Source organism: Citrobacter farmeri, assembly GCF_019048065.1.
Classification (GTDB): domain Bacteria; phylum Pseudomonadota; class Gammaproteobacteria; order Enterobacterales; family Enterobacteriaceae; genus Citrobacter_A; species Citrobacter_A farmeri.
On the sequence record NZ_CP077291.1, the window covers coordinates 1,494,476 to 1,725,161 of the forward strand.

General features: G+C 53.0%; 199 protein-coding genes, 1 tRNA gene, 2 pseudogenes and 1 riboswitch (2 of these 203 cut by a window edge). Of the genes and pseudogenes, 123 read left to right on the forward strand and 79 right to left on the reverse strand.

The window, feature by feature from the left end:
• The 3 genes in view from arnA to arnB are tightly spaced (at most 2 nt apart) and all read right to left on the reverse strand, a layout consistent with a single transcriptional unit that may run on beyond the window.
• A protein-coding gene (gene arnA / locus I6L53_RS07015) for a bifunctional UDP-4-amino-4-deoxy-L-arabinose formyltransferase/UDP-glucuronic acid oxidase ArnA (protein WP_042317836.1) crosses the window boundary here: on the reverse strand, positions 1-1,273 show its 5' portion. It extends 710 nt beyond the left edge of the window; 1,273 of the gene's 1,983 nt are visible here — the first part of the coding sequence; it begins with the start codon at positions 1,271-1,273; the stop codon falls past the left edge of the window.
• Positions 1,270-2,253, reverse strand: coding sequence for an undecaprenyl-phosphate 4-deoxy-4-formamido-L-arabinose transferase (arnC, locus tag I6L53_RS07020; RefSeq protein WP_042317838.1), 984 nt, complete (start codon positions 2,251-2,253; stop codon positions 1,270-1,272). The genes arnA and arnC overlap by 4 nt, the downstream gene beginning before the upstream one ends.
• A 2-nt stretch (positions 2,254-2,255) precedes the next feature.
• Entirely contained in the window at positions 2,256-3,395 is a 1,140-nt protein-coding gene (gene arnB, locus I6L53_RS07025; RefSeq protein WP_042317839.1) for a UDP-4-amino-4-deoxy-L-arabinose aminotransferase, read from the reverse strand.
• Between the two features lie 279 nt (positions 3,396-3,674).
• Between arnB and I6L53_RS07030 the strand changes: the two genes are divergently transcribed.
• The gene (locus I6L53_RS07030; protein ID WP_042317840.1) at positions 3,675-4,280 is read left to right on the forward strand and encodes a histidine phosphatase family protein; all 606 of its coding nucleotides are present in this window, start codon (positions 3,675-3,677) and stop codon (positions 4,278-4,280) included.
• 48 nt (positions 4,281-4,328) lie between these two features.
• Here I6L53_RS07030 and nudI read toward each other — a convergent pair whose 3' ends face one another.
• Entirely contained in the window at positions 4,329-4,754 is a 426-nt protein-coding gene (gene nudI, locus I6L53_RS07035) for a nucleoside triphosphatase NudI (protein ID WP_042317842.1), read from the reverse strand.
• 311 nt (positions 4,755-5,065) lie between these two features.
• Between nudI and I6L53_RS07040 the strand changes: the two genes are divergently transcribed.
• The 6 genes from I6L53_RS07040 to yfaU all read left to right on the forward strand — a co-directional run bounded on the left by I6L53_RS07040 (position 5,066) and on the right by yfaU (position 11,308).
• Positions 5,066-5,608, forward strand: a complete 543-nt coding sequence (locus I6L53_RS07040) for a YfaZ family outer membrane protein (protein ID WP_042317844.1) — start codon at positions 5,066-5,068, stop codon at positions 5,606-5,608.
• Between the two features lie 114 nt (positions 5,609-5,722).
• Positions 5,723-6,919, forward strand: a complete 1,197-nt coding sequence (locus I6L53_RS07045; protein ID WP_042317845.1) for a nicotinamide mononucleotide deamidase-related protein YfaY — start codon at positions 5,723-5,725, stop codon at positions 6,917-6,919.
• A 211-nt stretch (positions 6,920-7,130) separates the two neighbouring features.
• The gene (locus I6L53_RS07050) at positions 7,131-7,913 is read left to right on the forward strand and encodes an IclR family transcriptional regulator (RefSeq protein WP_042317847.1); all 783 of its coding nucleotides are present in this window, start codon (positions 7,131-7,133) and stop codon (positions 7,911-7,913) included.
• A 14-nt stretch (positions 7,914-7,927) separates the two neighbouring features.
• Complete coding sequence (gene rhmD, locus I6L53_RS07055; protein ID WP_042317849.1) at positions 7,928-9,133, forward strand: L-rhamnonate dehydratase; 1,206 nt, start codon at positions 7,928-7,930, stop codon at positions 9,131-9,133.
• A gap of 56 nt (positions 9,134-9,189) precedes the next feature.
• Complete coding sequence (locus I6L53_RS07060) at positions 9,190-10,479, forward strand: MFS transporter (protein WP_042317850.1); 1,290 nt, start codon at positions 9,190-9,192, stop codon at positions 10,477-10,479.
• A gap of 25 nt (positions 10,480-10,504) precedes the next feature.
• Positions 10,505-11,308 (forward strand): 2-keto-3-deoxy-L-rhamnonate aldolase, encoded by an 804-nt coding sequence (yfaU, locus tag I6L53_RS07065; protein WP_042317852.1) that lies wholly within the window; start codon positions 10,505-10,507, stop codon positions 11,306-11,308.
• A gap of 45 nt (positions 11,309-11,353) precedes the next feature.
• Here yfaU and I6L53_RS07070 read toward each other — a convergent pair whose 3' ends face one another.
• From I6L53_RS07070 to glpA, 4 genes are all read right to left on the reverse strand, one after another.
• Positions 11,354-12,280: an Rpn family recombination-promoting nuclease/putative transposase gene (locus I6L53_RS07070; RefSeq protein ID WP_042317853.1), complete on the reverse strand. Its 927-nt coding sequence runs from the start codon at positions 12,278-12,280 to the stop codon at positions 11,354-11,356.
• A gap of 181 nt (positions 12,281-12,461) precedes the next feature.
• Complete coding sequence (glpC, locus tag I6L53_RS07075) at positions 12,462-13,652, reverse strand: anaerobic glycerol-3-phosphate dehydrogenase subunit GlpC (protein ID WP_042317855.1); 1,191 nt, start codon at positions 13,650-13,652, stop codon at positions 12,462-12,464.
• Entirely contained in the window at positions 13,649-14,908 is a 1,260-nt protein-coding gene (gene glpB / locus I6L53_RS07080; protein ID WP_042317856.1) for a glycerol-3-phosphate dehydrogenase subunit GlpB, read from the reverse strand. Before glpB ends, glpC begins: the two co-directional genes overlap by 4 nt.
• Positions 14,898-16,526 (reverse strand): anaerobic glycerol-3-phosphate dehydrogenase subunit A, encoded by a 1,629-nt coding sequence (gene glpA / locus I6L53_RS07085; RefSeq protein ID WP_042317857.1) that lies wholly within the window; start codon positions 16,524-16,526, stop codon positions 14,898-14,900. Before glpA ends, glpB begins: the two co-directional genes overlap by 11 nt.
• Positions 16,527-16,797: 271 nt before the next feature.
• On the opposite strand from glpA, the gene glpT reads away from it, so the two are divergent.
• The 3 genes from glpT (at position 16,798) to inaA (ending at position 20,089) form a co-directional block, all read left to right on the forward strand.
• The gene (gene glpT, locus I6L53_RS07090; protein ID WP_042317860.1) at positions 16,798-18,156 is read left to right on the forward strand and encodes a glycerol-3-phosphate transporter; all 1,359 of its coding nucleotides are present in this window, start codon (positions 16,798-16,800) and stop codon (positions 18,154-18,156) included.
• A gap of 4 nt (positions 18,157-18,160) precedes the next feature.
• Entirely contained in the window at positions 18,161-19,237 is a 1,077-nt protein-coding gene (glpQ, locus tag I6L53_RS07095; RefSeq protein ID WP_042317861.1) for a glycerophosphodiester phosphodiesterase, read from the forward strand.
• A 213-nt stretch (positions 19,238-19,450) separates the two neighbouring features.
• Positions 19,451-20,089 carry a lipopolysaccharide kinase InaA gene (gene inaA / locus I6L53_RS07100; protein WP_042317862.1) on the forward strand — a complete coding sequence of 213 codons (639 nt, stop codon included), beginning with the start codon at positions 19,451-19,453 and terminating at the stop codon, positions 20,087-20,089.
• A gap of 6 nt (positions 20,090-20,095) precedes the next feature.
• On the opposite strand, the gene yfaE is transcribed toward inaA, so the two are convergent.
• A complete protein-coding gene (gene yfaE / locus I6L53_RS07105) occupies positions 20,096-20,350 on the reverse strand; it encodes a ferredoxin-like diferric-tyrosyl radical cofactor maintenance protein YfaE (protein WP_042317864.1) in 255 nt (84 codons plus the stop codon).
• Positions 20,350-21,480 (reverse strand): class Ia ribonucleoside-diphosphate reductase subunit beta, encoded by a 1,131-nt coding sequence (gene nrdB, locus I6L53_RS07110; protein ID WP_042317865.1) that lies wholly within the window; start codon positions 21,478-21,480, stop codon positions 20,350-20,352. The genes yfaE and nrdB overlap by 1 nt, the downstream gene beginning before the upstream one ends.
• A gap of 20 nt (positions 21,481-21,500) precedes the next feature.
• Between nrdB and I6L53_RS23775 the strand changes: the two are divergent.
• Positions 21,501-21,593: pseudogene (locus tag I6L53_RS23775) on the forward strand (hypothetical protein); the annotation flags it as partial.
• Here the strand turns inward: I6L53_RS23775 and nrdA are convergent.
• Both nrdA and ubiG read right to left on the reverse strand, forming a co-directional pair.
• Positions 21,594-23,879, reverse strand: coding sequence for a class 1a ribonucleoside-diphosphate reductase subunit alpha (nrdA, locus tag I6L53_RS07115; RefSeq protein WP_042317867.1), 2,286 nt, complete (start codon positions 23,877-23,879; stop codon positions 21,594-21,596).
• A 437-nt stretch (positions 23,880-24,316) separates the two neighbouring features.
• Positions 24,317-25,045 (reverse strand): bifunctional 2-polyprenyl-6-hydroxyphenol methylase/3-demethylubiquinol 3-O-methyltransferase UbiG, encoded by a 729-nt coding sequence (gene ubiG, locus I6L53_RS07120; protein WP_042317869.1) that lies wholly within the window; start codon positions 25,043-25,045, stop codon positions 24,317-24,319.
• Positions 25,046-25,191: 146 nt separating this feature from the next.
• Between ubiG and gyrA the strand changes: the two genes are divergently transcribed.
• From gyrA to I6L53_RS07145, 5 genes are all read left to right on the forward strand, one after another.
• Positions 25,192-27,828, forward strand: coding sequence for a DNA topoisomerase (ATP-hydrolyzing) subunit A (gene gyrA / locus I6L53_RS07125; protein WP_042317871.1), 2,637 nt, complete (start codon positions 25,192-25,194; stop codon positions 27,826-27,828).
• A gap of 357 nt (positions 27,829-28,185) precedes the next feature.
• Positions 28,186-28,707: a PTS glucitol/sorbitol transporter subunit IIC gene (gene srlA, locus I6L53_RS07130; RefSeq protein WP_042317872.1), complete on the forward strand. Its 522-nt coding sequence runs from the start codon at positions 28,186-28,188 to the stop codon at positions 28,705-28,707.
• Positions 28,708-28,716: 9 nt separating this feature from the next.
• Positions 28,717-29,115 carry a PTS glucitol/sorbitol transporter subunit IIA gene (locus I6L53_RS07135; RefSeq protein ID WP_042317873.1) on the forward strand — a complete coding sequence of 133 codons (399 nt, stop codon included), beginning with the start codon at positions 28,717-28,719 and terminating at the stop codon, positions 29,113-29,115.
• Positions 29,096-30,112, forward strand: a complete 1,017-nt coding sequence (gene srlE / locus I6L53_RS07140) for a PTS glucitol/sorbitol transporter subunit IIB (RefSeq protein ID WP_042317876.1) — start codon at positions 29,096-29,098, stop codon at positions 30,110-30,112. The genes I6L53_RS07135 and srlE overlap by 20 nt, the downstream gene beginning before the upstream one ends.
• A gap of 10 nt (positions 30,113-30,122) precedes the next feature.
• On the forward strand, positions 30,123-31,139 hold the full coding sequence (locus I6L53_RS07145) for a Gfo/Idh/MocA family protein (RefSeq protein ID WP_042317878.1): 1,017 nt from the start codon (positions 30,123-30,125) through the stop codon (positions 31,137-31,139).
• A gap of 95 nt (positions 31,140-31,234) precedes the next feature.
• Here I6L53_RS07145 and I6L53_RS07150 read toward each other — a convergent pair whose 3' ends face one another.
• The 7 genes from I6L53_RS07150 to atoS all read right to left on the reverse strand — a co-directional run bounded on the left by I6L53_RS07150 (position 31,235) and on the right by atoS (position 39,455).
• Positions 31,235-31,990 carry a MurR/RpiR family transcriptional regulator gene (locus tag I6L53_RS07150; protein ID WP_042317880.1) on the reverse strand — a complete coding sequence of 252 codons (756 nt, stop codon included), beginning with the start codon at positions 31,988-31,990 and terminating at the stop codon, positions 31,235-31,237.
• Between the two features lie 213 nt (positions 31,991-32,203).
• A complete protein-coding gene (locus tag I6L53_RS07155; protein WP_042317881.1) occupies positions 32,204-33,388 on the reverse strand; it encodes an acetyl-CoA C-acetyltransferase in 1,185 nt (394 codons plus the stop codon).
• A gap of 30 nt (positions 33,389-33,418) precedes the next feature.
• Positions 33,419-34,741, reverse strand: a complete 1,323-nt coding sequence (locus I6L53_RS07160) for a TIGR00366 family protein (RefSeq protein WP_042317883.1) — start codon at positions 34,739-34,741, stop codon at positions 33,419-33,421.
• Positions 34,738-35,388 carry a 3-oxoacid CoA-transferase subunit B gene (locus tag I6L53_RS07165; RefSeq protein ID WP_042317884.1) on the reverse strand — a complete coding sequence of 217 codons (651 nt, stop codon included), beginning with the start codon at positions 35,386-35,388 and terminating at the stop codon, positions 34,738-34,740. The genes I6L53_RS07160 and I6L53_RS07165 overlap by 4 nt, the downstream gene beginning before the upstream one ends.
• Positions 35,388-36,050 (reverse strand): acetate CoA-transferase subunit alpha, encoded by a 663-nt coding sequence (atoD, locus tag I6L53_RS07170; RefSeq protein ID WP_042317885.1) that lies wholly within the window; start codon positions 36,048-36,050, stop codon positions 35,388-35,390. Before atoD ends, I6L53_RS07165 begins: the two co-directional genes overlap by 1 nt.
• 196 nt (positions 36,051-36,246) lie before the next feature.
• Positions 36,247-37,632, reverse strand: coding sequence for an acetoacetate metabolism transcriptional regulator AtoC (gene atoC, locus I6L53_RS07175; RefSeq protein WP_042317887.1), 1,386 nt, complete (start codon positions 37,630-37,632; stop codon positions 36,247-36,249).
• A complete protein-coding gene (atoS, locus tag I6L53_RS07180; RefSeq protein WP_042317889.1) occupies positions 37,629-39,455 on the reverse strand; it encodes a two-component system sensor histidine kinase AtoS in 1,827 nt (608 codons plus the stop codon). Before atoS ends, atoC begins: the two co-directional genes overlap by 4 nt.
• A gap of 173 nt (positions 39,456-39,628) precedes the next feature.
• Between atoS and rcsC the strand changes: the two genes are divergently transcribed.
• Positions 39,629-42,475, forward strand: coding sequence for a two-component system sensor histidine kinase RcsC (gene rcsC, locus I6L53_RS07185; protein WP_042317891.1), 2,847 nt, complete (start codon positions 39,629-39,631; stop codon positions 42,473-42,475).
• Positions 42,476-42,587: 112 nt separating this feature from the next.
• Here rcsC and rcsB read toward each other — a convergent pair whose 3' ends face one another.
• Together rcsB and rcsD are read right to left on the reverse strand one after the other, a co-directional pair.
• Positions 42,588-43,238, reverse strand: coding sequence for a response regulator transcription factor RcsB (gene rcsB, locus I6L53_RS07190; RefSeq protein ID WP_001061917.1), 651 nt, complete (start codon positions 43,236-43,238; stop codon positions 42,588-42,590).
• Positions 43,239-43,253: 15 nt separating this feature from the next.
• On the reverse strand, positions 43,254-45,923 hold the full coding sequence (rcsD, locus tag I6L53_RS07195) for a phosphotransferase RcsD (RefSeq protein ID WP_042317894.1): 2,670 nt from the start codon (positions 45,921-45,923) through the stop codon (positions 43,254-43,256).
• Positions 45,924-46,663: 740 nt separating this feature from the next.
• Between rcsD and I6L53_RS07200 the strand changes: the two genes are divergently transcribed.
• From I6L53_RS07200 to mgtE, 6 genes are all read left to right on the forward strand, one after another.
• Complete coding sequence (locus I6L53_RS07200; protein WP_042317895.1) at positions 46,664-47,794, forward strand: porin OmpC; 1,131 nt, start codon at positions 46,664-46,666, stop codon at positions 47,792-47,794.
• Between the two features lie 115 nt (positions 47,795-47,909).
• Entirely contained in the window at positions 47,910-48,965 is a 1,056-nt protein-coding gene (apbE, locus tag I6L53_RS07205; RefSeq protein ID WP_042317896.1) for an FAD:protein FMN transferase ApbE, read from the forward strand.
• Positions 48,966-49,048: 83 nt separating this feature from the next.
• The gene (gene ada, locus I6L53_RS07210) at positions 49,049-50,113 is read left to right on the forward strand and encodes a bifunctional DNA-binding transcriptional regulator/O6-methylguanine-DNA methyltransferase Ada (protein WP_042317897.1); all 1,065 of its coding nucleotides are present in this window, start codon (positions 49,049-49,051) and stop codon (positions 50,111-50,113) included.
• On the forward strand, positions 50,113-50,763 hold the full coding sequence (alkB, locus tag I6L53_RS07215) for a DNA oxidative demethylase AlkB (RefSeq protein ID WP_042317898.1): 651 nt from the start codon (positions 50,113-50,115) through the stop codon (positions 50,761-50,763). The genes ada and alkB overlap by 1 nt, the downstream gene beginning before the upstream one ends.
• A gap of 75 nt (positions 50,764-50,838) precedes the next feature.
• Positions 50,839-52,482: a multidrug ABC transporter permease/ATP-binding protein gene (locus I6L53_RS07220; protein WP_042317899.1), complete on the forward strand. Its 1,644-nt coding sequence runs from the start codon at positions 50,839-50,841 to the stop codon at positions 52,480-52,482.
• A 140-nt stretch (positions 52,483-52,622) separates the two neighbouring features.
• The gene (mgtE, locus tag I6L53_RS07225; protein ID WP_042317900.1) at positions 52,623-54,059 is read left to right on the forward strand and encodes a magnesium transporter; all 1,437 of its coding nucleotides are present in this window, start codon (positions 52,623-52,625) and stop codon (positions 54,057-54,059) included.
• Here the strand turns inward: mgtE and I6L53_RS07230 are convergent.
• Positions 54,022-55,269 (reverse strand): SulP family inorganic anion transporter, encoded by a 1,248-nt coding sequence (locus tag I6L53_RS07230; RefSeq protein WP_042317901.1) that lies wholly within the window; start codon positions 55,267-55,269, stop codon positions 54,022-54,024. The genes mgtE and I6L53_RS07230 overlap by 38 nt on opposite strands.
• 276 nt (positions 55,270-55,545) lie before the next feature.
• Here I6L53_RS07230 and mqo point away from each other — a divergent pair, with 276 nt between their 5' ends.
• Positions 55,546-57,207: a malate dehydrogenase (quinone) gene (gene mqo / locus I6L53_RS07235; protein WP_042317902.1), complete on the forward strand. Its 1,662-nt coding sequence runs from the start codon at positions 55,546-55,548 to the stop codon at positions 57,205-57,207.
• A gap of 47 nt (positions 57,208-57,254) precedes the next feature.
• Here the strand turns inward: mqo and eco are convergent, their stop codons facing one another.
• Complete coding sequence (eco, locus tag I6L53_RS07240; protein ID WP_042317925.1) at positions 57,255-57,752, reverse strand: serine protease inhibitor ecotin; 498 nt, start codon at positions 57,750-57,752, stop codon at positions 57,255-57,257.
• Positions 57,753-58,164: 412 nt separating this feature from the next.
• On the opposite strand from eco, the gene napF reads away from it, so the two are divergent.
• From napF to I6L53_RS07315, 15 genes are read left to right on the forward strand one after another with little or no spacing between them, the layout of a single operon-like run.
• Entirely contained in the window at positions 58,165-58,656 is a 492-nt protein-coding gene (napF, locus tag I6L53_RS07245) for a ferredoxin-type protein NapF (protein WP_042317903.1), read from the forward strand.
• Positions 58,646-58,909, forward strand: a complete 264-nt coding sequence (gene napD / locus I6L53_RS07250) for a chaperone NapD (RefSeq protein WP_042317904.1) — start codon at positions 58,646-58,648, stop codon at positions 58,907-58,909. Before napF ends, napD begins: the two co-directional genes overlap by 11 nt.
• Positions 58,906-61,392 carry a nitrate reductase catalytic subunit NapA gene (gene napA / locus I6L53_RS07255; protein WP_042317905.1) on the forward strand — a complete coding sequence of 829 codons (2,487 nt, stop codon included), beginning with the start codon at positions 58,906-58,908 and terminating at the stop codon, positions 61,390-61,392. Before napD ends, napA begins: the two co-directional genes overlap by 4 nt.
• Positions 61,393-61,398: 6 nt before the next feature.
• Positions 61,399-62,094, forward strand: coding sequence for a ferredoxin-type protein NapG (gene napG / locus I6L53_RS07260; protein ID WP_042317906.1), 696 nt, complete (start codon positions 61,399-61,401; stop codon positions 62,092-62,094).
• Positions 62,081-62,944 (forward strand): quinol dehydrogenase ferredoxin subunit NapH, encoded by an 864-nt coding sequence (napH, locus tag I6L53_RS07265; RefSeq protein ID WP_042317907.1) that lies wholly within the window; start codon positions 62,081-62,083, stop codon positions 62,942-62,944. Before napG ends, napH begins: the two co-directional genes overlap by 14 nt.
• Complete coding sequence (gene napB, locus I6L53_RS07270) at positions 62,941-63,390, forward strand: nitrate reductase cytochrome c-type subunit (RefSeq protein ID WP_042317908.1); 450 nt, start codon at positions 62,941-62,943, stop codon at positions 63,388-63,390. The genes napH and napB overlap by 4 nt, the downstream gene beginning before the upstream one ends.
• A gap of 9 nt (positions 63,391-63,399) precedes the next feature.
• A complete protein-coding gene (gene napC / locus I6L53_RS07275) occupies positions 63,400-64,002 on the forward strand; it encodes a cytochrome c-type protein NapC (RefSeq protein ID WP_042317909.1) in 603 nt (200 codons plus the stop codon).
• Positions 64,003-64,025: 23 nt separating this feature from the next.
• Positions 64,026-64,646 (forward strand): cytochrome c biogenesis heme-transporting ATPase CcmA, encoded by a 621-nt coding sequence (gene ccmA / locus I6L53_RS07280; protein ID WP_042317910.1) that lies wholly within the window; start codon positions 64,026-64,028, stop codon positions 64,644-64,646.
• Positions 64,643-65,302 (forward strand): heme exporter protein CcmB, encoded by a 660-nt coding sequence (gene ccmB, locus I6L53_RS07285; protein ID WP_042317911.1) that lies wholly within the window; start codon positions 64,643-64,645, stop codon positions 65,300-65,302. The genes ccmA and ccmB overlap by 4 nt, the downstream gene beginning before the upstream one ends.
• A 39-nt stretch (positions 65,303-65,341) precedes the next feature.
• Positions 65,342-66,079, forward strand: coding sequence for a heme ABC transporter permease (locus I6L53_RS07290; RefSeq protein WP_042317912.1), 738 nt, complete (start codon positions 65,342-65,344; stop codon positions 66,077-66,079).
• Positions 66,076-66,288 (forward strand): heme exporter protein CcmD, encoded by a 213-nt coding sequence (gene ccmD, locus I6L53_RS07295; protein WP_042317913.1) that lies wholly within the window; start codon positions 66,076-66,078, stop codon positions 66,286-66,288. The genes I6L53_RS07290 and ccmD overlap by 4 nt, the downstream gene beginning before the upstream one ends.
• Positions 66,285-66,764 (forward strand): cytochrome c maturation protein CcmE, encoded by a 480-nt coding sequence (gene ccmE, locus I6L53_RS07300; protein WP_042317914.1) that lies wholly within the window; start codon positions 66,285-66,287, stop codon positions 66,762-66,764. Before ccmD ends, ccmE begins: the two co-directional genes overlap by 4 nt.
• The gene (locus I6L53_RS07305) at positions 66,761-68,704 is read left to right on the forward strand and encodes a heme lyase CcmF/NrfE family subunit (protein ID WP_042317915.1); all 1,944 of its coding nucleotides are present in this window, start codon (positions 66,761-66,763) and stop codon (positions 68,702-68,704) included. Before ccmE ends, I6L53_RS07305 begins: the two co-directional genes overlap by 4 nt.
• Positions 68,701-69,258: a thiol:disulfide interchange protein DsbE gene (dsbE, locus tag I6L53_RS07310; protein ID WP_042317916.1), complete on the forward strand. Its 558-nt coding sequence runs from the start codon at positions 68,701-68,703 to the stop codon at positions 69,256-69,258. Before I6L53_RS07305 ends, dsbE begins: the two co-directional genes overlap by 4 nt.
• Positions 69,255-70,307 (forward strand): cytochrome c-type biogenesis protein CcmH, encoded by a 1,053-nt coding sequence (locus I6L53_RS07315; RefSeq protein ID WP_094465592.1) that lies wholly within the window; start codon positions 69,255-69,257, stop codon positions 70,305-70,307. Before dsbE ends, I6L53_RS07315 begins: the two co-directional genes overlap by 4 nt.
• A gap of 41 nt (positions 70,308-70,348) precedes the next feature.
• Here the strand turns inward: I6L53_RS07315 and narP are convergent, their stop codons facing one another.
• The 7 genes from narP to I6L53_RS07350 form a co-directional block, all read right to left on the reverse strand.
• Positions 70,349-70,996 carry a nitrate/nitrite response regulator protein NarP gene (gene narP, locus I6L53_RS07320; protein WP_042317928.1) on the reverse strand — a complete coding sequence of 216 codons (648 nt, stop codon included), beginning with the start codon at positions 70,994-70,996 and terminating at the stop codon, positions 70,349-70,351.
• A gap of 175 nt (positions 70,997-71,171) precedes the next feature.
• Positions 71,172-72,716, reverse strand: coding sequence for a DUF6056 family protein (locus tag I6L53_RS07325; protein ID WP_042317930.1), 1,545 nt, complete (start codon positions 72,714-72,716; stop codon positions 71,172-71,174).
• Complete coding sequence (locus I6L53_RS07330; RefSeq protein ID WP_042317932.1) at positions 72,716-73,663, reverse strand: glycosyltransferase family 2 protein; 948 nt, start codon at positions 73,661-73,663, stop codon at positions 72,716-72,718. Before I6L53_RS07330 ends, I6L53_RS07325 begins: the two co-directional genes overlap by 1 nt.
• A complete protein-coding gene (locus I6L53_RS07335) occupies positions 73,660-74,022 on the reverse strand; it encodes a GtrA family protein (protein ID WP_042317933.1) in 363 nt (120 codons plus the stop codon). The genes I6L53_RS07330 and I6L53_RS07335 overlap by 4 nt, the downstream gene beginning before the upstream one ends.
• A gap of 132 nt (positions 74,023-74,154) precedes the next feature.
• Positions 74,155-74,231, reverse strand: a tRNA-Pro gene (locus I6L53_RS07340).
• A 73-nt stretch (positions 74,232-74,304) separates the two neighbouring features.
• Complete coding sequence (gene yejM, locus I6L53_RS07345) at positions 74,305-76,065, reverse strand: LPS biosynthesis-modulating metalloenzyme YejM (RefSeq protein ID WP_042317935.1); 1,761 nt, start codon at positions 76,063-76,065, stop codon at positions 74,305-74,307.
• 31 nt (positions 76,066-76,096) lie between these two features.
• The gene (locus I6L53_RS07350) at positions 76,097-76,324 is read right to left on the reverse strand and encodes a YejL family protein (RefSeq protein WP_042317936.1); all 228 of its coding nucleotides are present in this window, start codon (positions 76,322-76,324) and stop codon (positions 76,097-76,099) included.
• 180 nt (positions 76,325-76,504) lie between these two features.
• On the opposite strand from I6L53_RS07350, the gene yejK reads away from it, so the two are divergent.
• A complete protein-coding gene (gene yejK / locus I6L53_RS07355; RefSeq protein WP_042317937.1) occupies positions 76,505-77,512 on the forward strand; it encodes a nucleoid-associated protein YejK in 1,008 nt (335 codons plus the stop codon).
• A 52-nt stretch (positions 77,513-77,564) separates the two neighbouring features.
• Here yejK and rplY read toward each other — a convergent pair whose 3' ends face one another.
• Together rplY and radD are read right to left on the reverse strand one after the other, a co-directional pair.
• On the reverse strand, positions 77,565-77,849 hold the full coding sequence (rplY, locus tag I6L53_RS07360; RefSeq protein ID WP_042317938.1) for a 50S ribosomal protein L25: 285 nt from the start codon (positions 77,847-77,849) through the stop codon (positions 77,565-77,567).
• A 124-nt stretch (positions 77,850-77,973) separates the two neighbouring features.
• On the reverse strand, positions 77,974-79,734 hold the full coding sequence (gene radD / locus I6L53_RS07365; RefSeq protein WP_042317940.1) for a DNA repair helicase RadD: 1,761 nt from the start codon (positions 79,732-79,734) through the stop codon (positions 77,974-77,976).
• Positions 79,735-79,885: 151 nt separating this feature from the next.
• On the opposite strand from radD, the gene rsuA reads away from it, so the two are divergent.
• The 3 genes from rsuA (at position 79,886) to I6L53_RS07380 (ending at position 82,510) form a co-directional block, all read left to right on the forward strand.
• Positions 79,886-80,581, forward strand: coding sequence for a 16S rRNA pseudouridine(516) synthase RsuA (gene rsuA, locus I6L53_RS07370; RefSeq protein WP_042317941.1), 696 nt, complete (start codon positions 79,886-79,888; stop codon positions 80,579-80,581).
• A gap of 51 nt (positions 80,582-80,632) precedes the next feature.
• Positions 80,633-81,823 (forward strand): Bcr/CflA family multidrug efflux MFS transporter, encoded by a 1,191-nt coding sequence (locus I6L53_RS07375; protein ID WP_042317942.1) that lies wholly within the window; start codon positions 80,633-80,635, stop codon positions 81,821-81,823.
• Positions 81,824-82,165: 342 nt separating this feature from the next.
• Complete coding sequence (locus tag I6L53_RS07380) at positions 82,166-82,510, forward strand: YejG family protein (protein WP_042317943.1); 345 nt, start codon at positions 82,166-82,168, stop codon at positions 82,508-82,510.
• Positions 82,511-82,513: 3 nt separating this feature from the next.
• Here I6L53_RS07380 and yejF read toward each other — a convergent pair whose 3' ends face one another.
• The 9 genes from yejF to I6L53_RS07425 all read right to left on the reverse strand — a co-directional run bounded on the left by yejF (position 82,514) and on the right by I6L53_RS07425 (position 94,189).
• A complete protein-coding gene (gene yejF / locus I6L53_RS07385) occupies positions 82,514-84,103 on the reverse strand; it encodes a microcin C ABC transporter ATP-binding protein YejF (protein ID WP_042317945.1) in 1,590 nt (529 codons plus the stop codon).
• A 1-nt stretch (position 84,104) separates the two neighbouring features.
• Entirely contained in the window at positions 84,105-85,130 is a 1,026-nt protein-coding gene (locus I6L53_RS07390) for an ABC transporter permease (RefSeq protein ID WP_042317947.1), read from the reverse strand.
• Positions 85,130-86,224 (reverse strand): microcin C ABC transporter permease YejB, encoded by a 1,095-nt coding sequence (locus I6L53_RS07395; protein ID WP_042317948.1) that lies wholly within the window; start codon positions 86,222-86,224, stop codon positions 85,130-85,132. Before I6L53_RS07395 ends, I6L53_RS07390 begins: the two co-directional genes overlap by 1 nt.
• Complete coding sequence (locus I6L53_RS07400) at positions 86,225-88,039, reverse strand: extracellular solute-binding protein (RefSeq protein ID WP_042318068.1); 1,815 nt, start codon at positions 88,037-88,039, stop codon at positions 86,225-86,227.
• Between the two features lie 102 nt (positions 88,040-88,141).
• Entirely contained in the window at positions 88,142-89,698 is a 1,557-nt protein-coding gene (locus I6L53_RS07405) for a cyclic di-GMP phosphodiesterase (protein ID WP_042317949.1), read from the reverse strand.
• A 186-nt stretch (positions 89,699-89,884) separates the two neighbouring features.
• Positions 89,885-90,454 (reverse strand): bifunctional murein DD-endopeptidase/murein LD-carboxypeptidase, encoded by a 570-nt coding sequence (gene mepS / locus I6L53_RS07410; protein WP_042317950.1) that lies wholly within the window; start codon positions 90,452-90,454, stop codon positions 89,885-89,887.
• A 413-nt stretch (positions 90,455-90,867) separates the two neighbouring features.
• Positions 90,868-91,581 (reverse strand): phosphatase PAP2 family protein, encoded by a 714-nt coding sequence (locus tag I6L53_RS07415; RefSeq protein ID WP_042317951.1) that lies wholly within the window; start codon positions 91,579-91,581, stop codon positions 90,868-90,870.
• Between the two features lie 38 nt (positions 91,582-91,619).
• Positions 91,620-92,606: a CobW family GTP-binding protein gene (locus I6L53_RS07420; RefSeq protein ID WP_042318069.1), complete on the reverse strand. Its 987-nt coding sequence runs from the start codon at positions 92,604-92,606 to the stop codon at positions 91,620-91,622.
• Positions 92,607-92,722: 116 nt separating this feature from the next.
• Positions 92,723-94,189, reverse strand: coding sequence for a mannitol dehydrogenase family protein (locus I6L53_RS07425; protein WP_042317952.1), 1,467 nt, complete (start codon positions 94,187-94,189; stop codon positions 92,723-92,725).
• 205 nt (positions 94,190-94,394) lie between these two features.
• Between I6L53_RS07425 and uxuA the strand changes: the two genes are divergently transcribed.
• Complete coding sequence (gene uxuA, locus I6L53_RS07430) at positions 94,395-95,585, forward strand: mannonate dehydratase (protein WP_042317953.1); 1,191 nt, start codon at positions 94,395-94,397, stop codon at positions 95,583-95,585.
• Positions 95,586-95,642: 57 nt separating this feature from the next.
• On the opposite strand, the gene yeiP is transcribed toward uxuA, so the two are convergent.
• Positions 95,643-96,215 (reverse strand): elongation factor P-like protein YeiP, encoded by a 573-nt coding sequence (gene yeiP, locus I6L53_RS07435; protein WP_042317954.1) that lies wholly within the window; start codon positions 96,213-96,215, stop codon positions 95,643-95,645.
• Between the two features lie 151 nt (positions 96,216-96,366).
• Here yeiP and I6L53_RS07440 point away from each other — a divergent pair, with 151 nt between their 5' ends.
• Positions 96,367-96,621, forward strand: coding sequence for a YkgJ family cysteine cluster protein (locus tag I6L53_RS07440; protein ID WP_042317955.1), 255 nt, complete (start codon positions 96,367-96,369; stop codon positions 96,619-96,621).
• Here I6L53_RS07440 and setB read toward each other — a convergent pair.
• Positions 96,618-97,799 (reverse strand): sugar efflux transporter SetB, encoded by a 1,182-nt coding sequence (gene setB / locus I6L53_RS07445; RefSeq protein WP_042317956.1) that lies wholly within the window; start codon positions 97,797-97,799, stop codon positions 96,618-96,620. The two genes, I6L53_RS07440 and setB, sit on opposite strands and share 4 nt — an antisense overlap.
• 369 nt (positions 97,800-98,168) lie before the next feature.
• Between setB and fruB the strand changes: the two genes are divergently transcribed.
• The 6 genes from fruB (at position 98,169) to I6L53_RS07475 (ending at position 105,429) form a co-directional block, all read left to right on the forward strand.
• On the forward strand, positions 98,169-99,299 hold the full coding sequence (gene fruB / locus I6L53_RS07450; RefSeq protein WP_042317959.1) for a fused PTS fructose transporter subunit IIA/HPr protein: 1,131 nt from the start codon (positions 98,169-98,171) through the stop codon (positions 99,297-99,299).
• On the forward strand, positions 99,299-100,237 hold the full coding sequence (gene fruK, locus I6L53_RS07455; protein WP_042317960.1) for a 1-phosphofructokinase: 939 nt from the start codon (positions 99,299-99,301) through the stop codon (positions 100,235-100,237). The genes fruB and fruK overlap by 1 nt, the downstream gene beginning before the upstream one ends.
• A gap of 16 nt (positions 100,238-100,253) precedes the next feature.
• A complete protein-coding gene (gene fruA / locus I6L53_RS07460; RefSeq protein WP_042317961.1) occupies positions 100,254-101,945 on the forward strand; it encodes a PTS fructose transporter subunit IIBC in 1,692 nt (563 codons plus the stop codon).
• Between the two features lie 283 nt (positions 101,946-102,228).
• A complete protein-coding gene (locus tag I6L53_RS07465; RefSeq protein WP_042318072.1) occupies positions 102,229-103,170 on the forward strand; it encodes a pseudouridine kinase in 942 nt (313 codons plus the stop codon).
• The gene (locus tag I6L53_RS07470) at positions 103,158-104,093 is read left to right on the forward strand and encodes a pseudouridine-5'-phosphate glycosidase (RefSeq protein WP_042317963.1); all 936 of its coding nucleotides are present in this window, start codon (positions 103,158-103,160) and stop codon (positions 104,091-104,093) included. Before I6L53_RS07465 ends, I6L53_RS07470 begins: the two co-directional genes overlap by 13 nt.
• Positions 104,094-104,178: 85 nt before the next feature.
• Positions 104,179-105,429: a NupC/NupG family nucleoside CNT transporter gene (locus tag I6L53_RS07475; RefSeq protein ID WP_042317964.1), complete on the forward strand. Its 1,251-nt coding sequence runs from the start codon at positions 104,179-104,181 to the stop codon at positions 105,427-105,429.
• A gap of 72 nt (positions 105,430-105,501) precedes the next feature.
• On the opposite strand, the gene I6L53_RS07480 is transcribed toward I6L53_RS07475, so the two are convergent.
• From I6L53_RS07480 to I6L53_RS07490, 3 genes are all read right to left on the reverse strand, one after another.
• Entirely contained in the window at positions 105,502-106,593 is a 1,092-nt protein-coding gene (locus tag I6L53_RS07480) for a sugar kinase (protein ID WP_042317965.1), read from the reverse strand.
• Positions 106,594-106,595: 2 nt separating this feature from the next.
• Complete coding sequence (gene nfo, locus I6L53_RS07485) at positions 106,596-107,453, reverse strand: deoxyribonuclease IV (protein WP_042317966.1); 858 nt, start codon at positions 107,451-107,453, stop codon at positions 106,596-106,598.
• 103 nt (positions 107,454-107,556) lie between these two features.
• Positions 107,557-108,606: a YeiH family protein gene (locus tag I6L53_RS07490; protein ID WP_042317967.1), complete on the reverse strand. Its 1,050-nt coding sequence runs from the start codon at positions 108,604-108,606 to the stop codon at positions 107,557-107,559.
• A 99-nt stretch (positions 108,607-108,705) separates the two neighbouring features.
• On the opposite strand from I6L53_RS07490, the gene yieE reads away from it, so the two are divergent.
• Both yieE and lysP read left to right on the forward strand, forming a co-directional pair.
• Positions 108,706-109,569 (forward strand): DNA-binding transcriptional regulator YeiE, encoded by an 864-nt coding sequence (gene yieE, locus I6L53_RS07495; protein WP_042317968.1) that lies wholly within the window; start codon positions 108,706-108,708, stop codon positions 109,567-109,569.
• Between the two features lie 184 nt (positions 109,570-109,753).
• Entirely contained in the window at positions 109,754-111,223 is a 1,470-nt protein-coding gene (lysP, locus tag I6L53_RS07500) for a lysine-specific permease (protein WP_042317969.1), read from the forward strand.
• 65 nt (positions 111,224-111,288) lie between these two features.
• Here lysP and I6L53_RS07505 read toward each other — a convergent pair whose 3' ends face one another.
• On the reverse strand, positions 111,289-113,274 hold the full coding sequence (locus tag I6L53_RS07505) for a ligand-gated channel protein (protein ID WP_042317971.1): 1,986 nt from the start codon (positions 113,272-113,274) through the stop codon (positions 111,289-111,291).
• A 285-nt stretch (positions 113,275-113,559) separates the two neighbouring features.
• Entirely contained in the window at positions 113,560-114,396 is an 837-nt protein-coding gene (gene fghA / locus I6L53_RS07510) for an S-formylglutathione hydrolase (RefSeq protein WP_042317972.1), read from the reverse strand.
• 308 nt (positions 114,397-114,704) lie between these two features.
• Here fghA and folE point away from each other — a divergent pair, with 308 nt between their 5' ends.
• The 6 genes from folE (at position 114,705) to mglC (ending at position 121,619) form a co-directional block, all read left to right on the forward strand.
• The gene (gene folE, locus I6L53_RS07515) at positions 114,705-115,373 is read left to right on the forward strand and encodes a GTP cyclohydrolase I FolE (RefSeq protein ID WP_012131616.1); all 669 of its coding nucleotides are present in this window, start codon (positions 114,705-114,707) and stop codon (positions 115,371-115,373) included.
• Positions 115,374-115,387: 14 nt separating this feature from the next.
• Complete coding sequence (gene yeiB / locus I6L53_RS07520) at positions 115,388-116,545, forward strand: DUF418 domain-containing protein YeiB (RefSeq protein ID WP_042317974.1); 1,158 nt, start codon at positions 115,388-115,390, stop codon at positions 116,543-116,545.
• 142 nt (positions 116,546-116,687) lie between these two features.
• Positions 116,688-117,710, forward strand: a complete 1,023-nt coding sequence (gene galS / locus I6L53_RS07525) for an HTH-type transcriptional regulator GalS (RefSeq protein WP_042317975.1) — start codon at positions 116,688-116,690, stop codon at positions 117,708-117,710.
• 296 nt (positions 117,711-118,006) lie between these two features.
• Complete coding sequence (gene mglB, locus I6L53_RS07530; RefSeq protein ID WP_042317978.1) at positions 118,007-119,005, forward strand: galactose/glucose ABC transporter substrate-binding protein MglB; 999 nt, start codon at positions 118,007-118,009, stop codon at positions 119,003-119,005.
• Positions 119,006-119,072: 67 nt separating this feature from the next.
• Complete coding sequence (gene mglA, locus I6L53_RS07535; RefSeq protein WP_042317980.1) at positions 119,073-120,593, forward strand: galactose/methyl galactoside ABC transporter ATP-binding protein MglA; 1,521 nt, start codon at positions 119,073-119,075, stop codon at positions 120,591-120,593.
• 15 nt (positions 120,594-120,608) lie between these two features.
• Positions 120,609-121,619, forward strand: coding sequence for a galactose/methyl galactoside ABC transporter permease MglC (gene mglC / locus I6L53_RS07540; protein ID WP_042317981.1), 1,011 nt, complete (start codon positions 120,609-120,611; stop codon positions 121,617-121,619).
• A 49-nt stretch (positions 121,620-121,668) separates the two neighbouring features.
• Here mglC and I6L53_RS07545 read toward each other — a convergent pair whose 3' ends face one another.
• The 6 genes from I6L53_RS07545 to I6L53_RS07570 all read right to left on the reverse strand — a co-directional run bounded on the left by I6L53_RS07545 (position 121,669) and on the right by I6L53_RS07570 (position 125,990).
• On the reverse strand, positions 121,669-121,908 hold the full coding sequence (locus I6L53_RS07545; protein ID WP_042317983.1) for a DUF2542 family protein: 240 nt from the start codon (positions 121,906-121,908) through the stop codon (positions 121,669-121,671).
• A 2-nt stretch (positions 121,909-121,910) separates the two neighbouring features.
• Positions 121,911-122,630 carry an outer membrane permeability protein SanA gene (gene sanA, locus I6L53_RS07550; protein WP_042317984.1) on the reverse strand — a complete coding sequence of 240 codons (720 nt, stop codon included), beginning with the start codon at positions 122,628-122,630 and terminating at the stop codon, positions 121,911-121,913.
• A 215-nt stretch (positions 122,631-122,845) separates the two neighbouring features.
• Positions 122,846-123,730 carry a cytidine deaminase gene (gene cdd / locus I6L53_RS07555; protein ID WP_042317986.1) on the reverse strand — a complete coding sequence of 295 codons (885 nt, stop codon included), beginning with the start codon at positions 123,728-123,730 and terminating at the stop codon, positions 122,846-122,848.
• Between the two features lie 129 nt (positions 123,731-123,859).
• Positions 123,860-124,555, reverse strand: coding sequence for a CidB/LrgB family autolysis modulator (locus I6L53_RS07560; RefSeq protein ID WP_042317987.1), 696 nt, complete (start codon positions 124,553-124,555; stop codon positions 123,860-123,862).
• A complete protein-coding gene (locus I6L53_RS07565) occupies positions 124,552-124,950 on the reverse strand; it encodes a CidA/LrgA family protein (RefSeq protein WP_042317989.1) in 399 nt (132 codons plus the stop codon). The genes I6L53_RS07560 and I6L53_RS07565 overlap by 4 nt, the downstream gene beginning before the upstream one ends.
• 131 nt (positions 124,951-125,081) lie before the next feature.
• Positions 125,082-125,990: a LysR family transcriptional regulator gene (locus I6L53_RS07570; RefSeq protein ID WP_042317990.1), complete on the reverse strand. Its 909-nt coding sequence runs from the start codon at positions 125,988-125,990 to the stop codon at positions 125,082-125,084.
• A gap of 126 nt (positions 125,991-126,116) precedes the next feature.
• Here I6L53_RS07570 and mhbT point away from each other — a divergent pair, with 126 nt between their 5' ends.
• The 7 genes and pseudogenes from mhbT to I6L53_RS23780 all read left to right on the forward strand — a co-directional run.
• Positions 126,117-127,475: a 3-hydroxybenzoate transporter MhbT gene (gene mhbT, locus I6L53_RS07575; RefSeq protein WP_042317991.1), complete on the forward strand. Its 1,359-nt coding sequence runs from the start codon at positions 126,117-126,119 to the stop codon at positions 127,473-127,475.
• Between the two features lie 11 nt (positions 127,476-127,486).
• Positions 127,487-128,524: a gentisate 1,2-dioxygenase gene (gene gtdA / locus I6L53_RS07580; RefSeq protein ID WP_042317993.1), complete on the forward strand. Its 1,038-nt coding sequence runs from the start codon at positions 127,487-127,489 to the stop codon at positions 128,522-128,524.
• 14 nt (positions 128,525-128,538) lie between these two features.
• Positions 128,539-129,240 (forward strand): fumarylacetoacetate hydrolase family protein, encoded by a 702-nt coding sequence (locus I6L53_RS07585; protein ID WP_042317994.1) that lies wholly within the window; start codon positions 128,539-128,541, stop codon positions 129,238-129,240.
• Positions 129,241-129,248: 8 nt separating this feature from the next.
• The gene (gene maiA, locus I6L53_RS07590; RefSeq protein ID WP_042317996.1) at positions 129,249-129,893 is read left to right on the forward strand and encodes a maleylacetoacetate isomerase; all 645 of its coding nucleotides are present in this window, start codon (positions 129,249-129,251) and stop codon (positions 129,891-129,893) included.
• Positions 129,894-129,907: 14 nt separating this feature from the next.
• A complete protein-coding gene (locus I6L53_RS07595; protein ID WP_042317997.1) occupies positions 129,908-131,101 on the forward strand; it encodes a 3-hydroxybenzoate 6-monooxygenase in 1,194 nt (397 codons plus the stop codon).
• Positions 131,102-131,162: 61 nt separating this feature from the next.
• Positions 131,163-132,101 carry a tRNA dihydrouridine(16) synthase DusC gene (dusC, locus tag I6L53_RS07600; protein WP_042317999.1) on the forward strand — a complete coding sequence of 313 codons (939 nt, stop codon included), beginning with the start codon at positions 131,163-131,165 and terminating at the stop codon, positions 132,099-132,101.
• Between the two features lie 297 nt (positions 132,102-132,398).
• Positions 132,399-132,482: pseudogene (locus I6L53_RS23780) on the forward strand (hypothetical protein); the annotation flags it as partial.
• On the opposite strand, the gene I6L53_RS07605 reads toward I6L53_RS23780, so the two are convergent.
• Complete coding sequence (locus I6L53_RS07605; protein ID WP_042318000.1) at positions 132,473-133,048, reverse strand: DedA family protein; 576 nt, start codon at positions 133,046-133,048, stop codon at positions 132,473-132,475. The pseudogene I6L53_RS23780 and the gene I6L53_RS07605 sit on opposite strands and share 10 nt — an antisense overlap.
• Positions 133,049-133,211: 163 nt before the next feature.
• On the opposite strand from I6L53_RS07605, the gene I6L53_RS07610 reads away from it, so the two are divergent.
• On the forward strand, positions 133,212-133,799 hold the full coding sequence (locus I6L53_RS07610) for a Yip1 family protein (protein ID WP_042318001.1): 588 nt from the start codon (positions 133,212-133,214) through the stop codon (positions 133,797-133,799).
• Between the two features lie 165 nt (positions 133,800-133,964).
• Positions 133,965-134,912 carry a D-alanyl-D-alanine endopeptidase gene (gene pbpG, locus I6L53_RS07615; RefSeq protein WP_042318002.1) on the forward strand — a complete coding sequence of 316 codons (948 nt, stop codon included), beginning with the start codon at positions 133,965-133,967 and terminating at the stop codon, positions 134,910-134,912.
• Positions 134,913-135,000: 88 nt separating this feature from the next.
• Here pbpG and I6L53_RS07620 read toward each other — a convergent pair whose 3' ends face one another.
• Complete coding sequence (locus tag I6L53_RS07620) at positions 135,001-135,555, reverse strand: GNAT family N-acetyltransferase (RefSeq protein ID WP_042318004.1); 555 nt, start codon at positions 135,553-135,555, stop codon at positions 135,001-135,003.
• Positions 135,556-135,668: 113 nt separating this feature from the next.
• A complete protein-coding gene (gene dld, locus I6L53_RS07625) occupies positions 135,669-137,390 on the reverse strand; it encodes a D-lactate dehydrogenase (protein ID WP_042318006.1) in 1,722 nt (573 codons plus the stop codon).
• Between the two features lie 216 nt (positions 137,391-137,606).
• Here dld and bglX point away from each other — a divergent pair, with 216 nt between their 5' ends.
• The 5 genes from bglX (at position 137,607) to I6L53_RS07650 (ending at position 143,800) form a co-directional block, all read left to right on the forward strand.
• Positions 137,607-139,904, forward strand: coding sequence for a beta-glucosidase BglX (gene bglX, locus I6L53_RS07630; protein WP_042318007.1), 2,298 nt, complete (start codon positions 137,607-137,609; stop codon positions 139,902-139,904).
• A 141-nt stretch (positions 139,905-140,045) separates the two neighbouring features.
• Positions 140,046-140,963, forward strand: a complete 918-nt coding sequence (gene osmF, locus I6L53_RS07635) for a glycine betaine ABC transporter substrate-binding protein OsmF (RefSeq protein WP_042318009.1) — start codon at positions 140,046-140,048, stop codon at positions 140,961-140,963.
• Positions 140,964-140,978: 15 nt separating this feature from the next.
• Positions 140,979-142,145, forward strand: a complete 1,167-nt coding sequence (locus I6L53_RS07640; protein ID WP_042318010.1) for an ABC transporter permease — start codon at positions 140,979-140,981, stop codon at positions 142,143-142,145.
• Positions 142,138-143,085, forward strand: a complete 948-nt coding sequence (locus tag I6L53_RS07645; protein WP_042318011.1) for an ABC transporter ATP-binding protein — start codon at positions 142,138-142,140, stop codon at positions 143,083-143,085. The genes I6L53_RS07640 and I6L53_RS07645 overlap by 8 nt, the downstream gene beginning before the upstream one ends.
• The gene (locus tag I6L53_RS07650; RefSeq protein ID WP_042318013.1) at positions 143,069-143,800 is read left to right on the forward strand and encodes an ABC transporter permease; all 732 of its coding nucleotides are present in this window, start codon (positions 143,069-143,071) and stop codon (positions 143,798-143,800) included. The genes I6L53_RS07645 and I6L53_RS07650 overlap by 17 nt, the downstream gene beginning before the upstream one ends.
• On the opposite strand, the gene I6L53_RS07655 is transcribed toward I6L53_RS07650, so the two are convergent.
• Positions 143,781-143,888, reverse strand: a complete 108-nt coding sequence (locus tag I6L53_RS07655; RefSeq protein ID WP_042318015.1) for a protein YohO — start codon at positions 143,886-143,888, stop codon at positions 143,781-143,783. The two genes, I6L53_RS07650 and I6L53_RS07655, sit on opposite strands and share 20 nt — an antisense overlap.
• Positions 143,889-143,947: 59 nt before the next feature.
• Positions 143,948-144,679 carry an HTH-type transcriptional regulator MlrA gene (gene mlrA / locus I6L53_RS07660; protein ID WP_042318017.1) on the reverse strand — a complete coding sequence of 244 codons (732 nt, stop codon included), beginning with the start codon at positions 144,677-144,679 and terminating at the stop codon, positions 143,948-143,950.
• 222 nt (positions 144,680-144,901) lie between these two features.
• Between mlrA and I6L53_RS07665 the strand changes: the two genes are divergently transcribed.
• Genes I6L53_RS07665 through I6L53_RS07675 form a run of 3 tightly spaced genes read left to right on the forward strand, consistent with a single transcriptional unit; the run spans position 144,902 to position 147,819 of the window.
• Positions 144,902-146,590: a sensor histidine kinase gene (locus tag I6L53_RS07665; RefSeq protein ID WP_042318019.1), complete on the forward strand. Its 1,689-nt coding sequence runs from the start codon at positions 144,902-144,904 to the stop codon at positions 146,588-146,590.
• A complete protein-coding gene (gene btsR, locus I6L53_RS07670) occupies positions 146,583-147,302 on the forward strand; it encodes a two-component system response regulator BtsR (RefSeq protein ID WP_042318020.1) in 720 nt (239 codons plus the stop codon). Before I6L53_RS07665 ends, btsR begins: the two co-directional genes overlap by 8 nt.
• A 46-nt stretch (positions 147,303-147,348) precedes the next feature.
• Positions 147,349-147,819: a YehS family protein gene (locus I6L53_RS07675; protein ID WP_042318021.1), complete on the forward strand. Its 471-nt coding sequence runs from the start codon at positions 147,349-147,351 to the stop codon at positions 147,817-147,819.
• A 45-nt stretch (positions 147,820-147,864) separates the two neighbouring features.
• Here the strand turns inward: I6L53_RS07675 and I6L53_RS07680 are convergent, their stop codons facing one another.
• On the reverse strand, positions 147,865-148,323 hold the full coding sequence (locus I6L53_RS07680) for a YehR family lipoprotein (RefSeq protein WP_042318022.1): 459 nt from the start codon (positions 148,321-148,323) through the stop codon (positions 147,865-147,867).
• Between the two features lie 201 nt (positions 148,324-148,524).
• Complete coding sequence (metG, locus tag I6L53_RS07685) at positions 148,525-150,558, reverse strand: methionine--tRNA ligase (protein ID WP_042318023.1); 2,034 nt, start codon at positions 150,556-150,558, stop codon at positions 148,525-148,527.
• 166 nt (positions 150,559-150,724) lie between these two features.
• On the opposite strand from metG, the gene apbC reads away from it, so the two are divergent.
• Positions 150,725-151,834 carry an iron-sulfur cluster carrier protein ApbC gene (apbC, locus tag I6L53_RS07690; RefSeq protein ID WP_042318024.1) on the forward strand — a complete coding sequence of 370 codons (1,110 nt, stop codon included), beginning with the start codon at positions 150,725-150,727 and terminating at the stop codon, positions 151,832-151,834.
• 312 nt (positions 151,835-152,146) lie between these two features.
• On the opposite strand, the gene I6L53_RS07695 is transcribed toward apbC, so the two are convergent.
• The gene (locus I6L53_RS07695; RefSeq protein WP_042318025.1) at positions 152,147-152,473 is read right to left on the reverse strand and encodes an RcnB family protein; all 327 of its coding nucleotides are present in this window, start codon (positions 152,471-152,473) and stop codon (positions 152,147-152,149) included.
• A 745-nt stretch (positions 152,474-153,218) separates the two neighbouring features.
• On the opposite strand from I6L53_RS07695, the gene I6L53_RS07700 reads away from it, so the two are divergent.
• Entirely contained in the window at positions 153,219-153,653 is a 435-nt protein-coding gene (locus I6L53_RS07700) for a hypothetical protein (protein WP_042318027.1), read from the forward strand.
• 122 nt (positions 153,654-153,775) lie between these two features.
• Here the strand turns inward: I6L53_RS07700 and I6L53_RS07705 are convergent, their stop codons facing one another.
• Positions 153,776-154,609, reverse strand: coding sequence for a YadA C-terminal domain-containing protein (locus I6L53_RS07705; RefSeq protein WP_042318029.1), 834 nt, complete (start codon positions 154,607-154,609; stop codon positions 153,776-153,778).
• A 484-nt stretch (positions 154,610-155,093) separates the two neighbouring features.
• A riboswitch (TPP riboswitch) is annotated at positions 155,094-155,191 on the forward strand.
• Positions 155,192-155,222: 31 nt separating this feature from the next.
• On the opposite strand from I6L53_RS07705, the gene thiM reads away from it, so the two are divergent.
• The 3 genes from thiM to I6L53_RS07720 are packed head-to-tail and all read left to right on the forward strand — an operon-like array spanning position 155,223 to position 157,596.
• Complete coding sequence (gene thiM / locus I6L53_RS07710; protein WP_042318031.1) at positions 155,223-156,011, forward strand: hydroxyethylthiazole kinase; 789 nt, start codon at positions 155,223-155,225, stop codon at positions 156,009-156,011.
• Positions 156,008-156,808: a bifunctional hydroxymethylpyrimidine kinase/phosphomethylpyrimidine kinase gene (thiD, locus tag I6L53_RS07715; protein WP_042318032.1), complete on the forward strand. Its 801-nt coding sequence runs from the start codon at positions 156,008-156,010 to the stop codon at positions 156,806-156,808. Before thiM ends, thiD begins: the two co-directional genes overlap by 4 nt.
• 41 nt (positions 156,809-156,849) lie before the next feature.
• The gene (locus tag I6L53_RS07720) at positions 156,850-157,596 is read left to right on the forward strand and encodes a GntR family transcriptional regulator (protein WP_042318035.1); all 747 of its coding nucleotides are present in this window, start codon (positions 156,850-156,852) and stop codon (positions 157,594-157,596) included.
• Here the strand turns inward: I6L53_RS07720 and I6L53_RS07725 are convergent.
• Genes I6L53_RS07725 through I6L53_RS07735 form a run of 3 tightly spaced genes read right to left on the reverse strand, consistent with a single transcriptional unit; the run spans position 157,570 to position 160,804 of the window.
• Positions 157,570-158,535 carry a PfkB family carbohydrate kinase gene (locus I6L53_RS07725; protein WP_042318036.1) on the reverse strand — a complete coding sequence of 322 codons (966 nt, stop codon included), beginning with the start codon at positions 158,533-158,535 and terminating at the stop codon, positions 157,570-157,572. The genes I6L53_RS07720 and I6L53_RS07725 overlap by 27 nt on opposite strands.
• Positions 158,532-159,536 carry an ADP-ribosylglycohydrolase family protein gene (locus I6L53_RS07730; RefSeq protein ID WP_042318037.1) on the reverse strand — a complete coding sequence of 335 codons (1,005 nt, stop codon included), beginning with the start codon at positions 159,534-159,536 and terminating at the stop codon, positions 158,532-158,534. The genes I6L53_RS07725 and I6L53_RS07730 overlap by 4 nt, the downstream gene beginning before the upstream one ends.
• On the reverse strand, positions 159,533-160,804 hold the full coding sequence (locus I6L53_RS07735; RefSeq protein WP_042318039.1) for a nucleoside permease: 1,272 nt from the start codon (positions 160,802-160,804) through the stop codon (positions 159,533-159,535). Before I6L53_RS07735 ends, I6L53_RS07730 begins: the two co-directional genes overlap by 4 nt.
• A gap of 250 nt (positions 160,805-161,054) precedes the next feature.
• On the opposite strand from I6L53_RS07735, the gene fbaB reads away from it, so the two are divergent.
• Entirely contained in the window at positions 161,055-162,107 is a 1,053-nt protein-coding gene (gene fbaB / locus I6L53_RS07740; protein WP_042318073.1) for a class I fructose-bisphosphate aldolase, read from the forward strand.
• Here fbaB and yegS read toward each other — a convergent pair.
• The 8 genes from yegS to I6L53_RS07780 all read right to left on the reverse strand — a co-directional run bounded on the left by yegS (position 162,104) and on the right by I6L53_RS07780 (position 175,912).
• Positions 162,104-163,003 carry a lipid kinase YegS gene (gene yegS / locus I6L53_RS07745; RefSeq protein WP_042318040.1) on the reverse strand — a complete coding sequence of 300 codons (900 nt, stop codon included), beginning with the start codon at positions 163,001-163,003 and terminating at the stop codon, positions 162,104-162,106. The two genes, fbaB and yegS, sit on opposite strands and share 4 nt — an antisense overlap.
• Before the next feature lie 398 nt (positions 163,004-163,401).
• Entirely contained in the window at positions 163,402-164,763 is a 1,362-nt protein-coding gene (gene trhP, locus I6L53_RS07750) for a prephenate-dependent tRNA uridine(34) hydroxylase TrhP (RefSeq protein WP_042318041.1), read from the reverse strand.
• Between the two features lie 167 nt (positions 164,764-164,930).
• Positions 164,931-165,653, reverse strand: a complete 723-nt coding sequence (gene baeR, locus I6L53_RS07755; protein ID WP_042318044.1) for an envelope stress response regulator BaeR — start codon at positions 165,651-165,653, stop codon at positions 164,931-164,933.
• On the reverse strand, positions 165,650-167,053 hold the full coding sequence (gene baeS / locus I6L53_RS07760) for an envelope stress sensor histidine kinase BaeS (RefSeq protein WP_042318046.1): 1,404 nt from the start codon (positions 167,051-167,053) through the stop codon (positions 165,650-165,652). Before baeS ends, baeR begins: the two co-directional genes overlap by 4 nt.
• Complete coding sequence (mdtD, locus tag I6L53_RS07765) at positions 167,053-168,465, reverse strand: MFS transporter (protein ID WP_042318048.1); 1,413 nt, start codon at positions 168,463-168,465, stop codon at positions 167,053-167,055. The genes baeS and mdtD overlap by 1 nt, the downstream gene beginning before the upstream one ends.
• Positions 168,462-171,542, reverse strand: coding sequence for a multidrug efflux RND transporter permease subunit MdtC (mdtC, locus tag I6L53_RS07770; protein ID WP_042318049.1), 3,081 nt, complete (start codon positions 171,540-171,542; stop codon positions 168,462-168,464). The genes mdtD and mdtC overlap by 4 nt, the downstream gene beginning before the upstream one ends.
• Positions 171,543-174,665: a multidrug efflux RND transporter permease subunit MdtB gene (gene mdtB / locus I6L53_RS07775; protein ID WP_042318051.1), complete on the reverse strand. Its 3,123-nt coding sequence runs from the start codon at positions 174,663-174,665 to the stop codon at positions 171,543-171,545.
• The gene (locus I6L53_RS07780; RefSeq protein WP_042318052.1) at positions 174,665-175,912 is read right to left on the reverse strand and encodes an MdtA/MuxA family multidrug efflux RND transporter periplasmic adaptor subunit; all 1,248 of its coding nucleotides are present in this window, start codon (positions 175,910-175,912) and stop codon (positions 174,665-174,667) included. The genes mdtB and I6L53_RS07780 overlap by 1 nt, the downstream gene beginning before the upstream one ends.
• Positions 175,913-176,193: 281 nt before the next feature.
• Here I6L53_RS07780 and I6L53_RS23785 point away from each other — a divergent pair, with 281 nt between their 5' ends.
• The gene (locus tag I6L53_RS23785) at positions 176,194-176,250 is read left to right on the forward strand and encodes a type I toxin-antitoxin system Ibs family toxin (protein ID WP_420914402.1); all 57 of its coding nucleotides are present in this window, start codon (positions 176,194-176,196) and stop codon (positions 176,248-176,250) included.
• A gap of 98 nt (positions 176,251-176,348) precedes the next feature.
• Here I6L53_RS23785 and yegD read toward each other — a convergent pair whose 3' ends face one another.
• Entirely contained in the window at positions 176,349-177,701 is a 1,353-nt protein-coding gene (yegD, locus tag I6L53_RS07790; protein ID WP_042318053.1) for a molecular chaperone, read from the reverse strand.
• 136 nt (positions 177,702-177,837) lie between these two features.
• Here yegD and alkA point away from each other — a divergent pair, with 136 nt between their 5' ends.
• Entirely contained in the window at positions 177,838-178,707 is an 870-nt protein-coding gene (gene alkA, locus I6L53_RS07795) for a DNA-3-methyladenine glycosylase 2 (RefSeq protein WP_042318075.1), read from the forward strand.
• On the opposite strand, the gene I6L53_RS07800 is transcribed toward alkA, so the two are convergent.
• Positions 178,675-182,004, reverse strand: coding sequence for a diguanylate cyclase (locus I6L53_RS07800; RefSeq protein WP_042318054.1), 3,330 nt, complete (start codon positions 182,002-182,004; stop codon positions 178,675-178,677). The genes alkA and I6L53_RS07800 overlap by 33 nt on opposite strands.
• A 326-nt stretch (positions 182,005-182,330) precedes the next feature.
• Between I6L53_RS07800 and udk the strand changes: the two genes are divergently transcribed.
• The 3 genes from udk (at position 182,331) to asmA (ending at position 185,523) form a co-directional block, all read left to right on the forward strand.
• The gene (udk, locus tag I6L53_RS07805; protein WP_042318055.1) at positions 182,331-182,972 is read left to right on the forward strand and encodes a uridine kinase; all 642 of its coding nucleotides are present in this window, start codon (positions 182,331-182,333) and stop codon (positions 182,970-182,972) included.
• Positions 182,973-183,063: 91 nt separating this feature from the next.
• Complete coding sequence (dcd, locus tag I6L53_RS07810) at positions 183,064-183,645, forward strand: dCTP deaminase (RefSeq protein WP_042318057.1); 582 nt, start codon at positions 183,064-183,066, stop codon at positions 183,643-183,645.
• Between the two features lie 21 nt (positions 183,646-183,666).
• Positions 183,667-185,523, forward strand: a complete 1,857-nt coding sequence (asmA, locus tag I6L53_RS07815; protein ID WP_042318058.1) for an outer membrane assembly protein AsmA — start codon at positions 183,667-183,669, stop codon at positions 185,521-185,523.
• 111 nt (positions 185,524-185,634) lie between these two features.
• On the opposite strand, the gene I6L53_RS07820 is transcribed toward asmA, so the two are convergent.
• Complete coding sequence (locus tag I6L53_RS07820) at positions 185,635-187,218, reverse strand: TerC family protein (RefSeq protein ID WP_042318061.1); 1,584 nt, start codon at positions 187,216-187,218, stop codon at positions 185,635-185,637.
• 675 nt (positions 187,219-187,893) lie between these two features.
• On the opposite strand from I6L53_RS07820, the gene I6L53_RS07825 reads away from it, so the two are divergent.
• From I6L53_RS07825 to wzzB, 36 genes are all read left to right on the forward strand, one after another.
• A complete protein-coding gene (locus I6L53_RS07825) occupies positions 187,894-189,030 on the forward strand; it encodes a polysaccharide export protein (protein ID WP_042318062.1) in 1,137 nt (378 codons plus the stop codon).
• A gap of 5 nt (positions 189,031-189,035) precedes the next feature.
• The gene (wzb, locus tag I6L53_RS07830; RefSeq protein WP_042318063.1) at positions 189,036-189,482 is read left to right on the forward strand and encodes a low molecular weight protein-tyrosine-phosphatase Wzb; all 447 of its coding nucleotides are present in this window, start codon (positions 189,036-189,038) and stop codon (positions 189,480-189,482) included.
• Entirely contained in the window at positions 189,482-191,644 is a 2,163-nt protein-coding gene (wzc, locus tag I6L53_RS07835) for a tyrosine-protein kinase Wzc (RefSeq protein ID WP_094465579.1), read from the forward strand. The genes wzb and wzc overlap by 1 nt, the downstream gene beginning before the upstream one ends.
• A 135-nt stretch (positions 191,645-191,779) precedes the next feature.
• Positions 191,780-192,622, forward strand: coding sequence for a colanic acid biosynthesis glycosyltransferase WcaA (gene wcaA / locus I6L53_RS07840; RefSeq protein WP_042318081.1), 843 nt, complete (start codon positions 191,780-191,782; stop codon positions 192,620-192,622).
• Positions 192,623-192,624: 2 nt separating this feature from the next.
• Complete coding sequence (gene wcaB, locus I6L53_RS07845) at positions 192,625-193,113, forward strand: colanic acid biosynthesis acetyltransferase WcaB (protein ID WP_042318083.1); 489 nt, start codon at positions 192,625-192,627, stop codon at positions 193,111-193,113.
• Positions 193,110-194,327 carry a colanic acid biosynthesis glycosyltransferase WcaC gene (gene wcaC / locus I6L53_RS07850; protein WP_042318085.1) on the forward strand — a complete coding sequence of 406 codons (1,218 nt, stop codon included), beginning with the start codon at positions 193,110-193,112 and terminating at the stop codon, positions 194,325-194,327. The genes wcaB and wcaC overlap by 4 nt, the downstream gene beginning before the upstream one ends.
• Positions 194,302-195,522 (forward strand): colanic acid polymerase WcaD, encoded by a 1,221-nt coding sequence (gene wcaD / locus I6L53_RS07855; protein WP_042318087.1) that lies wholly within the window; start codon positions 194,302-194,304, stop codon positions 195,520-195,522. The genes wcaC and wcaD overlap by 26 nt, the downstream gene beginning before the upstream one ends.
• A 13-nt stretch (positions 195,523-195,535) precedes the next feature.
• Positions 195,536-196,282: a colanic acid biosynthesis glycosyltransferase WcaE gene (gene wcaE, locus I6L53_RS07860; protein ID WP_042318089.1), complete on the forward strand. Its 747-nt coding sequence runs from the start codon at positions 195,536-195,538 to the stop codon at positions 196,280-196,282.
• Between the two features lie 16 nt (positions 196,283-196,298).
• A complete protein-coding gene (gene wcaF, locus I6L53_RS07865; protein ID WP_042318092.1) occupies positions 196,299-196,865 on the forward strand; it encodes a colanic acid biosynthesis acetyltransferase WcaF in 567 nt (188 codons plus the stop codon).
• An 11-nt stretch (positions 196,866-196,876) separates the two neighbouring features.
• Positions 196,877-197,998: a GDP-mannose 4,6-dehydratase gene (gene gmd / locus I6L53_RS07870; RefSeq protein WP_042318094.1), complete on the forward strand. Its 1,122-nt coding sequence runs from the start codon at positions 196,877-196,879 to the stop codon at positions 197,996-197,998.
• A 2-nt stretch (positions 197,999-198,000) separates the two neighbouring features.
• Positions 198,001-198,966, forward strand: coding sequence for a GDP-L-fucose synthase (gene fcl / locus I6L53_RS07875; protein WP_042318096.1), 966 nt, complete (start codon positions 198,001-198,003; stop codon positions 198,964-198,966).
• 2 nt (positions 198,967-198,968) lie between these two features.
• Positions 198,969-199,448, forward strand: coding sequence for a GDP-mannose mannosyl hydrolase (locus I6L53_RS07880; RefSeq protein WP_042318097.1), 480 nt, complete (start codon positions 198,969-198,971; stop codon positions 199,446-199,448).
• A complete protein-coding gene (gene wcaI / locus I6L53_RS07885) occupies positions 199,445-200,668 on the forward strand; it encodes a colanic acid biosynthesis fucosyltransferase WcaI (RefSeq protein ID WP_042318098.1) in 1,224 nt (407 codons plus the stop codon). The genes I6L53_RS07880 and wcaI overlap by 4 nt, the downstream gene beginning before the upstream one ends.
• A gap of 3 nt (positions 200,669-200,671) precedes the next feature.
• Positions 200,672-202,108 carry a mannose-1-phosphate guanyltransferase gene (gene cpsB, locus I6L53_RS07890; protein WP_042318099.1) on the forward strand — a complete coding sequence of 479 codons (1,437 nt, stop codon included), beginning with the start codon at positions 200,672-200,674 and terminating at the stop codon, positions 202,106-202,108.
• A 146-nt stretch (positions 202,109-202,254) separates the two neighbouring features.
• Entirely contained in the window at positions 202,255-203,625 is a 1,371-nt protein-coding gene (gene cpsG, locus I6L53_RS07895) for a colanic acid biosynthesis phosphomannomutase CpsG (protein WP_042318101.1), read from the forward strand.
• Between the two features lie 54 nt (positions 203,626-203,679).
• Positions 203,680-205,074, forward strand: coding sequence for an undecaprenyl-phosphate glucose phosphotransferase (wcaJ, locus tag I6L53_RS07900; RefSeq protein WP_042318102.1), 1,395 nt, complete (start codon positions 203,680-203,682; stop codon positions 205,072-205,074).
• Positions 205,075-205,083: 9 nt separating this feature from the next.
• Complete coding sequence (wzxC, locus tag I6L53_RS07905; RefSeq protein ID WP_042318104.1) at positions 205,084-206,562, forward strand: colanic acid undecaprenyl disphosphate flippase WzxC; 1,479 nt, start codon at positions 205,084-205,086, stop codon at positions 206,560-206,562.
• A 109-nt stretch (positions 206,563-206,671) separates the two neighbouring features.
• Positions 206,672-207,952 (forward strand): colanic acid biosynthesis pyruvyl transferase WcaK, encoded by a 1,281-nt coding sequence (gene wcaK / locus I6L53_RS07910; RefSeq protein WP_042318106.1) that lies wholly within the window; start codon positions 206,672-206,674, stop codon positions 207,950-207,952.
• Complete coding sequence (gene wcaL, locus I6L53_RS07915; RefSeq protein ID WP_042318109.1) at positions 207,949-209,169, forward strand: colanic acid biosynthesis glycosyltransferase WcaL; 1,221 nt, start codon at positions 207,949-207,951, stop codon at positions 209,167-209,169. The genes wcaK and wcaL overlap by 4 nt, the downstream gene beginning before the upstream one ends.
• An 11-nt stretch (positions 209,170-209,180) precedes the next feature.
• Complete coding sequence (gene wcaM, locus I6L53_RS07920) at positions 209,181-210,584, forward strand: colanic acid biosynthesis protein WcaM (protein ID WP_042318111.1); 1,404 nt, start codon at positions 209,181-209,183, stop codon at positions 210,582-210,584.
• A 177-nt stretch (positions 210,585-210,761) separates the two neighbouring features.
• Complete coding sequence (gene galF / locus I6L53_RS07925; RefSeq protein ID WP_042318112.1) at positions 210,762-211,655, forward strand: UTP--glucose-1-phosphate uridylyltransferase GalF; 894 nt, start codon at positions 210,762-210,764, stop codon at positions 211,653-211,655.
• A gap of 300 nt (positions 211,656-211,955) precedes the next feature.
• Complete coding sequence (locus tag I6L53_RS07930; RefSeq protein WP_084196543.1) at positions 211,956-213,269, forward strand: oligosaccharide flippase family protein; 1,314 nt, start codon at positions 211,956-211,958, stop codon at positions 213,267-213,269.
• Positions 213,256-214,395 (forward strand): EpsG family protein, encoded by a 1,140-nt coding sequence (locus I6L53_RS07935; protein WP_042318115.1) that lies wholly within the window; start codon positions 213,256-213,258, stop codon positions 214,393-214,395. The genes I6L53_RS07930 and I6L53_RS07935 overlap by 14 nt, the downstream gene beginning before the upstream one ends.
• Before the next feature lie 10 nt (positions 214,396-214,405).
• Positions 214,406-215,599, forward strand: a complete 1,194-nt coding sequence (locus I6L53_RS07940) for a glycosyltransferase family 4 protein (RefSeq protein ID WP_084196544.1) — start codon at positions 214,406-214,408, stop codon at positions 215,597-215,599.
• Positions 215,600-215,648: 49 nt separating this feature from the next.
• Positions 215,649-216,683 carry a UDP-N-acetylglucosamine 4,6-dehydratase/5-epimerase gene (gene fnlA, locus I6L53_RS07945; protein ID WP_042318119.1) on the forward strand — a complete coding sequence of 345 codons (1,035 nt, stop codon included), beginning with the start codon at positions 215,649-215,651 and terminating at the stop codon, positions 216,681-216,683.
• 1 nt (position 216,684) lies between these two features.
• Positions 216,685-217,797, forward strand: coding sequence for a UDP-2-acetamido-2,6-beta-L-arabino-hexul-4-ose reductase (gene wbjC, locus I6L53_RS07950; protein WP_042318121.1), 1,113 nt, complete (start codon positions 216,685-216,687; stop codon positions 217,795-217,797).
• Between the two features lie 3 nt (positions 217,798-217,800).
• Positions 217,801-218,931, forward strand: a complete 1,131-nt coding sequence (wecB, locus tag I6L53_RS07955; protein ID WP_042318123.1) for a non-hydrolyzing UDP-N-acetylglucosamine 2-epimerase — start codon at positions 217,801-217,803, stop codon at positions 218,929-218,931.
• Between the two features lie 54 nt (positions 218,932-218,985).
• The gene (locus tag I6L53_RS07960) at positions 218,986-220,194 is read left to right on the forward strand and encodes a glycosyltransferase family 4 protein (protein ID WP_042318126.1); all 1,209 of its coding nucleotides are present in this window, start codon (positions 218,986-218,988) and stop codon (positions 220,192-220,194) included.
• Between the two features lies 1 nt (position 220,195).
• Complete coding sequence (locus tag I6L53_RS07965) at positions 220,196-220,798, forward strand: sugar transferase (RefSeq protein ID WP_042318128.1); 603 nt, start codon at positions 220,196-220,198, stop codon at positions 220,796-220,798.
• Positions 220,791-221,762 carry an ATP-grasp domain-containing protein gene (locus tag I6L53_RS07970; protein WP_217124965.1) on the forward strand — a complete coding sequence of 324 codons (972 nt, stop codon included), beginning with the start codon at positions 220,791-220,793 and terminating at the stop codon, positions 221,760-221,762. The genes I6L53_RS07965 and I6L53_RS07970 overlap by 8 nt, the downstream gene beginning before the upstream one ends.
• Positions 221,740-222,411 carry an HAD family hydrolase gene (locus tag I6L53_RS07975; RefSeq protein WP_042318131.1) on the forward strand — a complete coding sequence of 224 codons (672 nt, stop codon included), beginning with the start codon at positions 221,740-221,742 and terminating at the stop codon, positions 222,409-222,411. The genes I6L53_RS07970 and I6L53_RS07975 overlap by 23 nt, the downstream gene beginning before the upstream one ends.
• Complete coding sequence (locus tag I6L53_RS07980; protein ID WP_042318133.1) at positions 222,405-223,580, forward strand: DegT/DnrJ/EryC1/StrS family aminotransferase; 1,176 nt, start codon at positions 222,405-222,407, stop codon at positions 223,578-223,580. The genes I6L53_RS07975 and I6L53_RS07980 overlap by 7 nt, the downstream gene beginning before the upstream one ends.
• An 84-nt stretch (positions 223,581-223,664) precedes the next feature.
• Positions 223,665-225,581: a polysaccharide biosynthesis protein gene (locus tag I6L53_RS07985; RefSeq protein WP_042318136.1), complete on the forward strand. Its 1,917-nt coding sequence runs from the start codon at positions 223,665-223,667 to the stop codon at positions 225,579-225,581.
• Positions 225,582-225,689: 108 nt separating this feature from the next.
• Entirely contained in the window at positions 225,690-227,096 is a 1,407-nt protein-coding gene (gndA, locus tag I6L53_RS07990; protein ID WP_042318138.1) for an NADP-dependent phosphogluconate dehydrogenase, read from the forward strand.
• Positions 227,097-227,330: 234 nt separating this feature from the next.
• Entirely contained in the window at positions 227,331-228,497 is a 1,167-nt protein-coding gene (gene ugd, locus I6L53_RS07995) for a UDP-glucose 6-dehydrogenase (RefSeq protein ID WP_042318142.1), read from the forward strand.
• A gap of 143 nt (positions 228,498-228,640) precedes the next feature.
• Positions 228,641-229,624, forward strand: a complete 984-nt coding sequence (gene wzzB, locus I6L53_RS08000; protein ID WP_042318144.1) for an LPS O-antigen chain length determinant protein WzzB — start codon at positions 228,641-228,643, stop codon at positions 229,622-229,624.
• A gap of 64 nt (positions 229,625-229,688) precedes the next feature.
• On the opposite strand, the gene hisIE is transcribed toward wzzB, so the two are convergent.
• Positions 229,689-230,300 (reverse strand): bifunctional phosphoribosyl-AMP cyclohydrolase/phosphoribosyl-ATP diphosphatase HisIE, encoded by a 612-nt coding sequence (gene hisIE / locus I6L53_RS08005; RefSeq protein ID WP_042318146.1) that lies wholly within the window; start codon positions 230,298-230,300, stop codon positions 229,689-229,691.
• Positions 230,294-230,686, reverse strand: the 3' portion of a protein-coding gene (gene hisF / locus I6L53_RS08010; protein WP_042318148.1) for an imidazole glycerol phosphate synthase subunit HisF. The gene runs 384 nt beyond the window's last position; the window shows 393 of its 777 coding nt (coding positions 385-777); its start codon lies beyond the right edge, outside the window; its stop codon occupies positions 230,294-230,296. Before hisF ends, hisIE begins: the two co-directional genes overlap by 7 nt.

Genomic DNA, 230,686 nt, shown 5'->3' on the forward strand with positions numbered 1-230,686 from the left:
TACGGTATTTCACGCAGTAGCGAATGATTTTCAGGTTTTCTTCGAAATCCAGCTCAAAAACGCGCAGCGGGTTGCGGGTATACTCAATGGGGGTGGCAATGGCTACCAGCGGTAGCACCACGTCGCATTTTTTTACGTGATACTCGATCCATTCAGAATGAATGCTGATGTCGCCTTCCACAAAATGAAAACGCGGGTGGTTGAGGAAGCGACCAATTGCGTCGCTGCCGATGTCCAGACCATAGATTTCATAATGGTCCTCGCGTAACAGACGTTCGGTAAGATGGTTGCCAATGAAACCATTTACGCCGAGGATCAGCACGCGGGTGCGGCGTTTGCTGGCAGCCAGCGATGGGGTGTTTAAACGAGAACCCGCAACCAGACCGAGGATTTGTGCTAACTGCGCGCCTTGCACCGTGATGCCGTTGCCAGCCTGTCCTGTCACCACTTCCAGCGCGCCTTCGGAACAGGCGATCAACAGCGGGGAGACGGAGATGACAGTACCCGGTTGCGCGGTCTGGTTCTGAGCGTGGACGCGGGATGACCAGATGGTGAATTTCTGCGTACCGGAATAGCTAAACGCACCCGGCCAGGGCGCCGCCACCGCCCGCACCATGTTGTGCAGCGTCGTTGCCGGTCTGTTCCAGGTCAGGAAGCTGTCTTCGGGCGTGCGGCGACCAAAGTACGTCGCTTCGCTCTCGTTTTGTTGAACGTCGTGTGTCTCTTTTCGTTCGATGGCCGGTAATGCTTGTTCCAGCACCCGCCGTGCAGTCTGGCAAAGCTTATGATGTAACGTAAAGGCCGTGTCGTCAGACGAGATGGCGACGCGCTGTTGCGCGACAATAGCACCCGCATCGGCGCGTTTCACCATGCGATGCAGCGTCACGCCGGTTTCGCTTTCGCCATTCACCAGCACCCAGTTCAGCGGGGCGCGACCGCGATATTTCGGCAGTAGCGAACCGTGCAGATTGAACGCGCCTGCCGGTGCCAGCGCCAGAATCGCATCGCAAAGCAGATGGCGATAGTAGAAAGAGAAAATAACGTCGGGAGCGAGTTGACTGATGCGCTCGGCCCAGATCGGATGATTGACGTCATCGGGGGCATAGACCGGGATCCCTGCGTCAGCCGCCAGGCGAGAAACGGATCCAAAAAACGCGTTTTCTCCCGGATTATCCGCATGCGTAAAAATGGCGGCAATGTCATAGCCGGCGTCGAGCACGGCCTGAACGCCCAAACATCCCATATCGTGATACGCGAAGACGACGGCTTTCATTGTTGGTTTTCCTTTGTTGAATGCAGGCTTTCCGGATGAATAACTTGCTGGACGAAATAGCGGGGACGGGCGCGTACATCGTTGTAAATTCGACCGATATACTCGCCGAGTAATCCCATGCCGATGAACTGTGCGCCGATAAAGGTAAACAGAACGGCAAACAGCATGAATACCCCTTCTGCCGCCCATTGTGGCCCCAGCGTCAGGCGGAGGATGACGAGGAGAATCGACAGGGTAAAGCCGGTGACGGCAATGACGCTGCCCAGCAGGCTCAGCATGCGCAGAGGCGTTGTTGTCAGACAGGTCACCAGGTCGTACATCAGGTTAATCAGCCGCATAAAGCTGTATTTGGAGTCGCCAAATTCACGTTCAGCGTGATGAACGGGGATCTCCGTGGCGCGTCGGGCAAAGATATTCGCCAGAATCGGGATAAAGGTGCTGCGCTCATGGCAATGCAGCATGGCATCGATAATGTGACGGCGGTAAGCGCGAAGCATGCAGCCATAGTCACCCATCGCTTTGCCCGTGGTTCTCTGAATCAGATGGTTAATCATCTTCGAGGCTGTCTTGCGAAACAGACTGTCCTGACGATTCTGGCGCACGGTGCCGACCACGTCATATCCTTCGTCGGCTTTTGCCACCAGACGTGGGATCTCTTCCGGCGGGTTTTGCAGATCGGCATCGAGCGTAATAATCAGGTCGCCGGTGACGTGGCTGAATCCTGCCATGATGGCGGAATGCTGCCCGTAGTTGCGATTCAGTAAAATCGACACGACGTGGCTGCCTTGCGCTTCGGATGCGTCGATCAACAACTGTGCTGAGCTGTCGCTGCTGCCATCATCAATCAACAGGATCTCATAATCTTTTCCCAGACTCTCGCAGGCCGCGGTGGTTCGCCTGAGCAGTTCCGGCAGGCTTTCCTGTTCGTTGTAGACAGGGATCACCACCGATACTTTCGTAATCGGAAGGGCTTCAAACATGGTTATTTTCCTGCAATCTGGCGAAGGGCGGTAATAACGCGAGCGGTATCCGCTGGGGTCATATCGGGAAACAGCGGTAGCGAGCAAATACGCGCGCTGTTCCATTCGGTATTGGGGAGCGACAGGGCGTTGAAGCGTTCGCGGTAATATTTCTGCGTGTGTGCCGCGCGAAAATGCAAACCGGTGCCGATCCCCTGGGCTTTGAGCGCCTCCATCAGCCCGTCGCGACTGATGCCGCACCGCTCTTCGTCGGTGCGAATGATAAACAGATGCCAGGCATGAACGTGGGGCCACGACGGCAGACTCAGCGGCTGAAACGGAAGATCGGTCAGCGCGCGCTGGTACTCTTGAGTGATGGCGGCCCGTCGATGGTTGAATGTCTCAAGCTTATTCAACTGAACCAGGGCCATCGCCGCGTTAATGTCGGTCAGATTGTATTTGTACCCCGGCGTCAGAACCTCTGCCTGGGGCGCACGACCCCAGGTCTGGCGGTCATAGGCATCCACGCCGAGTCCGTGGAATTTCAGCATACGCAACTGCCGGGCGAGTTGATCATCATCGGTGACGATGAGTCCTCCCTCTGCGCAGGTGATATTCTTGATGGCATGAAAGGAGAAGATGGCGGTGCCCCGTGCTCCGACGTGGCGATCCTGATAATAAGTGCCGACCGCGTGCGCGGCGTCTTCAATAACGGCAATACCGTGACGTTCCGCGAGGGCGTAAATGGCATCCACATCGGCGGGGGCCCCCGCGTAATGGACGGGAATGATGGCTTTAGTGCGCGGGGTAATGGCGGCTTCAATGTGTTCAGCGGTGACCATCAGCGTGTCGCGGTCGACATCCACCATCACCGGGGTTGCCCCCAACAGCACAATCATGTTCAGTGTGGAAACCCAGGTCATTGACGGAGTGATGACTTCATCACCTGCACCGATTCCCAGCGCCATGAGAGCAATATGCATTCCTGCTGTGGCAGAACTAACGGCAATGGCGTGGTGGTTTCCCGTCAACTGGCAGAACGCCTCTTCCAGTTGCTGATTTTTCGGGCCGGTCGTAATCCATCCAGAATCGAGAACCGCTTTGATAGCGGCAAGTTCTTCCGTACCTACCGCCGGACGAGAGAAAGGCAGAAAATCAGACATTATATTTCCTTCAGCCATTTGGATACTGCAAACCTCTTATTTATTGCGTTATAAACAGGAGGCTAAATGAGGATTATCCAGTGATAACCGAATAGTAGTATCTGAATATTAAATTAACCTTAAGAATTTAACGTTAAGGAAATATATGCTTTTTTAACCACGTTGCATTTGCAATGGCCGAGATTTTCGGGCATTTTCCCCCATAAACGATCATGCCTTTCATTAAGCGGTACGCCGCAAGGTTATATTTATTTTTGCCGGTATCAAGTGGGGTTTAATGTGTTCGTATTGTCCCAATATTTCGTTAAATACAAAAAATATACGGTTATTCTCTTATCGGCATTAGCGATCATGGTGGGGCTGGGCAGTCATTTCGCCTGGAGTAGCAACGGTCTACCGAGAATCGATACCCGTACCCTGGAGGTATTGGCAAAACAGCATCCGGTGGTGGTGCTGTTTCGTCATGCTGAGCGCTGTGACCGGTCAGATAATGCCTGTCTGTCGGACAAAACCGGCATCACTGAGTATGGGGCGAAACAGGCTCGCGCGCTGGGCACCTCGTTTAGTAAAGAGATTAAAGACTACGATCTGTATGCCAGCGATACGGTGCGCACCATTCAGTCAGCAACCTGGTTTTCTGCGGGTAAAAAACTGACGGTTGATAAAGGCATGCATGCCTGTGGGCGGGGAACGGGGCAGGCCATTGAGCGCTTAGTAAATAAGTCGGAAAATAAAGACGTGGTTATTTTTACTCACAATCATTGTCTGACCTATCTGGCCAAAAATATGCGTGGCGTAAAATTGACGCCAGATTATCTGGACGGTCTGGTGATGCATGTTGATAAGGGAAAACTCTATCTTGACGGTAAACTGGTATCGCCTTAATCGACATCATGAATAAAAGATGACAGCCGCTGTAGCTGTCATCAGACTTTATAATAACCCTTTCAGGGTTAAGGTTTTCACTGTCGCAACGTTTAAATCGTATTTCGGTAAATCTTCCGGCTTGACCCAGGCAAACGCCTTGAACTCTTCATTGATATGCACTTCGCGATTGGCGGCGGTGCAGTCAAAAATCAGGTAAATCATATAAATTTCTTCCTGACTGCCATCGGGGTAGGTTTTAGTGCGGATATCGTCACTGAAGGTCCAGGGTTTGATGTCAGTCAGAACCAGCGCTGTGCCCAGTTCTTCGCGAATCTCACGGCGCAGGGCCTCTTCAATACGTTCTCCCGGCTCAACGCCACCGCCAGACAGCGCCCATTGACCCGGGAAAACCCCTCGATCGTCGGCCATCTGGCACAGGAGATAACTTCCCGCATTCTGTATTAAGGGGCAAACAATAGTCCTTTGACGCACGGTAATGTTCCTTGAAGCAGAGATAGAGTTAGCAGGGAAAAGTTTATCCCCTGGGAACATCAGATAACATGTTTATTTTATATTCATATGAGAAATGCACTGTGAGGGATAGTAATGAATAATAAATGATTCCCGGACGTTCCCAGGGGCGGTAAGGAGGATTAGTGATTCTCTTCTCGCTCTCTGTCGGTATTATTTGCTTACAAAACGTCAGGCGATCGCTTTTTTAGCTCATTGATTCCTTTGGTGCGGGCAGTACAATTCCGCAGCTTTGGGAAACTTTATGTATTTGCTTGCTGGAAAGGGTAAAAATGAAGAAAAGCGTATTATTTGGAATAGCTGGAATGCTGTTCGTTTCTGCTTCCGCGAGTGCAATAAGCGTCAGCGGTCAGGCGGGTAAAGAATATACCAACATTGGCGTCGGGTTAGGTACGGAGTCTACCGGACTGGCCGTGAGCGGTAACTGGATGCATAGCGATGATGACGGTGACGCTGCGGGTCTGGGACTGGGTCTGAATATTCCACTTGGTCCGCTGCTGGCGACCGTAGGCGGTAAAGGGATCTATACCAACCCGAACGACAGTGATGAAGGTTATGCGGCAGCTGTTGGTGGTGGATTACAGTGGCCGATAGGCGACAGCGTTCGCCTGTTCGGTGAGTATTACTACTCTCCGGACTCATTATCCAGCGGCATCCAGAGCTATGAAGAGGCGAATGCTGGCGCACGTTTGACGATCATGCGTCCGCTTAGCGTGGAAGCCGGGTATCGCTACCTGAATCTGGCGGGTAAAGACGGCAATCGCGATAACGCCATTGCGGACGGCCCATACGTTGGGGTCAACGCCAGCTTCTGACTCCGGTGGCGCGATCTCCTGTCGCGCCACTTTTATTCCCTTCAGGATATTTCTCTGCCACGTCACTTCCCCCTTTGCGTTATAGTATTTTCATCATAAAAGCAGGAGAACACGATGTTAAACGTGGAGATGTTATCCACCGGGGATGAAGTGTTGCACGGGCAAATCGTCGACACGAATGCTGCCTGGCTGGCCGATTTTTTCTTTAATCAGGGATTGCCCTTATCGCGCCGAAATACGGTGGGCGATAACCTCGACGACCTGGTCGCTATTTTGCGCGAGCGAAGTCAACATGCTGACGTTTTGATCGTCAACGGCGGCCTGGGTCCGACCAGCGACGATCTCAGCGCGCTGGCTGCGGCGACGGCGAAAGGGGAAGGACTGGTTCTGCACGAGGCCTGGCTTGCCGGGATGGAGCGATTCTTCCGGGAACGCGGCAGGGTGATGGCCCCCAGTAACCGTAAACAGGCTGAACTGCCCGCCAGCGCCGAATTTATCAATAACCCTGTTGGCACCGCCTGTGGTTTTGCCGTACAGCTTAATCGTTGTCTGATGTTCTTTACGCCAGGCGTACCGTCAGAATTTAAAGTGATGGTGGAACATGAGATCCTGCCGCGTTTGCGTGAGCGTTTCTCTCTCACCGAGCCGCCGCTGTGTCTGCGTCTGACCACCTTTGGTCGTTCGGAAAGCGATCTGGCGCAGAGCCTCGACTCGCTTTCATTACCGGAAGGGGTGACCCTGGGTTATCGCTCATCGATGCCGATTATCGAGCTTAAACTGACCGGACCGTACGCTCAGCGTGAGGCGATGCGCAGTCTGTGGCTGGAGGTTAAGCGTGTTGCCGGGCAAAGTCTGATTTTTGAGGGCACCGAAGGACTTCCTTTGCAAATAGCGCGTGAGTTGCAGAAAAGGCAGCTTAGCCTGACGTTGAGCGAGCAGTTCACCGGCGGGCTGCTGGCATTGCAGCTTTCCCGCGTGGGGGCGCCGCTGTTGGCCAGTGAAGTGGTGCCTTCGCAGGAAGAGACGCTCGCGCAGACCGCGCACTGGACGTCGGAACGGCGCGGCAAACATTACGCCGGACTGGCGCTGGCGATCTCCGGGCTGGAAAACGATCACCTGAACTTTGCGCTGGCGACCCCGGATGGGACATTTGCTCTGCGCGTCCATTTCAGCGTGACCCGTCACAGCCTGGCGGTACGTCAGGAGGTTTGCGCGATGATGGCGCTTAACATGCTGCGTCGCTGGTTTAACGAACAGGATATTGCCAGCGAGCATGGCTGGATTGACGTGGTTGAATCCCTGACGCTGTAGTCTTCAATCGCCCGATGGCGCTGTGCTTCTCGGGCTGATTCTCTTTTTGTCCAACCTGTTGTACTCCCCACGAAAAAATCCGTGACTCACCTCGCATTTTTGCACGTAATTTCTCCATTCTGTTGGAAGAAAGACGCGACATGACGCGCTTCACAAATTTACCCGCCATGACCGATCACACTGATTCCAGTATCTCAGACTGGAGTCCAGTATGTTGGAATCAAGCAAAGTCCCGGCGCTCACTCGCGCCATTGATATTCTGAATCTGATTGCACGGATTGGCCCTTGCAGCGCCGCCACGATCATTGAAACGCTGGGCATTCCCAAAAGCACGGCTTACCTGCTGTTGAGTGAACTGAAGCGTCAGCGGTTTATCAGCGTCGATCATCAGGAGAACTTTTGTCTGTGGACCAAGCTGGTGGAACTTTCCGGCCATGCGCTGAGCAAAATGGATCTGCGTGAACTGGCGCGCCCACGCCTGACGCAACTGATGGATGAAACCGGACTGCTCTGTCATCTGGGGATTCTCGACCATGAAAGCGCGTATTACATCCTGAAGGTGGAATCGTCTTCGACCATCAGCGTGCGCTCCCATGAAGGGAAAAGCCTTTCGCTGTATCGCTCTGGCATTGGTAAATGTCTGCTGGCGTGGCAGCCTGCCGCCGTGCGCAACGCTATCATTGAGCAACTGGTGTGGGAGCAGGCGACCCCCACCACGATCACCCAACCTGAGCAACTCAGTGATGAACTGGAGCGCATCCGCCAGCGTGGCTGGAGCTTTGATAACGGAGAAGATTATCCGGACGTGCGCTGCGTTGCGGCCCCCATTTTTAATGCTAATAACGAACCCGCCGCCGCCATCTCGGTGGTCGGCACCCGCTTAGAAATCAACGAAGAGAATCGTGATTATCTTGCCGGCAAAGCCATTGCCTGCGCGAAGGATATTTCACGTCTGTTGGGATGGAAAAGTCCCTTCGATTCACTCGCATCATAATAAAGGAGAACATCATGACCCTACCCAAAATTAAACATATCCGCGCCTGGTTTACCGGTGGAGCAACGGCAGAAAAAGGTGCAGGCGGCGGTGATTATCATGACCAGGGGGCTAACCACTGGATTGACGATCATATCGCCACGCCGATGAGTAAATATCGTGAGTACGAACAGTCGCGTCAGTCTTTTGGGATTAACGTGCTGGGTACGCTGATTGTTGAGGTTGAAGCCGAAAACGGACAGACGGGCTTTGCGGTCTCTACGGCAGGGGAGATGGGCTGCTTTATCGTTGAAAAACATCTCAACCGTTTTATCGAAGGCAAATGCGTCAGCGATATCAAACTCATTCACGATCAGATGCTCGGTGCGACCATGTATTACTCGGGTTCCGGCGGTCTGGTGATGAACACCATCTCCTGTGTCGATTTGGCGCTATGGGATCTGTTTGGCAAGGTGGTAGGTCTGCCGGTTTACAAACTGCTGGGCGGCGCGGTACGGGATGAAATTCAGTTCTATGCCACCGGGGCGCGTCCGGATCTGGCAAAAGAGATGGGCTTTATTGGCGGCAAAATGCCGACCCACTGGGGGCCGCACGATGGCGATGCGGGGATCCGCAAAGATGCCGCCATGGTGGCGGAAATGCGTGAGAAGTGTGGCCCGGATTTCTGGCTGATGCTGGACTGCTGGATGAGTCAGGACGTGAATTACGCCACGAAACTGGCCCACGCCTGCGCGCCATCTAATCTGAAGTGGATCGAAGAGTGTTTACCGCCGCAGCAGTATGAAGGCTATCGTGAACTGAAACGCAATGCGCCGGCAGGAATGATGGTCACCAGCGGTGAGCATCACGGCACGTTGCAGTCTTTCCGCACGCTGGCGGAAACCGGCATCGATATCATGCAGCCGGATGTCGGCTGGTGCGGCGGCCTGACCACGCTGGTTGAGATTGCGGCGATTGCGAAATCACGCGGACAACTGGTGGTGCCGCACGGTTCATCGGTCTATTCGCACCATGCGGTGATTACCTTCACCAACACGCCGTTCAGTGAGTTCCTGATGACCAGTCCGGACTGCTCAACGATGCGTCCACAGTTTGACCCGATTCTGCTTGATGAACCGGTACCGGTGAAGGGGCGTATTCATAAGTCCGTGCTGGATAAACCGGGATTCGGCGTCGAGCTTAATCGCGACTGCAACCTGAAACGCCCTTATAGCCACTAATGACCTGTGCGTTGCCGCAGAGGCGGCAACGCCCTCATTTCTTTGAGGATCTTGCTATGAGTACCACTCTTCTTGACGGCGTAGTGAAGAAAAACCGCGCACGTTTGATCCCGTTCATGCTGGCACTGTATGTACTGGCGTTTCTGGACCGTTCGAACATTGGCTTTGCCAAAGAGACCTATCAGATTGATACCGGGCTGAGCAATGAGGCCTACGCGCTTGGCGCGGGGATCTTCTTTGTGGTTTACGCCTTTCTCGGTGTGCCCGCTAACCTGCTGATGCGCAAACTGGGGGCCAGAACGTGGATTGGCACCACCACGCTGCTGTGGGGATTTCTGTCTGCCGCGATGGCGTGGGCGGATACCGAGGCGAAATTCCTGATTATCCGTACCCTGCTGGGGGCGGCTGAAGCCGGTTTCTTCCCCGGTATGATCTATCTCACCTCGCAATGGTTCCCGCAGCGTAACCGCGCCAGCATTATGGGACTGTTTTACATGGGGGCGCCGCTGGCGTTGACGCTGGGATCGCCGCTGTCCGGCGCACTGCTGGAGATGCACGGCTTTATGGGCCATCCTGGCTGGTTCTGGATGTTCGTTATCGAAGGTTTGCTGGCGGTAGGCGCCGGGGTCTTCACCTTCTTCTGGCTGGATGACACCCCGCAACAGGCGCGTTTCCTGAGCGCAGAAGAGAAAGCGGCGCTTATTAGTCAACTGGCGAGCGAGGAAGAGAAGAAGACCACATCAAAACTCTCAGATGCCCTGCGTAACGGACGCGTCTGGCAACTGGCGATTATCTATCTGACGATTCAGGTGGCGGTGTACGGGCTGATTTTCTTTCTGCCGACCCAGGTCGCTGCGCTGCTGGGCACCAAAGTGGGTTTCACGGCGTCGGTGGTTACCGCCATTCCGTGGGTTGCCGCCCTGTTCGGGACCTGGCTTATCCCTCGCTACTCCGATCGTACTGGTGAACGTCGTAATGTCGCCGCGCTGACGTTGCTGGCTGCGGGGATTGGTATTGGTGTATCCGGCCTGGCATCACCGATGGTGGCGATTCTGGCGCTTTGCGTGGCGGCTGTTGGTTTTATCGCCGTACAGCCGGTGTTCTGGACAATGCCGACCCAACTGCTTTCCGGCACAGCGCTGGCCGCGGGGATCGGTTTCGTGAACCTGTTTGGCGCCGTAGGTGGGTTTATTGCGCCAATCCTGCGCGTTAAGGCGGAAACGATGTTTGCGAGCGATGCCGCAGGACTGCTGACGCTGGCAGGTGTCGCCATTATCGGTTCATTGATTATCTTCACGCTGAGCGTGAACCGTCCCGCGTCGCAACCGGGTGCTGCACATCAATAGTTTTATCCACGTTGTAAGGATCATTATGAACGCATTGTTAGCAAACCCTTTTAAGGACGCGCTCCGCAAAGGGGAAGTACAGATCGGGCTGTGGCTGAGTTCGACGACCTCTTACATGGCGGAAATTGCCGCGACGTCAGGTTATGACTGGCTGTTGATCGACGGCGAACACGCGCCGAACACGGTACAGGATCTCTATCATCAGATGCAGGCGATTGCTCCCTACGCCAGTCAGCCGGTGATCCGTCCGGTAGAAGGTACTAAGGCGCTGATCAAACAGGTTCTGGATATCGGCGCGCAGACGCTGTTGATTCCGATGGTTGATAGCGCAGAACAGGCGCGGCAGGTGGTTGCGGCAACCCGTTACCCGCCCGTGGGCGAGCGTGGCGTTGGGGCCAGCGTGGCGCGGGCGGCGCGCTGGGGACGTATTGACAACTATATGGCACAGGCCAATGAGTCACTCTGTCTGCTGGTGCAGGTCGAAAGTAAAGCCGCACTGGATAATCTGGACGCGATTCTGGACGTGGAAGGTATTGACGGTGTGTTTATTGGTCCTGCCGATCTGTCGGCTTCTTTGGGGTATCCGGACAACAGCGGACACCCGGAGGTGCAGCGGATTATCAAAGAGAGCATTCAGCGCATTCGCGCGGCCGGAAAAGCCGCGGGCTTTCTCGCGGTCGATCCGCTCATGGCGCAGAAATGTCTGGAGTGGGGGGCGAACTTTGTCGCCGTCGGTGTTGATACCATGCTGTATACCGAAGCGCTGGACCAGCGACTGGCGATGTTCAAGCCCGGTCAGGCGACGCAGAAACTGAAACAGAGTTACTAAAACGATAGCCCGGTGGCGCAGTGCCACCGGGCTATCTGTCAGGCTTTACGGACTGTTTGCCATGATATCGTCGAGTGACAGTCCGGTTATCACCAGTACCTTGTCGCGTTCGATCCCGCTTTTCAGCATCATCCGCGCGATACGTAATGCCTCCTCCCTGGCGCCTTCCTGCAGACCCTTTTGTAGTCCTTTCTGCAGCCCTATGTGGTGGCCTTCCTGCCGAAGCCTTTCTGCAATTGTCATCAATTTCTCCTTGTGATGGGGAACGCGTCTGGCGACATCATGGATAAAGTCACTGAAGCGGGACGCATCGCCGTACTGCACCAGATAATTAAACAGCGTATGCAACTGGCTGTCATTAGCTGTACCGGTTATTAAAAGCGAAACCAGTCGGTCAACCAGCCCCATCAAATCACGATCGCGGATATGTTTTTGCATCAGTTCCAGCAGGGCTATGCGCTTATGCTGCATGATTTCGTCGTCAGAGATGACCGTGATATCGACCAGCGGAAAGGCTTCTGTGTAGAGTTGCTGCGCCAGCTGTGGGTCGTTAAATTCGTCCAGCCAGTTCAGTGAAAAAGGGTATGGGCTTTGTTCGCCATGATAAAACAGCATCGGGATCACCAGCGGCAGGGTCTTATTTCCGCTATCAAGATGGTGTTGCATAGCGGCAGTGGCATAACGCATCAAACGAAATGCCATGTGCGGCACGGCGGTACTCTGATGTTCGATAACGCAGTAAATGTAACCCTCACCCTCGCGTGTTTTCAGCGACCACAAAACATCGGAATAGTAGGTTCTCAGGTCGTTTTCAATGAAGGTGGTGGATTCCAGTTTGAGCGTGGTTAAATCGCAGAGTTTGCATAATGACTCAGGAAGATGAATCTTAAGAAAATCCTGCGCAATTTCAGGATAGGTCATCATCTTTTTAAACACGGCATCGTGCGGTGTTGACGTCGTTGATTTCGCCATGGTTATCCGTCACCAAAGAATCCAGTGACGTGACGATACGAGGTTATAGTAAGGGCTGCATGCGCGAAATTCCGGCTTTGCGAAGAGGGGCGGGAGATAAATACGTACGACGGTAACGTATTCAATATTGTGGAATGCTAAACGCAAAAACGCCCGGGGCGCAGTGCCGCCGGGCGCTCAGTTAACCTAATGCTTTCGCCAGCAGGGTAATCGGATGTTCACAGCGTTTGCTGGTGGACATCTCGATTTGCCATTTGCAGGTCTCGCAGTCGGTAACCACGAGATCCGCACCGCTCTCTTCAATCTGTTTAAACAGTGGCGTGCCGATGGCTTGCGAGGTGGGGTAGTTCTCCTTCTTAAAGCCGTAGGTGCCGGCAATCCCGCAGCACTGGGAGTCCAGCACCGTGAGTTCCAGCCCCGGAATGCGGCGCAACAGTTCAAGGGTGTACAGCGTCCAGCCCATTTTTTCCATATGGCAGGGAGTGTGGTAAACCACTTTCAGCGGCAGCGTTTTCAGCGGCAGCGTTTTTCCTTCATCCAGTTTGCGCCACAGCCAGCGGGTCGCCAGTTCGATATGTTCCCGCAGACCGCTGTTGTCGACATCCAGCACTTCCGGGTACTCATCACGCAGGGCAAAGGTACAGGTCGAGGAGGTGGCAATCACCGGAATCCCCTTCACACTAATTGCTTCCCGTAGCGATTCGACGTTGGATACCGCCTGTTTACGGGCTTTATCGGTAAACCCGTTGGCAATCAGCGGTACGCCGCAGCACTTCTCTTTACTCAATAACTGGACGCCTGTGCCCATCGCATTCAGCACGTTGATCAAATCTTTGCCGAGCTGCGGGTGGTTGTAATTCACAAAGCAGCCGTGGAAGAAGGCAACCTGATCGCTGTACTGCGCCTGCTGGGCCGCCACGCTGCGATACCAGCGGCGGAAGGTGCCAAAAGAGTATTTTGGCAATGTGCGACGATGATCGATTTTAAGCGCGTAATCGAGCAACTGGCGCACAGGTTTCAGTGAGGTTGCCGTGTTGACCACAGGCGCGAACGGCGTGGAGACGCTGCCCATCAGGTCAGTATGACTTAAAATAAAGTTACGCAGCGACGGGCGTGAAGTGTCATATTTTGCCCGTGCGCGTTGAATGATATCGCCAATTTTCACATCAGATGGACAGGCCACTTCGCAGCGTTTGCAGTTAATGCAATATTTCAGTGCGTCATCGTACAGCGCGCCATCTTTCAGGCGCAGGCGCTCACCGTCGGGACCGGCCTGTTTGGGACCCGGATAGCCGGGATTAACGCGGCTGACCGGACATGCGGTGGTGCACACCGTGCATTTGATGCAACTTTCAAAACGTGTATCGCTCATTGCTCACCTCCTGCACGTGCTGCAATGTGATGGGCGGCATGTAATGCGGTGACTGCACAGACGCCGCCTCCGCATCCCTGGGCAATCGGGTCGAATCCGCCGAGAACAGAGCCTATGGCATACAGATTGTCTACAGTTTGTCCCGCCAGCGACGGGCGCAGCGTCTCATCGGTAGTGACGCCAAACTGCTGCCAGGGTTGCGCATCAAAGAAATCGCGTTGATACCAGTCGGCGCGGGTTGCCGCTTGCTGAACATCCAGCCCCAGAATCGGCTCGCGGATACCTTCACGCTCGGCGAGCAGGCCGCTGCTAAAGAAACTTCCGCTGGCGAGTACGGCAAAGCGGGGACGCAGGGGGATATCTGCGTGATTGCGCGTCCAGATCTCGCTCACCACGCCATTTTTACAGGTGACTTTCTTCACTTCATCGCCGGGCATCCAGATCCCGCCCTGGCGGACGAACTGACGCTGTAACTGGTTATGCAGTCGGATCCCCAGCACCGACGGCGGTAAGGTCGGCAGTAACGTGAGCGAGCAGGGCAGGCGATCGTTGAGCCAGCGCCAGAGGCGGTCATCTGCCAGACCAAAGCAGGCGGGCATAATAATCATTTCGCACGTTTTTGCTATCGGCAACAGCGCATCGTACAGCAGTGACCATTTGTCTTCGTTATCCAGAAAACGGGCAATGTTTACCGCCCGAAATTCGGTGGCGTTGTCGCGCAAAACGTCCAGTTCCGGCAGATCAATCTCGGCGGTTTCGACCTCCATGTCGCGTTGACGCAGAGAGGCGGCAGCCAGGTGTGCCTGAAAATCGAGTAAACCGCTAATGCCCACTACGCAGATACGTTTAGCGTCCAGCGGCCAGACAGGGACTTCCGGTGAGCTAAGCCAGGTCGAACGCAACGTACCCAGCGGGGTGACCCGCTGATGCGACTGCTGAACGTCGCCCTGTAGATGGGCCCCGGATGCGTTCAGCAGCGCCTGCGCTTGCTCGGCGAGTGTCAACACCTGTTGTGTACCGAGCGTCGTGTAAGGATGTGCAGGAGCCTGTTCACGCAAGGCGTTCAGGCCCGCAGCGATATCCTTCACCGGTTGCCCATCCGGCAGTGCACTCAGCAGATCCAGCGAGCCGGAGGAGAAGTGCAGCGCGCTCTGCCCACGGGTCACCACCGCGCAGCGTAAGCCGCTTTTTTGCAATTGTAGAGCGCACAGGAGTCCGGCGAGACCGCCGCCCATAATGACCGTATCAAATCTCATCGCGCGGCTCCTTTTCCAGACCACATAATCCCTGGTATACCCAGCGGGTAAATTCGCTTTCGCGCAGCGCATCGCCCCAGGCAATGGGTTGTACGCCTTTCCAGCGTTCGTTGAGGAAGTCCGACAGCTGGGTAATGGACTGTGCGGAGGTAGTGATGTTAAAGCGTTGCAGTAATCCGGCAGCACGGCAGGCGCAAAGTTCGCCCTGACAGGTACCCATTCCCACGCGGGTACGACGACGGAGATCCAGCAGGCTGTTAACGTTTAAATTTTCGACAGCATACTGTACTTCACCTGCGGTGACGGCTTCGCATTCACAGACCAGACTGCGGTGCTGACGGCCATGGCTCAGCCACGCCGGCGTACGGTCGCCGTGGCGATACACCGCTGAACCTCTCAGTGGGGCGGGCAGAGAGATCACGCGCTTCAGTGTGTTTTCCGTTGGCTCCTGCGAACCCGGTAGTGGAGTGTCTGCAGTGATGCATGGGCGAGAGTTGCCCAGTTTACGGCATACCGCATCGGTGGCCCACTCGGCCATCAGGCGGTAGGTCATCAGTTTGCCGCCCGTGATAGTGATAAACCCGTCCAGACCGTCACGTTTCGCGTGATCGAACAGCACAATGCCGCGGCTGACGTTACGACCACTGGGATCGTCATCACTTGCCACCAGCGGGCGAACTCCGGAGTAGGCGCGCAGAATGCGGGTTTTCGCCATAACTGGCGCCAGTTTTTCACCTTCGCGCAGCAGAATATCAACCTCATCGGCGGTGACGCGGTTGCTGTCGATATCGTTGTAATCAATGTGGGTTGATGTCGTGCCAATCAGCGAGATCGTGTCGCCAGGCACCAGAATATCGGCGTCAGACGGCTTACGGCAGCGGTTAATCACGTGCTGGTTGATGCGGTGGTCCATGATCAACAGTGACCCTTTTGCCGGGAACATACGGATGCTCAAATCGGCATATTCCGCGATTCGCTGCCCCCAGATCCCGGCAGCGTTAACGACCACCGGCGCATGCAGGGTTTGCGTTTCACCATTGAGATGGTTACGTACATGGACGCCGCTGACGGTTGCGCCTTCGCGGATCAACCCGGTCACTTCGTGGGCGGTCAGGATAATGGCACCGTGCTCTTTCGCATCGAGCATGTTGGCTGCGGTCAGGCGGAACGGGTCAACGGTGCCGTCCGGCACTTTGACCGCACCGATCAGGTGTGGATTCACCGACGGTTCGATAATCCGCGCCTGTTGCGGATCGATCGCTTCTGCACGAATACCTGCCTCTTCGCAGGCGCGGATAAAGGTGGCCTGAAAGGAAAGCTCATCCTCAGGCAGGGTAATAAACAGACCGTCCGTTGGCTCAACGCAGTGGCGGGCGATACGTTTCAGAATTTGGTTTTCGCTGATGCATTCACGGGCAGATTCCGCGTCAGTCACCGCATAGCGCGCTCCGCTGTGCAGCAGTCCGTGGTTACGGCCGGTCGCACCGGTCGCGATATCGTGACGTTCAACTAAGATGACACGCAGACCGCGCAGCGCGCAGTCGCGGGCAATCCCTGCACCTGTGGCACCGCCCCCAATGATAATCACGTCACTTGTTTGCGAGTCGCGAGTTTTCATTGTTTTCCCTCACAGTTCGTTTTTTATCATTTAGCCACATAAAAAACATGGTTTGTTTGATTTCGCGCATATTCGCTCATGATTCGAAAATGAAACGTGATTTCGTGCGCCTTTCTGAACATTTGTCATAAATCTGTAACAATATGTGCTGTAATTCACATTAACGACAGGTATCTTTACCTAACATCGCCGCCATGCGGGAATCTGCGGGCGGCGCTCGAACGACCTGCGATGTTATCACTACTAAAAGATGGGCCACGGAGGCTAGATTATGTTGAGTATTTTTAAACCAGCGGCGCATAGAGCTCGCTTGCCAGCAGCGGAGATCGATCCGACTTACCGTCGGCTTCGTTGGCAAATATTCCTGGGGATATTTTTTGGCTATGCCGCGTACTATCTGGTGCGCAAGAACTTTGCGCTGGCGATGCCGTATCTCGTTGAGCAGGGATTTTCTCGGGGTGATTTAGGTTTTGCGTTGTCGGGGATCTCTATTGCCTACGGATTTTCGAAATTTATCATGGGGTCGGTTTCGGATCGCTCGAATCCGCGCGTTTTCCTGCCAGCCGGTCTGATTCTGGCGGCAGCGGTGATGTTGTTCATGGGCTTTGTGCCGTGGGCGACATCGAGCATCGCGATAATGTTTGTGCTGCTGTTCCTCTGCGGATGGTTCCAGGGTATGGGCTGGCCGCCGTGCGGACGTACCATGGTGCACTGGTGGTCGCAGAAAGAGCGTGGCGGGATCGTCTCCGTCTGGAACTGCGCGCATAACGTCGGGGGCGGGATCCCTCCACTGCTGTTTCTGCTCGGGATGGCCTGGTTTAACGACTGGAAAGCTGCGCTGTATATGCCGGCATTCGGCGCCATTCTGGTGGCGATTTTCGCTTTCGCGCTAATGCGTGATACTCCGCAATCCTGTGGTCTGCCGCCAATCGAAGAGTACAAAAACGATTATCCGGATGACTACAACGAAAAAGCGGAAGAAGAACTGACGGCGAAACAGATCTTCATGCAATACATTCTGCCGAACAAATTGCTGTGGTACATCGCAATTGCCAACGTGTTCGTCTATCTGCTGCGCTACGGCATTCTCGACTGGTCTCCGACGTATCTGAAAGAAGTGAAGCACTTTGCGCTGGATAAATCCTCCTGGGCCTACTTCTTCTATGAATACGCAGGGATCCCGGGGACGCTGCTGTGTGGCTGGATGTCGGACAAAGTGTTCCGTGGTAACCGCGGCGCGACCGGCGTGTTCTTTATGACGCTGGTGACTATTGCCACCATCATTTACTGGATGAACCCGGCAGGTAACCCGACTGTCGATATGATTTGTATGATTGTGATCGGCTTCCTGATTTACGGCCCGGTGATGCTGATTGGTCTGCATGCGCTGGAACTGGCACCGAAAAAAGCCGCAGGGACAGCAGCGGGCTTTACTGGCCTGTTTGGTTACCTCGGCGGATCCGTGGCGGCCAGCGCGATAGTGGGTTACACCGTTGACTTCTTCGGCTGGGACGGCGGTTTCATGGTGATGATCGGCGGCAGCATCCTGGCGGTGATTCTGTTGATTGTGGTGATGATCGGCGAGAAACGCCACCATGCTGAGATGCAACTGAAACGCAACGGGGGCTAAGTGAATGAAGACAGCACTGAAAAACCTGAGTCTGACGCTGATGATGGCGGGGGCGGTAATGGGAAGTCACGCTCTGGCGGCCAGCACTACGGATAAAGTCGTGATTGCCCACCGTGGCGCAAGCGGATATCTGCCGGAACATACGCTCCCCGCGAAAGCGATGGCCTATGCGCAGGGTGCCGATTACCTGGAACAGGATTTGGTCATGACCAAAGACGACCAACTGGTTGTTCTGCATGACCACTATCTGGATCGTGTGACGGATGTCGCTGAGCGTTTTCCGGATCGTGCACGCAAAGACGGTCGCTACTACGCCATCGACTTTACTCTGGACGAAATCAAATCCCTGAAGTTTACCGAAGGGTTTGATCTGGAAAACGGCAAGAAGGTGCAGACCTACCCGGGTCGCTTCCCGATGGGGAAATCGGACTTCCGTGTGCATACCTTTGCCGAAGAGATCGAGTTTATTCAGGGGCTGAACCATTCCACCGGCAAGAACATCGGTATCTATCCGGAGATCAAAGCGCCGTGGTTCCATCATCAGGAAGGGAAGGATATCGCGGCTAAGACGCTGGAAGTACTGAAAAAGTACGGTTACAGCGACAAGCAGGACAAAGTCTTGCTGCAAAGTTTTGATGTAGCAGAACTTAAGCGCATCAAAAATGAGCTGGAACCTGAAATGGGGATGAACCTGAACCTGGTACAGCTGATCGCTTATACCGACTGGAATGAAACCCAGGAGAAGCAGCCGGACGGCAGTTGGGTCAATTACAACTACGACTGGATGTTCAAACCCGGCGCGATGAAACAGGTGGCGGAGTATGCGGACGGCATCGGTCCGGACTACCACATGCTGATTGATGAGAAGTCGACGAAAGGCAAAATCGTGCTGACGGGCATGGTGCAGGACGCCCATCAGAATAAGATGACGGTTCATCCTTATACGGTTCGCGCCGATCAGTTGCCGGACTACACGACGGATGTGAATCAGCTGTACGATATTCTGTACAACCAGGCGGGTGTGGACGGACTGTTCACTGACTTCCCCGACAAAGCGGTGATGTTCTTACGTAAAGAGTAAAAACCGCGTTATCCCTCTCCACTGCACCCCAAAAGCGGGAAACTGCTAAGTAAGGTGCAGTTTTTTTATCTCATTTTTCGTCAAAGCATAAAAAGCGTACACCAGATCAAGAATTCCACCGCATAGCATAAATATCTTAAGAAATTCTTAAGCAGACGATTTATATTACCAGTCTGAATAGTTTATGTCGTTATTGTAACGGATGAGGCCGATATGGTGCAGGACGAGTTTAATCACTGGTGGGCAACGGAAGGCGATTGGGTCGAAGAACCGAATTATCGACGCAAAGGGATGAGCGGTGTGCAATGCATCGAACGTGACGGGAAGAAACTGTATGTGAAACGCATGACTCAGCACCTGTTTCACTCGGTACGCTATCCCTTCGGACGTCCGACGATTGTGCGCGAAATCGAGGTGATCAATGAGCTGGCCCGTGCGGGCGTTATTGTGCCGAAAATTGTCTATGGCAAAGCGACAAAAATTGACGGTGAGTGGCGTGCGCTGCTGATCACTGAAGATATGAAAGGCTTTGTGAGCATCGAAGAGTGGTATAAGCAACACGCGGTGACGCCGTATCCTGATGAGGTGCGCGAGGCAATGTTAAAAGCGGTCGCGCTGGCGTTTAAAAAGATGCACAGCGTCAATCGTCAGCACGGTTGCTGCTACGTACGACATATCTATGTGAAAACGGAAGGAACGGTTGAAGCCGGGTTCTTAGATCTGGAAAAAAGCCGCCGTCGTTTTCGTCGCCATAAAGCGGCACAGCATGACTTCTCCCAGCTTGAGAAGTACCTGAGTCCCATCCCGAGAGCGGACTGGGAACAAGTGAAAGCCTGTTACTACGCGCTGTAACGCGCGCTACATCTCAATTTCGATGTCGCCTTTTGCCCTGCAACAGCAGGGCAAAATTTCGCCCGGCTGAATGAACGCTAACGGCTCGGCGATCCAGTCGACCTGACCGGCGATCAGTCGGGTGCGACATGAACCGCAGTAGCCTTCGCGGCACTGGTATTCCACTTCAACGTTATGTGACTCAAGCGCGGCGAGCAGGGAAGGGTGTTCATCCTGGCACAACAGCTGTGTGCCAGTGATGCGCAGCGTGACGCGTCCCATCAGAGCTGGAAATTACTCAGATCGTCGGTATCGACTTCGGAGTCGATCTGGCCGACCAGATAAGAGCTCACTTCCACTTCCTGCGGGGCCACCTGAACGTTATCGGACACCAGCCAGGTGTTGATCCACGGAATCGGATTTGAACGGGTCTGGAACGGCAGATCCAGCCCGACCGCCTGCATACGAATGTTGGTGATGTATTCGACGTACTGGCAAAGAATATCTTTGTTCAGGCCGATCATCGAACCGTCGCGGAACAGGTAGTCCGCCCACTCTTTTTCCTGCAGGGCGGCCTGCACGAACAGGTCATAGCACTCCTGCTTACACTCTTCAGCGATTTCCGCCATTTCCGGATCGTCAACGCCGCTGCGCAGCAGGTTCAGCATGTGCTGAGTGCCGGTCAGGTGCAACGCTTCGTCACGGGCGATCAGACGAATGATTTTAGCGTTGCCTTCCATCAGTTCGCGTTCGGCGAAAGCAAAGGAGCAGGCGAAGCTGACGTAGAAGCGGATGGCTTCCAGCGCGTTGACGCTCATGAGGCACAGATACAGTTTTTTCTTCAGTGCGCGCAGGTTCACGGTGACGGTTTTGCCATTCACGGTGTGCGTCCCTTCGCCCAGCAGATGCCAGTAGCTGGTCATCTCAATCAGCTCATCGTAATAGCTGGAAATGCCTTCCGCACGTTTCTGGATCTGCTCGTTGGTGACGATGTCATCAAACACGATTGCCGGATCGTTAACGATATTACGGATGATATGAGTGTAAGAACGCGAGTGAATGGTCTCGGAGAAGGCCCAGGTTTCGACCCAGGTTTCCAGTTCCGGAATGGAGATCAGCGGCAACAGCGCCACGTTCGGGCTACGTCCCTGAATGGAGTCCAGCAACGTCTGGTACTTCAGGTTACTGATAAAAATGTGTTTTTCATGCTCTGGCAGCGCCTGGTAGTCGATACGGTCGCGGGAAACGTCAACCTCTTCAGGACGCCAGAAGAACGAGAGCTGCTTTTCGATCAGCTTTTCGAAGATGTCGTATTTTTGCTGATCGTAGCGGGCCACGTTGACCGGCTGACCAAAAAACATCGGTTCCAGAAGCTGGTCATTTTTCGTCTGTGAAAAAGTGGTGTATGCCATGAATATGTCCTGTTTGGAGTTTAATGCCGGATGGCGCTACGCTTATCCGGCCTACAACGCGATGCATGTGTAGGCCGGATAAGGCGTTTACGCCGCCATCCGGCATCACAATATCAGATCTTACATGCGCCGCTTTCGCAGCCATCGTCCTGAATGGATGGCACCAGATCGTCCTGGGCATCTTCCGCGCCGTCACGGGTGTTCTGATAATACAGCGTTTTGACCCCGAACTTATAGGCGGTAAGCAGGTCTTTGAGCAACTGCTGCATCGGCACTTTTCCTGACGGGAAGCGCGACGGATCGTAGTTGGTGTTAGCCGAAATCGACTGATCGATAAACTTCTGCATGATGCCAACCAGTTGCAGATAACCGTCGTTACCCGGCATTTCCCACAGCAGTTCATAGGCGTTGCCAAGGTGCTCGTAGTCCGGCACCACCTGACGCAGAATACCGTCTTTCGACGCTTTAATGCTGACGTAACCACGCGGCGGCTCGATACCATTAGTGGCGTTCGAGATCTGCGAAGAGGTTTCGGACGGCATCAGGGCAGAGAGCGTTGAGTTACGCAGACCAAAGGTCTTGATAGACTCGCGAAGCGCTTCCCAGTCGTGATGCAGCGGTTCGTTGGTGATAGCATCCAGATCTTTCTTGTAAGTATCGATCGGCAGAATGCCCTGCGCGTAGGTGGTTTCGTTAAACCACGGGCAGGCGCCTTGTTCGATCGCCAGTTCGTTAGAGGCCTTCAGCAGATAGTACTGAATGGCTTCAAACGTCTTGTGCGTCAGGTTGTTGGCGCTGCCATCGGAGTAGCGCTTACCGTTTTTCGCCAGCCAGTAAGCAAAGTTAATCACGCCAATACCCAGCGTACGACGGCCCATCGCTCCGCGTTTGGCTGCCGGGATCGGGTAGTCCTGATAATCTAACAGCGCATCGAGGGCACGAACGGCCAGTACCGCCAGCTCTTCCAGTTCCTCGAGGCCGTTGATCGCCCCCAGGTTGAAGGCGGAAAGCGTACACAGGGCGATTTCACCGTTTTCGTCGTTCACATCCATCAGCGGTTTAGTGGGCAGAGCGATTTCCAGGCACAGGTTGGACTGGCGTACCGGCGCGACCTGCGGATCGAACGGGCTGTGGGTATTGCAGTGATCAACGTTCTGAATGTAGATACGACCAGTAGAGGCGCGTTCCTGCATCATCAGAGAGAACAGTTCAACCGCTTTGACACGCTGTTTACGGATGCTGTCGTCGTTTTCGTATTTCACGTACAGGCGTTCGAATTCATCCTGATCGGCGAAAAAGGCGTCATACAGCCCCGGAACATCGGATGGGCTGAAGAGCGTAATATCGCCGCCTTTCAGCAGACGCGTGTACATGAGCTTGTTGATCTGTACGCCGTAGTCCATGTGACGCACGCGGTTGCCTTCTACGCCACGGTTGTTTTTCAGCACCAGCAGGCTTTCGACTTCCAGATGCCACATTGGGTAGAACAGCGTGGCGGCACCGCCGCGTACGCCGCCCTGAGAGCAGGATTTCACGGCGGTCTGGAAATGTTTGTAGAAAGGGATACAGCCAGTGTGGAACGCTTCGCCACCGCGAATCGGGCTGCCCAGCGCACGGATACGACCCGCATTGATACCGATACCGGCACGCTGGGAGACGTATTTTACAATCGCGCTGGAGGTGGCATTGATCGAGTCCAGGCTGTCGCCACACTCGATCAGTACACAGGAGCTGAACTGACGCGTCGGAGTACGAACGCCGGACATAATCGGCGTCGGCAGCGAAATTTTGAACGTCGACACCGCGTCATAAAAACGTTTTACGTATTCCAGACGGGTATCACGCGGGTAGTTAGAGAACAGGCAAGCAGCCACCAGAATATAGAGGAACTGGGCGCTTTCGTAGATTTCACCGGTGACACGGTTCTGGACCAGATATTTCCCTTCCAGCTGCTTAACGGCGGCGTAGGAGAAGGTCATATCACGGTCGTGTACGATGAACGAGTCCATCTGCTTGAACTCTTCTTCCGTGTAGTCTTCCAGCAGATGATTGTCGTATTTGCCCATTTCAACCATTTTCACCACATGGTCAAACAGTTTCGGCGGTTCGAACTCGCCGTAGGCTTTTTTACGCAGATGGAAAATCGCCAGGCGCGCAGCCAGGTACTGGTAATCCGGCGCCTCGCGAGAGATCAGATCCGCTGCCGCTTTAATGATGGTTTCATGGATATCGGAGGTTTTGATACCGTCATAAAACTGGATATGGGAGCGCAGTTCGACCTGAGAAATCGATACGTTATTCAGTCCTTCTGCCGCCCAATCCAGAACCCGATGGATTTTGTCGAGATTGATGCGCTCTGTACTACCATCACGCTTTGTCACCAGCAGACTCTGATTCATGTGGTTTTTTACCTGTCCGTGAAAGAAAAAATATCCCCTGCATTATCCACAATGCCACCTTGTGACTAACTCTGTGGATAAATACTATATGTAGGGGTTGAGTGTTAAAGTAAACGCTATATGGTGAGTATTCTAGTAGGGATTCTTTTCAGCACAAGAGTTGATTTTGAGGTTAAATTGAGGTTGCAAAAGGGTAAGAAAGGCTAAGTGCACGTCTTATAAGGCCTGGCGGGGATGTCAATAATTTATAAAAAAAATAGATAATTTGATCGAGTGCTGATTTCTTCAACGAAGGTATAGAAACTTCTTATGACCTGGCGCAAGTTTTGTAACCTGGATACCGGCGAGAGATGCCGGATGACGACGTAAACGTCTTATCTGGCCTACAGGACATTTTTCCGTAGGCCGGATAAGCGTAGCGCCATCAGGCAAGTGGATTATTCCGCGTTAGCCGTGGTGTGCACCATATAATTCACATCGACACCGGGGCCAAGCTTGAAGGTGTTAGTGATAGGGTTGAAATGCAACCCGGTCATATGGCGTTCCCGCAATACTGTCTGATCCACCCAGCCTAACAGCTCCGCAGGCTTAATAAATTTTTTAACATCATGAGTCCCTTTGGGCACCATGCGCAGAATGTATTCCGCGCCGACAACGGCCATCAGCCAGGATTTGCCGTTGCGGTTAAGGGTTGAAAAGAACACCTCGCCACCGGGTTTGACCAATTGCGCACAGGCTCTGACCACCGATTGCGGATCGGGCACATGCTCCAGCATTTCCATGCAGGTCACCACGTCATACTCGTGGGCATGTTTCGCGGCGTGTTCTTCCACGGTCTCCTGCACATAATTCACCTGAATACCGCTTTCCAGCGCATGCAGTTTTGCTACCTGCAAAGGTTCAAAGCCCATGTCCAGACCGGTCACGGTGGCACCTTCACGGGCCATACTTTCTGCCAGAATGCCGCCGCCGCAGCCAACGTCGAGCACCTTCTTACCAAACAGGCCGCCTGCGCGTTCGGCAATGTAACCCAGTCGCAGCGGGTTAATGCGATGCAACGGCTTAAATTCGCCTTCCAGATCCCACCAGCGCGACGCGACTGCTTCAAACTTGGCAATTTCTTCGTGGTCAACATTGTGGTTTACCGGTGGTTTTACGGCATTCATCGGGGCTTTTACTCCTTCTATGGCTTGTTACAGGAGTATATCAGTCAACGCGGGTGAATAAAGCTTATTGGTTTACCTCAATCTCTGCGGTTGTGTTATAATTTGCGACCTTTGAATCCGGGATACAGTAGAGGGATAGCGGTTAGATGAGCGACCTTGCGAGAGAAATTACACCGGTCAACATTGAGGAAGAGCTGAAGAACTCTTATCTGGATTATGCGATGTCGGTCATTGTTGGCCGTGCGCTGCCAGATGTCCGAGATGGCCTGAAGCCGGTACACCGTCGCGTACTTTACGCCATGAACGTATTGGGCAATGACTGGAACAAAGCCTATAAGAAATCAGCCCGTGTCGTTGGCGACGTCATCGGTAAATACCACCCGCACGGCGACTCTGCGGTATATGACACCATTGTTCGTATGGCTCAGCCGTTCTCGCTGCGATATATGCTGGTGGATGGCCAGGGGAACTTCGGTTCCATCGATGGTGACTCTGCGGCGGCGATGCGTTATACGGAAATCCGTCTGGCGAAGATTGCCCATGAGTTGATGGCCGATCTGGAAAAAGAGACGGTTGATTTTGTCGACAACTATGACGGCACGGAAAAAATCCCTGACGTTATGCCGACCAAAATCCCTAACCTGTTAGTGAACGGCTCCTCCGGTATCGCGGTTGGGATGGCGACTAACATTCCGCCGCACAACCTGACGGAAGTGGTCAACGGTTGTCTGGCGTATATCGACGATGAAGACATCAGCATTGAAGGGCTGATGGAATACATCCCGGGTCCGGATTTCCCGACGGCGGCGATCATCAATGGTCGTCGCGGTATTGAAGAAGCCTATCGTACCGGTCGCGGTAAAGTGTACATTCGCGCCCGCGCGGAAGTAGAAGTTGACGCGAAAACCGGTCGTGAAACCATTATCGTGCATGAAATCCCGTATCAGGTGAACAAAGCGCGTCTGATCGAGAAAATCGCGGAACTGGTTAAAGACAAACGCGTTGAAGGCATCAGCGCGCTGCGTGATGAGTCTGACAAAGACGGCATGCGCATCGTGATTGAAGTTAAACGCGACGCGGTCGGGGAAGTGGTACTGAACAACCTCTACTCCCAGACTCAACTGCAGGTCTCTTTCGGTATCAACATGGTGGCATTGCACCATGGTCAGCCGAAAATCATGAACCTGAAAGACATCATTTCAGCGTTTGTGCGCCACCGTCGTGAAGTGGTGACCCGCCGTACCATTTTCGAACTGCGTAAAGCTCGCGATCGTGCGCATATCCTTGAGGCGCTGGCAATTGCGCTGGCGAATATCGATCCGATCATTGAACTGATCCGTCGTGCGCCGACCCCGGCAGAAGCGAAAGCGGGGCTGATTGCGCGTCCATGGGATCTGGGCAACGTGGCGGCGATGCTGGAACGTGCCGGTGACGATGCCGCGCGTCCGGAGTGGCTGGAGCCTGAATTCGGTGTGCGTGATGGTCAGTACTACCTGACGGAACAGCAGGCCCAGGCGATTCTGGATCTGCGTTTGCAGAAACTGACCGGCCTTGAGCACGAAAAACTGCTCGACGAATACAAAGAGTTGCTGGAACAGATCGCGGAACTGCTGCACATTCTGGGCAGCGCCGATCGCTTGATGGAAGTCATTCGCGAAGAGCTGGAACTGATCCGCGATCAGTTTGGCGATGAGCGCCGTACCGAAATCACCGCCAACAGCGCCGATATCAATATCGAAGATCTGATCAACCAGGAAGATGTGGTTGTCACCCTGTCTCACCAGGGCTACGTGAAGTATCAGCCGCTGACCGACTACGAAGCACAACGCCGTGGTGGGAAAGGCAAGTCGGCTGCACGTATTAAAGAAGAAGACTTTATTGACCGCCTGCTGGTGGCCAACACCCATGACACGATCCTCTGCTTCTCCAGCCGTGGTCGTCTGTACTGGATGAAGGTCTATCAGTTGCCAGAAGCGAGCCGTGGCGCGCGTGGTCGTCCGATCGTCAACCTGCTGCCGCTGGAAGCCGATGAGCGTATTACCGCCATCCTGCCGGTTCGCGAGTACGAAGAGGGCGTGAACGTCTTTATGGCGACCGCCAGCGGTACGGTGAAGAAAACGGCGCTGACCGAGTTCAGCCGTCCGCGTTCTGCCGGTATCATCGCGGTAAACCTGAACGACGGCGACGAACTGATTGGTGTGGATCTGACCGCAGGTAAAGACGAAGTCATGCTGTTCTCGGCTGCCGGTAAAGTGGTGCGCTTCAAAGAGGACGCCGTCCGTGCGATGGGTCGTACTGCGACCGGCGTACGTGGTATCAAGCTGGCGGGCGAAGACAAAGTCGTCTCCCTGATTATTCCGCGCGGCGAAGGCGCGATCCTGACCGTGACGCAAAACGGTTACGGTAAGCGTACAGCGGCGGAAGAGTATCCGACCAAGTCTCGTGCGACGCAGGGCGTTATCTCTATCAAAGTGACCGAGCGTAACGGCTCCGTTGTTGGCGCAGTGCAGGTCGATGACTGTGACCAGATCATGATGATCACCGATGCAGGTACGTTGGTACGTACACGCGTGTCGGAAATCAGCGTGGTAGGGCGTAACACTCAGGGCGTGATCCTCATCCGTACCGCGGAAGATGAAAACGTGGTGGGTCTGCAACGTGTGGCTGAACCGGTGGATGACGAAGACCTCGACGCCATCGACGGTAGTGCGGCGGAAGGGGATGATGATATCGCTCCAGAAGCGGAAACCGACGACGATGTTGCTGATGACGCTGACGAGTAATCAGCGGCTTTAAATACTGCACAAAAGGGAGGCGCTGCCTCCCTTTTTTACGTTCTGAATATCGACCTTTCCCTTCATTAAACGTTCTGTCGTGGAACCCCCTATTTCTCGTATAAGAATACATAAATTAATGAATAATTATAACTCTGTGAAGGTGCTCACTGTTTGTGCAGCCATTTACCGTTAACTTTCTCCTGACCGAACAGAGATATTTACGATCCCTTACTGGCAGGAGAACTGAAAAATTATTTAGTAAAAACATCTGAAGTTTTTTAAGACAAAAGCGTTGGCTGCCTTCATCTGTTAGTTCACTTCTGACGGATGAATATACTTATACCTACACGTTGGGAGTTAACTATGATAGTTGAAATAGCAGAGGGTTTTATCCATCTTTTCCAGAGCGCAGGTAAGATATTTTCCGGGATGATCGTCAGTACCATTCCTATGCTAATAACCTTAATTTTGACCGTTAATTTCATTATGAAGTTAATTGGTCAACAGCGGATGGAAAAAGTCGCCACGTTGATGGGTAAATCAAAAATATTAACTTATGGAATTTTGCCCAGCTTTGCCTGGTTCTTCCTCAGCAGCCCTGGGGCGTTGACGATGGGTAAATTTTTACCAGAACGCTGTAAACCCGCTTATCAGGATGCGCTGGGCAGTACCGTGCATCCGCTAACGTCTCTGTTCCCACATATTGTGCCATCAGAGCTCTTTATCTGGCTGGGGGTGGCCGCGGGTCTCACCCGACTCGACCTGCCCGTCGCCGATCTGGCATTGCGCTATATCGCCGCAGGTATTCTACTCGGTTTTATCCGTGGTTTTCTTACGGAGTATATCTTCACCCGACTGGAGAAACGCGAACTTAATCAGGAATAAGGGAAAACAATGAAAGTACTATTTTCGGCTGACGTCGTAAGGGCTGGAAGAAAAGTGGAAGAGGGGCTGCTTAATGGCATGTTGATCACTTTTAATGACCGCGCTCCGGAAGATTATCTCGATTATGTCCTGGTTATAAAGAATATTGTTTGTGATGTTACCCCATTACAAAAAGCAGTGGACTATGTCTTACAGATGAATAATCAGACCTGGAATATAACCTGCTGGGGAGAGGCCGCATGGCAAAATTTATGCGAATTAGGTCATGTGACGGTGGTATTTGATGGAGCTGAAAAACCAATAGCCTATGGTTCATTACACGTAAACAGTCATTGTTCTCCATCCGTAAATGAATTGATTGGCCCATTGAAAATAATGAGGAAAACCAATGAAAACTGTACTGATTAAAAAAGGTCATTCAGGGATTGGCGACGATATGTATTTATATCGAGATACCCGCATGGTGATCCTGTCGCTAACCGGAAAAACCATTGACCCGGTCGCGAAGAAGCTGGGCGAAATGCTGGAGATGACCGTGGTTAACGGCTTTGATGCCATGCCGGATGATAAAAAAATCCTCTGCGTGGTCATCAACTGTGGCGGTTCACTGCGTTGTGGTATCTATCCACAGAAAAGAATAAAGACGATCAATGTGTTACCAACCGGGGCAATGGGGCCGCTGGCAAAATATATCACCGAAGATATCTATATATCGGATGTCAGCCTTGAGTCGCTTTCGTTGATTGAGACCATTAATCAACCGAACAACAGGGATGAAAACGTTGAGCTCGTCGAGCCGCTCCCCGCGGGCGATGCTTCCGCTGTTGCCCGTGATTACGTGGAGGCAAAACCGCGTGGTTCAGCGACCAACACCGCACTGGAATTGATGACGCGTTTCGCGACGGGGATCGGTAACTTTGTTAGCCTCCTCTACTCCTCGGCGCGCGAATCCGTTGAGCTGTGTATTAAGAACGTTATCCCCTTTATGGCCTTTATCTCGGTTCTGATCGCCCTGGTACAGGAGACAGCGATTGGTCAGTGGACCGGGAATGCGCTATCACCACTCGCCGGCTCGCTAACCGGCCTGTTCGTGATTGCGATTATCTGCGGTCTGCCCTTTATCTCTCCCATTCTGGCTCCCGGCGCGGCGATTGCGCAGGTCGTTGGCGTGCTGGTGGGAACGCTAATCGGTAGCGGTGTGGTTTCGCCTCTGATGGCGCTGCCGGCACTGTTTGCGATTAACGTCCAGGTGGGGGCCGATTTTATTCCCGTTGGACTCTCCATGCAGGAGGCGAAAGAGAAGACTATTCGTCTTGGTGTTCCCTCTTTCTTGTTATCACGGATGATTACCGCGCCTCTGGCGGTTGCCATCGGTTATCTGTTTTCGTTTGGCTTGTTTAACTGAGGAGTGTGTAATGAACAAAATCAATGCCGCGGTGGTTGGGGCCGGTATTTATGGCAAACACCATATCAACGCGTATCACTATAATCCGTGGGTGAACCTGGTCGGATTTTGCGAGATCAATCCGGATATCCGCGCCAGAGTTGCGCAGGAGTTCCAGGTTCCAGGTTATGCCACGCTGGCAGAGTTGTTTTCCGCGACGGAGGTTGATCTGGTGTCAATCGCTACTCCGGATCCGTTTCACTTTGATGCCACGATTGAGGCCATCAAAGCGGGCAAACATGTGTTGATTGAAAAACCGATGGCGACAACGTCAGCGGAATGCCGGGAAATCATCCGTTATGCGCAGCAGCAGGGGGTGAAGATCGGCGTCGATTACCACAAGCGTTGGGACGGGATGGCGCAGCATATTCATCATGAACTATTGAAACCCGAAACAGGCCAGGTCCTGCGTGGCTACATGAGCATGGACGATATTATCGATGTGCCAAAAAACTGGCTGTCATGGGCGAATGAGAGCTCTCCCGTTCATTTCCTTGGCACACATTGTTTTGATTTAATTCGATATTATATGAACGGCGCTAATGCAGTGAGCGTTTATGCAATAGGACAGAAGAAGAAACTTGTTGCGGAAGGCATTGATTCCTGGGACACCATTCAGTCTTTCGTTACGTTTGATAATGGCGCGCAATGGACGGTTGAAGTCGGGTGGTGTTTACCTGCTTCCTTTCCTAAGGCAAATGATGGTCGTAGTTTTGTTATCACCGAGAATAACTATTACCGTGCCGATGCGCAGTTGCGTGGCTATGAAATGTTCACCCCACAGCGTAGTGCAACGCCAAATTACAATTTTATTAATTACGTTAATAATAAAGCCAGCGGCTACGGGATTCAGCCAATACATGATTTTGTTGAGCACATATTATTTGATACCCCTTATCTGGCAACCGCAGATGATGGGTTGCAGGCGACATTAATTTGCGAGGCCGTACATCACTCGTTATCGACAGGAAGTATTGTGCAGTTATAATTAATCTGCTGTTTACGCCTTATAAACAATCTTTTCTGGCTTTAATTTCTCTGATTAAGGCAGGGTTCTTTATTCCTCCACAACCCGGTCGATGATCATCGTTTATGAGGCGTTTTTTCATTACTCATATTTAGATAGCAATATTGCAGAGCATGGAAAAAAAGCGTGTGTAATGACATTTTCAGCGCGGCGAAACTAAGGGGGCTGATGCTGGACTGAGGTGTATATAAGGTCACATCGGCCAGTGCCGCACCGCTCTGATGACAGGCAACGGCCAGTGAGGCTGCCTCGTGTTCACGAATCAGGGTAATCAATTGATTATCCGGCTCCTCTTTGAGTCCTGGCAGTAGAATCACAGAATCACAATCCGTCAGGGTGTTTGTCAGCAGTGAATGGGCATTCTGGTACTCCACGGGAATACAGACTTTACCAATATCGTTATAGTCCTGAATGATATTGCTAAGCAACGAGCTCAGTTCACGCGGATGACAGAAATAGAGATTGCGACTGGAGTTAATAATTTCAAAGAAGGTATTGAGTGCTGCAGGGTTATTATTATTAATAAACTCGCTGAGGATAACATTGTTCTTCGTTGCCTGGGCCGGAAGGAGTGCCTCAGGTTCACTGCGCAGACACTTAATTAAATCATATTTAAATGAAGTAAAACCCGTATAACCGAGGGATTGAGCGAAACGAACGATGGAAGGTTGGCTGGTTTGCGTCTTTTTTGAAATTGCCGTCGACGTCAGTTTTTCCGCGCCAGATAATGTAGCCAGAATGTAACGGCTAATTGTTTGTTCCGCGTGTGTCCCTGTTTTTACCAGTAACTGAAGTTGTTCGATAATGTTCATTAAGGTCCCTCGGTTTTGTTTATTATGACAGATACACTTTATCCTTCAAGTTGCCTCTTTGTTGGCGGCGGAGTTATTCGGCTCGTCCATGAGCCTTGCCCTTACGGGCCGTCGCTTTGCGACGTTCAAATTCGTTCCCGACGAATTTATCACTCCCTTGCCGCCTTGATGTATCCTGAATGATGCTGTGTATAACCAAAGGGACCGCAGGGGTTAATTCATCCTTTCCACAATCATCGCAATACCCTGACCGCCGCCGATGCACAGCGTTGCCAGTCCCAGCGTTTTATCCCTGGCAGAAAGCGCATGCAGCAATGTCACCAGAATTCGCGCGCCGCTGGCTCCGATCGGATGACCAAGCGCAATCGCCCCCCCGTTAACGTTCACCTTCTCTGGGTCGAAGCCCAGCGTCTTGCCGACGGCTAGGAACTGCGCGGCAAACGCCTCATTGGCTTCAATCAGATCGATATCTGAAAGCTGCAATCCGCAGTATTGTAGCGCTTTCTGCGTAGCAGGCACCGGCCCCATCCCCATCAGTGCCGGCGCGACGCCGCCGCTGGCGTACCCTTTAATACGTGCCAGCGGTTTCAGTCCTGCCGCCAGTGCGGCCGATTCTTCCATGACCACCAACGCTGCCGCGCCATCGTTGATCCCTGAGGCATTACCGGCAGTGACAGTACCGGCTTTATCAAATGCCGGACGCAGTGCGGCAAGGCCTTCCGCTGTTGAATCGGCTTTAGGAAATTCATCGCGTTCAAAAACGATAGTTTTCTTACGTGACGTAACGTTGACCGGCACAATTTCAGCCTGAAATGCACCGGAATTGATGGCTGCCACCGCTTTTTGCTGAGAGAGCAGCGCGAGTTCGTCCTGCATTTCACGGCTGATACCGTATTCGCGGGCGACGTTTTCGGCGGTGATCCCCATGTGATAGCCGTGGGTGGCGCAGAGCAGGCCATCGCGCAGAATCACATCTGATAACTGGCCGTCGCCAAGGCGATAGCCCCAGCGGGCTTTCGCATCCAGCAGATACGGTGCCAGACTCATGTTTTCCATCCCGCCGGCGACCAATGCCTGTGCTTGTCCCGCCTGAATCGCCTGGGCCGCCAGCGCGACGCTTTTAAGCCCTGAACCGCAAACCTTGTTGACGGTAAAACCGCAGACCGTCTCGCTAAGTCCGCTTTTTAGCAACGCCTGGCGTGCCGGGTTTTGACCCAGACCGGCCTGCAGCACGTTGCCCATGATTACTTCATCCACGCGCTGCGGATCGAGTTGCGCGCGTTCCAGCGCGGCGTGAATCACGGTCGCGCCAAGATCGATGGCGCTGGTAGTTGCCAGCGCGCCGTTGAAGCTGCCGATGGCGGTACGTGCTGCGCTGACGATGACACAATTTTTCATCTTCTGTTCCTTAAAAGTGAGTGGCTGCCGTCAGAAAAAAGTCAGGCCGACAACAAAAATGACGCCGGAGAAAAGCAGGGCGGTGATGCAATACCCCATGATGTCGCGAACCCCCAGTCCGGCGATGGCCAGTGCGGGAAGCGCCCAGAAGGGTTGCGCCATATTCATCCACTGTTCGCCGTAGGCGATCGCCATGACGGATTTACCGAGGTCGGCCCCTAACGCCTGCGCGGCTGGCATCACGAACGGCCCCTGAATAACCCAGTGACCGCCGCCTGACGGCACGGCAAAGTTGATCAGCGCGGAGCTGAAGAAGGTCATAACGGGGAAGGTGTCTTTATTGGCGACGTTGATGAAGAATTCGGTGATCAAACCGCCGAGACCGGAGTGTTCCATCATTAACTGGATCCCCGCATAGAACGGGAACTGCACCAGGATCCCGGCGGTGCTGCGCGCGGCGGCGCTAATGGCACGCATATAGGCCATTGGCGTTTTGTGCAGCAGCAGACCGGCAATCATAAACATCAGGTTGACGGTGTTGATGGTGATGTTGAACCCTTTTTCGGCGAAGTAGATCCCGAGATAGGCGATGCCTAATGCGCCAATGATCAGCGCCAGGATACGGCTCTCTTCCAGTTTTTCTGACGGAGGCGCATCTGCCGGCAAGGTCTTCTGGAAATCAGGCTCTTCCATCAACAGTTTCGGATCGACGCTGACAACATCTGACGGTTTTGGCGTCATCATGCGGGTAATAAACGGCATGACCACAATCAATCCGACGGTGATGAAAATGTTGAAGCCGGTGAACAGGGTATCGCTGACCGGAATCAAGCCCGCAATGTGTTCGACCGGGTTACCCGGCGTTGCCGCCAGCAGGGGCATTGAGCCGGAGAAGCCGCCGCCCCAGGTCAGAAAACCGATATAGGCGCAGGCAATCAGCAGCGGATAATCGGAACCCGGCACGCGACGGGCAACCTCACGGGCAAACATCGCCCCTACCACCAGGCCGAAACCCCAGTTGATAACGCAGGCGACGGAGCCAAAGAAGGTCACCAGCATTACGCCCTGAGCGGGCGTTTTAGCGGCAGATGCGGCGGTGCGCAGCAGGTTTTTCACCGGGCCAGAACTGGCCAGCGCGTGGCCTGTTACGATGATCAATGCCATCTGCATCCCGAAGGCCAGCAGGTTCCAGAAGCCGTCCCCCCAGAAACGCACCATACTGATCGGCGTTTGCGGCGTTAACCACAGCGCGATGCCGAACGTCAGTAGCGTCAGCAGCATGGCGAAAATCAGGGGATCGGGCAGCCAGCGACTGACGAAGCGCGTCATGAAACGCGAGATACGGCCAATCATGCGTCACCTCGCTGAACGACCAGATCGGCGGCAACGTCAAAGTGGGCTTCGGTTTTCGCGCGCAGGGTATCAAGATCGCACCCGTCGACGATTTCTGTCAGCCACATTTTGCCGTCGATAAAGCGGAACACCGCCAGTTCGGTGACCAGCACATGCACCGCATGCTGGGCCGTCAGCGGCATGGTGCACTGGCGGAGGATTTTCGCTGAGCCGTCTTTCGCGCAGTGTTCCATCGCGATGATGACTTTGCGCGCCCCGGTCACCAGATCCATTGCGCCGCCCATACCTGGGACCATTTTGCCGGGTACCACCCAGTTCGCGAGGTTGGCCTGTTCATCGACCTGCAACCCACCCAGAACGCAGGCGTCCACATGACCGCCACGGATCAGGGCAAATGACATCGCGCTATCGAACATCGCCGCACCCGGCAAAATCCCGCAGGGTTGTCCGCCAGCGTTCACCAGATCGGGATGCGCGGTGGTGACCGGCCCCAGTCCGAGAAAGCCGTTTTCTGATTGCAAAGTGATATGAATGTCATCCGGCAGGTAGTTGGCGACCATCGTCGGCAGGCCAATACCTAAGTTCACGACGTCACCATCACGAAGTTCCTGCGCCACGCGGCGCGCAATACGTTGTTTCGCATCCATTATTTGCTCTCCTGTGGAATGACGATATGGTCGATAACCGCGCCGGGGGTGACGATCTGGTCAGGCAGCAGATCGCCTGTCTCAACGAGTTCGTCAGGTTCCACCAGGGTGATATCGGCGGCGAGGGCAATAAGAGGGTTAAAGTTGCGGGCACTGAGTTGGTAGGTCAGGTTGCCGAGAGGGTCAGCACGGTGCGCGCGGATGAGCGCCAGATCGGCGCGCAACGGGCGTTCCAGTAGCCAGGTTTTGCCATCGAGCGTCAGGGTTTGTTTGCCATCTTCCACGATGGTGCCGACGCCGGTAGGGGTCAGGAACCCACCGAGTCCTGCGCCGCCGCAGCGGATCTGTTCAATCAACGTACCTTGCGGCACCAGTTGAACCTCCATCTCCCTGGCAATCATCCGACGCCCGGTTTCCGGGTTGGTGCCGATATGGGACGCAATGACTTTGTTCACCCGGCCATTGACGATCAGTGGGCCGATGCCGGTATCGACAAAGGCGGTATCGTTGGCGATCAGTGTCAGGTCTCTGACGCCGGATTCAAGTAAGGCTTCGACAAGACGGGGCGGGGTCCCTACCCCCATAAAACCGCCAACCATGATGGTCATGCCGTCACGAAAGAAGTCGGCTGCGTTTTGTAAGGTAATCAGTTTTGTTTTCATTATGTTTCCCTTTTGCATACTCCATTTTGGGTACGTAAAGGGAATAGCAAGCGGGATGCCAGAATAGCTAACGGGTGGGGGAATTAATTAACTTATTGAATATAATGATTTATTTATTCTGGCATTGTGTGATCTGAGTGCGGATGCTATGCAGAATTTTGCGCACTGTGCAAAATTCTGCATAGCAGATTCTGGTCTACAACCCTGCCGTATCGATACCGTATTCCTGCAGTTTGTACATCAGAGCGCGTCGACTGATCCCTAACATGAGCGCGGCGCGGGTGCGGTTTCCTTCATGCTGTTCGAGCACCTCAATAATGATTCGCTTCTCCTCACGTTTAATCTCTTCTTTCAGATTGCGTTCACCGGGCTGCGTGGCTTTTATCTCGCTGCTGCCAGTGACCGGTTGGCGGAGCGGGGCGGGCAGATCTTCAGCGAAAATGACCGCACCGGTATTCATCACTACCGCCCGCTCAATGACGTTCGAGAGCTCCCGGATGTTGCCGGGCCAGGGCCAACTGGTGAGCATCGACATGGCCGCAGGATCGATCTCAATAATATCGCGCTGATTTTCCGAACTGAATTTCTGCAAGAAGTGGTTAGCGAGCAGCGCAATATCTTCCCGTCGTTCACGTAGCGGGGGAAGCTGCAGATGAATGACATTCAGACGGTAAAACAGGTCTTCACGGAAGGTGCCTTCTTTCACCATGGCATGGAGATCCCGGTTAGTGGCGGCGACAATGCGAATATCCACCTGAATGGTCTGGTGTCCACCGACGCGTTCGAACTCTCTTTCCTGCAGGATACGCAGCAGTTTCGCCTGTAGTACCAGTGGCATTTCGCCAATTTCATCGAGTAGCAGGGTCCCCTGATGCGCGCGTTCAAACAGCCCCTGACGCTGAGTTTGTGCCCCGGTGAAGGCCCCCTTTTCATGACCAAACAGCTCGCTTTCCAGCAGCGACTCCGGCAGCGCGGCACAGTTGATTTTGATAAACGGGCCGTTTGCCCGGCGCGAGTTGTAATGAATGGCACGCGCAATCAACTCTTTACCAGTACCGCTTTCTCCACTGATCAAGACGTTGGCCTGCGATAGCGCCATTTTCGCCGTGTCTTTGCAGATATCCATCATTCGCGGACTGTTGGTCAGTATATGCCCCCACTGCCAACTGGTGCTCAGCGCCTGATGCAGACTGCGGATCTCCTGTTTCATCGCCTGGAGTTGCAGTGCGCGCTGGATCAGTAAATTGAGCTCATCAAGATCGAAAGGCTTGATCACGTAATCAAACGCGCCGCTGCGCAGCGCTTCGACGGCGGTTTCGACTTCGGCGTAAGCGGTCATCAGGATTACGGGAATGCGCGGCTGCCGGGTGCGCATGATTTTCAGTGCGTCAATTCCGTTCATTTCTGGCATACGGATATCCATCAGCACCACATCCGGCGGGGCGTCGGAAAAGCGCTGCAAGGCTTCTTCACCGTTACTGGCACAGTGTGTTTCATGTCCCTGTAGCGAGAATGCGGTAGTGAGCATGCGACGAACGTTGTCTTCGTCGTCCACGATGAGAATACGATAGCGGGTTTTCATACTGACAAGTTTCCCTGCGGGTTAATCGGTAAAATAAGGGTAAACGTCGCGCCACATCCGGGCATGCTGGCGACGTGAATATCGCCCTGATGGGCATTAATGATGCGCTGGCTGAGCGCGAGCCCAAGTCCCGTACCTGAGGCTTTGGTAGTAAAGAAGGGGTCAAAGATCTTTTTCTGTAGCGCAATATCGATCCCGCAGCCGTTATCTTCGATTATTACGGCTTGTTGCGTCGTTGAATATGACAGGGTGCGAATGCGAATTTCGCCGCATGTGCTGATGGCCTGCACGGCATTAATCAGAATATTGAGGATCACCTGTTTCAACAGCTCGCGATCGGCAACGATGGCAGGCAGTTCCTTATCCTGTTCGAAGTTGAAGGCGATCCGTGCCTGAACACCGGAGGTTTGTACCAGAATCAGCGTCTCTTCGATCAGCGAATTGAGCAGCACTTGCTGCCATTGGCTTTGGCGCGGGCGGGAAAAATCCAGCAACTGCTGAATGACTCTGTTGATGGAGTCAATTTCTTTCAGTACCACGGACAGATATTCCTGGTGTACCGGCAGGCTGGTTTGCTGACGGATGATCTGTACATAACCGCGGATCGCGGTAAGTGGATTACGCACCTCATGCGCCACCCCGGCCATCAGTTCACCCAGCGTGGCAAGTCGCTCCGTCTGGGCCAGGCGACGCTGGGTTTCTTTCCGGGCGGTCAGGTCGGAGAAAATCACCAACGCGCCTATCAATTCACCATTGGGGTTATGAATGCGGCTGGTGGTGACGCTGAGTTCAATAGTGCGGTCGCGCGCCGGGAAACTGACTTCTTGCGCCAGATGCTCTGTACCGTGTGCCAGGGTATCGAGAACCGGGCTGGCAAAATGGGGGTCGGAAAACAGTGTGGCATAAGGCTGGCCGACCAGTTCATTCAATGTATAACCGGTAATCATTTCCGCCGCGGGGTTCATCGTGGTGACGTCACCCTGTCTGTCGATCGCAATCACGCCGTCGGCGGCGTTTTCAATGATCAGATCGTTAAGCGTTTTGGTTTCACGCAGCGTTTGCGCCAGGGCGTTGACGCTCCGGCTGATTTGTCCCAGTTCACCGGGGAGATTGGGAAGCTGTGCCGGCGTTTTCTGCGCCAGCGTCGACAAACCGTCAGTGATAATGTCGATATTGGCACCAAGGCGTCGTGAAAACAGTACGATCAGTAGCAGGCTACAGAGCAGGCCCGCCGCCAGCACTGCAATGATGCGCATGTCCATCTTCCAGGCCTGACGTTGAATGTCTTCCGTCAGCTCATTCGCCCAGATGTAACCTGTCACATCGCCATCACGGGTGATGGGGATCATTGAGTTGAGAATATCTCCGCGCACCTGTCGACCGGAAAAGACCACCGGAGCATTACTGCGCATTACTTCACGTCCAGGGTGATCGGCGGCAATCGTCACGCCGACGTTATTTTGATACAGCGCGGAAGGCGCGTAGGTAATAATCGCATCCAGCGCTTTGTTATAGTAGCCCGCGCCAACGCCCGGAAACGCCTGGGTGATCCGTTCGGTGATAGGGCCGAGTTCGGCATTTAGCGCCCGGATACGCTCCTCCCGCGGCAATGCCGTAAAATCGTCAAAGCGTGCGCCCAGCGCCTGATCGAGCAGGTGTACGACAGCAGATAATTTTTTCTCTTTTTCGGATAAGACTGCTGACCGACCTTCGGTTTCTACGATATAACCAATCGACAGCGTCGGTACGATGACCATCAGGAGCGCCATCAGTATCATTTGATTGCGTAAGCGTCGCGGATATAACCCTCTCAAAAAGCGCATGCTGGCATCCCTGTGGCCCTGGTACGACAAAGAATGATTATCGATGGTTGCGGCAAGGGTTTCTCAGCGGTGTATCATATTCCCGCAAACAGAGGCGCGGGCATTGCGACGTCGCGCATTTACCGCTACCTTAACCACACTCCATTTATCGCCTGAGGCGGAGCTTCGCCCTTTTGAAATACCTTGCTTCCTTTCGCACGACCCTGAAAATCTCGCGCTACCTGTTCAGAGCGTTGGCGTTGTTGATTTGGCTGCTCATTGCCTTTGCCTCGGTGTTCTACATCGTGAACGCCCTGCATCAGCGGGAGTCTGAGATTCGCCAGGAGTTTAATCTCAGTTCCGATCAGGCCCAGCGCTATATTCAACGCACGTCGGATGTGATGAAAGAGCTCAAATATATCGCTGAGAATCGCCTGACGGCGGAGAACGGCGTACTGGCTTCGCGGGCGCGTGACGATAAAACAGTGGTCCCAACCTTTCAGCCGCTGTTTGCCGATTCAGACTGTGCGGCGATGGGCAATGCATGGCGGGGATCGCTGGAGTCGCTGGCATGGTTTATGCGTTACTGGCGCGACAACTTCTCTGCCGCATACGACCTGAATCGCGTATTTCTCATTGGCAGCGATAATCTCTGCATGGCGAATTTTGGCCTGCGCGATATGCCCGTCGAGCGCGACAACGCGCTGAAAGCGCTGCACGAGCGGCTTATGAAGTACCGCAATGCGCCGAAGGATGAGTCCGGAAACAATCTTTACTGGGTGGGGCAGGGGCCGCGTCCGGGGATCGGTTATTTCTACGCGCTGACGCCGGTCTATCTGGCAAATCGTCTCCAGGCATTGTTAGGCGTCGAACAGTCCATTCGGGTGGAAAACTTCTTTACGCCGGGCAGCCTGCCGATGGGAGTGACCATTCTGGATGAAAATGGCCATGAGCTGATTTCACTGACCGGACCGGAAGGCACCGTTAAGGCGGAGCCTCGCTGGATGCAGGAGCGCTCCTGGTTTGGCTATACGCAGGGCTTTCGTGAGCTGGTGCTGAAGAAAAACCTGCCGCCGTCCTCGCTGAGCATTGTCTATTCCATCCCGGTTGATCTGGTGCTGGAACGGATCCGGATGCTGATTCTGAATGCCATTCTGCTGAACGTGCTGGTGGGGGCGGCGCTGTTTACCCTCGCGCGAATGTATGAACGGCGGATCTTTATTCCGGCGGAAAGCGACGCCCAGCGTCTGGAAGAGCATGAGCAGTTTAACCGTAAGATTGTCGCTTCCGCGCCGGTCGGGATCTGTATTCTGCGTACCGTTGACGGTGTTAACATTCTCAGTAACGAGCTGGCGCACACGTATCTGAACATGCTCACCCATGAGGATCGACAGAGGCTAACGCAAATCATCTGCGGACAGCAGGTGAACTTTGTCGATGTGCTGACCAGTAATAACACCAACCTGCAGATTAGCTTCGTCCATTCCCGCTATCGCAATGAAAACGTGGCGATCTGCGTGCTGGTGGATGTTTCTGCCCGCGTCAAAATGGAGGAGTCGTTGCAGGAGATGGCGCAGGCGGCTGAGCAGGCGAGTCAGTCGAAATCGATGTTCCTGGCGACCGTCAGCCACGAGCTGCGCACTCCGCTGTATGGCATTATCGGTAACCTCGATCTGCTGCAAACTAAAGCGTTACCAAAAGGGGTCGATCGCCTGGTGACAGCGATGAATAACTCCTCCAGTCTGCTACTGAAAATCATCAGCGACATTCTCGACTTCTCGAAAATTGAATCTGAGCAGTTGAAAATTGAACCGCGCGAATTTTCGCCGCGAGAGGTGATGAGTCACATTACGGCGAACTATTTGCCGCTGGTAGTGCGCAAGCAGATCGGATTGTACTGCTTTATTGAACCGAATGTGCCGGTTGCGCTCAATGGCGATCCGATGCGCCTGCAGCAGGTGATTTCTAACCTGCTGAGCAATGCGATTAAATTTACCGACATCGGCTGCATTGTACTGCATGTTAGCCGCGATGAGGATTATCTCAGCATTCGGGTGCGGGATACCGGCGTCGGGATACCGGCGAAAGAGGTGGTACGCCTGTTCGACCCGTTCTTCCAGGTCGGTACTGGCGTGCAGCGCAATTTCCAGGGAACGGGGCTGGGACTGGCGATTTGCGAAAAGCTGATCAGTATGATGGACGGTGATATTTCGGTCGATTCCGAACCCGGGATGGGCAGCCAGTTTACGGTGCGTATTCCGCTGTATGGCGCGCAATATCCGGCGAAAAAAGGTCTCGATGGACTGGCCAGAACACGCTGCTGGCTGGCGGTGCGTAATGCCTCGCTGTGTCAATTTGTTGAAAACAGCCTGACGCGCAACGGCGTCGAGGTGAGGCGTTATGAAGGCCAGCCCCCGGCGAGTGACGATGTATTGATTACTGACGATGCACTGGAACAGCCGTGGTCAGGGCGTGCGGCGGTCATTTTCTGTCGTCGTCACATCGGTATTCCACTGGAAAGAGTACCGGGGGAATGGGTGCACAGCGTTGCGTCGCCGCATGAACTGCCGGCGCTGCTGGCCCGGATCTACAGTATTGAACTGGACGATGAAGAGCTCGCCTCCGCGTTACCGGCCCCGGAAAAAGCGGCAGCCACCAATGATGACATGATGATCCTGGTGGTTGACGATCATCCGATTAACCGTCGTTTGCTGGCCGATCAGCTGGGATCGCTGGGGTATCAGTGCAAGACCGCTAATGATGGTGTGGATGCTCTGAACGTGCTAAGCAAAAACCACATCGATATCGTATTGAGCGATGTCAACATGCCTAATATGGACGGTTATCGTCTGACGCAGCGTATTCGTCAGTTGGGACTGACGCTACCGGTAGTTGGAGTGACAGCAAACGCCTTAGCTGAAGAGAAGCAGCGTTGTCTGGAGTCGGGGATGGACAGCTGTCTGTCGAAGCCGGTCACGCTGGACATTCTTAAGCAGACGCTGGCGGTGTATGCGGAGCGGGTCAGGAAAACGCGGGGTTAAAAATGCCGGATGGCGGCTTTGCCTTATCCGGCCTACAAAACGGGGATGTTTTCCGTAATGAGTAGGCCTGATAAGCGGAGCGCCATCAGGCATTTTGCAACGGAAAGAAAAATTAGTCTTTGTCTGCCGGGCTCAGGGTCACGGAAGAGAGATAGTTCAGCAGGGCGATATCGTTCTCAACGCCCAGTTTCATCATGGCTGATTTCTTCTGACTGCTGATGGTTTTGATACTGCGGTTCAGTTTCTTGGCGATCTCAGTGACCAGGAAACCCTCGGCAAACAGGCGCAGGACTTCACTCTCTTTCGGAGAGAGACGTTTGTCGCCGTAGCCACCCGCACTGATTTTTTCCAGCAGGCGAGAGACGCTTTCCGGGGTGAACTTTTTGCCTTTTTGCAGCGCCGCGAGCGCTTTCGGCAGATCGGTAGGCGCGCCCTGTTTCAGGACAATCCCTTCGATATCCAGATCAAGAACCGCGCTCAGGATTGCCGGGTTATTGTTCATGGTCAGAACAATGATCGACAGGCTCGGGAAATGGCGCTTGATATATTTGATCAGAGTGATCCCATCGCCGTACTTGTCGCCCGGCATAGAGAGATCGGTAATCAACACGTGCGCATCTAATTTTGGCAGGTTGTTGATCAGTGCTGTGGAGTCTTCAAATTCGCCGACAACATTCACCCACTCGATTTGTTCAAGTGATTTGCGAATACCGAACAGTACAATCGGATGGTCATCGGCAATAATTACGTTCATATTGTTCATGTAAAGGCTACCTTGCTACAGCAAGCTCTTGACGTAGGCGTCAATGTCGCTGATGTATTTTTCTATTCCTGGAGCATCTTTCTCGCGAATCAGATGTTCCAGCGTTTCACATAACTGCTTGCCGGGTACCAGATTTAGCATGGCAAACACGCCTTTCAGGCGGTGAGCCGTTTGGGCTAGCGCAGCAAAATCGCTGATTGCTGCCTCAGTATACAACCTCTTAACATCATCCGGTACTGTGTCTACAAATAGTGCGTAATAGCCGCTGGCATGAAGTTCGGCGTTTTCATCACCGCCCAGAGGGGATTCCGGGATCGCTTCCTGCGCCAGTTGCTCTTCAATTAGTTGTAGTACAGCTTCCTGCATAGCGTTGCTCATATTAAAGTTGACGCGAAGCTGGCCAGGGCCAATTTTCCGCACGCCTGACTCATCATCGCTTAAAAGCAAGCCGGAGGCAGTAAGATTAGACGGATTATCAGTTAAAAAGAGATCATATTCTTGACTTATGAGTCTCTCATCCGGAGTGATGCAGGTCGCTCCCCAGTTTTCCAGCTGACGAAGCACGATGTTGCGAACCTCGTTAGAGGTCACGTCGATCATGACGCTGACATCATCCAGCAGACGTTCCTCGTCTTCGCTATGCTGGTCGAGCGGAGTCATTTTAACATGGACTGTATAGCGTGTACCCAGCGCATCTCGCGCTTTTATGTTCAAATGGCCGCCGAGTTTACGCGCCAGCTGATCGCATAACCAGAAGGCCAACGGATTAGCTTTGCCGTAGCGATCTTTCTGCGTCTCGCTGATGAACGGGAAATGCAGGTTGTCAATTTCGCTTAACGTCACACCTTCACCGGTATCCAGAATGCGGAATGTCAGGCGCTCGGCCACCGACTCATCCTGATCCACCTCAAGCGTGATTTTCCCAATCTGGGTGGTTGTCACCGCGTACTGCATCAACAGCAGTAAGATTCGCCGCAGCGCATTGCGATCGCCACGACGCTCGTCGTTTGCCTTCAGATGATTGTTGATGAGCAACTGAAGCCCTTTGCGCTTCATGGCGGGCAGCACTTCAGGTACGACTTCGTCAATCAGCGCCTGAATCGAGAAAAGGGTGGGTTCACTCTTCCAGGTGTCGCTTTCGAGCATATTTGCCAGTTGAATTTCATCGATCATACGGACCAATACGTCAGCATGATTCGCCAGTTGCGGTGCATCAGGCGTTTGCACCTGTGCAACCTCTGCCGCCAGCGCTTTGAGCGGGTCTTTTAACGTCTCGCTAATGTTTTGCATAAAGGCCGCGCGGCCCTGCTGATTTTTTTCGTATAACCGCTGTGCCTGTTTGAGCTTTTTGTTCACCAGCACTTCACGATCCTGGTCGCGGATAATAAAGATCTGGGTGCGCGGAGCGACCTGGCTGCGGAACAGGCGTATCTCATACAACTCATTATTGACGGTCGCCTGGATCACGCCCTGATGTTGTTCCGCCATGCTGGTGATGTTTTGCAGATTCAGATGCGGCAACAGATGGTCGGCAATTTTATTGCTCATCACCGTGCGGTTCGCCTCCTGGTCATGCACCAGCAGACCCAGCGGCAGCAGGGAGACAATCTCTTCATTAATCGCCCGCAAAATACGCAGCTCATTATTGGCTGCGGTATTCGGCGCGAGCTCTGTCGTGCGACCCGGCTGGTTACGGAAGGTGGTATAGCCAAACAGCGCGAGAGCCAGCAGCCCGATATTCAGCAACAGCGGTAACAGGATGTTTTGCAGCGTATCAAGCAACAGCGTACCGAACGGCACCTGCCAGACCAGTCGCATTCCCGTCGAGTTCAGCGCCGAAGAGATCTCAATTTTCGAACTGTTAAAGCTGATGCTAACGCTGTCAGGTGATTCTTTATCCGTATTGCGCGTACTGACAGGCGTGGCGTCCGGTTCAAGGCGGAAACTGTCCAATGGCATGCCGGGTGGAATGAGATCATTGATGGGCAAATCAAAGGCGACAACGGTCGCCAGATGTCCCGGCTGATTAAAGGTGGTCCGCAGGGTAAAGTAGTGACCATTTTGCCAGGCAAGACGACGCAGCGATGAAAAGCTTTCCCGTTCGTCCAGCGCATTCGCCTGCTGAAGCATCTCTGCCCGGCGTGAATCGACAATACTGCCGATGGTGGATTCTTTAAATCCCGAAGAGAGATCTTTCAACGGCAGCGTCGAGATAAGGGTCAGACTGTTGTCCTGGCCGTTGAGATAATACATGGACCACGGCACCGTTTCGGCACCCCACAGGGTGTCGAGGTAGGTCGAGATACGCTGCGTCATTTCCAGCGTTGAACTGTCATGGGAGCCAAAGATCAGCGCTTCGGTTTTACGACGTGGTTTTTCGAGATAGTAAACGTCCTGTTTCAGGCGGGTTTCCTGCAATCCTTCGCTGCTCGACGGATTCGCGGTCGCCGCGATGTTGTCATAGATTTGCCAGGTTGCGTAGCGCCAGGTATCGACACGTTTATGGATAGCATGGGTGATATCGACGATTTGATAGCTCTTATCTTTCAACCACGCGTTAACCGCGCTTTGCACCATCACACCCATCGTCACCAGCAACACAATGATCAGCAATAAAAAGAAACGGGTAATGCTTCCCGGCAGAAGGGAGAATCGGGACGTAGCCGTTGTATCAGACTGACTCATTCGTGGTTATGACCTGTAAAACAACGCAGAAGGTGAAAGGGCAGTATAAAGGGTACGGTGCGAATTTCCACATTCTCTACTCATTGATGTTCTGCATTTTTTGCCAAAAAGAATTCATCAGTTGGATGACGTAAAAGTGTACAGCGCCGCCTGCTACGTACAAATATTACCCGACGCGTGAGGACAAATAGCACGAAATAACAAGAAATTGGTTTCTGATATCAGTCGGTGACTGAATGAAGGGAAATAGTTAATAGTTGTTATTATTTTTGTGCGGTAGCACAAAAAGAGAAATAAAGTGTAAAGAAGGGTAAAAAAAAGCCGGACGCATCGCATCCGGTTGAAATAGGGGTAAACAGACATTCAGAAATGAATGACGGTAATAAATAAAGTTAATGATGATAGCGAGAGATATTTTAGTGATGCGTGACGATTTTGTTTTGTCATTCAGTGCTATGAAAATTATTTATTTAAATATTTGTTTTTGTTTGTGTTTTTATATTTCTTGAGTGATCGTGCTTATTTTATGTCTTTTTTAAGCCAAAAAAAAGTTCCCTGATATTTACATTTTGAAACACCTATGTGGATAAATGAAACATCTTAAAAGTTTTAGTATCATATTCGTGTTGGATTATTCTGCAATTTTGAGGAGAATGAACTTGCCGACTGGTTAATGAGGGTTAATCAGTATGCAGTGGCATAAAAAAGCAAATAAAGGCATATAACAGAGGGTTAATAACATGAAAGTTAAAGTACTGTCCCTCCTGGTACCAGCACTGCTGGTAGCAGGCGCAGCAAATGCGGCTGAAATTTACAACAAAGACGGCAACAAATTAGACCTGTTCGGTAAAGTCGACGGTCTGCATTATTTCTCCGATGACAAGAGCGCTGATGGCGATCAGACCTATATGCGTATCGGTTTCAAAGGCGAAACCCAGGTTAACGATCAGATCACCGGTTACGGCCAGTGGGAGTATCAGATCCAGGGTAACGCGCCTGAATCCGAAAACAACTCCTGGACTCGTGTTGCATTCGCGGGTCTGAAATTCGGCGATGCGGGTTCTTTCGACTACGGTCGTAACTACGGCGTAGTTTATGACGTAACCTCCTGGACCGACGTCCTGCCAGAATTCGGTGGCGACACCTACGGTTCTGACAACTTCATGCAGCAGCGTGGTAATGGCTTCGCGACTTACCGTAACGCTGATTTCTTCGGTCTGGTTGATGGCCTGAACTTTGCCCTGCAGTATCAGGGTAAAAACGGCAGCCCATCAGGCGAAGGTGCTGATGGCTTAGCTTACACCGGCGTAACGAACAACGGCCGTGAAGCACTGCGTCAGAACGGCGACGGTGTTGGCGGTTCCGTGACTTATGACATCGGTGAAGGCTTCGGTCTGGGTGCGGCAGTGAGCAGCTCCAAACGTACTGATGAGCAGAACAAAGCGGCTTATCTTGGTAACGGCGACCGTGCTGAAACCTACACCGGCGGCCTGAAATACGACGCTAACAACGTTTATCTGGCAGCACAGTACACCCAGACCTATAACGCAACGCGCGTAGGCGGCCAGGGTTGGGCAAACAAAGCGCAGAACTTCGAAGTGGTTGCTCAGTACCAGTTCGACTTCGGTCTGCGTCCGTCCGTTGCTTACCTGCAGTCCAAAGGTAAAAACCTGGGGACTCTCAACGGTCGTAACTACGACGACGAAGATCTGCTGAAATATGTTGATGTTGGCGCAACCTACTACTTCAACAAAAACATGTCCACCTACGTTGATTACAAAATCAACCTGCTGGATGACAACAGCTTCACTCGTGATGCCGGTATCAGCACCGACGACATCGTTGCACTGGGCCTGGTTTACCAGTTCTAAGTTTGCTTAATGTCGATAAAAGGCCCTTCGGGGCCTTTTTTTGTGCGGTTTTACGGCGTACAACCGTCGGTTTTTGGTGTACTCTTGCGCCTCTTTCCCAGGAGGACAATCACGTATGGAAATGAACGTTGCTCGTGCGATCATACTGGCTGCGACACTCTTTTTTACCGGGTGCGATAACTCGCCAGACACGGCGCAAACGCCTGCTATGGCTCCGGTTGTGCTGGAAGGGAAAACAATGGGCACCTTCTGGCGCGTGAGCGTGGTCGGGCTCGATGCAAAATCGGCAGCGTCGCTGCAAACGAAAATTCAGACGCAACTGGATGCCGACGATCAACTGCTCTCAACCTATAAAAATGATTCGGCGCTGATGCGCTTTAACCTGTCGAAAAGTCTTTCTCCCTGGCCTGTCAGCGAGGCGATGGCGGATATTGTGACCTCAGCGCTGCGTATTGGACAAAAAACGCAGGGCGCGATGGACATCACCGTCGGGCCGTTGGTGAATTTATGGGGATTTGGTCCCGACAAGCAGCCGGTCCAGATCCCGACACAGGCGCAAATTGATGCGGCAAAAGCCCGCAGCGGGTTGCAGCATCTGACGGTGATCAACCAGGCGAAACAGCAGTATCTGCAAAAAGATCTGCCGGATTTGTTTGTCGATCTCTCCACCGTCGGTGAAGGTTACGCTGCCGATCACCTGGCACAGTTGATGGAGCGGGAAGGTATCGCCCGCTATCTGGTCTCCGTCGGTGGGGCGCTGAACAGCCGCGGGATGAACGCCGAAGGGCATCCGTGGCGGGTGGCGATCCAGAAACCCACTGACCGCGAGAACGCCGTTCAGGCGGTGGTGGATATTAACGGGCACGGCATCAGTACCTCCGGCAGTTACCGCAACTATTACGAGCTGAACGGCAAACGCCTCACCCATGTTATCGATCCGCAAACGGGCCGTCCGATTGAACACAACCTGGTGTCGGTGACGGTGATTGCGCCAACGGCGCTGGAGGCGGATGGCTGGGATACCGGGCTGATGGTGCTCGGTACGGAGAAAGCCAAAGAGGTCGTACGCCAGGAAGGACTGGCGGTGTATATGATCATCAAAGAGGGGGAGGGATTCAAAACCTGGATGTCTCCACAGTTTGAAAGTTTCCTCATCCGTGAACAAAATTAAAAAGCAAGATTGCGGGTTTTCGTGTGATGGGTTTCGGACACACTGCAGCTAAGCAGGCACTAAGCTTAACGAAGGAGTCCAGAATGAAAAATTATCAACGCGTCAATGACGAGCAGCGCTGGCAATCGGTGTTAGAGCGCGATGCTGATGCCGACGGTCAGTTTGTTTTTGCAGTGCAAACGACCGGGATCTTTTGTCGACCTTCCTGTACGGCAAAACATGCGCTGCGAAAAAACGTCCGCTTCTTTCCCGATGCGCAGGCCGCGCTGATGGCAGGGTTTCGCCCGTGTAAACGCTGTCAGCCGGATAAAGCCAACGCCCGGCAGCACCGGCTGGATAAAATTACGCATGCCTGCCAGCTTCTGGAGCAGGAGAGCCCAATAACGCTCAATGTTCTGGCTGAGAAGGTGGCGATGAGCCCGTATCATCTGCATCGCTTATTCAAAGCCACAACCGGGATGACGCCCAAAGCCTGGCAACAGTCGTATCGCGCCCGCCGCCTGCGCGACGCCCTGAGTCACGGCGAAAGCGTGACCCAGGCGATTCTGAATGCCGGTTTTCCAGACAGCAGCAGCTACTATCGTAACGCCGATGCAGCGCTTGGGATGACGGCAAAACAGTTCCGCCGCGGCGGTGACAAACTGGCCGTACGCTATGCGCTGGCTGATTGCTCACTCGGACGCTGTCTGGTGGCGGAAAGCGAGCGGGGGATTTGCGCCATCTTGTTAGGGGATGACGATGCGGCGCTGATGGCTGAACTGCTGACGTTGTTCCCGGCTGCTCAGGCTCAACCCGCCGACCGTCATTTTCAGCAGCGTATTCACCGCGTCATTGCCAGTATTGACGGGCGTGACGCCGCGTTGTCGTTGCCGCTGGATATTCAGGGTACCGCGTTTCAACAGCAGGTCTGGCAGGCGCTGCGTACGATTCCTTACGGGGAGACCGTAAGCTATCAGCAACTGGCAAAAGCGATCGGCAAGCCGAAAGCGGTTCGTGCCGTCGCCAGCGCCTGTGGCGCAAACAAACTGGCGATCGTGATCCCCTGTCACCGCGTTGTACGGAGCGACGGTTCGCTTTCCGGTTATCGTTGGGGTGTATCGCGTAAGGCGCAGATCCTGCGGCGCGAATCGTCTGATGAGGGGGCATAATGCTCGATCTGTTTGCCGATTCGCAACCCTGGCAGGAACCGTTGGCACCCGGTGCGGTCATTTTGCGCCGCTTTGCCTTCAGCGCAGCGCCGCAACTGGTACAGGAGATTGAGACGATCGCCCACCAGTCACCGTTTCGTCAGATGATCACCCCCGGTGGTTATACGATGTCGGTGGCGATGACCAACTGTGGACGGCTGGGCTGGACGACCGACAGTCACGGCTACCTCTATTCGCCTGTCGATCCGTTGACGGGGCTCGCCTGGCCTGACTTCCCTCCGTCCTTCCTGCGTCTGAGCCAGCAGGCGGCTGCGGCGGCGGGCTACGCGGATTATCAGCCGGACGCCTGCCTGATCAACCGCTATGTGCCTGGCGCAAAGCTTTCGCTGCATCAGGATAAAGACGAGCCGGATCGGCGCGCACCAATTGTGTCGGTTTCGCTGGGCTTACCGGCTGTCTTTCAGTTTGGCGGTCTGAAACGTAGCGACCCGCTGACGCGCATTCTGCTGGAACACGGTGATGTGGTGGTCTGGGGAGGAGAATCTCGTCTGTTCTACCACGGTATTCAGCCGCTGAAGGCCGGGTTTCATCCGGCAACCGCTGACCGCCGTTACAATCTGACTTTTCGCCAGGCAGGTAAAAAAGAATAAAAATAAGAATTATTATTGCTGAACGCGGTGAGATGTTTAAACTGCGGGCTGTTATTCCTTGTCCAGGTTGTATGAATGGAACTACTTCTTCTTGTCTGGCGGCAGTATCGCTGGCCATTTATTAGCGTGATGGCGCTCAGCCTCGTCAGCGCGGCGCTGGGGATTGGCCTTATTGCTTTTATCAATCAGCGTCTTATTGAAACCGCCGATCCCTCTCTGCTGGTCTTACCGGAATTTCTGGGCTTACTGTTGCTGCTGATGGCGGTGACGCTGGGCTCACAACTGGCGCTCACCACGCTGGGGCACCACTTTGTCTTCCGACTGCGCAGTGAATTCATCAAACGTATTCTCGATACGCACGTTGAACGTATTGAGCAACTGGGCAGCGCCTCTCTGCTGGCCGGGTTGACCAGCGATGTGCGCAACATCACCATTGCCTTTGTCCGTCTGCCCGAACTGGTACAGGGGATCATTCTGACCGTCGGCTCGGCGGCGTATCTGGCGATGCTGTCGACCAAAATGCTGTTGGTGACGGCTATCTGGATGGTGATTACCATCTGGGGCGGTTTTATGCTGGTGTCGCGGGTTTACCGGCATATGGCGACGCTGCGTGAAACCGAAGATAAGCTGTATAACGATTATCAGACGGTGCTGGAAGGACGCAAAGAACTGACGCTCAACCGCGAGCGGGCGGAGTATATCTTTAACAACCTCTATATTCCGGATGCCAAAGCGTATCGCCACCACATTATACGCGCCGATACTTTCCACCTCAGCGCCGTAAACTGGTCGAATATCATGATGCTCGGCGCGATTGGTCTGGTGTTCTGGATGGCAAACAGTCTCGGCTGGGCGGATACCAACGTTGCGGCGACCTACTCATTAACGCTGCTGTTCCTGCGTACGCCGCTGCTGTCGGCGGTGGGGGCATTACCCACGCTGCTGACGGCGCAGGTCGCTTTCAACAAGCTTAACAAATTCGCACTGGCGCCATTTAAGGCTGAGTTCCCGCGCCCGCAGGCGTTCCCGGGATGGAAAACCCTCGAACTGCGTAACGTCATGTTTCACTATCAGGACAACGCGTTCTCCGTGGGACCGGTGAATCTGACGATTAACCGCGGTGAGCTGCTGTTCTTAATCGGCGGCAATGGCAGCGGTAAATCGACGCTGGCGATGTTGCTGACGGGGCTATACCAGCCGCAGTCCGGGGAAATTCTGCTGGACGGAAAACCTGTCAGCGCCGGAACGCCGGAAGATTATCGCAAGCTCTTTTCGGCTGTGTTTACCGATGTCTGGCTGTTTGACCGACTGCTGGGACCGGAAGGTAAACCGGCCGATCCTGCGCTGGTTGAGAAGTGGCTGGAGCACCTGAAAATGGCGCACAAGCTGGAACTGAGCGATGGCCGGATCCTGAATCTGAAGCTGTCGAAAGGGCAGAAAAAACGCGTGGCGCTGCTGCTGGCACTGGCGGAAGATCGCGACATTATTCTGCTTGATGAGTGGGCGGCCGATCAGGATCCGCACTTCCGCCGCGAGTTTTACCAGGTGCTGCTGCCGCTGATGCAGGAGATGGGGAAAACCATTTTCGCCATCAGCCACGATGACCACTATTTTATTCATGCCGACCGTTTGCTGGAAATGCGTAACGGACAGCTGAGTGAACTGGTGGGCGATGAGCGTGACGCCGCGTCACGCGATGCGGTCGCGCGTACGGCCTGATCTCTCAGACCGTTGTCCCGATGGCGCAACGCTTTTCGGGGCGGCGGTTCTTTTTTTATCCATCTGACGCCCCCGTTTATTGTTATTTACATAACCTCGCGCCATGCTTAATGGCATCTCATATCATGGATTTATGATTAATGTTCGCAAAACACAAAAACAGCGCAAGGCTGCGTGATGAAGAGCGTGCGCGGCTGATCTGGCTGCTCACCACCGATAAAGCCATCGTTTCCACTCTGTTAGGCAAGCTCACCCTGGCTGAGCAATATGATGTCGGAACGTTATCCGACGATATTGCTGAGGTAGGCGCGCTGGTCGAGCATCTTCCGCCGCCCGACCTCGCGGATACCCTTGAAGCACTCCCGTCAGAAGAACGTCACGCCCTCTGGCGGCTGATCGAAAACGAAAAACGCGGTTACGTGCTGCTCGAAGCGTCAGAAAACGTCTGGGACGACCTGATCGACGAAATGACCGATCGGGAGTTGCTTGAGGCGCTGCAATATCTCGACATCGACGAACAGATTTACCTGGTTCAGCACCTGCCGCGTAACCTCACTGGCCGGTTGCTGGCGACGCTGCCACCCGAAGAACGGGCTCGCGTGCGTCAGGTTATGCATTACGAAAAGAATCGCGTCGGCGCGATCATGGAATTCGAGGTCATTACCGTTCGCCCGGACGTGACGCTGGAAGTGGTGCAGCGCTACCTGCGTCGTTTGGGCAAAATGCCGGAAAACACCGATAAGCTGTTCGTCACCCGCCGCGACAAAACGCTGGTCGGGGAACTGACCCTGACCTGTATTTTGCTCAACGACGTGCAGAGCAAAGTCAGCGAAGTGATGGATGACGATCCGCTGACCTTCGCCCCGGAAGACAAAGCGGAAAACGCGGCGCGCACCTTCGAACGTGACAACCTGGTCAGTGCAGCAGTGGTCGATCCTTCCGGCAAACTGATGGGACGTTTAACGATCGACGAGATCGTCGACGTGGTGTACGAAGAGACGGATACCGATCTGCGTCGGATGGGCGGGTTGAGCGCTGAAGAGGACGTTTTTGCGCCCGTTCCCAAAGCGGTGAAAACGCGCTGGGCGTGGCTGGCTATCAACCTGTGTACCGCGTTTGTTGCCTCCCGCGTGATTGATGGCTTTGAGCACACCATCTCACAACTGGTGGCGCTGGCGTCGCTGATGCCCATTGTCGCCGGGATCGGCGGGAATACCGGTAATCAGACCATCACCATGATTGTCCGGGCGCTGGCGTTACAAAACATTCAGCCGGGTAACCTGACGTTTCTTATTCTGCGCGAGATGGGCGTGGCGCTGGTGAATGGCCTGGTCTGGGGCGGGATCATGGGCGGGATCACCTGGTGGCTGTACGACGACATGGCACTCGGCGGGGTGATGACTCTGGCAATGATGCTGAACCTCTTAATGGCGGCGCTGATGGGGGTGATTATCCCGATGACGATGGTGAAGCTCGGGCGTGACCCGGCGGTCGGCTCGAGCGTGATGATCACCGCGATTACCGATACCGGCGGGTTCTTTATTTTTCTTGGGCTGGCGACGCTGTTTCTGATGTAGCGCGCCGTTTACGCGTCATAACGCGGGGCAGTAACCCCATAGCCCCCACGCCGGCAACCACGCCAATTGCCAGGTTGCCGGTGAAGACCGTTGCGCCAACGGTAATGACCATCACCAGCGTTTCCACCATGGGCAATGTTGTCAGGGTGGCAGGCTGGATGCTGTGCCAACTGAACGTTTTCACCGCCACAATCACCATGATTCCGGCCAGAACCGACATCGGGATTTTCGCCATCACTTCGCTCAGCGCGGTCACCAGCAGCAGTAAAACCAGTCCGGCGGCGATCGTCGACACGCGACTGCGGCCTTTACCCATCTCCACATTCACGATGGTCTGCCCGATCATCGCGCAGCCGGCAATACCGCCGTAAAAACCCGCCAGAATGTTGGCCAATCCCAGCCCCGCGCTTTCACGATTTTTATTCGACGGCGTGACCGTCAGGTCATCAACCAGCTTCGCCGTCAGCAGCGACTCCATCAGCCCCACGAAAGCGATACTCAGTGCACAGGGCCAGATAATCGTCAGCGTCTGCAGGTCCAGTGGGACCAGCAGTTGCGTCAGTCCCGGCAGGCCACCGCTCATTGCGCCTTCGTCACCGACGGTCGGCAGCAATTGCCCGGTGGTCGCGGTAAACAGCGTCAGCAAGACAATGGCAATCAGCGGCGCAGGAATGCTTTTAATCACCCGCGGTACCCACAGCACAATCAGCAGCGTTAAGGCAAATAGTCCCCAGATGAGTGGGCTTTTGCTCCAGAAATGGGGAACCTGGGCGAAGAAAATCAGAATACCGAGGGCATTTACAAAACCGGTCATGACGGCGGTGGGAATAAAACGCATCAGCCGCGCCATTCCGGTGACACCAAACAGTATCTGAATGAGTCCGGCCAGTACCACCGCAGGCAGGATGTATTGTACGCCGTGCTGGTGCACCATCGGGCCAATCACCAGCGCAACAGAACCCGCTGCCGCTGTGACCATTGCCGGACGACCGCCCATGAAAGACATGGCCAGACAGAGAACCACCGAGGCGATCAGGCTAACTTTCGGGTCAACGCCAGCGATCACTGAAAAGGAAATCACTTCCGGGATCAGCGCCAGCGCGGTGATGACTCCCGCCAGCGTTTCGCGTACCAGCAGACGTGGGGCGCGAAGAACACCAGTGACGGTGTGTTCCGCTGCCAGGGCAGGAGTTGAAGGGGTTACAGACATAGTTACTCTCAGGGCGGAAAGGGCCTGATAACAGCAGACCGACAGGCGTCCGTGCGGTGAATAATAAAGCGCCGCATAGTACCTTTCTGGAGCGTCTGTTTCCAGAAAATATTGCGAATAACCCTATAAAGATTCAACGTATTTTTAACGTTTTTAAAATCTAAATATAATTTATAAACAATATTTAAATATTTTTACTGAAATGTTAACGTTGATGCCGCTTGATTTTCACCTGCAAAAAGCAAAAAACGATACTAAAAGTAAGGCATTAACCATATGAAAAAAGTGACTGCCATGCTCTTCTCGATGGCCGTAGGGCTGAATGCTGTCTCGATGGCGGCAAAAGCGAAAGCGACGGAAGAGCAGGAGACGGATGTACTGTTGATCGGCGGCGGCATCATGAGCGCTACATTGGGAACGTATTTACAGGAACTGGAACCCGGCTGGTCGATGACCATGGTGGAGCGTCTGGACGGTGTTGCGCAAGAGAGTTCAAACGGCTGGAACAACGCCGGTACAGGGCACTCCGCGCTGATGGAACTGAACTATACGCCGAAGAAAGCCGACGGGAGTATCAGTACCGAAAAGGCAGTCGAGATTAACGAAGCTTTCCAGATTTCCCGCCAGTTCTGGGCGCATCAGGTCAAGAGCGGCGTCATGCATGACCCACGCTCTTTTATCACCACCGTTCCGCACATGAGCTTTGTCTGGGGTGATGAGAACGTCAACTTCCTGCGCGCCCGCTATGCGGCACTACAGCAGAGCACGCTATTCCGTGGTATGCGCTATTCCGAAGACCACGCGCAAATCAAAGAGTGGGCACCGCTGGTGATGGAAGGGCGCGATCCGAAACAGAAAGTCGCCGCCACGCGGACTGAAATGGGAACGGACGTGAACTACGGCGAAATTACGCGCCAGTTGATTGCCTCATTGCAGAAAAAGCCTAACTTTGCGCTGGAGTTGAGCACCGAAGTCCGCGGTTTTAAACGCAACGACGATAACACCTGGACAGTGACCGTCGCCGATCTGAAAAACGGCGAGGCGGAACATAACATCAAAGCCAAATTTGTCTTTATCGGCGCGGGTGGCGCAGCGCTGAAACTGTTGCAGGAGACCGGTATTCCTGAAGCCAAAGAGTATGCGGGCTTCCCGGTCGGCGGTCAGTTCCTGGTCGCAGAAAACCCGGACGTGGTGAATCGCCATCTGGCGAAAGTGTACGGACAGGCTTCCGTGGGCGCACCGCCGATGTCGGTCCCGCATATTGATACCCGCATTCTGGACGGCAAACGCGTCGTGCTGTTTGGGCCGTTCGCCACTTTCTCCACCAAATTCCTGAAAAACGGTTCGCTGTGGGATTTGCTGAGTTCCACCACACCTTCCAACTTCATGCCGATGGTCAACGTGGGGCTGGATAACTTCGATCTGGTGAAATACCTGATTAGCCAGGTGATGCTGAGTGATGACGACCGCTTCGACGCGCTGAAAGCGTACTATCCGCAGGCGAAGAAAGCGGACTGGCGTCTGTGGCAGGCGGGTCAGCGCGTACAGATCATCAAGCGTGATGAAGACAAAGGGGGCGTACTGCGTCTGGGGACGGAAGTGGTGAGCGACAAAGAAGGGACTGTTGCTGCGCTGTTGGGCGCCTCACCGGGCGCATCCACCGCGGCACCGATCATGCTCCACCTGATGGAAACGGTCTTCAAAGATAAAGTGAGTACGCCGCAATGGCAGGCGAAGCTGAAAACGATTATTCCGTCTTACGGTACAAAACTGAACGGCAACGTTGAGGCGACGCAGCAGGAGCTGCAATACACCAGTGAAGTGCTGGGGTTGAAATATGACCAGCCGCAGGCGGCAGATACGCTGCCAACACCGCAACTGAAGCCTCAGGCGCAAGCACAGCCAGAGCGCAAGGAAGTCGCGGACATCGCGCTGTAACCCCATTGCCGGATAGGGCGCTCAGGCCGCTATCCGGCAATGTTCTCTTAGCGCGTTACCGCGTTCTGCACGTTATCTTCCGCTTTCCAGATGCGGAATTTCACATCAACATTTGCCGGGGTATACACCACGATCGGCAACTTGCTGTTGTAGCGCAGCATACCGTCATCGCCCAGATACGCGGTGACAAACTTCTGCTCTTTTTTGCCATCCGGGCAGGCCATCATGGTCGATACCGGGGAGGTAACTTTGTCAAAGACGTAGTAGTCATAGCCCCAGCCTTCCAGCGTTTTGCTTTCCAGTTTGCCGCCCAGACGATGCTGATTGCAGTCGACTTCCAGCGTCTGGCCGATCATCAGTTCCACTTTCAGAGTAGATTCATCTTCCTGATGGGGTAACTGAATGACCTGGCGTTTCATCCCTTTTTCCGCCTGCGGCCAGGGGGCGATTTTTTCCAGCGGTTGCGGGGATGTCTCAGCGGATGCCGCCCACGCAGAGGTGCTGGCGAAGGCAGCGAACAAAACGGCAGGGACTATTGTCTTCATTTTAGAGTTCACAGGGTTTCCTTTTTTATCTTATGAACGACTTCACGGCAGATTAGCACATCCATCAGAGTTAATGATCTGTCTTTACGTATTTTTTAAGTGCATTAATTGAGTGTTTATTCTGTGCGTGGTTTTTTGTACTGTAAATTGTCTTTTGTTTCGAGTAATTATCCTGATAGATATTTCGATGTATAAATAATTACATAACCCTTTGATATGTGCGGAGAAGCACATTCTGACAAGCTTCATTAACTCTCTTTTGATCCAACCACTGGTTTTACCCCAATTGGGGTATGCACCTGGAACTCATCCTTTACTATCTTACCGATCATAATAATGACTTAGTAGTAACACGGTTTTTTTATTGTCGTTCACCCAGCCGGGGGAGCGTCGTTTATGGAAGGGCGATGCCATGGTTGATTTATCCCGTCGAGGCATACTGACTGGCAGTTGGCGTAATGCTAACCGTGGGATACGTCCGCCATGGAGCATGGAAGCCTCTCAGTTTCTGTCTCAGTGCACCCGTTGCGACGCCTGTATTCAGGCTTGTGAACACGATGTTTTGCAGCGTGGCCCGGGTGGCTATCCGAGCGTTAATTTCCAACAAAGCGAATGCACCTTCTGCTACGCCTGTGCGCAGGCTTGCCCCGAATCTCTTTTTTCTCCGCGCCACACCAGGGCATGGGAGCTGATTTTTACCATTGGGCAAGCGTGTCTGGCGTATCAGTCCGTAGAGTGCCGCCGCTGTCAGGATAGTTGTGAACCTCAGGCGATTAGGTTTCGCCCCACGCTGTCCGGCATTTATCAGCCACAACTCGATAACCAGAACTGTAACGGATGCGGCGCGTGTGTCGCCAGTTGCCCGGTGTCAGCCATTACCGCGGAGTATAACCATGCACATTAACTGGCAGGTCTGCAGCCTGATTGTTCAGGCCAAAGGCGAACATGTACAGGATATCAGCACGCAGTTAAACGCATTGCCGGGTTGCGAAGTGGCCGTAAGTGACCCGCAAAGCGGTCAGATGATTGCTGTGGTTGAAGCAGAACACAGCGAAACGCTGATGCAAACAATTGAGTCGGTACGCAACGTTGCGGGCGTGCTGGCGGTGTCGCTGGTTTATCACCAGCAGGAAGAACAAGGTGAGGAAACACCATGAAACTCAGTCGTCGTAGCTTTATGAAAGCTAACGCCGTTGCGGCCGCTGCGGCGGCTGCCGGGCTAAGCGTGCCGGGCGTTGCCCGCGCAGTGGTTGGTCAACAGGAAGCCATCAAGTGGGATAAAGCGCCGTGCCGTTTTTGTGGTACGGGCTGTGGTGTCCTGGTCGGGACGCAACAGGGACGTATTGTCGCCTGTCAGGGCGATCCGGAAGCCCCGGTTAACCGTGGCCTGAACTGCATCAAGGGCTATTTCCTGCCCAAAATTATGTACGGAGAGGACCGTTTAACGCAGCCGCTGTTGCGTATGAGAGACGGTAAGTACAGCAAGGACGGCGAATTTACGCCGATCAGTTGGGAGCAGGCCTTCGACGTGATGGAAGAGAAATTCAAAACCTCACTGAAAGAGAAAGGCCCGGAGTCTGTCGGCATGTTTGGTTCCGGTCAGTGGACCATCTGGGAAGGTTATGCCGCCTCCAAACTGTTTAAAGCCGGTTTCCGCTCGAACAACCTCGATCCCAACGCGCGTCACTGCATGGCGTCAGCGGTAGTCGGTTTCATGCGAACCTTTGGTATGGACGAACCGATGGGCTGCTACGACGATATCGAGCATACCGATGCGTTTGTCCTGTGGGGCGCCAATATGGCGGAAATGCACCCGATCCTCTGGTCGCGCATCACCAACCGTCGCCTCTCCGATCCGAATGTTAATGTCTCCGTGCTGTCCACTTTCCAGCACCGTAGCTTTGAGCTGGCGGACAACGGGATGGTCTTTACGCCGCAGTCTGACCTGGTGATCCTCAACTACATCGCTAACTACATCATTCAGAATAACGCGATTAACCAGGACTTCTTCAGCAAGCACGTCAACGTGCGCAAAGGGGCAACGGACATCGGCTATGGTCTGCGTCCGACGCATCCGTTGGAAAAAGCAGCGAAAAACCCAGGTTCTGACGCCTCTGAGCCGATGAGCTTTGAAGATTACAAAGCGTTTGTGGCCGAGTACACGCTGGAAAAAACTGCTGAAATGACCGGCGTGCCAAAAGATCAACTGGAACAACTGGCGAAGCTGTATGCCGACCCGAATAAGAAAGTCATCTCTTACTGGACGATGGGCTTTAACCAGCATACCCGCGGCGTGTGGGCCAACAACCTGATCTACAACATCCACCTGCTCACCGGCAAGATTGCGCAGCCGGGCTGTGGACCGTTCTCGCTGACCGGCCAGCCTTCAGCCTGTGGTACCGCACGTGAAGTGGGCACCTTTGCTCACCGCCTGCCGGCGGACATGGTGGTCACCAACGAAAAACACCGTGAGATCTGCGAAAAACACTGGAATATCCCGGCAGGGACTATTCCGGCGAAAATCGGTCTTCACGCGGTTGCCCAGGACCGGGCACTGAAAGACGGCAAGCTGAACGTCTACTGGACGATGTGTACCAACAACATGCAGGCCGGTCCGAACATCAATGAAGATCGTCTGCCGGGTTGGCGCGATCCGCGCAACTTCATCATTGTCTCCGATCCGTACCCGACCGTCAGCGCGCTGGCGGCGGATCTGATCCTGCCAACCGCGATGTGGGTGGAGAAGGAAGGGGCTTACGGTAACGCCGAGCGTCGTACCCAGTTCTGGCGTCAGCAGATCAAAGCTCCGGGTGAGTCAAAATCCGACCTGTGGCAACTGGTTCAATTCTCTCGCCGTTTCAAAACGGAAGAGGTCTGGCCTGAAGAACTGCTGGCACAGAAACCGGAACTGCGCGGCAAGACGCTGTACGACGTGCTGTTTGCCACTCCTGCCGTGAGTAAGTTCCCGCTGACGGAGTTGAAAGAGGATCAGCTTAACGACGAATCCCGCGATCTGGGCTTCTACCTGCAAAAAGGGCTGTTTGAAGAGTACGCCTGGTTTGGGCGCGGACACGGTCACGATCTCGCCCCGTTCGATGACTACCACAAGGCGCGCGGTCTGCGCTGGCCGGTAGTGGACGGGAAAGAGACGCAGTGGCGCTACAGCGAAGGTAACGATCCGTACGTTAAAGCGGGCGAAGGTTATAAGTTCTACGGTAAACCAGACGGTAAAGCGGTGATCTTCGCGCTGCCGTTTGAACCGGCCGCAGAAGCGCCGGATGCCGAGTACGATCTGTGGCTTTCCACGGGACGTGTGCTGGAGCACTGGCATACCGGCAGTATGACGCGCCGCGTGCCTGAACTGCACCGTGCGTTCCCGGAAGGGGTTCTGTTTATCCATCCGCTGGATGCGAAAAAACGAGATATGCGACGTGGTGACAAGGTCAAAGTGATCTCTCGTCGCGGCGAAGTGATTTCCATTGTTGAAACCCGTGGGCGTAACCGTCCACCACAGGGGCTGGTATACATGGCGTTCTTCGATGCCGCACAGCTGGTGAATAACCTGACGCTGGATGCGACGGATCCGCTCTCTAAAGAGACGGATTTCAAGAAGTGCGCCGTGAAACTGGCGAAGGTGTAACACGCCATGTCCCGGTCAGCGAAACCCCAAAACGGCCGCCGCCGCTTTCTGCGCGATGTTGTACGCACAGCGGGTGGACTGGCTGCCGTTGGCGTGGCGCTGGGGTTACAACAGCAAACCGCACGTGCTACGGGCGTGCGGTTGCGCCCGCCTGGGGCCGTGAACGAGAACGCCTTTGCCAGCGCCTGCGTGCGCTGCGGGCAGTGCGTTCAGGCATGTCCGTATGACACGTTGAAACTGGCGACGCTCGCATCAGGGTTGTCGGCGGGTACGCCGTATTTTGTTGCCCGCGATATCCCTTGCGAGATGTGCGAAGACATTCCGTGCGCCAAAGTTTGTCCCAGCGGGGCACTGGATCGGGAGATTGCCTCCATTGACGATTCGCGGATGGGGCTGGCGGTTCTGTTGGATCAGGAAAACTGCCTGAACTTTCAGGGATTACGCTGTGACGTCTGCTACCGCGAGTGCCCAAAAATTGATGAGGCCATCACGCTGGAGCTGGATCGCAACATGCGAACCGGCAAACATGCGCGATTTATCCCCACCGTTCACAGTGACGCCTGCACGGGTTGCGGTAAATGTGAAAAAGTCTGCGTGCTGGAACAGCCGGCGATAAAAGTGTTGCCGCTGGCGCTGGCAAAAGGGGAGTTGGGTCACCATTACCGCTTCGGCTGGCTGGAGGGGAACGATGGCAAATCGTAAACGTGACGCCGGGCGCGAAGCGCAGGCGAAAAAAGGCGTGTGGCGGAGCCATCGTTGGCTGATCTTCCGCCGTCTCAGCCAGTTTATTGTGCTGGGAATGTTTCTGAGCGGTCCGTGGTTTGGCGTGTGGATCCTGCACGGGAACTACACCAGCAGCCTGCTGCTGGATACGGTCCCGCTGACAGATCCGTTGATTACCCTGCAAAGCCTGGCGAGCGGTCATTTGCCCGCAGCGGTGGGGCTCACGGGGGCGGCGATTATTACCGTGCTGTATGCCCTGGCAGGAAAGCGATTGTTTTGCAGTTGGGTCTGCCCGCTGAACCCGATTACCGATTTTGCGGCCTGGCTACGTAGAAGGTTTGACCTGAATCAGTCCGCAACCATTCCACGTCATATACGGTACGTACTTCTGGTTGTGGTGCTGGTGGGTTCAGCGCTGACCGGGACGCTACTGTGGGAATGGATTAACCCTGTTTCACTGCTGGGGCGTAGCCTGGTGATGGGATTCGGTAGCGGCGCACTGCTGATTATCGCTCTGTTTTTATTTGATTTGCTGGTCGTTGAACACGGCTGGTGCGGGCATCTTTGTCCTTTAGGCGCACTGTATGGCGTGCTGGGTAGCCAGGGCGTGTTAACCGTTGCGGCAAAAGACCGACAGAAATGTAACCGCTGTATGGACTGTTTTCATGTTTGCCCGGAACCGCATGTACTACGTGCCCCGGTGCTGGATGAGCAAAGCCCGGTGCAGGTCACCAGCCGCGATTGCATGGCCTGCGGTCGCTGCGTGGATGTCTGTTCTGAGGACGTATTTACAATAACTACACGATGGAGTTCGGGAGCGAAATCATGAAAAGCCATGACCTGAAGAAAGCGCTGTGTCAATGGACAGCCCTGCTGGCCCTGGTGGTGAGCGGTGCGGTTTGGGCGGCAAACGGAGTGGACCTTAGCCAGTCTCCGGAAGTATCGGGGACACAGGAAGGGGCGATTCGCATGCATAAAGAGCAGGAGCGTATGCCGCTGAACTACGTGAATCAGCCGCCGATGATTCCCCATAGCGTCGATGGTTACCAGGTGACCACCAACACCAACCGCTGTCTGCAATGTCACGGTGTCGAAAGCTATCGTACCACCGGTGCGCCGCGCATTAGTCCAACTCACTTTATGGACAGCGATGGCAAAGTACTGGCCGAAGTGGCGCCGCGTCGTTACTTCTGTCTGCAGTGTCATGTACCGCAGACTGACGCTCCGCCGATTGTGGGTAACACCTTTACCCCATCGAAAGGTTACGGGAAATAAGAGGTCATTATGGAAAATGCTAACCGTAAACCAGGCCGGATTAAGCGCCTCTGGCAATGGTGGCGTCGCCCCAGTCGCCTGGCGCTGGGGACGCTGCTGTTAATCGGGTTCGTCGGCGGGATTATTTTCTGGGGTGGATTTAACACCGGGATGGAAAAGGCCAACACCGAAGAGTTCTGCATCAGCTGCCACGAAATGCGCAATACCGTTTATCAGGAATACATGGAAACCGTGCACTACAACAACCGTAGCGGTGTGCGTGCGACCTGTCCTGACTGCCACGTACCGCACGAGTTTGTGCCGAAAATGATCCGTAAGATCAAAGCCAGTAAAGAGTTATATGCCAAAGCGTTGGGTCTGATTGATACACCGCAGAAGTTCGAAGCGCATCGTCTGACGATGGCGCAGAATGAATGGCGAAGAATGAAAGACAACAATTCTCAGGAGTGTCGTAACTGCCACAACTTTGAGTTCATGGACTTAACTGCCCAGAAGAGTGTCGCCGCAAAAATGCACGATCAGGCGGTGAAAGACGGGCAAACCTGCATTGACTGCCATAAAGGGATTGCGCATAAGCTCCCCGATATGCGCGACGTCAAACCGGGCTTCTGATGGGATGATAATGAGTGGGTAGTATGCTTGAAGCCAGAAAGCTCCTCTGTGAGCGGGATGAACGAGTCCTGTTTAGTGATTTGTCGTTCCAGGTCAACGCAGGGGAGTGGATACAGGTCACCGGCGGCAACGGCGCAGGGAAAACGACCCTGTTGCGATTGCTGACAGGACTTTCTCGTCCTGATGCCGGGGAGGTGTGCTGGCAGGAGCAACCGCTGCATCGTGTGCGGGACAGCTACCATCAAAATTTGTTGTGGATTGGACATCAGCCGGGGATCAAAACCCGGCTGACGGCGTTGGAGAACCTGCGTTTTTTCCACCAGGACGGCGATATCGCGAAATGTCTCGCGGCGCTGGCCCAGGCCGGCCTCGCCGGATACGAAGATATTCCTGTTAACCAACTTTCAGCCGGACAGCAACGCCGGGTGGCATTAGCGCGCCTCTGGCTGACTCGCGCCACGCTCTGGATCCTTGACGAACCCTTTACCGCCATTGATGTGAACGGCGTTGAACGCCTGACGCAGCGGATGGCGCAACATACCGAAGAGGGGGGGATTGTCATCCTCACCACCCACCAGCCGATGAACGTCGCCACGGACCGTATTCGCCGCATTGCGCTGACTCACGAGAGGGCCGGGCAATGATGTGGCGCATCTTTCGTCTTGAACTGCGCGTTGCCTTTCGCCACAGCGCAGAAATTGCCAACCCGCTGTGGTTCTTCCTGATTGTCATTACGCTGTTCCCGCTGAGCATTGGGCCGGAACCGCAACTGCTGGCGCGCATTGCGCCGGGCATTATTTGGGTCGCTGCGCTGTTGGCCTCGCTGCTGGCGCTGGAGCGACTGTTTCGCGATGACTTACAGGACGGCAGCCTTGAGCAACTGATGCTGCTGCCGATCCCACTGCCAATGGTGGTACTGGCAAAAGTCATGGCCCACTGGATGGTCACCGGTTTGCCGCTGTTGATCCTCTCTCCGCTGGTGGCGCTGCTGCTGGGGATGGATATCTACGGCTGGAAAATTATGGCGCTGACCTTGCTGCTGGGAACGCCGACGCTGAGTTTTCTCGGCGCACCGGGGGTGGGTTTAACGGTTGGGCTTAAGCGCGGTGGCGTGTTGCTGAGCGTACTGGTGCTGCCCTTGACGATCCCCTTGTTGATTTTTGCTACCGCCGCGATGGATGCGGCATCCATGCATCTTCCTGTGGATGGATACATGGCGATTTTAGGCGCGTTACTGGCGGGTAGCGCGACGTTGAGTCCTTTTGCGACGGCGGCAGCGTTACGCATTAGTTTGCAGTAGCGCGTTTTCATTCATTCGTTTGAGTCTGGTGACGGAATTATGTGGAAAACACTTCATCAACTGGCTATGCCCCCACGGTTGTATCAGCTTTGTGGCTATTTCGTGCCGTGGCTGGCCGTCGCCTGCGTACTGGTTCTGGCTACGGGCTGGATCTGGGGATTCGGTTTTGCCCCCGCGGATTACCAGCAAGGGCAGAGCTACCGCATTATTTATCTGCATGTTCCGGCGGCGATCTGGTCAATGGGAATTTATGCCTCGATGGCGGTAGCAGCGTTTATCGGGCTGGTCTGGCAGATGAAGATGGCGAACCTGGCGCTGGCCGCGATGGCACCGATTGGCGCGGTGTTTACGTTTATTGCGCTGGTTACCGGCTCCGCCTGGGGAAAACCGATGTGGGGCACCTGGTGGGTGTGGGATGCGCGGCTGACCTCGGAACTGGTGCTGCTGTTTCTCTACGTTGGCGCGATTGCCCTGTGGCATGCCTTTGATGATCGTAAGATGGCGGGGCGCGCCGCGGGGATTCTGGTGCTGATTGGCGTGGTGAACCTGCCGATCATTCACTATTCGGTGGAGTGGTGGAACACGCTGCATCAGGGCTCGACCCGCATGCAGCAAAGTATCGATCCGGCCATGCGCACGCCGCTGCGGCTGGCAATTATCGGCTACCTGCTGCTGTTTATTACGCTGTCGCTGATGCGCATGCGTAACCTGATTCTGATGATGGAAAAACGTCGCCCGTGGGTGAGTGAACTGATTTTAAAAAGGGGCCGCCAATGACCACTGCATTTGCATCCTGGAGTGAATTTTTTGCGATGGGCGGCTACGCCTTTTATGTCTGGCTGGCTGTGGCGCTGAGCGTCATCCCGCTGGCGGTGCTGGTTATTCATACTGTGACGCAGCATCGCGCTATTTTGCGTGATGTGTCCCGACAACGGGCGCGGGAAGCCCGCCTGCGTGCGGCGCAAACACAACGGGAGGCGGCGTGAATATTCGACGTAAAAACCGTTTATGGATTGCCTGCGGCGTGCTCATCGGGTTAGCACTGACGATTACGCTGGTGCTGTACGCGCTGCGCGCCAACATCGACCTGTTCTATACGCCAGGTGAGATTATCTATGGGAAACGCGAAACGCAGCAAATGCCGGAAGTGGGGCAGCGGCTGCGGGTGGGCGGCATGGTCATGCCTGGCAGCGTGAAGCGCGATCCCAACTCGCTGAAGGTGAGTTTCAGCATCTATGACGCCGAAGGCGTGGTGGATGTCACCTACGAAGGCATCCTGCCGGACCTGTTCCGCGAAGGGCAGGGCGTGGTGGTACAGGGGGAACTTGGCGAGAAAAACCATATCCTCGCGAAAGAAGTTCTTGCCAAGCACGATGAAAACTACACGCCACCCGAAGTCGAAAAAGCGATGCAGGAAAACCATCGTCGTCCGGAGAGCGTCTATAAGGATAAGACATCATGATGCCTGAAATTGGCAATGCGTTGTTATGCCTGGCACTGGGCGTTGCGTTGTTACTCTCAGTCTATCCGCTGTGGGGCGTTGGGCGTGGCGACGCGCGGATGATGGCGTCGGCGAGACCGTTTTCCTGGCTGCTGTTTATCCTCGTCATGGGCGCCTTTCTGGTGCTGGTCAACGCCTTTGTAGTGAATGATTTTACCGTGATTTATGTCGCCAGTAACTCCAACACGCAGTTGCCGGTCTGGTATCGCGTCGCCGCCACCTGGGGGGCGCACGAAGGCTCGCTACTGCTCTGGGTGTTGCTGATGAGTGGCTGGACGTTTGCCGTCGCGCTGTTTTCTCAGTGGATGCCGCTGGATATCGTCGCCCGCGTGCTCGCGGTGATGGGGATGGTCAGCGTCGGTTTCCTGTTATTTATTCTGTTTACCTCCAATCCCTTTGCCCGCACGCTGCCGGATTTCCCGATTGAAGGGCGCGATCTGAATCCGTTGTTGCAGGATCCGGGACTGATCTTCCACCCGCCGCTGTTGTATATGGGGTATGTCGGCTTCTCGGTCGCGTTCGCGTTCGCTATCGCGGCGCTGATGAGCGGTCGTCTGGACAGCACCTTCGCTCGCTTTTCGCGTCCATGGACGCTGGCTGCGTGGGTTTTCCTGACGTTAGGGATCGTGCTGGGCTCGGCATGGGCTTACTATGAACTCGGCTGGGGCGGTTGGTGGTTCTGGGATCCGGTAGAAAACGCCTCGTTTATGCCGTGGCTGGTAGGTACTGCGCTGATGCACTCGCTGGCGGTCACTGAACAGCGCGGCAGTTTTAAAGCGTGGACGCTATTGCTCTCCATCTGCGCGTTCTCGCTCTGTCTGTTGGGGACGTTCCTTGTGCGTTCGGGCGTGCTGGTATCAGTACATGCGTTTGCTTCGGACCCGTCCCGCGGAATGTTTATTCTGGCCTTCATGGTGCTGGTCATCGGCGGCTCACTGCTGCTGTTTGCCACGCGCGGGCATAAGGTCCGCTCCAGGGTGAATAACGCCCTCTGGTCACGCGAATCGCTGCTGCTCGGTAACAACGTGCTGCTGATTGCCGCCATGCTGGTGGTGCTGCTGGGAACGTTGCTACCGCTGGTGCATAAACAGCTCGGGCTGGGCAGTATTTCCATCGGCGAACCGTTCTTTAATACCATGTTTACCTGGCTAATGGCGCCATTTGCCCTGCTGCTGGGTATTGGCCCATTAGTACGCTGGGGACGCGATCGACCGCGTAAATTGCAACGGTTGCTGTTTATCGCGCTGGTCAGCACTTTTGTGCTCTCTGTGCTGCTGCCGTGGCTGTTTGAGAACAAGATTGTCGCTATGACGGTTGTCGGGCTGGCTATGGCCTGCTGGGTGTTTGTGCTGGCGATGGCAGAGCTTGCGCAGCGAATTTCTCGTGGTGCAAAAACAACGCTCAGCTACTGGGGAATGGTGGCCGGGCACGTCGGCCTGGCGGTGACGATTGTCGGCATTGCCTTCAGTCAGAACTACAGCGTCGAGCGCGATGTCCGCATGAAAGCCGGCGATAGCGTCGATATTCATGAATATCGCTTCACCTTCCGTGAAGTGAAGGATATCACTGGCCCCAACTATCGCGGTGGCGTCGCGATTATCGGCGTGACCCGTGATGGCAAGGCCGAAGCGACGCTGCACGCCGAAAAACGGTTTTATAACAGCACCAGTTCAATGATGACAGAGGCAGCGATCGACGGCGGGATCACCCGCGATCTGTACGCGGCGCTCGGTGAAGAACTGGATAACGGCGCGTGGGCCGTTCGTCTGTATTACAAACCGTTTATTCGCTGGATCTGGGCGGGTGGAATATTGATGGCGCTGGGAGGGCTATTGTGCCTGTTTGACCCGCGTTATCGCAAACGCGTACAACCGCAAAAATCGGTGTCGGAGGCGGTATGAAGCGCAACGTACTTTTGATTCCCTTTGTGATTTTCCTCGTGATTGCCGCAGCGCTGCTGTGGCAACTGGCGCGTAATGCAGAAGGCGACACGCCGACTAATCTGGAGTCGGCGCTGATTGGTAAACCGGTACCGACCTTTCGACTCGAATCGCTGGAGAATCCCGGTAAGCACTATGAGGCGGACGTGCTCACCCAGGGCAAACCGGTCTTACTTAACGTCTGGGCGACGTGGTGCCCGACCTGCCGCGCTGAGCATCAGTATCTGAACCAGTTGTCGGCACAGGGGATCCGCGTGGTGGGACTGAACTACAAGGACGACCGCCAAAAAGCCATCGTCTGGCTGAAAGAATTGGGTAATCCCTACGCGCTGAGCCTGTTTGATGGCGACGGCATGCTTGGCCTGGATCTGGGCGTCTATGGCGCGCCGGAAACATTCCTGATTGACGGGAAAGGTATTATTCGCTATCGCCATGCCGGGGATCTGAACGCCCGCGTCTGGGAGAGTGAAATCAAGCCGCTATGGGAGAAATACAGCAGGGAGGCCGCGCAATGAGAATTCTGTTGAGTGTGCTGATGTTGCTGATTTCTGCCAACGCGCTGGCCACCATTGATGTCATGCAGTTTAAGGATGAAACCCAGGAACAACAGTTCCGCCAGTTAACCGAACAACTGCGCTGTCCGAAATGCCAGAACAACAGCATTGCGGATTCCAATTCGATGATTGCGACCGACCTGCGGCAGAAAGTCTATGAGCTTATGCAGGAAGGAAAAAGTCAGAAAGAGATCGTCGATTATATGGTGGCGCGCTACGGCAACTTCGTCACTTATGATCCGCCCCTGACACCGCTGACTATCCTGTTGTGGGTGCTTCCCGCGGCGGCAATTGGCGCGGGGGGCTGGATTATCGTTGCCCGTTCGCGTCGGCGGGTACGCCTGAAACAGGAGGTGTTCCCGGATGAGATGTCGTTACCGCAGGGGAAACGTGCCGGTCTGGCGGTTTATCTGCCAGGTATTATGATTGCCGTCATCGTGGGGGCTGTCAGTTATTACCAGACCGGGAGCTATAAGCAGGTGGCAATCTGGCAGCAGGCGACGGCACAAAGTCCGGCCTTGCTGGAGCGCGCGCTGGATCCCAAAGCGCAGCCGCTGGATGAGGAAGAGATGACGCGTCTGGCGCTGGGATTGCGTACCCGTTTGCAAAGTGACGCAACGAACGTGGAAGGCTGGATCATGCTGGGGCGGATCGGCATGGTGCTCGGCAATGCCAGTACCGCGACTGAAGCGTATGCCAACGCCTATCGACTCGATCCGAAGAACAGCGATGCCGCGCTGGGCTATGCCGAGGCGCTGACCCGCTCTTCCGATCCTGATGATAACCGTCGCGGAGGGGAGTTGCTGCGAGAACTGGTCCGGAGCGATCACGCCAATGTGCGGGTCCTGAGCATGTACGCCTTCAATGCCTTTGAGCAGGAACGTTTTGGCGAGGCGGTCGCCGCCTGGGAGATGATGCTGAAGATGCTGCCAGCGAACGATACGCGTCGAGCGGTGATTGAGCGCAGTATCGCGCAGGCAATGCAGCACTTATCACCAAAGAGTGAATAACCCTGCGGCCGGAGCATTCAATCCGGCCGCGTGTCGCGGATTTACTGTAGTCCGCGGGTTTGTAAAAACAGAATGGTGGCGGCAACGCGCGAGCGTACGTTTAGCTTGCGCAACAGGTTGCGGATATGCACCTTCACGGTTTGTTCGGAGATATTGAGTACCGAGGCAATCTGCTTGTTGGACAGTCCCTGAGCCAGTTCGTGCAGCACATCCAGTTCACGCTCGGTCAGCATACTGAACGGATCGTCTTCCTCTCCAAACATTTCGCGCTCGCGCAGATAATCACTGACGCGTTCGCTGAAAACCTTACCGCCGTTGGCACCCGTGCGGATAGCTTCCAGCAGGACTTCAGGATCGCTGTCTTTCAACAGATAGCCATCTGCGCCGGCGTCAATCAGCGCGTAGATGTCGCTGGCCGAATCCGAAACGGTGAGAATGATGATCTGCGCCGTGATTCCATCGCGACGCAGGGCGTTCAACGTATCCAGACCGCTCAGCCCTTTCATATTCAGATCAAGCAGGATCAAATCCAGATCGAGACGGTTTGCCAGATCAATCGCCGTTGCGCCATCGCCCGCTTCGGCAACCACCTCAAATGTCGGATCCAGTTCCAGTAATTGACGGATACCACGACGCATAAGAGGGTGGTCATCTACCACCAGCACCTGAAAAGGCGTTGCTTCAGGCATAGTTAGCTCCCGAGATTTTATTAGAATCATTATTGGTATTCGATCAGGAATCGTCCAGATTCACCGCATCGATAAGAGGAAGAAATATTACCCCAGATTACGCATGGGTAAGAAGTAAAACCTGCCGGGAAAAGGGGAGGGAAAGAGCCTCTCATCGTCATGAGAGGCTCTGCGGTTAGGGCAGTAGCGCGAGGTGAGTTACGTCTTCCTTGGGTATCGCGCTGAAATACCAGTATTCATCGTTAATTTTTGCGGCGGTAAAGCGCGCAAGCGAGATCGACGCGTCGGATGAAGCGGTCTTCACCTGCACGATACCGGTTAACGGACGTTTGCTCACCAGCATTAAATCGCCGCGATTATTGAACCAGGCTGTGCTATCGCCGCCGAGCGCTTGTTGCTTGCCGTTTGCCAACACGGAGTAATCGAAGTTAACCTTTTCTTTTGCCACATTCTCTGCGCCAAAATAACGACCATAGACCTGCGGATCGTGAAAGAAACCGAAATGTCCCCCGCTGTTTTGCATTTTCAAAAAGTGGAAATCGGGCACGGTAAAGTCCTTGTGCCCCTGACTGAGTTGGCTCTTAACGATGCTTACACGAACATAATCCTGCTGAAAAACGCGCGTATAAGCGGCATACATTAAAGTGTATGACCAGATGAATACCGCGGCCATCAGGCCCGTAATGGCATAAAACCCATTCATGACACTTGGGCTGGCTACCGTGACGACTTCCCGTGCGAGGAACGAGAGGGCAAGCAGGAAGAATAAAAATGTCGACAGCATGACCCGGTCAGGATAAGACGGGGAAGCCACCATGATAAAAGAGGTGCCCAGCCCCACCAGCAGCATTAGCCCGACCATGCAGGGATTGGCACTTTTAATGCGATGTCCCTGCCGCTTCGCCGCGAACAAAAGCACTGCCAGTAAAACCAGCACCACATAAGAAATCCATACCAGCGCCAGGTGGTTAAAGAAGCGTTCACTCAGGTGAATGGTGATTCTTTCAACGATCGATTTATCGTACCAGACGGTATGGGCGCCCTGAGCACGAATAAAATTGCCCGGGGAAAAAATCAAAATGCTGGCGCCCACCAGCGCGGACAAAAAGTACGCGATCTTATTCGCAATGATGCGTTTCTCTTGCCAGTAATCGTACACGATAGTCAGCAGTGCGAGACCAACGACAAATGGCGCGACGCTTTCATTGGAACAGCCCGCCAGCAGTCCGAGCAACAGCATACCCATGTGCGTACGCTCTTCGCGCTGGAGCTGTATGCGGTACAGATTCCAGATCCATGCGGCGACGAACAGATTCGTCCACAGGTAGTTTGCGCTGCCAACGATCCAGAAAACCGTTTGTCCAATATTCGGGTTGGCGACCCAAAAGGTCAGAAAAATAAGGGTAAAAATCAGCGCATCATGTTTTTTCCATTTCAGCGTGCCCGTCGGGGTTTTCACAATGAAATAGCAGAACGCGACGACGACAAGACCCGTCATGGTTGAGACAAACCAACGAGACTCGGTGGCGAGCAACAGCGCGCTGACATAGTCAGCGACTACGCGCCCGCTCCAGGTCAGGTAGTGATTCAGGTGCGCGTCAAATGAGACGCCAAGCAGGGCATAGCGGTAATCGTCGGAGTGAATAGGGGTGAACCACTCCAGGACAAATACGGCAAAAAAGGCAATTAAAAGAATGCTTTTATCAACATGCTTTAACATCAGTTATCCTTGTCTGAATCGAGATCCATTGTTTTACGCTTTTTCAGGATGTATCGGGGCCGCTTCTTGGTTTCTACATAGATTCGCCCGATATACTCACCCAGTACGCCAATGCCAATAAGCTGAACGCCTCCCAGGAACAGGATTGACACAATCAGGGAGGAATAGCCACGCACAGGATTTCCCCACAGAAGCGTATCTATTACCATTCCCGCGCCGTAGGTAAAAGAAAGCAGGGCAACCGCGAGACCAATGTAGGTCCAGATCCGCAGCGGGAAGGTGGAAAAAGAGGTGATCCCTTCCAGTGCAAGGTTCCACAGCTTCCAGCCGTTAAATTTGCTCTTCCCTGCACAACGAGTGGCGCGCGCGTAGAGAACGATCTCCGTTTTACCGCCAACCCAGGACAAAATCCCTTTCATAAACAGATTTCGTTCTGGCATTTGCTTAATGTTGTCCACCACTTCACGACTCATCAGCCGGAAATCGCCGACGTTTTCTTCAATATGCGGCGTACTGATTTTATTGTGCAGTTTATAGAACCACTCGGCGGTTTTACGCTTCAGGCGACTATCGACAGAGCGATCGGAGCGTTTAGCCAGCACAATGTCCGCTCCTTCCTGCCATTTTTTGATCAGGTGAGGGAGAACTTCGACGGGATCCTGGAGATCGACATCCATCGGAATAACGGCGTCGCCACTGGCATTATCGAGTCCGGCAAGCAGCGCCGGCTCTTTGCCAAAATTTCGCGTAAACGAGAGCGCGACGACAAGGGGGTCGGCAACGGCGAGAGCGTTAATGATGGATTCTGTCGCATCGGTACTGCCATCATTGATGAACACAATTTCGATATCATGCTCTTTCAGCGCGTCGTATTCGCGCACCGTCTTGTAAAAGAGACCAATGGTTTCTTCTTCGTTGAAAACAGGAACGACCAGTGAAACTTTCATCGTGCGCCCTTGAATACAATGAATCTGGAATAGATAAATCCGCAGACAAGGCTAATGGCTGAGAACGCGACCAGCGTCACCAGCGGTGGGAAACCACACTGTTCTGCCCCCCAGCCCGTCAGGATACTGAGCAGGCCCATAAAACCGACATACAGCAGATAACGACGCGTTGTGGTCGATTGCCTGAAGGTAAACCGGGCATTGGCATAAAAAGAGAAACTAACAGCAACGCCGAACCCCAGGAAATTAGCCAGCGCCTGATGGGCATGAAAAGCGTAGATGCAGATAGCAAAAACTATCCAGTGAAGCAACGTGTTGATCACACCTACGGAAGTGTACTTAATGAAGTGATGCCACATAAGCAATAAGATCGGCTGTGCAAAACCGGAAGTGTAACATTATTTCCGTCCATAACTCGAATCGAATTCAATTCCAGTGGCGGACATAATAAAAAAAACCAGCCGTAAAAGGCTGGTTCTTAAGGGGAATTTTGGTCGGCACGAGAGGATTTGAACCTCCGACCCCCGACACCCCATGACGGTGCGCTACCAGGCTGCGCTACGTGCCGACTCGTGGGAGGTAATACTACCGCTTTCCGCACCGAATGCAAGGGGACATCCGGCTAACTGATTAATAATAAATCAGTTAGCGATAAAACGCTTCTCGTCCGTCAACACCTGCAACAGCAGGCTCAACTGCGGCTTCTGATCTTTAATCTTCTCGCCGCGTAAATCGTAAGTCTGGTACTTGCCGTTGTTGTTCAGCACCAGCGTCATTTCAGGCGTGGTGATCGCCAGCGTACTGAGATCGGCTGCCGTCACCCAGTAATGGCGACGATTGGCATTGAACAGATCCTGTCCCTGCGAATACTCATTGGCAGGGGTGCTGACATGGAGCAGACGCTGCATTAGCGTAGTCATAACATCAGTATGATCGGTCAGGCTGTTGATCCGCTGCGCAGGGGTTCCCGGCCAGTGAATGATAAGCGGAACCTGCAGGTGGCCGCGCGACCAGGCGAAGCTTTTCTCTTCATCACTCAACGCGACACCGCGGCCGGCTGTGATAATCACAACCGTGTTATCCAGTTTGCCTGACTCGCGCAGCGCGCCAAGCACGCGGTTGATCTGTTTATCCACATCTCCCGCTGCGCGGGCGTAGCGGCGGACGAAAGTAGCCTGGTTGCTGTCGTCGACGTTGGTGCCGTTAAACGACACCCACGAGAACCAGCGGTTATCTTCCTGCGCATAGCGGCTCAGCCAGTTAATCCACTGGCTGGCGGTCTGCTCGTCAGACTGCGTTTGTACGCTTGGCATCGAGAAGTCAGACAGCAGTGCCTGACGATACAGCGGGCTGGTAAAGCCGTCGGAGGAGAACAGCCCCAACTGATAGCCTTGTTGGTTCAGCGCCGAAATCAGTGCTGCGGGCGTCCGGGTGGACAAAATACCGTCCATATAGCTCGGCGACACGCCGTAGAACAGACCAAAAATGCCGTTGTCGGTAGCGTTGCCGGAACTCATGTGGCGCGTGAAGGCAATGTTCTGCTCGGCAAATCCGGCGAGAGCAGGCATCTGTTTTTCATAGCGCGAATAGTTCAGGCCATCAACCGTGATCAGCAGGACGTTTTGTCCGGTGCCCATATCGCGATAACGCAACTCGCTCAACGGATACTGCACGGATACGGCTTCCGGATTTCCTTGCTCAACCAGACGGCGCTGATACTCCTGCGCATCCAGCAGGCCATGTTTCTCCAGAAACCGGCGTGCGGTCATCGGATAGGAGAGCGGCAGGTTGGCGCGCTGCATGGTGATCGGGCGATAGAAATTGGCATCCGCCCAGATATAGACCACATGTGAAGTAATAAATGAGACAAAGAAAAAGGCGGCCAGCGGCTTGGCGAAGTGGCGACGACGCGTCAGGCTGCGCAGTTTTTGCCAGCTCCAGGTCGCAAACAGCATTTCAATCAGCAGGATTACCGGCACGCTGATGAACATCAGCTGCCAGTCACGCGCCATCTCGTTCTGGTCGGGGTTAATCACCAGTTCCCAGACGATGGGATTAAGATGCAGGTGGAACCGGGTAAACACTTCGCTGTCGATCAGCAGAAGCGTCATTCCTGCCGTCGCCAGAATGGCTGACAGGAAACGCATCAGCCTCTGGGACATCACAATGAACGTCAGCGGGAACAGGATCAGCAGATAAGTGGCAAACACCAGAAAGCTGAAATGGCCGACGATACTCAGATAAGAGTAAACGCGACCAGCCAGCGTTGTCGGCCAGTCGGCGACAAACAGGTAACGGCTGCCGAGCACAATGGCCAGCAGGATGTTGAACAGTGCAAACCAGTGCCCCCAGCTAACCATCTGGGAGACTTTTTCACGGTAGCGCTGACGATGAGTTACCATAACTTGTCGTTCGTTTCCCCGAAGTCGGCTTTTAGTGCGCTTTGTCGTCGTTTACCGAGGACTGCAACGCGCGGGCAAAAGAGTTCGCAATCGCCTGGCGCTGAGCCGGGGCAATGCTGGTATTAATAAGGTTGGTGACCATATTTCCCAGCACCATCAGGGAAAGGTCAGTCGGCGCCTTATGTTTTTCCAGTACGTTGAGCATCTCGGTGAGCAGTTGTTCAACGTGTTCGTCACTATAGCGGGAGATTTGTGGCATAAATCGAAATCAGTTTATTCATGAAAGGGCAACATATTACCGTAGCAACAGTTTTTTTTCCGCTTTTTTATCCTCATTAATTCGCGTGAGCGTGCGGCAGGCAAAATGGCGCTGCATCTTCTGTTGCGTCGCCTCGCCGGTGGTGGTTGAATACCGCCCGGTCTTTAAGGAGAGTTTATCATGAGTCTGGATATCAACCAGATTGCCCTGCACCAGCTTATCAAGCGTGATGAGCAAAACCTTGAGCTGGTCCTGCGCGATTCATTACTGGAACCGACAAACACCGTTGTCGATATGATGGCTGAACTGCATCGGGTCTATAGCGCGAAAAATAAAGCGTATGGCCTGTTCAGCGAAGAGGGTGAACTGGCGCAAGCGCTGCGCTTGCAGCGTCAGGGTGAGGAAGATTTTCTCGCCTTTAGCCGCGCGGCAACCGGACGTTTGCGTGATGAGCTTGCCAAATACCCGTTTGCCGATGGCGGCATTGTGCTGTTCTGTCATTATCGCTATCTGGCGGTAGAGTATTTACTGGTGGCGGTGCTGAACAACTTAAGCAGCATGCGTGTTAATGAGAATCTGGATATCAACCCAACGCACTATCTGGATATTAACCATGCAGATATCGTCGCACGTATCGATCTGACCGAGTGGGAAACCAATCCGGAATCCACTCGCTATCTGACCTTCCTGAAAGGACGGGTAGGGCGCAAAGTGGCTGACTTCTTTATGGATTTCCTCGGGGCCAGCGAAGGCCTCAACGCCAAAGCGCAGAATCGTGGGCTGCTGCAAGCGGTCGATGACTTTACCGCCGAAGCGCAACTGGATAAGGCTGAGCGCCAGAACGTGCGCCAGCAGGTGTACAGCTACTGCAACGAGCAGCTTCAGGCCGGTGAAGAGATTGAACTGGAGTCGTTGTCGAAAGAGCTTTCCGGCGTCAGTGAAGTGAGCTTTAGCGAGTTTACGGCGGAGAAGGGCTATGAGCTGGAAGAGAGTTTTCCGGCCGATCGCAGCACGCTGCGTCAACTGACCAAATATGCCGGTAGCGGCGGTGGGTTAACCATTAACTTCGACGCAATGCTGTTGGGCGAGCGTATTTTCTGGGATCCGGCCACCGATACGTTGACCATTAAAGGCACGCCGCCGAACCTGCGCGATCAGCTTCAGCGTCGTACGTCAGGCGGTAACTAAGCGCCATAAAAAAACCCCGCCAGAGCGGGGTTTTTCTTCAACTTGTTGGCGATTACGCGCGAACGAAGTCGATGTGAGTCAGCTTCGGCTTGAACGCGTGACGCTGTACAGCCTGAGCTTTAACTTTAACTTCTTTACCGTCAACAACGATAGTCAGAACGTCGCTATAGAAACCTTCTTTAGCTTGCATGTTCATGATGGCATCGTGGTCCAGTTCGATAGCAATCGGGGCTTCTTTGCCACCGTAGATGATTGCCGGGAACTTGTTAGCGGCACGCAGGCGGCGGCTCGCACCCTTACCCTGCTCTTTACGTACTTCAGCGTTGATAGTAAACATTTAAATCTCTCTTTAATAATTCCTGCTACAGGCGACCCAGCAACAGGTAAGTGATCTGCTTTGCGTATGCAAAAGCGGGCGAGATTCTATACTCAAACGCCCGTTACATCAATCAAAAGTACCATTAACCGCGTAATTCATGTGCCCGACGGAAACGTCCCTCGTAATCGAACACCTTTTCCCGTACTTGCCAGTATTGACCTTTCAGCCGCGCCACCACAAAGTCGGGATGACGTAACAACGGCTGCTGTGCGAGGATATCCGCCGCCGTGATCCAGCGTAGGGGCACGCCTGGCGTGCGGGTATGCGGGCGGATAAACAGTTGTTCAAACGCCATACGCTGAGCCGGAGTTTGTAAGCGAAAGCGTTCGCTGACGTCTGCGCCGTCTTCATCGTAGTAGGTGATTTTCAACCATTCGCCTTTCTCGTCATGGCCGTGCTGCAACGTCATACCACTACAGCGGAGCACCAGCGCGTCTTTTAGCTTCAGCGCCGCTTTCAGCATGTCGTCCGGATCGACGAGGATCGCATCGCATTCCCGGCAGCGACGGGCGGCAATGTCGTTTTCGGCATTGCACTGTGGGCAATTTTTAAAGCGAAAGCGAAAATCGCACTGTTCGCGGTGTCCCTCATCATCTTCAAACCAGCCCTGGCAGCGGCGGCCGAAATGTTCTATCAGGGTACCGTCAGCGGTGGTTTTCCCCCAGAAGGTGTTGGCGAAACCACAGGCCGGGCAAAACACCTGTACCGGCACGTTGTCACTTTTGCCTTTCGGGCTGCCCACTTCCGGGGAGTAGAGGTCGTGCGGATTGCCGGCGTAATCGAGAATTAAACAGTCCGTTTTTCCCGGCGCGAGGCGCAGGCCGCGGCCCACAATTTGTTGGTACAGGCTGACCGACTCGGTGGGGCGCAGGATGGCGATAAGATCGACGTGCGGGGCATCGAAGCCGGTGGTTAAGACGGAGACGTTGACCAGATAGCGAAAACGCTGGGCTTTGAACGCCTCTATCAGTTCGTCGCGTTCAGGGCCGGGGGTATCGCCAGTAATCAGAGCAGAATCCTCTTTGGGCAGCAGTCCGGTAATCTCTTTCGCATGCTCGACGGTGGCGGCAAAAATCATCACCCCTTTGCGGGCCTGGGCAAATTCAACAATCTGGCTGATGATGTGCGGCGTGATACGCTGCTGCTTTTTCAGCTCCCGGTTCAGATCGGCTTCGCTAAACAGACCATTACTCTGCGCCTGCAGGCGGCTGAAATCGTACTGTACCACCGGCATATCGAGTCGTTCCGGCGGTGTGAGATAGCCGTGTTTAATCATATAGCGCAGCGGTAGCTCATAAATGCAGTCGCGAAACAGCGCCTTGTCATCGCCGCGTACCATCCCGTGGTAGTGGAAATGATAGATCCAACCTTTGCCGAGACGAAAAGGGGTGGCGGTCAGCCCCAGCAGGCGAATGTGGGGGTTGGCATTACTCAGGTGCGTGAGGATCTGCTGATACTGGCTCTCTTCATCATCGCCGATGCGATGGCATTCATCGACAATCAGCAGCGAAAATTCGCTCTGGAAGGCATCCAGATTACGGGCCACGGACTGAACGCTGCCGAAAACCACTTTACCGTGGCTCTCTTTGCGTTTGAGTCCGGCGGCAAAAATATCCGCTTCCAGCCCCAGCGCGCAGTATTTGGCATGGTTTTGCGCCACCAGCTCTTTTACGTGCGCCAGCACCAGTACACGCCCCCTGGCGACGCGCGCCAGTTCGGCAATCACCAGGCTTTTACCGGCGCCGGTGGGGAGAACAATCACCGCAGGCGTGCGATGGCGGCGGAAATGGTTGAGCGTGGCATCCACAGCTTCTTGCTGGTAGGGGCGAAGTGTAAAAATCATGGTCTCACAATACGTAACAAACTCGGGTATAGTATGCCACGAATCGTTTTCCCTTGAGGGATGTTGTTAGCCCGCTATACTGGGCGGATAACGGCTCCACTTTTCGGGCAACGCGCCCGATTCCCGTATTTTTACAGGCAAAATCACACTCATGCGACTTGATAAATTTATCGCTCAGCAACTCGGCGTCAGCCGCGCTATTGCCGGGCGTGAGATCCGCGGTAGCCGTGTTACCGTGGACGGTGAAATCATCCGAAATACCGCGTTCAAACTGCTGCCAGAACACGACGTAGAATATGATGGCAACACGCTGGTTCAGCAAAACGGCCCACGTTACTTTATGCTTAATAAACCCCAGGGCTACGTGTGTTCGACCGATGACCCGGATCACCCGACGATCCTTTACTTCCTGGATGAGCCTGTTGCGCATAAATTACACGCTGCGGGTCGCCTGGATATCGACACCACCGGTCTGGTGCTGATGACCGACGACGGGCAGTGGTCGCATCGCATCACTTCGCCACGTCATCACTGTGAGAAAACCTATCTGGTTACGCTGGAATCGCCGGTTACCGATGATACCGCAGAGCAGTTTGCAAAAGGTGTGCAACTACATAACGAGAAAGATCTCACGAAGCCGGCGGTGCTTGAAGTTATCACTCCCACGCAGGTGCGTTTGACCATCAGCGAAGGGCGTTATCACCAGGTGAAACGGATGTTTGCCGCCGTGGGCAACCACGTTGTCGGACTGCACCGCGAGCGGATCGGCGCCATTATCCTCGATGCTGACCTTGAACCGGGTGAGTATCGTCCATTGACCGACGCAGAAATTGCCAGCGTTGGCTAAGCCAGAAAGGCCAGGTTTTTAACCTCCCTCTGACAAATTCAGGAGTTTTTTGTGACCACCCGGCAGCACTCGTCCTTTGCCATTGTTTTTATCCTCGGTCTGCTGGCTATGCTGATGCCACTGTCGATCGATATGTATCTTCCGGCGCTACCGGTGATCTCCGGGCAGTTTGGCGTGCCGGCGGGCAGTGCGCAGATGACGCTCAGCACCTATATTCTGGGCTTCGCCGTCGGGCAACTGCTGTATGGGCCGATGGCGGATAGCCTCGGGCGAAAGCCGGTGATCCTCGGCGGCACACTGGTGTTCGCCGCTGCTGCGGTGGCCTGTGCGCTGGCGCAAACCATCGATCAACTGATTGTCATGCGATTCTTTCACGGTCTGGCAGCCGCCGCGGCCAGCGTGGTGATCAATGCGCTGATGCGCGATATGTATCCTAAAGAAGAGTTCTCCCGCATGATGTCATTCGTCATGCTGGTGACCACGATTGCGCCGCTGATGGCGCCGATTATCGGCGGCTGGGTGCTGGTGTGGCTGAGCTGGCACTATATCTTCTGGATCCTGGCGATCGCAGCGGTGCTGGCCTCTGTCATGATCGCGACGCTCATTAAAGAGACGTTGCCGGTGGAAAAGCGCCAGCCGTTTCATATCCGCACGACGATAGGTAACTTTGCCTCGCTGTTTCGCCATAAGCGGGTGCTGAGCTATATGCTGGCAAGTGGTTTTAGCTTTGCCGGGATGTTCTCATTTCTCAGCGCCGGGCCTTTCGTGTATATCGAAATCAACCACGTATCGCCGCAGGATTTTGGTTACTACTTCGCTCTGAACATCGTCTTTCTGTTCATTATGACGATTTTTAACAGTCGCTTCGTGCGTCGGATCGGTGCGCTGAACATGTTCCGTACCGGATTGTGGATCCAACTGGCGATGGCGGTGTGGATGGTGCTCAGCGCGCTGTTTGGCGTCGGTTTCTGGGCGCTGGTGCTGGGGGTGGCGGTCTTTGTCGGCTGCGTGTCGATGATCTCCTCCAATGCGATGGCGGTGATCCTCGATGAGTTCCCACATATGGCGGGAACGGCTTCGTCGCTGGCGGGTACCTTCCGCTTTGGCATTGGCGCGCTTGTCGGCGCGTTGCTCTCTCTGGCGACGTTTAATTCGGCCTGGCCGATGATTTGGTCTATTGCTTTCTGTGCAAGCTGTTCAATTTTGTTCTATCTCTATGCGAGCCGTCCGAAAAAACGGTGATCAAATACACAACATGGAAGCCATTCGGCTTCCTTTGTTGATGTACGTCAACGACAATTCCATCATTTCCCCGATATATGTTTATTTTATGTAAAATCAATTTATGTAAAAAGTCACATCATTGTAGTTAAAAAGGTTGAGTTAGATCGCAGAAACGGGTACATATACCCCGCACTCCTGTCCCGACTGGAAACATCTATTTTAATAAAGGCCATACCGACCATACTGGCCGCGCGGGATAAGGATCGTCACGTTATGCAACCGTTTAAGGACGGATTGTCAATGATGTGTTAATATGGATGTAAATATATTGTGAAGTGATTGTGCTTCCGGGGAAAGAAAGTGACAACATTACAGCTCTCAATCGTTCATCGCTTACCACAGAACTATCGTTGGTCAGCGGGTTTCGCAGGTTCGAAAGTTGAACCGATTCCGCAAAATGGCCAAAGCATAGAAAACAGTCTGGTGGCACTTAAACTGCTGAGTCCGGATGGCGATAGCGCCTGGCCGGTGATGCATAAACTCAGCCAGGCGCTCAGTGATATCGAGGTGCCATGCTCCGTTCTCGAGTGTGAAGGCGAACCGTGCCTGTTTGTGAATCGCCAGGATGAGTTTGCTGCGACCTGTCGCCTGAAGAATTTTGGCGTGGCCATTGCCGAACCGTTTTCTAACAACAATCCATTTTGAGCGTCAGCTTAGCGTGAGAAGTTGACGCGTATACGCCTGCTGCGGCGCGCTAAAGACGTGCTCGCATTGCCCCTGCTCGATTACCTCTCCCTGTTTCAGCACAATCACCTGATGGCATAACGCGCGTACTACGTGCAGATCGTGGCTTATGAAGATATAAGCCAGACGGTGCTTTTGTTGTAACGATTTCAATAGCGCGAGGATTTGTGCCTGCACGGTTCGATCGAGAGATGACGTGGGTTCATCAAGAACAATCAGTGACGGTTTCAGGATCAGCGCTCTGGCAATCGCGATACGCTGGCGCTGACCGCCGGAAAACTCCGCCGGATAGCGATGGCGCGTATCGGCATCCAGTCCCACTTCCGCCATAACGGCCATGACCTGCTGCTCACGCTGCTCGGCTGAGAGCGTTGGCTGGTGAACGCGCAGTCCCTCTTCAATGATTTGCAGTACGCTCAGTCGCGGATTCAGCGAGGAGTTGGGATCCTGAAAGACCACCTGGATACGATGGCGTACGGGCAACAACTGTCGGCGCTTAAGATGTTGTAACTGCTGCCCGTCAAATTCTATGCTGCCCTCGGAGGTAATAAGCCGCAGAAGTGCCAGCCCGGTCGTACTTTTCCCTGAGCCTGACTCGCCCACCAGCCCCAGCGTTTCACCGGGTTGCAGGCTGAAGCTGATGCCTTTCACCACCTCATTGTTCGCCACCACGCGCTTGAGGATACCTTTGCGAATAGGGAAAGCGACGCGTAAATCCTCGACCCTGAGAAGGGGGGACAGCCCCATCGGCAACGGTACCGGGTCGCCTGCTGGCTCGCTGTTGAGCAACTTCTGCGTGTAGGGATGTGCGGGTGCCTGGAGAAGAGGGGCGGCACGGTTTTGTTCAACGCATTGCCCATTTTGCATCACCGCCACGCTGTCGGCGAGTTTCCTGACAATACTGAGGTTATGGGTAATGAACAGCATCCCCATATTTAGCTCATGCTGGAGTTCACGCAGCAGTTGCAGGATCTGCGCCTGTACTGAGACATCCAGTGCAGTGGTCGGCTCATCGGCAATGAGCAATTCAGGTCGCGTTAACAGCGCCATCGCAATCATCACCCGCTGACGCTCGCCCCCGGAAAGTTGGTGCGGATAATCGCCCAGCCGTTTTGTCGCCTGACGAATGCCGACCCGATCAAGACAGCCTAATATCTCCGCGCGTGCCGCTTCCTGGCGCATTCCCCGGTGTAGTGAAAGCACTTCATAGAGCTGTTTTTCAAGATTGTGGAGCGGGTTCAGCGACACCATCGGCTCCTGGAAAATCATGGCGATCTTGTTGCCGCGTACGCCGCGCAAGGTCTGCTCACTGGCGTGCAGTAAGGACTCACCGTGAAAACGGATATCGCCGCCGAGATACACTGCGGGCGGGGTAGGTAACAGGCGCAGAATCGACAGCGCGGTAACGCTCTTGCCGGAGCCGGATTCTCCCACCAGCGCCAACGTTTCGCCGGCCTCCACGCGTAACGAAATCGCGTTAACCACCGTGCGGACCGTTTCCTGCTTGCGAAATCCCAGTGTCAGATTGTCAATGGCGAGCAAAGGTTGCGTCATATTACACCGCCTTGTTGGGATCGAATGCGTCACGGACGGCCTCGCCGATAAAGATCAGCAGCGAGAGTAAAATGGCCACGGACAGGAAGGCGGTAATGCCCAGCCACGGCGCTTGCAGGTTATTTTTGCCTTGCAGGAGCAACTCGCCCAGCGAAGGAGAGCCTAACGGCAAACCAAAACCGAGGAAATCCAGTGATGTCAGGGTGGTAATGGAACTGCATAAAATGAACGGTAAGAAAGTCAGGGTGGCAACCATCGCGTTGGGTAACATGTGGCGAAAGATGATACTGCGGTCGCTAACGCCGAGCGCCTGGGCGGCCCGGATATAGTCAAAATTTCGCGTGCGTAAGAACTCTGCACGCACTACGCCCACCAGACTCATCCAGCCAAACAGCACCGTAATCGCCAGCAGCCACCAGAAGTTGGGTTGTACGACGCTGGAGAGCAGAATGATCAGGAACAGCGTCGGCATGCCCGACCAGACCTCGATAAAACGCTGGCCCCAGAGATCCACTTTGCCACCGTAATAGCCCTGCAACGCCCCGGCCAGCACGCCCATCACGCTTGAACACAGGGTTAGCATCAGGCCGAAAAGAATGGAGATACGTGTGCCGTAAAGCACTCGAGCCAGCACGTCGCCACCGTTGGCATCGGTACCCAGCCAGTTTTGCGCCGAAGGGGGCGAGGGAAAGGGGGTATCGGTTGCAAAGTTGATGCTGTTCGCCCCAAAGCGCACCGGTGCCCAGAGGACCCAGCCGCGGTCTTCCAGTTGTTGTTTCAGCCACGGATCCTGGTAATCCGCTCTTGTTGCCAGCGGGCCGCCAAAATCGCTCTCACTGTAGTTTTTGACCAGCGGGAAGTACCAGCTTCCGTCGTAGCGCACCAGCAGCGGCTTATCATTAGCAATCAGCTCAGAACACAGGCTCAGACCAAACAGGACGAGAAAAATCCACAGCGACCAGAAACCACGACGATTATGGCGAAAACGTGCCCAGCGGGCCTGATTGACGGGGCTTAAATGGGCCATTAACGTCCCTCAAAATCAATACGCGGATCGACCAGCGTATAGCTGATATCACTGAGAATATTCAGCAGCAGGCCGATCAGGGTGAAGATGTACAGCGTGCCAAACATTACCGGGTAGTCTCGAGAAACCGTCGCCTCATAACCCAACAATCCCAGACCATTGAGTGAGAACATGACTTCAATCAGCAGTGAGCCGGTGAAAAACATACTGATGAAGGTGGCAGGAAAACCGGCGATCACCAGCAGCATGGCGTTGCGAAAAACGTGCTTCCACAAAATATTCCCTTCACTTACCCCTTTGGCACGGGCGGTGACGACGTACTGTTTACGGACCTCATCGAGAAAGGAATTTTTGGTTAGCATGGTCAACGCGGCAAACCCGCCAATCACTGTCGCCAGGACGGGTAAAGTGATGTGCCACAGATAGTCGGTGATCTTCTGATACCAGGGCAGAGAGTCAAAATTCGCCGAGACCAGACCACGCAGCGGGAAGAGATCGTAATAGCTGCCGCCGGCAAAGAAGACAATCAACAGTATTGCGAACAGAAACGCCGGGATAGCATAGCCGATGATAATAAACGCGCTGCTCCAGACGTCGAACCGGCTGCCGTTATGCACGGCCTTGCGGATCCCTAAAGGAATCGACACCAGATAGATGATGAGCGTACTCCACAGCCCCAGAGTGACCGACACCGGCAGACTCTCTTTGATGAGCGTCAGCACCGAAGCGCTACGAAACAGGCTATCACCGAAATCGAAGCGAATGTAATTCCACAGCATGGCGAAATAGCGCTCGTGCAGTGGCTTATCAAAACCGTAACGTTGGGTGATTTCGGCAATGACTTCCGGATCGAGGCCGCGTCCTCCGCGATAGTTGCTGTCGCTGATGTTGCCTACTCCGGTCCGGGCGTGGCTGGCGCGAACGCCTTCACTTCCGGCACCGGGCAGTGCGCTCGTCTGACCAAATTCAATGGCGGCAATCGCCTGATCGACCGGGCCGCCAGGGGCAATTTGCACGATGAAAAAGTTGATGGTGATGATCGCCCAGAGCGTCGGGATAACCAGCAACAAACGGCGAATCAGGTACGCGCCCATTTAGTCTCCCTGTCGTCTGGCGGCAGGCAACTTCGCGGCCCGGTTTACGTCATACCACCAGTTATCCAGGCCGATGGTATAAATCGGACGAATGGCCGGACGGGAGAATTTATCCCACCATGCCAGTCGATCTTCAGCCATGTACCACATCGGCAGCATGTAGTAATTCCAGGTCAGTACGCGGTCCAGCGCGCGGCCAAGCGGCAGTAGTTTGTTTTTATCACCCTGCGCGGCGATGATTTGATTAATCAGTTTGTCGACCACCGGACTTTTAACACCCGGAGAATTATAACTTGAGTCGATGTATTCGGATGCCCAGGAGATTTGCAGATCGGAACTGGGCCACGGCGTCGCGCGCCACAGGGTTGGCATCATGTCGTAGTCCCGACTGCGTAAGCGGTTGGTGAGCTGTGAGTTATCAACCTGGCGAATGGTCATCGTGATACCCAGACGCTGAAGATTGTGCTGGAAGGGCAGGACCCACTGGCTGTTACTGGCGGCGGAAATAAGCAGTTCAAAGCTCAACGGTTTACCGGTGGCCGTGTTAATCCGCTGCTGGCCTTTCAGTTCCCAACCTGCGTCTTTCAGTAACTTATCGGCTTTTAGCAGGTTTTCCCGATCGTAACCGTCGCCCTTAGACACGGGAGGCTGATAAATCTGGCTGAATACTTCCGGCGGCAGATCCTGTTTCATGGGGGCCAGCAGTATCAGTTCAGCCGCATCAGGGTAGTTTCTGGCGGCGTATTCGGTGTTCTGGAAATAGCTGTTTGCCCGGCTCCAGGCGTTGTAGAACAGCGCTTTATTCATCCACTCAAAATCAAACGCCAGCGTAACGGCTTCACGGACGCGTCGGTCACTGAAAACGGGGCGTTGGATGTTGAAAGCCAGCCAGCGCGTATCCTGCGCCGATTCATTTTTCTGTTCATCTTTGATGATGTACTGATTATCAAAGTTTTTGCCGACATAGCGCGTCGCCCAGTTTTTGGCGTCGCTCTCCAGACGCAAATCAAACGCACCGGCCTTGAAGGCCTCAAAGGCCACGTTGTCGTCGAGATAGTAGTCGTAGCGAATGACATCAAAATTCCAGCGACCACGATTGACCGGCAGATTGGCCGCCCAGTAATCCTTCACGCGCGAATAGACAATATACTGGCCCATTTTCCACTGACTGATGCGGTACGGGCCGCCACCCAGCGGTGGTCTGGATAATGGGTCGCTGAGCTTGTGATCTTTCCAGTACGCTTGCGGCATCACGGGCAGGGAGAACAGACTGAGCATATCCTCTTTACCTGGCTTCGCGAGCTCCATGCGCACGGTCAGTGGGGCAATGGCTTTGACCGTGGTGCCTTTGTAGACCAGACGAAATTGGGGCACACCTTCGGTCATAAATTTGTTGAAGGTGAAGGCAACATCTTTTGCCATGACGGGTGAACCATCATGAAAACGGGCGCGAGGGTTGATCGTGATTTCAACCCACGAATAATCCTCCGCATAACGCGCGCTCTCGGCGATCAGCGGATAATAGCTGCCGGGCTCGTCATCAGAAGTGGTAAAAAGGGTGTCGTAGAGTTGTTCGGTTCGGGCGGCCGGATTACCGCGCAGCGCATAGCGGTTAAAATTGTCAAATGTGCCAAGGGCGGAAAGCGTGATCTGACCGCCTTTGGGGGCCGCGGGATTGGCGTAATCGAAATGATCAAAATTGAACGCGTATTTAGGCTCTCCCAATACAGCGAAGGCATAACTCTCTTTGATCGCCTGCGCCTGGACGCCCGCGCTCATCAACATGACAAACAGCAGTAATATGCGAACGATTATCTGCAAAGGGATTCCTTCTCTTGCTTACCTGCCAGCGCAGGTCACACTTATGTCTGAATAATAGGGCAGGTGGCGTCTGTTGTGAATCCACGCGTTGGCGCTTTACCATTTCAGCGTGTGTGGCTGCGAAACCCACTGGACAAATTCGTCGAGCGGCATGGGGCGGCTAACCCAGTAGCCCTGAAGGAAGCGAACCCCGTGTTCATGCAGCCATTTCGCCTGCTCAGGCGTTTCCACCCCTTCGGCCACCGTCATCATGTCGAGGCGTTTAGCGAGAGTCAGCACCGCATCCAGCACCGGCGAGGTGACGGTTTCTGTACCAATGGCGTGAATAAAACCGCGATCGATTTTCAGATAATCCAGGGTATAGCGCTCAAGATAAATCAGCGCGCTGTGACCAGTACCGAAGTCATCTATTGCAATTTCGAAGCCTGCGGCATGCAACCATTCAAACAACTGGGAGGCTTCATGCTGTTGGATCATGTCGCGTTCGGTAATTTCCAGCACAATCTGGAAGTGGTTGGGAGGCATCGCGGCGATTAACTGGCGAACGTCGTCTTTAAAACTACTGCTATGCAGATGGTCGGGCGCAATATTGATACCGTACTTTGCGCCAACAGGCAGGACTTTTTGCAGCGTAGGGGCATCTCGCGCTACCAGTTTAAACAGATGCTGGGTCAATGGCACAATCATGTGCTGGGCTTCAGCGTAATGAATAAACGCATCAGGCGGGATCTCTCCCGCCGTTGGGTGTCTCCAGCGTAACAGCACCTCCAGTCCAGTGACCTTCAGTGACCGCGTATCCACAACGGGTTGATAGACTACGTAGAATTGATCGCGTTTGATCCCAGTGAGGATTTCTTTTCCGGGTCGTAGACGGATGCACATGATGTAGTAGCAGAGTAAACCTGCAATGATGCCCCCCATCCCGCCGAGAAGCAGGGCATACCATAAGTCGGACCAGGTCCAGTTAGTTGCGTATAGCCTGATCGTTACCGGAACACCGTCAATTTTTGCTTCGCGCTCCGGCGAACTGTCGAGTTCATCAACGGCGAGCAGATGGTCCGAAAAAGTCGACAACGCGGTTTTTCCGACAATAATGGCGATCCCATCAAAGTCTTCTTGTCGGGCGGTATACAGCAGATACGGTGTGAGGTTGATATTCAGGGAGGTGAAAACGCCGCTATTCACCAGCAGGGGATTGCGATACCAAATCACCATCGCAGGTTTATCGGGCATCATTGGCGTTCCCGGAATAATCGCCATATCGATATCTTTACTTATATCAAGGCTGGGGACCAGTTCGACCAGCAGTGAATCCATTCCACCGGTTGCCGATGAGCAAAATGCTTTTTTATCCTTAACCAGCAAAAACGCGCGCACGTTCAGACTAAACGCGGCACGGGAAGTGAGTTCCGCGCCGACTTGTTCGCAGGTATTTAATGTCAATGGCTGCAGGATATCGATGGTACTTTTGAGATCGGCGAAATAGCTGACCAGGTAATGTTGAATGTCGGAAACCAGTGTGTCGTATTTGACTTCCCGCTTATGCCACGCCATCACGAACTGTAGACTACTGATAACAATAGCAACGGCAACCCCTGTAATCAGGCAGGTAAGCACGATTTTTCGACCAGTCGTTAAGGCGTGTGTGAACATGATACCTGGTTTTACCCTGAGGTTGTCGGGATGATAAATGTGATGGAATAACAAGACTATAGCCTGGTTTGATTCGGCGAGTCATGCTTTTCCACAGTGAGTAAAGGGGAAACCAAAAAAAAGCACCGCCGAAGCGATGCTTTTCTTCTGTCTCGTCAGGGAAGCCAAGGGATAGCAACCAAACGATTAACTGCGACTCAGAACCCGACGCGCTTCGTTATAGCGCTTTTTCCAGTATGGCTCGTTCATGCTGGAGATGATGACACCGCTGCTGGTAGAGGCATGAACAAACTGGTTGTTGCCAATGTAGATACCAACATGACGACCCGTCGAACCTGCACGGAACAGAACCAGATCACCGGTACGCAAATTCGTGCGTGAAACCGATTTACCCGTTTCCTGTTGTTCGTAAGTGGAGCGTGGGAGTTCTAAACCAAATTGTTCGCGGAATGTACGTTGTACAAAGCTGGAACAATCAATACCTTTTTTAGAGTTGCCGCCGAGACGATAGCGCACGCCTTTCCAGTCAGCATACTGATCCATAATCCGCGATTTAACATCGAGGTTACGCACCATACTCTCAAATTCATCCTGAGAAGCTTGCAGTGAAGAAGCTTCCTGGCCCACACCAAGCGTCTCAGAATGCGTGTTCTTTGCGGTGTTAGTGGTAGTGCTACATGCAGAAAGCAGTACCGCAACTGCTATCGCGGGGATCCCGCGCAAGATATATCTCAAGATCGGTTGAGATTTGACCATTTTGTTTGTTTTCCCTTGAAGTCCTTAACGATAAATATCGTTATAAAAAATGCCAAACGTGACGAGACTAATTACCTGCGCACAATGAGACAATTCTTTAAGCGCAAAACTGTGGCTGAACGCACAAATTTATTCGCGAAGAGAATAATAACCCAGCGAGGCAAAACGAGTTCGAGGTTACCCGATTGCTACAGGCTTGGCGAGTGATTTTATCTGAATTTTAATAAGAAAATGTGATACAGAAAGTGAATAAGTGGGATTGGTTAATTTAAGCGCAAAACGGTGGGAAAATAGACAACTCATTCATTCTCAAAGAAAATGTTATGACTAAATAATGACAATACGATGAATAATTTATCTTAACGCATCATCAGGGCTTAAGAATAAACCCTGATGATGTTAATAACTGTGCGTTATTTGTTTAAAATTTGTTTGTTTTTGCCGGGCAGATAATTGTCGAAAAGCGTGATAAGGCGATCGCTTAGTGGGGTCAGAAGACACCAGGGCAGGCCAATTAAGGCCACGGTTAATGAGCCTACGGTGATATCAGTAAACCAGTGGGCACCAATCATGACACGTGGGAAAGCAAAAACCACAACGATAATAAGGCCGATGATCCCTGCGGTTTTTCCGAAATAACGCAGCATAAAAGCGGCGAAAATAAGCAGCATCATCCCGTGATCGCCAGGGAAACTGTCTCTGGACGCATCCTTCGTCGGGATATGCAGCAATTCACTGACGCGGTAAATATTGTCAAAACTGAGCGTGGGGCTTGCGCGTTTTACGGGCAGTAGCGCCTGACCAGCCTGGTTCAGAACCACGGCGGTGAGTAGCATCACCAGACCGATGATGACAATACGACGGCGGCCTGCAGGCGTTTCCTTCAGCCAGAAACTCAGCATCAGACAGCCCATCGCCAACAGGGAACAGGCGTCAAACGCCCGGTTATTGGTGATGGCGACCAGCCACAGGAAGGCCTTGCTTTCTACCAGTTTGTGGTTGAAAAAGTGGAAAATGCTGGCGTCAATGGGAAACCAGAATCCATGCCTGGCAGGGATATACCAGCTCATGAACAAAGCCAGACCGGCAACATTCAGCAGGAGTATCAGTGGTAACCGGATTTTCATATTTAAAGAGTTCACTGTTCAATAAATCGCAGGCAACCTTACGCGTGTACAGCTAAACGAAGCTTCAACAATGCGCTCTGTAATGTATTCCAGTCTGCCTCAGTACTGGAAATCAGTTCTATGCGGCTGTCTGGCGGTGCGACGTTCTGCGTTTCAATGTGCAGATCCTCACCCTGGCGGTTAATGCGCACGAGGCCTTCCGGAATACGCATGACCCCCTTCACCCGGCCAACGGGCGCCAGACGAGCCCATTCCAGCAGTCCGATGGTGTCAAAGATGGTATCAGCATCGAAAATCCAGCCGCAGGCCTGATGCCCCTGGCCGCTGTTCAGGCTACGACGCCAGCGCTGCTGCGTCGGCAGGCTCAGTGCCGCCAGCCCTCGCGTTTCTGAGTGGCTGTGCGAATGCGCTGCGCTGGCGGGCAGTTCAGTCAGATTCAGACGCGGTAAGTCCAGCAATTGCCCATCAATCTGACCGTGTTCGGCCTGCACTAACTGACGATTACCGCCAAACTGCTGCCACCAGGTCTGCAGAGCGCGTTCACTCTTTGCCGTTGCGCGATCGGTTTTATTCGCCACGATGATATCTGCCGCAGCCAGTTGGTCACGGAAGTTCTCATTGGCAACGATTTTTTCATCCAGCAACCCGCGCGGATCAAGAATGCACAGCGTGGCGCGAAGGTCTATCCAGGGCTCATACACTGGCGCGGTGAGGAGGGAGAGGATCTGTTTCGGGTGCCCGAGTCCTGTCGGTTCGATCAGCAGGCGGTCTGGTTTTCCCTGACGCAACAAGGTATTCAATCCAACCTGCATGGGCAGGCCGTTCACGCAACACATACAGCCGCCAGGGATCTCCTTGAGCAACGCGCCGCTGTCTGCAAGCAGGGCGCCGTCGATGCCAACCTCACCGAACTCATTGACCAGTACCGCCCATTTTTCGGCAGGATCTTTGTGCGTTAACAGATGAAGAATTGAAGTGGTTTTTCCACTGCCGAGGAAACCAGTAATAAGGTTAGTTTTGGTCACGCCTGCTCCAGAATGATGTGCCGTAACGATTACCATTAATCCTGGCGAAAAAAAGCGAAAAAGAGAAGGGCGGGACGAACGAAGACAGGCCCCGTTCGCCTTAATGGCAGAAATTGCTAATTTTTTAGCGTATCAATCACCGCCTGATGCGCGCCGCGTTGCGCGATACGCTGCCAGGCTGCTTCAATCGCCTGGACAAAATCAGGATTATGCGGGAGGTCATTGCCAAAGACTTCCTGTAAGGTGAGTAGAGCCACGACGCGTTGCTCCTCACGACTGGCGGCGACGATTGCGCGGATTTTATCGCTCAGCGGGTCGCGAACGTCGATGGTCGCGCCGGCATCATCGATGCCACTGACGTAGCGCATCCATCCCGCCACACCGAGCGCCAGTAAAGGCCATGCGCTCTCACGCGCCAGATGGAGACGAATACCCGCCAGCATTCGTTGCGGGAGTTTCTGGCTACCGTCCATCGCGATTTGCCAGGTCTTATGCTTCAGCGCCGGATTGGCAAAGCGTTCAATCAGGCTTTGCGCGTAGCCGGTTAAATCCACGTCTGTAATAGTGAGCGTCGGCGCCTGTTCATTCATCATCAGTCGGTACGCGGCTTCGCGAAAGGCGTTGTCCTGCATACACTCGTTAATATGCTGAAACCCTGAAAGATAACCGAGATAGGCGAGAAACGAGTGGCTGCCATTAAGCATGCGCAGTTTCATCTCTTCCCAGGGGCGAACATCGCTGACCATCTGCACGCCTGCGGCTTCCCACGCGGGACGACCGGCGACAAAGTTGTCTTCGATCACCCATTGAATGAACGGTTCACAACTGATGGCGCAAGGATCGGCGACGCCCAGCTCGCGGGTGATTTCAGCCAGAGATTCCTCTGTAGCGGCCGGAACAATACGATCGACCATGGTGGCGGGAAAACTGACGTGTTCACGGATCCAGCTTGCCAGCGCGGGAGCGCGTTTTTCCGCCATCCCCAGTACGGCATTCTTCACTACGTGGCCGTTATCAGGAATGTTGTCGCAGGAGAGCACCGAGAATGGCGCCAGCCCGCGCGCCTGTCGACGTGACAGCGCCTCTACCAGAATACCGGGCGCGGAATGGGGTTCGTCAGGCGACTGCAGGTCGTGAATAATGCGCGGATTCGTCAGGTCCAGCGTACCGGTGGCCGGATCGATGCAATACCCTTTTTCGGTAATGGTCAGTGAGACAATCGCCACCTGGGGTTCGCAGAATTTTTCGATAATCGTGGCGAGCGAGTCGAGCTTTGCGTTCAGGCATTCGTTGACGGCACCGACGATAATCGCCTGATTGCCGTCTGCGCCTTTTTCCAGCACGGTGTATAAATGATCCTGTTCGCGGAGTTGACTCATCAACGTGTCACCGCTGAACAGGCTGATTTCACAAATTCCCCAATCTCCGCCCTGGGCGTTCAGCACCCGATCGGTCAGTAATGCCTGATGCGCACGGTGAAAGGCGCCAAAACCGAAATGCACCATGCGCGTTTTAAGCTGCTGGCGGTCATAGTGAGGCATTTGTACGCCATCCGGCAGTCGTGCTGAGGCAATTGTAGTCATTTATTACACACCTGATTAACCATAAATTAACAACGCCAGTGTAAAGTTATATGACAACAAATTGAATTGGTAAGCCGAATTTATCCAGGGAATGTGAGCTGGATCAATCAATCATGCCCCTTTTATTGATCACTTCGCCGAAGCCTGTATGGTAGTCGTCATTCAGGTAAAGCAATTTGGTATAACAACTTTGTGAGGTAAAGCAATGGAACAAACCTGGCGTTGGTACGGACCTAACGATCCGGTATCACTTGATGATGTGCGTCAGGCTGGCGCGACGGGCGTTGTGACGGCATTGCACCACATTCCGAACGGCGAAGTATGGCCGATTGAAGAGATTACAAAACGTCAGGCTATTCTGGCAGAAAAAGGGTTAACCTGGTCGGTTGTTGAAAGTATTCCGGTTCATGAAGAGATCAAGACCCGCTCCGGTCAGTATCAAACATGGATAGCGAATTATCAGCAGAGCATACGCAACCTCGCGGCCTGCGGCATCGACACTGTCTGCTACAACTTCATGCCGATTCTGGACTGGACGCGTACCGACCTTGAGTACGAATTGCCGGACGGCTCGAAAGCGCTACGTTTCGATCAGATAGCCTTCGCCGCTTTTGAGTTGCATATCCTCAAGCGTGCGGGAGCTGAAGCGGACTACAGCGACGAAGAACAACGTCAGGCATCGGCGTATTTCACTGCGATGAGCGAGGCGGATATCGAAAAATTGACCCGCAATATCATTGCCGGTTTACCTGGTGCGGAAGAGGGGTATACCCTCGATCAATTCCGTGCGCGTCTGGCCGAGTACGACGGTATCAGCAAAGACGATCTGCGCGACAATATGGCAGTGTTCCTGCGTGCGATTGTGCCGGTGGCGGAAGAAGTGGGCGTACGTCTGGCAGTGCATCCGGACGATCCGCCGCGTCCGATTCTCGGGTTACCGCGCATTGTTTCTACCATTGAAGATATGCAGTGGCTGAAAGAGACGGTCGACAGCATCTATAACGGCTTTACTATGTGCACGGGTTCATACGGCGTTCGCGCGGATAACGATCTGGTGAAAATGATCGAAACCTTTGGCGATCGTATCCACTTTACCCACTTGCGTTCGACGTGCCGCGAAGAGAACCCGAAAACCTTCCATGAAGGCGCGCACCTGCAGGGTGATGTGAACATGGTGGCGGTGGTGACGGCGATTCTGACCGAAGAGCAGCGCCGTAAGAAGGCGGGCGATTTACGTCCAATTCCGATGCGTCCCGATCACGGTCATCAGATGCTGGACGATCTGCACAAGAAAACCAATCCGGGCTATTCTGCGATTGGGCGTCTGAAAGGGCTGGCGGAAGTGCGCGGTGTTGAACTGGCGCTGAAAATGACCCAGTTCCGCGACCTGCTGTAAGATCGCAAGTGACAAAAAAGGACAGTTCAGGCTGTCCTTTTTACGTATACGCAAAACTTAATCCGCACGGCCCATATAACGGCGCTCTTCAATATGAATGCGGATTTTTTCACCGGCGCTCAGGTATTCAGGAACCTGAATGACCAGGCCGGTGCTCAGCGTCGCGGGTTTGTTGCGTGCGCTGGCGGAAGCCCCTTTAATGCCAGGAGCGGTTTCCACGATTTCCAGATCCACCGTCTGCGGCAGTTCGAGAGCCAGCAGCTGGCCGTCCCAGGTCAATACCTGCATATCCGGCATTCCGCCTTCCGGGATAAACAGCAGTTCTTCTTCGATCTGATCTTTGGTGAAGGTGTAGGGCGTGTAATCTTCTTTATCCATGAACACATATTCGTTGCCATCGACATAGGAGAAGTCGACGCCACGGCGGCTCAGAGTGACGGTATCCACAATATCGTCACCCTTAAAACGTTCTTCCACTTTCAGACCGGTACGGACATCGGAGAAACGCATTTTGTACAGCGTCGCTGCGCCACGGGCGGTCGGGGACTGAATATCGATATCTTTCACAATCAGCAGCTTGCCGTTGTAATTCAGTACCATACCTTTTTTGATTTCGTTCGCTCTTGGCATCGAAAAGATCCTGTTATAGAGATTAGCTAAATTATCGCGTCAAACTACTCGCGCCGGGTCATTCAGGCAAGCGGAATTCGCACTTTTGCGGGTGCAAAAAAGGTGCTACTGTGCGCGTCTGTCCGGTGGTCACAATAAAGAGAGTCAGACTATGGAATGCCGTCCGGATTGTGGGGCGTGTTGCACCGCGCCATCGATTTCCAGCCCCATCCCCGGCATGCCCGAGGGCAAGCCTGCCAACACGCGGTGTATCCAGCTTGATGAACATCAGCGATGTAAAATTTTCACGTCTCCGCTGCGGCCAAAGGTGTGCTCGGGATTGCTGCCAAGTACCGAAATGTGTGGCGAATCGTCCCATCAGGCAATGACCTGGCTTATTGAACTGGAGGCGCTGACAGCGCCTTAAACATCCTTAATGCGCGTCAGGCAGACCATGGTGGCGATAATCATTACCAGCGCAAACCAGAAAACCGCATGGTAGTTCCAGATTTCAGCGGCAATACCCGCCAGCGATCCGGCAATAATCCAGCCGACGCGGATGGTATTCGTGTAAAGCGTTGTCGCTGAACCTGCCTGACCCGGCATCAGATCCTGAAAATAGAGCATGCCGATCCCACCGAGAATACCGATGTAAATCGCGTTCAGCAGTTGTAAACCCAGCAGCACAGCAGGGGAGTGCGCGACCAGCATGCCTGCATAAAAGCAAAAGCCAGCGGCGACTGCAATGCACATCAGCAGGCGTTTACCCAGACGTTTTGCGAAGTAGCCGGCAATCAGCATCGTCGGGATTTCCAGTCCGGCCGCCGTCCCCATCATCACGCCCGCCAGTTTCTCCGGCAGATGTAGCTCATTAATGATAAACAACGGCATATTAATGATATACAGGCTATTGGTACCCCACATTAATGTGCAAATCGCAAACAGCAGCAGGGTATCCCGACGGTTTCGACGCGGCGCTTCCAGCGTACCGGTTGCCAGAGCGGTTTCTTTACGCATAGACGGTAAGAAAAACCACACCATCGCGCCGCAAACTACAAACGCCACTGCGGCGCTGAGGTACATCACGGTAAAGCTGAAACCCATCGCCAGTGCGTAAGCCAGCGGCGGACCTATCACCCACGCGAGTGAAACCTGGGCACGCAGGATGGAGCTGAACATCACCGCTTCGCGGCCTGTACGATCAGCATGTTCACGGGCCAGAGCAAACATTTGCGGGTTGGCGGTCGAGCCAAAGCTGCTGAGAAATACCCCGATAAACAACAGAATAAAGTAGTTACGATTCCAGGCAAATAACACGCACGCCAGCATGCCCAGCACACAACAGAAGACGATCAGATGTTTGCGATCGCCCTTTTTATCTGAACGTCCCGCCAGAAACTGGCTCACCAGGATGCCTATCACAGCACTACCGGTAAAAAAGAAACCGACCATTCCCGGACGCGCGTGGACTTCATCGGTCAGAAAAAGACTCAGCGTGGGGGTTTGTAGTGCGCCAGCAATACCGGTGAGAAAGGCGACAATAAGGAAGGCCGTAGACGTCAGGTCAAACGTTTTTGGCGAGGCGGCAGCGGGGGTGTTGTGCATGTTCTGGTATCAATAGTGTGATGAGACGCGGAGTTTACGCCGCTTAGTTGAAAATAAACAGATGACTAAATCAAAATCGCCACGAAAAATCAAAATGGCATTTCACTCTGCTAGTGTGCCTGGCTGACGCTGCTGAACCTTAAGCGAAATAGCGCTGTATTTGCTTCAGCACCTTTTCGCTAATGAGGCAAAAATGTGCATTGCTTCTAAATTTTGCGATCAAAAATGCAACTTTCCTTGCGTGCTGAAGCAGAAAGAGCAAGACTTCTTGAAACGTTTCAGCGCTGTCGAGTTTCAGTTGAGGGAACCGTATAGCGTCTTTTTTCTCATGTAAGCTGAATCGTTTCAATTCAGCAGGAGAGGAGAACCATGTTTCAGTTATCCGTTCAGGACATTCATCCGGGCGAGCAGGCCGGAGATAAACAAGAAGCCATCCGCCAGGTTGCCGCTGCGTTAGTGCAGGCCGGTAACGTAGCGGACGGTTACGTAGACGGCATGCTCGCTCGCGAGCAGCAGACTTCCACTTTTCTCGGTAACGGGATTGCTATTCCACACGGCACCACCGACACCCGCGATCAGGTGCTGAAAACCGGCGTTCAGGTTTTTCAGTTTCCGCAGGGGGTAACCTGGGGGGAAGGTCAGGTGGCATACGTGGCGATTGGTATTGCCGCCAGCTCCGATGAACACCTTGGCTTGCTACGTCAGCTGACGCACGTGCTGAGTGATGATTCCGTGGCTGAACAGCTTAAGTCAGCAACTACTGCTGAAGAACTGCGTGCATTGCTGATGGGTGAAAAGCAGAGTGAACAACTGAAGCTCGACAACGACACGCTGATGCTGGATGTTGCGGCAACTGACTTAGTGACGTTGCAGGCGTTGAACGCGGCGCGGCTGAAAGAGGCGGGTGCGGTCGATGCGACGTTTGTCGCGAAAGTGATTAACGAACGGCCAATGAACCTGGGTCAGGGGATCTGGCTGAGCGACAGTGCTGAAGGCAACCTGTGCAGCGCTATCGCGGTGAGTCGCGCAGCGAATGCCTTTGATGCCCAGGGTGAAAAGGCGGCACTGCTGGTGACCGTCGCCATGGCTGACGATCAACCCGTTGCGGTGCTGAAGCGTCTGGGCGATCTGCTGCTGGACATGAAAGCTGACCGCCTGCTGAACGCTGACGCAGCCACCGTACTGGCGCTGCTGACCAGCGATGATGCATTGACTGATGATGTGCTGAACGCCGAGTTTGTCGTTCGTAATGAGCACGGCCTGCATGCCCGTCCGGGGACCATGCTGGTCAATACGATTAAACAATTTAACAGTGAAATTACCGTGGCAAACCTTGATGGAACCGGCAAACCAGCAAATGGACGTAGTCTGATGAAAGTAGTGGCGCTGGGCGTGAAGAAAGGACATCGCCTGCGCTTTACGGCGCAGGGGGCTGATGCTGAACAGGCGCTGAAAGCGATTGGTGAGGCTATCGCTGCCGGTCTCGGGGAGGGCGCATAATGAGCAGACGTGTTGCTACCATCACGCTAAACCCGGCCTACGATCTGGTTGGCTTTTGTCCAGAAATCGAACGCGGTGAAGTTAACCTGGTGAAAACCACCGGTCTGCACGCTGCGGGAAAAGGGATCAACGTAGCCAAAGTGCTGAAGGATCTCGGGATCGACGTGACGGTCGGCGGCTTCCTGGGCAAAGATAACCAGGATGGCTTTCAGCAACTGTTCAGCGAACTGGGCATTGCTAACCGTTTTCAGGTGGTGCAAGGACGTACTCGCATCAACGTCAAGCTGACGGAAAAAGATGGCGAAGTCACTGATTTCAACTTCTCTGGTTTTGAGGTCACCCCCGCCGACTGGGAGCGTTTTGTTAATGATTCCCTGAGTTGGTTGGGTCAGTTCGACATGGTCTGCGTTAGCGGCAGTCTGCCGTCCGGCGTAAGCCCGGAAGCCTTTACGGACTGGATGACGCGTCTGCGTAGTCAGTGTCCATGCATTATCTTTGATAGTAGCCGTGAAGCACTGGTTGCGGGACTGAAAGCCGCGCCGTGGTTGGTGAAACCAAACCGCCGCGAACTGGAAATCTGGGCCGGTCGCAAGCTGCCGGAAATGAAAGATGTCATTGAGGCGGCGCACGCATTACGTGAACAAGGTATCGCGCATGTGGTGATCTCCCTGGGCGCTGAAGGTGCGCTGTGGGTGAACGCCTCAGGAGAATGGCTCGCCAAACCACCTTCGGTGGATGTGGTCAGCACCGTGGGGGCCGGGGATTCGATGGTTGGCGGCCTGATTTACGGTCTGCTAATGCGCGAATCCAGCGAACATACGCTGCGTCTGGCGACAGCCGTCGCTGCGTTGGCGGTCAGTCAGAGCAATGTCGGTATTACCGATCGTCCGCAGTTGGCCGCAATGATGGCGCGTGTCGACTTACAACCGTTTAACTGACAGCAGGAGAGGCATAATGAAAACGCTGCTGATTATTGACGCTAATCTCGGGCAGGCCCGCGCTTACATGGCGAAAACTCTGCTCGGTGCGGCGGCGCATAAAGCAAATCTGGATATCATCGACAATCCAAATGACGCTGAACTGGCGATCGTTCTGGCCGATGCCATTCCTAATGACAACGCGTTGAACGGCAAGAAAGTCTGGCTGGGCGATATTGCCCGGGCAGTTGCGCACCCTGAACTGTTTCTTAGCGAAGCCAAAGGTCACGCTAAGCCTTACAGCGCACCGGTTGCCGCAGCGCCCGTAGCCACGACCAATGGTCCGAAACGTGTCGTGGCCGTGACGGCGTGCCCGACAGGCGTCGCGCATACCTTCATGGCAGCGGAAGCGATTGAAACCGAAGCGAAAAAACGTGGCTGGTGGGTAAAAGTCGAAACCCGTGGTTCTGTGGGCGCAGGCAATGCCATTACGCCGGAAGAAGTGGCGCAGGCGGATCTGGTCATTGTGGCGGCAGACATTGAAGTGGATCTGGCAAAATTTGCCGGTAAGCCAATGTATCGTACGTCTACCGGTCTGGCGCTGAAGAAAACCGCGCAGGAACTGGACAACGCCGTAGCACAAGCCGTGGTGTATGAGCCAACCGGCAAAGCGCAGGCGGCGGCGAATGAAGGGAAAAAAGAGAGTGCAGGCGCGTATCGTCACCTGCTGACGGGCGTTTCCTACATGTTGCCGATGGTGGTTGCCGGTGGTTTGTGCATCGCGCTCTCCTTTGCTTTTGGTATCGAAGCGTTCAAAGTTGAAGGGACGCTGGCGGCGGCGCTGATGCAGATTGGCGGCGGTTCAGCCTTTGCGCTGATGGTGCCGGTTCTGGCGGGGTATATTGCCTTCTCGATTGCTGACCGTCCGGGTCTGACGCCGGGTCTCATTGGCGGTATGTTAGCTGTTAGCACCGGTTCTGGCTTTATTGGCGGGATCATAGCGGGTTTCCTCGCAGGCTATGTGGCGAAGGCCATCAGCACGAAGCTGAAGCTGCCGCAGAGTATGGAAGCGTTGAAACCGATCCTTATCATTCCGCTGATCTCAAGTCTCGTGGTCGGTCTGGCCATGATCTACCTCATCGGCAAACCGGTCGCCGGGATCCTTGAAGGGTTAACGCACTGGCTGCAAACCATGGGGACGGCGAACGCGGTACTGCTGGGCGCGATCCTTGGTGGGATGATGTGTACCGACATGGGTGGCCCGGTTAACAAAGCGGCATATGCGTTTGGTGTGGGTCTGTTGAGTACACAAACGTATGCGCCAATGGCGGCCATTATGGCGGCAGGTATGGTGCCACCGCTGGCGCTGGGTCTGGCAACGATTGTTGCGCGTCGTAAGTTCGACAAGGCGCAACAGGAAGGGGGTAAAGCGGCGCTGGTACTCGGTCTGTGCTTTATCACTGAAGGGGCCATTCCTTTCGCCGCGCGCGATCCGATGCGTGTTCTGCCGTGCTGTATCGTTGGTGGTGCGCTGACGGGCGCTATCTCAATGGCGGTTGGCGCAAAACTGATGGCACCACATGGCGGTCTGTTTGTTCTGCTGATTCCAGGGGCGATTACCCCGGTGTTGGGATATCTGATTGCCATTGTTGCCGGTACGCTGGTGGCGGGTCTGGCTTATGCCTTCCTGAAACGTCCGGAAGAGGATGCTGTCGCCAAAGCAGCATAATGTCATCGCTTCATACAAGGGCAGAGGGTTCTCTGTCCTTTTTTTATCTTCATTCTGTGTCCTTCCTCGCAAATTTTTTCTCGCTTACAAACTGTATCTATAAAAAATTGTGATTCTGTTCATATCTGGCGGTTTTTATCCTTGTCAGTGCGTTTACTTTCATAAAAACAAGCTTACTATGAACACATGTTTGAATATAAACATGTGCTCTAATAAGTTGTTTGAGCCGTGAATAGTCTTAACGATCTCATTGTCATGGTATTTTCATACCAGGAGATGTGCTATGCGAGAAAAGGAATACATCATTACGATTGGTTCCGCCAATATGGACGTTGCAGGATATTCGCATGCTTCTTTAAATTATGCGGACTCAAATCCAGGAAAAATTAAATTTACGCCGGGCGGAGTCGGTCGCAATATCGCCCATAATCTTGCCCTCCTCGGGAAAAACTCCTGGCTAATGACAGCGGTTGGCAATGACTTCTATGGCCAATCATTATTGGCGCAGACGAATCAGTCTGGTGTGCATGTAGATAATTGCCTGATTGTCGCCGGTGAGAATACTTCAAGTTATTTATCGCTTCTCGATAATACCGGTGAAATGCTGGTGGCAATCAATGATATGAGCATTACCGAACATATTTCGGCGGCGTTTCTGGCTCAGCATCTCGATTTCATCCGGGGGGCCAGTGTCATTGTGGCGGACTGTAACATCAGTGAACAGACGCTGGCCTGGTTACTGGATAACGTGGGGAATGTGCCGGTATTTGTTGATCCGGTATCGGCGTGGAAATGCGTGAAAATCCGCGAGCGTTTAGCCCAAATCCACACGCTTAAACCCAACCGTCTTGAGGCGGAAACCCTCAGTGGCATTGCGCTCTCAGGGCGTGAAGATGTCGCAAAAGTCGCTACCTGGTTCCACGAGCGTGGCCTGAATCGTCTGGTGCTGAGTATGGGCGGTGATGGGGTCTATTACAGTGAAAGAGACGGTGATAGCGGCTGGTCGCTACCAATAAAAACCCATGTAGTTAACGTCACCGGAGCGGGAGATGCCATGATGGCGGGACTTGCTTCCTGCTGGGTTGACGGTATGCCTTTCATTGATTCTATCCGATTTGCACAGGGTTGTTCTTCGATGGCGCTGGCCAGTGAATATACCAACAACCCTGAATTATCTGTTGCGAACGTTAAAACCCTTGTGGAGAACACAGAATGTCTGAATTAACGCTTTCCTCTGAATTACTGCATATTTCGCCAGAAGTCCAGGACGCTATTAATAGTAAAAAACCGATTGTTGCGCTTGAATCGACGATTATTTCTCACGGTATGCCTTTTCCACAAAATGCGCAGACGGCAATTGAAGTTGAAGAAACAATCCGTAAACATGGAGCCGTGCCGGCAACGATTGCCATTATTGGCGGAGTCATGAAAGTCGGGTTGAGTAAAGAAGAAATTGAATTATTAGGTCGCGAAGGACATAGCGTCACTAAAGTCAGTCGTCGTGATTTACCGTTTGTAGTGGCTGCAGGAAAAAATGGCGCGACTACCGTTGCCTCGACCATGATTATTGCCGCCCTTGCCGGTATTCACGTTTTTGCTACCGGGGGTATTGGCGGTGTTCATCGCGGTGCTGAACATACATTTGATATTTCCGCCGATCTACAGGAACTGGCCCATACCAATGTGACCGTGGTTTGTGCCGGCGCGAAATCTATTCTCGATTTAGGTTTAACCACGGAATATTTAGAAACGTTCGGTGTGCCACTCATTGGCTATCAGACCACCGCGTTACCGGCATTTTTCTGCCGCACCAGTCCGTTTGAAGTCAGTATTCGTCTCGACAGCGCGAAGGAAATTGCCCGTGCGATGGCGGTGAAATGGCAAACCGGCCTGAACGGCGGTCTGGTGGTTGCCAATCCAATCCCGGAAACCTATGCCATGGCGGAAGAGAAAATCAACGCGGCGATTGACCAGGCCGTTCGGGAAGCGGAAGAGCAGGGCGTTGTCGGCAAAGAAAGTACGCCGTTCCTGCTGGCGCGCGTTGCTGAATTAACCGGCGGCGACAGCCTGAAGTCCAACATTCAACTGGTGTTTAACAACGCCGTACTGGCCTGCGAGATCGCGAAGGAATATCAACGCCTCGCCTGATCATAACGAACGGGCAGCTCGCGGTCGCCCGAAACCACCAAAACCTGGCTTCGCGCCGGGTTTCCTGGCATGAAGGGAAATCATTATGGATATAATGAGAAGTGTTGTGGGTATGGCGGTATTGCTGGTGATCGCATACTTACTGTCGGTGAATAAAAAGCACATCAGCTTACGTACCGTGGGCGCTGCGCTGGTACTGCAAATCGCGATTGGCGGGATCATGCTCTATTTCCCGCCGGGCAAATGGCTGGTCGAGCAGGCCGCGCTGGGCGTGCATAAGGTCATGTCTTACAGCGACGCGGGCAGCGCCTTTATCTTTGGTTCTCTGGTTGGGCCAAAAATGGACGTGCTGTTTGATGGCGCCGGGTTCATCTTCGCCTTCCGCGTGCTCCCCGCCATTATTTTCGTCACCGCGTTGATCAGCCTGCTGTACTACATCGGCGTGATGGGGCTGCTGATTCGCATTCTGGGCGGAATTTTCCAGAAAGCCCTGAACATCAGCAAAATTGAATCATTTGTTGCGGTCACGACGATTTTCCTCGGCCAGAACGAGATCCCGGCAATCGTGAAGCCGTTTATTGACCGTCTGAATCGCAATGAATTGTTTACCGCGATTTGCAGCGGGATGGCCTCGATTGCGGGCTCGATGATGATTGGTTACGCCGGCATGGGCGTGCCGATTGATTATCTGCTGGCTGCCTCGCTGATGGCGATTCCGGGCGGGATCCTCTTTGCCCGTATTCTGAGTCCGGCAACGGAAGCGTCAAAAGTCACTTTCGAAAACCTCTCTTTCACCGAGACGCCACCCAAAAGCATCATTGAAGCCGCAGCAAGCGGAGCGATGACTGGGCTGAAGATTGCCGCTGGCGTGGCGACGGTGGTCATGGCGTTTGTTGCGATTATCGCGCTGATCAACGGTATTATCGGTGGTATTGGCGGCTGGTTCGGCTATGGCCATGCGACGCTTGAAGGGATCTTTGGCTGGGTGTTAGCCCCGCTGGCGTGGATCATGGGCGTTGACTGGAGTGATGCCACCCTGGCAGGGAGCCTGATTGGGCAGAAACTGGCGATCAACGAATTTGTCGCTTACCTCAATCTCTCGCCTTACCTGCAGGATGGCGGCACTCTGGATGTGAAAACTATTGCCATTATCTCTTTTGCGCTGTGTGGGTTTGCCAACTTTGGTTCTATTGGCGTGGTGGTCGGGGCATTTTCTGCCATCTCCCCTCAGCGCGCGCCGGAAATCGCCCAGTTGGGTATGCGTGCGCTGGCCGCAGCCACGCTCTCTAACCTGATGAGTGCGACCATTGCCGGGTTCTTTATTGGACTGGCATAGCGTGAGTTTGCCGAACGGCGGTTGATGCCTTATCCGGCCTGGAGACACACTTCCTGGCCGGATAAGTCGTTTTTACTGGCTTGTTTTTAACAAATACAGCGCGTTGTCAGCGGAAAGGGTGGGGTTGTTGATACTGACGCTGGCACGTGACAATGCCGCACAGGCCATCGCAAAATTCGCGCTTTCGCGAAAATCGCTCCCTTCCAGGAAGCTGTAGATAAGCCCCGCCATGAAACCATCGTCGGCGCCGAAGCTGTCGACCACCGTATGAGCGGGCGGCGTGAGTAAGAATTGCTCACCGTCTTTCTCACTACAAAATACCGACTCATCTTCCAGACAGACAAAAATCTGCTGAACGCCCTGCTGATGGAGAGCATTGATCGCGTTGAGTCGATCGGCATCGCTATTGATGGGATGGCCCCATAAGATTTCCAGCTCTTTTTGCGTTGGTTTTAGCGTATGAATGCGCGTAAACCAGGTTTTCACCTTCGTTGCTTTGAACTCAGAAACGGTATCAATAAACACCGGAATGTCATCCGCCACCGTAAAGACCCACTCGATGGCTTCTGGCGTCAGATTACAGTCCGCCAGCACCACGCCAGCGTGGCGGATTAAATCCCGCGAGCTGTTCAGTAACTGCGGCGACAGTTGTTGCAGGATGTGGGTATCGTTAATCGCCAGCACCGTCTCTTCCTGCTGATTGGCGATAGAGAGGTAGGTTGAGGTGTTATGTCCGTGCAGGCGAATGCAACTGGAGATATTGACGCCCGCCTGACGCGTTTGTTCCAGTAGCGTCTCACCATAAAAATCGCTGCCGACAGCGGAAATCAGATGGACATCGCGGCCTAACAGGGCGAGGTTATGGGCAATATTGCGGCCCACGCCGCCCGCAGAACAGTGAATACTGCCCGGGTTGGACGCGGCCTGTGGGTAGTGGATATCCGCCATACCGCGAATATCCATGTTGATCGCTCCCACGACCACGCAATATGCCTGTTCGGTGAGGATGTAACCTTTTCCTTTGATCGCCCCTTTACGCATCAGGTCCATAATGTGCGCGGCAACGCGAGAACGGCTGATTTGCAAAATGTCGGCGATTTCGTTTTGCTGAATTAACGGGTTGCGGCGCAGAATTTTGAGTATCTGTTTTTCCCTGTCGTTCATGATTACGCAACCGCCTTTTCAGTCTGCTGCGCTTTCAGCCAGGCGATCTCTTCTGCCCAGATGTCGGGGTTGATGGTTTCCAGCACCAGCGGAATACCGTCGAAACGTGCGTCCTGCATGATCCAACGGAACGCGTCGTGACCGATGTTGCCTTCCCCCAGGCTGTGGTGGCGGTCGACCCGGCTGCCGAAGGTGCTCTTGGCATCATTCAGGTGCATGCCGCGCAGATACTGAAAGCCGACGATACGCTCAAACTCGTCAAAGGTTTTTTCGCATTCGGCGGCAGAGCGTAAGTCATATCCAGCGGCGAAAGCATGACAGGTGTCGATGCACACGCCGACGCGCGATTTGTCTTCCACGCCATCGATGATTGCGGCAAGATGCTCAAATTTGAATCCGAGATTGCTGCCCTGACCGGCGGTATTTTCAATTACTGCAGTGACGCCTTCGGTGCGGGCGAGGGCGATGTTGATTGACTCGGCAATCTTCGCCAGACACTCCTCTTCCGATATTTGCATCAGGTGGCTGCCCGGGTGGAAGTTAAGCAGGGATAAACCGAGTTGCTCGCAGCGCTGCATTTCATCGAGAAAAGCGTCGCGGGATTTTTCCAGCGCGTCGCTGACCGGGTGGCCCAGATTGATCAGATAGCTGTCGTGCGGCAGAATCTGGGCGGAAGTGAAGCGGTATTTCTCACAGGCGGCTTTAAAGTCATCGATGATTTGCGTGGTGAGAGGGGCTGCACGCCATTGACGCTGATTTTTGGTGAAGAGCGCAAACGCGGTTGCCTCGATTTCAGCGGCGCGAATTGCGGCATTTGCCAGCCCGCCCGCTGCGCTGACGTGTGCTCCGATGTATTTCATTAAAGACTCCTGTTAACCCGCCAGATATGGCCTGGAGGATTTGTGTATCCGGAAATTGAATCTTGCCAATCATAGCGGGTTAACAGGGGCAGGATGTAGCGAATTATGCAATAAGGTGCTGGACCAGGACGTTAATCACGCCACCGCCGACAATCAGCCAGATGAACAACACCAGCGCCATTAACAGCGGTTTCGCCCCGGCTTTCTTCAGCGCGCTCACATGCGTTGTCAACCCCAGGGCCGCCATCGCCATTGCCAGCAGTACCGTATCCAGCGTGACCAGCATGTTCACCGCCGCCTGCGGTAACAGGTGGAACGAGTTGAAAATGGCCACCACGATGAACAGGATGGCAAACCACGGAATAGTGATTTTGCTTTTTTCCCCACCGCTGGCCGGTGACAGTTGTTTCACTCGTGCGGCCATAAAGATGAGGAACGGAGCCAGCATCATGACGCGCAGCATTTTGGCAATCACCGCCGCGTTTTCCGCATCCGGATTGATCGCGTGTCCTGCCGCCACAACCTGTGCAACTTCATGCATGGTGGAGCCAATAAAAATACCGTACGTTTCCGGGCTAAACCAGTGCGCCAGTAGCGGATACATCGCTGGATAGAGGAAAATCGCCATCGTCCCGAAGATCACCACCGTCGCGACGGCGACCGTGACTTTGCTGGCCTCGGCTTTCACCACCGGTTCCGTTGCCAGTACTGCCGCCGCACCGCAAATACTGCTGCCCGCACCGATCAACCAACTGGTCTGGCGATCCAACCCAAACACTTTCTGTCCCAGAAAACAGGCCAACATAAAGGTACTGGACAGCGTCAAAATGTCAATCAGAATGCCGCTGACCCCCACATCAGCAATCTGTGCGAAGGTGAGGCGAAAACCGTAGAGGATAATCCCCAGTCGTAATAAATGTTGCTTTGCAAACAGGACACCGCCGTCACAGCTTTTCCAGATCTGCGGATAGACGGTGTTACCGATCACCATCCCCAACAAAATTGCTAAGGTGAGGGCGCTGAACCCGGCACCTGCCACAGCGGGAATGGAACCACCCCACAAGGCAACCCCGGTAATTACTGCACTCAGGGCAAGCCCCGGAATAAAATGCCACATTGTTCGATGATGATTCGTTAAGGTGAGTTCTGTCATTGCCTTCTCCTCTTTTATGGGCAAAAGGTTACGGCGAACTGGCTTAAAAATAAAATTGATTATATATTTATAATTAATCTTTATAAGTGGTAAGCGACCATGCACATCACCCTGCGGCAACTTGAAGTATTCACTGAAGTTTTGAAAAGCGGCTCAACGACGCAAGCGTCGGTGATGCTTGCGCTGTCGCAGTCGGCGGTCAGTGCGGCGCTGACCGATCTGGAAGGTCAGCTCGGCGTTCAGCTTTTCGACCGCGTAGGCAAGCGACTGGTGGTGAATGAACACGGTCGTTTGCTCTATCCGCGGGCCCTGGCGTTACTGGAGCAGGCGGTGGAGATTGAGCAGTTGTTCCGTGAAGACAACGGTGCAATCCGTGTGTATGCCAGTAGCACTATCGGCAACTATATCCTTCCGGGGGTGATCGCCCGTTATCGCCGTGATTTTCCGGCACTTCCGCTGGAACTCAGCGTCGGTAATAGTCAGGACGTCATTACCGCGGTGCTTGATTTTCGGGTCGACATTGGGCTTATCGAAGGGCCGTGCCACAATACGGAAATCATCTCGGAGCCGTGGCTGGAAGATGAACTGGTGGTGTTTGCTGCGCCATCTTCGCCGCTGGCGCAGGGACCGGTAACGCTTGAGCAACTCGCTTGCGCCCCCTGGATCCTGCGTGAGCGTGGTTCCGGCACACGGGAAATTGTGGATTACCTGCTGCTGTCGCACTTACCCAAATTTGAAATGGCGATGGAACTGGGAAACTCAGAAGCCATCAAGCATGCCGTGCGCCATGGGCTGGGAATTAGCTGTCTGTCACGTCGGGTGATTGAGGAACAACTCCAGGCGGGAACGCTCAGCGAAGTCGCGGTACCGCTTCCGCGTCTGGTGCGTACGCTCTGGCGGATCCATCATCGCCAGAAACACCTCTCCAACGCACTTCAGCGCTTCCTCAGTTATTGCGAATAACGCCTCGCAGGGACCGATCGTCTGCCGGGATACGTCCAGGGAGCTATCGGTTCACGATTCTCTGCTATTACTTATAATCCGCGGCCAGTCATGAAGGTCTCTTATAACAGCGCATTTGTGCCAGAAGCACGGCGTTTCGTCTGCTACAATCGCGCCTCATTTTTTGGATGGATAGCATTTTCACATGGTTTCCGAAACTAAAACCACAGAAGCGCCCGCGTTACGTCGCGAACTGAAGGCGCGCCACCTGACGATGATCGCCATCGGCGGCTCCATCGGTACCGGCCTTTTTGTTGCGTCAGGTGCCACCATTTCCGCTGCGGGTCCTGGCGGTGCGCTGTTTTCGTATATTCTGATTGGCCTGATGGTGTACTTCCTGATGACCAGTCTTGGCGAACTGGCGGCGTATATGCCGGTGTCCGGTTCATTTGCGACCTACGGTCAGAACTATGTTGAAGAAGGCTTTGGCTTCGCGCTGGGCTGGAACTACTGGTACAACTGGGCGGTGACCATCGCCGTTGACCTTGTGGCGGCGCAACTGGTGATGAGCTGGTGGTTCCCCGATACCCCAGGCTGGATCTGGAGTGCGCTGTTCCTCGGCGTGATCTTCCTGCTGAACTACATCTCAGTCAGAGGCTTTGGTGAAGCGGAATACTGGTTCTCGCTGATCAAAGTGGCAACCGTGATTATCTTCATCATCGTTGGCGTGATGATGATCGTCGGTATCTTCAAAGGTACCCAGCCGGTGGGCTGGAGCAACTGGACGACGGGCGACGCACCGTTTGCCGGTGGTTTTGCGGCGATGATTGGCGTGGCGATGATTGTCGGCTTCTCCTTCCAGGGGACGGAGTTGATTGGTATTGCTGCCGGTGAATCGGAAGATCCGGAGAAGAACATTCCGCGCGCGGTGCGTCAGGTGTTCTGGCGAATCCTGCTGTTCTATGTCTTCGCCATTCTGATCATCAGTCTGATCATCCCGTATACCGATCCGAGCCTGTTGCGTAATGACGTGAAAGATATCAGCGTCAGCCCGTTCACGCTGGTCTTCCAGCATGCCGGTCTGCTCTCTGCGGCGGCGGTGATGAATGCGGTGATCCTGACGGCAGTTCTGTCGGCGGGTAACTCCGGAATGTACGCCTCAACCCGTATGCTTTACACCCTGGCCTGCGATGGCAAAGCGCCACGTATTTTCGCGAAGCTGTCTCGCGGCGGTGTCCCGCGTAATGCGTTGTATGCTACGACGGTGATTGCCGGTCTGTGCTTCCTGACCTCGATGTTCGGTAACCAGACGGTTTACCTGTGGCTGCTGAACACCTCCGGGATGACAGGCTTTATCGCCTGGCTGGGAATTGCTATCAGTCACTACCGTTTCCGTCGTGGTTATGTCATGCAGGGACATGACGTGAAGGATCTGCCGTATCGTTCTGGTTTCTTCCCACTGGGCCCGATCTTCGCGTTTGTCCTGTGTCTGATCATCACGCTGGGCCAGAACTACGAAGCATTCCTGAAAGATACCATTGACTGGGGCGGCGTAGCGGCAACTTATATCGGTATCCCGCTGTTCCTGATTATCTGGTTCGGCTATAAGCTGACCCGAGGGACTCGCTTTGTTCGCTACAGTGAAATGCACTTCCCGGAACGAGTGAAGAAATAACAGTAACCGCACAAGTGAAACGATAAAAAACCCCGACATGGTCGGGGTTTTTTGTTGGGAGAGACTCAGAAGTTGTACGTCAGGCCCACCGTATAGCGACGGCCATCGAGGATGGTGTCGTAGGTATCATAATCAATCTGTTTATCCAGCGCGTTATACACCCCAGCCGTCACCAGCAGGTTCTTGTTCGCGTTGTAACGCAGACCGACATCAACCTGGGTATAGGATGGCGTGCCCTGCGACATTGAGGTACGGCTCAGGTATTCAGAGGTTTTACCGCGGAAGTTCAGACGACTCCAGAAGCCCACGGTTTCAGTCGCCTGCCAGTCCAGCGTAGTGTTAAACATATGCTTTGGCATTTTGTTTAATGGCTTGCCTTCGAATTGACCGCTTTTCTGTTCTGACTCGGTAAAGGTGTAGTTGGCCGTCCAGTTGAGGTCGCGGGTTATCTTCCAGCCGAACGTCGATTCCACACCGCGCATGTTGGCCTTATCAACGTTCACGCGATCGCTGATAAAATCATAGCTTTCACTGCCAATCGTACAGGCCGGATCGGCGCTGCTGTTACAGCGGCGAACTTCGGTAATCTTATCTTTGAAATCGGTATTGAACAGGGTGATGCCGGCGTTGAGATTGTCGCCGTTATCCCACAGCAGACCCAGTTCTTCGCTCAGGCTCTTCTCTGGTTTCAGATCCGGGTTACCAACGATAATGCCATTCAGGCGACCGCCACCCGTGACCTGACCCCAGTTTGCGGAGGACTGACGCAGATCCGGTGCGCGGTAGCCTGCGGAGACGCCGCCTTTTAAAGTCCATTGATCGCTCAGATGCCAGACGCCATAACCGCGCGGTGTCCAGTTGTCACCGTAGTTTTCGTCTTTATCCATGCGGATCCCGCCGGTCAGAGTAAAGCTGTCGGTCATCGCCCATTCATCTTCCGCAAACAGTGCCCAGCTCCAGCGAGTCAGTTTATCCAGACCATCTGCCGCTTTCAGTTGGTTGCCGGTATCGCGCAGTTTTTCATAACGATACTGACCGCCCAGCGTCAGGGTATGGGCGCCGAGGAAGATCTGGTTCTGGTTATTGAAGATCGTGTTGTACGACTTCATTTCGCGACCCGGGTTGTTGGTCTCTTCCTGCTGGATATAGCTGGTGGTGTTGAACTCATCGTAATAGCCGCTGTGGGTTAATGAGTAGGTTGTGTGCTCATAGCGGCTTTCACTTTTTGTGTTTGGCTTACAGGTGCCGTTACGGCAGCTCTCTGCAGCCATTGATTTACCCGGCGTACTGTCGCGATCCTGCAATTCACGGGCGATATCAAAATCGATATCGTTTTTATCATCCGGCGTAAAGTTGAGAGTCAGACCGCCATTACGCAGGCGTTGCTCATTGTAGCCATTGACGATTTGGTCCTCCGCGCGGCGAGACAGTAATCCGGTGACTTTTGCACCCAACAGGCCGTCGATCAGTGGACCTGAAGCATAGGCGTTGGTCTGGAATAAATCACCGGAATCGCTGTTTTCCTGGAAGGTGGCGTCGCCGTGCAGAGAGCCGGTCCAGCCTTTGGTGTTAGAGACTTTTTTGGTGATCACGTTAATCACGCCGCCCATCGCATCGGATCCGTACAGCGATGACATCGGTCCGCGGATGACCTCAATACGCTCGATGGACTCCAGCGGCGGCAGCCAGCCCTGTTCGATCCCGGAGTTATCGCTGTTCGGACGCGTACCGCGAGTGCTGATGCGTTTGCCGTTCACCAGGAACAGTGTGTACTGCGACGCCATCCCGCGGATGCTGATATCACTGCTGCTGCCCCCGCCGGTGACGACAACGCCGGGCACATCTTTCAGCGCATCGGTAACGTCCCGGTAAGCTTTGTCTTCAATTTGCTGCTTTGTGATAACCGAAATTGAAGCCGGGGCATTCTGGATTTTCTGCTCAAATCCCGTCGCGGTAACAACAACGGTATCCTGATCGGCAGCATGAACGAGCGATGGGAGGCATGCCGCGCTGACTACGACAGCAATAGCCTTAACGTGAGGTATGGTCATTTTGTCATTCCATTAAACGAGTAAAAACCGCGTGTCATGTAAAAGGCCATGACAACTGTATGTGTTTGTCTTTTAAGAACTCTTTGCGGTAAAGAAGCGGGGGGAATTGTACAAAATAATGAATATTTGTAAATACTAATGATAATTGAAATCATTTGCGTTTGTTTGATTTATAAAGGAAATTCTTTTAAGTCAACGAGATAGAGGAACGTAAATGTGAGGAGAAAATGAAGAAATCATGGAGAAGTCGAGAAGAAAAAAGGAGGGCGCATTGCCCTCCTGCGATTATTTCATCAAATATTCTGAATGGAAGCGCAGATGATCCTCAATGAATGAGGCAATAAAGTAATAGCTGTGATCGTAGCCGGGCTGAATGCGCAGCGTCATCGGCCAGGCTTTCTGACGTGCGGCTTCCGCAAGTACGGCCGGTTGTAGCTGGTCGGCCAGAAACTGATCGCTATCACCCTGGTCAATCAGCATTGGGATGGCATCTTCCGGCCGGCTGGCGTACATCAGTGCGCAACTGTCCCATTCCGTCCATGCGGCCTGGTCCTCGCCCAGATAGGCGCGAAACGCTTTCTCTCCCCATGGGACGCGGCATGGATTAACAATTGGCGCAAAAGCGGAAACGCTGGTGTATTTACCCGGATTTTTCAATGCCATGATCAGCGCGCCGTGCCCCCCCATTGAGTGCCCTGCGATCGCGCAGCGCTCGCTGACGTTAAAATGCGCCTGAATCAGGGCCGGAAGTTCATCACGCACGTAGTCATACATGCGGAAATGGGCAGCCCAGGGTTGTTGTGTCGCATTGAGATAAAAACCGGCCCCCTGGCCCAGGTCATAACCCTCATCGTTGGCGACCTGTTCGCCACGCGGGCTGGTATCCGGCATGACTAATACGATACCCAATTCAGCCGCGATACGCTGCGCCCCCGCTTTGGTGGTAAAGTTTTCATCATTACAGGTTAACCCGGACAACCAGTACAAAACCGGCGGAGGGGTGGTGTCGCGAGGGGGAGGGAGAAAAATGCTGAACGTCATTGCACAGTTCAGCGTGGTGGAGTCGTGTCGCCAGCGTTGCTGCCAGCCTTCAAAACAGCGGTGCTCTTCGAGCATTTCCATGCGTGGCTCCTTATTGTGTTGAACCTGAATGTGTTCGCAAACTCCCCATAATACAGATAATTCATGGCACTGTGAGTAACTTTCACTTCCGCATTCAGCAAACTTACTTCATCATCGTTACAACGTTGATTTAACACTTTCTGTTGCCTTGCCCAAAACAGCGCTTGAAAGGCTGCGGCAATTTCAATAATTATCGTTGCGAATACTGGATTATGTGCGCGGCCTCACGCACAATAATCAAGCTGTCTACAGCTTACAAACTTTGCCCCACGTAGGGCAGAGGCGCCACACCTGCAGGAGAAAAATAAATGTCATCACTCAGTAAAGAAGCGGCCCTGGTTCATGAAGCGCTGGTTGCGCGAGGGCTGGAAACGCCGCTGCGCCCACCCGTGCATGAGATGGATAACGAAACGCGTAAACGTCTTATCTCAGGCCATATGACCGAGATCATGCAGCTGCTGAACCTCGATCTGAGCGATGACAGCCTGATGGAAACGCCGCATCGCATCGCCAAAATGTATGTCGATGAGATTTTCTCCGGTCTGGATTACGCCAATTTCCCGAAAATCACCGTCATTGAAAACAAAATGAAGGTCGATGAGATGGTGACGGTACGCGACATCACGCTGACCAGTACCTGCGAGCATCACTTTGTGACCATCGATGGCAAAGCCACCGTGGCCTATATCCCGAAAGATTCAGTGATTGGTCTGTCGAAGATCAACCGCATCGTCCAGTTCTTTGCACAACGTCCGCAGGTACAGGAGCGTTTAACGCAGCAAATTCTGACCGCGCTGCAAACCCTGCTGGGGACCAACAACGTGGCAGTGTCGATTGATGCTGTGCATTACTGTGTGAAAGCGCGCGGTATTCGCGATGCCACGAGTGCGACCACCACCACCTCGCTTGGTGGCCTGTTCAAATCGAGCCAGAATACGCGTCAGGAATTTTTGCGCGCGGTACGTCATCACAACTGATTAAGGCAGGGGCTATGGAGCGTAATGTCACGCTGGATTTTGTTCGTGGCGTTGCCATCCTTGGCATCCTGCTATTGAATATCAGCGCCTTTGGTCTGCCAAAGGCGGCTTATCTCAATCCCGCCTGGTACGGAAATATTACCGCTTCAGATGCCTGGACCTGGGCCATTCTGGATCTGTTCGCCCAGGTAAAATTCCTCACCCTTTTTGCACTGCTGTTTGGAGCAGGTCTGCAAATGCTGCTGCCACGCGGCAAGCGCTGGATTCAGTCGCGTTTGACCCTGTTGGTACTACTCGGTTTTATTCATGCTTTGCTGTTCTGGGATGGTGATATTCTGCTGGCCTATGGGCTGGTGGGGTTGATCTGCTGGCGACTGGTACGCGACGCACCGTCCGTGAAAAGCCTGTTTAACACCGGGGTGGTACTTTATCTGGCTGGTATTGGCGTTCTGTTGCTGCTTGGCGCGATTTCTGGTACTGCCTCTAATCGCGCCTGGACCCCGGATGCTTCAGCGTTATTATATGAAAAATTCTGGAAAGTTAACGGCGGCGTCGACGCCATCAGCAATCGGGTTGAAGGATTATCAAACAGCCTGTTGGCGCTCGGCGCTCAGTACGGCTGGCAACTGGCGGGCATGATGTTGCTCGGTGCGGCACTGATGCGCAGCGGCTGGTTGAAAGGGCAGTTTCGCCTTTCACATTACCGGCGAAGCGGCTTTTTACTGATTGCTGTGGGGCTGCTGATTAACCTGCCTGCCGTGATTGCGCAGTGGCAACTGGACTGGAACTATCGCTGGTGCGCCTTCCTGTTACAGGCTCCGCGTGAACTCAGCGCGCCGTTTCAGACGCTCGGCTATACCGCGCTGATGTTTGGCTACTGGCCGCAGCTTAGCCGCAGTAAAATTGTTCTCGCGATTGCTTGTGTCGGACGAATGGCGCTGACGAATTACCTGTTGCAAACCCTGATTTGCACCACACTGTTTTATCAATTCGGCTTATTTATGAAATATGACCGTCTTGAGCTGCTGCTGTTTGTTTTCCCGGTGTGGCTGGCAAATCTGCTTTTCTCCGTGATTTGGCTGCGATTCCTGCCTCAGGGGCCGGTGGAGTGGCTCTGGCGGCAATTAACCCTTCGTGCGTCAGGGATGTCATTGCCCCATACATCCAGATAACGATCTGGATCACAATCATTAACAAAATGGATGTAAGCGCTTTCATCGCTGTGACCGCACTCACGTAGTCCTTTTCCCTCCGCTGACAAAATAGCCGCCAGTTATGCAGTGAGTGACTGCAATCCCAGACAAGGTAGTGAATATGATCACCATTCGTGATGTGGCGCGTCAGGCGGGCGTATCCGTGGCGACGGTTTCCCGCGTATTAAACAACAGCGCGCTGGTCAGTCCCGATACGCGCGAGGCGGTAATGAAGGCGGTGACGCTGCTGGGCTATCGGCCAAATGCTAATGCCCAGGCGCTGGCCACGCAGGTCAGTGAGACGATTGGCGTGGTGGTAATGGACGTTTCCGATGCCTTTTTTGGCGCGCTGGTGAAAGCAGTGGATATGGTCGCTCAGCAACATCAGAAATACGTGCTGATCGGCAACAGCTATCATGAAGCCGAAAAGGAGCGCCACGCTATTGAGGTATTGATCCGCCAGCGGTGTAATGCCTTGATTGTTCACTCGAAAGCATTAAGCGATCGGGAACTGGGCGAGTTTATGGATCAGATCCCCGGCATGGTGCTGATCAACCGTATTGTCCCTGGCTACGCCCATCGCTGCGTCTGCCTGGACAATATCAGCGGCGCGAAAATGGCGACCCGCATGCTATTGAATAACGGTCATCAGCGCATTGGTTACCTGGCCTCCAGTCATCGCATTGAAGATGACGTCATGCGCCGGGAAGGATGGAGCAGCGCGCTCAAAGAGCAGGGTATTGTCCCGCCGGAAAGTTGGATCGGCACCGGTTCGCCGGATATGCAGGGCGGTGAGGCGGCGATGGTGGAGTTGCTGGGGCGTAACCTGCAGCTAACCGCCGTATTCGCCTATAACGACAACATGGCTGCCGGGGCGCTGACGGCGCTGAAGGACAATGGCATTTCTATCCCCTTACACCTTTCAATCATTGGTTTTGACGATATTCCCATCGCCCGTTACACCGATCCTCAACTGACAACGGTGCGCTATCCTATTGCTTCTATGGCAAAACTGGCGACAGAACTTGCCTTGCAGGGCGCGGCTGGGACGTTGGATTTATCCGCGACACATTGCTTTATGCCGACCCTCGTACGGCGTCATTCGGTTGCTGTGCGACAGAATGCGGCGGCGATCACTAACTGATGATTTCGCCAGATGTAACCGCTTTCAATATGTGAGTAAATTCACAGTATCTTAACATTGTCGTCGCTATGATGGCACCGCTTGTCGCACTGTAACTACGATGTAACTGTGAGTAATCACTTTTACCGAGGTAAAAGCGCTTTAAGCGAAATTAAAGCCTATTTCTGGAGCGTTACCGGGCAAGGAAGAGAGATTTTTTTAAAATGAGCCTCGGCGTCTACATAACACTTCATTAACGTTTGTCCCGCCGGGCATTTATCTTACGTACTACCCTGCATAATAGAACCGGAGTTACCATGAATAAGAAGGTGTTGACCCTTTCTGCCGTTATGGCAAGCATGTTATTCGGCGCGGCTGCGCACGCTGCTGATACTCGCATCGGTGTGACAATCTATAAATATGACGATAACTTTATGTCCGTGGTGCGTAAGGCTATCGAAGCAGACGCGAAAGCGGCGCCAGATGTTCAACTGCTGATGAACGACTCGCAGAACGACCAGTCCAAACAGAACGATCAGATCGACGTGCTGTTGGCAAAAGGCGTTAAAGCGCTGGCTATCAACCTGGTTGACCCGGCGGCTGCGGGTACTGTTATTGAGAAAGCGCGCGGTCAGAACGTGCCAGTGGTCTTCTTCAACAAAGAACCTTCGCGTAAAGCTCTGGACAGCTATGACAAGGCTTACTACGTCGGTACTGACTCCAAAGAATCCGGTATTATCCAGGGCGATCTGATTGCCAAACACTGGGCGGCAAACCAGGGCTGGGATCTGAACAAAGACGGTCAGATTCAGTTCGTACTGCTGAAAGGCGAGCCGGGTCATCCGGATGCAGAAGCACGTACGACTTACGTCATTAAAGAGCTGAACGACAAAGGCATCAAAACCGAGCAGTTGCAGTTAGATACCGCGATGTGGGACACCGCAATGGCGAAAGACAAAATGGACGCGTGGCTCTCCGGTCCGAACGCGAACAAAATTGAAGTGGTTATCGCCAACAACGATGCAATGGCAATGGGTGCGGTTGAAGCGCTGAAAGCGCACAACAAAACCAGCGTGCCGGTATTTGGCGTCGATGCCCTGCCAGAAGCGCTGGCGCTGGTGAAATCCGGTGCGCTGGCCGGTACTGTGCTGAACGATGCGAACAACCAGGCAAAAGCGACCTTTGATCTGGCGAAAAACCTCGCTGACGGCAAGGGCGCCGCCGATGGCACTGAGTGGAAAATCGAAAATAAAATCGTCCGCGTTCCTTACGTAGGCGTTGATAAAGATAACCTGGCCGAGTTCACCAAGAAGTAAGTTTGTGGGGCGCGATAATTATCGCGCCCTTTCATCACGCACTCTGCGAGGCCAACAAGGTATAATTATGGTCAGCACAACTACTCAGCCGTCAGGCGAATTCTTGTTGGAAATGAGCGGCATCAACAAGTCTTTTCCCGGCGTTAAGGCACTTGATAATGTTAATTTAAAAGTCCGCCCGCATTCGATTCATGCCTTAATGGGAGAGAATGGCGCAGGAAAGTCGACACTATTAAAATGTCTTTTTGGGATCTATCAGAAAGATTCTGGCAGCATATTATTTCAGGGTAAAGAAATCGATTTTCATTCAGCCAAAGAAGCGCTGGAGAATGGTATTTCAATGGTACACCAGGAGTTAAACCTGGTATTACAGCGTTCTGTAATGGACAACATGTGGCTGGGACGTTATCCCACCAAAGGCATGTTTGTCGATCAGGAGAAAATGTACCGTGATACCAAAGCTATTTTTGACGAGCTGGATATTGATATCGATCCGCGTGCGCGCGTCGGAACATTGTCCGTATCGCAAATGCAGATGATCGAAATTGCCAAAGCGTTTTCGTATAACGCGAAAATTGTGATTATGGATGAACCAACCTCTTCGTTAACGGAGAAAGAGGTCAACCATCTTTTTACTATTATTCGTAAGCTGAAAGAGCGTGGCTGCGGTATTGTCTATATCTCCCACAAAATGGAAGAAATTTTCCAGTTATGCGATGAGATCACCGTTCTGCGTGACGGACAATGGATTGCGACGCAACCGTTAGAAGGGCTGGACATGGACAAGATCATCGCCATGATGGTCGGTCGCTCCCTGAACCAGCGATTCCCGGATAAAGTCAACAAGCCAGGAGAAGTCATTCTGGAAGTGCGTAACCTGACCTCGCTGCGCCAACCGTCGATCCGTGATGTCTCCTTTGATTTACATAAAGGCGAGATCCTCGGCATCGCAGGACTGGTCGGCGCCAAACGCACTGACATCGTTGAAACACTGTTTGGTATCCGTGAGAAATCTTCGGGCACCATTACACTGCACGGTAAAAAGATTAATAACCATAGTGCGAATGAGGCCATTAACCACGGTTTTGCGCTGGTCACAGAAGAGCGTCGTTCCACCGGTATATATGCTTATCTGGATATTGGTTTCAACTCCTTAATTTCCAATATTCAGAATTACAAAAATAAGGTCGGTCTGTTAGATAACTCGCGAATGAAAAGCGATACCCAATGGGTTATTGACTCCATGCGGGTAAAAACGCCAGGTCACAAGACGCAAATTGGTTCGCTTTCGGGTGGTAACCAGCAGAAGGTGGTTATTGGTCGCTGGCTGCTGACGCAACCGGAAATTTTAATGCTCGACGAACCCACTCGTGGGATAGACGTCGGTGCGAAGTTTGAAATTTATCAGTTAATTGCGGAACTGGCGAAAAAAGGTAAGGGGATCATTATCATCTCCTCCGAAATGCCGGAATTGTTAGGGATAACAGATCGTATTCTGGTCATGAGCAACGGCCTCGTTTCTGGAATTGTTGATACAAAAACGACAACGCAAAACGAAATTCTGCGTCTTGCGTCTTTGCACCTTTAAGATCAGGGGCTCCTCATGAGTGCGTTAAATAAGAAAAGTTTTCTTACTTATCTGAAAGAGGGCGGTATTTACGTCGTTCTTTTAGTCTTGCTGGCCATTATTATTTTCCAGGATCCCACGTTCTTAAGTCTGCTTAACTTAAGTAATATTCTGACCCAGTCTTCTGTGCGTATTATTATTGCGTTGGGGGTCGCGGGTCTGATTGTCACCCAGGGGACTGACCTGTCCGCGGGGCGTCAGGTTGGTCTGGCGGCGGTGGTGGCGGCAACGCTGCTGCAATCGATGGAGAACGCCAATAAAGTGTTCCCCGAAATGGCAACCATGCCGATTGCGCTGGTGATCCTGATCGTTTGCGCCATTGGCGCCATCATTGGTCTGGTGAACGGGATTATCATCGCTTACCTGAACGTGACGCCGTTTATTACGACGCTTGGCACGATGATTATCGTCTACGGGATCAACTCCCTGTATTACGATTTCGTGGGTGCCTCACCGATTTCGGGTTTTGACAGCGGCTTCTCGACCTTTGCGCAGGGCTTTATCGCGCTGGGCAGCTTCCGGCTTTCGTATATCACGTTCTATGCGCTGATCGCCGTCGCGTTTGTCTGGGTGCTGTGGAATAAAACCCGCTTCGGTAAAAACATTTTCGCCATCGGCGGTAACCCGGAAGCGGCGAAAGTGTCTGGCGTGAACGTGGCGTTGAACCTGCTGATGATTTATGCGCTGTCCGGTGTGTTCTATGCCTTCGGCGGTCTGCTGGAAGCGGGGCGTATCGGTTCTGCAACCAACAACCTGGGCTTTATGTACGAACTGGATGCGATTGCGGCCTGCGTGGTCGGCGGCGTGTCGTTTAGCGGCGGGGTGGGAACCGTATTCGGCGTGGTGACCGGTGTGATTATCTTTACCGTCATCAACTACGGCCTGACTTACATCGGCGTTAACCCGTACTGGCAGTACATCATCAAAGGCGGCATTATCATCTTCGCGGTCGCGCTGGATTCACTGAAATACGCACGTAAGAAGTAAGCCTTCAATCCAGAATCAAACCGGTGCAGACCTGTCCTGCGCCGGTTTTTTATTTGATAAAAACCAACCAGATGCCTACCAGTAGCACGCCGACCGAAAGGCCAAAGTAAACGCCAATATAGCTCCAGTAAGCGCCAGGCTCCGCGGAACGTTGAATTAAGCGTGGCGTTTGCGAGCCTTTGACGGTTTTCTCAACAACGCCGGAGCGTAACCCTTTAATGCCTTCCCGCAGCGTCCAGGCGACGATCATCAGTACGCCAATCACGATAAAAAGGGTTTTGTCTTCCATGCTTATTTTCCTTGTTTCTTTTGCAGTTCAAGCAGTTGCTCTGGCGTCACGGCCGGATATCCCTGAGCATCGTCAGGAACCTGATGCAGGGTGGGGATCGGCACTAACGGGCCGAGGAACCGGGGTTCACGTTTAAACAAATAGAGATCGATCAGCGCCCCAAAGCGCGCGCCAAACTCGCGAACCCGAACCGTCAACATATCCTTTGGCGAAGGCACGGCATAGCACTGCGCCTGAATGCCCATATGCAGGGCGATAAACAGCGCGCGCTCGCAGTGGAAGCGCTGGGTAATGATGATGAAGTCATTGGTATCGAAGACTTTTCGGGTGCGGACAATCGAATCGAGCGTGCGGAATCCGGCGTAATCTAACACGATGTCGGCAGGATCCACACCGGCGGCAATCAGGTCTTTGCGCATCGTCATCGGTTCGTTGTAGCTTTGTAGCGCGTTGTCGCCGCTGAGCAGCAGGTAGTTAACTTTGCCGCTGTTGTAAGCATTGAGTGCGCCCTGAATACGATAGCGGTAATACTGGTTGATGACCCCGGTGCGATAATATTTTGCCGTACCGAGTACCACGCCAACCTGGCGGTAGGGCAGGTCCTGAAGCTCATCGTAAATATAGGGAGCGGTTTTCCAGCTCATCCAGCGGTCAAGACCCAGCACGACCAACAGCAGCAAGCCGATCAGGACCAACAGGCTGTAGAGTACGCGCTTTAACATGAAGAAAACTCTGTCACTGGATGAAATTTCAATCAGGCTACTGTACCCGGTGTCGAAGCGCAAGAAACAGTAGTCTGATTGGGGGGATTTTCAGCAATACGCAGTCATACCGAACGAAGTGAGTATCGACCCGATAAGCGTAGCGCTATCAGACGATTAGGCCGGACAGCGGTTAAACCGCCTGCTCCGGCCTACGGACTGATGTCATCAGACAATTAACTCAGCAGCACACGATCGATGCTGCTGCAGCCCAGCGCTTTCAGCGTGGCGGCGGTGGCATCCCACTGGATCAGCGGCGCATCGGCTTTTTCCGCCAGAACCGCACGCTGAATATCGGCATAACCGTAGCCGTTAAGGTTCAGCATGATCAGCGCCCCCTGCAACGGTGGCAGTGTCGGGTTAAACGCGGCATTCTCGCCATAGCTTCCGCTAAAGATGCGCCCGTCTTTACACTCCAGCGCCACACCGCTCGGTGACTGGCTGTACGGCATATGACTGTGGCTCGCGGCGGTGATGGCGGCTTGCGTCAGCGCATCGCCCTGAGGGGCAAAACCGTGATCCTGTTCGTCCATCAGCAGCGTCTTGATATCGAGATCTTTTGGCCCAAACGCGTCTGGTAAATAGTCGCGCAGCGTGTGCGGTTCGCGGCCAGGCAGATGAATGCGCAGATCCAGTCCGCTATTCAGTTCGTTCATAAACTGACGGCAGTGGCCGCACGGAGTGTAGTTTACGGTGATCGCCGCGAGGCCTTTCTCGCCACGCAGCCAGGCATGGCTGATGGCGCTTTGTTCAGCATGAACCGTTTGCTGCATGGTCGCGCCGAGGAATTCCATGTTGGCACCGAAGTACCACGTTCCGCTCACGCCGCGTGCAATCGCGCCGACGTTGAAGTTCGACAACGGCGTACAGGCGCAGGCTGCAGCCAGCGGTAGCAGCGCGAATGCCAGCGCGTCTTCGTCCAGTCCCGTTGCGCTTTTAAGCATTGATACCTGCTCAGCCGTCAGCGAAGCGGGGAAATGCGTATCCGCCAGGATGGGCGCCATTGCTGATTGCAGATCATCCGCAAGTTGGCTAAAGGCAGTTTGAAAACGTGGGTGCATGGCGTTGCCTCATAACAATGTATTGGGATCGTAGTGTACGGGCCTGCTACCGCTATATGTGTGATCGGAATCTCATTGTGTGTGCAACTTATGAAACTTAAATGAAAAATGCGCGACGTATCGCAAATTTTAGCCCATGACGGCGAGAATAATCGGAAACAGGAACGGGGCGATCAGTGAGGTAATAATCCCGCAAATCACCAGCGCCAGCGAACTGAATGCGCCTTCCTGATAATCCAGTTCCGCGCAGCGGGCAGTGCCGAGGGCGTGAGACGCGGTCCCCATCGCCAGTCCGCGTGCGGCTTTGGTCTTAATACGCATGGCGTTTAACAGCGTATGGCCAAAGACGGCGCCAAGAATACCGACGAAAATCACGCACACGGCGCTGACCGCCGGAATGCCGCCGATGCTGCCGCCAACGGCCATCGCAATCGGCGTGGTGACGGATTTCGGTAAGACAGAGGCGGCGATTTCAGGCGTAGCGCCCATCAGCAGCGCTACCGAGGTGCCGGTCACCATCGCGACAATGCTGCCGACAAAGCAGATAGTAATGATCGACTTCCAGCGAGCACGGATCTGATGCAGTTGTTCATACAGCGGATAGGCCAGCGCCACAACTGCCGGTTGCAGCAGATCGTTTAAGACCTCGCTGCCTTTAAAATAGCTGTCGTAAGAAATACCGGTCAGCAGGAGAAACGGGATAATCACCACCATCGCCACCAGCAGCGGATTCAGTAACGGAAATTTGAAACGTGCAGCCAGTTTGCGCGCGCCGAAAAAAACCGCCAGCGTCAGCGGCAGAGACCACCAGATTGACGACATCATTCTTTAGACCCTTTCTGACCAACCACTTTGCGTTCACCGTGGACCAGGTGTGAACTCCAGCTCACCACCAGAAAAACCACCAGCGTACTGACGGCACACGACACCACCACCGGACCGAACTGCGCGCGCAGCAGATCGAAGTACTGCATCACGCCGACGCCAATCGGTACAAACAGCAGCGCCATGTAGCGAATCAGCACATAGCAGCCAGGATTAACCCATTTCGCCGGAATGATTTGCAGCGCCAGCAGTACGAACAGGATTAGCATCCCGATGATACTGCCTGAAATGGCGACGGGTAGCAGGGACGCAATAAAAATGCCTGCATACAGACAGGCATAGATCAGCACGAAAGCGCGTAAGTATTGCCAGATGATATTCAGTGTCTTGCTCATGTTGTAATTCCTTGAAGCGACGGATTCATCATACAATTAAACTTTAAAACGTGCTATCGATCACATCATGAATTCTTAGCATACTGGAGATAGATAACAGGAACATTGGGCAATGCCCCCAATACGTGACGTTAAACTTGTGCCAGCAGTTGTAAGAAACGACTCAGCGCACTGGACGGCGTCTCATTATTGCGCCAGAACACACCCACGCTCCCTTTCTGTTCGATCTTCGGCAGGTTCAGGATCACCAGTTGTCCCTGGCTGGCATAGCGTTGTGCCAGCCGTAAAGAAAGGATAGAGATCATATCGCTGCTTTGCAGCAGGTTGGTACTGACGTTCATTGATGCCGATTCGATGGTGTTTTCCGGCAGCATCACCCCGTTATCGACCAGTGCGTTGTCAATACTCAGGCGAATGGGCGTTCCTGTCGGCCAGACAATCCAGCGCCAGTGCGCGAGATCAGCCCAGCTCAGGGTGTCAAACTTCGCCAGAGGATGGTGGGGACGAGCGACAAAGCAGACGGGTTCGGTATACAGCACCTGGTAATTGAGCGGGAGTTGCAGCGCTCGTCCACCGACGCGACCTACCACCACATCCACGGAACCGGCAAGCAGGTCGTGAAGCAGCGGCGTCATGACCTTTTCTTCAATGTTGAGATGTAGCGTCGGCATCTCAACGAGCAGATTGAGGATCGCCTGCGACACACAGTCGGTCGCCACCGGCGAGCAGCCGATTTTCAGGCTTCCTACCAGACCGCCTTCTTTAAAGCGTGCCATTTCATACTGTGAACGTTCCATGTCATTGATTAAACGCTGAGCATGTTGCAGCAGCAACTTGCCGCCTTCCGAGGGGCGCAGGCCTTTACTGTGACGTTCAAAGAGCGTGATCCCCATCTCATCTTCGAGCTGTGACAGCCATTTTGACAGGGCAGGCTGGGTGATATTCATCATCCGCGCGACGTGCGTGAGATTCCCTTGTTCGCCCAGCGCCACCAGCATTTGCAAATGATGCAGCTTCAGTTTTTGCGCCCAGTTTGCCATCAGCGATAACCTCCAGGTTATGTCTCTGCATGAAAAGCCATTGTACATTTTATCGCCCGGTCTACAAACTCGTAACATACAAAAAACAAAACGACATCTTTCCCTACCTGCACCGAGGCATTCACTATGACTCAACGACGTGAACTACAAGCCCTTATCGATGCTGCTCCTGTCAGCAAGACTCAGTGGCGGGTGATCATCTGCTGCTTTCTGGTCGTCATGCTTGATGGTTTTGATACGGCAGCCATTGGCTTTATTGCACCCGATATTCGTACCCACTGGCAGTTAACTGCCGGAGATCTGGCTCCGCTGTTCGGCGCGGGTCTGTTAGGACTTACCGCTGGCGCCTTACTTTGCGGACCGCTGTCTGACCGCTTCGGTCGCAAACGGGTGATTGAGCTTTGCGTGGCGCTGTTTGGCGCGCTGAGCCTGATTTCCGCCTTTTCACCGGATCTGCAAACGCTGGTCATCCTGCGCTTTCTGACCGGCCTGGGTCTGGGCGGCGCCATGCCGAATACCATCACAATGACCTCTGAATACCTGCCTGCCCGCCGCCGTGGTGCGCTGGTTACCCTGATGTTCTGCGGCTTTACGCTCGGTTCCGCCATGGGCGGGATTGTCAGCGCGCAGTTGGTGCCGGTCATCGGCTGGCATGGGATCCTGGTACTCGGCGGCGTGCTACCGCTGATGCTGTTCTTCGTGCTGCTCGCGGTCTTGCCGGAATCTCCGCGCTGGCAGGTACGCCGCAAGTTACCGCAGGCAACCATTGCCAGAACGGTCAGCGCGATCACTGGCGAACGTTATGACAATACGCAGTTTTACCTCCAGGAGGCGGCGGCGATCGCCAAAGGCAGCATTCGCCAACTGTTTGTTGGTCGCCAGTTGCCCATTACCCTGATGTTATGGGTGGTGTTTTTCATGAGTCTGTTAATCATCTACCTCCTGTCGAGCTGGATGCCGACGCTGTTGCACCATCGCGGAATTGACCTGCAACAGGCTTCCTGGGTGACGGCGGCGTTTCAGGTTGGCGGGACACTCGGCGCGCTGGCACTGGGCGTGCTGATGGATAAACACAATCCGTTCCGGGTGCTGGCGGTGAGTTACGCGCTGGGAGCGGTATGCATCATCATGATTGGTCTGAGCGAAAATGGTTTATGGCTGATGGCGCTGGCGATCTTCGGTACCGGGGTGGGTATCAGCGGATCGCAGGTGGGCCTCAACGCCTTAACCGCCACGCTCTATCCCACACAGAGTCGGGCGACGGGCGTGAGCTGGTCGAACGCGGTGGGGCGCTGCGGAGCGATTGTTGGTTCGCTTTCCGGCGGCGTGATGATGGCGATGAATTTCTCTTTTGACACCTTGTTTTTCATTATCGCTGTTCCGGCGGCCATTAGCGCGGTGATGTTAGCCGTACTGACGGTAGTTGTCCGCCAGTCAGCCTCTGTCCCGGATAGCTTGCCGCACGCAAGCGTCGCAAACGAATAAGGAGAATCCCTATGTCAGAACAAAATCAGGATGTTAAAAACAGCCGTCAACAGTTTTACCAGCATATTTCGGGGCAGAACCTGACCCCGCTGTGGGAATCACTGCACCACCTGGTTCCGCAAACGCCGAATCCGACCTGTGCGCCAGCCTACTGGAACTATCAGGAAATTCGCCCGCTGCTGCTGGAAAGCGGCAATCTGATTGGCGCGAAAGAGGCGATTCGTCGTGTGCTGGTACTGGAAAACCCAATGTTACGCGGGCAATCCTCCATCACGTCAACGCTTTACGCGGGCTTGCAGTTGATCCTGCCGGGCGAAGTCGCACCCAGCCATCGTCATAACCAGTCGGCATTACGCTTTATTGTGGAAGGGAAAGGCGCGTTCACTGCCGTGGACGGCGAGCGCACCCAGATGCACACCGGCGACTTTATTCTGACTCCGCAGTGGCAATGGCACGATCACGGTAACCCGGGCGATGAGCCGGTGGTCTGGCTGGACGGTCTGGATCTGCCACTGGTTAATATTCTGGGCTGTGGCTTTGCTGAAGATTACCCGGAAGATCAGCAGCCGGTATCGCGCAAAGAGGGGGACTACCTGCCGCGCTATGCCGCCAACATGCTGCCGCTGCGCCATCAGAAAGGCAACTCATCGCCGATTTTCAACTACCGCTATGACCGTAGTCGCGAAGCGCTGGATGACCTGACTCGTCTGGGCGATGCCGATGAGTGGGATGGTTACAAAATGCGCTATGTTAACCCGGTGACCGGCGGCTACCCGATGCCATCGATGGGCACGTTCCTGCAACTGTTGCCAAAAGGCTTTACCTCGCGGGTGGCGCGTACCACTGACAGCACCATTTACCACGTCGTTGAAGGGGCGGGCGAGGTCACCGTCGGCAACGAGACCTTCCATTTTTCAGCCAAAGATATTTTTGTGGTTCCGACCTGGCACGGCGTGTCGTTCAAAACCACCGACGAGACCGTTTTATTCAGTTTTTCGGACCGAACGGTTCAGGAAGCCCTCGGGTTGTTCCGCGAAGCCCGCTATTAATTTGGGAGAGATCCATGACTCAGTATGTATTTGCACCACAAGCCCCTGTGACCGTCCCGGTTGTCGGCAGCGATGCGCAGTTCCCCGTTCGTCGTGTGTACTGCGTGGGGCGCAACTATGCCGCCCATGCTCGTGAAATGGGTTTCGACCCCGATCGTGAACCGCCGTTTTTCTTCTGTAAGCCTGCCGATGCGGTTGTGCCAGTTGCCGCCGGTGAAACGTTAGCGCTGCCATACCCGGCACAGACGGATAACTATCACTATGAAATTGAGCTGGTGGTCGCCATTGGCAAAAAGGGTAGCGATATCCCGCTAGAAAAAGCCCATGAGTATATCTGGGGTTACGCCACCGGACTGGATATGACCCGTCGCGATCGCCAGATGGAGATGCGTCAAATGGGACGTCCGTGGGAAATCGGCAAAGCGTTTGATCTCTCTGCGCCCATCGCGCCGCTGCATAAAGCGGACGACATTGCGGATATCACCTCTGCGCCTATCTGGTTACAGGTTAACGGTGACGATCATCAGCGCAGCGACATTCGCCATCTGATCTGGTCGGTGAATGAAACGATCAGCTATCTGTCCGGTTTCTTCGAACTGCAGCCGGGCGACCTGATCTTCACCGGTACGCCGGAAGGCGTTGGAGCGGTGGTGAAAGGGGATGTGATCACCGGCGGCGTGGACGGGTTAACACCTATCGCTGTGAAGATTGTCTGAGGTGATGTATGAAGCTGTACAGTTTTTTTAACAGTTCGGCGTCGTACCGCGTTCGTATCGCGCTGGCGTTAAAGGGCATCGACTACCAGACGGTGGGCGTCAATATTCGTATCGGTCAACAAAACGAACTGGCTTACCGGCGGATGAATCCGGTGGGCCTGGTGCCGACGCTGGTGACCGATGACGGCGAAGCGCTTGGTCAGTCGCTGGCCATCATCGACTGGTTGGATCGGCATTTTCCGCAGTCACGCCTGCTGCCCGTCAGCGATCCGGCGCGCACGCAGGTGCTGGAAATCGTCTATGCCATTGCTTGCGATATTCATCCGGTGAACAACCTGCGGGTGCTGCGCTATCTGAGCGAGGAACTGAAGGTCAGTGAAGAAGAGAAAAAACGCTGGTATGCGCACTGGATCCAACAGGGGTTGAGCGCCGTCGAACAGCTGTTGCGTCAGAGCCAGTCGCAGAACTATTGCGTGGGCAATGCGCCGACGCTTGCCGACTGCTGCCTGGTTCCACAATGGGCGAATGCGTTAAGAATGGGGTGCGATCTGAGCGGCTTTCCGCGTTGCCAGGCCGTGTATGATGCCTGTACACAGCTACCGGCGTTCATCGCTGCCGCTCCCGAAAATCAACAAGATAAAATCTCAGCCTGAGAAGGAGAATGACAATGGCTAAAGTAATGAGAGCAATTATTGTCGGCGGCGGAATTGGCGGGGCAGCCACCGCGCTTTCGCTGGCGCGCCAGGGCATCAAAGTCATGCTGCTGGAAAAAGCCCATGAAATTGGCGAGATCGGGGCGGGCATTCAGCTCGGTCCAAACGCCTTCTCTGCGCTGGACAGCCTTGGTGTCGGCGAAGTGGCGCGCCAGCGTGCGGTGTTTACCGATCACATCACTATGATGGACGCCGTGAACGCAGAAGAAGTGGTGCGCATCGAGACTGGACAGGCCTTTCGCGACCACTTTGGCGGTCCGTATGCGGTCATCCACCGGGTTGACATCCATGCCTCCGTCTGGGAATCGGTACTGACTCATCCGAATGTTGAGTACCGGACCTCGACCAACGTGGTCGATATTCGCCAGACGGCGGACGATGTGACGGTATTCGATGAGCAGGGCAACAGTTGGACCGCCGATATTCTGGTTGGCTGTGATGGCGTGAAATCGGTAGTGCGTCAGAGTCTGCTGGGGGATTCCCCGCGCGTGACTGGACACGTGGTTTATCGCGCGGTGATTGACTGTCAAGATATGCCGGAAGACCTGCGCATCAACGCGCCGGTACTCTGGGCGGGGCCGCACTGCCACCTTGTGCACTACCCGCTGCGTGGCGGTAAACAGTACAACCTGGTCGTGACCTTCCACAGTCGTCATCAGGAGGAGTGGGGCGTTAAAGATGGCAGTAAAGAAGAGGTGCTGTCGTATTTTGCCGGCATCCATCCGCGCCCCCGGCAGATGCTGGATAAACCCACGACCTGGCGTCGCTGGTCTACTGCCGATCGCGAACCGGTAGAAAAATGGGGTACTGAGCGCATCACGCTGGTTGGCGATGCCGCGCATCCGGTGGCGCAATATATGGCGCAGGGGGCTTGTATGGCGCTGGAAGATGCCGTCACGCTGGGTAAAGCGCTGGCGCAATGCGAGGGTGATGCGGCAAAAGCCTTCGCGCTGTACGAGTCGGTGCGCATTCCACGCACAGCGCGCATCGTCTGGTCTACCCGAGAGATGGGACGCGTGTATCACGCGGCGGGCGTGGAGCGTCAGGTGCGTAATCTGCTGTGGAAAGGCAAATCGCAGGCGGAATTTTATCGCGGCATGGAATGGCTGTACGGCTGGAAAGAAGATAACTGTCTTCTGCCGCGCTGAGACGCTTTAATCCGTGACACAGAGGCGCTACCATAGCGCCTCTTTTTTTGCGGATGACGATATGCGTGTTTTACTGGCGCCGATGGAAGGCGTGCTCGATTCACTGGTGCGCGAACTTCTGACGGAAGTGAATGATTATGATCTCTGCATCACCGAGTTTGTCCGCGTGGTGGATCAGCTCCTGCCAGTAAAAGTCTTCCATCGTCTCTGCCCTGAACTCCTCAACGGTAGTCGGACGCCTTCCGGTACCCTGGTGCGCGTGCAACTGTTGGGGCAGTACCCTCAGTGGCTGGCGGAAAATGCGGCCCGCGCCGTGGAGCTTGGCTCATACGGCGTTGATCTCAACTGCGGCTGTCCGTCTAAAATGGTGAACGGCAGCGGCGGCGGCGCGACGTTACTGAAGGATCCTGAGCTTATCTATCAGGGTGCAAAAGCAATGCGTGAAGCGGTGCCCGCGCATCTGCCGGTGACGGTAAAGATACGTCTGGGCTGGGACAGCGGTGACAAGAAGTTTGAGATCGCAGATGCCGTCCAGCAGGCCGGAGCGAACGAACTGGTCGTGCACGGACGAACCAAAGAGCAGGGTTATAAGGCGGAGCATATTAACTGGCAGGCGATAGGCGAAATTCGCGAGCGGCTGTCTATTCCGGTGATTGCCAACGGTGAAATCTGGGACTGGCAAAGCGCTCAGGAATGTCTGGCCGTCAGCGGTTGTGATGCGGTCATGATAGGGCGTGGGGCATTAAACATTCCCAACCTCAGCCGGGTGGTGAAATACAACGAGCCGCGTATGCCGTGGCCACAGGTGGTCGCGCTACTGAAAAAGTATACCCGTCTGGAAAAACAGGGCGACACCGGGTTGTATCATGTCGCACGTATTAAGCAGTGGCTGGGTTATTTGCGTAAGGAGTACCGTGAGGCGACGGACGTCTTTCAGGATATCCGCGCGTTAAATAATTCAGCGGATATTGCCCGCGCGATTCAGTTGATTGAAATTTAGTATTATTGGAGTTTTTATATTCTGCTGGAATATATTTTTCCAGGTATGACTTTTCATTGCCGAAGTTGCTATGCCACGCGTAACTAAAAAACCGGTCACAACAGCGGGTAAGCTCCGCGCACCTTTTCTCATCAGAACATCTTCATGACTCGTCACTCTTTTCACGCCCTGAAAGCGTACTTTCCGCTGGCTATTTTGCTCACGGGATGTGCTCCCATGCATGACATCCAAAAGACGCTGACTCAACAACCTCCCGCCTCTTACGTGGATTTCGCGCTGGCCGAGCGTGAGTAGGCTAACGGACTGGTTTTACAAGGGCAGTGGCTGGATGCGTCCATCCAGCTCACCAGTGCGCTCGGCGGTGGCTATCATCACTCCTGAGGCATCTTCGTTTTACTGCGGCGCTTCAGCCACCAGCGAGCGCCGATCACCAGCACCACCGCCAGAATCAGCCAGATCCAATGTTTGAGATGCTGATCGAGGTGATGTAACCACGGCGCGACCACTTCACCTCCCACGTAGCCCAGGGTGGTGAAGATCAGCGCCCAGATCAGAGCGCCGAGAATATTCAGGGGTAAAAAAATCTTTGGCGGCAGGTGGCTGGCACCAATCAGCAATGGGCCGATCACGCGGAATCCGTACATAAAGCGGGTGCCGATCACGAACAGATAGGGGCGGCGCTGGATCATCTTCTGCGCCTGACGGATTTTGTTACGGTGACGGGCGAAACGGCGCAATATTTTGCCGCCATAGCGGCGTCCCAGCAGATACAGCAGTTGATCGCCTATCATGCCGCCTAAGGCCACGGCCACCACGACAAGGGGAAATTTGAGTAATCCCTGATGTGCGGCAACGCCGCCCAGCAAAGTGATGGTTTCGCCTTCAGCCAGACTCCCGATCACCAGCGCGGCATAACCGTATTGTGCAATAAGACTGTTTATATCCATACGTCAGTATGACCTCCACGACTGTAAGCATACACCCTCTGAATTGGGGATGCTCAAAAAGGGTCACCACACGCAGCGGCATTTCTTTGTCTGTACAATAAATAATCGAAAAGCTGAATTATACTTGAAGTGTTAAGTCCACAGCTGACAACAAGGGGGCGGTATGAACCATGTCTGGGGGCTGTTTTCCCATCCCAATCGTGAAATGCAGGTGATCAACAGCGAGAACGAAACGGTTTCGCATCACTACACCCACCATGTGCTTTTGATGGCGGCCATTCCGGTCATTTGCGCCTTCATCGGTACGACACAAATCGGCTGGAATTTTGGCGACGGCACTATCCTGAAGCTTTCTCTGTTTACGGGCCTTGTGCTGGCTATCCTGTTCTATGCCGTGATGCTGGCAGGCGTGGCGATCATGGGGCGCGTGATCTGGTGGATGGCGCGGAGTTATCCGCAGCGTCCGTCCTTAACGCACTGTATGGTGTTTGCTGGCTATGTTGCGACGCCGCTGTTTCTGAGCGGTCTGGTGGCGCTGTATCCGCTGGTGTGGCTTTGCGCACTTGTCGGCACAGTCGCACTGTTCTATACCGGCTATCTGCTCTACCTGGGTATTCCGACATTCCTGAATATCAATAAGGAAGAGGGGCTAAGTTTCTCCAGTTCGACGCTGGCGATCGGTGTGCTGGTACTGGAAGTCCTGCTCGCCCTGACCGTCATCCTCTGGGGATACGGCTACCGCTTGTTCTGATTAACGTGCTGCATTGTTGGTGCAAAAGCCAGCAATGCAGCATTTCCTGACGATTCTCTTATGGCGGCAAGGTCATTAGCTCGCTATGATTCCTCTGCTAGCCTGAGCCACCCTGACTCCGGCGGTGCGTGTCAACACGCGTAAATCATTTTCTGAAATCTCATCATGCTGAAATTCCGAGTTTCCATACTGAGCCTGGCGCTGATGCTGGCTGTGCCTTTTGCGCCGCAAGCGCTGGCAAAAACGGCAACGACTGCCGCGGCGTCTCAACCTGAGATTGCCTCCGGTAGTGCGATGATCGTGGATCTGAACACCAATAAGGTGATCTATTCGAACCATCCGGACCTGGTGCGTCCGATTGCGTCGATAACCAAATTAATGACGGCGATGGTGGTGCTTGATGCACGACTGCCGCTGAACGAAAAACTGAAAGTGGATATCAGCCAGACGCCGGAGATGAAAGGGATCTACTCTCGCGTGAGACTGAACAGTGAAATCAGCCGTAAAGATATGTTGCTGCTGGCACTGATGTCCTCGGAAAACCGGGCAGCGGCAAGCCTGGCGCACCATTATCCGGGGGGGTATAACGCGTTTATTAAAGCAATGAACGCGAAGGCAAAAGCGCTGGGTATGACCCAGACGCGTTTTGTGGAACCGACCGGTTTGTCGATTCACAACGTGTCGACCGCGCGCGACCTCACTAAAATGTTGATTGCCAGCAAGCAGTATCCGCTAATCGGTCAACTCAGCACTACGCGTGAAGACATGGCGACCTTCGCCAACCCGGCGTATACGCTGCCGTTCCGCAATACTAACCATCTGGTGTATCGCGATAACTGGAATATTCAGCTCACTAAAACCGGCTTCACCAACGCTGCTGGTCATTGTCTGGTGATGCGTACGGTAATCAATAACAAACCGGTGGCGCTGGTGGTGATGGATGCGTTCGGCAAGTACACCCATTTCGCTGACGCCAGTCGTTTACGCACGTGGATTGAAACCGGGAAAGTGATGCCGGTTCCAGCGGCGGCGTTAAGCTATAAAAAGCAGAAGGCCGCACAGATGGCCGCGACGGGCGGCAGTGCGGGTGAGCAGACCGCGCAAAACGACTGATGCCGCTTCGCTTATCAGGCCTACGAAACGACGAAACCGTAGGCCGGATAAGGCATTTATGCCGTCATCCGGCATGGATAACAAAACCTTACTCTGGCAGCGTCCAGTCACCTTCGTTGAGTGGGCGCTGCATAATCAACGTATCCCGCCAGTCTCCCTTCTTATACCCGACGCTACGCAACTGTCCGGCAATCTCGAAACCGTGCTTTTTGTGCAGTCGCAGCGACCCCGGATTGTTATGTCCGTCACCAATCACCGCCACCATCTGCCGCCACGGACCTTCTTCACAGCGGGTGATTAACGTATGCATCAGCAGGCTACCGACGCCGCGTCCGGTCATGCTGGCATCGACATAAATCGACTCTTCCAGGGTATAACGATAGGCCGGACGAGGGCGATACTGCGTGGCGTAACAATAACCAACGACCACGCCGCGATAGAGCGCCACCAGCCACGGCAGACCATACTGCGCCACCGTGCGCATACGTCGGCGCATTTCATCGACCGTTGGAGGCGTTTCTTCAAAAGAGGCGCGGCCATTCAACACGTGCCACGCATATAACGAGGAGATCGCCTCTACATCGTCAGGCAGCGCGTCGCGCACCGCGATATCGTTATCAGAAAGCGTATCGGCAACAGACATGGTTTTCACCTTTGAGAAGAAAAACCGGAATCATCGCGACTCCGGCACATCTCATTACTTTTGCACGATATTTCGTGCAAATCCAGCCTGCGCATCAGACACATTAACTGGAGTTAATCAGAAGAGGGGACTTTCCAGAATTTTTGCTTACTGGTCTTGCCAATTCCGGGATTCATACTGTTGGTTGGGTCATTTTCGCGATAAAAACGGGTCAGGGTCGCCGGTGCTTCATACAGATGCCCGACGTTATGCTCTGCCGGGTATTGCGCACCGCGCTGTTTCAGCAATTCCAGCATTTGCTCTTTCAACGCGTGAGCATCCACGCCTTTCTTCACAATGTAATCCTGGTGGAAGACGTAGCACATAAAGTGACCGTAATAGAGTTTATGCACCAGTTGGTTATCAATTTCCGCCGGCAGATGCTCGTACCATTCGGTGTCATTGCGGCGCAGAGCGATATCCAGGGCCAGAATATCCTCCACTTCATCTGCATGAACTGCCTGATAGCGAATGGCTGCGCCAGCGGCTGCGAAGCGGTGCAGGAAGGCTTTGCTACCTTCTTCCAGCGTGCAGGCGAAGAAATCGCCTTCTGCCGTTTTAAAGAATTCGGTAAGCCAGCTTTGTGCTTCAGCGACGCCATCGCCCGCCATTTTTAACAGCAGATGATGTTCATATTTATCGCGCCAGCTTTTCATGCGTGGTGGCAGGTGACTCGGGAACAGATGACCAAACTTCTGCATCGCGCGGTCGGTAAAGTGCGGACGGAAGAATTTCACCTTTTCCAGCATCGCGTCGGTGCGCCCTTTGAGGGTGAAGAAGAACGGCATTTTGTCGGTGCCAAGCTTATCAATCATCAGGAAGGTGTCTTTGCCGTACTGTTCGGCAATGTCGTAAATGTCGCGGTGCATGTATTCACCCGCCACCGGCAGATTGTCGAACTTCGCCAGAATATGGCGGCGGATTTCCGTCAGCACCTCGGGTTGATTGGTGCCAATGTAAAACACCTGCTGATTTTTTTCCGCCTCGAAGGTGTCGAGACGCACTGCAAAGACCGCCAGTTTCCCGGCACAGCCAGAAGATTCGAACAGGCGATCTGGATCGGCGTTATAGCGTGCGGGCGTGTCGGCGTCGATGTCTCTGACGCGGGTGACGTAGTCATGATCGTGGGCGTGTCGCCCGTCGTGGCGGACATTTTCTTCTTTGATCCGCTCATCGTCCAGTTGACTCAGGATCTGCTCTGGCGTTTGTCCCAGATCGATCCCCAGATGGTTGACCAGTTGCAGCTTGCCGTTTTCATCAATGCGGGCGAAAAGGGACATTTCGGTGTACGCCGGGCCTCTTTGCACCAGCGATCCTCCGGAGTTATTACAGATCCCACCAATGACCGACGCGCCGATGCACGACGAACCAATCACCGAGTGCGGCTCACGCCCCAGCGGCTTCAGCGCTTTTTCAAGCGAATACAACGTTGTACCGGGATAGGCCAGCACCTGCTCACCTTTGCCCAGCACGTGGAGCTTGTCGAGGCGCAGAGTGCTGATGATGACAATCTCGCGGTCATAATCATTGCCGTTCGGCGTGGAGCCTTCGGTCAGGCCGGTATTGGCAGCCTGCATCAGGATAATTTTATCGGCGTTGACGCAGGCGTTCAGTACGCGCCAGAGTTCCAGTAGCGAGCCGGGAAAGACCACCGCCAGGGCGTCGCCCTGACCGGAACGGAAACCCTTGCGATAGCGGGCGGTTTTAGCAGGATCGGTCAGCAGGTGTGAATGTCCCACCAGGCGGGCGAGCTCATTCAGGAAGGTTTTATTATCAGTTGTTGTAATGGAAGACATTTTCCACTCCTTGTGGTGGGACAAAATATCAGGTTCAAGCATAGCGCTTTGTATGACAATACGCTTTCTCATTCACGCTGTCTTTGAATTGGCGACGTTGAAAATTAAGAGAATAACCTTAGCTTTCTGCCGCGCTGCCGTTTAGGCTTATGGCAAAATGCGGTTTTTGTTATATTTTCGCTGCCACGTCGGGCTTTAGAGAAAGAGAGAATCAACATGAAATGGCTATGTTCTGTAGGTGTCGCAGTTAGTCTGGCATTGCAACCCGCGCTGGCGGAGGAGCTGTTCGGTAACCATCCGCTGACGCCGGAAGCGCGGGATGCGTTTGTCACCCAACTGCTGACGAAAATGACCGTCGATGAAAAGATTGGTCAGCTACGTTTGATCAGCGTCGGTCCGGATAACCCGAAAGAAGCGATCCGCGAGATGATCAAAGACGGTCAGGTGGGGGCAATTTTTAACACCGTCACCCGTCAGGACATCCGTAAAATGCAGGATCAGGTGATGGAACTGAGTCGCCTGAAAATCCCTCTCTTTTTTGCCTACGACGTGCTGCACGGCCAGCGTACCGTCTTCCCGATTAGTCTCGGGCTGGCGTCCTCTTTTAACCTCGACGCGGTGAAAACCGTCGGACGCATCTCGGCGTATGAAGCCGCAGACGACGGCCTGAACATGACCTGGGCACCGATGGTCGATGTCTCCCGCGATCCGCGCTGGGGACGCGCCTCTGAAGGTTTTGGCGAAGATACGTATCTGACCTCCATCATGGGCAAAACGATGGTGGAAGCGATGCAGGGCAAAAGCCCGGCGGACCGCTATTCGGTGATGACCAGCGTGAAGCACTTTGCCGCCTATGGTGCCGTGGAGGGGGGGAAAGAGTATAACACCGTGGACATGAGTCCGCAGCGACTGTTTAACGACTACATGCCGCCGTACAAAGCCGGTCTGGATGCGGGTAGCGGCGCGGTGATGGTGGCGCTGAACTCGCTGAACGGCACGCCAGCGACGTCTGACGCCTGGCTGCTGAAGGACATTCTGCGCGACAAATGGGGCTTTAAAGGCATTACCGTATCTGACCACGGCGCGATTAAAGAACTGATTAAGCACGGCACGGCTTCCGATCCGGAAGATGCTGTGCGCGTAGCGCTCAAGTCCGGCATTAACATGAGTATGAGCGACGAGTATTACAGCAAGTACCTGCCGGGACTGATCAAATCCGGCAAAGTGACGATGGCGGAGCTGGATGACGCGACGCGTCACGTACTGAATGTGAAATATGACATGGGGCTGTTTAACGATCCCTATAGCCATCTGGGGGCGAAAGAGTCGGATCCGGTGGATACCAATGCCGAAAGTCGTCTGCACCGGAAAGAGGCGCGTGAAGTCGCGCGCGAGAGCCTGGTGCTGCTGAAAAACCGCCTCGAAACGTTGCCGCTGAAAAAATCGGGGACGATTGCGGTTGTTGGCCCGCTGGCTGACAGCAAACGCGACGTGATGGGCAGTTGGTCTGCCGCAGGCGTAGCTGGCCAGTCCGTCACGGTACTGACCGGCATTAAAAATGCCCTCGGCGCGAACGGTAAGGTGGTATACGCCCACGGGGCCAACATCACTAACGATAAAGACATTGTCACCTTCCTCAATCAGTATGAAGAGGCGGTGAAGGTGGACACGCGTTCCCCTCAGGAGATGATTGATGAGGCCGTCGCGGCGGCGAAGCAGTCAGATGTGGTGGTTGCCGTGGTGGGTGAGGCGCAGGGCATGGCGCATGAAGCGTCCAGCCGTACCGATATCACCCTGCCGCAGAGCCAGCGCGATTTGATCGCGGTGCTGAAAGCGACCGGAAAACCGCTGGTGCTGGTGCTGATGAACGGTCGTCCGCTGGCGCTGGTGAAAGAAGATCAACAGGCCGACGCGATTCTGGAAACCTGGTTTGCCGGTACGGAAGGGGGGAACGCGATTGCCGACGTCCTGTTTGGCGACTACAACCCGTCAGGCAAACTGCCGATGTCTTTCCCGCGCTCGGTAGGGCAGATCCCGACCTATTACAGCCACCTCAACACCGGTCGTCCCTATAACGCCGACAAGCCGAACAAGTATACTTCTCGCTACTTTGACGAAGCTAACGGCCCGCTCTATCCATTTGGTTATGGCCTGAGCTACACCACGTTTAATGTCTCTGATGTGACGCTCTCCGCGCCAACCATGAAACGCGACGGCAGCGTGACGGCAAGCGTGAAGGTGAGCAATACGGGCAAGCGTGAAGGTGAGACGGTGATTCAGCTGTACGTGCAGGACGTCACGGCTTCCCTGAGTCGACCGGTGAAAGAGCTGAAAGGCTTTAAGAAAGTGAACCTGAAACCCGGCGAAACGCAGACTGTCAGCTTCCCGATTGATATCAATGCGTTGAAGTTCTGGAATCAGCAGATGAAATTTGAGGCTGAACCTGGCAAGTTCAACGTCTTTATCGGCGTCGATTCTGCCCGCGTGAAACAGGGATCGTTTGAATTGCTGTGATCGGCATAAGGGGGAGCTCACAAGTGGGTTCCTCCTGCATTCCCCCCGAAAAAACCGAAATGTCAGGTTAACAGAGCACTTTTCGACTATGCTTTTCCCTCAAGTCGCTGAAAAAGTCGACAAAAAGATGAGGAAAGCATCATGACAATCTCAAAGGTCTGGACCCGTTCGCTGGCGCTGTTAGCGGCAGTGAGCTTACCCTTGCAGGCGGCATCGCCGGTAAAGGTTGGGTCGAAAATTGACACCGAAGGTGCGCTGCTTGGCAACATCATTTTGCAGGTGCTGGAAAGTCACGGCGTCAAAACGGTCAATAAAGTCCAGCTAGGTACTACGCCGGTCGTGCGCGGTGCGATCGCCTCGGGCGAGCTGGATATCTACCCTGAATACACCGGCAACGGCGCGTTCTTCTTCAAAGATGAAAACGATCCGGCATGGAAAAATGCGCAAGCGGGCTTTGAGAAAGTCAAAAAACTCGATGCAGAGCAGAATAAGCTGGTCTGGTTAACGGCGGCACCAGCCAATAATACCTGGACTATCGCGGTACGTAGCGATGTCGCTGAAAAAAATAAACTCACCTCACTGGCCGATCTCGGACGCTATCTGAAAGAGGGCGGAACTTTCAAACTGGCCGCCTCCGCCGAATTTATCGAGCGTGCCGACGCGTTGCCGGCGTTCGAAAAAGCTTACGATTTTAAGCTCGGCCAGGCGCAACTGCTTTCACTGGCGGGCGGTGACACGGCGGTGACCATCAAGGCCGCCGCGCAGCAAACGTCAGGCGTCAACGCCGCGATGGCCTACGGTACGGATGGTCCGGTAGCCGCGCTGGGCTTGCAGACGTTAAGCGATCCCAAAGGCGTTCAACCCATTTATGCGCCAGCCCCTGTGGTGCGTGAGGATGTGTTGAAGGCGTACCCGCAGATGGCGGAATGGCTGCAACCGGTGTTTGCCAGTCTGGATGAAAAAACGTTGCAACAACTCAATGCCAGCATTGCCGTTGAAGGGTTAGATGCCAAAAAAGTGGCGGCAGACTACCTGAAGCAAAAGGGATGGGTGAAGTAAAAGGACTGAAAAAGGTTGGGTGACGTGTCAAAAGTCAGTATTCAGCGCGTACTGTTGCTGCTGGTCGTTCTTTCAGCCGCCGCCGTTGCGCTGCCGTTTGTGAACTATGCCCCGAATCGCCTGGTATCGGGAGAGGGACGTCAGCTCTGGACGCTCTGGCCCGGTTCGGTGTCGATGCTCACCGGCGCGGGTTGCGTCTTGCTGACATTGTGCTTTGTGCCGGGAAGAAAAGGGGCGCTGTGTACGCTGATGGTCGTACAACTGCTGATCATTCTGATGCTGTGGAGCGTGGGTAAGGCGGCGACACAGCTGGCAGAAACGGGGACGCCGCTGGCGCGAACCAGTGTGGGAAGCGGTCTCTGGCTGTGGCTTGCGCTGGGATTGCTGGCCTGCAGCGACGCCATCCGACGTATTACCGCGCAGCCACTCTGGCGCTGGGTTTTACATGCGCAGATGGCGATTATTCCCGTCGCACTCTTGTTGATGGGGACGTTCGATGACCTCTCTTTACTCAAAGAGTATGTTAATCGCCAGGATGTCTTTGATGATGCCCTGGCTCAACACCTGACGTTGCTGTTGGGTACCGTGCTGCCCGCGCTGGCGATCGGCATTCCTCTCGGTATCTGGTGTTATTTTTCCACCTCCCGCCAGGGACCGGTGTTTACCGTTCTCAATGTGATCCAAACCATTCCTTCTGTCGCGCTGTTCGGCCTGCTGATTGCACCGCTTGCCGGACTGGTAAACGCGTTCCCCTGGCTTGCGACGGTGGGCGTGGCGGGAACGGGGTTGACCCCGGCGCTGATCGCGCTGGTGCTGTACGCGCTCTTGCCGCTGGTTCGCGGTGTGGTAGCCGGACTGAATCAGGTTCCCCGCGATGTCCTGGAGAGTGCGCGTGCGATGGGGATGAGCACCGCACAGCGCTTTCTACACGTTCAGCTTCCGCTGGCGTTGCCTGTCTTTTTACGTAGCCTGCGGGTAGTGATGGTGCAAACTGTTGGCATGGCTGTCATCGCCGCGTTGATTGGCGCTGGCGGCTTTGGTGCGTTGGTGTTTCAGGGGCTGCTCAGCAGTGCTGTGGATCTGGTGCTGCTGGGCGTGATCCCGGTTATCGCACTGGCGGTACTGATTGATGCGCTGTTTGACTTAGGGATCGCTCTGCTGAAGGTAACCCACCATGATTGAATTTAGCCACGTGAATAAAGCCTTTGGCGAGCAGAAAGCGGTTAGCGACCTGAATCTGCACGTTAAGGAAGGCAGTTTCTCGGTACTGATTGGCACCTCAGGTTCGGGGAAATCCACAACCCTGAAAATGATTAACCGACTGGTGGAGCATGACAGCGGCAGGATCCGCTTTGCTGGCGAGGAAATTCGCAGTCTGCCGGTGCTGGAGCTGCGTCGGCGGATGGGCTATGCAATTCAGTCGATTGGCCTGTTTCCACACTGGACGGTGGCGCAGAACATCGCCACTGTGCCGCACTTGCTGAAGTGGCCGCGCAGGAAAATTGATGAGCGAGTGGACGAATTAATGACGCTGCTCGGGCTGGAAGTCGGGCTGCGCGAACGCTATCCGCATCAGCTTTCCGGTGGGCAACAGCAGCGCGTGGGCGTGGCGCGAGCGTTAGCTGCCGATCCGCAAGTGCTGTTGATGGATGAACCTTTCGGCGCGCTGGATCCGGTCACCCGTGGGGCGTTACAGCAGGAGATGACCCGCATCCATCGTCTGTTGGGGCGAACCATTGTACTGGTGACGCATGATATTGATGAAGCGCTGCGCCTGGCGGAACATCTGGTGCTGATGGACGGCGGAGAAGTTGTTCAGCAGGGGACGCCGCTGGCGATGCTGACGTCACCGGCGAATGACTTTGTGCAACAGTTTTTCGGTCGCAGCGAGCTGGGGGTGCGGTTGCTGTCACTGCGAACCGTGGCTGACTATGTTCGCCGGGATGAACAGATTGCCGGGGAGGCGCTGACCGAAGAGATGACGCTGCGCGACGCGCTTTCCGCGTTTGTCGCACGCGGGTGCGAGGTGTTACCGGTGGTCAACCAGCAGGGGATTATCTGCGGGACGCTCCATTTTCGCGATCTGCTACTGGAGACGCTGACGCATGAAACGACTGTCTGACCCGTTGCTTTGGCTAATCGCGCTCTTCCTGCTGATGCTGCTGGGTTTACCGCACAGCCAGGCGATTTTCGCCAGTCTGTTTCCTGAACTTCCGCGTCCGGTTTACCAGCAGGAGAGCTTCCTCGCGCTGGCGCTGGCCCATTTCTGGCTGGTCGCGGTGTCGAGTCTGTTTGCCGTGGTAATTGGCGTGGGTGCCGGAATTATGGTGACACGGCCAAAGGGGCGGGAGTTTCGCCCGCTGGTGGAAACTATTGCTGCCGTTGGACAAACTTTTCCGCCTGTCGCGGTGCTGGCGATTGCCGTGCCGGTGATGGGGTTTGGTCAGCAACCGGCCATTATCGCGCTGATCCTGTACGGTGTGCTACCCATCCTGCAGGCGACGCTGGCGGGGCTGGGGTCGATTGCGGACAGCGTGCGCAACATTGCCAGCGGCATGGGGATGAGTCCGGGACAGCAGTTGCGTAAGGTTGAGTTGCCGCTGGCGGCACCGGTGATTCTGGCAGGCGTACGGACATCGGTGATTATTAATATTGGCACTGCGACTATCGCGTCGACGGTGGGGGCCAGCACGCTCGGCACGCCGATTATCATCGGGCTGAGCGGATTCAACACGGCGTATGTTATTCAGGGCGCACTGCTGGTCGCGCTGGCGGCGATCATCGTAGACCGCCTGTTCGAGCGGTTAGTGCAGCACCTTAGCCGGCACGCAAAATGAAGGTATAACCTGCGAGCATCACACCGCCAATACCGCCAATGGCCATGAGTAAAAAGAGGGTGATGACACCGATTTTCGCTACGCTCATGATGTTCTCCTTATGTTAACCCAGAGATTATACAGAGAAGCGTAGCTGTTAATGAATCATTAAATGCCAAGTGGATAAATATCGTGTCCTTCCGCGCGCCAGGCATTCAGTTGCTGCTGCTGTGCCGATGTCTGATTTTCACCACACCATACCAGTAAGGTTCGCCCCTCGAACAGATCCGGGCGAAACTGACTCAGCGAATGTGCCAGTACGTCAACCCGCCATCCCTGCTGACTGGCGACCCAGCCTTCCAGCCACAGACGCGTGGTATCGTGAATATTCCAGCCCACGACCAGCGCGTCTTTGCCCTGTTTTTTTCTGGCCGAGGCGAGGCAAATGGCGATGTAGTTGATCAACACGCCGTCAAGGATCCCCAATAGTGCCAGTAGGGTGGGCTGTTGGCATTGCAACCGCCGACGTAGCGGAAGAAAAAGGTGGGTGGTTAGCGTCTGCGCGGGGTAATCCTGCCCGCGCTCTTTCAGCCAGACCCGGAGACTGTGCAGATTGTTATTTTGCAGATAATGCAGCAGCGTTTCCTGTTGCTCACGCCATCCGTTTTGCAGGTCCACGTTCTCATTGCTCAACAGCATCTTGACCTTGCTGACCTGCACCCCGTTATCTATCCAGCGCTTGATTTCGCGGATCCTGTCGATATCTGAATCATTGAACAGGCGATGTCCGCCGTCGGTGCGCTGCGGTTTTAATAATCCATAACGCCGCTGCCACGCGCGGAGCGTAACGGGGTTAATATCACAAAGCAAAGCCACTTCACCTATGGTGTAAAGCGCCATCTTTTTATCCTTGCTCGCGAGGTCCCAGTATAACTTTAGACGCTCTTTTTCGAACCAGGTAGTTTTGTCTGTTTTTTAATCAATTGAGGGGTGATATTGTATTCGCACGAACACATTTGAGTGATCGTTCTCACGAATTCATCTTTTTTTGCAACAGTTCAAAGAAAGATCAACGTAGTCGATGTATGTTACGCGGTTTTAAACGAAGTGTGGTTTGCGGGTATGTACGATTTCAATCTGGTGTTGCTGCTGCTTCAGCAGATGTGCGTGTTCCTGGTTATCGCATGGTTGATGAGTAAAACGCGTTTATTCATACCGTTGATGCAGGTTACCGTTCGCTTACCACATAAGTTGCTGTGCTACGTCACCTTCTCTATTTTCTGTATTCTCGGCACCTATTTTGGCCTGCACATTGACGATTCTATTGCCAACACGCGCGCGATTGGCGCGGTGATGGGCGGTCTGCTCGGCGGACCGGTCGTCGGTGGGCTGGTGGGGCTTACCGGGGGCCTGCATCGCTACTCGATGGGCGGGATGACAGCGCTCAGTTGTATGATCTCCACTATCGTCGAAGGATTGCTGGGTGGCCTGGTGCACAGCGTGCTGACTCGGCGGGGACGCACCGATAAAGTCTTTAATCCGCTGACGGCGGGGGCCATTACGTTTGTCGCCGAAATGGTACAGATGCTGATCATTTTGCTGATCGCCCGGCCGTTTGACGATGCTTACCGGCTTGTCAGCAATATCGCCGCCCCTATGATGGTTACCAACACCGTTGGTGCGGCGTTGTTTATGCGTATTTTGCTCGACAAGCGCGCGATGTTTGAAAAATACACCTCTGCGTTTTCTTCCACTGCGCTGAAGGTGGCGGCCTCCACCGAGGGTATCCTGCGTCAGGGATTCAACGAAGTGAACAGCATGAAGGTGGCGCAGGTGCTGTATCAGGAACTCGATATTGGTGCGGTGGCGATTACTGATCGGGAGAAGCTGCTGGCCTTTACCGGGATTGGCGACGATCATCATTTGCCGGGCAGGCCGATCTCTTCCCGCTACACGCTACGGGCCATTGAGACGGGCGAGGTGGTTTATGCTGACGGTAATGAAGTGCCATACCGCTGTTCGTTGCATCCGCAGTGTAAACTCGGCTCTACGCTGGTCATCCCCTTGCGCGGTGAAAATCAACGGGTAATGGGCACCATCAAGCTGTATGAAGCGAAAAATCGACTCTTTAGTTCCATTAACCGAACGCTTGGCGAGGGGATTGCTCAGCTACTCTCCGCGCAGATCCTCGCCGGACAATATGAACGTCAGAAAGCGATGCTGACTCAGTCAGAAATCAAGCTGTTGCATGCGCAGGTCAATCCGCATTTTCTGTTTAATGCACTCAACACCATCAAGGCAGTGGTGCGCCGCGACAGTGAACAGGCGAGTCAACTGGTTCAGGATCTCTCCACTTTCTTTCGCAAGAACTTAAAGCGCCCGTCGGAGATCGTCACGCTTGCCGACGAAATTGAGCATGTGAATGCCTATCTGCAAATTGAGAAAGCGCGATTCCAGGCGCGGCTGCAAGTGAGCCTGAATGTGCCGGATGCGTTGGCGCATCAACAGTTGCCGGCCTTCACCCTGCAACCCATCGTTGAAAACGCCATTAAGCACGGAACATCACAGCTGCTGGGAACGGGTGAAGTGTCCATCACCGCCCGTCAGGAAGGGCAGTACCTGATGCTGGATATTGAAGATAATGCCGGATTGTACCAGCCCACCACGAATGTCAGCGGTCTGGGCATGAATCTGGTGGATAAACGCCTGCGTGAACGGTTTGGTGATGATTATGGTATTAGCGTGGTCTGTGAACCGGATTGCTTTACCCGAATAACCCTACGACTGCCCCTGGAGGAGACGCATGATTAAGGTGCTGATTGTGGATGATGAGCCGTTAGCGCGGGAAAATCTGCGGATCTTGTTACAGGAACAAAGTGATATTGAGATCGTAGGCGAGTGCGCCAACGCCGTTGAAGCGATTGGCGCGGTGCATAGATTGCATCCGGACGTGCTGTTTCTGGATATTCAAATGCCGCGTATCAGCGGGCTGGAAATGGTCGGTATGCTTGACCCTGAGCATCGTCCGTATATTGTTTTTCTGACCGCTTTTGACGAATACGCGATTAAGGCCTTTGAAGAGCATGCCTTTGATTATCTTCTGAAACCGATAGAAGAGGCGAGGCTGGAGAAAACCCTCAGCCGTTTGCGCCAGGAGCGTAGCAAGCAGGACGTGTCGGTGCTGCCGGAAAACCAGCAGTCGCTGAAGTTTATCCCCTGTAGCGGCCATAGCAGGATCTATCTGCTGCAAATGGATGATGTCGCTTTTGTCAGCAGCCGCATGAGCGGCGTGTACGTGACCAGCAGCGAAGGCAAAGAAGGTTTTACGGAACTGACGCTCAGAACACTGGAGAGTCGCACGCCACTGCTGCGCTGCCATCGACAGTATCTGGTCAACATGGCGCAGTTACAGGAAATTCGCCTGGAAGATAACGGTCAGGCAGAGCTGATACTCCGCAACGGGTTAACCGTTCCGGTCAGCCGCCGCTATCTGAAAAGTTTGAAAGAGGCGATTGGCCTGTAAAACTGGTACACTGCGCGCCATTGCATCATCGACAGTTGAAGGCTCTATGCTTAGTAACGATATTCTTCGTAGCCTGCGCTACACCCTGAAAGCCAATAATAACGACATGGTGCGCATTCTTGCGCTCGCCGACATGGAATCCACCTCAGCGAATTTCGATACCTGGATGACCAAAGAAGATGAAGAGGGATTTGTCCGCTGCCCGGATATCATCCTCTCCGGATTCCTGAACGGCCTGATCTACGAGAAGCGTGGCAAAGATGATTCCGCGCCTGAACTGGCACTGGAGCGTCGGGTGAACAACAATACGGTGCTGAAAAAGCTGCGTATCGCCTTTTCGCTGAAAACGGATGACATTCAGGCGATCATGACCCAGCAGAACGTGCGCGTTTCAATGCCGGAAATCACGGCCATGATGCGTTCTGTTGATCATAAAAACTACCGCGAGTGCGGCGACCAGTTTTTGCGTTATTTCCTGCGTGGATTGGCTGTACGTCTGCACGGTAATAAAGGCTAAAAGAAAAGCGACAACCCGGCATGATGTCGGGTTGTCGTTGTTTGATTATTTCACTTCTTTAAAGCCAGAGGCTTCCAGCATTTTCTGGCTCTGCTTCATGCTGATACCGTTGCTCGGATCACCCGAGAATTGAGTACCCATCACCCCTTGCAGCTTTTTAAAGTCAACCTTCTCCATGTCAACAGAGACGGTTTCTTCAGCGTAGCCATCCTTATAGGTCAGCTTCTCTTCCACACCGGGAATGTTTTGATATTTTGCACTGATTGGATCAAGGATTTTCGCCGCGTCTTCTTTGGTTTTTACCCCGAGCGAGGCAAAGTTAATTTTGTTCTGTGAGGTCTGCTTAATGACTTTGTCACCCTTGTAGGTATAGGTCATTACGATCTCAGTACCATTGACATCCGCTTTGAATGTTTTGCTTTCTTCCTTGTCGCCACATCCTGCCAGAGAGAAAACGAGAACTGACGCGAAAACTACCGAAAAAAACGTATTTAATGCTTTCATGTAAACTCCATTTTATTAAACGTCTGGTGCTCAAAAAAAGTCGTACCTGGTATGTATACCAGAAGAGGGCAGTATAGGGGAAAGATGTTATTTGAGATGTCCGAAAATGAAGTATGAAAAATCTGAAAATCAGGCGATCTGGTGGTGATGACTCTATCGATCGCAAAAAAAGCGCCGCGTGAGCGGCGCCTGAGAGAGGGGTTATTTAACCTGATGTCCAGGCTTCGCGCCTTCATCCGGGCTCAGCAGGAAGATATCTTTTCCGCCAGGACCGGCAGCCATCACCATCCCTTCTGAGATACCGAAGCGCATTTTACGCGGCGCCAGGTTCGCCACCATGATGGTATGACGACCAATCAGCACCTGCGGATCCGGATAGGCAGAGCGAATACCGGAGAAGACGTTACGCTTCTCGCCGCCCAGGTCCAGCGTCAGGCGCAGCAACTTATCGGAGCCGTCAACGAACTCGGCGTTTTCAATCAGCGCCACGCGCAGATCGACTTTGGCGAAATCGTCAAAAGAGATCGTTTCCTGAATCGGATCGTCTGCCAGCGGGCCGGTCACTGGCGCGGCCATGGCTTTGACCTCTTCCTTAGACGCTTCAACCAGCGCGTCAACCTGTTTCATGTCGATACGGTTGTACAAGGCTTTGAAGGTGTTCACCTTGTGGCCCAGCAGTGGTTGTGCAATTGCATCCCAGCTCAGTTCCGTGTTGAGGAACGCTTCGACGCGCTCGCTCAGCGTCGGCAGAACCGGCTTCAGGTAAGTCATCAGCACGCGGAACAGGTTGATACCCATTGAGCAAATCGCCTGAAGGTCCGCGTCGCGACCTTCCTGTTTCGCCACGACCCACGGGGCCTGCTCGTCCACATAACGGTTTGCGACATCCGCCAGCGCCATGATTTCACGAATCGCTTTGTTGAATTCACGGCTTTCCCACGCTTCGCCAATAACAGTCGCTGCGTCGGTAAACGTTTTATAAAGCGCTGGATCGGCCAGCTCTGCCGCCAGCACGCCATCAAAACGCTTGCTGATAAAGCCAGCGTTACGGGATGCGAGGTTAACGACCTTGTTGACAATATCGGTGTTCACGCGCTGGACGAAATCTCCCAGATTCAGGTCAATATCATCAATGCGTGAAGAGAGTTTCGCGGTGTAGTAGTAGCGCAGGCTATCAGCGTCAAAATGGTTCAGCCAGGTGCTGGCCTTAATAAAGGTGCCGCGGGATTTGGACATCTTCGCGCCGTTGACCGTGACATAACCATGAACGAACAGGTTCGTCGGCTTGCGGAAGTTGCTGCCTTCCAGCATCGCCGGCCAGAACAGGCTGTGGAAGTAAACGATGTCTTTGCCGATGAAGTGATACAGCTCGGCAGTAGAATCTTTCTTCCAGTATTCGTCGAAGCTGACGGTATCACCGCGCTTGTCGCACAGGTTTTTGAAGGAGCCCATGTAGCCGATTGGCGCATCCAGCCAGACATAGAAATATTTGCCTGGTGCATTCGGGATTTCAAAACCGAAGTAAGGCGCATCGCGGGAGATATCCCACTGTTGCAGGCCAGATTCAAACCATTCCTGCATTTTGTTTGCAACCTGCTCCTGCAACGCGCCGCTACGGGTCCACGCCTGTAGCATTTCGCTGAAAGAGGGCAGGTCAAAGAAGAAGTGTTCAGAGTCACGCATCACCGGCGTTGCGCCAGACACCACGGATTTCGGCTCGATCAGCTCAGTCGGGCTGTAGGTCGCGCCGCACACTTCGCAGTTGTCGCCGTATTGATCCGGTGATTTACATTTCGGGCAGGTGCCTTTTACAAAACGATCTGGCAGGAACATGCCTTTTTCCGGATCGTAAAGCTGAGAGATAGTGCGGTTCTTAATAAAACCGTTTTCTTTCAGGCGGGTATAGATAAGCTCAGACAGCTCCCGATTCTCTTCGCTGTGCGTGGAATGGTAGTTGTCATAGCTGATGTTGAACCCGGCGAAATCCGTCTGGTGCTCCTGACTCATTTCACCAATCATCTGCTCCGGAGTGATACCCAACTGTTGCGCTTTCAGCATGATTGGCGTGCCGTGGGCGTCGTCGGCGCAGATGAAGTTGACCTCGTGGCCGCGCATTCGCTGGTAACGGACCCAGACATCAGCCTGGATGTGCTCCAGCATATGGCCGAGGTGGATTGAGCCGTTGGCGTACGGGAGTGCGCACGTTACCAGAATTTTCTTCGCGACTTGAGTCATAGTAGGTATTACTTCTTCTCTGTTGAAAGGGGGTTCTGATGTTACCTGAAAGGGAATAACTACGCCAAGAATTAAGGGCATTAAACCATAAATGATTAATTGTTACCGCTGGAGTAAACTACCTCGCTACAATTGACCTTTTCAGAACAACAAAAAAGGAGTCGGGATGAACGCACAATCCCAGGCTAAATCACCAGAGACCCTGCGCGCGATGGTCGCCGGGACGCTGGCGAATTTTCAGCACCCCACCCTGAAGCATAATCTGACGACGCTTAAGGCGTTACACCATGTCGCCTGGATGGATGACACGCTGCACGTTGAACTGGTCATGCCGTTCGTCTGGCACAGTGCATTTGAGGTGTTAAAAGAGCAATGTAGCGCTGATCTGCTGCGCATCACCGGGGCGAAAGCGATCGACTGGAAGCTTTCTCACACGATTGCCACCCTGAAGCGTGTGAAAAATCAGCCGGGTGTGAATGGCGTGAAGAACATTATCGCCGTCAGTTCCGGTAAAGGCGGCGTTGGGAAATCGTCGACAGCGGTCAATCTGGCGCTGGCACTGGCGGCAGAAGGGGCGAAAGTGGGGATTCTGGACGCCGATATTTATGGGCCGTCGATCCCGACCATGCTGGGCGCGGAAAATCAGCGTCCAACCTCGCCGGATGGCACCCATATGGCACCAATTATGTCCCACGGCCTGGCGACGAACTCCATCGGCTATCTGGTCACTGATGATAACGCGATGGTCTGGCGTGGGCCGATGGCCAGCAAAGCGCTGATGCAGATGCTGCAGGAGACGCTGTGGCCGGATCTGGATTACCTCGTGCTGGATATGCCCCCGGGCACCGGTGACATCCAACTGACCCTGGCGCAAAACATTCCGGTCACAGGTGCTGTCGTGGTCACCACGCCGCAGGACATCGCGCTGATCGACGCCAAAAAAGGTATCGTCATGTTTGAAAAAGTCGAAGTGCCGGTATTGGGCATTGTCGAAAATATGAGCATGCATATCTGCAGCAATTGCGGCCATCATGAGCCGATCTTTGGCACTGGCGGCGCGCAGAAACTGGCTGAGCAGTATCACACGCAACTGCTGGGGCAGATGCCGCTGCATATCAGTCTGCGTGAAGATCTCGATCGCGGAACGCCGACCGTCATCAGTCGTCCGGACAGTGATTTTACCGTAATGTATCGAGAACTGGCGGGACGTGTGGCCGCGCAGCTTTACTGGCAGGGTGAAGTCATCCCTGGTGAAATTGCCTTTCGCGCCGTCTGATTTCTGCTGAACGGTTTCGTTATCTCCATTCGCCGTATCTGTTTAATATTGATGCGGTGAATGTCTAATTTAAATAATGCTGTCTGAATTATGTAGCGCCACTGAACAGGACAGCTATTTTTCTTAAGAAAGAAGCGTAATCCAGCATTTAAATGGCTCATTCCCGTGCGATTAATTTATTCTTTCTATTGGTATGGCAATGGAGTCATGACCATACTTTACAGGCAGACGAACTGTGCTGTAACTATTTTGACTACAGGGATTACACTAAAGTAAATGTTTGAATTCCCCCTCAGTCCGAGGGGGCGAATCTCAGCGGTGGTAAAAAATCTCGCCATCGTAGGCTTTAATAATTTTACCGTCAGCGTCATTGATCAACACGTACGCACCGCCCATATAGGTCCAGTGAGTCCCTGCATCCGGAGCGGGTAAATTTCGTAACTGCCACTGTTTGATACTGTATTCGTCTGTACGATACATTGCTGGCACCGTATCGCCCGGTTTGAAATGGGTGAAGTCAGCGATGAAACCGCTAAGTTCGTACTGATCAATCCCCTTCGCGGCGACGGTTGTAGCAGGTGCGGCCCAGACCGCGCTGGATGCGAGCAGCAGCACGCCCATCACCAATTTGTTCTTCATACGTCTACGCTCCACTGTTAAGACCCTCTAAATCAGTCGGGTATATTTCCCGGTCTACATGATAACTGACAAGCGCTGGTTTGTTAGATTCCCGAAAATTTCGTAAAAAATGTAAATACATTTTTTCGTCTGACAACTGCACTATAGAAGAATTCGGCCAAAAATGATGGTGGAAGACAGCGTTTTCGGACCACTGGCTACCCATGCCACGATCCCCAGATGCAAAAGTGTAGCCGCTCGGCATACATCACACCTGCGATGAAGCCCATAGAGATCAGCAGTGAATACAGAAAAAGAGAGAGGATTATCAACGTTAACGAATTCGGTTTCATATTGAAATATATTTCATAAACAGAGACGCCAGGAATGTTTTTATAGATAACAATTAATCAATGTCAGCATATAAATTATCTTACGCGATACTATGGCGTAGTGAGCATTTTTTGATCTTGATAAATATCATAATATTTAACGTATTTAATAGTATGGATGGAATGGTATTTGATGACATTGTATCTTTGTGTTTTCTTAGTTAATTAATTGCTAATTTAATAAATCAGAATGAAAAAACAGCCAGGAGTGCTCTTATTTTTCATGCCGGGAGAATCTGTTAATCGCGACACCACATGAATTATATTGACAGGAAAGAACGACAAAAATATCCTGCACGTGATCTGTTGATATCAAATTCGCGGCTGGCCAGCTGCATTATTTTTTTTGTTAACTAATGATGGTGACGGTAGTTATGAAAGCGTTAAGCATAAAAAAGACAATTTATGTTCTGGTTATCGCAAGCGTATTATCTGGTTGCGTTTCGGAAGAAGAACGCCTCGCGCGCTGTGAAGCTAAAGGGGTAAGCCGTGATGTTTGCTACCAGGTCGATCGTGCCAATCAGCAAATGATTGCCAGCAATGCGCAGCAGAACGCTTATGCCAATGCTCGCGCTGCGGTAAAACAGCATGCGCAGGCCGCAAAGAAAAAAAGCGTCTATTACTATGAAGGACTGGAAATCAAAAAGGTCAGTACCGGTTTGAATATTAATGGTTTGCCTGCGGCGGTCGTGGAGAAAGAGGAAAGCGCCACCGTTTATCAGCAAGGTTTACATTATTTTATCGTGTACAGCACGGGACGGTTAGCGGTACTTAATGACCAGCGCCAGATGCTGGGTTGGGCAAAATAAAAAATCATCGTTTGCTGTCCGTGCGGCGGGTCAGATAAAAATTATTTTTTGCCAGAAAGGCGGCGCTTCATGTTGAAGCGCCGCCGTTTTAACAGATACCTTAGCGTTGTTTCACTCTGTTCTTACCAGCCTAATGAAGCCGAAGCCGCCACGACGGAATCACCGTCAGACGTTCCGGCATAGCTAACCGTTGCGGCGACATTTTCCGCGAATTTATGACGATAACCCATGGCATAACCTTGTTCACTTTTAAAATCAGCAGCGCCAACAGCAATAGCATTATCGGTATCAACATAGTGAAGTCCGGCGATAGAAGCGGCTCCAGCAATACCACTACGGTATTCTTTACGATCGTCGTTTTGCTGTTTTTCCATTGAAGAGAAGCGCGAATTATTTTGATTTTCCAGGGTTGTAATACGCGTTTCATGGTTAGCTAACTGGCCGGTGTGTGTCTGAATGACACTATCTTGCGCTTTTTGTTTAGTTTGCACGTCAGACACCGCGACCTGGTTAGTCGCCACACGCTGTAATGCAGTGTCAGCTTTACCACCATTTGTGTTAATTAACACGTTTTGATCGTTATCGACAATTTTCTGGTTAGCTTTGTTCGTGGCAATATCATCGCGATTCTTAATGATTGCCTGGCCGTCATATTGTTCATCCAGAGTGACACGTTGTACCAGGTTATCATGATCGGTGCGAATTTGTTGTGCATAAGTGGCAACATTATTCACCTGAGTCACATCCGCTTTACCCGCTTCCAGGGCGGATATTTGTCCTTCGTGTTTTTGCAGATCATATGTTGCACTATCAATTCCGGAAATGATAAATCCTCCATTCGTATTTTGATTGACGACCGCAACATCAACGTTAGCCGCCTGGGCTGCAGGGGCAAGGGAAGTGAACAGAGCAGAGAAAACGACAACAGCAATAATGGATTTATTTACAGATTTCATTTGAAATTCTCACATTCAAAACACGATATAAAAACAGTTATTCCCACTCTTTTTAATTACGAGTGTGATTCAATAGTTGTTAATAAAAATGGATGTCAACATTAATAATACGTTTAGAGTATCTTAATTCAGAATCTCCTTAATTCGTGAGGCGAACTATCCACTAATGCAAGGCTAATAATCTTGACCTGGATCACATTTGAGTTTAATAAATAAGGAGGTGTTTCGAGTTATGTTTGGATTATTTTAATGTAAACATTAATAAGCCAGTCAGCATAAGGTGTTGCCAGGGGAAATATGTTTATGAAGTGGCGAAAATAATGATTTTCTGCATTAATAAATATTTTATTGCTTATAAGCGTTGACCACGTTTTGTCCTGATGATGCTGTAGTTGCTACGCACAGAAAAACTCCTTGCACCTGCTCGGTACAGGCGGTTACACTAAATATCGATATTTTGATATGTAATTAATTGTTTTATCAGTAATTTGACTCGGGGTGCCCCTTTTTATTAAGGGCTGAGAAATACCCGTACCACCTGATCTGGATAATGCCAGCGTAGGGAAGTCAGACACCACTCGTGTCCCTTCTTCGCGCGGGCAGGAGCGTAATCATGCAGCCTGACCTGCACAGCCGCGAACATGCGGTTCGTATCTTAAAACAATTTCGTACCCTTTCTCCGTTAACACACTGTATGACCAATGACGTCGTACAGAGTTTTACCGCCAATACGCTACTGGCGCTGGGCGCTTCTCCGGCGATGGTGATTGAGCCGGAAGAGGCTCGCCAGTTCGCAGCCCTTGCCAGCGCCTTGCTTATTAACGTGGGTACGCTGACCCAGCCGCGCGCGCGGGCAATGCGCGCGGCGGTTGAGCAGGCGAACAGCGCAAAAACACCCTGGACACTGGATCCCGTCGCCGTGGGCGCGCTCGAGTTTCGCCGCCGTTTCTGCCTTGAACTCCTTGCCTTAAAACCTGCAGCCGTTCGCGGTAATGCCTCTGAGATCCTGACGTTAGCGGGTGAAAGCGCCGGGGGACGCGGTGTGGATGCCACCGATGCGGTCACAACGGCTCTGCCTGCGGCGCAGGTTCTGGCACGCCAGACCGGCGCTATTGTGGTGGTTACCGGTGAAGTGGATTACATCACAGATGGTGAGCGCACTCTGCGCGTCACCGGTGGTGACCCGTTGATGACGAAGGTCGTGGGCACCGGGTGCGCGCTTTCTGCCGTGGTGGCCGCCAGTTGTGCGCTGCCCGGAAACCGAATCGAAAATATCGCTTCTGCCTGTGGGTGGATGAAACAGGCGGGGCTGATTGCCAGTAAAACCTGTCACGGCCCCGGCAGTTTCATTCCGGCATTTCTCGATGCGCTCTACACCCTGGATACGGAGGTCGCAGCATGAAGCGGATTAACGCCTTGACGATTGCCGGCACCGATCCCAGCGGTGGCGCGGGCATTCAGGCCGATCTGAAAACCTTTTCGGCGCTTGGCGCTTACGGCTGTTCGGTGATTACCGCGCTGGTGGCGCAGAATACGCGTGGCGTACAGTCGGTATATCGCATTGAACCCGATTTTGTTGCCGCGCAGCTCGATTCGGTGTTCAGCGATGTGCGCATCGATACCACCAAAATCGGCATGCTGGCGGAAACTGACATTATCGAGGCGGTGGCTGAGCGCTTGCAGTGTTATCGGGTGCAGAACGTGGTGCTCGACACAGTCATGCTGGCGAAAAGCGGCGATCCGTTGCTTTCGCCTTCTGCCGTTGAGACATTGCGCAAGCGACTGCTGCCGCAGGTTTCGCTGATTACGCCCAACCTGCCTGAAGCGGCAGCGTTGCTGGATTGTTCACATGCGCGTTCAGAAAAAGAGATGCTTGAACAGGGACGGGCGCTGCTGGCGATGGGCTGTGGCGCGGTGTTAATGAAAGGCGGTCATCTGGATGATAAGCAAAGCCCTGACTGGCTTTTTACGGCTGACGGTGAGCAGCGTTTTACCGCACCGCGGGTGATGACCAAAAACACGCACGGCACCGGTTGCACGCTTTCTGCGGCGCTGGCCGCACTGCGTCCCCGACATGCTGACTGGGCAGGGGCGGTGCAGGAGGCGAAAGTCTGGTTGTCGGCGGCGCTGGCGCAGGCGGATACGCTGGAGGTCGGGCACGGCATTGGGCCTGTTCATCATTTCCACGCGTACTGGTAGCGTATATACTGGCAGCAGACTGGCTGTCAGGAAAAAGACTCATGGAACAAGCGCATACTCAACTTATCGCGCAACTGAACGAACGTATTTCAGCGGTGGATAATACGCCGCTCTATATCAAGTTTGCCGAGACGGTGAAAAATGCCGTGCGCAGTGGAGTGCTTGAACACGGCAATATTTTGCCAGGCGAGCGGGATCTCAGCCAGTTGACTGGTGTGTCACGCATCACGGTGCGTAAAGCGATGCAGGCACTGGAAGAAGAGGGCGTGGTGACACGTGCGCGCGGCTACGGTACCCAGATCAACAATATCTTTGAGTATTCGCTGAAAGAGGCGCGCGGTTTTTCTCAGCAGGTTGTCCTGCGTGGGAAAAAACCAGACACCTTATGGGTTAACAAGCGAGTCGTGAAGTGCCCGGAAGAGGTGGCGCAACAGTTAGCGATTGCTGCCGGTAGCGATGTTTTTCTGCTTAAACGCATTCGCTACGTCGATGAAGATGCCGTGTCTATCGAAGAGTCGTGGGTGCCCGCGCATCTCATTCATGATGCCGATGAGATAGGCATATCGCTGTATGACTATTTCCGTAGCCAACACATCCACCCACAGCGTACCCGCTCGCGGGTTAGCGCAAAAATGCCGGATGCCGAGTTCCAGTCACATATCCAGATGGACAGTAAAGTGCCGGTGCTGGTGATCAAACAAGTGGCGCTTGATCAGCAGCAGCGTCCCATTGAGTACAGCATCAGCTACTGCCGAAGCGATTTATACGTTTTTGTGTGCGAGGAGTAACGCCTCGCGAAACGGCGCACAGTCACCGCCGCGATGTCCGACGACCCAGGAGGCCACGGCGTTGCCGAGCAGCACCGCGTCCGCCAGCGACCAGCCCGATGCCAGTCCGGCTAACATCCCGCCCGCGTGACTGTCACCCGCACCAATCGTATCAACGACCTGTGTCGGAAACGCGGGAACATGACCAGAGGATGGCTTACTGAAAAACCAGGCGCCCTCTTTGTCATGGCGAACGATTAATGGTGCCGCAAATCGCTCCACCCATTCTGCGCCTAAATCTTCCACATCCTGGCTCAGATCGAACCGCTGGGCCGCAATTTCAGCTTCCTGACGATTGAGCGACACCAGCGGACGACAGGAGAGAATGCGTGCCATGAGCGCATCAGGAATATCGCCAATGCGCGGACCGAAATCGATAAACGGCATCACCTGCTCCTGACCTTCCAGCCACTGTACCAGCAGTTCGCCGCAGGGCGAGGCCAACTGATAGCCCGAGAGATAAATCAGGCTATTACGCGGGATGGTTAGCTGAGCCAGCCAGTCGGCGTTCCACTGATTCTCAACGCCGCTGAATGACATGAAGGTGCGCTCGCCATCCGGCTCGACCAGTGCCAGGCACCAGCCGTTGTCGCCTTCTGCGGTCTCAATGAGGCTGTGTAATCCTTCTTTCGCCATCCGGTTACGAATAATATCAGCCCACACGCCCTGGCCCAGCGGCAGGGCGTTACCGGCATCAATGCCCAGCCGTTTCAACGCGACGGCGATGTTCAGCGCGCAGCCGCCAACGTTAACACCTTGCTGCTTCAGCTCAATGTCACAGCCGCGCCAGGGCAGAGCATAGGCATCGGCAATGACATCAATGACCGCCGCGCCGATGACCGTGACCGGCTGGCGAGTCGTTAAACCTGGCAGCAGTTCAGCTAAACGTGAAGCGTTCATGACTCCTCCCGACGTTGGCGCAGACGTGCAAGCGCCGTTGCATAACGGTTGAAATCGAGCTGATTGACCGTATCCAGCTCCTGTTTCCATGCCGGATTGATGGCGCTGATGCCCTGCAACGCACCGCAAATGGCCGTTGCCATCGCCCCAATAGTATCGGTGTCGCCACCGAGATTCGCGCACAGAATAGCGCAACGATTGGGATCCGTTTGCGCCAGTTCAACCATCGCAATGGCGCACGCGACCGATTCGATGGTGCTGGTTCCGGCGCCGATCACCTGATACAGCTGTTCGCTGGCCGCTTCGGCACCGTCCGCATTACGCACAATTTTTAGCGCCATCTCCAGCCGCGCAGAGAGCGACGCGCTAAAGGTGGTGATCCGCTTCTGCTGGGCGTGTAACGCGATGGCGGGAAGCGACTCAACGATGTCAGCCCATGCTTCACCTTCAATCGCCCGCGAAATCGCCCATGCCACCACTACCGCGCCGGCGATAGCCAGATCCGATTTGTGCGTCGGACTGGAGGCCAGGGCGACGTCGTCGATAAACGCATCCAGATCGCGCGCTGGCAGCAGGCATCCTAACGGCGACACGCGCATAGCTGCGCCATTGGTAACGCCGTTGTTCTCCAGTTCTGCCACCGGTTTCCCGTCACGAATGGCGTTCAGGGCGATTTTTGATGTCGGCCCGAGGACGTTTTTGTTGAAGGCGTCAAAGCGCAGCGCCCAGTCGAGAATGTTACGACCAATCAGATCCGGATCGATCTCGCCGTCGCTCGCCAGCAGGGCATCTGCCAGACAGAGCGCCATTGAGGTATCGTCGGTAAATTCTGCGCGGCCAAAATAGCAGGCCGCATTATTCTCTTGTGGGCCCGGCAGAAAGCGGTCAATCCAGCCAAAGTGCGCTTTAACGCGGGCTCTGGGCCACAGTTCTGACGGCATACCCATCGCATCCCCTAACGCCTGCCCGTAAAGAGCACCGAGAATACGTTCTGCTTTCATTTTACTTCCCCTTGTGTCAATGCAGTCTCGCGAACCTCAATAGCGGTAATTTCTTTGTCCGATTCGCGAAAGAAAATCATAAACAGCACGGCAATCACGGCGATCATCACCGCGCCGAATGTCCACATGCCAGCCCAGTTGAAAGTGAGACCGTTGACAGGTTCCTGATAGGCAAACATTTTTTCCATCATCACGCCGCCGAGACGGTAACCCAGCAGGCTGCCGAATCCCTGACAGCAGAGCGTAATCAACCCTTGCGCGGCGGTACGCATATGCACCGGCGCTTTTTTATCGACGTAGATATACGCCGTTACGTAGTAGAAGTCATAGCTCACACCGTGCAGCAAAATACCGAGGAACAGCAGAGCATAGGTGAAGTATTCGTCCGCGCTACCGTAAATAAAGAAGCCATAGCGGATCGCGGCGGTGATAAGACCAAGAAGCAATACCTTCTTAATACCAAAGCGCTTGGTAAAGAAGGGCAGCGCCAGCATAAAGAAGATTTCGGAGAACTGACCGAGGGTCATCCAGCCGGTGGCGTTTTTCATCCCGACTTCCGTCAGATATCCATTGGCGAAGATGTAATAGAACGCCAGCGGCATTGCGAACAGGAACGAACAGAAGAAAAAGACAAGGAAGTTTTTATCGCGCAGCAGGGTAATCGCATCCAGGCCAAGCATGACTTTGAAGTCCATCTTGCCAGTGCTTTTCGGCGGCGTATCTGGCAGGAAGAAGGCAAACACGCCCAGCAGCGCAGAGCTGGCAGCCGTCACCAGCAGCGGGATGTTGGTTGGTGAGATATCGTTATAGCCTAACATCTGTGGCAGGAATCCACAGGCAAGACCGGAGGCGATCCAGCCGATGGTGCCCATCACACGGATGCGCGGGAAGTCGCGCTCCACGTCCGGTACGTTGGCAAACGCGATACTGTTGGTCAGCGCGATAGTCGGCATATAGGTCAGCGAGTAGGCCAGCAGCAGCGGGAAGAATCCACCGAACGTCGTCTGCTGAGCGGCAAAATACATCAGCACCGCACCGGCGAACATCAACACTGCCAGCACCTTTTGCGCCGAGAAAAATCTGTCGGTCAAAGAGCCCACGAGGATCGGCGACAGAATTGCGGCGATTGCGGTACAGGCATAAGACCAGCCAATCTCACCGGCGGTAAAACCACTTTTACTTAACCAGAGCCAGAGCGGAACAAACCAGGCTCCCCAGATAAACCATTCAACAAACATCATGAACGACAGCTTCACTGTAGTTTTCATCTTTAAATCCTTCATGACAGGTAAGGTACGTCATGACAGTACCATTTAATAATACCTTTTAAATACCTTTGAGGCGAAAGCTTGACCGTCTTAACACTTTTTCGTCAGTGAATCGTGCCAGCGGATAACGCTGAAAAATGCCCGAAAGATGGAAAAAATGGCCGGTCAGTACCAGACTTATGGCTGCCCGCAAAACGCGGGTCAGGACAATTCACATTCCGACACCTTCGGAACTTACGGGAGCATAGCTATGACTGATATTGCGCAGTTGCTTGGCAAAGACGCCGACAGCCTCTTACAGCATCGTTGCATGACCATACCCTCTGACCAACTCTATCTGCCCGGACATGACTACGTCGACCGCGTGATGGTGGATAACAACCGACCGCCCGCGGTACTGCGTAATATGCAGACGTTGTATAACACCGGACGTCTGGGCAAAACGGGTTATCTGTCGATTTTACCGGTTGATCAGGGTGTGGAACACTCGGCCGGTGCCTCGTTTGCCGCTAACCCGCTCTATTTCGACCCGAAAAACATTGTCGAACTGGCGATCGAAGCCGGATGTAACTGTGTGGCCTCGACCTATGGTGTACTGGCTTCCGTATCGCGTCGTTACGCGCATCGCATTCCGTTTCTGGTGAAACTCAACCATAACGAAACCCTTAGTTATCCGAATACCTATGACCAGACGCTGTACGCCAGCGTGGAGCAGGCGTTCAATCTGGGGGCGGTGGCTGTAGGCGCAACCATCTACTTTGGTTCTGAAGAGTCACGTCGGCAGATTGAAGAGATTTCCGCCGCCTTTGAACGGGCGCATGAGCTCGGTATGGTCACCGTACTGTGGGCCTATCTGCGAAATTCTGCGTTTAAAAAAGATGGCGTCGATTACCACGTCTCCGCCGACTTAACCGGGCAGGCGAACCATCTGGCGGCAACCATTGGCGCGGATATCGTCAAACAAAAAATGGCGGAAAATAACGGCGGATACAAAGCCGTGAACTATGGCTATACCGACGATCGTGTCTACAGCAAGCTGACCACGGAGAACCCGATCGATCTGGTGCGCTATCAACTGGCAAATTGCTACATGGGGCGCGCCGGGTTAATCAACTCCGGTGGCGCAGCGGGCGGCGAGACCGACCTGAGCGATGCGGTGCGTACTGCGGTGATCAACAAACGTGCAGGGGGGATGGGACTGATCCTCGGTCGCAAAGCCTTCAAGAAATCGATGGCTGACGGCGTGAAACTGATCAACGCCGTGCAGGATGTTTATCTCGACAACAAAGTGACGATTGCTTAACGCAGTAGCGGGCAATCCGGCGGCAACCGGCACCGCAATGCGGCGGGCAGGATTTCGATATGAAATTCCTGTCCGCTCAACGGTTCGCCGTCCAGATTAAAGGTAATGTCATGCGGCGCCTGGATAGTAAACCAGGCGGAGGCGCCGTCAATAATATTGGGATTCTCTTCCTGCGGTTTCAGGGTCGAAAACAGCGCGGGCAGGATCTCTTCCCCGGTGAATATCCGCAGTTGCAGCAGACCGTCGTTGATCAACGCATTCGGGCACAATTGCTGTCCGCCGCCAGCCTGACGTCCATTACCAATTCCAATTACCAGCGCGTCACCCTGCCAGTGGAAGTTTTCGCCACGGATTTCGCAGCGGTCCGGCTTAAGCGTATCCATGCGCATCAGGCCGTGAATGATATATGACACGCCGCCCAGCGCGGCTTTCAGCTTTTCCGGCGTCTCGGTGGTGATACGTGTGCCAAAACCGCCGGTCGCCATATTGATAAAACAGGTCTTATCGTTGACCTGCGCCATATCAATCTCAATGGCGTTGCCGACAATCGCCAGCTTCAGCGCCTTATCCAGCTCAACAGGGATCCCGACGCTGGTGGCAAAATCATTGGCAGTGCCCAGCGGCAGGATGCCGAGCGCTGGAATATCGGAGCCTTCACAGTGAATCAGGGCTGTCGACACCTCATTAATCGTGCCATCACCGCCGCCGGCGATCACCGTTTCAACGCCCAGACGGCGGGCCTCTTCGACATAGCGTCCGGCATCGCCTTTTTCCCATGTGACGCGAACGTGAATCTCGACCCCTTCGTCGCGGAGCAGCCCAATGGCTTCCCGTAGTACGGGGTTATCTGCACTTTTACCATTCAGAATCAATACGCTGGAGGGAAAATGATCCATTCCTTTTTTGCCTGTTTGTTTTTGAAAGCCCTGAAGAAAGTGTATAGCAGAAACGAAAAGAGGAGGTCAGAACAGGCTTAAAATACGCACACAATATACTATTTTTGCAAACTAAATCGCGGTACAGAAAGGCGGCAAATGAACGAATCCCTGGGAGCATAGAATTACTATGTGACCAGGGTGAGTGAGTGCAGCCAACGCATCAGTACCGCGATTTAGGCAGCAAAAAAAAATAAGCCTGCGTAAGGGAGATTACGCAGGCTAAGGAGGTGGTTCCTGGTACAGCTAGCATTTATGGGTTATGTTTTTCAGCGAAATGGATAATACCCTTAAAGAACGAAGCGGTATGTGATCGGTTTCTAAGATTCCTCCTGGCGTGAAAAAATAACCCTGATTAACTATTTAGCGTGCGGATTACGCGTCGATTCGCCGGAAAAATTACGCATTAGCAGCGCATAATCCAGCGTCAGATCCTGCGGAACAGGGATCCATACGGTATAACCATCTCCCGGGGCCACCGGCATCGGTTCGCCTTTGGCGTTTTCCATCTGCGCTAACGTAAAGTTAACGTTGCCCTGTGGGGTCATCAGTTCCAGGCTGTCACCAACGGAGAATTTGTTTTTCACCGCCACGGCAGCGAGGTCGCCTTTGCGTTCACCGGTAAACTCGCCCACGAACTGCTGACGTTCGGAAACCGAATAACCGTATTCGTAGTTCTGATAATCGTCATGGGTGTGGCGACGCAGGAAACCTTCGGTGTAGCCACGGTGCGCCAGGCCTTCCAGCGTTTCCAGCAGCTGTGGGTCAAACGGCTTGCCAGCCGCAGCGTCGTCAATCGCTTTACGATAAACCTGCGCGGTACGCGCGCAGTAGTAGAAGGATTTGGTTCGGCCTTCGATTTTCAGCGAGTGCACGCCCATCTGCGTCAGGCGCTCAACGTGCGCGATGGCGCGCAGATCTTTCGAGTTCATGATGTAAGTGCCGTGCTCGTCTTCAAACGCGGTCATGTATTCACCCGGACGCTGGGCCTCTTCAATCATAAACACTTTATCGGTTGGCGCGCCGATACCCAGCGTCGGCTCCACATTTTGTACCGGGATCGGCTCGTATTTGTGAACGATATTGCCGACGACATCTTCTTTGCCTTCCTGCACGTTGTATTCCCAACGGCAGGCATTGGTGCAGGTGCCCTGGTTCGGGTCGCGTTTATTGATGTAGCCAGAGAGCAGGCAGCGGCCAGAGTAGGCCATGCACAGCGCGCCGTGAACGAAGATCTCAATCTCCATCTCCGGCACCTGATTGCGGATCTCTTCAATCTCTTCCAGCGACAGCTCGCGAGACAGAATCACGCGGGTCAGTCCCATCGAGTGCCAGAATTTTACCGTGGCCCAGTTAACGGCGTTGGCCTGGACGGAGAGATGAATCGGCATCTCCGGGAAGTTTTCACGCACCAGCATGATGAGCCCCGGGTCAGACATGATCAGAGCATCCGGACCCATTTCCACCACCGGCTTCAAATCGCGAATAAAGGTTTTCAGCTTCGCGTTATGCGGCGCGATATTCACTACCACGTAGAATTTTTTCCCCAGCTCATGGGCTTCATTAATGCCGAGCTGCAGATTCTCGTGATTAAATTCGTTATTGCGCACGCGCAGAGAGTAACGCGGCTGGCCCGCATAGACGGCATCTGCGCCATAGGCGAAAGCGTAACGCATATTTTTCAGCGTTCCCGCCGGGGAAAGGAGTTCCGGTTTAAACATAATGTTCTCGTTCTGATGACAGGTCAGATCCGCTTCACCTGATGAAGCGGCTAGAGGAGAGTCCTCACTTTAAGGGCGGGCATTGTAGCGCTGCGGGGCAGGGAGGTAAAGGAAAACGCCTGGCCCGATAAAGGCTTCATTATCGGGCCACCGGTTGCGCTACAGCGTCAGGCAGTCCGGTAGGCATCCGCTTCCCAGCGATACCCGACGCCATACACCGCGCGGATAAAAGACTGCTCTTCGTCGAGCGCTTCCAGTTTGCGACGCAGGTTTTTGATGTGACTGTCGATGGTGCGATCGGTCACCACACGGTAATCATCGTAGAGATGATTCAGCAACTGTTCGCGGGAAAACACTTTCCCTGGCTCGTGAGACAGGGTTTTGAGCAGGCGAAATTCAGCCGGCGTGAGGTCCAGAATTTTACCGCGCCAGGAGGCCTGAAAGCGGCTTTCATCAACGACTAGTGGGCTTTCGGCGTCCAGTTGCTGCAGTTCACGCTGCGGCCTGCAGCGGCGTAGAATGGTCTTCACGCGAGCGACCACTTCACGCGGGCTATAAGGCTTGCAGATGTAATCATCCGCACCAATTTCCAGCCCCAGCAGACGGTCGATCTCCTCAATTTTGGCGGTGACCATCACAATGGGCACCTCGGAGAAGCGACGGATTTCGCGGCACAGGGTCAGACCGTCGGTACCCGGCAGCATCAGATCCAACAGGATGAGATCCGGCGGCGTCTGACGCACATAGGGCAGCACCCGATCGCCATGGTTAATCAGCGTCGGGGCATAGCTCGCAGCGCGCAGATAGTCGATAAGTAACTGTCCCAGCTTGGGTTCATCTTCCACAATCAGGATGCGTGGTGTGTTTTCATCAATGGGTAACTCAGTCATACGTCTCTCTGTATATCGCGTTCCAGCGGTAACTCTACTGTAATGCTAACCCCGCCAAAAGGCGAATGAGCAGCGTGGATGTGACCATTATGTGCGTCGACGATGTTGACGCAAATCGCCAGTCCCAGCCCGGAACCACCGCTGGCGCGGTTGCGTGAACCTTCGGTGCGGTAAAACCGCTCGAACAGTTTTTGTAACTGGGCGTCACTGACTCCCGGCGCGGAGTCGGCAAAGGTGATCAGGACGCGTTTGTCGCGCTGCTCTGCGCTGATACGCAATCCACCGCCGCTGTCAGTGTAACGAAGGCTGTTTTTCAGCAGGTTGTTGAACAACTGCATCAGGCGATCGCGATCGCCGAACACGGTCACGCTATCGGGCAGGGAATACTGTAACGACAACCCGCGACTGGCGAAACGTTCGCGGAATGCGCCGCCTGCCACTTCCAGTAGCGGGATCAAATCAACAGCGGTTTTTTGATAGGCCAGGGCGCCTTCGTCAGACATTGAAAGCTGGTGCAGATCGTCGACCAGTTTGGTCAGCGTCCCCACTTCCGCCTGTAACGAGGCCACGGACTCCGGCGTGAATTTTCGCACGCCATCCTGAATCGCCTCCAGCTCACCACGCAGTACTGCCAGCGGTGTGCGCAGCTCGTGCGAAATATCGGCCATAAAGTCCCGGCGCATCTGCTGATTCTTTTCCAGCGTACTGGCAAGCTGGTTGAAGTCCTGCGCCAGTTTACCCAGTTCATCGGCACTGGTGGCGGTGACACGGGTGGTGAAATCTCCCGCAGCCAGTTTGTGCGTGCCTTCGACCAGACGTTTGACCGGAGCCAGCAGTCCGCGGGCGAGGGGAAAAGTCGCCAGCGCCGCCAGCAGGGTTGAGAGCGCGACAATCAGCCAACTGGTGCGCCGCTGCTGTTTATCAAAATTGATGTCGGTATTGCGCGTCAGGCGTTCGACAGGCGAGGCGATCACCGCGCCGACCTCAAGGCCGTTTACCAGAATGGGACGCCGCGTGCCGTCTTTGGGAACCGGGCCGCGCGGACCGACCATCACATGTGCATCCTGATCCACCACCCAGAACTGTGTGCGCCAGCCGTGGGGCGGCATGCCGGGACCTGATTTGTCATCGTCTTTATCATGCTCAAATGAACGGAGGATCTGGAACACAAAGCGTTCGTTATTGCGCAGAAAACGCCAGTTGCCGTGCAACTGGTACTGTTCGCCTAACGCGTCACTGAGCATGGTCAGGCGCTGTTCGTTACCATTCTTAATGTAATCAATGAACCCTCGCTCAAAGCTGATGCGCACCGCCCAATGCATACTGATCAACAGTACGATACAGGTGGCGAAAATCGCCAGAAACAGTTTGCCGGTAATACCGGGTCGCCAGAGCTTCATCAGGTTCTCCTTTTACGTCGCGCAATGACGACATTTTTGTGGGTATCATTCGGGACGCGGGCAAAGATCACTGCTGGCAAGGCGATGATAAAAGCCATACACAGCCAGGTGTACATAAAGACGATATGGGATGTTCCGCTATCGACCATTATGTGCTGCTGCCCGAACATTCCGAGAAGCAACCCGGCGACGGTGACGCCGATACTCATCGACAGTTGCATAATCATCGACAACAGGCTGTTCCCGCTGCTGGCTAACTCATCCGGGAGATCTTTTAGGGTCAGGGTGTTCATGGAGGAGAAGCGTGTCGAGTTGACCATGCCCTGAACAAACAGAACCAACGGCAGCAGGTAATACCAGCCAAGCAGGGCGGTGGACATAAACAGCAGGGTCACCACCGATAGCCCAAGCGTGGTGGTCACCAGCACCCGCCGATAGCCAAAACGGTTGACCACCTGCACGACAATGCGTTTCATGCCCATACTGCCGAGCACCATGGGGATCATCATCAGCCCGGCGTGAAACGGGGAGAAGCCAAGGCCGATTTGCAAAAAGACCGGCGTCATGAAGGGCAACATACCGCTGCCGACGCGTCCGGCGAAACTGCCTGACAGCCCCAGCGAGAAGGTCGGCGTACGGAACAGGTGGAGGCTGAACAGTGCCCGTGGATTCCCTCTGGCGTGTTTCAGATAGAGTAAAATGGCCGTCACACCACACACCGCCAGCGCGCCAAGGGTGAATGGCGAAATCCCCATCCCTTTACTACCGTCCAGCGCGATGGTCAGGACCGCCATCCCCGTCGCCAACAGCAGAAAACCCGACAGATCAAAGCGCCGGGTTTGCATGGTGTAATTGGGCATCAGCATTAGCGTGGCGATAGCGCCAATAATACCGACCGGGAGATTGATCAGGAAAATCCAATGCCAGGAGGCATATTCCACGAGGATCCCGCCCAGTGCCGGGCCAAGCAACGGACCAATCTGACCGGGCAGTGTGACAAACGTCATCGCCGCCATGTACTGCTCGCGCGGGACAATCTTCATCACCGTCAGCCTGCCGACCGGCACCATCATGGCACCGCCGACGCCTTGCAACACTCGCGCCATAACCAGCTCATTCAGCGTGCTGGAACCAGCACAAAACAGTGAGCCCAGCGTGAACAGCACGATGGCGGTGAAGAAGATATTCCGCACGCCGATTTTATCCGCCAGCCAACCGCTGGCAGGTAGCATGACCGCCACGGTCAGCACATACGACACCACGACCATGTGCATATGCAGCGGGCTTTCCCCGAGGCTTTTCGCCATCGAGGGAAGCGCGGTGTTGACGATGGTGGTATCCAGCGACTGCATGAAGAAGCCGAAGGCCACAATCCACAGTTGCCAGCGGGTGCTGTTGGGAAGTTCTGTCATGTCTCGGTTATCGGTTTACGGTGTTTACGCGAAAAGCGCAGCCGCAGACGGTCAAAAAAGAGGTACACCACCGGGGTGGTGTAGAGCGTTAACAGCTGGCTCATCACCAGACCGCCGACGATGGTAATCCCCAGCGGTTGGCGCAGTTCAGAGCCGTCGCCCCCCGAAATCACCAGTGGCAGCGCGCCAAACAGCGCCGCCAGCGTGGTCATCATAATCGGACGAAAACGTAACAGGCAGGCCTGGAAAATCGCCTGCTCGGGGGTGAGGTTGCCATGCCTCTGCGCTTCCAGCGCAAAATCGACCATCATGATGGCGTTTTTCTTCACGATGCCAATTAATAGCATGATCCCTATCAGGGCAATCAGGCTGAACGGGGCATCGAAAATCTCCAGCGCCAGCAGCGCGCCCACCCCTGCAGAGGGAAGGGTGGAAAGGATGGTCAGTGGATGAACGTAACTTTCGTACAGCATGCCGAGCACAATATAAACCGTGGCGATCGCGGCAATAATCAGGATCACCTGGGAATTCATCGTTTCCTGGAAGACCTGCGCGGTACCGGCAAAGCTTCCGCGCACGGTAGACGGCACGCCAAGCTGAGTCATTGCCCGTTGAATGGCGTCACTGGCTTCAGACAGTGAGGATCCCGTCGGCAGGTTAAAGGAGACGGTGGACGCTGCCGACAGGCCCTGATGATTCACCGACAGCGGCGCGTTTGCCGGTTGCCATTTGGCAAACCAGGAGAGCGGAATCGCTTTGCCGTCGCTGTTAATCACATACATTTTCTCCAGCGCGCTGATGTCCTTGGTGTAGCGCGGATCGACTTCCATCACCACTTTATACTGGTTCATCGGCTGATAGATGGTGGAGATCTGCCGCTGACCAAAGGCGTTGTTCAACAGGCTGTTAGCCGCTTGTACGTCAATGCCCAGTCGCGACATGGTTTCACGGTCGTAGATGAGATTCATCTCCGCGCCGTTGTCCTGTTGATCGGAATTGACGTCCGCCAGCTGGGGGAGTGCCGCTAAGGCTTTGCGGATCTTCGGTTCCCATTCGCGCAGCGCAGCCAGATCGTCTGACAGCAGCGTATATTGATAGCTGGCGTTGGACTGACGACCACCGACGCGAATATCCTGTACCGCCATCAGGAACAGATTGGCGCCAGGCTCTTTTGCCAGTTTCACCCGCAGGCGGTCGATCACCTGTTGTGCGGTTTCCCGCCGTTCGTCGCGGGGCTTAAGGGTGATGAACATCATCCCGCTGTTAACCCGTGAACCGCCGGTAAATCCGGTGACATTATCCACTGCCGGGTCGTCGCGGATGATCTTCATAAAGTCCTGAAGCTTACCGCGCATCGCCTGGAAAGAGATACTCTGATCGGCCTGAATTCCGCCCATCAGTACGCCGGTATCCTGCTCCGGGAAGAAGGTTTTCGGGATCGAAATATAGAGCCAGATATTCAGCGCAATAGTGCCGAGCAGCACCACGCCGACCAGTCGCGTATGGTTGAGCACCCATTTCAGCGACTTACCGTAACCCTGTTGTAGTGCGACCAGCATGCGGCCAAATCCGCGCAGCCGCTTCTGCTCCCGCGGCTGGCTGGATTTCAGCATCCAGCCGCACATCATCGGGGTAAGCGTGAGCGACACCAGCAATGAAATGCCGATTGCCACCGACAGCGTGACGGCGAATTCTCGCAGTAATCGCCCCGGCAATCCCCCCATCAGCAGTAGCGGCAGGAACACGGCAACCAGCGACAGGCTCATGGACAGCACGGTAAAGCCGACTTCGCGCGTACCCTGAAGTGCTGCCTGCAAGGGTTTCATTCCGGCTTCCAGATGGCGCGAGATATTTTCCAGCACCACGATGGCGTCATCGACCACAAAACCGGTGGCGATGGTCAGCGCCATCAGCGACAGGTTATTGAGGCTGAACCCACACAGATACATCGCGGCAAAGGTGCCAATCAACGAAACCGGAACCGCCACGGCAGGGATCAGCGTGGCGCGTGTGGAGCGCAGGAATAAAAAGACCACCAGAATGACCAGCGCCACAGAAATGATCAGCGTCTGTTCAACTTCTTCCAGTGACGCGCGAATGGTTGGCGAGCGGTCCTGGGCGATTTGCATATCAATCGAGGCCGGGATGGTGGACTGTAATTCCGGGAGTCTGACCCGGATGCTGTCGACCGTCTGGATAATATTGGCTTCCGGCAGTTTACGGATCATCAGCAAAATCGCCGGTTTGGCGTTGGTCATCCCGGCGTTACGCACATCCTGCACTGAGTCCGTCACCGTGGCGACATCGCCCAGTCGCACGGCACCACCATTGTTATAGTGAATAATCAGAGGCTGATATTCCGCCGCCGTTTTGAGTTCGTCATTGGTCTGGATCTGCCAGCGATGCGTGGTATCTTCCAGCGCTCCCTGCGGTTTGCGCACGTTAGCGTTACTGATGGCGGTGCGCACGTCATCCAGCGAGACGCCCTGGTTAAACAGCGCCTGAGGATTCAACCCAACGCGTACCGCGGGCAGCGAGCTGCCGCCCACGTCGACATCGCCGACACCGTCAATTTGCGCAATGGTTTGCGCCAGTTGGGTCGAGGCGAAGTCGTACAGCTCTCCCTGCGAGTAAGTCTCCGAGGTCAGCGTCAGAATCATGATCGGCGCGTCGGACGGGTTGGCCTTGCGATAGGTGGGACGGCTCGGCATTCCGCTTGGCAGCAAACTTTGCGCCGCGTTAATCGCCGCTTGTACATCCCGCGCCGCGCCGTTGATATCGCGATCGAAGTTAAACTGCAGAATGATGCGCGTGCTGCCCAGCGAACTGCTTGAGGTCATCTCACTGACCCCGGCAATGCGCCCCAGCGAACGTTCCAGCGGCGTCGCGACGGATGACGCCATCGTTTCCGGCGAGGCACCCGGCAGCGACGCGCTGACCATGATCACCGGAAAATCAACCTGCGGCAGCGGGGCGACAGGCAACAGTCTAAAGCCCAACACGCCGCACAGGGTGATGGCGAGAGAGATTAAAATCGTCGCTACCGGGCGGTAAATGAAGAGGGCGAAAAACTTCATTTACACCTCCTCTTCGCGGCGAGAGAAGCGGTTTTTCATATACAGCGACAGGCGGTCAAACAGTAGATAAATAACCGGGGTGGTGAAAAGCGTCAGAACCTGGCTGACCAGTAAGCCTCCCACCATGCCGATCCCCAGCGGACGGCGCAGCTCTGCGCCCACGCCAGTACTCAACATCAGCGGCAGTGCGCCCAGCAGCGCCGCCAGTGTGGTCATCAGGATTGGCCGAAAACGCAGCAGACAGGCCTGGAAAATCGCCTCGCGCGGTGCCATCCCCTGTTCGCGCTCAGCGGCAAGGGCAAAGTCGATCATCATGATGGCGTTCTTTTTCACGATGCCGATCAGCAAAATAATGCCGATGATGGCGATCACGCCCAGTTCGCTACCGGCAATCATCAGCGCCAGCAGCGCTCCGACCCCAGCCGTGGGCAGTGTTGAGAGAATGGTGATCGGATGAATAAAGCTTTCATATAGCACGCCGAGCACGATATACATCGCCACTACCGCCGCAACAATCAGCCAGATGGTGCTGCTTAGCGCCGCCTGGAAGGCGAGAGTGCTGCCCTGGAACTGGGTAGTGATATCAACCGGTAGATTAAGCGTTTTTTCGGCATCCAGAATCGACTGGACCGCATCGCCCAACGAATAACCGTCCGGGACGTTAAACGATATGGTAGTGACCGGGAACTGATCCAGATGATTGATCGAGAGCGGTGCAAAACGCTGCTCCACTTTAGCGATGGCGCTGAGCGGTACCATACCGCCATCGCTGCTGGTCAGACGGATCGTATCCAGCGCCGCCAGCCCAGGCGTGTTTTCGGTATTGTGTTCCAGTACCACGCGATACTGATTCGCCTGAGTATAGATCGTGGAAATCAGGCGCTGGCCGAAGGCGTTATACAGCGCATTATCAACATCCGCCATGCTGATCCCCAACCGACTGGCGCTGTCGCGATCCACATTTACATACGCCACCAGCCCCTGGTCCTGCCAGTCGCTGCTGACGTCAGAAAGCTGCGGCAACGCCTGCAATTTTTCCATCAACTGCGGCACCCAGGTGCTGAGGGCATCCAGCGAGGTGGCCTGTAGCGTGAACTGATACTGCGTCCGACTCACCTGGGTATCAATCGTCAGATCCTGCGTCGGTTGCAGGTACAGGTTGACGCCCGGTACGCTTGCCACCGCGTCCTGCAAACGGGCGATCACTTTCTGAACGCGGTCGTCACGCTTGTCGAGCGGCTTCAGGTTGATTTGCAGACGCGCACTGTTCAGCGACGGGTTGGTGCCATCGACACCAACAAAGGACGTCAGACTCTCAACTGCCGGATCTTTCAAAATCACGTCAGACACCTGGCGCTGGCGCTGGGCCATGTTGGTAAAGGAACTGGACTGCGGTGCCTGTAGCGTGCCCTGAATGATGCCGTTATCCTGGACAGGGAAGAAGCCCTTTGGAATAAACACCCACAGCATGATGCTTAACAGTAGGGTGCCCAGCGCCACGCTCAGCGTCAGCCACGGATGGTTCAGCACTTTAGCCAACCAGTGTCCGTAGCCGGCAATCACGCGGTCAAACATTTTCTCCGAGGCGCGGGAGAAGCGGTTTTGCTTACGTAACGACTCCTGGCTCAGCATCCTGGCGCACATCATCGGCGTCAGGGTTAACGACACCACGGCGGAGATTAAAATCGCCACCGCCAGCGTCACGGCAAATTCGCGGAACAGGCGTCCCACAATATCGCCCATAAACAGCAGTGGGATCAGAACCGCAATCAGCGAGAAGGTTAACGAGATAATGGTAAAGCCGATTTCGCCAGCCCCTTTCAGCGCGGCTGCCAGCGGCTTTTCCCCTTTTTCGATGTAACGTGAAATGTTTTCGATCACCACAATCGCATCATCCACCACAAAGCCAGTGGCGATGGTCAGCGCCATTAGCGTCAGGTTGTTGATGGAGAAATCGAGAAACACCATCACCGCAAAGGTCCCGATCAGCGACAGCGGGACGGCGACACCAGGAATAATGGTGGCGGGAATATTGCGCAGGAACAAATAGATGATCATCACGACCAGCGCGATGGCCAGCATTAACTCGAACTGGGTGTCGCTCACCGAGGCGCGGATATTGGTGGTGCGGTCTGACAGTACCGTTACGTTCACCGACTTCGGCAGGCTCTCTTTGAGCTGTGGCAGCATCTGATGAATACTGTCCGCCGTTGAGATGATATTAGCGCCTGGCTGGCGCTGGACGTTCATCACTATGGCTTGTTCTTTGTTTGCCCAGGCACCGAGCCAGCTGTTTTCCGCCCCTTGTTCAACGGTAGCGACATCGCCCAGACGAACGGGCGCGCCATTCTGGTAAGCAATGATGAGCTGGCGATATTCGTCAGCAGACTGCATCTGATCGTTGGCTGAGAGCGTAACCGCGCGGGTGGGGCCATCAATGCTACCTTTGGCGGAGTTGACGTTCGCCCCGGTAATCGCCGTACGAACGGTTTCACTGGTCAGACCCAGCGCGGCAATGGCCTGCGCATTGAGCTTCACGCGGACCGCCGGGCGTTGACCGCCCGAGAGCGTCACTAACCCGACGCCGGAGACCTGAGAGATCTTCTGCGCCACACGGGTTTCAACCATGTCTTCCACCTGCGTCATTGGCATGGCGGTAGAGGTCACCGCCAGCGTCATGATCGGCGGATCGGCAGGGTTGACCTTACTGTAAACCGGTGGGTTTGGCAGATCGCTCGGCAGCAGGTTGGTGGCCGCGTTAATGGCCGCCTGAACTTCCTGTTCGGCAACATCCAGCGGCAGAGTCAACTGGAACTGGAGCGTCACCACCGACGCACCGCCGGAACTTTGCGATGACATCTGTTTCAGACCAGACATCTGGCCAAACTGCCGTTCCAGCGGCGCGGTGACCGCAGAGGTCATCACATCCGGGCTGGCACCAGGATACAGCGTCACCACCTGAATAGTGGGGTAGTCCACCTCCGGTAGCGCGGAGACGGGCAGGAAACGATAACCGATGATCCCGGCAAGGAGGATCGCCACCATCAGCAGCGTGGTGGCGACAGGACGCATAATAAACAGGCGCGACGGACCGCCTGTGCTGCTCGGAGGTAACACCTGCATCAGGAGCGTGCTCCTTTTTTACCGTAGTCGCGGCTGGTGGCTTTTGTCCCGGCTGGCGTGTCAGTTTGCGCTTCCACTACTTCCACTTTTGCCCCTTCCGTCAGGCGGTCAATCCCATCGGTAACGACGCGGTCTCCTGCTGAAATCCCGGCGCTGATTACCACCCTCTGGCTGTCCTGAATGCCCGTCTTAACCAGATGTTTGCTGACTTTATTCTCATCGCTCAGCACCCAGACGAAGTGACCCTCATTACCCATTTGCAGGGCGGCAGTCGGGATCACCACGGCGTTTTGTTCGGTGTCGACCAGCATCCGGGCATTCACAAACTGGTTCGGGAAGAGCGCGTCGTTCTGATTATCAAAGCGAGCCTTCACTTTAATCGTTCCGGTGGTGGCATCGATCTGGTTGTCCAGACTTAGCAGAGCACCCGCGCTGAGCTTTTTCGAGTTGGTCCGATCCCAGGCTTCAACAACCAGCGGCTGTCCACTTTTTTGTGCCTGCACCACGGTGGCGATATCGCTTTCCGGCAGGGTGAAAACCAGATCGATGGGGTGTGTCTGGGTGATCACCACAATACCGGTGGTATCGCCGCTGGAAATCTGATTGCCGACATCGACCTGTTTCAGGCCGACGCGACCATCGATCGGTGCGGTGATGCGGCTCCAGTCGAGTTGCAGTTGCGCGCTGGCCACGCTGGCCTCATCGGCCTTAATTGTGCCTTCGGATTCGCTCACCAGTGCCTGCTGGGCATCCAGCTCCTGACGGGACACTAAATTGCTTTTAACCAGTTGTTGGTAACGGGCCAGATCGCGCCGCGCGTTGGCAAGGGTGGCTTTATCTTTCGCCAGGACTCCCTGCGCCTGCGCCAGGGCCACTTTAAACTGGCTGGGATCGATCTCCGCCAGCAGGTCACCGGCTTTAACCTGTTGTCCTTCCTGGAAATGAAGCGCCAGCAGTTGTCCATCCACGCGGCTACGTACGGTGACGGTGTTGGCTGCGGTAATCGTACCCAGTCCGGTGAGATAGCGTGGAACAGCTTGCTCCGTGGCAGTCGCAGCCTGAACCGGCGCGAGTGGACCCGAGCGCATGCCGCGACGACCTGCGCCAGCGGTCGGCTTCGCTTGCCCGGTAGCGCCGGGCGCGGTGCTCTGCGGTTCGCTCCGGTTCTGCCAGAACCAGAATGCGGCAATGGCGGCGATGACCACCACGATGGCTATCACCCAGCGGGATTTGTTACTGCCTTTCATCGTTATAAGTTTCTCATCCTGAAACGTTTCGCGGAATGATACTAGTTTAGTCAGCCATCAAGGGAGAAAAATGGAGGAATTATGAAACCCGGTACGGATTCATCCGAATGGCGGCGCGCTTTGCGAGGCGTTACGCAACAATCATCGTCGAATAAAACGCATGAGAAATTGTGCGCTACAGTGGCGGCACGGCAAAAAGGAGGTAAGCCACGGATTTCAGCAGGACGCTGAAACGGGAAAGCCCCTCCCGAGGAAGGGGCCAGAATAAGGAAAGGGTTATGATGAGGCCAGTCATCATACTGGTGATACTCTTAGTCATTAGCTTACCGGCTTACTAAGACACCAGGGGGAGGGGTAACCCTCCCTTGCCCTCACTCCTGACGTTAAGCCACACAAACAGGAATGTCAATCCATCCGCGTTCAGCTTGCGAGGCGTTTAGCGGAATACCACCTCAGCCCAGCGGGCAAGCCCCGCGGTGACGGAGCCGAAGTCATCGCCACCGGCAATGGGAATGCCAGGCAGTTTGGCGGTCAGCGCTTTTTTGATCAGCGGCGAGCGAGCGCTGCCGCCGGTCAGATAGATGACCTCCGGTTTTTCCTGGGCGTTGTCCAGTGCCAACTGCACCTGCTCCAGTATCCGGGAAAGCGGCTGATCCAGCGCGCTCTCCAGCCCCTGTTGGCTAATAACCGTCGCCAGATCGTCGCGGATAAACGGAAGCATGGCGTTAACTTCTGGCTGTGCTGACAGCGCAATTTTACCTTCTTCAGCGCTGCGTACCAGGCGATAACCGAGGCGCTGACGCCACACTTTCAGCAGCAATGCCACCTGCTCTGGCTCGCGGGCATCGCGTACCAGATCGTTCAGCAGACGACCCGTGGCGCTGCTGTAGAAATCACTTTGCGCCGGAACATCGTTGATCGCCACCGCGTTCCACCATGGCAGTACCGGCAGCGCGATTCCTTTCTCGGTTTCGCCCCCCATACCGAGCAGCGGCATCAGGTGTTTAAATGCCAGGGCGATATCCAGATCGTTCCCGCCAACACGACAGCCGCTGTGCCCGAGCAGGCTGGATTCGCGGTCGGCGCGATGATGCCATTGTGGCCCCATCAACAGTAACGAACAGTCGGTGGTACCACCGCCGATGTCCACGACCAGAACGCGTTTTTCCTCCTGCAATGTCGCTTCGTAATCCAGCCCCGCCGCAACAGGCTCGTACTGGAAAACGACATCCTGGAAGCCCGCTCGTTTTGCCGCCCGCTCCAGAATACCCTGTGCCTGGCTGTTCGCTTCATCACCGCCGAGTCCCTGGAAGTTAATGGGGCGTCCAATGACGGCCTGGGTGATAGCGTCGGGGAGCTGGTTTTGTGCCTGTTGACGGATGTGCAGCATCATTGCGCAGACTAAATCTTCAAACAGCGCGACCTGCTGTGGCTTCAACCCGCTGGCACCGAGGAACGATTTCGGCGATTTAACGAAGTACACCTCTTCCGGGTCTTCAATGTAGTGCCCAAGCGATGACAGGCCAAACTGTACGCTGTTGGCGTGTACGTCAATGTCCTCATCGCGATTGAAGCGAATAGCCCGACGCAGCAGCGCCTGCGTTTCATCGTCTGGTGTCGGAACATCATGATGGCGGTAGAGCCATTCGCTCACCGATTCACGCGTCGGCGCGCAAAGCATGGAAGGCAGCAGCGTGCTACCGTTTTCCATTTTCAGCAGTTGCGGCTTGCCGTCGCGCATGACGGCGACAGAACAGTTAGCGGTACCGTAATCAAATCCAATAAACACCTTAATAATCCCCATGCCAGTGAAGAAGGGGCGTGACTTTAGCGAAATGTTGTCGTCGCGACAACTGGAATATGAAAGCAAAGCACAACGTCTGAATAGCGTTTATGCTGAAGGTTTGCAGAAAAAGGAGAAGATGATGTTTACCCTGAGCTGGCAACCGCCATATGACTGGCCATGGATTTTAGGTTTTCTTGCCGCGCGTGCGGTCAGCGGCGTGGAAACCGTAGAGGCGTTACGTTACACGCGGAGTCTGGCAATCGGTCAACATGCGGGAATCATCATCGTCGCTCCCGACACCATAACTAACACGCTTCAGGTGACGCTGAGCGAAGGGCTGTTGCCAGTTGCGGATATCTGTCTTGAAAAGATAGAGCGACTGTTCGATCTGCGCTGTAAACCGCAGCAGATCGGCCATGTTTTAGGTGAACTCGGCGCGGCGCGTCCGGGGCTGCGCCTGCCGGGGTCGGTGGACGCCTTTGAGCAGGGTGTTCGCGCGATTCTGGGCCAACTGGTGAGTGTGGCAATGGCGGCAAAGCTGACGTCGAAAGTCGCACGATTGTATGGCGACGTGTTAGCGGACGCACCGGAGTACGTCTGCTTTCCGACCCCTGAACAGTTAGCCGCAGCCGATCCGCAGGCGCTGAAAACGTTGGGTATGCCGCTGATGCGCGCCAACGCGCTCATCCATCTGGCGCAGGCCGCGCGGGATGGGACCCTGATAACCCAGCCACCGGAAGATATCGAACAGGGGATTAAAACACTGCAGGGATTTCCGGGGATCGGTCGCTGGACGGCAAACTACTTTGCGCTGCGCGGCTGGCAGGCGAAGGATGTGTTCTTGCCTGATGACTATCTGATCAAACAGCGTTTTCCGGGGATGACCCCAGCGCAGATCCGTCGTTATGCGGAGCGCTGGAAACCCTGGCGCTCCTACGCGTTATTACATATCTGGTATACCGAGGGATGGCAGCCGTCAGTTGATTGCGAAATAACTGGTATTGAGTAACAGATCCAGCGGCTGCGCCTCGGCGATGATGTCGCCATAAATCTGATCGATGCCAATACCCGATAGCGTATCCATGACGATTGGCGTTTGCACCGGCCCGGCAATGGTTTTAATGCCCAAACGCTGGGCGTGCCCCTGAATAATCGACACCAGCATTTCATCCATCATGTTGCCGTGAATGCTGGCGCTCAGTTCACTGTCGAGCAGCAGGTAATCCGCCATGTTTTTGGTCATCAGATTGAAAATTTGCAGATCGCGGCCAATCTGGCTCACGATGATGTGACAACCTGCCTGACGTAATTTCTGGAGTGCCGCGGTGCTCTCCTGCGGATGCAGCAATAGCGCTTGCGCAGGCACAATCAGATGCAACAGGCGTCCCGGCAGGGGGCTCTGTTCCAGTTGGTTCAGGATTTCATCGATTAGCGTTGCGCTGGCCAACCCGGCAGCGGAAAGGGGCAGGGCGACGCTGAGTCCTTTACTGGCAACCGCCGGGGCCGCATGATGGAAAAACTCATGGAGTACACGACGATCCAGCGCATGGTTGAGCGCCGGATCGGCTAAGCTGTCACGGAAGGCCTGCTCTTCCATGACTTCGCCTTCGCTGGTCCACAGGCGCAGCGAGATCAGCCAGAAACTACGTGCTTCGGGAATGCGTGGAGACGCTACGCCGCGGGCGACCATCAGCAAATGGTTATCTTTAATCATCCGCCACTGTTCATCCAGCGACATCATCGCGCGCTCGTGATGCGCCAACTCCTGCTGCGGTTCATACACAGTAACCTGACCACGTCCGCCATTTTTAGAGGCATAGCAGGCAATATCCGCCTGCGACATCACCTCAACGACCTGACAGTTGTTTTCGTCGATAAGCGTGATCCCGGCGCTGGCGCCAATGCGGTGCAGGCGGCCCTCCCACATAAAGTGGTAATCGTTGACCGCGTTAATGATCCGCGTGGCGATAAAACGAGCGCTTTCAATATTACATTCCGGCAGCAGCAGACCGAACTCATCGCCACCCAGGCGCGCCAGCACGTCGCTGGAGCGCAGCATGCCAAGCATCAGTTGCGCCAGTTCACGCAGCAGCGCATCGCCCGCCGCGTGACCGGCACTGTCATTCACCGCTTTAAAACGATCAAGATCGATGAAGACCAGCGCGTGACGCTGATGCGAACTGCTTACGGTTTGCAGCAGCAGCTTCAGTTTGTTTTCAAAACTTGCCCGGTTGGTCAGGTGGGTGAGGGCGTCGTGGGTGGCGCTGTAGCTCAGTTGGCGCAGCATCTTGCGCGATTCGGTGACATCCTGAATCACCAGCACCGAACCAATATTGCCGCCGTCCAGGGTGCTGAGTGGCGTAATGCTGTAGTGAATATCGTAACTGCCGCCGTTGCGACAATGGAGAACCACATCCTGTTCAATGGCGGAACGGGACATATCGGCGCTGTAGATGTTTTCCATCAACGGGCCATTATCGCCAAAGGTGATCCGCAGTACTGTCAACAGCGGTACGCCAATGGCATTCTCCTGCTGCCAGCCGCTCATCTTCTCGGCGACCGGGTTCATAAAGGTAACCTTCATATCGACATCGATACACACCACCGCTTCCCCGATGGAGTCCAGCGTGATGTGCAGTCGCTCTTTTTCCTGAAACAGCGCTTCATTCAGCTGCTTCACTTCAGTCATGTCCATATTGATGCCGAGTAGTCGTTCGACTTCGCCATCTTTATTTAACACCCGATTCGCCAGCGAGCGGATATGGCGGACGCCATCTTTCACCGCAATCCGGAATTCCATCTTAAACGGCAGGCGTGCGGCTAATGAGTCGCGAACCACCTTTTCCGCATACTCGCGGTCTTCCGGGATAACGCAGTCGTACCAGACCGACCAGGAGGGCTTAACATGGGCAGGAACTTCATACAGTTCGAACATACGCTTATCCCAACTGATCACGTCGGGTTGCAGTTCCCACTCCCAGATACCAATGCCGCCAGCTTCATTTGCCAGCGTGATGCGTTCCATCAGCCGTTTGTTGACCCATTCGGTATGTTTGAGATCGTTGATGTCTTCGATTTGTGCAATGAAGTAAAGCGGCGTGCCATCAGGATGGCGGACCAGCGAGACGGCCAGCAGCGCCCAGACGACCTCGCCTTCGCGGGTGTAATAGCGTTTCTCCATTGAATAGCTATTAATGTCGCCGCTCACCAGTAGGGTGAGTTGTTCCAGATCGTTATTCAGATCTTCCGGCCAGGTGAGTTGTTGAAAGGTCAATGCGCGTAACTCATCCTGGCTATAACCAAGAAACTGGCATAACGCTTTGTTGGCCTGCAGCCATTGCCCTTCCGTACCAACCAGCGCCATGCCGATCGCCGAATATTCCATTGCGTTGCGAAAACGCTCTTCGCTTTCCGTAATGTGCTTACGCTCTGCGCGAAAAGCGTACATCACCATCGTCATGATATTCGCCGGCAACAGAATCATTAAGAACGGTAGCCACGGCAGGTTGTTCATGACATGCACTTTGGGAGTCACCAACAGCGACGGGTCGGATGCCATCATCAGCGACACCATCATGACGGTGGCGAGGAAGATAAGAAAGGCTTCCATCCGGGGCAGCCGCACAGCGCTCCACATCAGTAACACGATCACTAATGTGAAAGGCCACGGAACATACTTCATGGCGAACCAGCTCAACACTAAGGTCACCGTCAGCGTCAGCAGCGTTTCCAGGAGCAGGCGCGGATCGCGGTGGCGCAACAGGTAGTGCGGTTTGAACAATAAGCCCAACGGCACCAGCGCCAGGGCACCAATGGATTCCGACAGTACCCAAATCAGAAACGCTTTCAGCGGCGTCTCTTGTGGTGACAATATCCAGACCAGAATACCGCCCAACAGCGGCGGGATAACCGCACTGCCGAAGGCGAGACGCATCCAGTCATTAAGATTCTGTAGTGGGTTGTACCAGGGTAACAGCTTACGTAACAGCATTGCACCAGCGGCGGCTTCAATGATGTTGATCGCGGTGTAGGTAAAATTCAGCGCGCCGGGTGGAAACAGAACCAGCGATGCGCCAACACTCCCCAGTGAGCAGGCGAGTGCAATCCCAGGCCACATTCGCCCGGCATGACGGTAAAAGGCCACCATCATGATCGATGTCGGGAACCAGAGCGGAGCGAGCTGGGTACCAAACTGGGATAATTCCAGCGAGAAAAGGGTAAAAATAAAAGCCGTCAGTCCTAAACTGACGAAGCGCAGCAGAGGATGCGGCAAGGTAACTAAAACATGTTGGGATGGTTTACTCATTACCCTGTTTCCGAGTGGCCGGAACGTCGCGGAACGCCCGGACGCATCGTAGGAATCTCTGTTTATGCTAGTACAAACAATTTACAATTTATATCCCGGTTGCTCATAATTTGACATTATAAGGCGATTAATTACTGCGAAATCGGGTTAATTCGGCGGGTTGCTCCAAATATGAACAAATAAATTTGCGTCAGGGAATCATTGGGCGCCAAATACACTCCCTGCTATCTCGACTGGTATCGTCCGACTGAAATCCCTATAATTGCCGCGTTTGACGCCCGTGCGGCGTCGTCCTTCCTAACCAGGTTATTCAGGTCGCTAAATTTATGACTGATCAGTCTCATCAGTGCGTCATTATCGGTATTGCTGGCGCATCGGCTTCCGGCAAGAGTCTTATTGCCAGTACTCTTTATCGCGAATTGCGTGAACAAGTCGGTGACGAACATATCGGCGTTATTCCCGAAGACAGCTATTACAAAGATCAAAGCCATCTGTCGATGGAAGAACGTGTCAAAACCAACTACGACCATCCGAATGCGATGGATCACAGTCTGCTGTTTCAGCACCTGCAGGCCCTCAAGCGGGGTTCGGCGATTGAGTTGCCGGTTTACAGCTACGTCGAACACACCCGCATGAAAGAGACCGTTCGCGTTGAACCAAAGAAAGTCATCATTCTTGAAGGGATTTTGCTACTGACCGACGCGCGTCTGCGCGAGGAGATGAACTTCTCCATTTTTGTCGATACTCCGCTGGATATCTGCCTTATGCGCCGTATCAAACGTGATGTTAATGAACGCGGCCGATCGATGGATTCCGTGATGGCGCAGTATCAGAAGACGGTGCGTCCGATGTTCCTGCAATTTATTGAACCGTCTAAACAGTACGCTGATATTATCGTGCCGCGTGGTGGGAAAAATCGCATTGCCATCGATATTCTGAAAGCGAAAATCAGTCAGTTCTTTGAATAAGCTTTGCGAATTGTGTACCGTTCAGTGATAACCTGGTTTGCCCTTAATGCACAATGTGTTAAGCGCCCGATGCACGAAAGGAGAAAGTGCCATGCGTCTGTGTGACCGAGATATTGAAGCCTGGCTTGATGAAGGCCGTTTGTCGATCAACCCGCGTCCGCCCGTTGAGCGCATTAATGGTGCGACGGTGGATGTGCGCCTGGGCAATAAATTTCGTACATTTAGTGGACATACTGCTGCCTTTATCGATCTCAGCGGGCCGAAAGCAGAAGTTAGTGCTGCGCTGGATCGCGTGATGAGCGACGAGATCGTACTGGCTGACGGTGATGCATTTTACCTGCATCCGGGCGAACTTGCCCTGGCAGTGACCTATGAGTCGGTGACCTTGCCGGCGGACCTGGTGGGGTGGCTGGACGGACGCTCTTCACTGGCGCGCCTCGGTCTGATGGTTCACGTGACCGCGCACCGTATCGATCCGGGCTGGTCTGGCTGTATCGTGCTGGAATTCTATAATTCCGGTAAATTACCGCTGGCTCTGCGCCCGGGAATGCTAATCGGCGCGTTGAGCTTCGAACCGCTTTCTGGACCTGCGCTTCGACCTTACAACCGTCGTGAAGATGCGAAGTATCGCGATCAGCAGGGTGCTGTCGCCAGCCGGATTGATAAAGACTGAGTCTAATCCATTGAGGATAGCATGAGACGATTTCTGACGACGCTGATGATTTTGCTGGTCGTGCTGGTGGCCGGCTTTTCTGCGTTAGTATTGCTAGTCAATCCGAATGATTTTCGTGCCTATATGGTGCAGCAGGTGGCCGCGAGGAGCGGTTATCAACTGCAGCTGGACGGTCCGCTGCGCTGGCACGTCTGGCCGCAGCTCAGCATCCTTTCCGGGCGCATGGTGTTAACGGCGCAAGGGGCCAGTGAGCCGTTGATTCGCGCGGATAACATGCGCCTTGATGTTGCACTGTGGCCGCTGCTGAGCCACCAGCTTAGCGTCAAACAGGTGATGCTCAAAGGCGCGGTGATTCAACTGATGCCGCAAACGGAAGCGGTACGCCGTGAAAACGCCCCGGTAGCCCCGAAAGACAACACCCTGCCGGATATCGCCGAAGATCGCGGCTGGTCGTTTGATGTTGCCAGTCTGCGCGTGACGGACAGCGTGCTGGTCTTCCAGCATGAAAATGATGAACAGGTAACCGTTCGCGATATTCGTCTGGAGATGGAGCAGGACGCGCAGCATCGCGGTTCCTTTGAATTTTCCGGACGTGTGAATCGCGACCAGCGCGATCTTACCCTTTCCTTCAATGGCACCGTTGACGCCTCCGACTATCCCCATAATTTAACCGCCGGCATTCAGCAGTTAAGCTGGCAATTGCAGGGTGCCGATCTGCCGAAACAGGGTATCCAGGGGCAGGGACAACTGCAGGCGCAGTGGCAGGAAGAGAAAAAAACGCTCACCTTCAGCCAGCTCAACCTGACGGCGAACGACAGCTCGCTGACCGGAAACGTGCAGGTGACGCTGAGTGAACAACCGGCGTGGCTCGTTGATCTGCAATTTGCCAGGTTGAATCTGGATAATCTGTTAGCGCCGCCCGAAAACGCCAGTAGTAGTAGCAACGCTGCGGCAGAGCCAGGGGGAAGTCAGCCGCCGCTGGCGCGTCCGGTGATTTCAAGTCGTGTGGATGAACCTGCTTATCAGGGGCTGAAAGGCTTTAGTGCGGATATCGCGCTGAAGGCGAATACCGTTATCTGGCGAGGGATGAATTTTACCGACGTCAGCAGCCGTATGACGAATCAGTCCGATGTGCTGACGATCGCCGAACTGCAAGGTAAGCTTGACGGCGGAACAATATCGCTGCCAGGGACGCTGGATACGCGTGCGCAACCCACCCGTGTAGTGTTCCAGCCGCGTCTTGACGAGGTTGAAATCGGCACGTTCCTCAAGGCATTCAACTATCCGATTGCTCTGACCGGTAAGATGTCCCTGGCGGGTGATTTCTCCGGTGCGGATATCGATGCGCAGTCGTTCCGCCATAGCTGGCAGGGGAAAGCCCATGTTGACATGCGCGATACGCGGATGGACGGCATGAACTTCCAGCAGTTGATTCAGCAGGCCGTAGAACGCAGCGGCGGTGACGTCCAGTCGATGCAAAACTTCGATAACGCGACTCGTCTGGCGCGCTTTGTGACAGATCTGACGCTGGATAGCGGTAAGCTGATGCTGGATAACATGGAAGGGGAGTCCACGATGCTGAGTCTGACGGGGCAGGGGACGCTTGACCTGGTCGGACAAACCTGTGACACGCAGTTTAACGTGCGGGTGCTGGACGGCTGGAAGGGCGAGGGCAAGCTGATCGATTTCCTGAAGGCGACTCCGGTTCCGCTGCGGGTCTACGGCAACTGGCAGGCGCTGAATTACAATCTGCAGGTTGATCAACTACTGCGTAAGCATATGCAGGATGAAGTGAAGCGTCGTCTGAACGACTGGGCGGATCGTAATAAAGACTCCCGTGACGGAAAAGATGTGAAGAAACTGCTGGATAAACTCTGATTCGGCAGGGCGTGTGTGCCGGATGGCGACGCTCAGCGTCTTATCCGGCCTACAAACTGATTCGGCAGGAAATGCCGGACAGGGCTGACGCTCATCCGGCCTCGCTTAACGTTAAACCTCGTAATCCATCTCATCCTCGTTGCGCAACGGAATTAACTGCACTTTCTGTACGCGATGGCTTTCTACCTGTAACGTTTTGAGCAGGTAATCACCCACCTGAACTTCTTCCCCCGGCTTCGGCACGCGCTGCAATTCCTCCATCAGCAGACCGGCAATGGTGTGATACTCCCGTTTGTCATCGAGTGGTAGCGGGACATACTGCACCAGGTCTTCCAGCGGCATATGGCCGTTTGCCGTCCATGACCCATCCGGGTTTTTCTGGATATCATGGCGGGCATCGATCTCCTGTGCCTCGTTCGGCAGATTCCCGGCGATGGTTTCCGTGACGTCACTCAGCGTCACGATCCCTTCCACCGAACCAAATTCATCGACAACAAAAGCGAAGTGCGTCCGCGCATTGCGGAACTGTTCCAGCGCCGGAAGCAGCGGCAGTGTCTCCGGGAACACCAGTGGTTGGCGAATCAGCACCCGCAGGTTAAGCGGTTCACCGCGCAGCGACTGCTGCAGCAGGTCAATGACGTGTACCACGCCGAGCAGATCTTCTTCATCGTGACCGCCGGTCACCACCAGACGCGTGTGCTGGTTTTTTTCCAGTAGTGCGCGAATCTCTTCTTCCGGGGCGGTGAGGTCGATATGTTCGATGTCGTGGCGCGAGGTCATAATACTGCTGACGGTGCGCTGATTGAGGTTGAGTACGCGCTCAATCATCCGACGTTCCTGCGGGTTGAAAATTTGGCTGTCGTCATGGTCAACCAGCAGCGAAGCGGTTTCCGCATCCAGTTCGGCTTCTTCTTTTTGCCCGCTCAACAGGCGCATTACCGCCTCGGTTGTACGCTGGCGCAGGGTGTGATTGGCCGACAGGAAACGACGACGGTTAAAGATAGCCAACTGGTTCAGCGCTTCGATCATCACCGAGAAGCCAATTGCGGCGTACAGATACCCTTTCGGGATGTGGAAGCCAAAGCCTTCCGCCACCAGACTGAAGCCGATCATCAGCAGGAAGCTGAGACAGAGGATGACGATGGTCGGATGGCTGTTCACAAAGCGCGTGAGCGACTTACTCGCCAGCAGCATCAGGCTGATGGCAATAATCACCGCCGCCATCATGACCGCAAGGTGATCCACCATACCGACGGCGGTAATCACGGAGTCGAGCGAGAAGATGGCGTCCAGCACCACAATTTGCGCCACCACACCCCAGAATTTCGCCCCTTTGCGCTGAGTGGGATTGTCGCTGTCCTTCCCCTCGAGTCGTTCGTTCAACTCCATCGTGGCTTTAAACAGCAAGAAGAACCCACCAAACAGCATGATCAAATCCCGGGCGCTGAAGCTCAACCCCTGCACGCTAAACAGCGGTTTTGTCAGCGTGACCAACCACGAGATCGATGCCAGCAGTAGCAGGCGCATCAGCATTGCCAGGATAAGGCCGGTGACGCGCGCGCGGTCGCGCTGCGCAGGTGGCAGTTTTTCTGCGAGGATGGCTATAAAGACTAAATTATCAATGCCGAGGACTAATTCGATCACGACCAACGTGACCAGCCCCGCCCAGATTGACGGATCGGCGATCCATTCCATAGTAAACGTAAAACCTTTCGTTATATGACAATTGTCACAATTCGATCATGGATAAAGCGGACGGAAAATGCAATGGCGAGAAGGGATTTCTCGCGTTTTCACCGTTCTGGCTGCATTGAAAATAACCATAAAGTTTATGCCGGGAATAATTAAATAAGGCAAAAGTTATTTAGGAAATATCGCAGGGTGAATTGAGTAAATAGATTATGTCAACATCAAGTAATTCCTAAAAACAGGTCAATATATCGCTTAATATTAATCTTAAAAACAGAGAATAGCAGGCTTGTTACCTTGCCTGCAATTACGTTAGCTGTAACAATTCTTCCAGCGTTAATGATGGAAGAGTAAATATATAAAGTGGGCTCCCGTTTCATTAATGGCTGACATTCAGAATGCCTTAAGTATTTCTCTGCTACGGCAAAGAATGAAATGACAAGGCTTACAAAAACATAACCTAATCAGTGTATTGGTAGCTAAAAAGCCAGGGGCGGTAGCGTGCCTGAACGCCTGATGACGAGTCTGCATTATTCTGTCAATAGCTTACGGATGAATCCAATTTTTTTAGGACTGATGCCAGTTAAATTTCTTTTCAATTAACTGCAATGTAAATGTGTACGGCGAAGTCGCTATTTAAATTGCACAGGATAATTACTCTGCCAAAGTGATAAATAATCAATGATGAAATCCAAAATGAAATTGATGCCATTATTGGTGTCGGTAACCTTGATAAGCGGTTGCACAGTACTTCCGGGCAGCAATATGTCTACGATGGGTAAAGACGTGATTAAACAGCAAGACGCTGATTTTGATCTCGACCGGATGGTGAATGTGTATCCACTCACGCCACGACTGGTTGAGCAATTACGTCCTCGTCCGAATGTCGCTCAACCGAACAGGTCGCTGGACCAGGAGCTCGCCAGCTATCAGTACCGCGTCGGCGCGGGGGATGTGTTGAGCGTGACCGTCTGGGATCACCCGGAGCTCACTACGCCTGCCGGGCAATATCGTAGCTCCAGCGATACCGGCAACTGGGTTCAGCCCGATGGCACCATGTTTTATCCCTACATCGGTAAGGTCAGTGTGGTCGGAAAAACGTTGGCAGAAATCCGCAGTGATATTACCGGGCGCTTAGCGAAGTACATTGCTGACCCGCAGGTGGACGTTAATATCGCCGCTTTCCGTTCGCAAAAAGCCTACATCTCCGGACAGGTGAATAAATCCGGACAGCAGGCGATCACTAACGTGCCGCTGACCGTACTGGACGCCATTAACGCCGCCGGTGGCCTGACGGAAGTGGCCGACTGGCGCAACGTGGTGTTGACGCACGAGGGCAAAGAACAGCGTATCTCGCTGCAGGCGCTGATGCAGAACGGCGATCTTAGCCAGAATCGTCTGCTCTATCCGGGTGACATCCTCTATGTGCCACGCAATGACGACCTGAAAGTGTTCGTGATGGGGGAAGTGAAAAAACAGAGCACCCTCAAGATGGACTTCAGCGGTATGACGCTGACCGAAGCTCTCGGCAACGCCGAAGGTATCGACCTGACCACCTCCAACGCCAGCGGCATCTTCGTGATCCGTCCGCTGAAAGGCAAAGGCCCGGGCGGCAAGATTGCCAACATCTATCAGCTCGATATGTCTGATGCGACCTCTCTGGTCATGGCGACGGAATTCCGCCTACAACCCTATGACGTGGTGTATGTCACCACCGCACCGGTTGCGCGCTGGAACCGTCTGATCAATCAGTTGCTGCCGACCATCAGCGGTGTCCGTTACATGACGGATACGGCCAGCGACCTTCATAACTGGTAATCGTCATGTTCAACAAAATCTTAGTGGTTTGCGTGGGGAACATTTGCCGTTCCCCAACGGCAGAACGCCTGCTCAAACAGTATCACCCGCAGATTACGGTGGAATCCGCCGGTCTGGGGGCGCTGGTGGGAAAAGGGGCTGACGCGGCAGCGATGAGTGTCGCCGCGGGCCATCAGCTTTCTCTGGAAGGACACTGCGCACGGCAGGTTACCGGACGGCTGTGCCGGGACTATGACCTGATCCTGGCGATGGAAAAAAGGCATATCGCCTCTCTGCACGAACTGGCGCCCGAGATGCGTGGCAAGGTCATGCTCTTCGGTCACTGGGACAACGAGCGCGAAATTCCCGACCCTTATCGCAAAAGCCGCGAGGCGTTTGAAGCGGTGTACGCATTACTTGAACGGTCTGCTCGCCAGTGGGCGCAGGCATTGAACGCAGAGCAGGTAAAATAATGACAGAAAAAGTAAAACAGTCTGCCGCTCCGGTAACGGGCAACGATGAGATCGATATCGGTCGCCTGGTGGGAACCGTCATTGAAGCACGCTGGTGGGTGCTGGGCATTACGGCGGTCTTTGCGCTCTGCGCGGTGATTTACACGCTCTTTGCCACGCCTATCTACAGTGCGGATGCGCTGGTCCAGATTGAACAAAACACTGGCAACTCGCTGGTGCAGGATATCGGCTCTGCGCTATCCAATAAACCGCCCGCCTCCGAAGCGGAAATTCAGCTGATCCAGTCGCGTCTGGTATTAGGCAAAACGGTGGACGATCTGGATCTGGATATTTCGGTCACAAAGAACACTTTCCCACTGTTTGGCGCAGGCTGGGAACGGCTGATGGGACGCCAGAATGAATCGGCGAAAGTGACCACCTTTACGCTGCCGAAAGGGATGAACGAGCAGATCTTCACTCTTAAGGTGCTGAACGATAAACGCTATGAGCTTAGCAGCGACGGCGGTTTCAGCGCGCGCGGTGAACTCGGTCAGCCCCTGAGTAAAGACGGCGTTACCATGGTGGTCAGTGAAATTCATGCCCGCCCGGATACCGAATTTACCGTCACCAAATTCTCTACTTTGGGGATGATTAATAATCTGCAAAACAACCTGACAGTGACGGAAAACGGCAAGGATACCGGGGTGCTGAGTCTGAGTTTTACCGGTGAAGACCGCAATCAGATCCGCGACATTCTCAACAGCATTACCCGCAACTACCTGGAACAGAACGTTGAGCGTAAATCGGAAGAGGCGGCGAAAAGCCTGACCTTCCTGGCGAAACAGTTGCCGGAGGTGCGAAATCGTCTGGACGTGGCGGAAAACAAACTCAATGCCTTCCGCCAGGATAAAGATTCCGTCGACTTACCGCTGGAAGCCAAAGCGGTGCTGGACTCGATGGTGAATATCGATGCGCAGCTCAACGAACTGACTTTCAAAGAAGCGGAAATTTCCAAGCTCTTCACCAAAGCACACCCGGCGTACCGCACGTTGCTGGAAAAACGTCAGGCGCTGGAAGATGAAAAAGCCAAACTGAACGGTCGCGTGACGGCGATGCCGAAAACGCAACAGGAGATTGTGCGTCTGACGCGTGACGTTGAGTCTGGTCAGCAGGTCTACATGCAGTTGCTGAACAAACAGCAGGAGCTGAAGATAACCGAGGCCAGCACCGTGGGTGACGTGCGGATCGTTGACCCGGCGATAGCCCAGCCCGGCGTACTGAAGCCAAAGAAAGCGTTGATTATTCTCGGCAGCATTATTCTCGGGCTGATGCTCTCTATTGTTGGCGTGCTACTGCGTTCACTGCTCAACCGCGGTATCGAAAGCCCGCAGGTGCTGGAAGAGAATGGCATCAGTGTGTACGCCAGTATTCCGCTGTCGGAATGGCAGAAATCGCGCGATAACGTCAAAACGGTGAAGGGTGTCAAACGTTATAAACAGAGCCAACTGTTGGCGGTGGGCAACCCGACCGATCTGGCGATCGAAGCGGTACGCAGCCTGCGTACCAGCCTCCATTTCGCCATGATGCAGGCGCAAAATAATGTATTGATGCTTACCGGGGTCAGTCCGTCCATCGGGAAAACCTTTGTCTGTGCCAACCTTGCGGCAGTGATCAGCCAGACCAACAAGCGTGTGCTGCTGATCGACTGCGACATGCGTAAAGGCTATACCCACGAATTGCTCGGCACCAACAACGTCAATGGCCTGTCTGAGATTCTGGCCGGCAAAGGAGATATTGCTTCCTGCGCAAAACCCACTTCCATTGCCAATTTTGACCTCGTTCCACGGGGGCAGGTGCCGCCAAATCCGTCTGAACTGCTCATGAGCGAGCGCTTAGGCGAGCTGTTGCGTTGGGCGAGTAGCCACTACGACCTGGTGCTGATCGATACACCGCCAATCCTGGCCGTCACCGACGCCGCGATTGTTGGACGCCATGCGGGTACGACGCTGATGGTCGCCCGCTATGCGGTCAATACCCTGAAAGAGGTGGAAACCAGCCTGGGTCGCTTTGAGCAAAATGGCATTCAGGTGAAAGGGGTGATCCTTAACTCCATCTTCCGTCGCGCCACCGGGTATCAGGATTACGGGTACTACGAGTACGAATACAAGTCAGACTCAAAATAAAAAATCGTGAATGGCCTGCTAATTGAGTAGGCCTGATAAGCAAAGCGTCATCAGGCATCGCTGCCGGATGACGGCGTAAACGCCTTATCCGGCCTACACGTTCGGCCATCCGGCAAGACTTCCTGGGAAATAAATATGAAGACAGACAATCCATTGATTTCCATTTATATGCCGACCTGGAACCGGCAGCAGCTCGCCATTCGGGCGATTAAATCGGTACTGCGTCAGGACTATCCCCACTGGGAGATGATCATCGTTGATGATTGCTCCTCTTCCTATGAACAGCTCCAACAGTTTGTTGAGGGATTAAACGACCCGCGCGTGCGCTACACCCATAATGAGATCAACTCTGGTGCTTGCGCCGTGCGCAATCAGGCCATCATGCAGGCGCAAGGGCATTACATCACCGGCATTGATGATGATGATGAGTGGACGCCAAACCGCCTGAGCGTATTCCTTGCGCACAAGCATCAACTGGTGACCCACGCGTTTTTGTACGCCAATGATTATGTCTGCGAAGGTGAAGTCTATTCGCAACCGGCGAGCCTGCCGCTGTATCCGAAATCCCCTTACTCGCGTCATCTGTTCTACAAGCGCAACATCATTGGTAATCAGGTTTTTACCTGGGCGTGGCGTTTCAAAGAGTGCCTGTTCGATACCGAACTGAAAGCCGCGCAGGATTACGACATCTTTCTGCGAATGGTGGTGGAGTATGGCGAACCGTGGAAGGTAGAGGAGGCGACGCAGATCCTACACATTAATCACGGTGAAATGCAGATTACCTCGTCGCCGAAGAAATTCTCCGGCTACTTCCATTTTTACCGCAAGCACAAAGACAAATTCGACCGCGCCAGCAAGAAATATCAGCTGTTTACGCTCTATCAGATCCGCAATAAGCGCATGACCTGGCGCACGCTGCTGACGCTGTTTTCACTGCGCAACGGCAAGCGTCTGGCAGACGGGCTGCGAGGACGTTAATCATGCTGGAAGATATCCGCGCAAACAGCTGGAGTCTGCGCCCGTGCTGCATGGTGCTGGCCTATCGGATGGCCCATTTCTGCTCCGTCTGGCGTAAAAAAAACGTGCTGAACAATCTGTGGGCCGCGCCGATGCTGGTGCTGTATCGGCTCATTACCGAATGCCTGTTTGGCTATGAAATTCAGGCGGCGGCCACCATCGGACGACGCTTCACCATTCATCACGGTTACGCCGTGGTGATCAACAAAAACGTGGTGGCCGGGGATGATTTCACTCTGCGTCATGGCGTCACTATCGGCAATCGTGGAGCAGACAGCCTGGCCTGTCCGGTGATTGGCAACGGCGTGGAGTTGGGGGCCAACGTGGTCCTGCTGGGTGACATCCGCATCGGTAATAACGTGACCATTGGCGCAGGCAGCGTGGTGCTCGACAGCATCCCGGACAATGCGCTGGTGGTGGGGGAGAAGGCCCGGGTTAAGGTAATAAAATGAACATTCTGCAATTTAATGTGCGACTGGCGGAAGGCGGTGCGGCTGGAGTGGCATTAGATCTGCATCAGCGCGCGCTGCAAAAAGGGCTGGCTTCGCAATTTATCTACGGCTACGGCAAAGGTGGGAAGAAGAGCGTCAGCCATAACCACTATTCCCACGTCATCAAACAAACGCCCCGTTTGACGTCGGTAGCCAATATCGCCCTGTTTCGTCTGTTCAATCGCGATCTGTTTGGCAATCTGAATAATCTCTACCGTACCGTGACCCGCACACCGGGTCCGCTGGTGCTGCACTTTCACGTTCTGCACAGCTACTGGTTGAATCTGGCTGATGTGGTGACGTTCTGCGAAAAAGTGAAAAACCACAAGCCGGACGTCACGCTGGTCTGGACGCTACACGATCACTGGAGTGTGACCGGGCGCTGCGCCTTTACCGACGGCTGTGAGGGGTGGAAATCCGGCTGTCAGAAATGCCCGACGCTGAATAATTACCCGCCGGTGAACGTTGACCGTGCGCATGAGCTGGTTGACGGAAAACGCCAACTTTTCCGCCAGATGCTGGCGCTGGGCTGCCAGTTTATCTCTCCGAGTCAACACGTTGCCGACGCCTTTAACAGTCTGTACGGCGCGGGTCGCTGCCGCATTATCAACAACGGTATTGATGTGGCGACCGAAGCGATTCTGGCGGAGCTGTCCCCGGTCAATGAGACCCAGGGGAAACCGAAAATTGCCATTGTCGCTCATGACCTGCGCTACGACGGTAAAACCAATCAGCGGCTGGTGCGCGACATAATGGCATTGGGCGATAAGGTTGAGCTGCATACCTTTGGCAAGTTCTCGCCGTTTGACGGGGCGAACGTGGTGAATCACGGTTTTGAAACCGACAAGCGCAAGCTGATGAGCGCGCTCAACCAGATGGATGCGCTGGTGTTCAGCTCCCGCGTGGACAATTACCCGCTGATTCTGTGCGAAGCGTTGTCGATCGGCGTACCGGTGATCGCCACCCACAGCGACGCGGCGCAGGAAGTGCTGCACAAGTCGGGCGGAAAAACCTTTGCCGCCGAAGAGGTGCTACAGCTGGTGCAGATGAGTAAAGCCGGGATCGCGCAGACCGTTTTTGGCACCTCGCTCAGCGCGTTTCGCGAGCGCAGTCGTGCGGCATACAGTGGTCAACAGATGCTGGAGGAATATGTCTCGTTCTATCAGAATCTGTAGCTATCTGCTGCTGCCGCTGATCTACCTGCTGGTCAACGTCAAAATTGCTCAACTGGGCGAAAGCTTCCCTATCACCATTGTCACTTTTTTACCTGTTTTATTGCTGCTGTTCGTTGAACGAATCAGCATTAAAAAGCTGATGATTGCGTTAGGAATTGGGGCAGGGCTTACCGCATTTAACTATATGTTCGGTCAGTCGCTGGACGCCAGCAAGTATGTCACGTCGACAATGCTGTTTGTCTATATTGTGATCATAGTTGGTATGGTCTGGAGCATTCGCTTCAAAACCATTTCCCCGCATAACTACCGCAAGATCCTGCGTTTTTTCTATCTGGTCGTCGCGCTGGTGGTAATGCTGGCCGCGGCAGAAATGGCGCAAATTATCCTGACCGGGGGCAGCAGCCTGATGGAAGGAATTTCGAAGTATCTTATTTACAGTAATAGCTATGTACTGAACTTTATTAAATTTGGCGGCAAGCGAACGACCGCGCTCTATTTCGAACCGGCATTTTTTGCTCTGGCGTTAATCTCAATTTGGCTCAGTATCAAACAGTTTGGTATCAAAACGCCTAAAACCGATGCTATGATTCTGGCAGGGATAATATTATCAGGATCGTTTTCAGGGGTAATGACATTTATCCTGTTCTACCTGCTGGAATGGGCGTTTCAGTATCTGAATAAGGATGCGATAAAGAAAAAATTACCGCTGGCGATAATCTCATTAGCCGTGTTTTTAGTAGGGGTGATATTCGCATTCCCTTATATCTCTACACGTCTGGGAGATTTAGGTACGGAAGGTTCATCCTCTTATTATCGCATCGTGGGCCCGTTAGTGATGGTCGGTTATTCTTTGACCCATATTGATGGCGTAGTCAGATTTGGCTCACTTTATGAATATGTCGCATCATTCGGAATCTTTAACGGTGCGGATGTCGGGAAAACAATAGACAATGGTTTGTATCTGCTGATTATTTATTTTTCCTGGTTCGCGGTGTTAATGACGCTGTGGTACATGTGGAAAATTTTTAAAATGACGCTAAACGCATTTGGCGATAATCGGAATTTTCGGGTGCAGCTTTATCTTTTTACACCGGTGTCGCTGTTTTTTACCGGTTCGATATTTAGCCCGGAATATGCTTTTTTAATTGTTTGTCCGTTTATTTTGCGCAAAGCGCTGAATATTACAAAAGTATGATGAGGTTAATCCTATGCTGCTAAGTATTATCACCGTTGCATTTCGCAATCTGGACGGCATCGTCAAAACCCATGCGTCACTGGCGCATCTGGCGAAAGCGAGCGACATCCCCTTTGAGTGGATCGTGGTGGATGGCGGCTCAAAAGATGGTACAGAGGAATTTCTGGAAAACCTCTGTGGTAACTATCATTTACGCTTTGTCAGCGAACCGGATAACGGCATCTATGATGCGATGAACAAGGGGATTGAGATGGCGCGCGGGAAATTCGCGCTGTTTCTCAACTCCGGTGATATTTTCCATTCCGACGCCGCCAGGTTTGTCCGCCAGTTACAGACACAAAAAGATGACGTGATGATTACCGGCGACGCGCTGCTTGATTTTGGCGATGGTCGGAAAACAAAACGCAGTGCGAAACCCGGTTGGTATATATATCACAGCCTGCCGGCAAGTCATCAGGCCATTTTTTTTCCGGTGGCGGGACTGAAAGTCTGGCGCTATGACCTGCAATATAAAGTGTCATCGGATTATGCGCTGGCCGCCAGATTGTATAAAGAAGGCTATGACTTTAAAAAGCTGGACGGACTGGTGTCTGAATTTTCAATGGGCGGTGTGTCAACAACGAATAATCTGGAATTATGCGAAGACGCCAAAAAAGTGCAGCGCCAGATATTACGTGTGCCGGGATTTTGGGCTGAATTATCGAAGTTATTACGTTTACGTACCACGGGTAAAACGAAAGCCTTATATAACAAAGTTTAAAATATAAGGATGTAATATGCAGGATTTAAGTCGTTTCTCCGTACCGAAAGGATTTCGGGGCGGTAATGCAATCAAAGTCCAGGTATGGTGGGCGGTACAGGCAACATTATTTTCCTGGTCGCCGCAGGTATTGTACCGCTGGCGCGCTTTTTTGCTTCGTCTGTTTGGCGCAAAAATAGGAAAAAACGTAGTGATTCGACCGTCAGTGAAAATTACCTATCCATGGAAATTAACCATTGGTGATTATGCCTGGGTAGGGGATGACGTCAATTTATATACGCTCGGCGATATTACGATTGGCGCCCATGCGGTGGTTTCGCAGAAAAGTTATTTGTGTACCGGCAGTCACGATCACGCAAGTGCGCATTTTGATATTAATGCCACCCCGATTGTGATTGGCGAGAAATGCTGGCTGGCAACCGATGTGTTTGTGGCGCCAGGCGTCACGATAGGCGATGGCACCGTCGTCGGTGCGCGCAGCAGTGTTTTTAAATCGCTACCGGCAAATATGATTTGCCGTGGCAATCCCGCAGTAGTAATACGCGAACGCGTTACAACGTTACACCCTAATGGGATCAATTAAGAGGTAATAAAATGTCAAAAGTCGCTCTCATCACCGGTGTAACCGGGCAGGACGGTTCTTACCTGGCAGAACTTCTGCTGGAAAAAGGTTATGAAGTTCACGGTATTAAGCGTCGCGCTTCTTCATTTAACACCGAGCGTGTGGATCATATCTATCAGGATCCTCATGCGAGCAACCCGAAATTCCATCTGCACTACGGTGACCTGACGGATTCCTCTAACCTCACGCGTATCCTGCAAGAAGTACAGCCGGATGAGGTCTACAACCTGGGCGCCATGAGCCACGTGGCGGTCTCTTTCGAATCGCCGGAATATACGGCCGATGTTGATGCGATGGGGACGCTGCGCCTGCTGGAAGCCATTCGTTTCCTCGGTCTGGAAAAGAAAACCCGCTTCTATCAGGCGTCGACCTCTGAACTGTACGGTCTGGTGCAGGAAATCCCGCAGAAAGAGACCACGCCGTTCTACCCGCGCTCGCCGTATGCGGTCGCTAAACTTTACGCCTACTGGATAACCGTTAACTACCGTGAATCTTACGGTATCTACGCCTGCAACGGCATCCTGTTTAACCACGAATCGCCGCGTCGTGGCGAAACCTTCGTCACCCGTAAAATCACCCGCGCGATTGCCAATATCGCTCAGGGTCTCGAGTCCTGCCTGTACCTCGGCAACATGGATTCCCTGCGTGACTGGGGCCATGCGAAAGACTACGTCAAAATGCAGTGGATGATGCTGCAACAGGAACAACCGGAAGACTTCGTGATCGCCACCGGCGTGCAGTACTCCGTGCGCCAGTTCGTCGAAATGGCGGCGGCTCAACTGGGGATCAAACTGCGCTTTGAAGGGGAAGGCGTGGAAGAGAAAGGAATTGTGGTTTCTGTTACCGGTCATGACGCGCCAGGCGTGAAGCCGGGTGACATCATGGTTGCCGTTGATCCGCGCTACTTCCGTCCGGCGGAAGTAGAAACCCTGCTGGGCGACCCAACCAAAGCACATGAGAAGCTGGGCTGGAAGCCGGAAATTACGTTGCAGGAGATGGTCAGCGAAATGGTTGCCAAAGATCTGGAAGCCGCGAAGAAACACTCCCTACTGAAATCTCACGGCTACGAGGTTGCCATCGCGCTGGAGTCCTGAGAATGAGCAAACAACGTATCTTTATTGCCGGTCATCGCGGAATGGTGGGTTCCGCGATTGCCCGCCAGCTTGAACAGCGCGGTGATGTGGAACTGGTGTTGCGCACCCGCGATGAACTGAATCTGCTGGACAGCCGTGCGGTGCAGGATTTCTTTGCCACAGAACGGATCGACCAGGTTTATCTGGCTGCGGCAAAGGTGGGCGGTATTGTCGCCAACAACACGTATCCGGCAGATTTCATCTTTGAAAATATGATGATGGAAAGCAACATCATTCACGCCGCGCATCTGCATAACGTGAATAAGCTGCTGTTTCTCGGCTCTTCCTGTATCTATCCCAAACTGGCGAAACAGCCAATGGCGGAGAGTGAACTGTTGCAGGGCACGCTTGAGCCGACCAATGAGCCGTATGCGATTGCCAAGATTGCCGGCATTAAGCTGTGCGAGTCTTATAACCGCCAGTATGGACGCGACTATCGTTCCGTAATGCCGACCAACCTGTATGGCCCGCATGACAACTTCCACCCGAGCAACTCGCACGTGATCCCGGCCCTGCTGCGTCGTTTCCATGAAGCGACTGCACAGAATGCGCCGGACGTGGTGGTATGGGGCAGCGGGACGCCGATGCGTGAATTCCTGCACGTCGACGATATGGCTGCGGCCAGCATCCACGTGATGGAGCTGGACAGCGAAGTCTGGCAGGAGAATACCCAGCCGATGCTGTCACACATTAACGTCGGCACGGGCGTGGATTGCACCATTCGCGAACTGGCGCAAACCATCGCTAAGGTCGTGGGCTACAAAGGCCGCGTGGTGTTTGACGCCACGAAGCCGGACGGCACGCCGCGTAAATTACTGGATGTGACGCGTCTGCATCAGTTGGGCTGGTATCACGAGATCCCACTGGAAGCTGGCCTTGCCAGTACTTACGAGTGGTTCCTTGAGAATCAACATCGCTTCCGGGGGTAAACATGTTTTTACGTCAGGAAGATTTTGCCACCGTCGTGCGTTCCACGCCGCTTATCTCCATCGATTTGATTGTGGAAAATGCGCACGGGGAATTTCTGTTGGGTAAACGACTGAACCGACCGGCGCAGGGCTATTGGTTTGTGCCCGGCGGGCGGGTGCAAAAAGATGAGCCGCTGAGTGCGGCCTTCGAACGCCTGACCGAAGCCGAACTGGGGCAACGTTTACCGCTGTCCGCCGGGGAATTTTATGGCGTCTGGCAGCATTTTTATGACGACAACTTTTCCGGGGAAGACTTCTCGACGCATTACATCGTGCTCGCTTTCCGTTTGCGGGTGCAGGAGAGCAATTTGCCTCTGCCTGACGCACAGCACAACGCCTATCGCTGGCTAAAGCCTGCGGCGTTGCTGGCGAGCGACAATGTCCATGACAACAGCCGGGCGTATTTTTTGCCGGAATGTCAGGCTAAGGCGCCGGGATTATGAAAATCCTCGTTTATGGCATCAACTACTCGCCAGAACTGACCGGCATCGGCAAATACACCGGTGAGATGGTGGAGTGGATGGCGCGTGAAGGCCATGAAGTGCGGGTGATCACCGCGCCGCCGTACTACCCACAGTGGAAAGTGGGTGAGCGTTACTCGGCCTGGCGCTATCGCCGGGAAGAGGGCGACGCCACCGTCTGGCGCTGCCCGCTGTATGTGCCAAAGCAGCCGTCAACACTGAAACGATTACTGCATCTGGGCAGCTTTGCTCTCAGCAGCTTTTTTCCGCTGATGGCACAGCGGCGCTGGAAGCCGGATCGCATTATTGGCGTGGTACCCACGCTGTTTTGTTCGCCGGGGATGCGCCTGCTGGCAAAACTCTCCGGCGCCCGCACCTTGCTGCACATTCAGGATTACGAAGTCGATGCGATGCTGGGCCTCGGTCTGGCAGGCAACGGTAAAGCCGGCAAAGTGGCGCAACTGGCGACCGCTTTCGAACGCAGCGGCCTGCATAACGTCGACAATGTTTCCACCATCTCCCGCTCAATGATGAATAAAGCGCAGGAGAAAGGGGTGGCGGCAGAGAAGGTGATTTTTTTCCCCAACTGGTCAGAAGTCGCCCGTTTTCAAAATGTTAACGATGAAGAGGTCACTACTCTTCGCCAGCAGCTTGGATTGCCGGATGACAAAAAAATCATTCTTTACTCCGGCAATATCGGCGAGAAGCAGGGGCTGGAAAACGTGATTGCGGCAGCGGAACAACTGCGTGAACAGCCGCTGATTTTCGTCATCGTCGGTCAGGGGGGCGGCAAAGCGCGCCTGGAAAAAATGGCCCGCGAGCGCGGTTTGTATAACGTTTTGTTTTTCCCGCTACAGCCTTACGAGGCACTGCCAGCACTATTGAAGATGGGCGATTGCCATCTGGTGGTACAAAAACGCGGCGCGGCGGATGCCGTTTTGCCCTCCAAACTGACCAATATTCTGGCGGTGGGCGGCAATGCGGTGATTACTGCTGAACCTGAGACAGAACTGGGCCAGCTCTGCGAGAGCTACCCGGACATCGCCGTTTGCGTAGAGCCGGAATCTGTCGACGCGCTGGTGGCAGGGATCGTCCAGGCGCTCGCTATGCCAAAAAACAACACGGTGGCACGTGAATATGCCGAACGCACGCTCGATAAAGAGAACGTGTTACGTCAATTTATTACTGATATTCGGGATTAAATTATGAGTCAGACGAAACTCTATCCAGTCGTGATGGCTGGTGGCTCCGGTAGCCGGCTATGGCCGCTTTCCCGCGTACTTTATCCTAAGCAGTTCCTGTGCCTGAAAGGCGATCTCACCATGCTGCAAACGACCATCTGTCGTCTGAATGGCGTGGAGTGTGAAAGTCCGGTGGTGATCTGCAACGAGCAGCACCGTTTTATCGTCGCTGAGCAACTGCGCCAGCTCAACAAACTCACTGAGAACATTATTCTCGAACCCGCGGGACGCAATACCGCACCCGCAATTGCCTTAGCGGCGCTGGCGGCAAGACGTCACAGTCCGGACAGCGATCCCCTGATGCTGGTACTGGCCGCTGACCACGTGATTGCTAACGAAGACGCCTTTCGTGATGCGGTGCGAAACGCAATGCCGTACGCCGAAGCCGGAAAGCTGGTCACGTTTGGTATCGTTCCGGATCTGCCGGAAACCGGCTACGGCTATATCCGTCGCGGCGATGTTACGCCCGGTGAGAAAGATGCCGTGGCGTTTGACGTTGCGCAGTTTGTGGAAAAACCGAATCTGGAAACCGCTCAGGCTTATGTCGCCAGCGGTGATTATTACTGGAACAGCGGGATGTTCCTGTTCCGCGCCGGACGCTATCTGGAAGAGCTGAAAAAATACCGTCCCGATATCCTGGAAGCCTGCGAAAACGCGATGAGCGCGGTCGATCCGGATCTCGATTTCATCCGCGTGGATGAAGCTTCATTCCTCGCCTGCCCGGAAGAATCTGTCGATTACGCGGTGATGGAGCGCACGGCGGATGCGGTGGTCATGCCGATGGACGCGGGCTGGAGCGATGTCGGTTCCTGGTCCTCACTGTGGGAAATCAGCGCCCATACCGCCGAGGGAAATGTCCACCACGGCGATGTCATCAGCCATAAAACTGAGAACAGTTACGTCTATGCTGAGTCGGGTCTGGTGACCACCGTCGGTGTCAAAGATCTGGTGGTCGTGCAAACCAAAGATGCAGTGCTGATCGCCGATCGTAATGCGGTGCAGGACGTGAAAAAAGTGGTTGAACAGATCAAAGCCGATGGCCGCCACGAGCACCATATTCACCGTGAAGTGTACCGCCCGTGGGGTAAATATGACTCTATCGACGCCGGTGACCGCTATCAGGTGAAACGTATCACCGTGAAACCGGGGGAAGGGCTGTCGGTGCAGATGCACCATCACCGCGCTGAACACTGGGTGGTGGTGGCCGGTACAGCCAAAGTCACCATTGACGGTGATATCAAACTGCTCGGTGAAAACGAGTCTGTCTACATTCCGCTGGGGGCGACCCACTGTCTGGAAAACCCCGGAAAAATTCCACTCGATCTGATCGAAGTGCGCTCGGGTTCTTACCTCGAAGAGGATGACGTGGTGCGGTTTAAGGATCGCTACGGCCGGGTGTAACGCCTTTATTGCGCCCGGTGGCGCTGCGCTTACCGGGCCTGCGATTCTGTAGGTCGGATAAGCGAAGCGCCATCCGACAACGATAAAAAAACAATTTTGGCCATTTACGGGTCAGGGCTAACTGTTGCCTGAAAAAGGGTAAAAACATGACGAAATTAACCTGTTTCAAAGCCTACGACATTCGCGGCAGGCTGGGCGAAGAGCTGAACGAAGAGATTGCGTGGCGGATTGGCCGCGCGTACGGCGAGTTTCTCAAGCCGAAAACTATTGTGCTGGGCGGCGACGTGCGTCTCACCAGCGAGGCGCTGAAACGGGCGCTGGCGAAAGGGTTGCAGGACGCAGGCGTTGACGTGCTGGATATCGGCCTGTCGGGGACCGAAGAGATCTATTTCGCCACCTTCCACCTCGGCGTGGATGGCGGGATTGAAGTGACCGCCAGCCATAACCCGATGGACTACAACGGGATGAAACTGGTGCGCGAAGGTGCGCGCCCGATCAGCGGCGATACCGGTCTGCGCGACGTGCAGCGTCTGGCGGAAGCCAACGACTTCCCGCCCGTAAACGACGCACAGCGCGGGAGTTATCAACAGATAACCCTGCGTGACGCCTATATTGACCACCTGCTCGGCTACATCAACGTTAAAAATCTCACGCCGCTGAAGCTGGTGATTAACTCCGGCAACGGTGCGGCAGGCCCGGTGGTGGACGCCATCGAAGCGCGCTTTAAGGTGCAGGGCGTGCCGGTGGAATTTATCAAAGTGCATAACGTGCCAGACGGCAATTTCCCGAACGGTATTCCTAACCCGTTGCTGCCGGAATGTCGTGCCGACACCCGTAATGCGGTGATTGAACACGGTGCCGATATGGGGATCGCGTTTGACGGCGATTTCGACCGCTGCTTCCTGTTCGACGAGAAAGGCCAGTTTATCGAAGGTTACTACATCGTCGGCCTGCTGGCGGAAGCGTTTCTCGAAAAGCACCCGGGCTCCAGAATCATCCATGACCCGCGTCTGTCCTGGAACACGGTGGATGTGGTGAAAGCCGCGGGCGGCACGCCGGTGATGTCGAAAACCGGGCATGCCTTCATCAAGGAACGGATGCGTCGCGAAGACGCCATCTACGGCGGGGAAATGAGCGCTCACCACTACTTCCGGGATTTTGCTTATTGCGACAGCGGGATGATCCCGTGGCTGCTGGTGGCGGAACTGGTGTGTCTGAAGGGCCAGTCGTTGGGTGAACTGGTGCGTGACCGGATGGCAGCGTTCCCGGCGAGCGGCGAAATCAACAGCACGCTGGACGAACCGGCGGCAGCGATTTCACGGGTGGAACAGCACTTCGCCAGCGAGGCGCTGGCGGTGGACAGAACAGACGGCATCAGCATGTCGTTCGTCGACTGGCGCTTTAACCTGCGCGCTTCCAACACCGAACCGGTGGTGCGCCTGAACGTGGAGTCACGCGGTGATATCCCGCTGATGGAAGCGCGAACGCGCACTCTGCTGACGCTGCTGAATCAGTAAGATCAGATCTTCCCTTACCCGCTGGCGGGTAAGGGGCTAATAACAGGAACAACGATGACAAATCTAAAAAAGCGCGAACGGGCCAAAACCAATGCATCGTTAATCTCTATGGTGCAACGCTTTTCAGATATCACCATCATGTTTGGCGGGCTGTGGGTTGTCTGCGAAGTCAGTGGACTACCTTTCCTGTATATGCACCTGTTGGTGGCGCTGATCACGTTGGTTGTTTTTCAGATGTTGGGCGGCATAACCGATTTCTATCGCTCATGGCGCGGCGTCAAAATTTTTACTGAACTGACCCTCTTGCTACAAAACTGGACGCTGAGTCTCGTCTTTAGCGCCGGTCTGGTCGCGTTTAATGCCGATTTTGATAACCGTCTCGCTATCTGGCTGGCGTGGTATCTGCTGACCAGCGTCGGGCTTGTCTTATGCCGATCGTTTATCCGCTATGGAGCAGGCTGGCTGCGTCATCGTGGCTATAACAAGCGCCGGGTGGCCGTCGCGGGCGATCTGCCTGCCGGACAGTCGCTGCTAGACAGCTTTCGTAATGAACCATGGCTGGGCTTTGAGGTGGTCGGCGTCTATCACGACCCGAAACCGGGTGGCGTCACATCAGACTGGGCAGGGAACTTAGAACAACTGGTGGAAGATGCTAAGGCGTCGCGCATTCATAACGTCTATATCGCCATGTCGATGTGTGACGGCGAGCGGGTGAAAAAACTGGTGCGTGAACTGGCGGATACCACCTGTTCAGTGATCCTCATTCCGGACGTGTTTACCTTTAACATTCTGCATTCCCGTATCGAAGAAGTGAGCGGTGTACCGGTGGTGCCGCTGTATGACACACCGCTGTCGGGCATTAATCGTCTGCTTAAGCGTGCGGAAGATATTGTACTGGCATCGCTGATCCTGCTGCTCATCTCCCCGGTGCTGTGCTGCATTGCGCTGGCGGTGAAGCTGAGTTCGCCAGGGCCAATTATCTTCCGTCAGACGCGTTATGGTATGGACGGTAAACCGATCAACGTGTGGAAGTTCCGCTCGATGAAGGTAATGGAGAACGACAAGGTGGTTACGCAGGCGACGCAAAACGATCCGCGCGTCACCCGAGTGGGGAACTTCCTGCGTCGTACCTCGCTGGATGAATTACCGCAGTTTATCAATGTGCTGACCGGCGGAATGTCCATCGTCGGGCCGCGCCCGCATGCGGTGGCGCATAACGAACAGTATCGTCAATTGATTGAAGGCTACATGCTGCGACATAAAGTCAAGCCGGGGATCACCGGTTGGGCGCAAATCAACGGCTGGCGCGGCGAGACCGATACGCTGGAGAAAATGGAAAAACGCGTGGAGTACGATCTCGAGTACATCCGCGAGTGGAGCGTATGGTTCGACATCAAGATCGTTTTTCTGACGGTGTTCAAGGGCTTTGTCAACAAAGCGGCGTACTGAGGAACGGTCATGAGCTTACGTGAAAAAACCATCAGCGGCGCGAAATGGTCGGCTATCGCCACGGTGATCATCATCAGCCTTGGACTGATTCAGATGACGGTGCTGGCACGGATCGTCGATAACCACCAGTTTGGCCTGCTGACCGTGTCGCTGGTGATTATTGCCCTGGCCGATACGCTGTCTGACTTTGGTATCGCCAACTCCATTATTCAGCGCAAGGAGATAAGCCACCTTGAACTGACCACGCTGTACTGGCTGAACGTTGGGCTGGGGATTGTTGTCTGTGTGGCGGTCTTCCTGCTTAGTGATGTGATTGGCAATGTGCTGCATAACCCGGATCTGGCGCCGTTGATTAAAACGCTGTCGCTGGCGTTCGTGGTGATCCCGCACGGACAGCAGTTTCGCGCCCTGATGCAGAAAGAACTGGAGTTCAACAAGATTGGGATGATTGAAACCAGCGCCGTACTGGCGGGCTTTACGTTTACCGTCGTTAGCGCCCATTTCTGGCCGCTGGCCATGACCGCCATTCTCGGTTACCTGGTAAATAGCGCGGTGCGCACGCTGTTGTTTGGCTATTTTGGTCGCAAGATCTATCGTCCTGGCCTGCACTTTTCGCTGGCATCCGTTTCGTCGAATTTACGCTTTGGCGCGTGGCTGACGGCGGACAGCATCATCAACTACGTCAATACCAACCTTTCCACGCTGGTGCTGGCGCGTATTCTCGGGGCCGGCGTCGCTGGGGGATATAACCTGGCGTACAACGTGGCGGTGGTGCCGCCGATGAAGCTCAACCCGATCATTACTCGCGTGCTGTTTCCTGCATTCGCCAAAATTCAGGACGACACACAGAAGCTCCGGGTGAACTTTTACAAGCTGCTTTCCGTGGTGGGGATCATTAACTTCCCGGCGCTGCTCGGCCTGATGGTGGTTGCCAATAACGTCGTGCCGCTGGTCTTTGGCGAGAAGTGGAACAGCATCATTCCTGTGCTGCAACTGCTGTGCGTGGTGGGGCTGCTGCGCTCGGTCGGCAATCCGATTGGCTCGCTGTTGATGGCGAAAGCGCGCGTGGACATCAGCTTTAAATTCAATGTGTTTAAAACGTTCCTGTTCATCCCGGCGATTATTGTTGGCGGGCATCTGGCGGGCGCAATCGGCGTGACGCTGGGCTTCCTGTTGGTGCAAATCATCAACACCATTCTGAGCTACTTCGTGATGATCAAACCGGTTCTGGGTTCCAGCTATCGTCAGTACATTCTGAGCCTGTGGCTGCCGTTCTATCTTTCGCTGCCAACGCTGGCGGTGAGTTATGGGCTGGGTATTGCGCTACAGGGGCATTTGTCACTGGGCGTGCTGTTGGCGACACAGATCACTGCCGGTGTCCTGGCGTTCGCGGTGATGATCGTGCTCTCGCGCCACCCGCTGGTTGTAGAGATGAAGCGCCAGTTTTGTCGCAGTGAAAAAATGAAAACCTTGCTTCGTGCAGGATAAGTTTTGCCGGATGGCGACGTTCACACGTCTTATCCGGCCTACGAAGTTAATGACCTGTAGGCCGGATAAGACGATAGCCGCCATCCGGCAACGATTTTAAGAGGGTGAAATGAAATTATTGATTCTGGGCAACCATACCTGCGGCAACCGTGGTGATAGCGCGATTTTACGCGGCCTGCTGGACGCCATTCACCGCCTCGAACCTGACGCGGAAGTGGACGTCATGAGCCGCTATCCGGTGAGTTCTTCCTGGCTTTTGAATCGTCCGGTGATGGGCGATCCGCTTTTTTTACAGATGAAACAACATAACAGCGCGGCAGGCGTGGTGGGGCGGGTGAAAAAAGTCCTCCGCCGCCGCTACCAGCACCAGGTGCTGCTTTCCCGCGTGACCGATACCGGCAAGCTGCGAAATATCGCGATTGCGCAGGGGTTTACCGACTTCGTGCGTCTGCTCTCGGGCTATGACGCCATCATTCAGGTGGGCGGTTCGTTCTTCGTCGATCTGTACGGTGTGCCACAGTTTGAGCACGCGCTGTGTACCTTTATGGCGAAAAAACCGCTGTACATGGTGGGTCACAGCGTCGGCCCGTTCCAGGATCCACAATTTAATCAACTGGCCAATTATGTTTTCGGTCATTGTGATGCGCTGATCCTGCGCGAATCCGTCAGTCTGGATCTACTGAAACGCAGTGAAATCACCACCGAAAAAGTTGAGCACGGTGTGGATACCGCGTGGCTGGTGGATCATCATGATGCGGATTTTGCCCCGGGCTATGCCGTTCAGCACTGGCTGACGGTGGCGGCACGGCAGAAAACGGTGGCGATCACCCTGCGTGAACTGGCGCCGTTTGATAAACGTCTGGGCACTACGCAGCAGGCTTATGAGAAGGCCTTTGCCGGCGTGGTCAACCGCATTCTGGATGAGGGGTATCAGGTTATCGCACTGTCTACCTGTACCGGCATTGACAGCTATAACAAAGACGATCGCATGGTGGCGCTGAATCTGCGCCAGTACGTCAGCGATCCGACGCGTTATCACGTGGTGATGGATGAACTCAATGACCTGGAGATGGGCAAGATCCTCGGCGCATGCGACCTGACGGTTGGCACACGCCTGCATTCCGCCATTATCTCAATGAACTTCGCGACCCCTGCGATTGCCATTAACTACGAGCACAAATCGGCGGGCATCATGCAGCAACTGGGGATGCCGGAGATGGCGATAGATATCCGTCATCTGCTGGATGGGACTCTGCAAGCGATGGTGGCCGATACGTTGGGGCAATTACCGCAGATTAATGAGCGCCTTGCACAGGCCGTTCGTCGCGAACGCGAGCAGGGATACCGCATGGTGGAATCGGTATTAGCGCGCATCGGGGAGGGGAAATGAAGGTCAGCTTCTTTTTACTGAAATTTCCGCTGTCGTCGGAAACCTTCGTTCTCAATCAAATTACCGCATTTATCGATATGGGCTTCGACGTTGAGATCGTCGCCCTGCAAAAAGGTGACACGCAAAATACGCACGCCGCCTGGGAAAAATATGGCCTGGCGTCCAGAACGCGCTGGTTGCAGGATGAACCGCAGGGACGCCTGGCGAAACTGCGCTCTCGGGCAATAAAAACGCTGCCAGGATTGCACCGGGCGGCAACGTGGAGATCCCTCAATTTCACCCGCTATGGCGATGAGTCACGCAATCTGATCCTCTCGTCGATCTGTGCGCAGGTGAGTAAACCGCTGCGTGCGGATGTCTTTATCGCTCATTTTGGTCCGGCAGGCGTGACGGCGGCGAAACTGCGCGAGCTGGGGGTTATTCAGGGCAAAATTGCGACGATTTTCCACGGCATCGATATTTCCAGTCGGGACGTCCTCAATCATTACACGCCGGAATACCAGCAACTGTTCCGCCGTGGTGACCTGATGCTGCCGATTAGCGATCTCTGGGCTGGACGGCTGAGAAGCATGGGGTGTCCGCCGGAGAAGATTGCCGTCTCGCGAATGGGCGTCGATATGACGCGTTTTACACACCGGCCAGTGAAAGTACCCGGTACGCCATTGGAGATTATCTCCGTTGCTCGACTGACTGAGAAAAAAGGCCTGCATGTGGCGATAGAGGCCTGCCGCCAGTTGAAGGAACAGGGCGTGGCGTTTCGTTATCGCATTCTGGGCATGGGGCCGTGGGAGCGACGATTGCGCACGCTTATTGAACAGTATCAGCTTGACGATGTGATTGATATGCCGGGTTTTAAGCCCAGCCATGAAGTGAAAACGATGCTGGATAACGCGGATGTCTTTCTTCTGCCGTCGATTACCGGCGCGGATGGCGACATGGAAGGGATCCCGGTGGCGCTGATGGAAGCGATGGCGGTGGGGATCCCGGTGGTTTCTACCGTTCATAGCGGGATCCCGGAACTGGTGGATGCAGGAAAATCCGGTTGGCTGGTGCCGGAAAACGATGCCAGGGCGCTGGCGCAACAGCTCGTCTCGTTCAGCCAGATCGACCACAGCACGCTGGAACCTGTCATTCAGCGTGCGCGTGAAAAAGTTGAACATGATTTTAATCAGCAGGTGATCAATCGTCAGTTGGCCAGCCTGCTGCAAACGATGTAAACCGAGGTTGTATGCCAGAGAAAACCCTCTCCCGACGTACCTTCCTGACGGCAAGCTCCGCGCTTGCCGTATTTCCTGTCCTCCATTCTCCCTTTGCCCAGGCCATTGCGTCCCGTAAAACCGTCAATATCCAGGATTATGATGCGAAAGACTGGATTGCCTCGTTTAAGAAGGCTTTCAGCGACGCAGAGACCGTCGTTGTGCCGGCCGGTCTGGTATGTGAGAACATCAATACCGGTATTGTTATCCCGCAGGGCAAAACGCTGCGTGTGCTGGGCCGCCTGAGCGGCAACGGGCGTGGCCGCTTTGTGCTCCAGGATGCCTGTCAGGTGACTGGCGAGAAGGGCGGCAGCCTGCACAATATCACGCTGGATGTCCGTGGTTCCGACTGCGCAATTACCGGTCTTACGATGAGCGGTTTTGGGCCGGTGACACAAATTTATATCGGTGGAAAAAAGCCGCGGGTGATGCGCAATCTGGTTATCGATAATCTCACCGTGACCCAGGCCAACTACGCGATACTGCGCCAGGGGTTCCACAATCAGGTCGACGGCGCGCGTATTACCCACTGTCGTTTCAGCGATTTACAGGGGGACGCCATCGAATGGAACGTTGCCATTAACGATCGCAATATCCTGATTTCCGACCACGTTATTGAACGGATCAACTGTACCAACGGCAAGATTAACTGGGGGATAGGCATTGGGCTCGCGGGGAGCACTTACGACAACACCTATCCCGAACAGCAGACGGTCAAAAACTTTGTCGTCGCTAACATCACCGGTTCAGATTGTCGGCAACTGGTGCATGTCGAAAACGGCAAACATTTTGTGATTCGCAATGTTAAGGCAAAGAACATCACCCCGGATTTCAGCAAGAAGGCGGGCATCGACAATGCGACGGTCGCCATTTACGGCTGCGATAATTTCGTGATCGATAATATCGACATGGCCAACAGTGCCGGGATGCTCATTGGCTATGGTGTGGTCAAAGGGAAATATCTCTCCATCCCACAAAATTTCAAACTCAACAATATCTCTCTCGATAACACGCAGCTTGAGTATAAATTGCGCGGCATTCAAATTTCGTCGGGTAATGCGACCTCTTTCGTTGCACTGACCAACATCGGGATGAAGCGGGCGACACTGGAGTTGCATAATCAGCCCCAGCATCTCTTTCTGCGCAATATCAGGGTGATGCAGGAGTCGTCAACCGGCCCGGCGCTGAAGATGCACTTTGACCTGCGTAAAGATGTGCGCGGTAAGTTCATGGCGAAAGAGGACACGCTGCTGTCGCTGGCAAACGTACACGCGGTGAATGAGAACGGGCAAAGCTCAGTGGATATCGACCGCATAAACCACCATGTGGTGAATGTCGATGCGATCAACTTCCGGTTACCGGAGGGGAGGGGGTGAATTTGCGACCATTCCTGGCAAAACCGGTCCATACTTAAGATTATGGCTACTGCAATCTGTCACCGACCGGCGTAGCATCATAACCAAAGCAGCGATGATTTCTTCTGACTAATTCATGCTGGCTAAAATGAGTCAAAAGACTATAATTCAGCAACCATTTTACAGGTGGATGAAATAATGAGTAATTTGAAAGCAGTTATACCGGTAGCGGGTCTGGGTATGCACATGTTGCCTGCCACCAAGGCAATTCCCAAAGAGATGCTACCGATCGTCGACAAGCCAATGATTCAATACATCGTTGACGAAATTGTAGCTGCCGGTATTAAAGAGATTCTTCTGGTGACTCACGCGTCTAAAAACGCTGTTGAGAACCACTTCGACACCTCCTATGAGCTGGAGTCACTCCTTGAGCAGCGCGTGAAGCGTCAGTTGCTGGCGGAAGTGCAGTCGATTTGTCCTCCGGGCGTGACCATCATGAACGTGCGACAGGCGCAGCCGCTGGGGCTGGGTCACTCCATCCTTTGCGCGCGTCCGGTGATTGGCGATAATCCTTTTGTGGTCGTACTGCCTGATATCGTTATTGATAGCGCCAGTGCCGATCCGCTGCGTTACAACCTTGCCGCGATGGTTGCGCGTTTTGAAGAGACAGGGCGTAGCCAGGTCCTGGCGAAACGTATGCCGGGTGACCTTTCCGAGTACTCTGTCATCCAGACGAAAGATCCACTGGATAATGAAGGCAAGGTAAGCCGCATCATCGAATTTATTGAGAAACCGGATCAGCCGCAGACGCTGGATTCTGATCTCATGGCGGTAGGGCGTTATGTCCTCTCCGCGGATATCTGGGCCGAACTGGAAAGAACCGAACCGGGTGCCTGGGGCCGTATCCAGTTGACCGATGCGATTGCAGAACTGGCGAAAAAACAGTCTGTTGACGCCATGTTGATGACCGGCGATAGCTATGACTGCGGTAAAAAATTGGGCTACATGCAGGCGTTTGTGAAGTACGGACTGCGTAACCTGAAAGAAGGGCCGAAGTTCCGCAAAAGCATTGAGAAGTTGCTTAGCGAGTAAGTTTAAAAAATAGACGCCCCGACGGGCGTAATAACAAATAACGGTAGTCAACATTCGACGCGGTGATGCAGATATGCCCGGAATGTTGCTACCGTTTTTTCATTCTAAAAAAAACTCATCATTTCATTGAGTTAACTACAAAATTTAGCACTGCTTTTTATAATATTTCTTCTTGTTTCTGACATCAATTGGTAAGACAATTAGCGTTTGAGTTTAGAGGCTTTGCGGCAGAGAAGCGGAGCTTAACACGTCTGTGAGAGTACGCAGTGCACTGGTAGCTGTAAAGCCAGGGGCGGTAGCGTGTCTGTTAGAAATAATACAACTAAATTAGCTACTTTCGATTCGCACACACATCATATTGAGTTCTTAATGATAAAGTCAGCGGTAAAAATCCTTTCTCAGTCTCTGGTCAGACTGTTTTGTTCAATTGTGTCTCTAAAAGTTATAGCATTTTACGCCGGTCCTGCTGGAATGTTGATGTATGGGCAATTGCAGTCGTTCATGCAAATATCAAGTACTGTCGTATCTTCTGTAACATCTACAGGTGTTGTTAAATATACAGCTTCAAAAGAATATAGCGAAAAAGAGATCTTAACAACCGCATTTTATATGTCGCTGCTATATTCTCTTATACTGTTTTTTGTTTTTTGGGGAGCATCGTATTTTTTTGTCGATTCACTCATTGATAAAAAATGGATTTACATATTCTTAATAATACCAATATCGTCTTTTTTCTATTCCGTTACTAATTTGATTTTATCATTATTCAATGGCCGAACCAATTATACTCAGTATCTTTATTATTCTATATGCAATACAGTGTTGGTTTTTATTGCGACGGTCGCACTAGCATACATTTTTTCACTCAACGGTGTTATGCTAAGTATTGTCCTGGCCCCTGTGGTGGCCTTTTTTTTATGTGTGCCATTTCTTGGTTTATTTAAAATTGACTCTTTCCTGTTTCTAGGAGAGGGAAATCGTAATCTGGCAAGATTGCTTTCTCAATATTCTTTAATGGCACTAACTTCAGCAATTCTTGTATATGGTGTGCAAATATATTTACGCCATCTTATCAGCATTGAAGTTAATGATTCAAGTGCAGGTATATGGTTTTCTGCTACAAAACTGTCTGAAGTATACATGGGGATAATTAGTCTTCTTTTTTCAACATTAATTGTACCTCGTTATTCGGGGGCCAACGGTCAAAAGCAAATTAGCAAGGAAGTCAGCCTCTGCTTAAAAATTGCATTACCACTAGTCACTTCAATGATATTGGCTGTTTATCTACTGGCACCACTTGTAATTAACATAATATATGGTGAATCCTTCGCTGAAGCCGCAAGTATACTAAGAGTCTATGTTGTTGGAGATGCCCTGAAAGTTCTCACATGGGTTTATCTCTATGTGGCCTTAACTAAGAAAAGAACAGCAATATACATCGTATACGAAACGCTTAGTTCAATATTATATTTGATCTCATGCTCCTATTTCCTTTTGGCAAAAGGAATGCAATATATGGCCTATGGGTATTTAATCCAGGGCGTTGTATCTTTAATTATCATCTCAATTTGGTTTTATAACGGCAAAGAAAAAAAGAATCATGGTCATATATAATGTTATGTATATATTTCTTTGGGGGATGGCAGTTTTATCGTACTCTAAAGATGTTAGAATAAATAAAATATTTTCTGTTCAGGTTTTGATTCTCTTATTATTTACTGCTCTTAGGTTTCAGACTGGTTATGATTGGCCCGTTTACCAGAGTTATTATAATTCACCAGAAAGTTCAGCTATTTCGTTCGAGATTGGTTTTGTAACTCTGGTGTATTTATTCAATTTTCTCGGTTTAAATTTTAATGCTTTTGTGTTTTTTGTGAGCGTTGTTCAGGTAATATTAATTGCAAAAGTGGTCAAGTATTTTTTTCCGAGACAATGTGTACTAATTTTAGCAATAATGTTCTCATTGGCTGATTTTTATCTGATCCCTATGTTTGCATTAATGCGGCAGGGATTAGCGGTAAGTATATTTTTGTATGGCCTGATGCTTTATGATAAGGGATGTTTTACAAAAGCAAAAATATTATTTGTTGTAAGTGTTCTTTTTCACATGTCTTCTATTATTATTATCGCCAGCACTTATCTGATCATTAAAATAAAATTTAGTAAAAAAACACTGTTAGCTATTTTTGTATTGTCTCTACTGGCATACCTGTTTGCATTTGATTTGATAGGTTATATTATTTCACTTATTCTTCCATATATTGGTCAGAAATATGAAATGTATATGCAGAGAGACACATATAATGCATCCGGATTTTATCGAGTTGCATTTTCAATGGTGTCAGTGTTTGCATGTTTTCTAGTATATAAATATGGTAGTCTGAATTCACTTGTATTGAAAAATAATAATATTTTAAAGTATGCTCTGTTAGCAGTAATATTTCCGCTTCTGTTCTACGCATATCCTACTATATCAACGCGATATCAATATTTTTATGCAATATTCATGATTGGTTTAGGTTTGACTTTATTAGACTATGTTAAGTCTAACAATTTATTAATAGTTATACTAATGATGGCATTATTGTTTTACGTACCATTTTATCGTTTTTTGACAAATCCACTCTCTATAGTATTTGTACCCTATCAAAATATGATTACATATGACGAATCCAATTCAACAGGCACGGCACGGACTGATGAACTGATGTCTCAACTTTACCAACTTTGGAACAAATAATAGTTTTATTATGAAAAATATCGTATTAATGACAACCAAATATAATGATAATAAAAAAGATGCATGGCTGACAAATGAACTAGCATATTCAATCAGAGACAGTGGCCATAATATGACTGTTGTGGTTTTTTCATGGATGCCTAATGATCCTGAGACTAGTGTCTCTAATATTGATGGAGTACAAGTTGTCAGGCTTAAGTTGCCAAAATGGATATACAAAAAAAATATTATTAATACCGCTCTTAAGATATTTGCATTTCCATTTATGGCGAGAAGTTTTATAAAGAAAAATGTCAAAGAATGTGATTTGCTAATCGCAAATACACCGTGTGTGACAATTCTGGGGTTGTCCGGTCTTTTTAAAAGACGGTATAATGCCTATACCTACCTTGTCCTATGGGATTTTTTCCCCTTTTATCTAAAAGATTTAGGGTTGATGAGAAATAAGTTTAACTTTAAATTCTTTCATTTCCTGGAAGAATGGATGTATCGGTCATTCGATAAAATTGGATGCATGACGAAGGGCAATGAAGATTTTCTTAAAAATAACTTCAAGACAATAAAAAAAGAAAATATTGAAATATTGCCGCTCTGGGCAAAAACCAAGAAACTGAAAGAAATTGACCGACAGGCTGTTAGAAGTAAATTTAATTTGCCATGTGATGATGTCATCATTATTTATGGTGGAGCCATGTCGGTCGTGCAAGAGTTGGAAAACTATCTTGAACTTGCGAAAAAATTCCAGGGCGGAAATGTCTCTTTTATCATGGTTGGCACTGGTACTGAGAAAGAGAAGTTAAAAGAAATTGCTGAGAAAGACGAAATTAAAAATTTAACATTCATTGATTATGTGCCGAGAGATGAATACGAAGAACTTGTTGGAAGTTGCGATATTGGTTTTATATCCTTATCCCGTAAACTAACTGTACCGAGTTTCCCATCGAAAAGCCTTGATTATTTCAAAGTGGCCATTCCTATTTTGGCTTCATTAGATCCAATTACTGACTTTGGAGATATTCTTGAAAATAGGATTGGCGCAGGATATTCAGTCGTTGCAGGTAATCTGGATGAACTGGAGTCTAAAGCAACTTTGTTAATTAATGATAGTGATCTTAGAGAAAATATGGGTAAGGCCGGTCGAAAATATTATGAAGAGTTTCTTACGGTAGAAAATGCAAAAAATATCATCATGAGCAAAATTTAAATTTTACTAGAAAATTAAATTGATCGAAGAAAGAGAAAGTGGAGGGTATATGTTCAAGAATAAAACGTTATTAATCACCGGCGGAACTGGTTCATTCGGTAATGCGGTGCTCCGACGTTTCCTGGATACTGACATCGCTGAAATCCGTATTTTCAGTCGCGATGAGAAAAAACAAGATGACATGCGAAAGAAGTATAATAGCAGCAAGTTAAAGTTTTATATTGGAGATGTCCGCGACTATCAATCCATTTTAAATGCAACTCGTGGTGTCGATTTCCTTTATCATGCAGCGGCACTTAAGCAGGTACCTTCCTGCGAGTTCCATCCTATGGAAGCTGTGAAAACGAACGTATTAGGTACAGAGAATGTGCTTGAAGCAGCGATTGCAAACGGCGTTAAACGTGTCGTTTGCCTGAGTACTGATAAAGCCGTATACCCAATCAATGCTATGGGCATTTCGAAAGCAATGATGGAAAAGGTCATTGTTGCTAAGTCTCGTAATGTCGATAAATCCAAAACAGTGATTTGCGGTACTCGCTATGGCAATGTTATGGCTTCACGAGGCTCTGTGATTCCATTATTTGTCGATTTGATTAAAGAAGGTAAAGCACTGACAATCACTGACCCAAATATGACGCGCTTCATGATGACTCTTGATGACGCTGTTGATCTTGTTTTGTATGCTTTTGAGCATGGAAATAATGGTGATATTTTTGTTCAGAAGGCTCCTGCTGCGACAATTAAGACCCTGGCGATTGCCCTCAAAGAGCTGCTGGGGCTGCCAGAACATCCCGTTAATATCATTGGCACACGTCACGGCGAAAAATTGTATGAAGCGTTGCTGAGCCGCGAGGAAATGGTCGCTGCTGAGGATATGGGGGACTATTATCGTGTACCTCCTGATCTTCGTGACCTGAACTATGGAAAATATGTTGAGCAGGGTGACCAGCGGATTTCACAGGTCGAAGATTATAACTCTCATAATACTGAACGTCTTGATGTCGAAGGCATGAAAAAATTACTCCTGAAACTGGCGTTCATCAGAGCTATCTGCGATAAAAAAGAATATCAACTGGATGAATAATATGAAACTTGTGATTACGGGTTCTAATGGTTTCATCGGCAAAAATCTGCGTGTCCATCTGAGAGAAAATGGATATGACGATATTATTTGTATCGATCGGGACAATTCTGTTGAGCAGCTTGATAACGCTTTGCAAACTGCTGATTTCGTATTTCATCTGGCTGGTATTAACCGTCCCACAAACGATTCAGAGTTCTACGAGGGGAATGCCAATCTGACGGAATACATTGTGAAGAAGTTGGAAGAGGCTGGCAACAAGACACCTTTACTCATTACCTCTTCAATTCAGGCAGAATTAGATAATCACTATGGCAAAAGTAAGGCTGCTGCTGAACTCTCAGTAAGTAAATACGCCGAGCATTGTAAGGCGAAAACTTATATTTACCGTCTCCCTAATGTATTTGGTAAATGGTGCAGACCGAACTATAACTCAGCTGTAGCAACATTTTGCTATAATATACTCAATGGCCTTGAGGTTACCGTGAATAACCCCGATGCCGTTTTGAATCTGGTCTATATAGATGATGTTTGTAAGTCATTCATCGATTGCTTAAAAGGCAATATCGATAGCAACAGTGCTACAGTTTCCCCAGTCTATCATACGAGCGTTGGTGAAGTTGTTTCTATTATCAGGTCATTCAAAGATAAACAGCATGGCTTACTGATCGATCATGTGGGCACTGGGTTGACCAGAGCGTTGTACGCAACTTATCTTAGCTATTATTCGCCATCGGATTTCGCATATTCTGTTAAACGTCACAGCGATCCGCGTGGGACATTTGTAGAAATGCTGAAAACGAAAGAGTCTGGGCAATTCTCATTTTTTACAGCACATCCTGGCATCACGCGGGGTGGGCACTATCATCATACGAAAAATGAGAAATTTCTTGTCATTAAAGGTAAAGCGAAATTTGCATTTAGACATATAGATTCTAATGACTATTATGAATTTTTCGTTGACGGTGATGAATCCAAAATAGTCGAAACTGTTCCGGGATGGTCGCATGACATCACGAATATTGGCGATGATGAAATGATAGTCATGCTGTGGGCAAATGAAATTTTTGATCCTGAGAACCCAGATACGGTTAACTACAAAATTTCCGAAGAGTAGAAAATGAAAAAAATGCATGTTATGACCGTCGTTGGTACGCGACCTGAAATTATTCGTCTGTCACGCGTTATGGCGAAAATTGATGACTGTTATGAGCACACTATTGTCCATACTGGTCAAAACTACGATTATGAACTTAACCAGATTTTTTTCGACGATCTCGGTGTTCGTAAGCCTGACCACTTCCTGAATGCGGCAGGAAAAAATGCCGCTGAGACTATCGGTCAGATCATCATCAAAATAGATGAAGTCCTGGAAGCGACAAAACCGGATGCTCTTCTGGTTCTGGGGGATACAAACAGCTGTCTGGCTGCTATTCCCGCCAAACGTCGCAAAATACCTATCTTCCATATGGAAGCAGGGAATCGCTGTTTTGACATGCGAGTACCTGAAGAGATAAATCGTCGTATTGTTGATCACACGGCTGATATTAATCTTACATACAGTGACATTGCCCGTGAATATCTTCTTGCAGAAGGATTGCCTGCGGATCGCATCATCAAGACCGGTAGTCCTATGTTTGAAGTGTTAACCCATTATGCCGATGGTATTGAACACTCAAATGTACTTGAGCGTCTACATTTAAAATCTGGTGAATACTTTGTTGTAAGTGCTCATCGTGAAGAGAATATTGATTCAGATAAGAATTTGATGAATCTTGTCGACGCGTTGAACAAAGTTGCCGAAACTTATCAGTTACCCGTGATTGTCTCTACGCATCCGAGAACGCAAAAAAGAATCGATGCAAAAGGCGTTGTTTTTAATTCACATGTGCAATTATTAAAACCTCTTGGCTTCAAAGATTATGTGAAATTGCAGAAAGAGGCTCGGGCAGTACTTTCTGATAGCGGTACAATTACCGAAGAATCCTCCATTCTCAATTTTCCAGCCATTAATATTCGAGAGGCTCATGAACGTCCGGAAGGAATGGAAGAGGGGACGGTAATGATGACCGGCGTTGATCCGGAGCGTATTTTGCAGGCTCTTGATATGATAAAAGATCAACCACGCAACGAGAACAGACTCTTGCGCCGGGTGAATGATTACTCCATGCCAAATGTCTCTGATAAAGTTGCAAGAATTATCCTTTCTTATACAGATTATGTTAAGCGAGTTGTTTGGCGTAATTACTAGTACCTTTGTCACTCTGGCATGCCAGAGTGACCTTTTTATGGTGTGTAGAACATAGTGAAAGTCTTATTGTTGACGCAGTGGTTTGATCCCGAGCCTACTTTCAAAGGTCTTGCTTTTGCTAAAGAATTAAAAAAGCAGAATGTTGAAGTTGATGTGATTACTGGTTTCCCCAATTATCCAGGCGGAAAGGTATATAGTGGATATAAAATAAGTTTCTTTCAGCGGGAAGAGTACGAGGGCATCACCGTAAACCGTGTGCCACTCTATCCACATCATGGGCGTTCTGCGTTAAAGAGAATAGCGAATTATATTTCATTCTTTTCAACCAGCATGATTTATGGATTATTTCGCCGTAATAAAGCCGATGTTATATATGCTTACCATCCGCCGCTGACCACAGCTCTTTCTGCTGCCATTATTTCAATTTTCCGACGGACGCCATTTGTTGTTGATATTCAGGACTTATGGCCTGATACGTTAGCTTCCACAGGGATGCTGACGAATAAAAAAATACTTAATATTGTCAATAGTGTATGTAACTTTGTCTATCGCCGCGCGGCAAAGATTGTGGTTCTCTCTCCTGGGTTTAAGCAGCGATTGATATCTCGAGGTGTTCCTGCAGATAACATTGAAGTTATCTATAACTGGAGTGATGAAGAAAACCTCAGAAATTATCAAAAGAGCAGTGTTGTTTTACCTGCTGAAAAATTTAATGTCGTCTTTGCTGGTAATCTTGGTCTCGCGCAAGGGTTGCCGGCTATTATTGCTGCTGCCAGATTGCTGCAGGAATCTGGTACCGATGCTAATGTAATACTCGTTGGTTCTGGTTTAGCGAGATCCGAGGCAGAGAGAATTGTCGCAGAACAAAAAATAGATAATGTCATTTTCATTCCTCGCGTTCCTCCTGCAGAAATTGGCGATATTCTACAACAGGCTGATGCATTACTTGTTCATCTGATTAATGATGAGCTGTTTTCCATCACAATACCTTCAAGAACTCAGGCCTATTTAGCATGCGGTAAGCCTATTGTTATGGCTGTTAATGGAGATGCAGCGGAGTTAGTCAGGAATGCGGATGCTGGGGTAATATGTGAATCTGATAATCCAGAATCTATTGCTGCAGGAATTAAGCACCTTGCATCATTAACAACGGAAGAACTGCATATTATGGGATGTAATGGTTCTAGTTATTATAATGAAAAACTGTGTCTCCATGAAGGTGTAAAAAAATTCATTGCCATTTTTAATCAGGTCGCAAAGTGATATGCTGAAACGTGCATTTGATATTATCGTATCTTCAATACTTCTGATCTGTTTATCACCCATAATCGGTGTGACATATATCCTTGTCAGAAATAAACTAGGAAAACCAGCATTTTTCAGGCAACTCCGCCCGGGCAAGAATGGGGTTTCCTTTGAAATGATAAAATTTCGCAGTATGAAAGATGCTGTAGATAACCAGGGGAATCCACTCTCTGATGAAGAGCGCTTAACCTCCTTTGGGAGAAAAATTAGAGCACTGAGTCTCGATGAGCTGCCTGAATTATGGAATGTGCTTAAAGGAGACATGAGTCTTGTTGGGCCCAGGCCTTTGCTGATGAGCTATCTGGAACTCTACGACGATGAACAAAAGCGTCGTCATGAAGTGCAACCAGGTATTACGGGTTGGGCGCAAGTGAATGGACGTAATGCCTTAAGCTGGGAGGAGAAATTTAAGCTGGATGTCTGGTATGTTGATAACCATTCTTTATGGCTTGATATAAAAATACTCATTCTTACCGTTAAGAAAGTATTCATAAAGGAAGGGATCTCTTCTGAAGGACATGCAACTATGCCTGTTTTTAAAGGAAAAAAATCTGATGAATAATGTTCTTATCCTGTCCGCAGGGCGACGAGTTGAGTTAGTCATAGCATTTCGTGAGGCAATGGATAAGCTCAATATCCAGGGTAAAATCATGTGTACGGATATGGTCCCCGAATTATCGTCAGCTTGCCTTGTTGCTGACGAATTTTTCACCGTACCTCGTGCTACTGATAGTTCATATGTTGATGTGCTTAGAGATATTTGTCAGGAAAATTCGATTAAACTCGTCATTCCTACAATTGACACAGATTTAGAAAAACTGAGTTATGCTAAAGATAGTTTTAATAAATTCGGCTGTCACATTTCTGTCCCCGACCCCAAATTTGTTGCTGCGTGTCGTGATAAGCGTAAAACTGCAGATCTTTTTCAATCATTACAAATAGCCTCACCTGTAATTTACGATAGTAATTCAATGGCCTTTCCTTGTTTCTGCAAGCCCTACAACGGTAGCAGCAGCATTGGTGCTTTTGTGATACAGAGTGCAACAGATCTTACAAATGAAATACTCACAAATAAAAATAATATGTTTATGGAGCTTATTGGTAAGGATTACATTGAAGTAACTGTTGACTGTTATTTCTCAAAAGACCATGAGTTGAAGTGTCTTGTTCCCCGTGAGCGCATCGAAGTTCGTAGCGGCGAGGTGAGTAAAGGGGTGACAAGAAAAGGTCTGGTGTATGATTATTTATTTAAACGCTTGAGAAAAATTCCTGGCGTCGTAGGGTGTGTCACCGTACAACTTTTTTATAATAAAATATCAGGTGATATCAAAGGACTTGAAATCAACCCGCGGTTTGGTGGTGGATATCCTTTGTCGTATGCTGCTGGCGCAGATTATCCTCTGTATCTTATAAATGAGTATATCAATCATGAAACTGTCGGTTTTTTTGATAACTGGGAGCCGAATCTTTTGATGTTACGATATGATGCTAAGGTATTATCTCATGAATATCCAGATATCAACTAATAGCTTCTGGGTATTTGATTTAGACGACACTTTATTTAAAGAAGTAGATTTCAGAGATTCCGGGTTCGAGTTTGTACGACAAGAGATCATAAAACTGTACCAGCGAGATATTATCGATTTGGTTATCCGTTATCGTGAAGGATATTCAGCTGATCTCTTCTCTGATATCTGCTGTTTCCTGAATCTTCCTGAGACATCAAAGAATCAGTTTCTCTGGATGTACAGAAATCATTTCCCATCAATCGATATTGAAAGGGAGATTTTGTCTATACTTAACAGTTTGAAAGATACAACACTTGGCGTAGCCATTCTAACGGATGGACGGAGTGTCACGCAAAGAAATAAAATTAACGCCCTAAGCTTAAATACCTTTCCTGTCTTTATTTCAGAGGAGTTTGATAACTCAGAAAAACCTGAGTCAAAGCGATTTGAGCTAATACAGTCTTTTCATCAGAACTGCACATATGTTTATGTAGGGGATAATGTCAAAAAAGATTTTATTACTCCTAATCAGATGGGGTGGACAACAATAGGTATTAAAGATGATGGGCGTAATATCCATAAGCAAAACCATATTCTTTCAGAAAAATATCTCCCACATATTTGGTTGCAATCAATTTCAGAACTTAAAGGAATTTTACCATGTTAAACACTAAGTTCTCACCGTGGCCTTCGTTTACAAAAGAAGAAGCCGATGCGGTGTCCTCCGTTCTGCTGTCAAACAAAGTAAACTATTGGACAGGGAATGAGTGCCGCCTGTTTGAACAGGAATTTGCTGAATGGGTGGGTACTAAATATGCAGTTGCATTAAGCAATGGCACATTGGCGCTAGACGTTGCTCTCAAAGCGTTAAATATCGGTCATGGAGATGATGTTATTGTCACTTCCCGTACTTTTTTAGCGTCAGCATCATGCATTGTTACTGCAGGAGCCAATCCGGTCTTTGCCGATGTGGATTTGAATAGCCAGTGTATTACTGCGGAGACTATTTCCGCGGTTTTAACACCGCATACAAAAGCCATTATCGTTGTGCATCTGGCCGGTATGCCTGCTGAGATGGATCCCATTATGGCTCTGGCAGAGAAGCATAACCTTTACGTCATTGAGGATTGTGCCCAGGCACATGGTGCAAGCTATAAAGGAAAACGAGTAGGTAGTATTGGTCATATTGCCGCATGGTCCTTCTGTCAGGATAAAATTATGACAACTGGTGGGGAAGGCGGGATGGTGACGACAAATGATAAATCTCTGTGGTCCTCGATGTGGAGTTATAAGGATCATGGGAAAAGCTATGATGCCGTATACAATCGTGAGCATAAGCCTGGTTTCAGGTGGCTCCATGAATCATTTGGCACTAACTGGCGTATGCTTGAAATGCAAGGTGCAATCGGGCGTATTCAGTTAAAGCGTATGGCGGAATGGACTCAACGTCGTCAGGAAAACGGCAGGGCAATAGATGAAGCATTGGCCGATCTGAACGGCGTCAGAATAGTGAATGTTCCTGACTATATTGAGCATGCGGAATATAAACACTATCTGTTCATTAAGCCATCAGCATTAAAAGCGGGTTGGACTCGAGACCGCATTATTGATGAAATTAACGATGCTGGAGTACCTTGCTATCAGGGGAGCTGTTCAGAAATTTATCGTGAAAAGGCGTTCGAGAACACCGGATGGCGTCCGGCAATATCCCTGCCTAATGCAGTCGAGCTTGGCGAGACCAGCCTGATGTTCCTGGTTCATCCAACATTAACGCCATCAGAAATTAAATTAACATGTGAAGTTGCTCGTAAGGTTTTGATGAGTGCTCTTATTTAACAACCACTGTAAATGATAAGTATCAACTAACCTTGCTTGAGGTGGCAGAGCATGCCACCTCCTCTATAAAGAATGTGGTAAAGAATGTTAACGCAATTACTCAGTTTGCCTCGTAATATAAAACGCATAATCATGGTGGCAATAGATTTTGTCCTATTGCTTATCGCTTTTTGGGGGGCTTTTTGGGTCCGAATGGATGTTTCTGCACCTTATACTAGCTACGAGCACTGGAAGTTACTTGCTTGCCTTATCCTTGTTACGGTCTGTATCTTTATCAAAATGGGACTGTATCGTACCGTGCTACGGTATGTTACCGCGAAGATTTTTGTTACTGCGCTGCTTGGTCTTTCTGTCTCAACATTATTATTGATCACGTTATCTTATTTTTTTGACATCTTTCTACCACGTACGATTCCTATTATTTATTTTGCGTTCTCGCTGTTATTCATCTGTGGGTCACGATTACTGTTCAGAATGATGCTGACTTATGCTGTACGGGGACGAACGCCTGTTATAATTTATGGCGCTGGCGCGTCTGGACGACAACTACTGACTGCGCTAAGACAGGTTGATGAATATTTCCCTGTTGCATTTATTGATGATAACCCGTTACTGAACAAAGTCGTCATTCATGGGGTGACAGTTTACTCTCGGAAGAATATCGAAAGGTTGGTTTCTCGCTATGGTATCAAAAAGATATTACTGGCGATGCCATCGATATCAATAGAGAAAAGAAAAGAAGTGATCACCTATCTGGAAGATTTTCCTTGCGAGGTTCTGTCTATACCTGGCATGGTCGATCTTGTTGAAGGTAAAGCTCAAATTATGGCTTTGAAAAAAGTTTCTATTGATGACCTTTTGGGGCGAGAGCCTGTTTCTCCTGATGCAGAACTGTTGGCTAAAAATATCCGTGGTAAAGTAGTGATGGTCACCGGCGCAGGAGGTTCTATCGGTTCTGAAATCTGTCGTCAGATTATTTCTCAGGTACCCAAAATACTTATTTTGTTTGAGGTTTCAGAATTCGCGCTTTATTCTATTGAAAAAGAATTAGTGATGCTTGCTCAGAATAGTCAAAGCAACGTTGTAATAATTCCGCTAATGGGGTCAGTACAAAAATTGCACCGACTGGAAACCATTATGCGAGCTTTCAATGTCAATACTGTCTATCATGCTGCGGCGTATAAACACGTTCCATTAGTTGAGTATAATGTTGTGGAGGGTGTGAGAAACAATATATTTGGCACTCTTTATTGTGCTCAGGCTGCAATATCCTCAGGTGTTGAAACCTTTATTCTTGTTTCCACAGATAAAGCGGTGAGACCGACAAATACCATGGGCGCGACGAAGCGCGTAGCCGAACTTGTGCTACAAGCTTTAGCGCTTGAGCAATCGACAACCTGTTTTAGCATGGTTCGATTCGGTAACGTTTTAGGCTCATCGGGCTCTGTCGTTCCATTATTTGAAAAACAAATCGAACAAGGCGGTCCGGTCACTCTGACACATAAAGACATCATCCGCTATTTCATGACAATCCCCGAAGCCTCTCAGCTTGTTATTCAGGCTGGCGCTATGGCCAAAGGGGGGGATGTTTTTGTCCTGGATATGGGGGATCCTGTCAGGATTTATGATCTTGCAACGCGGATGATTAAGCTTTGCGGTTTGAAAATTAAGGATGAATCAAATCCGGATGGCGATATAGAGATTAGTATTACTGGTCTACGTCCAGGGGAAAAATTGTATGAAGAACTGCTGATTGGTGAACAGGTTCTTGGTACATCACATCCGAGGATTATGACGGCCCACGAGGATATGCTCAGTTGGACAGAACTTGAAAATTACCTTGAGCAGATGGATGCGGCGTGTACCAATTTTGAGCACGATGTCATCCGTAATCTCTTGCTTGAAATACCGACAGGTTTTCAACCCACTGATGGCATTTGCGACCTGGTCTGGTATGCAAAGCATAATGTCGCTGGGTACAATCTGAATGTGACATGCTGAGTAAGCGCATCAACTGCTATCAACTTTTAGCTATCCTGAGTTAACATCTGCAATACATTTCAAGCCGCGCATACGTCGCGCGGTGACCACACCTGACAGGAGTATGTAATGTCCAAGCAACAGATCGGCGTCGTCGGTATGGCAGTGATGGGGCGCAACCTGGCGCTCAACATCGAGAGCCGTGGTTATACCGTCTCCGTGTTCAACCGCTCCCGTGAAAAGACCGAAGAAGTGATTGCCGAGAACCCGGGCAAGAAACTGGTGCCTTACTACACGGTGAAAGAGTTTGTTGAATCTCTCGAAACGCCTCGTCGTATCCTGTTAATGGTGAAAGCGGGCGCGGGTACCGATGCTGCCATTGATTCTCTGAAACCGTATCTGGATAAAGGCGACATCATCATTGATGGCGGTAATACTTTCTTCCAGGACACCATTCGCCGTAACCGCGAACTTTCTGCTGAAGGTTTCAATTTTATCGGCACTGGTGTTTCCGGTGGCGAAGAGGGTGCGCTGAAAGGGCCGTCTATCATGCCTGGCGGACAGAAAGAAGCCTACGAACTGGTTGCGCCGATTCTGACTAAGATCGCAGCGGTGGCTGAAGACGGCGAGCCTTGTGTGACTTACATCGGTGCTGATGGCGCAGGCCATTATGTGAAGATGGTTCACAATGGTATTGAATATGGTGACATGCAGCTTATCGCCGAAGCCTATTCTCTGCTGAAAGGCGGCCTGAATCTTTCTAATGAAGAGCTGGCCAGCACCTTTACTGAGTGGAACAATGGTGAGTTGAGCAGCTACCTGATTGATATCACTAAAGACATCTTCACCAAAAAAGACGAAGAGGGTAAATACCTCGTTGATGTCATTCTGGATGAAGCGGCTAACAAAGGTACCGGTAAGTGGACCAGCCAGAGTTCTTTGGATCTCGGCGAACCGCTATCTCTGATTACCGAATCGGTCTTTGCGCGTTACATCTCCTCACTGAAAGATCAGCGCGTTGCTGCCTCTAAGGTCCTGACAGGTCCGAAAGCGCAACCTGCTGGTGATAAAGTTGAGTTTATTGAGAAAGTACGCCGTGCGTTGTACCTCGGTAAAATTGTTTCCTATGCGCAGGGCTTCTCTCAATTACGCGCAGCGTCTGACGAGTACAACTGGGATCTGAATTACGGTGAAATCGCGAAGATTTTCCGCGCAGGCTGCATTATTCGTGCGCAGTTCCTGCAGAAAATTACCGATGCCTATGCGAAGAATGCAGGCATTGCCAATCTTCTGCTGGATCCGTACTTCAAAAACATCGCTGACGAGTATCAGCAGGCGCTGCGTGATGTCGTCGCCTACGCCGTTCAGAATGGCATTCCGGTACCGACCTTCTCTGCAGCCGTTGCCTACTACGACAGCTACCGTGCAGAGGTGTTGCCGGCAAACCTAATCCAGGCGCAGCGTGACTACTTTGGCGCGCATACCTATAAGCGTACTGATAAAGAAGGTGTTTTCCATACCGAATGGATGGATTAAGCACTTTATTTGTCAAAAAGCCCGGTTTAACCGGGCTTTTTTTTATCCTGATTCTTATTGCATAATCTCCATTGCTTAATATTAACTTAATATTATCTATTTAGGATGATAAAGAAAATCCTAATTGTATTAGGCTTCGTTGACACGTTATTCGCACAGACGCTAAAACAATAATAACGTGTCAGGATGCGAATACATCATGATGTCTAATTAAGTTAATTCTGAGAGTAAGCAATGAAAATTACCATCTCCGGTACCGGGTATGTTGGTCTGTCCAATGGTCTGCTAATCGCACAGCATCATGATGTTGTTGCGCTAGACATCATCCCTTCTCGTGTCGAAATGTTGAATGATCGGATATCTCCGATTGTTGATAAAGAAATTCAACAGTTCTTAACGTCGGAGAAAATTAAGTTTAAGGCTACGTTGGATAAACAAGATGCTTATCGAAACGCGGATTACGTTATTATTGCCACGCCGACTGATTATGATCCAAAAACAAATTACTTCAATACTTCCAGCGTAGAATCAGTGATTCAGGATGTAACCGCGATTAATCCAGATGCCGTGATGATAATTAAATCCACCGTCCCGGTTGGATTTACCGCAGCGATGAAGAAGAAGTTTAATACGCAAAATATCATTTTTTCTCCCGAGTTTTTGCGTGAAGGTAAGGCGCTTTATGACAACTTATATCCATCGCGTATTGTCATTGGCGAACGCTCTGAACGAGCTGAGCGGTTTGCCGCCCTGCTTCAGGAAGGGGCGGTGAAGCAAGACATCCCAACGCTGTTTACGGATTCTACCGAAGCGGAAGCGATCAAACTCTTTGCCAACACCTATCTGGCGATGCGTGTTGCCTATTTTAACGAACTCGATAGCTACGCTGAAAGTTTAGGTTTAAATACCCGGCAGATCATCGAGGGGGTTTGTCTGGATCCACGTATTGGCAACCACTACAACAATCCCTCGTTTGGCTACGGTGGTTATTGCCTGCCAAAGGATACCAAGCAGCTTCTGGCGAATTATCACTCAGTACCGAACAATATTATTTCCGCTATCGTTGATGCCAATCGCACCCGCAAAGACTTTATCGCCGATGCTGTTCTTGCCAGAAAGCCAAAAGTCGTGGGGATTTATCGTCTGATTATGAAGAGCGGCTCGGATAACTTCCGCGCATCTTCTATTCAGGGGATTATGAAACGTATAAAAGCCAAAGGGGTGGAAGTGGTGATTTATGAACCGGTGATGCAGGACGAGACGTTTTTCAACTCGCGAATCGAACGTGACTTGACGCAGTTTAAACAACAGGCTGACGTCATTATCTCGAACCGCATGGCTGAAGAGCTCAAAGATGTGTCCGAAAAAGTCTATACCCGGGACCTTTTTGGCAGTGATTGATTAGTCAACTGAGGGGAAGGGAGTCCCTGATAATGGGGTAAAACCTACCAGAATTTTCGCAATCTTATTAAATTTCTTATGGCATAAATTGTGTTAATCGCTAAACTGTGGCGAGCTCAAGCTTTTTCTTATCTAGGGTAGTGATGACAGTGGAAAATAACAACATGTCCGGGCGTAGCAACGAACCGGGACAGATTGATTTAATTGATATTGTAGCTCAATTATGGCGTGGTAAGGTGACCATCATTGTTTGTGCCGTGTTCACGATTTTGCTTGCGGCACTCTATCTGGTTCAGGCAACAGAGAGGTGGACGTCAAGCGCAATCATCACGCAGCCCGATGCAGGGCAAATCGGCAGTTATACTAATGCGATAAGCGTACTGTATGGCAAAGATGCACCGAAAATTAACGATGTACAGTCAGAGGTTATTGGCCGTTTCAGTTCCGCTTTTTCTGCACTTGCCGAAACGCTTTCCAATCAGGAAAAGCCCGAAAAACTGACTATCGACTCATATGTTAAAGGTCAGCCTTTACCGTTGAAAATCGCTTATCAGGACAATAGCGCAGAGGCTGCGCAAAGAGCCGTTGCAAAATATATCCAACAGGTGGACGAGGTGGTTTCGAAGGAGATCAATGCCGACCTGTCAATGAGTATAGCCACCCGTATTTCCGATTTAGAGCAATCGCTGGAAGCGCAGGAAAAAGTGGCGAGAGAGCAAAAATCACAACGTCTTGCGCAAATTAATCAGGCACTTGCTGTCGCTAAACAGGCTAACATCAAACTGCCTCAAGTTCAGCAGGCCGACCAGCTCTCCCAGGACACTATGTTTATGCTGGGGAGCGAGGCGCTTTCTTCCATGGTCAACAACGAAGCGACTCGCCCGTTAACCTTTTCCGATGACTACTACCAGACCCGTCAGAACCTGCTAGCGGTTAAGGCTCTGAAAATTGACCCGGAAAGCATTCATGCTTACCGTTATGTGATGAAGCCGACGTTGCCGATTCGTCGCGACAGTCCGAAAAGGGCTATCACTCTGATACTGGCGGCACTGCTCGGTGGAATGATTGGTGCTGGCGTGGTGCTGGGACGTAACGCGCTGCGCGACTACAAACCCAAAGCGCAGTAACCTGATTCATGCAATAAAAAACCGGGCCTGGAATGACCACGCCCGGTTTTTTTACGCCTTAAGATCACTGATGCCGCTTGCGCAGATTCTCAATGACCGTCGTCAGGTCGAGATCCTGATCCTGCAGCAGAACCAACAGGTGATACATCAAATCCGACGCTTCATTGGTCAGTTCGAAACGGTCATGCACTGTGGCTGCCAGCGCGGTTTCAACACCTTCTTCACCCACTTTTTGAGCGATGCGCTTGGTACCACTGGCATACAGCTTTGCGGTATAGGAACTCGCCGGATCGGCCGTTTTTCGCCCGGCTAACAGCTGTTCAAGTTGATACAGGAACAGCCACTGGTGGCTGGTTTCACCGAAGCAACTGCTGGTACCTTTATGGCAGGTGGGGCCGATCGGATCCACCAGTACCAACAGGGTATCGTTATCACAGTCTGGCGCAATGCTGACGACGTTCAGAAAGTTGCCCGACGTCTCGCCTTTAGTCCACAGGCGTTGTTTGGTGCGCGAGAAGAAAGTGACTTTGCCGGTTGCAAGGGTTTTATCCAGCGCGTCTGGGTTCATATATCCCAGCATCAACACTTCACCGGACACCGCGTGCTGCACGACGACAGGCATCAGTCCGTCGGTTTTTTCCCAGTCCAGTTGGCTGCGTTGTTGCTCTGTTAACATATCCTGATCTCCACGCCCTGCGTTGCCAGGTACGCTTTTAATTCACCAATATTAATGATCTGTTTGTGGAAGACGGAGGCGGCAAGCGCACCATCGACATCTGCATCGCGGAAGGCCTCAAGGAAGTGTTCCATAGTGCCAGCACCACCGGATGCAATCAGCGGCACATGGCACACTGCACGCACTTTTTTCAACTGTTCCAGGTCGTAGCCATTACGCACGCCGTCCTGGTTCATCATGTTAAGGACGATTTCTCCGGCACCGCGTTTTTGCACTTCCTGTACCCAGTCGAGGGTTTCCCAGGTGGTGACGCGGGTACGGCTTTCGTCGCCGGTATACTGATTAACATGATATTTGCCGGTTTGCGCGTCAAACCAGGTATCAAT

Excerpts from the sequence above, each read along its gene's own strand:
- atoS (WP_042317889.1), bottom strand. The coding sequence starts at position 39,455 with ATGCGCTTTTTGAGAGGGTTATATCCGCGACGCTTACGCAATCAAATG.
- cpsB (WP_042318099.1), top strand. The coding sequence starts at position 200,672 with ATGAGTCAGACGAAACTCTATCCAGTCGTGATGGCTGGTGGCTCCGGT.
- wcaA (WP_042318081.1), top strand. The coding sequence starts at position 191,780 with ATGAAGACAGACAATCCATTGATTTCCATTTATATGCCGACCTGGAAC.
- I6L53_RS07045 (WP_042317845.1), top strand. The coding sequence starts at position 5,723 with ATGTTAAACGTGGAGATGTTATCCACCGGGGATGAAGTGTTGCACGGG.
- napA (WP_042317905.1), top strand. The coding sequence starts at position 58,906 with ATGAAACTCAGTCGTCGTAGCTTTATGAAAGCTAACGCCGTTGCGGCC.
- bglX (WP_042318007.1), top strand. The coding sequence starts at position 137,607 with ATGAAATGGCTATGTTCTGTAGGTGTCGCAGTTAGTCTGGCATTGCAA.
- yeiB (WP_042317974.1), top strand. The coding sequence starts at position 115,388 with ATGGAGCGTAATGTCACGCTGGATTTTGTTCGTGGCGTTGCCATCCTT.
- I6L53_RS07415 (WP_042317951.1), bottom strand. The coding sequence starts at position 91,581 with ATGAAAATCCGGTTACCACTGATACTCCTGCTGAATGTTGCCGGTCTG.
- I6L53_RS07220 (WP_042317899.1), top strand. The coding sequence starts at position 50,839 with ATGGAACTACTTCTTCTTGTCTGGCGGCAGTATCGCTGGCCATTTATT.
- asmA (WP_042318058.1), top strand. The coding sequence starts at position 183,667 with ATGAGACGATTTCTGACGACGCTGATGATTTTGCTGGTCGTGCTGGTG.
- dld (WP_042318006.1), bottom strand. The coding sequence starts at position 137,390 with ATGTCTTCCATTACAACAACTGATAATAAAACCTTCCTGAATGAGCTC.
- I6L53_RS07425 (WP_042317952.1), bottom strand. The coding sequence starts at position 94,189 with ATGACTACAATTGCCTCAGCACGACTGCCGGATGGCGTACAAATGCCT.
- I6L53_RS07545 (WP_042317983.1), bottom strand. The coding sequence starts at position 121,908 with ATGGAAGACAAAACCCTTTTTATCGTGATTGGCGTACTGATGATCGTC.
- I6L53_RS07405 (WP_042317949.1), bottom strand. The coding sequence starts at position 89,698 with ATGTTCACACACGCCTTAACGACTGGTCGAAAAATCGTGCTTACCTGC.
- I6L53_RS07820 (WP_042318061.1), bottom strand. The coding sequence starts at position 187,218 with ATGGAATGGATCGCCGATCCGTCAATCTGGGCGGGGCTGGTCACGTTG.
- I6L53_RS07165 (WP_042317884.1), bottom strand. The coding sequence starts at position 35,388 with ATGGATGCGAAACAACGTATTGCGCGCCGCGTGGCGCAGGAACTTCGT.
- folE (WP_012131616.1), top strand. The coding sequence starts at position 114,705 with ATGTCATCACTCAGTAAAGAAGCGGCCCTGGTTCATGAAGCGCTGGTT.
- I6L53_RS07645 (WP_042318011.1), top strand. The coding sequence starts at position 142,138 with ATGATTGAATTTAGCCACGTGAATAAAGCCTTTGGCGAGCAGAAAGCG.
- wcaI (WP_042318098.1), top strand. The coding sequence starts at position 199,445 with ATGAAAATCCTCGTTTATGGCATCAACTACTCGCCAGAACTGACCGGC.
- I6L53_RS07675 (WP_042318021.1), top strand. The coding sequence starts at position 147,349 with ATGCTTAGTAACGATATTCTTCGTAGCCTGCGCTACACCCTGAAAGCC.
- wzxC (WP_042318104.1), top strand. The coding sequence starts at position 205,084 with ATGAGCTTACGTGAAAAAACCATCAGCGGCGCGAAATGGTCGGCTATC.
- mgtE (WP_042317900.1), top strand. The coding sequence starts at position 52,623 with ATGTTCGCAAAACACAAAAACAGCGCAAGGCTGCGTGATGAAGAGCGT.
- glpT (WP_042317860.1), top strand. The coding sequence starts at position 16,798 with ATGTTGAGTATTTTTAAACCAGCGGCGCATAGAGCTCGCTTGCCAGCA.
- I6L53_RS07480 (WP_042317965.1), bottom strand. The coding sequence starts at position 106,593 with ATGAACGACAGGGAAAAACAGATACTCAAAATTCTGCGCCGCAACCCG.
- ccmD (WP_042317913.1), top strand. The coding sequence starts at position 66,076 with ATGACCACTGCATTTGCATCCTGGAGTGAATTTTTTGCGATGGGCGGC.
- yfaU (WP_042317852.1), top strand. The coding sequence starts at position 10,505 with ATGAACGCATTGTTAGCAAACCCTTTTAAGGACGCGCTCCGCAAAGGG.
- I6L53_RS07700 (WP_042318027.1), top strand. The coding sequence starts at position 153,219 with ATGAAAGCGTTAAGCATAAAAAAGACAATTTATGTTCTGGTTATCGCA.
- alkB (WP_042317898.1), top strand. The coding sequence starts at position 50,113 with ATGCTCGATCTGTTTGCCGATTCGCAACCCTGGCAGGAACCGTTGGCA.
- I6L53_RS07610 (WP_042318001.1), top strand. The coding sequence starts at position 133,212 with ATGAACCATGTCTGGGGGCTGTTTTCCCATCCCAATCGTGAAATGCAG.
- cpsG (WP_042318101.1), top strand. The coding sequence starts at position 202,255 with ATGACGAAATTAACCTGTTTCAAAGCCTACGACATTCGCGGCAGGCTG.
- mhbT (WP_042317991.1), top strand. The coding sequence starts at position 126,117 with ATGACTCAACGACGTGAACTACAAGCCCTTATCGATGCTGCTCCTGTC.
- yejF (WP_042317945.1), bottom strand. The coding sequence starts at position 84,103 with ATGACGCAACCTTTGCTCGCCATTGACAATCTGACACTGGGATTTCGC.
- fruK (WP_042317960.1), top strand. The coding sequence starts at position 99,299 with ATGAGCAGACGTGTTGCTACCATCACGCTAAACCCGGCCTACGATCTG.
- galF (WP_042318112.1), top strand. The coding sequence starts at position 210,762 with ATGAGTAATTTGAAAGCAGTTATACCGGTAGCGGGTCTGGGTATGCAC.
- I6L53_RS07145 (WP_042317878.1), top strand. The coding sequence starts at position 30,123 with ATGAACAAAATCAATGCCGCGGTGGTTGGGGCCGGTATTTATGGCAAA.
- I6L53_RS07975 (WP_042318131.1), top strand. The coding sequence starts at position 221,740 with ATGAATATCCAGATATCAACTAATAGCTTCTGGGTATTTGATTTAGAC.
- mdtD (WP_042318048.1), bottom strand. The coding sequence starts at position 168,465 with ATGACAGAACTTCCCAACAGCACCCGCTGGCAACTGTGGATTGTGGCC.
- fruB (WP_042317959.1), top strand. The coding sequence starts at position 98,169 with ATGTTTCAGTTATCCGTTCAGGACATTCATCCGGGCGAGCAGGCCGGA.
- I6L53_RS07735 (WP_042318039.1), bottom strand. The coding sequence starts at position 160,804 with ATGAAAACTACAGTGAAGCTGTCGTTCATGATGTTTGTTGAATGGTTT.
- I6L53_RS07490 (WP_042317967.1), bottom strand. The coding sequence starts at position 108,606 with ATGACAGAACTCACCTTAACGAATCATCATCGAACAATGTGGCATTTT.
- I6L53_RS07880 (WP_042318097.1), top strand. The coding sequence starts at position 198,969 with ATGTTTTTACGTCAGGAAGATTTTGCCACCGTCGTGCGTTCCACGCCG.
- I6L53_RS07655 (WP_042318015.1), bottom strand. The coding sequence starts at position 143,888 with ATGAGCGTAGCGAAAATCGGTGTCATCACCCTCTTTTTACTCATGGCC.
- glpA (WP_042317857.1), bottom strand. The coding sequence starts at position 16,526 with ATGAAAACTCGCGACTCGCAAACAAGTGACGTGATTATCATTGGGGGC.
- I6L53_RS07230 (WP_042317901.1), bottom strand. The coding sequence starts at position 55,269 with ATGTCTGTAACCCCTTCAACTCCTGCCCTGGCAGCGGAACACACCGTC.
- atoC (WP_042317887.1), bottom strand. The coding sequence starts at position 37,632 with ATGAAAACCCGCTATCGTATTCTCATCGTGGACGACGAAGACAACGTT.
- fghA (WP_042317972.1), bottom strand. The coding sequence starts at position 114,396 with ATGGAAATGCTCGAAGAGCACCGCTGTTTTGAAGGCTGGCAGCAACGC.
- I6L53_RS07160 (WP_042317883.1), bottom strand. The coding sequence starts at position 34,741 with ATGATTGGCCGTATCTCGCGTTTCATGACGCGCTTCGTCAGTCGCTGG.
- sanA (WP_042317984.1), bottom strand. The coding sequence starts at position 122,630 with ATGTTAAAGCGCGTACTCTACAGCCTGTTGGTCCTGATCGGCTTGCTG.
- wcaD (WP_042318087.1), top strand. The coding sequence starts at position 194,302 with ATGTCTCGTTCTATCAGAATCTGTAGCTATCTGCTGCTGCCGCTGATC.
- trhP (WP_042318041.1), bottom strand. The coding sequence starts at position 164,763 with ATGTTTAAACCGGAACTCCTTTCCCCGGCGGGAACGCTGAAAAATATG.
- mglB (WP_042317978.1), top strand. The coding sequence starts at position 118,007 with ATGAATAAGAAGGTGTTGACCCTTTCTGCCGTTATGGCAAGCATGTTA.
- I6L53_RS07825 (WP_042318062.1), top strand. The coding sequence starts at position 187,894 with ATGATGAAATCCAAAATGAAATTGATGCCATTATTGGTGTCGGTAACC.
- yejK (WP_042317937.1), top strand. The coding sequence starts at position 76,505 with ATGAGTCTGGATATCAACCAGATTGCCCTGCACCAGCTTATCAAGCGT.
- I6L53_RS07050 (WP_042317847.1), top strand. The coding sequence starts at position 7,131 with ATGTTGGAATCAAGCAAAGTCCCGGCGCTCACTCGCGCCATTGATATT.
- napH (WP_042317907.1), top strand. The coding sequence starts at position 62,081 with ATGGCAAATCGTAAACGTGACGCCGGGCGCGAAGCGCAGGCGAAAAAA.
- glpB (WP_042317856.1), bottom strand. The coding sequence starts at position 14,908 with ATGAGATTTGATACGGTCATTATGGGCGGCGGTCTCGCCGGACTCCTG.
- wzb (WP_042318063.1), top strand. The coding sequence starts at position 189,036 with ATGTTCAACAAAATCTTAGTGGTTTGCGTGGGGAACATTTGCCGTTCC.
- I6L53_RS07800 (WP_042318054.1), bottom strand. The coding sequence starts at position 182,004 with ATGAGTAAACCATCCCAACATGTTTTAGTTACCTTGCCGCATCCTCTG.
- srlA (WP_042317872.1), top strand. The coding sequence starts at position 28,186 with ATGATAGTTGAAATAGCAGAGGGTTTTATCCATCTTTTCCAGAGCGCA.
- mdtB (WP_042318051.1), bottom strand. The coding sequence starts at position 174,665 with ATGCAGGTGTTACCTCCGAGCAGCACAGGCGGTCCGTCGCGCCTGTTT.
- I6L53_RS07705 (WP_042318029.1), bottom strand. The coding sequence starts at position 154,609 with ATGAAATCTGTAAATAAATCCATTATTGCTGTTGTCGTTTTCTCTGCT.
- rcsB (WP_001061917.1), bottom strand. The coding sequence starts at position 43,238 with ATGAACAATATGAACGTAATTATTGCCGATGACCATCCGATTGTACTG.
- wzzB (WP_042318144.1), top strand. The coding sequence starts at position 228,641 with ATGACAGTGGAAAATAACAACATGTCCGGGCGTAGCAACGAACCGGGA.
- wecB (WP_042318123.1), top strand. The coding sequence starts at position 217,801 with ATGAAAAAAATGCATGTTATGACCGTCGTTGGTACGCGACCTGAAATT.
- I6L53_RS07060 (WP_042317850.1), top strand. The coding sequence starts at position 9,190 with ATGAGTACCACTCTTCTTGACGGCGTAGTGAAGAAAAACCGCGCACGT.
- gtdA (WP_042317993.1), top strand. The coding sequence starts at position 127,487 with ATGTCAGAACAAAATCAGGATGTTAAAAACAGCCGTCAACAGTTTTAC.
- I6L53_RS07570 (WP_042317990.1), bottom strand. The coding sequence starts at position 125,990 with ATGGCAAACTGGGCGCAAAAACTGAAGCTGCATCATTTGCAAATGCTG.
- I6L53_RS07560 (WP_042317987.1), bottom strand. The coding sequence starts at position 124,555 with ATGATGTCGTCAATCTGGTGGTCTCTGCCGCTGACGCTGGCGGTTTTT.
- rsuA (WP_042317941.1), top strand. The coding sequence starts at position 79,886 with ATGCGACTTGATAAATTTATCGCTCAGCAACTCGGCGTCAGCCGCGCT.
- pbpG (WP_042318002.1), top strand. The coding sequence starts at position 133,965 with ATGCTGAAATTCCGAGTTTCCATACTGAGCCTGGCGCTGATGCTGGCT.
- I6L53_RS07440 (WP_042317955.1), top strand. The coding sequence starts at position 96,367 with ATGGAATGCCGTCCGGATTGTGGGGCGTGTTGCACCGCGCCATCGATT.
- I6L53_RS07935 (WP_042318115.1), top strand. The coding sequence starts at position 213,256 with ATGGTCATATATAATGTTATGTATATATTTCTTTGGGGGATGGCAGTT.
- wcaC (WP_042318085.1), top strand. The coding sequence starts at position 193,110 with ATGAACATTCTGCAATTTAATGTGCGACTGGCGGAAGGCGGTGCGGCT.
- napG (WP_042317906.1), top strand. The coding sequence starts at position 61,399 with ATGTCCCGGTCAGCGAAACCCCAAAACGGCCGCCGCCGCTTTCTGCGC.
- I6L53_RS07150 (WP_042317880.1), bottom strand. The coding sequence starts at position 31,990 with ATGAACATTATCGAACAACTTCAGTTACTGGTAAAAACAGGGACACAC.
- apbC (WP_042318024.1), top strand. The coding sequence starts at position 150,725 with ATGAACGCACAATCCCAGGCTAAATCACCAGAGACCCTGCGCGCGATG.
- napD (WP_042317904.1), top strand. The coding sequence starts at position 58,646 with ATGCACATTAACTGGCAGGTCTGCAGCCTGATTGTTCAGGCCAAAGGC.
- wcaL (WP_042318109.1), top strand. The coding sequence starts at position 207,949 with ATGAAGGTCAGCTTCTTTTTACTGAAATTTCCGCTGTCGTCGGAAACC.
- I6L53_RS07325 (WP_042317930.1), bottom strand. The coding sequence starts at position 72,716 with ATGTTAAAGCATGTTGATAAAAGCATTCTTTTAATTGCCTTTTTTGCC.
- thiM (WP_042318031.1), top strand. The coding sequence starts at position 155,223 with ATGCAGCCTGACCTGCACAGCCGCGAACATGCGGTTCGTATCTTAAAA.
- I6L53_RS07565 (WP_042317989.1), bottom strand. The coding sequence starts at position 124,950 with ATGAGCAAGACACTGAATATCATCTGGCAATACTTACGCGCTTTCGTG.
- gmd (WP_042318094.1), top strand. The coding sequence starts at position 196,877 with ATGTCAAAAGTCGCTCTCATCACCGGTGTAACCGGGCAGGACGGTTCT.
- I6L53_RS07940 (WP_084196544.1), top strand. The coding sequence starts at position 214,406 with ATGAAAAATATCGTATTAATGACAACCAAATATAATGATAATAAAAAA.
- ugd (WP_042318142.1), top strand. The coding sequence starts at position 227,331 with ATGAAAATTACCATCTCCGGTACCGGGTATGTTGGTCTGTCCAATGGT.
- srlE (WP_042317876.1), top strand. The coding sequence starts at position 29,096 with ATGAAAACTGTACTGATTAAAAAAGGTCATTCAGGGATTGGCGACGAT.
- I6L53_RS07290 (WP_042317912.1), top strand. The coding sequence starts at position 65,342 with ATGTGGAAAACACTTCATCAACTGGCTATGCCCCCACGGTTGTATCAG.
- gndA (WP_042318138.1), top strand. The coding sequence starts at position 225,690 with ATGTCCAAGCAACAGATCGGCGTCGTCGGTATGGCAGTGATGGGGCGC.
- I6L53_RS07695 (WP_042318025.1), bottom strand. The coding sequence starts at position 152,473 with ATGAAGAACAAATTGGTGATGGGCGTGCTGCTGCTCGCATCCAGCGCG.
- uxuA (WP_042317953.1), top strand. The coding sequence starts at position 94,395 with ATGGAACAAACCTGGCGTTGGTACGGACCTAACGATCCGGTATCACTT.
- metG (WP_042318023.1), bottom strand. The coding sequence starts at position 150,558 with ATGACTCAAGTCGCGAAGAAAATTCTGGTAACGTGCGCACTCCCGTAC.
- cdd (WP_042317986.1), bottom strand. The coding sequence starts at position 123,730 with ATGCACCCACGTTTTCAAACTGCCTTTAGCCAACTTGCGGATGATCTG.
- I6L53_RS07350 (WP_042317936.1), bottom strand. The coding sequence starts at position 76,324 with ATGCCACAAATCTCCCGCTATAGTGACGAACACGTTGAACAACTGCTC.
- I6L53_RS07595 (WP_042317997.1), top strand. The coding sequence starts at position 129,908 with ATGGCTAAAGTAATGAGAGCAATTATTGTCGGCGGCGGAATTGGCGGG.
- udk (WP_042318055.1), top strand. The coding sequence starts at position 182,331 with ATGACTGATCAGTCTCATCAGTGCGTCATTATCGGTATTGCTGGCGCA.
- inaA (WP_042317862.1), top strand. The coding sequence starts at position 19,451 with ATGGTGCAGGACGAGTTTAATCACTGGTGGGCAACGGAAGGCGATTGG.
- mdtC (WP_042318049.1), bottom strand. The coding sequence starts at position 171,542 with ATGAAGTTTTTCGCCCTCTTCATTTACCGCCCGGTAGCGACGATTTTA.
- yieE (WP_042317968.1), top strand. The coding sequence starts at position 108,706 with ATGCACATCACCCTGCGGCAACTTGAAGTATTCACTGAAGTTTTGAAA.
- I6L53_RS07725 (WP_042318036.1), bottom strand. The coding sequence starts at position 158,535 with ATGAACGCTTCACGTTTAGCTGAACTGCTGCCAGGTTTAACGACTCGC.
- wcaM (WP_042318111.1), top strand. The coding sequence starts at position 209,181 with ATGCCAGAGAAAACCCTCTCCCGACGTACCTTCCTGACGGCAAGCTCC.
- lysP (WP_042317969.1), top strand. The coding sequence starts at position 109,754 with ATGGTTTCCGAAACTAAAACCACAGAAGCGCCCGCGTTACGTCGCGAA.
- mepS (WP_042317950.1), bottom strand. The coding sequence starts at position 90,454 with ATGGTCAAATCTCAACCGATCTTGAGATATATCTTGCGCGGGATCCCC.
- wcaB (WP_042318083.1), top strand. The coding sequence starts at position 192,625 with ATGCTGGAAGATATCCGCGCAAACAGCTGGAGTCTGCGCCCGTGCTGC.
- I6L53_RS07390 (WP_042317947.1), bottom strand. The coding sequence starts at position 85,130 with ATGGCCCATTTAAGCCCCGTCAATCAGGCCCGCTGGGCACGTTTTCGC.
- dsbE (WP_042317916.1), top strand. The coding sequence starts at position 68,701 with ATGAAGCGCAACGTACTTTTGATTCCCTTTGTGATTTTCCTCGTGATT.
- hisIE (WP_042318146.1), bottom strand. The coding sequence starts at position 230,300 with ATGTTAACAGAGCAACAACGCAGCCAACTGGACTGGGAAAAAACCGAC.
- ccmB (WP_042317911.1), top strand. The coding sequence starts at position 64,643 with ATGATGTGGCGCATCTTTCGTCTTGAACTGCGCGTTGCCTTTCGCCAC.
- I6L53_RS07330 (WP_042317932.1), bottom strand. The coding sequence starts at position 73,663 with ATGAAAGTTTCACTGGTCGTTCCTGTTTTCAACGAAGAAGAAACCATT.
- mglC (WP_042317981.1), top strand. The coding sequence starts at position 120,609 with ATGAGTGCGTTAAATAAGAAAAGTTTTCTTACTTATCTGAAAGAGGGC.
- arnB (WP_042317839.1), bottom strand. The coding sequence starts at position 3,395 with ATGTCTGATTTTCTGCCTTTCTCTCGTCCGGCGGTAGGTACGGAAGAA.
- narP (WP_042317928.1), bottom strand. The coding sequence starts at position 70,996 with ATGCCTGAAGCAACGCCTTTTCAGGTGCTGGTGGTAGATGACCACCCT.
- wcaJ (WP_042318102.1), top strand. The coding sequence starts at position 203,680 with ATGACAAATCTAAAAAAGCGCGAACGGGCCAAAACCAATGCATCGTTA.
- osmF (WP_042318009.1), top strand. The coding sequence starts at position 140,046 with ATGACAATCTCAAAGGTCTGGACCCGTTCGCTGGCGCTGTTAGCGGCA.
- glpQ (WP_042317861.1), top strand. The coding sequence starts at position 18,161 with ATGAAGACAGCACTGAAAAACCTGAGTCTGACGCTGATGATGGCGGGG.
- wcaK (WP_042318106.1), top strand. The coding sequence starts at position 206,672 with ATGAAATTATTGATTCTGGGCAACCATACCTGCGGCAACCGTGGTGAT.
- I6L53_RS07620 (WP_042318004.1), bottom strand. The coding sequence starts at position 135,555 with ATGTCTGTTGCCGATACGCTTTCTGATAACGATATCGCGGTGCGCGAC.
- I6L53_RS07135 (WP_042317873.1), top strand. The coding sequence starts at position 28,717 with ATGAAAGTACTATTTTCGGCTGACGTCGTAAGGGCTGGAAGAAAAGTG.
- galS (WP_042317975.1), top strand. The coding sequence starts at position 116,688 with ATGATCACCATTCGTGATGTGGCGCGTCAGGCGGGCGTATCCGTGGCG.
- I6L53_RS07650 (WP_042318013.1), top strand. The coding sequence starts at position 143,069 with ATGAAACGACTGTCTGACCCGTTGCTTTGGCTAATCGCGCTCTTCCTG.
- I6L53_RS07970 (WP_217124965.1), top strand. The coding sequence starts at position 220,791 with ATGAATAATGTTCTTATCCTGTCCGCAGGGCGACGAGTTGAGTTAGTC.
- rcsD (WP_042317894.1), bottom strand. The coding sequence starts at position 45,923 with ATGAGTCAGTCTGATACAACGGCTACGTCCCGATTCTCCCTTCTGCCG.
- I6L53_RS07585 (WP_042317994.1), top strand. The coding sequence starts at position 128,539 with ATGACTCAGTATGTATTTGCACCACAAGCCCCTGTGACCGTCCCGGTT.
- wcaF (WP_042318092.1), top strand. The coding sequence starts at position 196,299 with ATGCAGGATTTAAGTCGTTTCTCCGTACCGAAAGGATTTCGGGGCGGT.
- fruA (WP_042317961.1), top strand. The coding sequence starts at position 100,254 with ATGAAAACGCTGCTGATTATTGACGCTAATCTCGGGCAGGCCCGCGCT.
- alkA (WP_042318075.1), top strand. The coding sequence starts at position 177,838 with ATGTTTACCCTGAGCTGGCAACCGCCATATGACTGGCCATGGATTTTA.
- I6L53_RS07305 (WP_042317915.1), top strand. The coding sequence starts at position 66,761 with ATGATGCCTGAAATTGGCAATGCGTTGTTATGCCTGGCACTGGGCGTT.
- I6L53_RS07155 (WP_042317881.1), bottom strand. The coding sequence starts at position 33,388 with ATGAAAAATTGTGTCATCGTCAGCGCAGCACGTACCGCCATCGGCAGC.
- maiA (WP_042317996.1), top strand. The coding sequence starts at position 129,249 with ATGAAGCTGTACAGTTTTTTTAACAGTTCGGCGTCGTACCGCGTTCGT.
- arnC (WP_042317838.1), bottom strand. The coding sequence starts at position 2,253 with ATGTTTGAAGCCCTTCCGATTACGAAAGTATCGGTGGTGATCCCTGTC.
- nfo (WP_042317966.1), bottom strand. The coding sequence starts at position 107,453 with ATGAAATACATCGGAGCACACGTCAGCGCAGCGGGCGGGCTGGCAAAT.
- thiD (WP_042318032.1), top strand. The coding sequence starts at position 156,008 with ATGAAGCGGATTAACGCCTTGACGATTGCCGGCACCGATCCCAGCGGT.
- mlrA (WP_042318017.1), bottom strand. The coding sequence starts at position 144,679 with ATGGCGCTTTACACCATAGGTGAAGTGGCTTTGCTTTGTGATATTAAC.
- I6L53_RS07395 (WP_042317948.1), bottom strand. The coding sequence starts at position 86,224 with ATGGGCGCGTACCTGATTCGCCGTTTGTTGCTGGTTATCCCGACGCTC.
- napB (WP_042317908.1), top strand. The coding sequence starts at position 62,941 with ATGAAAAGCCATGACCTGAAGAAAGCGCTGTGTCAATGGACAGCCCTG.
- wbjC (WP_042318121.1), top strand. The coding sequence starts at position 216,685 with ATGAAACTTGTGATTACGGGTTCTAATGGTTTCATCGGCAAAAATCTG.
- ada (WP_042317897.1), top strand. The coding sequence starts at position 49,049 with ATGAAAAATTATCAACGCGTCAATGACGAGCAGCGCTGGCAATCGGTG.
- gyrA (WP_042317871.1), top strand. The coding sequence starts at position 25,192 with ATGAGCGACCTTGCGAGAGAAATTACACCGGTCAACATTGAGGAAGAG.
- ubiG (WP_042317869.1), bottom strand. The coding sequence starts at position 25,045 with ATGAATGCCGTAAAACCACCGGTAAACCACAATGTTGACCACGAAGAA.
- atoD (WP_042317885.1), bottom strand. The coding sequence starts at position 36,050 with ATGAAAACAAAACTGATTACCTTACAAAACGCAGCCGACTTCTTTCGT.
- fbaB (WP_042318073.1), top strand. The coding sequence starts at position 161,055 with ATGACTGATATTGCGCAGTTGCTTGGCAAAGACGCCGACAGCCTCTTA.
- I6L53_RS07680 (WP_042318022.1), bottom strand. The coding sequence starts at position 148,323 with ATGAAAGCATTAAATACGTTTTTTTCGGTAGTTTTCGCGTCAGTTCTC.
- wcaE (WP_042318089.1), top strand. The coding sequence starts at position 195,536 with ATGCTGCTAAGTATTATCACCGTTGCATTTCGCAATCTGGACGGCATC.
- I6L53_RS07040 (WP_042317844.1), top strand. The coding sequence starts at position 5,066 with ATGAAGAAAAGCGTATTATTTGGAATAGCTGGAATGCTGTTCGTTTCT.
- mglA (WP_042317980.1), top strand. The coding sequence starts at position 119,073 with ATGGTCAGCACAACTACTCAGCCGTCAGGCGAATTCTTGTTGGAAATG.
- mqo (WP_042317902.1), top strand. The coding sequence starts at position 55,546 with ATGAAAAAAGTGACTGCCATGCTCTTCTCGATGGCCGTAGGGCTGAAT.
- yegS (WP_042318040.1), bottom strand. The coding sequence starts at position 163,003 with ATGGATCATTTTCCCTCCAGCGTATTGATTCTGAATGGTAAAAGTGCA.
- I6L53_RS07335 (WP_042317933.1), bottom strand. The coding sequence starts at position 74,022 with ATGTGGCATCACTTCATTAAGTACACTTCCGTAGGTGTGATCAACACG.
- setB (WP_042317956.1), bottom strand. The coding sequence starts at position 97,799 with ATGCACAACACCCCCGCTGCCGCCTCGCCAAAAACGTTTGACCTGACG.
- yejM (WP_042317935.1), bottom strand. The coding sequence starts at position 76,065 with ATGGTAACTCATCGTCAGCGCTACCGTGAAAAAGTCTCCCAGATGGTT.
- I6L53_RS07665 (WP_042318019.1), top strand. The coding sequence starts at position 144,902 with ATGTACGATTTCAATCTGGTGTTGCTGCTGCTTCAGCAGATGTGCGTG.
- I6L53_RS07730 (WP_042318037.1), bottom strand. The coding sequence starts at position 159,536 with ATGAAAGCAGAACGTATTCTCGGTGCTCTTTACGGGCAGGCGTTAGGG.
- I6L53_RS07965 (WP_042318128.1), top strand. The coding sequence starts at position 220,196 with ATGCTGAAACGTGCATTTGATATTATCGTATCTTCAATACTTCTGATC.
- I6L53_RS07315 (WP_094465592.1), top strand. The coding sequence starts at position 69,255 with ATGAGAATTCTGTTGAGTGTGCTGATGTTGCTGATTTCTGCCAACGCG.
- I6L53_RS07780 (WP_042318052.1), bottom strand. The coding sequence starts at position 175,912 with ATGAAAGGCAGTAACAAATCCCGCTGGGTGATAGCCATCGTGGTGGTC.
- I6L53_RS07605 (WP_042318000.1), bottom strand. The coding sequence starts at position 133,048 with ATGGATATAAACAGTCTTATTGCACAATACGGTTATGCCGCGCTGGTG.
- I6L53_RS07720 (WP_042318035.1), top strand. The coding sequence starts at position 156,850 with ATGGAACAAGCGCATACTCAACTTATCGCGCAACTGAACGAACGTATT.
- glpC (WP_042317855.1), bottom strand. The coding sequence starts at position 13,652 with ATGAGCGATACACGTTTTGAAAGTTGCATCAAATGCACGGTGTGCACC.
- I6L53_RS07465 (WP_042318072.1), top strand. The coding sequence starts at position 102,229 with ATGCGAGAAAAGGAATACATCATTACGATTGGTTCCGCCAATATGGAC.
- rhmD (WP_042317849.1), top strand. The coding sequence starts at position 7,928 with ATGACCCTACCCAAAATTAAACATATCCGCGCCTGGTTTACCGGTGGA.
- ccmA (WP_042317910.1), top strand. The coding sequence starts at position 64,026 with ATGCTTGAAGCCAGAAAGCTCCTCTGTGAGCGGGATGAACGAGTCCTG.
- btsR (WP_042318020.1), top strand. The coding sequence starts at position 146,583 with ATGATTAAGGTGCTGATTGTGGATGATGAGCCGTTAGCGCGGGAAAAT.
- wzc (WP_094465579.1), top strand. The coding sequence starts at position 189,482 with ATGACAGAAAAAGTAAAACAGTCTGCCGCTCCGGTAACGGGCAACGAT.
- napC (WP_042317909.1), top strand. The coding sequence starts at position 63,400 with ATGGAAAATGCTAACCGTAAACCAGGCCGGATTAAGCGCCTCTGGCAA.
- I6L53_RS07505 (WP_042317971.1), bottom strand. The coding sequence starts at position 113,274 with ATGACCATACCTCACGTTAAGGCTATTGCTGTCGTAGTCAGCGCGGCA.
- radD (WP_042317940.1), bottom strand. The coding sequence starts at position 79,734 with ATGATTTTTACACTTCGCCCCTACCAGCAAGAAGCTGTGGATGCCACG.
- yeiP (WP_042317954.1), bottom strand. The coding sequence starts at position 96,215 with ATGCCAAGAGCGAACGAAATCAAAAAAGGTATGGTACTGAATTACAAC.
- rplY (WP_042317938.1), bottom strand. The coding sequence starts at position 77,849 with ATGTTTACTATCAACGCTGAAGTACGTAAAGAGCAGGGTAAGGGTGCG.
- dcd (WP_042318057.1), top strand. The coding sequence starts at position 183,064 with ATGCGTCTGTGTGACCGAGATATTGAAGCCTGGCTTGATGAAGGCCGT.
- eco (WP_042317925.1), bottom strand. The coding sequence starts at position 57,752 with ATGAAGACAATAGTCCCTGCCGTTTTGTTCGCTGCCTTCGCCAGCACC.
- fcl (WP_042318096.1), top strand. The coding sequence starts at position 198,001 with ATGAGCAAACAACGTATCTTTATTGCCGGTCATCGCGGAATGGTGGGT.
- I6L53_RS07070 (WP_042317853.1), bottom strand. The coding sequence starts at position 12,280 with ATGGCGAAATCAACGACGTCAACACCGCACGATGCCGTGTTTAAAAAG.
- I6L53_RS07200 (WP_042317895.1), top strand. The coding sequence starts at position 46,664 with ATGAAAGTTAAAGTACTGTCCCTCCTGGTACCAGCACTGCTGGTAGCA.
- nrdA (WP_042317867.1), bottom strand. The coding sequence starts at position 23,879 with ATGAATCAGAGTCTGCTGGTGACAAAGCGTGATGGTAGTACAGAGCGC.
- fnlA (WP_042318119.1), top strand. The coding sequence starts at position 215,649 with ATGTTCAAGAATAAAACGTTATTAATCACCGGCGGAACTGGTTCATTC.
- I6L53_RS07470 (WP_042317963.1), top strand. The coding sequence starts at position 103,158 with ATGTCTGAATTAACGCTTTCCTCTGAATTACTGCATATTTCGCCAGAA.
- napF (WP_042317903.1), top strand. The coding sequence starts at position 58,165 with ATGGTTGATTTATCCCGTCGAGGCATACTGACTGGCAGTTGGCGTAAT.
- yfaE (WP_042317864.1), bottom strand. The coding sequence starts at position 20,350 with ATGGGACGCGTCACGCTGCGCATCACTGGCACACAGCTGTTGTGCCAG.
- I6L53_RS07980 (WP_042318133.1), top strand. The coding sequence starts at position 222,405 with ATGTTAAACACTAAGTTCTCACCGTGGCCTTCGTTTACAAAAGAAGAA.
- baeS (WP_042318046.1), bottom strand. The coding sequence starts at position 167,053 with ATGAAGCTCTGGCGACCCGGTATTACCGGCAAACTGTTTCTGGCGATT.
- nrdB (WP_042317865.1), bottom strand. The coding sequence starts at position 21,480 with ATGGCATACACCACTTTTTCACAGACGAAAAATGACCAGCTTCTGGAA.
- I6L53_RS07475 (WP_042317964.1), top strand. The coding sequence starts at position 104,179 with ATGGATATAATGAGAAGTGTTGTGGGTATGGCGGTATTGCTGGTGATC.
- apbE (WP_042317896.1), top strand. The coding sequence starts at position 47,910 with ATGGAAATGAACGTTGCTCGTGCGATCATACTGGCTGCGACACTCTTT.
- I6L53_RS07985 (WP_042318136.1), top strand. The coding sequence starts at position 223,665 with ATGTTAACGCAATTACTCAGTTTGCCTCGTAATATAAAACGCATAATC.
- dusC (WP_042317999.1), top strand. The coding sequence starts at position 131,163 with ATGCGTGTTTTACTGGCGCCGATGGAAGGCGTGCTCGATTCACTGGTG.
- baeR (WP_042318044.1), bottom strand. The coding sequence starts at position 165,653 with ATGACTGAGTTACCCATTGATGAAAACACACCACGCATCCTGATTGTG.